This is a genomic window from Micromonospora sp. NPDC049801, assembly GCF_040656575.1.
Classification (GTDB): Bacteria; Actinomycetota; Actinomycetes; order Mycobacteriales; family Micromonosporaceae; genus Micromonospora.
Genome location: NZ_JBFAMS010000003.1, coordinates 287,222 through 508,285, shown reverse-complemented (window position 1 = coordinate 508,285; position 221,064 = coordinate 287,222). Strand labels below are relative to the sequence as shown.

The 221,064-nt window shown below is 72.3% G+C and carries 222 protein-coding genes, 2 pseudogenes and 1 riboswitch (2 of these 225 only partly in view); of the genes and pseudogenes, 105 read left to right on the top strand and 119 right to left on the bottom strand.

The window, feature by feature from the left end:
* A protein-coding gene (locus AB0I89_RS08200; RefSeq protein WP_357122121.1) for a M20/M25/M40 family metallo-hydrolase crosses the window boundary here: on the bottom strand, window positions 1-114 show its beginning. 1,215 nt of this gene lie to the left of the window's left edge; 114 of the gene's 1,329 nt are visible here — the first part of the coding sequence; the start codon lies at window positions 112-114; its stop codon lies beyond the left edge, outside the window.
* Window positions 115-287: 173 nt separating this feature from the next.
* On the opposite strand from AB0I89_RS08200, the gene AB0I89_RS08195 reads away from it, so the two are divergent.
* Complete coding sequence (locus AB0I89_RS08195; protein ID WP_357122118.1) at window positions 288-896, top strand: hemerythrin domain-containing protein; 609 nt, start codon at window positions 288-290, stop codon at window positions 894-896.
* Between the two features lie 88 nt (window positions 897-984).
* Window positions 985-1,956, top strand: a complete 972-nt coding sequence (locus tag AB0I89_RS08190) for a LysR family transcriptional regulator (protein WP_357122115.1) — start codon at window positions 985-987, stop codon at window positions 1,954-1,956.
* 4 nt (window positions 1,957-1,960) lie between these two features.
* Here the strand turns inward: AB0I89_RS08190 and AB0I89_RS08185 are convergent, their stop codons facing one another.
* Window positions 1,961-3,088 (bottom strand): NAD(P)/FAD-dependent oxidoreductase, encoded by a 1,128-nt coding sequence (locus AB0I89_RS08185; protein ID WP_357122112.1) that lies wholly within the window; start codon window positions 3,086-3,088, stop codon window positions 1,961-1,963.
* A gap of 24 nt (window positions 3,089-3,112) precedes the next feature.
* Here AB0I89_RS08185 and AB0I89_RS08180 point away from each other — a divergent pair, with 24 nt between their 5' ends.
* The gene (locus AB0I89_RS08180; RefSeq protein ID WP_357122109.1) at window positions 3,113-3,829 is read left to right on the top strand and encodes a TetR/AcrR family transcriptional regulator; all 717 of its coding nucleotides are present in this window, start codon (window positions 3,113-3,115) and stop codon (window positions 3,827-3,829) included.
* 61 nt (window positions 3,830-3,890) lie between these two features.
* Window positions 3,891-4,136: a hypothetical protein gene (locus AB0I89_RS08175; RefSeq protein ID WP_266241928.1), complete on the top strand. Its 246-nt coding sequence runs from the start codon at window positions 3,891-3,893 to the stop codon at window positions 4,134-4,136.
* Window positions 4,137-4,191: 55 nt separating this feature from the next.
* On the opposite strand, the gene AB0I89_RS08170 is transcribed toward AB0I89_RS08175, so the two are convergent.
* Genes AB0I89_RS08170 through AB0I89_RS08160 form a run of 3 tightly spaced genes read right to left on the bottom strand, consistent with a single transcriptional unit; the run spans window position 4,192 to window position 7,270 of the window.
* Window positions 4,192-4,542, bottom strand: coding sequence for a DUF3140 domain-containing protein (locus AB0I89_RS08170; RefSeq protein ID WP_234582023.1), 351 nt, complete (start codon window positions 4,540-4,542; stop codon window positions 4,192-4,194).
* On the bottom strand, window positions 4,542-4,715 hold the full coding sequence (locus tag AB0I89_RS08165; RefSeq protein WP_357122105.1) for a hypothetical protein: 174 nt from the start codon (window positions 4,713-4,715) through the stop codon (window positions 4,542-4,544). Before AB0I89_RS08165 ends, AB0I89_RS08170 begins: the two co-directional genes overlap by 1 nt.
* Entirely contained in the window at window positions 4,712-7,270 is a 2,559-nt protein-coding gene (locus AB0I89_RS08160; RefSeq protein WP_357122102.1) for an ATP-dependent Clp protease ATP-binding subunit, read from the bottom strand. The genes AB0I89_RS08165 and AB0I89_RS08160 overlap by 4 nt, the downstream gene beginning before the upstream one ends.
* A 138-nt stretch (window positions 7,271-7,408) precedes the next feature.
* On the opposite strand from AB0I89_RS08160, the gene AB0I89_RS08155 reads away from it, so the two are divergent.
* The 5 genes from AB0I89_RS08155 to AB0I89_RS08135 all read left to right on the top strand — a co-directional run bounded on the left by AB0I89_RS08155 (window position 7,409) and on the right by AB0I89_RS08135 (window position 12,612).
* Window positions 7,409-7,789, top strand: a complete 381-nt coding sequence (locus AB0I89_RS08155; protein ID WP_357122099.1) for a hypothetical protein — start codon at window positions 7,409-7,411, stop codon at window positions 7,787-7,789.
* A 152-nt stretch (window positions 7,790-7,941) separates the two neighbouring features.
* The gene (locus AB0I89_RS08150) at window positions 7,942-8,202 is read left to right on the top strand and encodes a hypothetical protein (RefSeq protein WP_007076395.1); all 261 of its coding nucleotides are present in this window, start codon (window positions 7,942-7,944) and stop codon (window positions 8,200-8,202) included.
* A gap of 6 nt (window positions 8,203-8,208) precedes the next feature.
* Window positions 8,209-9,285, top strand: a complete 1,077-nt coding sequence (locus AB0I89_RS08145) for a hypothetical protein (protein ID WP_357122096.1) — start codon at window positions 8,209-8,211, stop codon at window positions 9,283-9,285.
* Window positions 9,278-11,953 carry an FtsK/SpoIIIE domain-containing protein gene (locus tag AB0I89_RS08140; RefSeq protein ID WP_357122093.1) on the top strand — a complete coding sequence of 892 codons (2,676 nt, stop codon included), beginning with the start codon at window positions 9,278-9,280 and terminating at the stop codon, window positions 11,951-11,953. The genes AB0I89_RS08145 and AB0I89_RS08140 overlap by 8 nt, the downstream gene beginning before the upstream one ends.
* A complete protein-coding gene (locus AB0I89_RS08135; RefSeq protein WP_357122090.1) occupies window positions 11,950-12,612 on the top strand; it encodes a hypothetical protein in 663 nt (220 codons plus the stop codon). Before AB0I89_RS08140 ends, AB0I89_RS08135 begins: the two co-directional genes overlap by 4 nt.
* Window positions 12,613-12,707: 95 nt before the next feature.
* Here AB0I89_RS08135 and AB0I89_RS08130 read toward each other — a convergent pair whose 3' ends face one another.
* Both AB0I89_RS08130 and AB0I89_RS08125 read right to left on the bottom strand, forming a co-directional pair.
* Entirely contained in the window at window positions 12,708-14,009 is a 1,302-nt protein-coding gene (locus AB0I89_RS08130) for a cupin domain-containing protein (RefSeq protein WP_357122087.1), read from the bottom strand.
* A 9-nt stretch (window positions 14,010-14,018) separates the two neighbouring features.
* Window positions 14,019-14,324 (bottom strand): hypothetical protein, encoded by a 306-nt coding sequence (locus AB0I89_RS08125; RefSeq protein ID WP_334629546.1) that lies wholly within the window; start codon window positions 14,322-14,324, stop codon window positions 14,019-14,021.
* A 157-nt stretch (window positions 14,325-14,481) separates the two neighbouring features.
* On the opposite strand from AB0I89_RS08125, the gene AB0I89_RS08120 reads away from it, so the two are divergent.
* Window positions 14,482-15,255 (top strand): DUF72 domain-containing protein, encoded by a 774-nt coding sequence (locus AB0I89_RS08120; protein WP_357122083.1) that lies wholly within the window; start codon window positions 14,482-14,484, stop codon window positions 15,253-15,255.
* Window positions 15,256-15,262: 7 nt separating this feature from the next.
* On the opposite strand, the gene AB0I89_RS08115 is transcribed toward AB0I89_RS08120, so the two are convergent.
* The 10 genes from AB0I89_RS08115 to AB0I89_RS08070 all read right to left on the bottom strand — a co-directional run bounded on the left by AB0I89_RS08115 (window position 15,263) and on the right by AB0I89_RS08070 (window position 21,254).
* A complete protein-coding gene (locus AB0I89_RS08115; RefSeq protein ID WP_357122080.1) occupies window positions 15,263-15,691 on the bottom strand; it encodes a DUF2267 domain-containing protein in 429 nt (142 codons plus the stop codon).
* Complete coding sequence (locus tag AB0I89_RS08110) at window positions 15,684-15,869, bottom strand: hypothetical protein (RefSeq protein ID WP_357122077.1); 186 nt, start codon at window positions 15,867-15,869, stop codon at window positions 15,684-15,686. The genes AB0I89_RS08115 and AB0I89_RS08110 overlap by 8 nt, the downstream gene beginning before the upstream one ends.
* 271 nt (window positions 15,870-16,140) lie before the next feature.
* Window positions 16,141-17,010, bottom strand: coding sequence for a DUF72 domain-containing protein (locus tag AB0I89_RS08105; RefSeq protein WP_357122074.1), 870 nt, complete (start codon window positions 17,008-17,010; stop codon window positions 16,141-16,143).
* 48 nt (window positions 17,011-17,058) lie between these two features.
* Window positions 17,059-17,457, bottom strand: a complete 399-nt coding sequence (locus tag AB0I89_RS08100; RefSeq protein WP_355052436.1) for a TraR/DksA C4-type zinc finger protein — start codon at window positions 17,455-17,457, stop codon at window positions 17,059-17,061.
* A 151-nt stretch (window positions 17,458-17,608) separates the two neighbouring features.
* Entirely contained in the window at window positions 17,609-18,256 is a 648-nt protein-coding gene (locus tag AB0I89_RS08095) for a uridine kinase (RefSeq protein WP_357122071.1), read from the bottom strand.
* 44 nt (window positions 18,257-18,300) lie between these two features.
* Window positions 18,301-18,906 carry a winged helix-turn-helix domain-containing protein gene (locus AB0I89_RS08090; RefSeq protein WP_357122068.1) on the bottom strand — a complete coding sequence of 202 codons (606 nt, stop codon included), beginning with the start codon at window positions 18,904-18,906 and terminating at the stop codon, window positions 18,301-18,303.
* Between the two features lie 258 nt (window positions 18,907-19,164).
* On the bottom strand, window positions 19,165-19,731 hold the full coding sequence (locus AB0I89_RS08085) for a winged helix-turn-helix domain-containing protein (protein ID WP_357122065.1): 567 nt from the start codon (window positions 19,729-19,731) through the stop codon (window positions 19,165-19,167).
* Window positions 19,732-19,780: 49 nt separating this feature from the next.
* Entirely contained in the window at window positions 19,781-20,269 is a 489-nt protein-coding gene (locus tag AB0I89_RS08080; RefSeq protein WP_357122062.1) for a rhodanese-like domain-containing protein, read from the bottom strand.
* Window positions 20,270-20,306: 37 nt separating this feature from the next.
* Entirely contained in the window at window positions 20,307-20,762 is a 456-nt protein-coding gene (locus tag AB0I89_RS08075) for a cysteine dioxygenase family protein (RefSeq protein WP_357122059.1), read from the bottom strand.
* A 114-nt stretch (window positions 20,763-20,876) separates the two neighbouring features.
* Entirely contained in the window at window positions 20,877-21,254 is a 378-nt protein-coding gene (locus AB0I89_RS08070) for a signal peptidase I (RefSeq protein WP_357122056.1), read from the bottom strand.
* Window positions 21,255-21,400: 146 nt separating this feature from the next.
* Here AB0I89_RS08070 and AB0I89_RS08065 point away from each other — a divergent pair, with 146 nt between their 5' ends.
* Together AB0I89_RS08065 and AB0I89_RS08060 are read left to right on the top strand one after the other, a co-directional pair.
* Entirely contained in the window at window positions 21,401-21,793 is a 393-nt protein-coding gene (locus AB0I89_RS08065; protein WP_357122053.1) for an ankyrin repeat domain-containing protein, read from the top strand.
* Window positions 21,794-21,808: 15 nt separating this feature from the next.
* Window positions 21,809-22,759 (top strand): DUF3500 domain-containing protein, encoded by a 951-nt coding sequence (locus tag AB0I89_RS08060; RefSeq protein WP_357122051.1) that lies wholly within the window; start codon window positions 21,809-21,811, stop codon window positions 22,757-22,759.
* Between the two features lie 453 nt (window positions 22,760-23,212).
* On the opposite strand, the gene AB0I89_RS08055 is transcribed toward AB0I89_RS08060, so the two are convergent.
* From AB0I89_RS08055 to AB0I89_RS08025, 7 genes are all read right to left on the bottom strand, one after another.
* Window positions 23,213-23,971, bottom strand: a complete 759-nt coding sequence (locus AB0I89_RS08055) for a methyltransferase domain-containing protein (protein ID WP_357122048.1) — start codon at window positions 23,969-23,971, stop codon at window positions 23,213-23,215.
* Window positions 23,972-24,119: 148 nt separating this feature from the next.
* Window positions 24,120-24,611, bottom strand: coding sequence for a DUF2231 domain-containing protein (locus AB0I89_RS08050; protein ID WP_357122045.1), 492 nt, complete (start codon window positions 24,609-24,611; stop codon window positions 24,120-24,122).
* A 128-nt stretch (window positions 24,612-24,739) separates the two neighbouring features.
* Window positions 24,740-25,480 (bottom strand): GAF and ANTAR domain-containing protein, encoded by a 741-nt coding sequence (locus tag AB0I89_RS08045; protein WP_357122043.1) that lies wholly within the window; start codon window positions 25,478-25,480, stop codon window positions 24,740-24,742.
* 178 nt (window positions 25,481-25,658) lie between these two features.
* On the bottom strand, window positions 25,659-27,950 hold the full coding sequence (gene secA2 / locus AB0I89_RS08040) for an accessory Sec system translocase SecA2 (protein WP_357122040.1): 2,292 nt from the start codon (window positions 27,948-27,950) through the stop codon (window positions 25,659-25,661).
* 77 nt (window positions 27,951-28,027) lie between these two features.
* A complete protein-coding gene (locus tag AB0I89_RS08035; protein ID WP_357122037.1) occupies window positions 28,028-29,794 on the bottom strand; it encodes an ABC transporter ATP-binding protein in 1,767 nt (588 codons plus the stop codon).
* A 41-nt stretch (window positions 29,795-29,835) separates the two neighbouring features.
* A complete protein-coding gene (locus AB0I89_RS08030) occupies window positions 29,836-30,924 on the bottom strand; it encodes a zinc-binding dehydrogenase (protein ID WP_357122034.1) in 1,089 nt (362 codons plus the stop codon).
* On the bottom strand, window positions 30,917-31,927 hold the full coding sequence (locus AB0I89_RS08025; protein ID WP_357122031.1) for a Gfo/Idh/MocA family oxidoreductase: 1,011 nt from the start codon (window positions 31,925-31,927) through the stop codon (window positions 30,917-30,919). The genes AB0I89_RS08030 and AB0I89_RS08025 overlap by 8 nt, the downstream gene beginning before the upstream one ends.
* A gap of 221 nt (window positions 31,928-32,148) precedes the next feature.
* Here AB0I89_RS08025 and AB0I89_RS08020 point away from each other — a divergent pair, with 221 nt between their 5' ends.
* The 5 genes from AB0I89_RS08020 (at window position 32,149) to ctaD (ending at window position 37,826) form a co-directional block, all read left to right on the top strand.
* Window positions 32,149-33,132, top strand: coding sequence for a glucosyl-3-phosphoglycerate synthase (locus tag AB0I89_RS08020; protein ID WP_357122207.1), 984 nt, complete (start codon window positions 32,149-32,151; stop codon window positions 33,130-33,132).
* A gap of 49 nt (window positions 33,133-33,181) precedes the next feature.
* Window positions 33,182-34,339: a glycosyltransferase gene (locus AB0I89_RS08015; protein WP_357122029.1), complete on the top strand. Its 1,158-nt coding sequence runs from the start codon at window positions 33,182-33,184 to the stop codon at window positions 34,337-34,339.
* Window positions 34,340-34,435: 96 nt separating this feature from the next.
* Window positions 34,436-34,885: a DUF4383 domain-containing protein gene (locus AB0I89_RS08010; protein WP_357122204.1), complete on the top strand. Its 450-nt coding sequence runs from the start codon at window positions 34,436-34,438 to the stop codon at window positions 34,883-34,885.
* A gap of 93 nt (window positions 34,886-34,978) precedes the next feature.
* Window positions 34,979-35,707 carry an STAS domain-containing protein gene (locus tag AB0I89_RS08005; RefSeq protein ID WP_357122026.1) on the top strand — a complete coding sequence of 243 codons (729 nt, stop codon included), beginning with the start codon at window positions 34,979-34,981 and terminating at the stop codon, window positions 35,705-35,707.
* A gap of 124 nt (window positions 35,708-35,831) precedes the next feature.
* Window positions 35,832-37,826 carry a cytochrome c oxidase subunit I gene (ctaD, locus tag AB0I89_RS08000; RefSeq protein WP_357122023.1) on the top strand — a complete coding sequence of 665 codons (1,995 nt, stop codon included), beginning with the start codon at window positions 35,832-35,834 and terminating at the stop codon, window positions 37,824-37,826.
* 63 nt (window positions 37,827-37,889) lie between these two features.
* On the opposite strand, the gene AB0I89_RS07995 is transcribed toward ctaD, so the two are convergent.
* On the bottom strand, window positions 37,890-39,032 hold the full coding sequence (locus AB0I89_RS07995; protein ID WP_355052419.1) for a SigB/SigF/SigG family RNA polymerase sigma factor: 1,143 nt from the start codon (window positions 39,030-39,032) through the stop codon (window positions 37,890-37,892).
* 222 nt (window positions 39,033-39,254) lie between these two features.
* Window positions 39,255-40,667 (bottom strand): hypothetical protein, encoded by a 1,413-nt coding sequence (locus tag AB0I89_RS07990; RefSeq protein WP_357122020.1) that lies wholly within the window; start codon window positions 40,665-40,667, stop codon window positions 39,255-39,257.
* A gap of 176 nt (window positions 40,668-40,843) precedes the next feature.
* Here AB0I89_RS07990 and AB0I89_RS07985 point away from each other — a divergent pair, with 176 nt between their 5' ends.
* The gene (locus tag AB0I89_RS07985) at window positions 40,844-41,074 is read left to right on the top strand and encodes a CDGSH iron-sulfur domain-containing protein (protein WP_357122017.1); all 231 of its coding nucleotides are present in this window, start codon (window positions 40,844-40,846) and stop codon (window positions 41,072-41,074) included.
* Window positions 41,075-41,079: 5 nt separating this feature from the next.
* Here the strand turns inward: AB0I89_RS07985 and AB0I89_RS07980 are convergent, their stop codons facing one another.
* The 3 genes from AB0I89_RS07980 to AB0I89_RS07970 are packed head-to-tail and all read right to left on the bottom strand — an operon-like array spanning window position 41,080 to window position 45,107.
* Entirely contained in the window at window positions 41,080-42,186 is a 1,107-nt protein-coding gene (locus tag AB0I89_RS07980; protein WP_357122014.1) for an iron-containing redox enzyme family protein, read from the bottom strand.
* Window positions 42,187-42,235: 49 nt separating this feature from the next.
* Window positions 42,236-43,990, bottom strand: coding sequence for a thiamine pyrophosphate-binding protein (locus tag AB0I89_RS07975; RefSeq protein ID WP_357122011.1), 1,755 nt, complete (start codon window positions 43,988-43,990; stop codon window positions 42,236-42,238).
* Window positions 43,983-45,107 (bottom strand): Vms1/Ankzf1 family peptidyl-tRNA hydrolase, encoded by a 1,125-nt coding sequence (locus AB0I89_RS07970; protein WP_357122008.1) that lies wholly within the window; start codon window positions 45,105-45,107, stop codon window positions 43,983-43,985. Before AB0I89_RS07970 ends, AB0I89_RS07975 begins: the two co-directional genes overlap by 8 nt.
* A 142-nt stretch (window positions 45,108-45,249) precedes the next feature.
* Here AB0I89_RS07970 and AB0I89_RS07965 point away from each other — a divergent pair, with 142 nt between their 5' ends.
* Window positions 45,250-45,798: a hypothetical protein gene (locus AB0I89_RS07965; protein WP_357122202.1), complete on the top strand. Its 549-nt coding sequence runs from the start codon at window positions 45,250-45,252 to the stop codon at window positions 45,796-45,798.
* A gap of 18 nt (window positions 45,799-45,816) precedes the next feature.
* On the opposite strand, the gene AB0I89_RS07960 is transcribed toward AB0I89_RS07965, so the two are convergent.
* Window positions 45,817-46,155 carry a DUF3817 domain-containing protein gene (locus tag AB0I89_RS07960; protein WP_357122005.1) on the bottom strand — a complete coding sequence of 113 codons (339 nt, stop codon included), beginning with the start codon at window positions 46,153-46,155 and terminating at the stop codon, window positions 45,817-45,819.
* A 163-nt stretch (window positions 46,156-46,318) separates the two neighbouring features.
* On the opposite strand from AB0I89_RS07960, the gene AB0I89_RS07955 reads away from it, so the two are divergent.
* Complete coding sequence (locus AB0I89_RS07955) at window positions 46,319-47,797, top strand: glutamate--cysteine ligase (RefSeq protein WP_357122002.1); 1,479 nt, start codon at window positions 46,319-46,321, stop codon at window positions 47,795-47,797.
* A 128-nt stretch (window positions 47,798-47,925) separates the two neighbouring features.
* Here the strand turns inward: AB0I89_RS07955 and AB0I89_RS07950 are convergent, their stop codons facing one another.
* The 3 genes from AB0I89_RS07950 to AB0I89_RS07940 all read right to left on the bottom strand — a co-directional run bounded on the left by AB0I89_RS07950 (window position 47,926) and on the right by AB0I89_RS07940 (window position 50,648).
* Window positions 47,926-48,312, bottom strand: coding sequence for a DUF2267 domain-containing protein (locus AB0I89_RS07950; RefSeq protein WP_357121999.1), 387 nt, complete (start codon window positions 48,310-48,312; stop codon window positions 47,926-47,928).
* A gap of 189 nt (window positions 48,313-48,501) precedes the next feature.
* Window positions 48,502-49,674: a zinc-dependent alcohol dehydrogenase gene (locus tag AB0I89_RS07945; protein ID WP_357121996.1), complete on the bottom strand. Its 1,173-nt coding sequence runs from the start codon at window positions 49,672-49,674 to the stop codon at window positions 48,502-48,504.
* Window positions 49,675-49,697: 23 nt separating this feature from the next.
* Window positions 49,698-50,648: an SRPBCC family protein gene (locus tag AB0I89_RS07940; protein WP_357121993.1), complete on the bottom strand. Its 951-nt coding sequence runs from the start codon at window positions 50,646-50,648 to the stop codon at window positions 49,698-49,700.
* Between the two features lie 238 nt (window positions 50,649-50,886).
* Here AB0I89_RS07940 and AB0I89_RS07935 point away from each other — a divergent pair, with 238 nt between their 5' ends.
* A complete protein-coding gene (locus tag AB0I89_RS07935) occupies window positions 50,887-51,399 on the top strand; it encodes a hypothetical protein (RefSeq protein ID WP_357121990.1) in 513 nt (170 codons plus the stop codon).
* A gap of 112 nt (window positions 51,400-51,511) precedes the next feature.
* Complete coding sequence (locus AB0I89_RS07930) at window positions 51,512-52,528, top strand: carboxypeptidase regulatory-like domain-containing protein (protein ID WP_357121987.1); 1,017 nt, start codon at window positions 51,512-51,514, stop codon at window positions 52,526-52,528.
* On the opposite strand, the gene AB0I89_RS07925 is transcribed toward AB0I89_RS07930, so the two are convergent.
* On the bottom strand, window positions 52,525-53,025 hold the full coding sequence (locus AB0I89_RS07925; protein ID WP_357121984.1) for a DUF6584 family protein: 501 nt from the start codon (window positions 53,023-53,025) through the stop codon (window positions 52,525-52,527). The genes AB0I89_RS07930 and AB0I89_RS07925 overlap by 4 nt on opposite strands.
* 117 nt (window positions 53,026-53,142) lie before the next feature.
* Between AB0I89_RS07925 and AB0I89_RS07920 the strand changes: the two genes are divergently transcribed.
* Window positions 53,143-53,517 (top strand): SCP2 sterol-binding domain-containing protein, encoded by a 375-nt coding sequence (locus AB0I89_RS07920; protein ID WP_357121981.1) that lies wholly within the window; start codon window positions 53,143-53,145, stop codon window positions 53,515-53,517.
* Window positions 53,518-53,522: 5 nt separating this feature from the next.
* Window positions 53,523-55,565: a glycogen debranching N-terminal domain-containing protein gene (locus tag AB0I89_RS07915; protein WP_357122199.1), complete on the top strand. Its 2,043-nt coding sequence runs from the start codon at window positions 53,523-53,525 to the stop codon at window positions 55,563-55,565.
* Here AB0I89_RS07915 and AB0I89_RS07910 read toward each other — a convergent pair.
* Window positions 55,562-56,278 carry a helix-turn-helix domain-containing protein gene (locus AB0I89_RS07910; protein ID WP_357121978.1) on the bottom strand — a complete coding sequence of 239 codons (717 nt, stop codon included), beginning with the start codon at window positions 56,276-56,278 and terminating at the stop codon, window positions 55,562-55,564. The two genes, AB0I89_RS07915 and AB0I89_RS07910, sit on opposite strands and share 4 nt — an antisense overlap.
* A 196-nt stretch (window positions 56,279-56,474) precedes the next feature.
* Here AB0I89_RS07910 and AB0I89_RS07905 point away from each other — a divergent pair, with 196 nt between their 5' ends.
* The 3 genes from AB0I89_RS07905 to AB0I89_RS07895 all read left to right on the top strand — a co-directional run bounded on the left by AB0I89_RS07905 (window position 56,475) and on the right by AB0I89_RS07895 (window position 58,873).
* Window positions 56,475-57,176 carry a DUF4097 family beta strand repeat-containing protein gene (locus AB0I89_RS07905; protein WP_357121975.1) on the top strand — a complete coding sequence of 234 codons (702 nt, stop codon included), beginning with the start codon at window positions 56,475-56,477 and terminating at the stop codon, window positions 57,174-57,176.
* A gap of 27 nt (window positions 57,177-57,203) precedes the next feature.
* Window positions 57,204-58,022: an alpha/beta fold hydrolase gene (locus tag AB0I89_RS07900; protein WP_357121972.1), complete on the top strand. Its 819-nt coding sequence runs from the start codon at window positions 57,204-57,206 to the stop codon at window positions 58,020-58,022.
* 131 nt (window positions 58,023-58,153) lie between these two features.
* Window positions 58,154-58,873, top strand: coding sequence for a carbonic anhydrase (locus AB0I89_RS07895; RefSeq protein WP_357121969.1), 720 nt, complete (start codon window positions 58,154-58,156; stop codon window positions 58,871-58,873).
* A 43-nt stretch (window positions 58,874-58,916) separates the two neighbouring features.
* On the opposite strand, the gene AB0I89_RS07890 is transcribed toward AB0I89_RS07895, so the two are convergent.
* The gene (locus tag AB0I89_RS07890; RefSeq protein WP_357121966.1) at window positions 58,917-59,360 is read right to left on the bottom strand and encodes a DUF5990 family protein; all 444 of its coding nucleotides are present in this window, start codon (window positions 59,358-59,360) and stop codon (window positions 58,917-58,919) included.
* Between the two features lie 161 nt (window positions 59,361-59,521).
* On the opposite strand from AB0I89_RS07890, the gene AB0I89_RS07885 reads away from it, so the two are divergent.
* Entirely contained in the window at window positions 59,522-60,088 is a 567-nt protein-coding gene (locus tag AB0I89_RS07885) for a hypothetical protein (protein WP_357121963.1), read from the top strand.
* Between the two features lie 23 nt (window positions 60,089-60,111).
* A complete protein-coding gene (locus AB0I89_RS07880) occupies window positions 60,112-61,206 on the top strand; it encodes a winged helix DNA-binding domain-containing protein (protein WP_357121960.1) in 1,095 nt (364 codons plus the stop codon).
* A 32-nt stretch (window positions 61,207-61,238) separates the two neighbouring features.
* Here AB0I89_RS07880 and AB0I89_RS07875 read toward each other — a convergent pair whose 3' ends face one another.
* Window positions 61,239-61,751: a hypothetical protein gene (locus AB0I89_RS07875; RefSeq protein ID WP_357121956.1), complete on the bottom strand. Its 513-nt coding sequence runs from the start codon at window positions 61,749-61,751 to the stop codon at window positions 61,239-61,241.
* Window positions 61,752-62,061: 310 nt separating this feature from the next.
* Between AB0I89_RS07875 and AB0I89_RS07870 the strand changes: the two genes are divergently transcribed.
* Window positions 62,062-62,742: a DUF4396 domain-containing protein gene (locus AB0I89_RS07870; RefSeq protein WP_357121953.1), complete on the top strand. Its 681-nt coding sequence runs from the start codon at window positions 62,062-62,064 to the stop codon at window positions 62,740-62,742.
* A gap of 39 nt (window positions 62,743-62,781) precedes the next feature.
* On the opposite strand, the gene AB0I89_RS07865 is transcribed toward AB0I89_RS07870, so the two are convergent.
* A complete protein-coding gene (locus AB0I89_RS07865; RefSeq protein WP_357121950.1) occupies window positions 62,782-63,696 on the bottom strand; it encodes an SDR family NAD(P)-dependent oxidoreductase in 915 nt (304 codons plus the stop codon).
* Between the two features lie 100 nt (window positions 63,697-63,796).
* Between AB0I89_RS07865 and AB0I89_RS07860 the strand changes: the two genes are divergently transcribed.
* From AB0I89_RS07860 to AB0I89_RS07850, 3 genes are all read left to right on the top strand, one after another.
* Window positions 63,797-64,462, top strand: coding sequence for a TetR family transcriptional regulator (locus AB0I89_RS07860; RefSeq protein ID WP_357121946.1), 666 nt, complete (start codon window positions 63,797-63,799; stop codon window positions 64,460-64,462).
* An 83-nt stretch (window positions 64,463-64,545) separates the two neighbouring features.
* Window positions 64,546-65,430 (top strand): S41 family peptidase, encoded by an 885-nt coding sequence (locus AB0I89_RS07855; protein WP_357121943.1) that lies wholly within the window; start codon window positions 64,546-64,548, stop codon window positions 65,428-65,430.
* A gap of 27 nt (window positions 65,431-65,457) precedes the next feature.
* Window positions 65,458-66,291 (top strand): alpha/beta hydrolase, encoded by an 834-nt coding sequence (locus AB0I89_RS07850; protein ID WP_357121940.1) that lies wholly within the window; start codon window positions 65,458-65,460, stop codon window positions 66,289-66,291.
* On the opposite strand, the gene AB0I89_RS07845 is transcribed toward AB0I89_RS07850, so the two are convergent.
* On the bottom strand, window positions 66,269-66,937 hold the full coding sequence (locus AB0I89_RS07845; protein WP_357121937.1) for a methyltransferase domain-containing protein: 669 nt from the start codon (window positions 66,935-66,937) through the stop codon (window positions 66,269-66,271). The genes AB0I89_RS07850 and AB0I89_RS07845 overlap by 23 nt on opposite strands.
* Window positions 66,938-66,998: 61 nt before the next feature.
* On the opposite strand from AB0I89_RS07845, the gene AB0I89_RS07840 reads away from it, so the two are divergent.
* From AB0I89_RS07840 to AB0I89_RS07825, 4 genes are read left to right on the top strand one after another with little or no spacing between them, the layout of a single operon-like run.
* On the top strand, window positions 66,999-67,706 hold the full coding sequence (locus AB0I89_RS07840) for a helix-turn-helix domain-containing protein (protein WP_357121934.1): 708 nt from the start codon (window positions 66,999-67,001) through the stop codon (window positions 67,704-67,706).
* A 46-nt stretch (window positions 67,707-67,752) separates the two neighbouring features.
* Complete coding sequence (locus AB0I89_RS07835) at window positions 67,753-68,130, top strand: DUF2089 domain-containing protein (RefSeq protein ID WP_357121931.1); 378 nt, start codon at window positions 67,753-67,755, stop codon at window positions 68,128-68,130.
* Window positions 68,131-68,141: 11 nt separating this feature from the next.
* The gene (locus AB0I89_RS07830) at window positions 68,142-68,387 is read left to right on the top strand and encodes a hypothetical protein (protein WP_357121928.1); all 246 of its coding nucleotides are present in this window, start codon (window positions 68,142-68,144) and stop codon (window positions 68,385-68,387) included.
* A gap of 11 nt (window positions 68,388-68,398) precedes the next feature.
* Window positions 68,399-68,821: a hypothetical protein gene (locus AB0I89_RS07825; RefSeq protein ID WP_357121925.1), complete on the top strand. Its 423-nt coding sequence runs from the start codon at window positions 68,399-68,401 to the stop codon at window positions 68,819-68,821.
* Window positions 68,822-69,195: 374 nt separating this feature from the next.
* Here AB0I89_RS07825 and AB0I89_RS07820 read toward each other — a convergent pair whose 3' ends face one another.
* On the bottom strand, window positions 69,196-69,543 hold the full coding sequence (locus AB0I89_RS07820) for a GlsB/YeaQ/YmgE family stress response membrane protein (RefSeq protein WP_357121922.1): 348 nt from the start codon (window positions 69,541-69,543) through the stop codon (window positions 69,196-69,198).
* A gap of 111 nt (window positions 69,544-69,654) precedes the next feature.
* On the opposite strand from AB0I89_RS07820, the gene AB0I89_RS07815 reads away from it, so the two are divergent.
* Entirely contained in the window at window positions 69,655-70,308 is a 654-nt protein-coding gene (locus tag AB0I89_RS07815; RefSeq protein ID WP_357121919.1) for a hypothetical protein, read from the top strand.
* Between the two features lie 27 nt (window positions 70,309-70,335).
* On the opposite strand, the gene AB0I89_RS07810 is transcribed toward AB0I89_RS07815, so the two are convergent.
* Together AB0I89_RS07810 and AB0I89_RS07805 are read right to left on the bottom strand one after the other, a co-directional pair.
* Window positions 70,336-70,701, bottom strand: coding sequence for a VOC family protein (locus AB0I89_RS07810; protein ID WP_357121916.1), 366 nt, complete (start codon window positions 70,699-70,701; stop codon window positions 70,336-70,338).
* Between the two features lie 135 nt (window positions 70,702-70,836).
* Window positions 70,837-71,373 (bottom strand): TetR/AcrR family transcriptional regulator, encoded by a 537-nt coding sequence (locus AB0I89_RS07805; RefSeq protein ID WP_357121913.1) that lies wholly within the window; start codon window positions 71,371-71,373, stop codon window positions 70,837-70,839.
* Between the two features lie 72 nt (window positions 71,374-71,445).
* Between AB0I89_RS07805 and AB0I89_RS07800 the strand changes: the two genes are divergently transcribed.
* On the top strand, window positions 71,446-72,492 hold the full coding sequence (locus tag AB0I89_RS07800; RefSeq protein ID WP_357121910.1) for an aldo/keto reductase: 1,047 nt from the start codon (window positions 71,446-71,448) through the stop codon (window positions 72,490-72,492).
* A 41-nt stretch (window positions 72,493-72,533) separates the two neighbouring features.
* On the opposite strand, the gene AB0I89_RS07795 is transcribed toward AB0I89_RS07800, so the two are convergent.
* Entirely contained in the window at window positions 72,534-73,436 is a 903-nt protein-coding gene (locus AB0I89_RS07795) for a hypothetical protein (RefSeq protein WP_357121907.1), read from the bottom strand.
* Window positions 73,433-73,834, bottom strand: a complete 402-nt coding sequence (locus tag AB0I89_RS07790) for a hypothetical protein (protein ID WP_357121904.1) — start codon at window positions 73,832-73,834, stop codon at window positions 73,433-73,435. The genes AB0I89_RS07795 and AB0I89_RS07790 overlap by 4 nt, the downstream gene beginning before the upstream one ends.
* Window positions 73,835-73,907: 73 nt before the next feature.
* Between AB0I89_RS07790 and AB0I89_RS07785 the strand changes: the two genes are divergently transcribed.
* Window positions 73,908-76,706 (top strand): CHAT domain-containing protein, encoded by a 2,799-nt coding sequence (locus tag AB0I89_RS07785; protein WP_357121901.1) that lies wholly within the window; start codon window positions 73,908-73,910, stop codon window positions 76,704-76,706.
* A 13-nt stretch (window positions 76,707-76,719) separates the two neighbouring features.
* Here AB0I89_RS07785 and AB0I89_RS07780 read toward each other — a convergent pair whose 3' ends face one another.
* From AB0I89_RS07780 to AB0I89_RS07770, 3 genes are all read right to left on the bottom strand, one after another.
* Window positions 76,720-77,832 (bottom strand): tetratricopeptide repeat protein, encoded by a 1,113-nt coding sequence (locus AB0I89_RS07780; RefSeq protein ID WP_357121898.1) that lies wholly within the window; start codon window positions 77,830-77,832, stop codon window positions 76,720-76,722.
* A gap of 88 nt (window positions 77,833-77,920) precedes the next feature.
* On the bottom strand, window positions 77,921-78,508 hold the full coding sequence (locus tag AB0I89_RS07775; protein WP_357121895.1) for a dihydrofolate reductase family protein: 588 nt from the start codon (window positions 78,506-78,508) through the stop codon (window positions 77,921-77,923).
* Window positions 78,509-78,535: 27 nt separating this feature from the next.
* Complete coding sequence (locus AB0I89_RS07770) at window positions 78,536-79,054, bottom strand: pyridoxamine 5'-phosphate oxidase family protein (protein WP_357121892.1); 519 nt, start codon at window positions 79,052-79,054, stop codon at window positions 78,536-78,538.
* A gap of 75 nt (window positions 79,055-79,129) precedes the next feature.
* On the opposite strand from AB0I89_RS07770, the gene AB0I89_RS07765 reads away from it, so the two are divergent.
* The 4 genes from AB0I89_RS07765 (at window position 79,130) to AB0I89_RS07750 (ending at window position 82,829) form a co-directional block, all read left to right on the top strand.
* Window positions 79,130-79,780, top strand: coding sequence for a winged helix-turn-helix transcriptional regulator (locus AB0I89_RS07765; RefSeq protein ID WP_357121889.1), 651 nt, complete (start codon window positions 79,130-79,132; stop codon window positions 79,778-79,780).
* A gap of 187 nt (window positions 79,781-79,967) precedes the next feature.
* Window positions 79,968-80,189, top strand: a complete 222-nt coding sequence (locus AB0I89_RS07760; protein WP_357121886.1) for a hypothetical protein — start codon at window positions 79,968-79,970, stop codon at window positions 80,187-80,189.
* A gap of 7 nt (window positions 80,190-80,196) precedes the next feature.
* Window positions 80,197-80,754 carry a DUF6879 family protein gene (locus AB0I89_RS07755; RefSeq protein WP_357121883.1) on the top strand — a complete coding sequence of 186 codons (558 nt, stop codon included), beginning with the start codon at window positions 80,197-80,199 and terminating at the stop codon, window positions 80,752-80,754.
* Complete coding sequence (locus AB0I89_RS07750; protein WP_357121880.1) at window positions 80,751-82,829, top strand: tetratricopeptide repeat protein; 2,079 nt, start codon at window positions 80,751-80,753, stop codon at window positions 82,827-82,829. Before AB0I89_RS07755 ends, AB0I89_RS07750 begins: the two co-directional genes overlap by 4 nt.
* 43 nt (window positions 82,830-82,872) lie before the next feature.
* Here the strand turns inward: AB0I89_RS07750 and AB0I89_RS07745 are convergent, their stop codons facing one another.
* From AB0I89_RS07745 to AB0I89_RS07735, 3 genes are all read right to left on the bottom strand, one after another.
* Window positions 82,873-83,340, bottom strand: a complete 468-nt coding sequence (locus tag AB0I89_RS07745) for a DUF3592 domain-containing protein (protein WP_357121877.1) — start codon at window positions 83,338-83,340, stop codon at window positions 82,873-82,875.
* A gap of 231 nt (window positions 83,341-83,571) precedes the next feature.
* Window positions 83,572-84,720, bottom strand: coding sequence for a helix-turn-helix domain-containing protein (locus AB0I89_RS07740; RefSeq protein WP_357121874.1), 1,149 nt, complete (start codon window positions 84,718-84,720; stop codon window positions 83,572-83,574).
* A complete protein-coding gene (locus AB0I89_RS07735; protein WP_357121872.1) occupies window positions 84,707-84,868 on the bottom strand; it encodes a hypothetical protein in 162 nt (53 codons plus the stop codon). The genes AB0I89_RS07740 and AB0I89_RS07735 overlap by 14 nt, the downstream gene beginning before the upstream one ends.
* Window positions 84,869-85,352: 484 nt before the next feature.
* Here AB0I89_RS07735 and AB0I89_RS07730 point away from each other — a divergent pair, with 484 nt between their 5' ends.
* On the top strand, window positions 85,353-86,603 hold the full coding sequence (locus AB0I89_RS07730) for a helix-turn-helix domain-containing protein (RefSeq protein WP_357121869.1): 1,251 nt from the start codon (window positions 85,353-85,355) through the stop codon (window positions 86,601-86,603).
* On the opposite strand, the gene cutA is transcribed toward AB0I89_RS07730, so the two are convergent.
* The 8 genes and pseudogenes from cutA to glgX form a co-directional block, all read right to left on the bottom strand.
* Window positions 86,524-86,853: a divalent-cation tolerance protein CutA gene (cutA, locus tag AB0I89_RS07725; RefSeq protein ID WP_357121866.1), complete on the bottom strand. Its 330-nt coding sequence runs from the start codon at window positions 86,851-86,853 to the stop codon at window positions 86,524-86,526. The two genes, AB0I89_RS07730 and cutA, sit on opposite strands and share 80 nt — an antisense overlap.
* A 275-nt stretch (window positions 86,854-87,128) precedes the next feature.
* Window positions 87,129-87,497 carry a helix-turn-helix transcriptional regulator gene (locus tag AB0I89_RS07720; RefSeq protein WP_357121863.1) on the bottom strand — a complete coding sequence of 123 codons (369 nt, stop codon included), beginning with the start codon at window positions 87,495-87,497 and terminating at the stop codon, window positions 87,129-87,131.
* Window positions 87,498-87,645: 148 nt separating this feature from the next.
* Window positions 87,646-88,446 carry an XRE family transcriptional regulator gene (locus AB0I89_RS07715; RefSeq protein ID WP_357121859.1) on the bottom strand — a complete coding sequence of 267 codons (801 nt, stop codon included), beginning with the start codon at window positions 88,444-88,446 and terminating at the stop codon, window positions 87,646-87,648.
* 193 nt (window positions 88,447-88,639) lie between these two features.
* A pseudogene (locus tag AB0I89_RS07710) lies at window positions 88,640-90,043 on the bottom strand (sugar transferase); the annotation flags it as partial.
* Between the two features lie 236 nt (window positions 90,044-90,279).
* Window positions 90,280-93,585, bottom strand: a complete 3,306-nt coding sequence (locus tag AB0I89_RS07705) for an NB-ARC domain-containing protein (protein WP_357122196.1) — start codon at window positions 93,583-93,585, stop codon at window positions 90,280-90,282.
* A gap of 774 nt (window positions 93,586-94,359) precedes the next feature.
* Entirely contained in the window at window positions 94,360-96,084 is a 1,725-nt protein-coding gene (treZ, locus tag AB0I89_RS07700; protein ID WP_357121856.1) for a malto-oligosyltrehalose trehalohydrolase, read from the bottom strand.
* Entirely contained in the window at window positions 96,081-98,387 is a 2,307-nt protein-coding gene (gene treY, locus AB0I89_RS07695; RefSeq protein ID WP_357121853.1) for a malto-oligosyltrehalose synthase, read from the bottom strand. Before treY ends, treZ begins: the two co-directional genes overlap by 4 nt.
* Window position 98,388: 1 nt before the next feature.
* The gene (glgX, locus tag AB0I89_RS07690; protein ID WP_357121850.1) at window positions 98,389-100,506 is read right to left on the bottom strand and encodes a glycogen debranching protein GlgX; all 2,118 of its coding nucleotides are present in this window, start codon (window positions 100,504-100,506) and stop codon (window positions 98,389-98,391) included.
* A 312-nt stretch (window positions 100,507-100,818) separates the two neighbouring features.
* Here glgX and AB0I89_RS07685 point away from each other — a divergent pair, with 312 nt between their 5' ends.
* The gene (locus AB0I89_RS07685; RefSeq protein ID WP_357121847.1) at window positions 100,819-102,264 is read left to right on the top strand and encodes a glycosyltransferase family 4 protein; all 1,446 of its coding nucleotides are present in this window, start codon (window positions 100,819-100,821) and stop codon (window positions 102,262-102,264) included.
* 151 nt (window positions 102,265-102,415) lie between these two features.
* Entirely contained in the window at window positions 102,416-103,060 is a 645-nt protein-coding gene (locus tag AB0I89_RS07680; RefSeq protein WP_357121843.1) for a maleylpyruvate isomerase N-terminal domain-containing protein, read from the top strand.
* Between the two features lie 532 nt (window positions 103,061-103,592).
* Here AB0I89_RS07680 and AB0I89_RS07675 read toward each other — a convergent pair.
* From AB0I89_RS07675 to AB0I89_RS07660, 4 genes are all read right to left on the bottom strand, one after another.
* Window positions 103,593-104,876, bottom strand: a complete 1,284-nt coding sequence (locus AB0I89_RS07675; protein WP_357121840.1) for a citrate synthase — start codon at window positions 104,874-104,876, stop codon at window positions 103,593-103,595.
* Window positions 104,877-105,089: 213 nt separating this feature from the next.
* Window positions 105,090-107,120, bottom strand: coding sequence for a sulfatase-like hydrolase/transferase (locus AB0I89_RS07670; protein WP_357121836.1), 2,031 nt, complete (start codon window positions 107,118-107,120; stop codon window positions 105,090-105,092).
* Window positions 107,113-108,537 carry a class I SAM-dependent methyltransferase gene (locus tag AB0I89_RS07665; RefSeq protein WP_357121833.1) on the bottom strand — a complete coding sequence of 475 codons (1,425 nt, stop codon included), beginning with the start codon at window positions 108,535-108,537 and terminating at the stop codon, window positions 107,113-107,115. Before AB0I89_RS07665 ends, AB0I89_RS07670 begins: the two co-directional genes overlap by 8 nt.
* A gap of 14 nt (window positions 108,538-108,551) precedes the next feature.
* Window positions 108,552-108,701, bottom strand: a complete 150-nt coding sequence (locus AB0I89_RS07660) for a hypothetical protein (RefSeq protein WP_167517342.1) — start codon at window positions 108,699-108,701, stop codon at window positions 108,552-108,554.
* 190 nt (window positions 108,702-108,891) lie between these two features.
* Here AB0I89_RS07660 and AB0I89_RS07655 point away from each other — a divergent pair, with 190 nt between their 5' ends.
* The gene (locus AB0I89_RS07655; protein WP_357122193.1) at window positions 108,892-109,740 is read left to right on the top strand and encodes an arginase family protein; all 849 of its coding nucleotides are present in this window, start codon (window positions 108,892-108,894) and stop codon (window positions 109,738-109,740) included.
* A gap of 5 nt (window positions 109,741-109,745) precedes the next feature.
* Here the strand turns inward: AB0I89_RS07655 and AB0I89_RS07650 are convergent, their stop codons facing one another.
* The 5 genes from AB0I89_RS07650 to AB0I89_RS07630 all read right to left on the bottom strand — a co-directional run bounded on the left by AB0I89_RS07650 (window position 109,746) and on the right by AB0I89_RS07630 (window position 115,746).
* Window positions 109,746-110,966 carry a glycosyltransferase gene (locus tag AB0I89_RS07650; RefSeq protein WP_357122190.1) on the bottom strand — a complete coding sequence of 407 codons (1,221 nt, stop codon included), beginning with the start codon at window positions 110,964-110,966 and terminating at the stop codon, window positions 109,746-109,748.
* Between the two features lie 5 nt (window positions 110,967-110,971).
* A complete protein-coding gene (locus AB0I89_RS07645; protein ID WP_357121829.1) occupies window positions 110,972-113,134 on the bottom strand; it encodes a glycosyltransferase family 39 protein in 2,163 nt (720 codons plus the stop codon).
* A gap of 44 nt (window positions 113,135-113,178) precedes the next feature.
* Window positions 113,179-114,690, bottom strand: a complete 1,512-nt coding sequence (locus AB0I89_RS07640) for a HAMP domain-containing sensor histidine kinase (protein WP_357121827.1) — start codon at window positions 114,688-114,690, stop codon at window positions 113,179-113,181.
* Entirely contained in the window at window positions 114,668-115,414 is a 747-nt protein-coding gene (locus AB0I89_RS07635) for a response regulator transcription factor (RefSeq protein ID WP_357122187.1), read from the bottom strand. The genes AB0I89_RS07640 and AB0I89_RS07635 overlap by 23 nt, the downstream gene beginning before the upstream one ends.
* Window positions 115,415-115,515: 101 nt before the next feature.
* Window positions 115,516-115,746 carry a hypothetical protein gene (locus AB0I89_RS07630; RefSeq protein WP_357121824.1) on the bottom strand — a complete coding sequence of 77 codons (231 nt, stop codon included), beginning with the start codon at window positions 115,744-115,746 and terminating at the stop codon, window positions 115,516-115,518.
* Between the two features lie 193 nt (window positions 115,747-115,939).
* Here AB0I89_RS07630 and AB0I89_RS07625 point away from each other — a divergent pair, with 193 nt between their 5' ends.
* The 3 genes from AB0I89_RS07625 to AB0I89_RS07615 all read left to right on the top strand — a co-directional run bounded on the left by AB0I89_RS07625 (window position 115,940) and on the right by AB0I89_RS07615 (window position 118,619).
* Window positions 115,940-116,872 (top strand): serine/threonine-protein kinase, encoded by a 933-nt coding sequence (locus AB0I89_RS07625; RefSeq protein ID WP_357121821.1) that lies wholly within the window; start codon window positions 115,940-115,942, stop codon window positions 116,870-116,872.
* A gap of 61 nt (window positions 116,873-116,933) precedes the next feature.
* The gene (locus AB0I89_RS07620; protein WP_357121818.1) at window positions 116,934-117,359 is read left to right on the top strand and encodes an OsmC family protein; all 426 of its coding nucleotides are present in this window, start codon (window positions 116,934-116,936) and stop codon (window positions 117,357-117,359) included.
* Between the two features lie 408 nt (window positions 117,360-117,767).
* Complete coding sequence (locus AB0I89_RS07615) at window positions 117,768-118,619, top strand: hypothetical protein (RefSeq protein WP_357121815.1); 852 nt, start codon at window positions 117,768-117,770, stop codon at window positions 118,617-118,619.
* Window positions 118,620-118,626: 7 nt separating this feature from the next.
* Here AB0I89_RS07615 and AB0I89_RS07610 read toward each other — a convergent pair whose 3' ends face one another.
* The 5 genes from AB0I89_RS07610 to AB0I89_RS07590 form a co-directional block, all read right to left on the bottom strand.
* Window positions 118,627-119,088, bottom strand: coding sequence for an ATPase (locus tag AB0I89_RS07610; protein WP_357121812.1), 462 nt, complete (start codon window positions 119,086-119,088; stop codon window positions 118,627-118,629).
* 109 nt (window positions 119,089-119,197) lie between these two features.
* A complete protein-coding gene (locus tag AB0I89_RS07605; protein ID WP_357121809.1) occupies window positions 119,198-119,641 on the bottom strand; it encodes a response regulator in 444 nt (147 codons plus the stop codon).
* A 72-nt stretch (window positions 119,642-119,713) separates the two neighbouring features.
* Window positions 119,714-120,061 (bottom strand): STAS domain-containing protein, encoded by a 348-nt coding sequence (locus tag AB0I89_RS07600; RefSeq protein ID WP_357121806.1) that lies wholly within the window; start codon window positions 120,059-120,061, stop codon window positions 119,714-119,716.
* Window positions 120,062-120,172: 111 nt separating this feature from the next.
* Window positions 120,173-121,219 carry a cobalamin-dependent protein gene (locus AB0I89_RS07595; protein ID WP_357121803.1) on the bottom strand — a complete coding sequence of 349 codons (1,047 nt, stop codon included), beginning with the start codon at window positions 121,217-121,219 and terminating at the stop codon, window positions 120,173-120,175.
* Window positions 121,216-122,979 (bottom strand): PP2C family protein-serine/threonine phosphatase, encoded by a 1,764-nt coding sequence (locus AB0I89_RS07590; RefSeq protein WP_357121800.1) that lies wholly within the window; start codon window positions 122,977-122,979, stop codon window positions 121,216-121,218. Before AB0I89_RS07590 ends, AB0I89_RS07595 begins: the two co-directional genes overlap by 4 nt.
* A 185-nt stretch (window positions 122,980-123,164) precedes the next feature.
* Here AB0I89_RS07590 and AB0I89_RS07585 point away from each other — a divergent pair, with 185 nt between their 5' ends.
* Both AB0I89_RS07585 and AB0I89_RS07580 read left to right on the top strand, forming a co-directional pair.
* Window positions 123,165-123,563 (top strand): STAS domain-containing protein, encoded by a 399-nt coding sequence (locus AB0I89_RS07585; RefSeq protein ID WP_357121797.1) that lies wholly within the window; start codon window positions 123,165-123,167, stop codon window positions 123,561-123,563.
* 58 nt (window positions 123,564-123,621) lie between these two features.
* Complete coding sequence (locus AB0I89_RS07580; RefSeq protein ID WP_357121794.1) at window positions 123,622-123,951, top strand: STAS domain-containing protein; 330 nt, start codon at window positions 123,622-123,624, stop codon at window positions 123,949-123,951.
* A gap of 77 nt (window positions 123,952-124,028) precedes the next feature.
* On the opposite strand, the gene AB0I89_RS07575 is transcribed toward AB0I89_RS07580, so the two are convergent.
* Complete coding sequence (locus AB0I89_RS07575; RefSeq protein WP_355052350.1) at window positions 124,029-124,343, bottom strand: hypothetical protein; 315 nt, start codon at window positions 124,341-124,343, stop codon at window positions 124,029-124,031.
* 200 nt (window positions 124,344-124,543) lie between these two features.
* On the opposite strand from AB0I89_RS07575, the gene AB0I89_RS07570 reads away from it, so the two are divergent.
* The 3 genes from AB0I89_RS07570 to AB0I89_RS07560 all read left to right on the top strand — a co-directional run bounded on the left by AB0I89_RS07570 (window position 124,544) and on the right by AB0I89_RS07560 (window position 127,518).
* Window positions 124,544-125,518: a DUF2267 domain-containing protein gene (locus tag AB0I89_RS07570; protein ID WP_357121791.1), complete on the top strand. Its 975-nt coding sequence runs from the start codon at window positions 124,544-124,546 to the stop codon at window positions 125,516-125,518.
* A gap of 82 nt (window positions 125,519-125,600) precedes the next feature.
* Entirely contained in the window at window positions 125,601-126,383 is a 783-nt protein-coding gene (locus tag AB0I89_RS07565; RefSeq protein WP_357121788.1) for a fused MFS/spermidine synthase, read from the top strand.
* 61 nt (window positions 126,384-126,444) lie between these two features.
* Window positions 126,445-127,518, top strand: coding sequence for an AI-2E family transporter (locus tag AB0I89_RS07560; protein WP_357121785.1), 1,074 nt, complete (start codon window positions 126,445-126,447; stop codon window positions 127,516-127,518).
* Here the strand turns inward: AB0I89_RS07560 and AB0I89_RS07555 are convergent.
* The 3 genes from AB0I89_RS07555 to AB0I89_RS07545 all read right to left on the bottom strand — a co-directional run bounded on the left by AB0I89_RS07555 (window position 127,489) and on the right by AB0I89_RS07545 (window position 130,267).
* On the bottom strand, window positions 127,489-128,790 hold the full coding sequence (locus AB0I89_RS07555) for an NAD(P)/FAD-dependent oxidoreductase (RefSeq protein ID WP_357121782.1): 1,302 nt from the start codon (window positions 128,788-128,790) through the stop codon (window positions 127,489-127,491). The genes AB0I89_RS07560 and AB0I89_RS07555 overlap by 30 nt on opposite strands.
* A gap of 192 nt (window positions 128,791-128,982) precedes the next feature.
* Window positions 128,983-129,507: a GNAT family protein gene (locus tag AB0I89_RS07550; RefSeq protein WP_357121779.1), complete on the bottom strand. Its 525-nt coding sequence runs from the start codon at window positions 129,505-129,507 to the stop codon at window positions 128,983-128,985.
* Window positions 129,508-129,550: 43 nt separating this feature from the next.
* Window positions 129,551-130,267: a VOC family protein gene (locus AB0I89_RS07545; RefSeq protein WP_357121776.1), complete on the bottom strand. Its 717-nt coding sequence runs from the start codon at window positions 130,265-130,267 to the stop codon at window positions 129,551-129,553.
* 154 nt (window positions 130,268-130,421) lie between these two features.
* Here AB0I89_RS07545 and AB0I89_RS07540 point away from each other — a divergent pair, with 154 nt between their 5' ends.
* On the top strand, window positions 130,422-130,712 hold the full coding sequence (locus tag AB0I89_RS07540; RefSeq protein ID WP_357121773.1) for a hypothetical protein: 291 nt from the start codon (window positions 130,422-130,424) through the stop codon (window positions 130,710-130,712).
* Here the strand turns inward: AB0I89_RS07540 and AB0I89_RS07535 are convergent.
* On the bottom strand, window positions 130,699-130,887 hold the full coding sequence (locus tag AB0I89_RS07535; protein ID WP_357121770.1) for a DUF397 domain-containing protein: 189 nt from the start codon (window positions 130,885-130,887) through the stop codon (window positions 130,699-130,701). The two genes, AB0I89_RS07540 and AB0I89_RS07535, sit on opposite strands and share 14 nt — an antisense overlap.
* Window positions 130,878-131,663 carry a helix-turn-helix transcriptional regulator gene (locus tag AB0I89_RS07530; RefSeq protein WP_357121766.1) on the bottom strand — a complete coding sequence of 262 codons (786 nt, stop codon included), beginning with the start codon at window positions 131,661-131,663 and terminating at the stop codon, window positions 130,878-130,880. The genes AB0I89_RS07535 and AB0I89_RS07530 overlap by 10 nt, the downstream gene beginning before the upstream one ends.
* 222 nt (window positions 131,664-131,885) lie before the next feature.
* Here AB0I89_RS07530 and AB0I89_RS07525 point away from each other — a divergent pair, with 222 nt between their 5' ends.
* On the top strand, window positions 131,886-132,179 hold the full coding sequence (locus AB0I89_RS07525; RefSeq protein WP_357121764.1) for a hypothetical protein: 294 nt from the start codon (window positions 131,886-131,888) through the stop codon (window positions 132,177-132,179).
* On the opposite strand, the gene AB0I89_RS07520 is transcribed toward AB0I89_RS07525, so the two are convergent.
* The 7 genes from AB0I89_RS07520 to AB0I89_RS07490 all read right to left on the bottom strand — a co-directional run bounded on the left by AB0I89_RS07520 (window position 132,163) and on the right by AB0I89_RS07490 (window position 137,480).
* On the bottom strand, window positions 132,163-132,570 hold the full coding sequence (locus AB0I89_RS07520; protein WP_357121761.1) for a hypothetical protein: 408 nt from the start codon (window positions 132,568-132,570) through the stop codon (window positions 132,163-132,165). The two genes, AB0I89_RS07525 and AB0I89_RS07520, sit on opposite strands and share 17 nt — an antisense overlap.
* A 133-nt stretch (window positions 132,571-132,703) precedes the next feature.
* Complete coding sequence (locus AB0I89_RS07515; protein WP_357121758.1) at window positions 132,704-133,879, bottom strand: alginate lyase family protein; 1,176 nt, start codon at window positions 133,877-133,879, stop codon at window positions 132,704-132,706.
* Between the two features lie 165 nt (window positions 133,880-134,044).
* Window positions 134,045-134,338: a DUF6510 family protein gene (locus tag AB0I89_RS07510; RefSeq protein WP_355052334.1), complete on the bottom strand. Its 294-nt coding sequence runs from the start codon at window positions 134,336-134,338 to the stop codon at window positions 134,045-134,047.
* A gap of 39 nt (window positions 134,339-134,377) precedes the next feature.
* Window positions 134,378-135,142, bottom strand: coding sequence for a ferredoxin reductase (locus tag AB0I89_RS07505; protein WP_357122184.1), 765 nt, complete (start codon window positions 135,140-135,142; stop codon window positions 134,378-134,380).
* Between the two features lie 7 nt (window positions 135,143-135,149).
* A complete protein-coding gene (locus AB0I89_RS07500; protein WP_357121754.1) occupies window positions 135,150-135,749 on the bottom strand; it encodes a sulfite oxidase-like oxidoreductase in 600 nt (199 codons plus the stop codon).
* 76 nt (window positions 135,750-135,825) lie between these two features.
* Window positions 135,826-136,848, bottom strand: coding sequence for a TerC/Alx family metal homeostasis membrane protein (locus AB0I89_RS07495; protein WP_357121751.1), 1,023 nt, complete (start codon window positions 136,846-136,848; stop codon window positions 135,826-135,828).
* A gap of 221 nt (window positions 136,849-137,069) precedes the next feature.
* Window positions 137,070-137,480 (bottom strand): DUF2267 domain-containing protein, encoded by a 411-nt coding sequence (locus AB0I89_RS07490; protein ID WP_357121748.1) that lies wholly within the window; start codon window positions 137,478-137,480, stop codon window positions 137,070-137,072.
* A 159-nt stretch (window positions 137,481-137,639) separates the two neighbouring features.
* On the opposite strand from AB0I89_RS07490, the gene AB0I89_RS07485 reads away from it, so the two are divergent.
* Window positions 137,640-137,912: a DUF2795 domain-containing protein gene (locus tag AB0I89_RS07485; RefSeq protein ID WP_357121745.1), complete on the top strand. Its 273-nt coding sequence runs from the start codon at window positions 137,640-137,642 to the stop codon at window positions 137,910-137,912.
* A gap of 42 nt (window positions 137,913-137,954) precedes the next feature.
* Window positions 137,955-138,623, top strand: a complete 669-nt coding sequence (locus tag AB0I89_RS07480) for a DUF1345 domain-containing protein (RefSeq protein ID WP_357121742.1) — start codon at window positions 137,955-137,957, stop codon at window positions 138,621-138,623.
* A 280-nt stretch (window positions 138,624-138,903) separates the two neighbouring features.
* On the opposite strand, the gene AB0I89_RS07475 is transcribed toward AB0I89_RS07480, so the two are convergent.
* The 4 genes from AB0I89_RS07475 to AB0I89_RS07460 all read right to left on the bottom strand — a co-directional run bounded on the left by AB0I89_RS07475 (window position 138,904) and on the right by AB0I89_RS07460 (window position 142,762).
* A complete protein-coding gene (locus AB0I89_RS07475; RefSeq protein WP_357121739.1) occupies window positions 138,904-139,875 on the bottom strand; it encodes a pirin family protein in 972 nt (323 codons plus the stop codon).
* A gap of 136 nt (window positions 139,876-140,011) precedes the next feature.
* Window positions 140,012-140,725, bottom strand: coding sequence for a hypothetical protein (locus tag AB0I89_RS07470; RefSeq protein WP_357121736.1), 714 nt, complete (start codon window positions 140,723-140,725; stop codon window positions 140,012-140,014).
* Between the two features lie 712 nt (window positions 140,726-141,437).
* Entirely contained in the window at window positions 141,438-141,998 is a 561-nt protein-coding gene (locus AB0I89_RS07465) for a hypothetical protein (RefSeq protein WP_357121734.1), read from the bottom strand.
* A 452-nt stretch (window positions 141,999-142,450) separates the two neighbouring features.
* Window positions 142,451-142,762, bottom strand: coding sequence for a MazG-like family protein (locus AB0I89_RS07460; RefSeq protein WP_357121731.1), 312 nt, complete (start codon window positions 142,760-142,762; stop codon window positions 142,451-142,453).
* 216 nt (window positions 142,763-142,978) lie between these two features.
* Between AB0I89_RS07460 and AB0I89_RS07455 the strand changes: the two genes are divergently transcribed.
* A complete protein-coding gene (locus AB0I89_RS07455) occupies window positions 142,979-144,361 on the top strand; it encodes a hypothetical protein (RefSeq protein ID WP_357121728.1) in 1,383 nt (460 codons plus the stop codon).
* A gap of 59 nt (window positions 144,362-144,420) precedes the next feature.
* Here AB0I89_RS07455 and AB0I89_RS07450 read toward each other — a convergent pair whose 3' ends face one another.
* From AB0I89_RS07450 to AB0I89_RS07440, 3 genes are all read right to left on the bottom strand, one after another.
* A complete protein-coding gene (locus tag AB0I89_RS07450) occupies window positions 144,421-145,134 on the bottom strand; it encodes a hypothetical protein (RefSeq protein ID WP_357121725.1) in 714 nt (237 codons plus the stop codon).
* A gap of 231 nt (window positions 145,135-145,365) precedes the next feature.
* Window positions 145,366-146,478 carry a DUF3626 domain-containing protein gene (locus tag AB0I89_RS07445; RefSeq protein WP_357121722.1) on the bottom strand — a complete coding sequence of 371 codons (1,113 nt, stop codon included), beginning with the start codon at window positions 146,476-146,478 and terminating at the stop codon, window positions 145,366-145,368.
* Window positions 146,475-146,918 (bottom strand): VOC family protein, encoded by a 444-nt coding sequence (locus AB0I89_RS07440; protein WP_357121719.1) that lies wholly within the window; start codon window positions 146,916-146,918, stop codon window positions 146,475-146,477. The genes AB0I89_RS07445 and AB0I89_RS07440 overlap by 4 nt, the downstream gene beginning before the upstream one ends.
* Before the next feature lie 54 nt (window positions 146,919-146,972).
* On the opposite strand from AB0I89_RS07440, the gene tsaA reads away from it, so the two are divergent.
* Window positions 146,973-147,386 (top strand): tRNA (N6-threonylcarbamoyladenosine(37)-N6)-methyltransferase TrmO, encoded by a 414-nt coding sequence (gene tsaA, locus AB0I89_RS07435; protein WP_357121716.1) that lies wholly within the window; start codon window positions 146,973-146,975, stop codon window positions 147,384-147,386.
* A 21-nt stretch (window positions 147,387-147,407) separates the two neighbouring features.
* Here tsaA and AB0I89_RS07430 read toward each other — a convergent pair whose 3' ends face one another.
* Window positions 147,408-148,037, bottom strand: a complete 630-nt coding sequence (locus AB0I89_RS07430) for an MBL fold metallo-hydrolase (RefSeq protein WP_357121713.1) — start codon at window positions 148,035-148,037, stop codon at window positions 147,408-147,410.
* Window positions 148,037-149,122 carry an S-(hydroxymethyl)mycothiol dehydrogenase gene (locus AB0I89_RS07425; RefSeq protein ID WP_357121710.1) on the bottom strand — a complete coding sequence of 362 codons (1,086 nt, stop codon included), beginning with the start codon at window positions 149,120-149,122 and terminating at the stop codon, window positions 148,037-148,039. Before AB0I89_RS07425 ends, AB0I89_RS07430 begins: the two co-directional genes overlap by 1 nt.
* 182 nt (window positions 149,123-149,304) lie before the next feature.
* Here AB0I89_RS07425 and AB0I89_RS07420 point away from each other — a divergent pair, with 182 nt between their 5' ends.
* The 3 genes from AB0I89_RS07420 to AB0I89_RS07410 all read left to right on the top strand — a co-directional run bounded on the left by AB0I89_RS07420 (window position 149,305) and on the right by AB0I89_RS07410 (window position 152,515).
* Window positions 149,305-149,724 carry a hypothetical protein gene (locus tag AB0I89_RS07420; RefSeq protein WP_357121707.1) on the top strand — a complete coding sequence of 140 codons (420 nt, stop codon included), beginning with the start codon at window positions 149,305-149,307 and terminating at the stop codon, window positions 149,722-149,724.
* Between the two features lie 70 nt (window positions 149,725-149,794).
* A complete protein-coding gene (locus AB0I89_RS07415; RefSeq protein WP_357121704.1) occupies window positions 149,795-150,970 on the top strand; it encodes a low temperature requirement protein A in 1,176 nt (391 codons plus the stop codon).
* Window positions 150,971-151,045: 75 nt separating this feature from the next.
* Window positions 151,046-152,515, top strand: a complete 1,470-nt coding sequence (locus AB0I89_RS07410; RefSeq protein ID WP_357121701.1) for a cryptochrome/photolyase family protein — start codon at window positions 151,046-151,048, stop codon at window positions 152,513-152,515.
* Here AB0I89_RS07410 and AB0I89_RS07405 read toward each other — a convergent pair whose 3' ends face one another.
* From AB0I89_RS07405 to AB0I89_RS07385, 5 genes are read right to left on the bottom strand one after another with little or no spacing between them, the layout of a single operon-like run.
* The gene (locus AB0I89_RS07405) at window positions 152,516-153,388 is read right to left on the bottom strand and encodes an SDR family oxidoreductase (RefSeq protein WP_357121698.1); all 873 of its coding nucleotides are present in this window, start codon (window positions 153,386-153,388) and stop codon (window positions 152,516-152,518) included. It abuts the gene before it with no gap.
* A complete protein-coding gene (locus AB0I89_RS07400) occupies window positions 153,375-154,865 on the bottom strand; it encodes an NAD(P)/FAD-dependent oxidoreductase (protein WP_357121695.1) in 1,491 nt (496 codons plus the stop codon). The genes AB0I89_RS07405 and AB0I89_RS07400 overlap by 14 nt, the downstream gene beginning before the upstream one ends.
* 58 nt (window positions 154,866-154,923) lie before the next feature.
* A complete protein-coding gene (locus AB0I89_RS07395) occupies window positions 154,924-155,451 on the bottom strand; it encodes a PH domain-containing protein (protein WP_357121692.1) in 528 nt (175 codons plus the stop codon).
* A gap of 10 nt (window positions 155,452-155,461) precedes the next feature.
* Window positions 155,462-155,923 carry a hypothetical protein gene (locus tag AB0I89_RS07390; protein ID WP_357121689.1) on the bottom strand — a complete coding sequence of 154 codons (462 nt, stop codon included), beginning with the start codon at window positions 155,921-155,923 and terminating at the stop codon, window positions 155,462-155,464.
* Window positions 155,923-156,402 carry a hypothetical protein gene (locus AB0I89_RS07385; RefSeq protein WP_357121686.1) on the bottom strand — a complete coding sequence of 160 codons (480 nt, stop codon included), beginning with the start codon at window positions 156,400-156,402 and terminating at the stop codon, window positions 155,923-155,925. Before AB0I89_RS07385 ends, AB0I89_RS07390 begins: the two co-directional genes overlap by 1 nt.
* 44 nt (window positions 156,403-156,446) lie before the next feature.
* Between AB0I89_RS07385 and AB0I89_RS07380 the strand changes: the two genes are divergently transcribed.
* The 7 genes from AB0I89_RS07380 to AB0I89_RS07350 all read left to right on the top strand — a co-directional run bounded on the left by AB0I89_RS07380 (window position 156,447) and on the right by AB0I89_RS07350 (window position 165,700).
* Window positions 156,447-157,424 carry a WYL domain-containing protein gene (locus AB0I89_RS07380; protein ID WP_357121683.1) on the top strand — a complete coding sequence of 326 codons (978 nt, stop codon included), beginning with the start codon at window positions 156,447-156,449 and terminating at the stop codon, window positions 157,422-157,424.
* A gap of 90 nt (window positions 157,425-157,514) precedes the next feature.
* On the top strand, window positions 157,515-158,147 hold the full coding sequence (locus tag AB0I89_RS07375) for an ATP-binding cassette domain-containing protein (RefSeq protein WP_357121680.1): 633 nt from the start codon (window positions 157,515-157,517) through the stop codon (window positions 158,145-158,147).
* Window positions 158,144-159,418, top strand: coding sequence for an extracellular solute-binding protein (locus AB0I89_RS07370; RefSeq protein WP_357121677.1), 1,275 nt, complete (start codon window positions 158,144-158,146; stop codon window positions 159,416-159,418). The genes AB0I89_RS07375 and AB0I89_RS07370 overlap by 4 nt, the downstream gene beginning before the upstream one ends.
* The gene (locus tag AB0I89_RS07365) at window positions 159,415-161,181 is read left to right on the top strand and encodes an ABC transporter permease subunit (RefSeq protein WP_357121674.1); all 1,767 of its coding nucleotides are present in this window, start codon (window positions 159,415-159,417) and stop codon (window positions 161,179-161,181) included. The genes AB0I89_RS07370 and AB0I89_RS07365 overlap by 4 nt, the downstream gene beginning before the upstream one ends.
* Window positions 161,178-163,577, top strand: coding sequence for a tetratricopeptide repeat protein (locus AB0I89_RS07360; protein ID WP_357121671.1), 2,400 nt, complete (start codon window positions 161,178-161,180; stop codon window positions 163,575-163,577). The genes AB0I89_RS07365 and AB0I89_RS07360 overlap by 4 nt, the downstream gene beginning before the upstream one ends.
* A 72-nt stretch (window positions 163,578-163,649) precedes the next feature.
* On the top strand, window positions 163,650-164,273 hold the full coding sequence (locus AB0I89_RS07355; RefSeq protein WP_355049939.1) for an ABC transporter ATP-binding protein: 624 nt from the start codon (window positions 163,650-163,652) through the stop codon (window positions 164,271-164,273).
* A complete protein-coding gene (locus AB0I89_RS07350) occupies window positions 164,270-165,700 on the top strand; it encodes a DUF6297 family protein (protein WP_357121668.1) in 1,431 nt (476 codons plus the stop codon). The genes AB0I89_RS07355 and AB0I89_RS07350 overlap by 4 nt, the downstream gene beginning before the upstream one ends.
* A gap of 11 nt (window positions 165,701-165,711) precedes the next feature.
* On the opposite strand, the gene AB0I89_RS07345 is transcribed toward AB0I89_RS07350, so the two are convergent.
* Both AB0I89_RS07345 and AB0I89_RS07340 read right to left on the bottom strand, forming a co-directional pair.
* On the bottom strand, window positions 165,712-166,743 hold the full coding sequence (locus AB0I89_RS07345) for a PHB depolymerase family esterase (RefSeq protein ID WP_357121665.1): 1,032 nt from the start codon (window positions 166,741-166,743) through the stop codon (window positions 165,712-165,714).
* Window positions 166,744-166,988: 245 nt separating this feature from the next.
* The gene (locus AB0I89_RS07340; RefSeq protein ID WP_357121662.1) at window positions 166,989-167,705 is read right to left on the bottom strand and encodes an SDR family oxidoreductase; all 717 of its coding nucleotides are present in this window, start codon (window positions 167,703-167,705) and stop codon (window positions 166,989-166,991) included.
* Between the two features lie 70 nt (window positions 167,706-167,775).
* On the opposite strand from AB0I89_RS07340, the gene AB0I89_RS07335 reads away from it, so the two are divergent.
* Window positions 167,776-168,591, top strand: coding sequence for a helix-turn-helix transcriptional regulator (locus AB0I89_RS07335; protein ID WP_357121659.1), 816 nt, complete (start codon window positions 167,776-167,778; stop codon window positions 168,589-168,591).
* A gap of 29 nt (window positions 168,592-168,620) precedes the next feature.
* Here AB0I89_RS07335 and AB0I89_RS07330 read toward each other — a convergent pair whose 3' ends face one another.
* Window positions 168,621-169,223 (bottom strand): MBL fold metallo-hydrolase, encoded by a 603-nt coding sequence (locus tag AB0I89_RS07330; protein WP_357121656.1) that lies wholly within the window; start codon window positions 169,221-169,223, stop codon window positions 168,621-168,623.
* A gap of 54 nt (window positions 169,224-169,277) precedes the next feature.
* On the bottom strand, window positions 169,278-169,886 hold the full coding sequence (locus AB0I89_RS07325; protein WP_357121653.1) for a hypothetical protein: 609 nt from the start codon (window positions 169,884-169,886) through the stop codon (window positions 169,278-169,280).
* Between the two features lie 163 nt (window positions 169,887-170,049).
* On the opposite strand from AB0I89_RS07325, the gene AB0I89_RS07320 reads away from it, so the two are divergent.
* The 3 genes from AB0I89_RS07320 to AB0I89_RS07310 all read left to right on the top strand — a co-directional run bounded on the left by AB0I89_RS07320 (window position 170,050) and on the right by AB0I89_RS07310 (window position 172,488).
* A complete protein-coding gene (locus AB0I89_RS07320) occupies window positions 170,050-171,141 on the top strand; it encodes a hypothetical protein (protein WP_357121650.1) in 1,092 nt (363 codons plus the stop codon).
* A 76-nt stretch (window positions 171,142-171,217) separates the two neighbouring features.
* Window positions 171,218-172,081: a pentapeptide repeat-containing protein gene (locus tag AB0I89_RS07315; protein WP_357121647.1), complete on the top strand. Its 864-nt coding sequence runs from the start codon at window positions 171,218-171,220 to the stop codon at window positions 172,079-172,081.
* 164 nt (window positions 172,082-172,245) lie between these two features.
* A complete protein-coding gene (locus AB0I89_RS07310; RefSeq protein WP_357121644.1) occupies window positions 172,246-172,488 on the top strand; it encodes a preprotein translocase YidC in 243 nt (80 codons plus the stop codon).
* On the opposite strand, the gene rnhA is transcribed toward AB0I89_RS07310, so the two are convergent.
* Complete coding sequence (gene rnhA / locus AB0I89_RS07305; RefSeq protein ID WP_357121641.1) at window positions 172,485-172,958, bottom strand: ribonuclease HI; 474 nt, start codon at window positions 172,956-172,958, stop codon at window positions 172,485-172,487. The two genes, AB0I89_RS07310 and rnhA, sit on opposite strands and share 4 nt — an antisense overlap.
* 83 nt (window positions 172,959-173,041) lie before the next feature.
* On the opposite strand from rnhA, the gene AB0I89_RS07300 reads away from it, so the two are divergent.
* Both AB0I89_RS07300 and AB0I89_RS07295 read left to right on the top strand, forming a co-directional pair.
* On the top strand, window positions 173,042-173,770 hold the full coding sequence (locus AB0I89_RS07300; RefSeq protein WP_357121639.1) for a tyrosine-protein phosphatase: 729 nt from the start codon (window positions 173,042-173,044) through the stop codon (window positions 173,768-173,770).
* Window positions 173,771-173,826: 56 nt separating this feature from the next.
* Window positions 173,827-174,936 (top strand): serine hydrolase domain-containing protein, encoded by a 1,110-nt coding sequence (locus AB0I89_RS07295; protein WP_357121636.1) that lies wholly within the window; start codon window positions 173,827-173,829, stop codon window positions 174,934-174,936.
* 10 nt (window positions 174,937-174,946) lie between these two features.
* Here AB0I89_RS07295 and AB0I89_RS07290 read toward each other — a convergent pair whose 3' ends face one another.
* Complete coding sequence (locus AB0I89_RS07290) at window positions 174,947-176,200, bottom strand: lycopene cyclase family protein (RefSeq protein WP_357121633.1); 1,254 nt, start codon at window positions 176,198-176,200, stop codon at window positions 174,947-174,949.
* A 117-nt stretch (window positions 176,201-176,317) separates the two neighbouring features.
* On the opposite strand from AB0I89_RS07290, the gene AB0I89_RS07285 reads away from it, so the two are divergent.
* The 4 genes from AB0I89_RS07285 to AB0I89_RS07270 all read left to right on the top strand — a co-directional run bounded on the left by AB0I89_RS07285 (window position 176,318) and on the right by AB0I89_RS07270 (window position 179,886).
* On the top strand, window positions 176,318-177,145 hold the full coding sequence (locus AB0I89_RS07285) for a metalloregulator ArsR/SmtB family transcription factor (protein WP_357121630.1): 828 nt from the start codon (window positions 176,318-176,320) through the stop codon (window positions 177,143-177,145).
* Window positions 177,146-177,479: 334 nt separating this feature from the next.
* Window positions 177,480-177,974, top strand: a complete 495-nt coding sequence (locus AB0I89_RS07280; protein WP_357121627.1) for a hypothetical protein — start codon at window positions 177,480-177,482, stop codon at window positions 177,972-177,974.
* A gap of 88 nt (window positions 177,975-178,062) precedes the next feature.
* Complete coding sequence (locus AB0I89_RS07275) at window positions 178,063-178,674, top strand: class F sortase (protein WP_357121624.1); 612 nt, start codon at window positions 178,063-178,065, stop codon at window positions 178,672-178,674.
* A 105-nt stretch (window positions 178,675-178,779) separates the two neighbouring features.
* A complete protein-coding gene (locus AB0I89_RS07270) occupies window positions 178,780-179,886 on the top strand; it encodes a magnesium and cobalt transport protein CorA (protein ID WP_357121621.1) in 1,107 nt (368 codons plus the stop codon).
* 89 nt (window positions 179,887-179,975) lie between these two features.
* Here AB0I89_RS07270 and AB0I89_RS07265 read toward each other — a convergent pair whose 3' ends face one another.
* Window positions 179,976-180,689, bottom strand: a complete 714-nt coding sequence (locus AB0I89_RS07265; RefSeq protein WP_357121618.1) for an MBL fold metallo-hydrolase — start codon at window positions 180,687-180,689, stop codon at window positions 179,976-179,978.
* A gap of 97 nt (window positions 180,690-180,786) precedes the next feature.
* On the opposite strand from AB0I89_RS07265, the gene AB0I89_RS07260 reads away from it, so the two are divergent.
* The gene (locus tag AB0I89_RS07260; protein WP_357121615.1) at window positions 180,787-181,206 is read left to right on the top strand and encodes a YchJ family metal-binding protein; all 420 of its coding nucleotides are present in this window, start codon (window positions 180,787-180,789) and stop codon (window positions 181,204-181,206) included.
* Between the two features lie 56 nt (window positions 181,207-181,262).
* Here AB0I89_RS07260 and AB0I89_RS07255 read toward each other — a convergent pair whose 3' ends face one another.
* Together AB0I89_RS07255 and AB0I89_RS07250 are read right to left on the bottom strand one after the other, a co-directional pair.
* Window positions 181,263-182,636, bottom strand: a complete 1,374-nt coding sequence (locus AB0I89_RS07255) for an MFS transporter (protein ID WP_357121612.1) — start codon at window positions 182,634-182,636, stop codon at window positions 181,263-181,265.
* A gap of 827 nt (window positions 182,637-183,463) precedes the next feature.
* Window positions 183,464-184,186 (bottom strand): annotated as a pseudogene (locus tag AB0I89_RS07250) (hypothetical protein); the annotation flags it as partial.
* Between the two features lie 173 nt (window positions 184,187-184,359).
* On the opposite strand from AB0I89_RS07250, the gene AB0I89_RS07245 reads away from it, so the two are divergent.
* The 6 genes from AB0I89_RS07245 to AB0I89_RS07220 all read left to right on the top strand — a co-directional run bounded on the left by AB0I89_RS07245 (window position 184,360) and on the right by AB0I89_RS07220 (window position 190,856).
* Window positions 184,360-185,490: an N-acetylmuramoyl-L-alanine amidase gene (locus tag AB0I89_RS07245; RefSeq protein ID WP_357121609.1), complete on the top strand. Its 1,131-nt coding sequence runs from the start codon at window positions 184,360-184,362 to the stop codon at window positions 185,488-185,490.
* A 232-nt stretch (window positions 185,491-185,722) separates the two neighbouring features.
* Window positions 185,723-187,297, top strand: a complete 1,575-nt coding sequence (locus AB0I89_RS07240; RefSeq protein WP_357121606.1) for an FMN-binding glutamate synthase family protein — start codon at window positions 185,723-185,725, stop codon at window positions 187,295-187,297.
* Between the two features lie 612 nt (window positions 187,298-187,909).
* Window positions 187,910-188,623, top strand: a complete 714-nt coding sequence (locus tag AB0I89_RS07235; RefSeq protein WP_357121602.1) for a GNAT family N-acetyltransferase — start codon at window positions 187,910-187,912, stop codon at window positions 188,621-188,623.
* A gap of 90 nt (window positions 188,624-188,713) precedes the next feature.
* The gene (locus AB0I89_RS07230; RefSeq protein WP_357122181.1) at window positions 188,714-189,151 is read left to right on the top strand and encodes a VOC family protein; all 438 of its coding nucleotides are present in this window, start codon (window positions 188,714-188,716) and stop codon (window positions 189,149-189,151) included.
* Window positions 189,152-189,208: 57 nt separating this feature from the next.
* A complete protein-coding gene (dinB, locus tag AB0I89_RS07225; RefSeq protein ID WP_357121599.1) occupies window positions 189,209-190,396 on the top strand; it encodes a DNA polymerase IV in 1,188 nt (395 codons plus the stop codon).
* Window positions 190,397-190,499: 103 nt separating this feature from the next.
* Window positions 190,500-190,856, top strand: a complete 357-nt coding sequence (locus AB0I89_RS07220; RefSeq protein ID WP_357121596.1) for a hypothetical protein — start codon at window positions 190,500-190,502, stop codon at window positions 190,854-190,856.
* Window positions 190,857-190,931: 75 nt separating this feature from the next.
* Here the strand turns inward: AB0I89_RS07220 and AB0I89_RS07215 are convergent, their stop codons facing one another.
* Complete coding sequence (locus AB0I89_RS07215; RefSeq protein ID WP_357121593.1) at window positions 190,932-191,624, bottom strand: transglycosylase family protein; 693 nt, start codon at window positions 191,622-191,624, stop codon at window positions 190,932-190,934.
* Window positions 191,624-191,794: riboswitch (cyclic di-AMP (ydaO/yuaA leader) on the bottom strand. It overlaps the preceding gene by 1 nt.
* 268 nt (window positions 191,795-192,062) lie before the next feature.
* Between AB0I89_RS07215 and AB0I89_RS07210 the strand changes: the two genes are divergently transcribed.
* Window positions 192,063-192,551, top strand: coding sequence for a peptidoglycan-binding domain-containing protein (locus AB0I89_RS07210; protein ID WP_357121590.1), 489 nt, complete (start codon window positions 192,063-192,065; stop codon window positions 192,549-192,551).
* A 109-nt stretch (window positions 192,552-192,660) separates the two neighbouring features.
* Here the strand turns inward: AB0I89_RS07210 and AB0I89_RS07205 are convergent, their stop codons facing one another.
* Window positions 192,661-193,062: a peptidase inhibitor family I36 protein gene (locus AB0I89_RS07205; RefSeq protein WP_357121587.1), complete on the bottom strand. Its 402-nt coding sequence runs from the start codon at window positions 193,060-193,062 to the stop codon at window positions 192,661-192,663.
* Window positions 193,063-193,247: 185 nt separating this feature from the next.
* Between AB0I89_RS07205 and AB0I89_RS07200 the strand changes: the two genes are divergently transcribed.
* The gene (locus AB0I89_RS07200; protein WP_357121584.1) at window positions 193,248-196,064 is read left to right on the top strand and encodes a BTAD domain-containing putative transcriptional regulator; all 2,817 of its coding nucleotides are present in this window, start codon (window positions 193,248-193,250) and stop codon (window positions 196,062-196,064) included.
* On the opposite strand, the gene AB0I89_RS07195 is transcribed toward AB0I89_RS07200, so the two are convergent.
* On the bottom strand, window positions 196,034-197,473 hold the full coding sequence (locus tag AB0I89_RS07195; protein WP_357121581.1) for a nitrilase-related carbon-nitrogen hydrolase: 1,440 nt from the start codon (window positions 197,471-197,473) through the stop codon (window positions 196,034-196,036). The two genes, AB0I89_RS07200 and AB0I89_RS07195, sit on opposite strands and share 31 nt — an antisense overlap.
* Before the next feature lie 109 nt (window positions 197,474-197,582).
* On the opposite strand from AB0I89_RS07195, the gene AB0I89_RS07190 reads away from it, so the two are divergent.
* Window positions 197,583-198,731 carry a histidine kinase gene (locus AB0I89_RS07190; RefSeq protein WP_357121578.1) on the top strand — a complete coding sequence of 383 codons (1,149 nt, stop codon included), beginning with the start codon at window positions 197,583-197,585 and terminating at the stop codon, window positions 198,729-198,731.
* A complete protein-coding gene (locus AB0I89_RS07185) occupies window positions 198,731-199,384 on the top strand; it encodes a response regulator transcription factor (protein ID WP_357121575.1) in 654 nt (217 codons plus the stop codon). The genes AB0I89_RS07190 and AB0I89_RS07185 overlap by 1 nt, the downstream gene beginning before the upstream one ends.
* Window positions 199,385-199,514: 130 nt before the next feature.
* Here AB0I89_RS07185 and htpG read toward each other — a convergent pair whose 3' ends face one another.
* A complete protein-coding gene (htpG, locus tag AB0I89_RS07180) occupies window positions 199,515-201,431 on the bottom strand; it encodes a molecular chaperone HtpG (protein ID WP_357121572.1) in 1,917 nt (638 codons plus the stop codon).
* Between the two features lie 191 nt (window positions 201,432-201,622).
* On the opposite strand from htpG, the gene AB0I89_RS07175 reads away from it, so the two are divergent.
* A complete protein-coding gene (locus AB0I89_RS07175; protein ID WP_357121569.1) occupies window positions 201,623-202,321 on the top strand; it encodes an SDR family oxidoreductase in 699 nt (232 codons plus the stop codon).
* Window positions 202,322-202,428: 107 nt separating this feature from the next.
* Here the strand turns inward: AB0I89_RS07175 and AB0I89_RS07170 are convergent, their stop codons facing one another.
* Together AB0I89_RS07170 and AB0I89_RS07165 are read right to left on the bottom strand one after the other, a co-directional pair.
* The gene (locus AB0I89_RS07170; RefSeq protein ID WP_357121566.1) at window positions 202,429-202,935 is read right to left on the bottom strand and encodes a hypothetical protein; all 507 of its coding nucleotides are present in this window, start codon (window positions 202,933-202,935) and stop codon (window positions 202,429-202,431) included.
* Between the two features lie 130 nt (window positions 202,936-203,065).
* Window positions 203,066-204,823, bottom strand: a complete 1,758-nt coding sequence (locus AB0I89_RS07165; RefSeq protein WP_357121563.1) for a M28 family peptidase — start codon at window positions 204,821-204,823, stop codon at window positions 203,066-203,068.
* A 204-nt stretch (window positions 204,824-205,027) separates the two neighbouring features.
* Between AB0I89_RS07165 and AB0I89_RS07160 the strand changes: the two genes are divergently transcribed.
* The gene (locus AB0I89_RS07160) at window positions 205,028-207,871 is read left to right on the top strand and encodes an ATP-binding protein (RefSeq protein ID WP_357121560.1); all 2,844 of its coding nucleotides are present in this window, start codon (window positions 205,028-205,030) and stop codon (window positions 207,869-207,871) included.
* A gap of 469 nt (window positions 207,872-208,340) precedes the next feature.
* Here the strand turns inward: AB0I89_RS07160 and AB0I89_RS07155 are convergent, their stop codons facing one another.
* Window positions 208,341-209,090, bottom strand: a complete 750-nt coding sequence (locus AB0I89_RS07155) for a hypothetical protein (protein WP_357121557.1) — start codon at window positions 209,088-209,090, stop codon at window positions 208,341-208,343.
* Entirely contained in the window at window positions 209,087-209,587 is a 501-nt protein-coding gene (locus AB0I89_RS07150; protein ID WP_357121554.1) for a SigE family RNA polymerase sigma factor, read from the bottom strand. Before AB0I89_RS07150 ends, AB0I89_RS07155 begins: the two co-directional genes overlap by 4 nt.
* A 140-nt stretch (window positions 209,588-209,727) precedes the next feature.
* Here AB0I89_RS07150 and AB0I89_RS07145 point away from each other — a divergent pair, with 140 nt between their 5' ends.
* Window positions 209,728-210,555, top strand: a complete 828-nt coding sequence (locus AB0I89_RS07145; RefSeq protein ID WP_357121551.1) for a DUF3152 domain-containing protein — start codon at window positions 209,728-209,730, stop codon at window positions 210,553-210,555.
* Between the two features lie 9 nt (window positions 210,556-210,564).
* Here the strand turns inward: AB0I89_RS07145 and AB0I89_RS07140 are convergent, their stop codons facing one another.
* Window positions 210,565-211,218, bottom strand: a complete 654-nt coding sequence (locus tag AB0I89_RS07140; RefSeq protein WP_357121548.1) for a hypothetical protein — start codon at window positions 211,216-211,218, stop codon at window positions 210,565-210,567.
* Between the two features lie 256 nt (window positions 211,219-211,474).
* Between AB0I89_RS07140 and AB0I89_RS07135 the strand changes: the two genes are divergently transcribed.
* Entirely contained in the window at window positions 211,475-212,068 is a 594-nt protein-coding gene (locus AB0I89_RS07135) for a hypothetical protein (protein ID WP_357121545.1), read from the top strand.
* 48 nt (window positions 212,069-212,116) lie between these two features.
* Here AB0I89_RS07135 and AB0I89_RS07130 read toward each other — a convergent pair whose 3' ends face one another.
* Window positions 212,117-213,112 carry a GlxA family transcriptional regulator gene (locus AB0I89_RS07130; protein WP_357121542.1) on the bottom strand — a complete coding sequence of 332 codons (996 nt, stop codon included), beginning with the start codon at window positions 213,110-213,112 and terminating at the stop codon, window positions 212,117-212,119.
* Between the two features lie 256 nt (window positions 213,113-213,368).
* Here AB0I89_RS07130 and AB0I89_RS07125 point away from each other — a divergent pair, with 256 nt between their 5' ends.
* A complete protein-coding gene (locus tag AB0I89_RS07125; protein ID WP_357121539.1) occupies window positions 213,369-214,007 on the top strand; it encodes an HD domain-containing protein in 639 nt (212 codons plus the stop codon).
* Window positions 214,008-214,019: 12 nt separating this feature from the next.
* Entirely contained in the window at window positions 214,020-214,937 is a 918-nt protein-coding gene (locus tag AB0I89_RS07120; RefSeq protein WP_357121535.1) for an NADP-dependent oxidoreductase, read from the top strand.
* A 65-nt stretch (window positions 214,938-215,002) separates the two neighbouring features.
* Here the strand turns inward: AB0I89_RS07120 and AB0I89_RS07115 are convergent, their stop codons facing one another.
* Entirely contained in the window at window positions 215,003-215,335 is a 333-nt protein-coding gene (locus AB0I89_RS07115; RefSeq protein ID WP_357121533.1) for an L-rhamnose mutarotase, read from the bottom strand.
* Window positions 215,336-215,494: 159 nt separating this feature from the next.
* Between AB0I89_RS07115 and AB0I89_RS07110 the strand changes: the two genes are divergently transcribed.
* The 6 genes from AB0I89_RS07110 to AB0I89_RS07085 all read left to right on the top strand — a co-directional run.
* On the top strand, window positions 215,495-216,175 hold the full coding sequence (locus AB0I89_RS07110; protein ID WP_357121530.1) for a response regulator transcription factor: 681 nt from the start codon (window positions 215,495-215,497) through the stop codon (window positions 216,173-216,175).
* Window positions 216,176-216,188: 13 nt separating this feature from the next.
* The gene (locus AB0I89_RS07105) at window positions 216,189-217,607 is read left to right on the top strand and encodes a HAMP domain-containing sensor histidine kinase (RefSeq protein ID WP_357121527.1); all 1,419 of its coding nucleotides are present in this window, start codon (window positions 216,189-216,191) and stop codon (window positions 217,605-217,607) included.
* Window positions 217,594-218,508: a Gmad2 immunoglobulin-like domain-containing protein gene (locus tag AB0I89_RS07100; RefSeq protein ID WP_357121524.1), complete on the top strand. Its 915-nt coding sequence runs from the start codon at window positions 217,594-217,596 to the stop codon at window positions 218,506-218,508. The genes AB0I89_RS07105 and AB0I89_RS07100 overlap by 14 nt, the downstream gene beginning before the upstream one ends.
* 105 nt (window positions 218,509-218,613) lie before the next feature.
* A complete protein-coding gene (locus AB0I89_RS07095; protein WP_357121521.1) occupies window positions 218,614-219,249 on the top strand; it encodes a TetR/AcrR family transcriptional regulator in 636 nt (211 codons plus the stop codon).
* A 33-nt stretch (window positions 219,250-219,282) separates the two neighbouring features.
* Window positions 219,283-220,776 carry a DHA2 family efflux MFS transporter permease subunit gene (locus AB0I89_RS07090; protein ID WP_357121518.1) on the top strand — a complete coding sequence of 498 codons (1,494 nt, stop codon included), beginning with the start codon at window positions 219,283-219,285 and terminating at the stop codon, window positions 220,774-220,776.
* Between the two features lie 128 nt (window positions 220,777-220,904).
* A protein-coding gene (locus AB0I89_RS07085) for a maleylpyruvate isomerase family mycothiol-dependent enzyme (protein ID WP_357121515.1) crosses the window boundary here: on the top strand, window positions 220,905-221,064 show its 5' portion. The gene runs 632 nt beyond the window's last position; 160 of the gene's 792 nt are visible here — the first part of the coding sequence; its start codon is at window positions 220,905-220,907; the stop codon falls past the right edge of the window.

Here is a 221,064-nt window from a genome sequence, read left to right as displayed (position 1 = left end):
GACGCTGGTGTCGTTGTCACCGGTGTTCGTGGTGTCGATGCGCAGCAGGTCGCGGCAGAGGTCCACGACCTCCGCGGTGGGGTCCGGTCGGGCGGAGGCGGCGTCGCTCGTCATCGCCCCTTCATACCAGCCCCGAGTTACCGGCGGGCCGGCGCACCGAGGGGAGGCGGCCGGGCATCCAGGTCGACGAATCGGGCGGCGGTTTCGCGGCGGCCGCGTTCGGGTACCGCCGCCCACGACCGCACAACCCCTGCCGGAGCTTCCGCCCGCCAGTCGAGGAGGGCATCATGTCCGCCGTTCCCCTGCCCCCGTTGCCGCCCACGCCCGCCCCCGACGAGGGTTACCGGCCCGGCGGCCGTAGCGTCGCCGACATCGTGGACCGCGAGCACCGGCAGTTGCTGACCCTGGTGGACCAGCTCAGCGGCCCGGACGCCACGCCGAACGAGGCCCTCGCGGTGCTCACCGCCGCGCTGTCGCGGCACATCTCCGCCGAGGAGCAGTACCTGCTGCCAGCGGTGCGGGCGGCGCTGCCGGCCGAGGCCGCCCGGGTGGACGCGGAGATCGACGGTGACGCGGCGTTGCTGGCCGCCCTCAAGGGGCTGAACGACGAGACCGTGACCGAGGTCGCCGAGCGGGTCCGCCGCCACGTCGACGGGGTGGGCACGCTCGTCACCGAGCTGCGCGCGGTGGCGACGTCGGAGGAGCTGATCCGGCTGGGCAACCGGTTGGAGATCGCCGAGGAGGCCGCTCCGACCCGGCCGCACCCGGGCACTCCGGCCACGCCGCCGTGGAACCGCATCGTCGAGCCGGCGGTGGGCGTGGTGGACAAGCTCCGCGACGCGGTGACGCGGCGGCCGACGTACCTGAAGGACCTGCCGGAGCCGCCGCGCGACTGAACGCGCGGGCCGCACCAGAGAATGCATTCAATGTCACCGATCCACTTGGCCCCTTCCGCCGGCTGCGACGTGGTCCTACCGTCACCGTATGAACCTGGAGCTGCGACACCTGCGGGTGGTCTGCGCGATCGCGGAGACAGGGAGTGTGACCAAGGCGGCGTCGACCCTCGGGCTCGCCCAGCCGGCGCTGACCGCCCAGCTCCAGCGGATCGAACGGACGCTGGGCGGGCCGCTGTTCGACCGGGACCGGCGCGGCGCCCGCCCCACCGCGCTCGGTGAGCTGGTGCTCGCCCGGGCCCGGGTGCTGCTGCCGGCCATGAAGGGCCTACAGGACGAGGCGGCGCGGCTGGCCGGTGCCGCCGAGGTGTCACGCTGCTACCGGCTCGGCGGCGTGAACAGCCCGATCCTGGGCCGGCTGGTGCACCGCCTCGCCGCCGAGGAGCCGCCGGCCCAGATCACCACGTACGCCTCGTGGTCGGTGGACGAGCTGGCGCAGTTGGTGGCCGGCGGACGGTTGGACTTCGCCCTCACCGGCGTCTGCGGCGACGCCACCCCGTCGGCCGAGTTCGGGTTGCGATGGCGGGAGGTGGCCGTCGACCCGGTGCTGGTCCTGCTGCCGGCGAGCCACCCGCTCGCCGACCGGGACGAGGTGCGCCTGGCCGACCTGCGCCACGAGCAGTGGGTGGCCGCGCCCGGCGACGGCTGCTTCGGCGACTGTTTCGCCGCCGCCTGCGCGCGCGCCGGCTTCACCCCGCGCAAGGTGTACGAGACCGACATCCGCGGCTGCGTCGACCTGGTGGACGCGGGCGTCGCGGTGGCCCTGTGCCAGGCGACGTTCCGGCCGGTGGCCGGTCTGGTCACCCGGCGGTTGGCCGGTGTCCCGCTGCGCTGGCGACTGCTGCTGGGGTGGCATCCGGAGTCGCCCGCCGCCCGCGACGCGGAGCTGCTGCTGGCCACGGCGAAGGCGGCGTACACCGACTCGCTGGCGTCGCACCCCACCTACCTGGACTGGCTGGTACGCAACCCGGCCTTCGGCGTTCGACAGCCCAGCGCGGCGTGAGGGCCTACTGCCCGACGGGCTCGGCGGGACGCCGCGTGAAGAAGCGGACGAGGTCGTCGGCCGCCGTCGGGGACAGCATCATGGCCTGGACCCGTGCGCACATCTCGGCGATCGGCTGGACCCTGGCGAACATCGCCTCCTCGTACGCCCGGATCGCCGCGTCCGGGTCGCCGGGGTGGGCGACGAGTTCGTGGGCGAGTTCGGCCGCGTCCAGCATGGCCTGGTTGGCGCCCTCGCCGACCGGGGGCATGAGGTGCGCGGCGTCACCGAGCAGGGTGACTCCCGGCTGGTGGACCCAGCGCGCGCCGACCGGCATCGCCTCGACCCGGCGCGGCGTCGGCGCGTCGTCGCCGGCGTCGATGAGGGCGACCAGGCGCGCGTCCCAGCCGTCGAAGAGGGCCCGTAGCGCATCCTTGCTGCGGTAGGCGTCCAGGTCACGGCCCTCGGCACGGAGCGAGATCCCGACCCGGATGCTGCCGTCGCCGAGGCGCTGGGCGGCGAGGATCTGGTTGACGCCGACGCACCACAGGTTGCCGGGGCCGACCATCTCGGCGAGCTCCGGGTGGCGACGGTCGGCGTCGCCGATGGTGAGATCCACGTGGGTGGAGACGTACGTCAGTGGCGCGTCGATCAGCAGCGGTCGGACGACCGAGCGCGCGCCGTCCGCGCCGACGAGAATGTCGCACTCGACGCGACGACCGCTGTCGAAGGTCAGCAGGAAACCGCCGGCGGGTCGCGGCGTCGCCCCGACGAGGCGATGACCCCAGGTGACCGCGTCGGACGGGAGCGCGTCCAGCAGAAGCTGACGCAGGACGGTGCGGTCGATCTCCGGGCGTCCGTCGAATGAGCCGGGGCGCGGTGTGTGGTGCACGAGCGTACGCCCGGCGGGGTCGAGGATGCGGTGTTCCTCGCCCTCGGGCCGCGCCGACGACCGGAACACCTCGCCGAGGCCCGCCTCGGCGAGGGCGCGCTGCCCGGACTCCGGGTGCAGGTCGAGCATCCCGCCCTGCGAGCGCGCGGCCCGGTCCGCCTCGCGTTCGTGGACCACCGCCTCAATGCCGTGCAGGTGCAGGATCCGTGCCAACGTCAGCCCGCCCAGGCCGCCGCCCACGATCGCCAGTCGCATCGCCATGCTCCTTACCGTACACTGTATTTCGTGGATACACCGTACGGTAGCGAAGTGGTGCCGGTGTGGGAACGGCCCGAGCCCCGCCCGCGGGCGACGCCGGTGCCGCTGAGCCGCGCGAAGATCGCCGAGACGGCGATCCGGCTCGCCGACGCGCACGGCCTCGACGGCCTGTCGGTCCGCCGGATCGCCAAGGAACTCGGCGTCGGTCCGATGCGCCTCTACGACTACGTGACCAACCGGTCAGAGCTGCTCGACCTGATGGTCGACGCCGTCTACGCCGAGATCGCCGAGGGTGGCCCGCACCCCGGGTGGCGTGCCACGGTGCTGGCCATCGTGCGACGGACCCGCGCCGCCGCCCTCGACCACGAGTGGTTCTCCGACCTGCTCGGCGGACGACCGCAGCTCGGGCCGCACGCGCTCACCGTGGGCGAGTCGACCGCCGCGGCGCTCAGCCAGGCCCCCGCCGTACGCGACGTCGACGACCTCCAGCGCGCCCTGGGCGCCCTCAACGCCTTCATCATCGGAGCGCTGCGGCGGGAGGTCACCGAGCGACGTACCGCCCGGTCCACCGGCACCGAGTTGAGCGCCTGGCAGGCCAGCCTCGGCCCCTACCTGACGCGCATGCTCGACACGGGCCGCTATCCCACGATCGCCCGGCTCGTCGTCGACGGCGCGCACCTCGACGCCGAGGAGACCTTCGACCACAACCTGACCACCCTCCTGGACGGCATCGCCGGCCGGTGAGGCGAGGCGAGACGAGGGCCACCGCCGGTGCGAACCGCCGCTGTCCGGGTATCTGGCGGACATGACCGATCTCTACCCGCCCGCCGACGACCGCGAACTGCTCCGCCAGGCCGCCGCCGCGCACACCGCCGCCACCCGCCAGGTGGAGGCGTTCCTGCGCCGGCTCCCGGAGGTGCCCGACCCGGCCGACGTCACCGAGTACGCCAACCTGCTCACCCGCGAGGACCAGACCCGGGGCGAGCGCGACGCCGCCGCCGACGCGGCGGGGCTGACCATCGGCAGCCTGGAGCCCGATCAGGGCCAGTAGGGCACGACGACGGCGCCGACCCGAACCGGGTCGGCGCCGTCACGTACGGCCGCGCTCAGCGTTCCACGAGCGGATCGTGCCCGAGGTCGAGCAGCGAGTGCCGCCACTCGTCGTCGGCGTTGCCGCGCCGGGGCTTGGCGTCCATCAGCTCGCGGATCCGCTCCACCGCCTCGCGCATCACCTCGATGTCCTCCGGCGTGAGGTCGACCTTGCGCTTGTTGAGCACCTTGAGGATCTCCCGCCCCGGCTGGGGCAGATCCAGGTCCGGGTTCGGGCTGAACGACTCCTCGCCCGATCCCCTGGTCAACAGCCAGGTGCGCAGCTGCTCCGACGGGACGTTGACCTCGGCGTGGAAGTCCTCCCAGAGCACTTCCACCTCGGGGTCGAGCCGCGTGTCGCGTACCATCACGTCTCCTCTCGCGTCTCCGGGTCGTCCTGGTCGGTCTTGGGGTGCAGGCCCTCGGCTGGTACCCGCGTCCGGCGTGGATTGGCGGTCGGGGGCGCCAGGATCGGGTCGGGGTGCTCGTCCGCGTCCTCGTGCGGCTCGTCGTGGTCCTCGCGTCCCGCCGGCCCGCTCATCGTGGGTGTGTTGTCGTGGCGGCGGTGTAGCCCCGCTCGCCCGCGGTCACGTCGAAGGTGAGTTGCCCGTCGCGGGCGTCCACGACGACCTTCTGGCCGGGTGAGATCGCCGATTCGAGCAGCATCCGGGACAGGTGGTTGTCCACCTCGCGCTGGATCACCCGGCGCAGCGGACGGGCGCCGAACTCCGGCTGGTAGCCGTGCTCGGCGAGCCAGTCCACCCCGGCGGTGGTGACCTCCACCTGGATGTCCTGGGCGTGCATCCGGCGGCGGGTGTCCTCCAGTAGCAGCGCGGTGATGTCGCGCAACTGCTCGGCCTCGAGCCGGCGGAAGATGATGATCTCGTCGATGCGGTTGAGGAACTCCGGGCGGAAGTTCTCCTGCAGGCGGCGCATCAGCCGCTCGCGCAGCTCGTCGTTCTCCTGCTCGCTGCCGGGCGCGCCGGTGCCGAAGCCGACGGCACGCTGGGTGCCGGTGATCAGCTCGGAGCCGAGGTTGCTCGTCATGATCAGGACGGTGTTCTTGAAGTTCACCGTACGGCCCTGGCTGTCGGTGAGCCGCCCGTCGTCGAGCACCTGGAGCAGGATGTTGAACACGTCCGGGTGCGCCTTCTCGATCTCGTCGAGCAGCACCACCGCGTACGGGCGGCGCCGTACCGCCTCGGTGAGCTGGCCGGCCTCCTCGTAGCCGACGTACCCGGGTGGGGCGCCGACCAGCCGGCTCACCGTGTGCCGCTCCTGGAACTCGCTCATGTCCACCCGGACCATGCGGTCCGCCTCGCCGAACAGCGCCTCGGCCAGGGCTCGGGCCAGCTCGGTCTTGCCGACGCCGGTGGGGCCGAGGAACAGGAAACTGCCCATCGGACGCTCCGGGTCGGCCAGCCCGGCCCGGGAGCGGCGGACCGCCTCGGCCACCGCGGTGACCGCGTCGTCCTGGCCGACCACCTTCTCGTGCAGGTGACCCTCCAGGCGCAGCAGCCGGTCCCGTTCCTCCTCGGTGAGCTGGCTGACCGGGATGCCGGTGGCCCGGGAGACGACCTCGGCGATCTCCTGTGGACCCACCTCGGGCACCTGCGAGGACGACGGACCGTCCTCGCCGTTGGCGCGCCGGATCTCCGCCTCCAGCTCGGCGATCCGGTCGCGCAGCGCCGAGGCGCGCTCGTACTGCTCGTCGGTGACGGCCTGCTCCTTGTCGCGGCGTACGTCGTCGAGCTCCTGCTCCAGCTCCCGTACGTCGGACGCCGGGGTACGGGTGCGCAGCCGCACGCGCGCGCCGGCCTGGTCGATGAGGTCGATGGCCTTGTCCGGCAGGAACCGGTCGGTGACGTACCGGTCGGACAGCTCGGCGGCGGTGACCAGCGCCTCGTCGGTGAAGCGCACCTGGTGGTGCGCCTCGTACCGGTCCCGCAGCCCGCGCAGGATCGCGATGGTGTCGTCGATGCTCGGCTCGGGCACCAACACGGGCTGGAAACGCCGGGCCAGCGCGGCGTCCTTCTCGATGCTCTTGCGGTACTCGTCCAGCGTGGTCGCGCCGATCACCCGCAGCTCACCCCGCGCCAGGGCGGGCTTGAGCATGTTGGACGCGTCCATCCCGCCCTCACTGCCGGCGCCACCCGCGCCGACCAGGGTGTGGATCTCGTCCAGGAAGATGATCAGCTCGTCCCGGTGCGCCCGGATCTCGTCGATGACCTTCTTGAGGCGTTCCTCGAAGTCACCCCGGTAGCGGGTGCCGGCGACCAGGCCGGCGAGGTCGAGTTGGACGACCCGCTTGCCGAGCAGGGTCTGCGGGACGTCCCCGTCGCAGATCCGCTCCGCCAACCCCTCGACGATGGCGGTCTTGCCGACACCTGCCTCGCCGATCAGCACGGGGTTGTTCTTGGTCCGCCGGGACAGGATCTCCACGGCCTGCTCGATCTCGTCGGCCCGGCCGATCACCGGGTCGATCTGGTCGTTGCGGGCCAGGTCGGTGAGGTCCTGGCCGTACTGGTCGAGGGTGGGCGTACCCCGGTCCGGCTTCGGTCCGTTCATCGGGCCGCGTTCGGCGTTGGCGGCCTGCAACGACTCGGGTTGGATCCGTCCGGCGGCCAGCATCCGTCCGGCGGGCGACTCGGGGTTGAGCGGCAGGGCCATCAGGATGTGCTCGGGGCCGATGTAGTTCGCGCCCATCGCCCGGGACAGCTGGTGGGCGTCGAGCAGCGCCCGCTTGGCCGCCGGGGTCAGCGACAGGTTCGGTGGCACCTCGCCGCGCGGCGCGCCGTCGCCCTTGCCGCCGAGCGCGTTGAGCAGGGTGTCCGGGTCGGCGCCGGCCCGGCGGACCAGGTCGCGCAGCGGTTCGCGTTGCAGCGCCGCCCAGAGCAGGTGGTCGGTGTCCAGGTCGCTGCTCTGCCGCTGGGCGGCGCGACGGGCCGCGTCGGCCAGCATCTCCCGCGCGTCGGCGGTCATCAGTCGGGTGATGTCGACCCGGTGCGGCGGTCGGCGTCCTCCCTCACCCCGGCCGAAGTACCGGGCCAGGAATTCGTCCCACGGGTCGGAGCCGAGATCACCGGGTCCCATCATGTCTCTCCTCCGCAGTCGGGCGCGGCACGGTCGGCAGGGGCTACCCGGCACCCGGCGCGACAAACGCCGCAGGCGGTGGCGCACCTCGCCGTGGAGTGGCGTCCGGCCGGTTCGGTCGGGTGGTGGCAGGCTGGCGGCATGACGGAGAACCCGCTGCTGATCGTGGACGGTGCCAACGTGGTGGGCTCCCGCCCCAACGGGTGGTGGCGGGACCGGGCCGGGGCTGCCGCCCGGCTGCGGGACGCCCTCGCGCCGGTGGCCGCCGAGGGGCTGCCCGCCCGGTTGACGGCACCGGTCGACGTGGTGCTCGTGGTCGAGGGCGCGGCGCGGGACGTGCCCGGCATCGACGAGGTGCGTGTGGTCTCCGCCCCCGGCTCGGGTGACGACACGGTGGTCGAGCTGGTGCGGGCGGCCCCGCAGCGCCGCCGGCTGGTGGTCACCGCCGACCGGGAGCTACGCGAGCGGGTCACCGCCCTGGGCGCGGAGGTGTACGGCCCCCGCTGGCTCCGCGAAAACTGAAAGGTTCTCGCACTGGGACTCCCGCAGAACGGACTCCCGGCACTTCACGGGGTTTAACGGTCAGGCGGGCATCAACACCGCCAGGGCGGATGTTCTCCCGGGGATGGCGATAGGCTCTAATGGAGATCTCCCCGCCCCCAGGAGGTTCCGCCGTGGCGAGCGTCGCCGAGCTGAAGGCTGCCATCGATGTCGCCCTCCAACAGATCGGTGACGGGCAGACAGCCGTCCAGGCGGCGGGTGAGAAGCTGGCCGAGGCGCAACAAACCCTGGCCGGCGCGCTGGAGGGCAGCGGGCACGAAACGGTGGAGGCGGCCCAGGCCTCGCTGACACAGGCCAGCCAGGAGCTGGAGGAGTGTCTCGCCGCGACACTGGTCGCGGTGGAGCAGGCCCAGCTCTACGTCTCCACCCTGTAGGCCGGCGTGTCCATCATCGAGGACATCGGCGGTCAGGTCCGCGCGGCCAGCGAGGAGTTCCCGGTGGGTCTGCTCGGTCAGGCCCTGGAGAAGTTCGGCCTGGCCGCCGAGCGGCTGCGCTGGGTCCGCCAGGAGTCGGCCAACCCCATGGGCGTGCCCGAGTTGTCCGCCGCCACCGAGCACGCCGAGAGCGCGAACTACGCGCTTCGGGTGGCGCAGGAGCAGCTGTCGGCGTACCTGGTCGCGATCGGGTTGGCCGCCGACGGCGCCCCACCGCCCCGGCCGCAGCAGCGCGACCAGCGCCACGACGAGGCGCCGTCGGACGGGCCCACCACCGTGGCGCCGGAGCGGCCCGAGCAGGTACGGATGCGTCGCTGGTGGTCCGTCCGGGTGGCGGAGCTGACCGGCGGGCACGAGACCGACGCGGACGAGCCCGACGAGCGACTACGCGACTCACAGGAGCTGCTGCGCCGGGTCGTGGGCGGCGTACGCGCCGGTGACCGTGACCGACTGCGGACCGAGCTGCGCCGCGCGTCGGCCGACGTGGGCCTCGGCATGGCGGCGCTCGCGCCCCCGTTGCTGCGCGAGCTGGCCGGTGAGCTGCTGGGGCATCCGCCCCGCGCCAGCGACCTCGGCCGGCTGCGCGGGGAGCTGGACGGCCGGGTACGGGACCTGCTGCCCGGGCTGCCACCGCCGGTGCTGGAGACGCTGCTGACCCGGGTCTGCCGGATGCCGCCGCCCCGCTCGTCCGGGGAGCCGCCGCACGCCGCCGACTCGGCCGTGGCCGCCGGGGTGACGGCCGGGCTGCTGCTCGCCCGGCTGGGCCGGGACCTGCCCACGGGAGCGCCGCAGGCCGCCGCCGAGCCGGACGCGGGCCCGACTCCACGCCGCGACGACAAGCGCGCCGGCATCCCACGCTCCGGCGGTCGACCCGACAGCGGCGCGAGCCCACGCCCGAACGTCCCGCGCGCCGGCGGTCGGCCTTCCGGCGCGGCGGGCGGGCAGGCGTCGGGTGGGGTCGTACCGCCGCGCACGGGCAGCCCGTGGCGGGACGCGCCGGCTCGCCGGGGCTCCGATGGCTGACCGGCGCGGGCAGCTCGCCACCCGGGTCCGGGACTCCCTCGCCGAGGCGCTGGGCGCCACCCGTACCCGGCTGTCGGCCGCGCAGGCCGACCTGAGCGCCGGGCGCGAGCGGCTCGCCCGGGTCCGCCGGGCCGCCGCCGCCGTACCCGAGCGGGTGGGCGGTCAACGCGACCGCCGCCTCGCCGAGATCGACGCCCGGCACGCCACCCGCATCGCGGAGCTGGCCCGCCACGCCGCCGACGCCGCCCGCCAGGAGGCGCCCGGCTGCGCCGGCGCCGACTGGCCGGGCTGGACCCCCACGCCCCTGCGCCGGGCCGAGCCACCCGGCGCGCTGCGGGTCGGTACGGTCCGGCTCGACGACGTCGAGCCGGTACCCGCGCTGGTGCCGCTGCTCGACGCCGGGCACGTCCACCTGTCGGGCGACGACCGCGCCGGCTGCGACGCCGTGGTGTCCGCGCTGCTGCTGCGGGCCGTCGGTCGCGCCGACCCCGGTGGGGTACGACTGATCGGGTACGACCCGGAGCACCTCGGCGGGGGCCTGGCTGGGTTCGCGCCGCTGGGCACGGCGGGGCTGCTCACCTTCGTCGGCCCCGGCGGACTGGGCCCGCTCCTGGACGACCTGGTCGAGCAGATCCGGCGGATCAACGAGACGGTGCTGGCCGGCGAGTACGGGTCCCTGCGGGAGCTGGCCTCGGCGACCGGCCGCCGCCCCGAGCCGTGGCGGGTCGCGGTGCTGCTCGGCGGCGACGAGTTGAACCGGCACGAGCGCGGGCAGCTCGACCGGGTGGTCCGTGCCGGCGCGGCCTGCGGGGTGCACCTGGTGGTCCGTGGCGGGTCACTGCCCGACGACCCGACGGTGACCCGGGTGGTGGCGGACGCGTCGGGCGCCCGGATCGGCGGCCCGTCGGGCCTCTCGGTCCGGCTGGACCCACCGCCGCCGGCGACGCTGGTCACCGAGACCTGCCGCGAGGTCGCCGCCCAGATGAACGCCGGCCCACCGCCGACGCCGTTCGGCGACCTGTTGCCGCCGCCCGAGCTGATGTGGCGGGAGAACTCGGCGGACGGCCTGACCGTGCCGATCGGCGAGGGACCGCAGGGTCGACCGGTCCGCCTGACGCTCGCCGACTATCCGCCGCACGCCCTCATCGGAGGGCCGTCCGGCACCGGCAAGACGAACCTGATCTTCGCGTGGATCGGCGCGCTGGCGGCCCGCTACTCCCCCGCCGAGCTGGAGTTCTATCTGCTGGACTTCAAGGAGGGCGTGTCCTTCGCCCGGTTCGCGCAGGGCCGGCGTGACCCGAGCTGGCTGCCGCACATGCGCCTGGTCGGGATCAACGTCAACACCGACCGGGAGTTCGGGCTGGCGCTGCTGCGTTTCCTCGCCGAGGAGCTGCGGCGGCGGGCCGACGCGGCCAAGAAACACGAGGTCACCAAGCTCGCCGAGTTGCGCGCGGTGGACCCGACCGGGCACTGGCCGCGGATCGTCGCGGTGGTCGACGAGTTCCAGATGCTGCTGGCCGGCCGTGACGTGGTGGCCCGGGAGGCGGCCGACCTGCTGGAGGACCTGGCCCGCCGCGGCCGGTCGCAGGGCATCCACCTGGTGCTCGCCTCCCAGGACGTCCGGGGCATCGAGGCGCTGTGGGGGCGTCCCGCGCTGGTGGCGCAGTTCGCCCTGCGGATCGCGCTGCCCAAGGCGTTGCGGATCCTCGCCGAACGAAACGACGCGGCGCAGTCGCTGCCACGCTGGCACGCGGTGGTCAACGCCGAGTCGGGCATGGTCGAGGGCAACGAGGTCGCCCGGATCCCGGCTGCCAGCGACTGGGAGACGTGGAGCGGCCTGCAGCACCGCCTGTGGCGGATGCGCCCGCCGGACGCGGCCCCGGCCCGGCTCTTCGACGGTGACGCGATCCCCCGGCTCACCGAGGCCCCCGACTTCCGGGCCCTCGAAGCCCCGGCGGACGGCCGCTCCCCGCGCAACCCGGTGGCCCTGCTCGGCGAGATCATCGACGTGCAGGCGCGTTCGGCGGCGCTGCGGCTGCCCCGCGCGCCCGGACGCAACCTGGCGGTGCTCGGCACGCGGGTGGACGAGGCGTGCGCGGTGCTGGACGCGGCGGCCCGGTCACTGGCCCGCCAGCACCCGCCGGGCACCGCCCGCTTCTCCATCGCCTGCCTCGACCCGGACGCCGACGGCATCGCCCGCACGCTCTACGACGACCTGGCCGACGACGCCGCCTGGTACGACGAGGAGACCGTCGGCGAGTTGATGACCGAGACGGCCGACGGGTTGTCCGGCGCGGGCAGCCCGCACTACCTGCTGCTGTTCGCGGTCGACGCGGCGGCCGGCGCCCTCGCGGCGCGGACGGGCCGGCGCACGGGCCTGGAGCAGTTGCGCCGGATCCTGCACGACGGGCCGGAGCGGCGTACCCACGTGCTGGCCTGGTGGCGGGGCGTGGCGCGGATGCGCGCCGACCTGGGTGGTCCCGCCGCCCGCACCGACCAGATCGGGGCCTGGGTGGCGTTGGACGCGCACGGCGGTGAGCTGGGCGCGTCGCTCTATCCGGGCACCGGCGGCCCGGACTGGTATCCCCGCCCGTGGCGTGGGCTCTTCTTCGACCGGGCCGTGCACCGCACCGGCCACGTGATCATCCCCTATGGACCGTCGCGATGAACGAGCCGGTGGCGAGTGAGACGTACACGGCGCAGCTACGACGGCTCGCCGAGCTGACCGCTCGGGTGCGCGAGCAGCGCGCCGAGGCGCACACCTGGTACGAGCGGCAGTGCGCGGCGGCCGAACGCGCGGTCGACGAGGCCGTCGCCGAGGTGCGGCGTGCCGAGCAGGAGCTGGTCGACGCCCGGGAGGAGCAGGAACGGGTGGACGCCGAGGTGGCGCACCTGTGGCAGCAGGCCCGTGCCCGGCTGGGCGCCCGTCGCATCGGCGGACCGCCCGTGCCGGCCAACGGCGGTGCCCCGGCCGACCCGGCGTTGCTCCTCGGCCGGGTTCGTGACCTGCTCAACCGGGCCGGGCAGCCGGGTGAGCTGCCGGGCTCGGTCAACCCGTTGCTGGCGCTGTGCGGGGTGGGCGGCGCGGTGCTCGGGTACGCGCTGGGCGTCGCCGCGCGGGCGCTCGGCGTCGGGTACGGCGGCGACCTGGCGGTCGGCATGCCGGTGCTGGCGCTGGTGGTGACGCTGTTCGGGCCACTGATGGGGCTCGTGCCGGCGCGGGCGCTGGCCGATCGCCGGCACGCGATGCTCGGCCCCCAACCGATCATGGTGGTACTCGGCACCGGCCTGGTAACAACGGTGCTGCTCCTGACCCTAGGCCGCTGACCGCCCGCCCCCTTCTTCTCCGGTTGATCAAGAGGTTCGCGTCATCAATCCGGCGTGTCGTGACGCGAACCTCTTGATCAACCGCGGGGAGAGGGTCAGGCCGGCACCAGGACGGCCTCGCGCAGGAGGCGGCGGGCCAGGGTGACCCGGTCGGCGTCGTCCGGGAGGCCGGGTAGGTCACCGACCCGGGTCGCGGCCCCGCTCAGCAGGGCGCGGGTGGCTGGCTCGCAGTCGGCGGGCAGCGTGATCGTGCGGTCGAACAGCCGTAGCGCCACCTGGCCGTCCCCGTGCGGCAGGAGCTGCCAGCGCAGGCCGGGTCGCAGGGTGAGCCGGGAGTCGGCGTCCAGCGCGGCCAGCGCGCCGGCCTGGGCGAGTGGACGGATCGGCGCTGGGCGGGCCGCCGGCCAGGCGCGCTGGCGCAGCCGCGCGGCGACCGCGCCCGGGTCGGCCCGCAGCAGCCAGTCGCGCAGCGCCTCCACCGTCTCGGTCAGCTCCGGCTCGATGGCGTCCGGGTCGGCGACGTCGGTGCCGAACGGCAGGCTGGCCCGTAGCCGCTGGTCCTCGGCGGCCAGCGCGAGCAGTTCCTCGACGAGCGCGTAGCGGGTCAACGCGCGGATGCCCACGGTCAGGTGCAGCGAGCTGGCCTCCTGCGCCTGGGCGCTGTGCAGCCACCCGCGCGGCAGGTAGAGGGCGTCGCCGGGCGCGAGCACCACATCCAGCGCGGCGGGACCCTGAGCGGTGGCGCCGACCTCGTCGGCGCGGCCGCCCCACGGCTGCTTCTCCAGCGGGTCGGGCAGCACCGGCGGGTGGATCCGCCAGTGCTTGCGGCCGTCCACCTGCAGTACGAACACGTCGTGGGTGTCGTAGTGGGTGGCGAAGCCCTGGCTACCCGCCGGGGTGAGGTAGGCGTTGACCTGCAACGGCTGACGCAGCGCGAGGCCCAGGTCGCGGGCGAAGTCCACCAGTGGCGGCCAGATCCGGTGCAGGCCCTGCAACACCAGGGTGGCACCCCCGGCGTACTGCTCGAGGATCCGCTCGTCGAGCACCTGGTCGCCGATCTCGGCGCCGGCCCCGCCGCCGCCGGTCCAGCGGGCCGCCGGCACGAGCTGTCCGTCCTTGGCGACGCGCAGGAAAGGGGTACGCAGACCGCGCCGGCTGAGCAGCTCGTCGGCGTCGTCCGGGCTGAACAGGTCGGTGAACCCGGACGGGTCGGGCAGCTCGGCGGCGCGGGACAGCAGCGGGGTGTGGCCCCAGTGCGCGGCGGCGAACTTGGCGGGCTCGACCGAGACGCAACGCGCCAGCGCGGCGACGGCGCTCGCCGCGGCGGGTACGCCGTCGGGGGCCACGGACGGAACCGCCGGGCGGCCGTGGCCGCCCGGCGGGTCGAGGTACGTCATGGCGTGCCGCTACCGGGCGCTGCCGTCGGCGCCACCGTCCTGGTGACCCGGGGTCGCGCCACCGTCGGCCGGACCCTCCGCGCCACCGTCGGCGCCACCGTCCTGGTGACCCGGAGTCGCGCCACCGTCGGCCGGACCCTCCGCGCCACCATCGGCGCCACCGTCCTGGTGACCCGGAGTCGCGCCACCGTCGGCCGGACCCTCCGCGCCACCGTCCGCGCCACCGTCCTGGTGACCCGGAGTCGCACCGCCATCGGCCGGACCCTCCAGGCCGCCGCCGCCCGTGGTCTGCATGTCATCGTCGTTGAGTGCCATCGGTACTCCCTCGGGTGTGCCGCCCCGCCGTACGCCGGGGTCCGTCGTGCTGCGGGTGGTACCCCACGCGCGATCTTCTCTAACCCACACCGTAGACGCCGAACCGGGACGACACGGTCGGTTCGCGGGCGGCGGCGGAGAGTGCCAGGATGAGGCGGTGATCCTGGTGGGCACGTCGGGCTGGCAGTACCGGGACTGGCGGGGCCGCTACTACCCGCAGGGGATGCCGCAGCGCCTCTGGTTGGAGCACTTCGCGTCGGGCTTCGCCACCGTCGAGGTCAACAACGCGTTCTACCGGCTGCCCGAACGCGAGACGTTCGCGGCGTGGCGGGAACGGACCCCGGCGGACTTCTGCGTGGCGGTGAAGATGAGCCGCTACCTCACCCACATCAAACGTCTGCGGGAGCCGGCCGAGCCGGTGGCGCGGTTCCTCGGCCGGGCCACCGCCCTCGGCGACCGACTCGGCCCGGTGCTGCTGCAACTGCCACCGAACCTGCGGGCGGACGTCGCCGCGCTCGACGCGACGCTGCGGCTGTTCCCGCGGGACGTGCGGGTGGCGGTGGAGCCCCGGCACCCGTCGTGGTGGACCGACGCCACCCGGGCGGTCCTGGAACGGCGGCAGGCGGCGCTGGTCTGGGCGGATCGTCTCGGTCGACCGGTGGCCCCGCGCTGGCGGACCACCGACTTCGGGTACCTGCGGCTGCACGAGGGGCGGGCCCGACCGTGGCCGCACTACGGGCGGACGGCGCTCGGCTCGTGGGTCCGCCGGCTCACCGACGAGTTCGACGCGGACGAGCCGGCGTACGTCTATTTCAACAACGACCCCGGCGGCGCGGCGGTCACCGACGCCGTCGCGTTCGCGGCGCTGGCCCGCGGGGCCGGCCACCCGGTGTCCCGGGTGCCGTCCCCGCCGGACAGCGCCGCTCGATAGGCCGGTCTCAGGGCAGCATCATGGCGAGGTCCTTGGGCATGGTGTCCTTCACGTCCTGCCACTCGCCCTGGGTGACGTGCCGACGCAGGGTGTCGAGCACCACCTGCGTCACCCGCTCCGCGCCGCCCTCGGCGTCGTACGGGAAGCCCTGGCGGACCTCGTAGAGGAAGTCGTCGCGGTTGAGCTTGATCGGCACGTCGGACGGGTTCCAACCGTCGAAGTAGATCCCCCGGACCAGCACGGGCAACTGCTGGGCGAACTCGACGCTCTCGCCGACCGCCAACCGGTCCCGCAGCAGGTGCAGCACCGTGCGCAGCGCCGCGTACGACTGGTTGCGCCGCTCCTTCGGCCACCCGTAGGCGTCCTCGATGTCCTTGAGGATCAGGTTGGTCTTGTCCAGCGAACTCTCGAACGCGGAGATCATCGCGTCAGGCATCGGTCGACCCCCGTTCCGTGGCCTCCCAGCGTCGCTCGTCGGTACGTCGCGGCGGCCCCACGGGACCGCGCCGGGCGCGTACCGGGCTGCCCTGGGGGGCACGTCGGGCGTTGCCCGCCGTGCCGACCACGTGCAGGACGGCACCACGCCGTCGATCCGTCACCAGTCGAACCGTCATCCCCCGTCACCTCCGTGTCGTCTCCGGCCGTCGGGCGGCCGTCACCACCGTGCCCACCCTGCCCGGCGAGCGGGTGAGCCCACCCCACCCGGATCGGGTGAGACGCGGGGGTTCAAGCGCTGGACCGCGCTCGTCCATGATCTGCACAACTTCGGGGATGTTGCTGCTTCAAGCCGTCGTGAGGCAGCAACATCCCCGAAAGTGCTGCCCACCGATCGGGGCGTCCGCCTCGCCGACTCCCCAGGCGGCGCATTGGGCCAGCGCGAAGGTTTTACCTGTTCAGTAAGCCAATGAGTGTCGTCGCGTTGGTCTGCGCGTAGTCGCGGTAGCAGTTGTTCATGAGGACGTGCGTCTGGCCGGCGGAGTCGGCCAGCTCGCGCAGCTTCGGCGCCCAGTCCTTGAGCTCCCGCTTGGAGTAGTGGTAGCCGAACTTCTCGTGGATGTCCTTGCTGGTCCACTTGTCGCTGTGGCCGTGAAAGCGCATCACGGCCAGGTCACCGGTGGCGGCCAGCACCGGGGGCACCGACGAGCGGTGACCCTGCGGCATGTCCACGCAGACGTACGACAGGTCGTGCTCGCGCAGGAACGACAACGTCTCGTCGGCGTTGTCGCCGTCGAACCAGGAGGCGTGCCGAAACTCGTAGACCGGTAGCAGCGGGGCGCAGCGCTTCGCCACCTCCAGCAGGTACTGCTTGTTGGCCCGCTTGATCGTGAACCAGGGCGGGAACTGGAACAGCAACGCGCCCAGCTTGCCCGCCTCGACGAGGGGGTCCAGCGCCGACAAAAAGCGTGTCCACACCTCCTCGTACGCCTGCGCGGGCAGGTCGTCGGGGTAGACGTTCTTCTTCTCGGTCTCCGGCCGCAGGTCCTTGTAGAGCGCGCTGACCTTTGTGGGATGGCCGGTGAGCAGGCTGAACGCCTTGATGTTGAACGTGAACCCGGCCGGCGTGCGGTCGACCCAGAGCCGCGCGGTCGACTCGGCCGGCGGCGAGTAGTAGGTCGCGTCCACTTCGACCAGCGGGAACTGCCGGGCGTAGTACGCGAGGCGTTTCTCGGGGTTGTCCGCCGTCTGGGGATACCAGCCCGAGTCGAGCAGCGTGCGGTCGGTCCAGGACGCGGTGCCCACCAGAATGTCACCCATGGATGGAGTCCATCGTGTCGCGGACCGACCGGCAACCGCTGCCGTCGCTCAGGCCGCCCGCCGTTCGCGGGTCTGCTTGCAGGTGACACAGGTGGTGGCGGCCGGGAAGATCTCCAGCCGCTCGACCGGGATCGCCGCCTTGCAGCCCTCGCACCAGCCGTACGTGCCCTCGGCGAGGCGGCCCAGCGCGTGCTCGTACTGGGCGCGTCGGTCGAGGATCGTCCGCAGGAGGGACTGGGCGGTGTCCCGCTCGGCCGTCTTGGTGCCGCTGTCGGCCTGGTCGTCGCCGGCGGTGTCGCCGACCTCCACCAGACGCAGCACCTGACTCTGCAGGACGGCCTGGTCGTACTCCGCCGTCAGGTCGTCGTAGCGCGCCTGCAGGGACTGCCTGATCTGGTCGATCTCCGTCTGGGAGCGGCCGGTGTCGACCGTGTCGTGGACGAGCATCGCTGCCTGCCTTTCCTGGCCTGTGGTTCCGGTGAACCGGGTCCGGCGGCGTGGCGCCCCGGGTAGCGGTCGCATGCGGTACGCGGGCGATCACCCACGCTCTGTGAGCCGGGCGAGTACCCGCCGGACACGGCCCGCAAACGAGCCAATTTCAGCCCTCGCCGGGCGCCTCGACGAGCGCGGGATGGCGGGGGTCGTCGGCGCGTACGACCACGTCGGCGAAGCTGGCGGGAACCACCTCGTCGGCGTAACGGTCGAAGGCCGGCAGGGTCCACCCCCGGGCCGGATCGGTGCGGCGGCGCAGGGCCGCCGTGGACACCTGAAGGTGGACGGTCACGTCGAACGGCAGCGCTCCGCCGAGCAGGAGCGCGCCGCTGACCAGGACCACGCCGCCCGGCGGCAGGTCGACGTACGCGGCGCGGCTGGCCCGGTCGGCGACCGGGTCCCACAGCGACGGCAGCACCCGCCCGTCGCCGCCGGGGCCGGCCGGGTCGAGCACCTCACGGCGCAGGCCGGCCTCGTCGAGCCAGCCCTCGTAGTAGGCGTCCGGGTTGGTGCGGCCGAGTTCGAAGCGCAGCGACGCGGGGCGGAGGAAGTCGTCGGCGCGTACGTGCAGGACCGGACGACCCCGGGCTCGCAGCGGGTCGACCAGCGCGGCGGCCAGCTCGTCCGGGCCGGCGGCGGGAGCGCCGTCGACGGCGACGCGCAGCCGGGCGGGCTCGACGGTGGCCGAGGCGTCGGCGAGGCGGCCGGTCAGTTCGGCGACGAGCAGGTCGGGCGAGATGGGACGGATGCGCACCGGTCCATCCTGCCCCGCCCGGGAGCGGCGAGCGGTGGTGGCGGTCAGCCGGTGCGGTCGACGGTGACCCGCGCGTCGTCGGCCAACCGGTAACCCACGCCGTAGACCGTGGTGACCAGGGGCACGTCGACGCCGACCTTGCCGCGCAGCCGGCGCACGTGCACGTCGACGGTGCGAACCCCGGCGTGCTCGTAGCCCCACACGGCGTTGAGCAGTTGCAGCCGGGTGAAGACGCGGCGGGGGTGTGCGACGAGGTGCAGCAGCAGGTCGAACTCCAACCGGGTCAGGGGCAGCGGCTCGTCGTCGCGCAGCACCGACCGGGACGACGCGAGGATGTGCAGGGCGGGGATCGTCGGGGTGAGGGCCCGCACGGGTGACCGGTTGGCCGGCACACCGTCGGCGCGGCGCTCGGCCGGAGCGGAACTGGTGACCACGCCCTCGCCACGTTCGAGCAGCTCACGCGCGGCTTCGAGCAACCGCAGGGCCGGCGGCGTCAGCGACTCCTCGCAGGTCAGCGGGATGGACAGCGTCACGGTGAGCACGGGCGCGGCGGTGTTCGCCGGGCGGCGTTGACCGCCGGGAGGTCGACCGGGCACCGCGGGTTGGGACGTATGCCATCCGGCGCGCGACGAGGCGGGGCTGACCGACATGGTCCTCCTTGGGCTGGTCCGGGTATCTCCCCACGGCCCGGGACGCCGCTTCATCGATGCTTCCCGGCGTCCGGGCGAGGGTCAAGAGGCGGCTGCGTTGCATGAATGTGACAATTGACGAACGCATCGGAGCCAGACGCTCGCTCTGCGTACGAAGCCAGATGATTACAGCAGAGCCACCCGGATACCCCGTTACGGGGGTCCCCGTCCTGTTCACCATGCGGATACCGCCGCGCCCCGGCCGGCCAGCCGGCCCGCTCAGCGGGTGTGGTCCACGCTGATCCGCGCCTCGTCGCCGAGGCGGTAACCCACCCCGTAGACGGTGGTGACCACCTCCGCGCCGTCGAGCTTGGCGCGCAGCCGCCGGACGTGCACGTCCACGGTCCGGGCCACCGCGTGCTCGTAGCCCCAGACGTTCGAGAGCAACTGCAGGCGGGTGAAGACCCGGTGCGGGCGCTCGGCGAGAAAGAGCAGCAGGTCGTACTCGATGCGGGTGAGGGCGACCACCCGGTCGCCGTGCCGGACGGTCCGCGAGCCGGCCAGGATGCGGACGTCGGCGGTGTCGGCCACCGCGGACGCCTCGACGACGGTGGGGCGCGCGAGCGGTCGCGGCGTCTGCGGTACGTCGTCGGCGGGGCCCAGCCGACCCTCGCCGGCCTCGGCCAGCTCGCCGAGCAACTGCACCAGCCGGGCCAGCCGGGGGCTCATCGGCCCGGGGGCCAGGTCGAGGGTGATGGTGAGGGTGGGTCCGGTGCGCGGGCGGCCGACGGCCCGTCCCGGGTGACCCGGCGAGTAGGGACGGGTGGGGATCGCGACGACGGACATCATGCCTCCTGATGGCGGTACGCCCGCCACGCCCGGTGCGGCGTGGGGGTCAGCGGCGCGCCCAGCCGGCGGTGACCGGGGACGCGAGGGGGGTTGCGCGGTGCAGGGGGGTCGGGCCGAGCGCCGGTAGGCCGGCGATGCGCCAGGCGGCGAACCCGCCGTCGACGTCGGTGGCCCGGCGCAGGCCGATGTCCTGCAACGCGGCGGCGGCCAGTGACGAGGTGTAGCCCTCCTGGCAGAGGATCACCACCGGCACGTCGTAGTCGACGGCTTCGGGCAGCCGGGCCGGGCAGCGCGGGTCGAAGCGCCACTCCAGCACGTTGCGCTCGATGGCGAGCGCGCCGGGCACGACGCCGTGCGCGGCGCGTTGGGCCGCCGGCCGGATGTCGACCAGCAGGGCCCCGGCCCGGTACGCCAGGTGCGCCCGCTCCGGGTCCAGCCGGTCGAGCCGGGCACGCGCGGCCGCCAGGATCTCGTCGATGCCACGGGAGCCCGGCGGGGGCACGGGCGCCGGACACTGCTCGGCGGTGAGCTGCATTATCGAATCCTTCCGGGAACGAGAGGGTCGGGTCGATTCACCACGACCGGCCGGCCTCGGCGACCTCGGCGGCGCGCAGCCGACCGTCCAGGAGGTCGTAGCGGGTCATCCGGCGCAACGCCGGCCGGTAGACGTGCACGCTGACCGCCGGGTCCGCGCCGCGGTTGGTGACCCGGTGGACGTGGTGGGCGCCGAAACGACGGCCGGCGCCGGCGGGCAGCACGCGGGGCAGCAGCCGTCCCCGGCTCACCGCCTCCTCGGTGAGGGCGCCGGCCACCACCCGGAACGCGCCGGCGGAGCCGCCGTGGTCGTGCAGGTCGGTGCCCTGGCCGGGCAGCCAGCTCAGCGCCCACACCTCGTGGTCGTCGGCGGTGGCGAGTCGGGCGTACCAGCGTTCGCCGGGGTCGAAGCGCAGCGTCACCGGCCAGCCGGCCGGGTCGGCCCAGCGGGCGGCGACGGCGAGCAGGTCGGCGGCCGGACGATCGTGGGTCATCGGTGGTTCCTCGCGGGTCGGTGCGTGGGGTGCCCCCGTACTCTAGACGGCAAAGCCTATAGGTTTAGTAGGTAATTCCACATGTCGAGATGACCCGTGCGGTGGCCGGCCTGATCAGCGCAGGACCGGCGGCTCCACCCGGTAGCCGGGCAGCGACGGCCACCGGACGGTCAGCACCACCGAAGCCCGCTCCGCGTACCAGGAGTGGTCCACTCCCCGCCCCCACACCACGTAGTCGCCGGGGGCGGCCAACCGGACCGTCCGGTCCGGCAACTCCACCCGGAAGCACCCGTTGACGAGCACCAGCAGGGTCGTGCGGCGCTCATTGGTCGCCCACCGCGAGCGGGTCTCCCCAGGCGGGTGCACACCCCACTTCACCTCGACGTCGGTGCTGTGCCGGATCTCGCCCGGCGGCGCGAAGTGCCCGAGCAGCCAGCCGCCGTCGCCGACCCCGTCGACGCCCGCGTTACCCACGTAGACCGTCTCACCCATCGGACCTCCCCCACGTGCCGGCCGAGCAACCTATCAGGGCTCCGGCGGCCAGGGCCGTTTCACCAGGGCGGCCGCGCCTTGCCGGATCGCCGCCCGGACCCGCCGCAGGCCGGGCGGTTCTGCTGAAACGGCCCTAACCTGGACCGGTGACCGACGACCTCGACGCCGCGACCCTGGCGTTCGCGCACCGGATGTTCGACCTGGCCCGCGCGGGTGCCACCGAGGAACTGGCCGCCCAGGTCGACGCCGGGCTGCCGGTCAACCTGACCAACGACAAGGGCGACACCCTGCTGATCCTGGCCGCCTACCACTCCCACCCCGACACGGTGGCCGCGCTGCTGGCTCGCGGCGCGGACCACACCCGCACCAACGACCGGGGTCAGAGCGCCCTCGCCGCCGCGGTCTTTCGCAGCGCCGCCGACGCGGTCCGCGCGCTCCTCGCCGCCGGAGCCGACCCGGCGTACGGCAATCCCTCGGCGCTCGAGACCGCGCAGTTCTTCGACCTGCCGGAGATGGTGCGGCTGCTGCGGGCCGACTGACGGTATACAGGGGCGGTGGAAGATCCCCTGCCCGAACAGATGCGTGCCGCCGGCAGCGCCCTGCTGACCGCGCTCGACCCCGCGACCCGCGCCGACGCCGTGTACCCCTTCGACGACGAGCCGGCCCGGCGGTGGCTGGAGTACCGCCCGCGCCCGCGCCCCGGCGTCTGCCTCGCCGCGCTGGACATCGCCGGGCGCAAGGCCGCGCACCGACTGCTGGCCACCGCGCTCAGCCCATCGGCGTACGCCCAGGCCATGGCGATCATCGCGCTGGAGGAGGTCCTGGACCGGGCCGAGGGGTGGCGTCGCGGGCGGCACAGCGGCGACTACTGGATCGCCGTCTTCGGCGACCCGGCGCGCGACGACCGCTGGGCGTGGCGGCTCGAAGGGCACCACCTGTCGGTGACCATGACCGTCGTGGACGACCAGGTCTCCCCCGCGCCGGTCTTCTTCGGCGCCAACCCGGCCGCGGTGCGGTACGCCGGGCGCCCCGTCTCCCGACCGCTCGGCGTGGAGGAGGATCTGGGCCGCGCCCTGCTGGACGCGCTGGGCCCCGCCGGACGGGCTGCCGCGATCATCGCCGACGAGGCCCCGACGGACATCATCAGCGCCACCCGCGCCCGGGTCGACGGCCCGCTCGAACCCCTCGGCGTACCGGCCGACCGACTCGGCCCCACCGGCCGGGCGCTGCTCGACCAGATCGTCGCGCTCTACCTGGACCGGCTACCGACCGAACTGGCCGTACGCGAGGCGACCCGCCTCGCCGGCGGCCCGCTGCACTTCGCCTGGGCCGGGCCGACCCGGCCGGATCAGCGGCACTACTACCGGGTGCAGGGCGACGACCTGCTGATCGAGTACGACAACACCAGCGACGACGGCAACCACGCGCACACCGTGCTCCGCCGCCCCGCCAGCGACTTCGGCGCCGACATCCTGGCCGCCCACCACACCTCCCACCCCCACTAACCCGCCCGCCCCGCCCCGTCCGCCCCGCCCCGCCCCGCCCCGCCCCGCCCCCGGCGATCATGGAGTTGTGGTGGGAACGAAGGGTGCGAGCGGGTGCATAACGCCCACCACAACTCCATGATCGGCAGGCCGCGGAGAGGCGCCGTCCCAGGCGATGCCGCAGCCCGCACTCGCACCCGCGCCTATCCCCGCCCCCGCCCCCTTTCTCGTCGATCTTGCGATTTCTGTGGCGACTAAAGGCGTCAATGGGGCAAAACGTCCACAGCAAGTGCAAGATCGGCGCGGGGTCGGGCGCGGGGTCGGGCGGGGGCACGCGGGGGCGGGCGAGGCGCGGAGGTCGGGGGCGCGGGGGCGGTGCCGGGGCGCGCGGGGGCGGCCGGGGCGCGCGGAGTCGGGCAGGGCTCGGGGGTCGGGGCGCGGGGGCGGCCGGGGGCGCGGGGGCGGGGGGTGGGGTTAGGGGTGGGTTGCTTCGATGAGGAAGCGTTGGGCGTGGGCTACGAAGGGGCCCTGCTCGGCGATGCGGCGGTGTAGGGCTAGCAGGGGCGCGCGGTGGCGGTCCACATTGAAGCCCGGCACGGTCCAGACCACCTTGCGCAGGAACCAGACCACCGCGCCGATGTCGTGGAACGCCGCGCGCAGTGTGGCCCGGCGCAGGTCGACCACGCGCAGTCCCGCCGCCTCAGCGGAAGCGACCGCCTCCTCGGGGTGCCGGCCGTCCGGTGGTGGCAGTGGGCCGAGGATCGCCTCGCTCAGCTCCCGCATCGTGCCCGGCCCGATCTGCTGCGACAGGTACGTCCCGCCGGGGCGCAGCACCCGGGCCGTGTCCGCCCAGTCGGTGCGTACCGGGTGCCGGCTCACCACCAGGTCGAACGAGTCGTCGCCAAAGGGCAGCGCCGAGTCCGGCGCGACCGCCACCACCGTCGCGCCGAGCGGGCGCAGGTTCCGTCGTGCCACCAGGACGTTCGGTGGCCACGCCTCGGTGGCTACCAGCACCGTGGGCGGGTACGGGATCTCGGCGAGCACCTCGCCCCCGCCGGTGTCCACGTCCAGCGCCGCGTGGGCACGAGCCATCCGTTCGCCGATCAGCCGGGCGTATCCCCACGGTGGACGCTCTTCGGTGGCCCGGCCGGCCAGCCAGTCGAAACCCCAGCCGTCGACGGGCGCGGCGGCGGCCTCCGCGATCAGGTCCTCGGCGGTATGCGCGTCAGTCACGGCGATCAGCCTCGCCGGCACGCCACCCGAGCGGCAATCCATATACCCGGCGATTGATCGACTCGCGTTCCTGGAAGCCGTCCTGTCACCGAGCCGCCGACGCCCCGTCTTTCCGGAAACCGAGTCGATCACGCAAAGACCGAGTCGGTCAGGGGCGGGGGCGGACGACCTCGACCGTGCCACCGGCGAGGGTGTCCAGGCTGCCGGTCTCGACGCGGCCCCCGTCGAACTGGCGCATCAGCCGCGCGCCCAGGTACACGCCGACCCCGCCGGCCGCCAGCGCCACCAGCTCGGTGAACAGGATCGCGGCCGTCGCACCACGATCCGGCGAGTGGGCGCGGACCAGGCTGGTGATCAGGAACAGCCCCGCCATGGCGGCGTTCACCAGGTTGAAGGCGATGGCGGTACGGCGGGTGCCGTCGACCGGCACGTCCCACAGGTCGACCATGCCCGCGATGGCCGTCATGGCGGCGGCGAAGAGGGCGGCGACGCCGGTCCAGTAGCCGACCTCGCCGAGGAAGACCGGCCCGCCGGCGACGTCGGTGAGGTCGAAGACCGTGGCGCTGACGAAGAGCCCGAGCGGGAACGTCACCAACATCGGTTGGATGGGGTGCCCCTGCACCCGCAGCCGGCTCTGCATCGGTCCTCCCCAGGGTCAGGCGCAGTCCACCAGTACCAGGGTGCTACCCGAGCGCCCGAGAGGTGAAACGACGCCGCCCGACTCGCCGCCGACCGGGAGAACGGGCATCCACCCGTGCCGGTCGACGGTCAGCTCTCGCGGGGGCGGGAGACCGTCCGCACGAGTCGTTCGGCGACCTCGCGCAGCGGTATGTTCAGCGACGAGGCGGCGGTACGCAGCACGTCCAGGGCCTCGGCAGCCGGGCACCCCCGCTGCGTCATGATCACCCCGATCGCCTGGCCGACGACACCCTCGTGCAGGAGCGAGGCGTCCCGCTCACCCGCGAGCGCCTGCTGGCGGCCCCGGTCCCGGACGGCGGCCAGCAGCAGGCCGGCGTGTTCGGCGAGCAGCATCGCGGTGAGTTGGTGCTGTGGGGTGAGCACGTCAGGCGCGGCGGCGTACAGGTTGATCGCCCCGATCACCTGGTCGTCGATGTCCACCGGCGCGGAGATCACCCCCCGGACGCCGAGGTCACGGGCGCGCGGCGTCCAGGCCGGCCACCGTGGCTCGCCGGCCAGGTCGACCGCGAGGATCATCTCGCGGCGTCGGATCGCGGTCATGGCCGGCGTGTCGGGCCCGTGGCGCAGGTCGTCGAGGCCGGCCATCCGATCGTCGGAGGCGGCGAGGCTGGCCGGCTCGCCGGCGCGCAGCGCGGTGAACCCACACCAGCGCACCCCGGCCACCGCGTCCCGGGTGACCCGGACCAGCGCCAGCAGCGCCTCATCGAAATCGGTCAGGCCGATCAGGCCGGCGGTCAGCTCCCGCAACAGCGCGGCTGTCTCCAGCACACCGAGTCGTTCGACCACCGGTTCCCGCGTGTCCAGGTTCACCGTCGCACTGCCCTCGTACGCCCCCGCGCCCATCCCGCTGACGTCGTCACGTGTGCCATCGTCTGCTCTCTTCCGCCTTGACCGACCCGCCCTACTACCCTCGCAAACCGGGATCGAAACGGCGCACGCAGGGGTCTCTGCCCTACCCGGAGGTACGGCAGAGACCCCGCGAGCCAGGTCAGCGCGACGCGCTGCTGAGCCGGCGCCCGATCGAGGCGATCAGCCGGTCGAGCTCGGAGCCGAACGGGTTGTCGTGCACCAGGTACGTCCAGGTGGCGGTCGGCCGGACCAGGGTGCCGTCCTCGGGCTCCCAATCCTCATCGAATTCGGTCTCGTTGAACGTGGCAATGGTGCGCGCCTCGATCTCCGGGACGAGGTTGTTGAACGCCGGCACCGCGGCCCGGTGGAACTCGTCCAGCGGGTCGAGCCGCCCCAGCGCCCGCAGGTGTACGCCCTCGCGGACCTCGGACAGCTCGGCGAGGTGCTCGGCCCAGAGCCGGTCCAGGTGGAAGAGCGCGATCGAGCGGCCCGCCCGGGCGAGCAGGTCCTCGTCCATCTCGCCGGCCTTCTCGGGCTCCTTGTCCAGCAGCATCAGGGCGGCCACGTCGCTGGTCAGCAGGCGCTCGCGGCGGGCGGCCAGGGCGATGCGCTGCTGCTCGATCACCACGCTGTAGCGCCAGGTGTTGCGGTGGATCTCGTGGTTGACGCCCTCGGCGACCCGCTGGGCGTGCTCGACCGCGTAGTCGACCTGCTCGTCGGTGACCAGGCCGTCCGCGTTCATCCGCGGCGACGGGGGCACCGCGTCGGCGGCGTGCCGGACGACCAGGTCGTCCTCCAGGCTGACGAAGAAGACCGAGCCGCCCGGGTCGCCCTGCCGGCCGGCGCGACCCCGCAGCTGGTCGTCGACGCGGCGGCTGTCGTGCCGACCGCTGCCGATCACGTAGAGGCCACCCAGCTCGGCCACCCGGTCCCGGTCGGCCTGGTCGCTGCCGCCGAGGCGGATGTCGACGCCCCGGCCGGCCATCTGGGTGGAGACCGTCACCGCGCCGTACGCGCCGGCCTCGGCGATGATCGCCGCTTCCTCGTCGTCGTTCTTGGCGTTCAGCACCACGCAGGACACCCCGGCCGCGTTGAGCCCGGCGGCCAGCGCCTCGGACTCCTTGACGTCCAGGGTGCCGGCGAGCACCGGCCGCCCGGCGTCGTGGCAGCGGCGGATCTCGTCGATCAGCGCCTCGTCCTTCTCGGCGCGGGTGGCGTAGATCCGGTCCTGCTCGTCCTCGCGGACGCACGGCGTGTTCGGCGGGATCACCGCGACCTCGAGGTTGAAGAACTCCCGCAACTGGTCGCCGACCAGCACCGCGGTGGCGGTCATGCCGCACACCTTCGGGTAGAGCGCGATGAACGCCTGCACGGCGATCGTGCCGAGCACCTCGCCCTCGGCGGTGGCGTCCAGCCCTTCCTTGGCCTCGACCGCCGCCTGGAGCCCGTCGGGCCAGCGGCGGCGCTGGGCCACCCGGCCGCGCATCTCGTCGATCAGCTCGACCGAGCCGTCCCGGACGATGTAGTCCACGTCACGGTGCAGCAGGGTCTGGGCGTGCAGCGCCACGTGGACCGCGGAGAGCTGCTCGACGTGCTCCTCGTCGTACAGGTCGATGCCGAGCTTGGCCTCGACGGCGGCCAGGCCGGCGGAGGTGAACGCCACGCTGCGCCCGTCCTCGGCGATCGTGTAGTGCCGGCCCTTGCGCAGGCCGCGCACCAGCGCGGCGGCGGCGTGTACCGGGTCCTGCTCGCCCGGCACCGCGCCGGCGAGCACCATCGGCACCCGGGCCTCGTCGATCATGATCGAGTCGGCCTCGTCGATGATCGCCGTGGTCAGCACCGGCTGCACGCGGTCTTCCACGTCGGTGACGAGCTGGTCGCGCAGGTAGTCGAAGCCCGCCTCGCTGACCGAGATGTAGGTGACGTCGCAGGAGTACGCGTCGCGCCGCTCCTGGGGCGTGGACGCCTCGTTGACCCAGCCGACGGTCAGGCCGAGCAGCGTGTAGACGGGCTCCATCCACTGGGCGTCCCGGCGGGCCAGGTAGTCGTTGACGGTGAGCACGTGCACCGGACCGTTGCCGAGCCGGACGTGCCCGTACGCGGCGATGGTGGCGGTCAGCGTCTTGCCCTCACCGGTGGCCATCTCGGCGACCTTGCCGGAGAGCAGCGCCATCGCGCCGAGCAGCTGCACGTCGTACGGCCGCTGGTCGAGGCCCCGGCGGGCGGCCTCGCGGCCGACGGCGCAGATCTCCTCGTAGCCGGTGGCGGCACCGGCGGCCTCGGTCAGCTCGGCGTCGTCAAGCGCCGCGAGGTCATCCTCGCGCGCCTCGATCGCCGGCAGCAGCTTTTCCAGCGGAGCAAGATCCACGGTTGATCCCGGGCGCTGGAGGAAACGCCGGAACTTGCTCTTGAACCGTTGCGACACACCCATGAGCGGCAACGGTACGCGATTCTGGCCCGACACGGGCGGCCCGGCCGCCCGGCAAGTTTGGTCCCGCCGGGGCGCGGTCAGGCGACCAGCAGTTGGTGGGTGGCCAACTCCCGGTAGAGCGGGTCGGTGGCGGTCAGCTCGGCGTGGGTGCCCACGGCCACCACCCGGCCGCCGTCGAGGACGACGATCTGGTCGGCGTCCACCACGGTGGCGAGTCGGTGGGCCACGATCAGCAGCGTCCGGCGCACGGCCACCGCGTCGATGGCGCGGCGCAGCGCGGCCTCGTTGCGCGCGTCGAGGTTGCTGGTCGGCTCGTCGAGCAGCAGCACCGGCGGGCCGGCCAGCAGGGCCCTACCGATGGCCAGCCGCTGCCGCTCACCCCCGGAGAGCAGCACCCCGCCCTCCCCCACCTGCACGTCGAGGCCCTGCGGGGTGCGCTGGGCCAGGTGGGTGAGGTTGACCTCGTCCAGGACCTCGCGCAACCGGTCGTCCGTCGCGTCAGGGGCGGTGATCAGCAGGTTCTCGCGCAGCGTGCCGGCGAGCACCGGCGCCTCCTGCTCCACGTAGCCGAGCCGGGCCCGCAGCGCGTCGCGGGGCAGCTCCCGCACGTCCACGCCGTCGACCCGGACCGCGCCGGCGCTCACCTCGTAGAAGCGCTCGACCAGGGCCAGCAGCGTCGACTTGCCGGCCCCCGACGGGCCGACCAGGGCGGTACGGGTGCCGGTCGGCACCGCGAAGCTGACGTCGTGCAGCACCGACGCGCCGCCCGGGTAGCCGAACCCGACCCGGTCGAACTCGATCATGGGTGCGGCCCGGCGCGGGGTCGTCGTCGCGGGCCCGGCCGTCGGTCGGTCCGCCGCACCCTCCGCCGGCACGTCCAGGATCTCCTCGATCCGCTGCAACGCGCCCAGACCGGACTGCAACTGGGTGTACGCGCGCAGCACCTGACCCAGCGGCAGCGCCAGGAGGAACAGGTACATGACGAAGGCGACCAGATCGCCGACGGAGATCGCCCCGGCGGCGACCCGCGCCCCGCCGATGCCGAGCACGAGCAGGAACGCCCCCTGCACGGTGACCGAGCCGATCGGGCCGATCAGCGCCTGCACCCGGGCCACCCGCAACCCCGCCCCGTACGCCTCACGGGCGCTGACCGCGACGGTGTCCGCCTCCCGCGCCTCGGCCCGGCTGGCCCGGATGGTCCGGGCCGCCGAGATCGCCCGCTCCACCGCCGAGGTCATCTCGCCGACCCGCTCCTGGGCTGCGCGGGCCAACGCCCGGACCCGCCGGGCGAAGGTCGCCGCGAAGCCCAGCCCGAGGCCCACCCCGAGCAGGGTGACGCCGAACAGCAGCGGGTCGAGCAGCACCATCGCGGTGCCCGCCCCGACCACCATCACCGCCCCGGTGACGGTCTCGAACAGCCCGGAGGTGACCACCGCCCGCAGCAGGGTGGTGTCCGAGCCCACCCGGGAGAGCAGGTCGCCGGTGCGCCGCTGGTCGTACTCGGCGATGGGCAGCCGCAGCAGGTGGGCCGCCAGCCGTCGCCGGGTGCCCAGCACCAGCCCTTCGGCGGTGCGTTGCAGCAGGTAGTCGCGCAGGCCGCCGATCGCCGCGCCGAGCACCACGAGCGCAACCAGCACCGCCACCAGCCACCAGACCGGGTGCTCGCGGCCGATCCGGTCCAGGACCGACCGGGTGAGCAGCGGTTGGGCCAGTGCCGCCGCCGAACCGGCCAGCGACAGCACGCCCACCACGACGAGGGTGCCCCGATGCTCGCGCAGGTACGGCAGCAGGGCGCGTAGACCGACCGGACGGCTGTCGACCGGCGTGTCCGTCGAGGTGCTCATGGGGCGAACGGTAGCCGGCCCGCTCACCCCGCGACGGCTCCTCAGCCGGCCAGGACCACCTGTAGCTCCTGGCGGCGGCGCTCGGCCAGGTCGGTGAGCAGGGTGGGCGCCTCGTCGAACGGGACCACCGCCGAGACCAGGTGCTTGCGGATGACATCGCCGTACGTCCGCAGCAGGTCGACGGTCTCGGCGGAGAGCCGTTCCCGGTCCCAGGTCGGCGCGAGCCCGCGCGGTACCCGTCCGATCTGCGCGCAGCGCAGGGCCAGGCCGTTGTGGTGGAACTCCTCGCCGAGCCGGACCGCGTCCGCGCCGCCCTGGTAGAAGGCCAGGTCGATCACGGTGCCCTGCGGGCGCAGGAGCCGCAGCGCGAGGTGCAACGCCCACGCCTGTCCCCGGCACTGGAACACCACGTCGGCGCCCCGGTCGCCGGCGACGTGGGCCCACCGGGTCTTCAGCGCCACGGCGGGGTCGTCCGCCTCCGGGTCGAGCGATTCCAGGCCGAGCGCGTCGGCGACCCGACGACGCTGCGGGGTCGGGTCGAGCACCACCACCGACGCGGCGCCGTGCCGGCGGGCCAGCAGGGCGGTCAGCAGGCCCACCACTCCGGCGCCGACCACCGCGACCCGCCGGCCGCGTACCCCGTCGCCGAGCGAGCGGACGTCCGCGCCGTGCAGGTCGGCGGCGGCGTGCAGCAGACCGTTCGCGCAGATCGGGCCCATGTGCGCGACGTAGACGCCGAGCAGCGGGTCCAGGTCGTCGGGCAGCGGCACGAACCGTTCGGTGACCGGGTCGGCCAGCCAGCCCGTGCGGTGCCCGTAGGTCATCGCGCCGACCGCGCCCATCGCCACCGCCGGGGTCGCGCTCTCCACCACCCGGCCCACCTGCATGTAACCCAGCCGGGTCACCGGGTACGGGGTGCTGGCCGCGCCGGGTTGGAAGAGCCCGAGGTCGGCGTTCCAGGTGACGTTCAGGTAGGGGTTCGTGCCTTTGACGTAACTCAGCTCGGTGCCGGCGGAGACGCCGCTGAACAGCGTCTCGACGCGGAACGTGCCGGGCCGCAGCGGCGCGGCCTGCTGCTCGACGATCTCCACCCGACCGGGGGCGGTGACGGCGACGACCCGATCACGCATCGACGGTCACCCCGGTGCTCAGGGCGCCCGAATCGGCGGGCGTGGTGAGTCGGATCGTCCGGCCACCGCGGGCCGAATCGGCCACCGCGAGGGCCAGCCGCTGGGTCTTCAACGCCTCGGCGTACGGGACCCGCACGTCGTCGCCGACACCGCGGACGGCGTCGACGAACGCGCGGTCCACCGCCACCCGGGCGGCCTCCGGATCGGCCGAGACGTGCCGTTCGCCGTCGGCGTCACGGATCAGCAGGCCGTCCTCGCCCAGCGACAGGGCCAACCCGTCGGCGAGGATCTCCAGGCCGGCGCGGTGCTTCCAGCCGAGCACGCAGGCGGCGCTGAGCGTGCCGACCGCGCCGCTGGCGAAGCGCAGCGTGGCGGTGGTCACCGAGTCGATGTCGGCGCCGTCGACGGGCGGTGGCGTGCCGTCGCCGTACGCGGTGACCTCGGTCACCTCGCCGGCCAGCACCCGGATCAGGTCCAGCACGTGGGCGGCCTGCTCGACGACCGGGCCGCCGGACCGGTCGCGCCGCGACCACCAGGCGACCGGCGGCACCTTGTCCAGCCAGGCGCCGCTGACCATCCGCACCGGACGGTCAGCGAGCAGCTCACGGGCCGTGTCGAGCACGCTCAGGTAACGCCAGTGGTGCCCGACGGCGGTGCGCAGTCCACGCCGGGCGACGAGGTCGGCGATGCGTTCGGCGGTGCCCAGGTCGACGGCGACGGGCTTCTCCACGAACATCGGCACCCCGGCGTCGATCACCGCCTCCTCGGCGGGGCCGTGCGCGAAGGGCGGCACGCAGACGTACACCGCGTCGGGGCCGGCGGACAGCAGCTCGGCCACGTCGGTGAAGGTCCGCGAATCGTGCCGCGCGGCCAGCGCGGCCGCCGCCTCCGGAACCACGTCGGTGACCCCGACGATCTCGACGTCGTCGAATCCGGACAGCACCCGCGCATGACGCTGCGCCACTCCCCCGGCACCGACCAGGCCCACCCGACAACTGACCATTCGACAACCTCTTCCGAGAACGTTTCGGCTCCGTCGGGAGCAGTCCCCTGGCATGCGCGCAATCAAACGTTCATCCCCCGGGAACGCGCCGATGCCACGTCGTGATCAAGCTGTTGCCCTGGGAACGGTTAGCGCGAGGCGGCAAGTGGGAACTAGAGCCCTACTTGTTCCACGCACGAAAAGAGGGGGTGCCCGTGCGGGATACGACCGTGTCACCGGTGGTGGAGGCGTGGGCCACGTACCGGACCACGTCGGCGGCGGACTGGCCGGCACGCCGGTTGCTTCGTGCCAAGGGCGAGAGCCGGGTCAGCGTGGTGCTGCCGGCACGCAACGAGGAGGCGACCGTCGGCGCGATCGTGTCGACCATCCGGGAGCATCTGATGGACCGGGTCGCGCTCGTCGACGAGCTGATCGTGGTGGATTCACGGTCGACCGACCGCACCGCCCAGGTGGCCCGGGCCGCCGGCGCGGAGGTGGTCAGCCAGGACGCGATGACCCGCGGCCTGCCCCGGCTCACCGGCAAGGGCGACGCGCTCTGGGCGGGGTTGGCCGCCGCCGGGGGCGACGTGGTGGCGTTCATCGACGCCGACCTGCGGGAGTTCCGCCCGCACTTCGTCACCGGCCTGCTCGGGCCGCTGCTCACCGACCCGTCGGTGGACTTCGTGAAGGGCTTCTACCACCGCCCGCTCGTCGGATCCGCCACGGTGGAACAGGACGGTGGCGGGCGGGTGACCGAACTGATGGCCCGACCGCTGCTGAACCTCTTCTGGCCCGAACTGGCCGGCTTCGTGCAGCCGCTCGCCGGTGAGTACGCCGGCCGCCGCGACGTGCTGGCCCGGGTGCCGTTCGTCTCCGGGTACGGCGTGGAGACCGCCATGATGATCGACCTGCTGGACCTGGTGGGTCTGGACGCGCTGGCGCAGGTCGACCTGGGCGAACGCAAGCACCGTCACCAGGACACGGCGGCGCTGGGCCGGATGTCCGCGCAGATCATGCTGACCGCGTGGTCCCGGCTGCAACGACGCGGTTGGGCGACCCCCGGCCTGATGCCGGAGGCGCTGCTGACCCAGTTCCGCCGGGGCGGCTCCGACACCCTGCCCAACCTGGACCGGGAGGTCGTGGTCAGCGACGTGTCCATCGAGGAGCGTCCGCCGCTGGCCGAGCTGCGCCACCGGCTCCCCCGCCGACGGGTGGCGGCCGCGTGAGCGCCCCGGTTCGTCGGCCGGCCACCGCCCGGGTACGAAAGGACCGCCGATGAGCCTCACCGTGCTGATGAACGCCGGCCCGTGGCTGTCGGTGCCCCCACCCGGGTACGGGGGCATCGAGAACGTGATCGCGACCCTGGTGCCCGAGCTGCGGCGGCTCGGCGTGCGCGTGGTGCTCGCCTCGGTGGAGTCCAGCGCTCTGCCGGTGGACGAGAAGGTGTCGGTCTTTTCCGACGGGCAGTTCGGCGCGCTGCAACGGCCCTACAACCAGGTCTGTGGCATCGCGCAGGCGCACCTGGCCGGGGTGGTCCGCGAGCTGCACTCCCGCGACGACATCGACCTGGTGCACGACCACGTGGAGGCGGTCGGGCTGGCCACGCTCACCGCGATGGGACCGTCCGGGCCGCCGGTGCTGCACACCCTGCACTGGGACCTGGCCAAGCACCCCGCGCTCTACGGCGCTCTCGACGGCGGCGACCGGGTCCGGGTCAACGGCGTCTCGGCGTCGCAGTTGGCGCGGGCGCCACTGGCGCTGCGGGAGCACTCGGTGGGTCACGTGCACCTGTCCACCCCGCTGGCCGTGGACGCCGACCGTCGGCCCGGTCCGCCCAAGGGCGACCACCTGCTCATCCTCGGTCGGATCAACCCGGGCAAGGGGCAGGACGTGGGCGCGCGGCTCGCGCGGCGGATCGGCGTACCGCTGGTGCTGGCCGGTCCCGTGGGGCCGTACCACCGCCCGGCCGACCTGGCGGCGGCGGGCGACGAGGCCCGGCAGAACCCGGACGTACGGTTCTTCCTCGACGAGGTGGCGCCGCACGTCGACGGCGACCTGGTCCGCTGGGTCGGCACCGTGGCCGGGCAGGAGCGCGACGACCTGCTGGCCAGCGCCCGCGCCTCGCTGTTCCCGCTGCGCTGGGAGGAGCCGGGAGGCACGGCCGTGGTCGAGTCGTTGGCCCTGGGTACGCCGGTGGTGGCCACCGCCCGGGGCTGCCTGCCCGAGTTGATCGAGCACGGACGCACCGGCCTGCTCACCGGCGAGGAGGACGAGCTGGCCGATCTGGTGCTGGCCGCGGACCTGCTCGACCCGCACGAGTGCCGCCGGGTCGCGGCAGAGCGGTTCACGCCCGCGGTAATGGCCCAGCGCTACGTCGAGCTGTACCAGCGGGTCCGCGAGCTGGCGACCGCGTCCCGCCTGCAACCGGTCTGAGCCGCCGTCGCCGCCGGCGCGTTTGTCCCCGGCGGCGACGGGTAGGCGCACCCGTACGCCTGCCGCGCAGCGAGGGAGCCGGTGATGGTCGGACCGATGGCGCACTCCCGGGCGCGGGCCAACCCGGCGGACGGCAAGCCGCCGGTCCGCCGCGCGGCCAGCACCGCGTCCGTCGTGTTCCTGCTGGTCGGTGTGCTCGGCTTCGTCCCGGGGATCACCAGCGGTACGCAGAACCTGCGCTTCGCGGGGCACACCTCGGGCGCGTTCCTGTTCGGCGCCTTCCAGGTGTCGGTGCTGCACAACCTCGTACACCTGCTGTTCGGGGTCGTCGGCCTGGCGCTGGCGCGGACGGTCGGCGGCGCGCGGACCTTCCTGGTCGGCGGCGGCGCGGTCTACCTGGTGCTCTGGCTCTACGGACTGGCGGTGGACCACGACACCGGCGCGAACGTCCTGCCGGTCAACGCCGCCGACGGTTGGCTGCACCTCGGCCTGGGCCTCGGTCTGATCGCGCTGGGTCTGCTGACCGCGCGGCCCCGGCGACCGTGAGCCGCGTCGCCCTGGCCGGTCGGTCCGGTTTGCTGGCGCGGAACCTCGGGTAGTGGGCAGATCCCGACCCACCAGCGAATCGAGGACGCCCCGATGGCCAGCCGGATCACCTGCGAGGTGCGCGACACGGCACCGGTGGCGGTCGTCCGGCTCACCGGCGCCCTGGACCTGGGCACGATGCGGTCGGTGCACCAGGCGCTGGACGGCGCGTTGGCGGCCCAGCCGGAGGCGCTGGTGGTCGACCTCGCCCGAGTGAACGTGCGGGACCGGCTGGCGCTGTCGGTCTTCGCGGCGACGGCCCGGCGTGCCGAGGAGTGGCCGGCCGTGCCGGTGGTGCTCTGCGCCCCGCCGCCAGCCGCCGCCCGTTGGCTGGCCGAGTCGACGACGTGCCGGGTGGTTCCGGTCTCGCTGAACTGCGCGGAGGCGACGAGGGTGGCCGGCGAGCAGAGAGCGCTGCGGATCCGCGCCCGGTTGGAGCCGGTGGCGGAGGCGTGCCGGCGGGCCCGGGAGCTGGTCGGCGACGCGTGCGCCCGGTGGAACCTGCCCGACGCGGCGGGTCCGGCGGCTCTGGTGCTCACCGAGCTCGTCGGCAACGTCGTCCGGCACGTGGGCACCCCCATGCAGGTGACCGTGACGCTGCGGCGGCCGTACCTGCACCTGGCCGTGGTGGACGGCAGCCCGTCGGCGGCCCAACCCGCCGGCCTGGACCTGCGGGCCGAGGGTGGCCGCGGGCTGCTGCTGGTCCGCGAGCTGGCGCAGCGGTGGGGCAGCGTGCCGGCGGGTCAGGGCAAGGCCGTCTGGGCGATGCTGCCGGCGGCGTGAGGCCGCGGGGCACTTCGACCGGTACCAGCGATCTGACCGAATTCACCGCTTAAGCCTGGTTACATGGTGCAAGGGTCGGGTAGGCACGCCCGTCCTTTCTGCCGTCACGACGGGGTGAGCAGCCATGCCCAAGCGGGTAACCACGGAACCCGTTCGCGATCGGGGACCGGCGATCCTGGCACCGGCCCGCTTCGGGGGTTTTCCCGGGGCGCTGCGGACGCCGGTCCCCGGCAACTCCCTGATCAAGTTCCTCGCCACCACCGACCACAAGCAGATCGGCGTGCTGTACCTGCTGACCTCCTTCGGGTTCTTCCTGGTGGCGGGCCTGCAGGCGATGGTGATGCGCGCCGAGCTGGCCCGGCCGGGCCTGCAGTTCCTCTCCTCCGAGCAGTACAACCAGCTCTTCACCTCGCACGGCGCGGTGATGCTGCTGCTGTTCGCCACGCCCGCCGCCTTCGGATTCGCCAACTTCATCGTGCCGATCCAGATCGGCGCGCCGGACGTGTCGTTCCCCCGGCTCAACGCCCTGGCGTACTGGCTGTACCTGTTCGGCGGTCTCATGGTGGTCGCCGGGTTCGTCACGCCGGGCGGCTCGGCGGACTTCGGCTGGACCGCCTACAGCCCGCTGAGCAGCGTCGAGAACAGTCCCGGCGTGGGCGCGAACATGTGGGTGCTCGGCCTGGTGGTCTCCGGCCTGGGCACCATTCTCGGCGCGGTCAACCTGATCACCACGATCCTCACGTTGCGCGCGCCCGGGATGACCATGTTCCGGATGCCGATCTTCACCTGGAACATGCTGTTCACCAGCGTGCTGGTGATCCTCGTCTTCCCACTGCTGGCCGCCGCGCTGCTGGCGCTCTCGGCCGACCGGTTGCTCAACGCGCACGTGTACGACGCGGCCACCGGCGGCCCCATGCTCTGGCAGCACCTGTTCTGGTTCTTCGGCCATCCCGAGGTGTACATCATCGCCCTGCCGTTCTTCGGCATCATCACCGAGATCATCCCGGTGTTCTCCCGCAAACCGCTGTTCGGCTACACCGGGATCGTGCTGGCCACCATCGCCATCACCGTGCTCTCGATGACCGTGTGGGCGCACCACATGTTCGCCACCGGGCAGGTGCTGCTGCCGTTCTTCAGCATCCTGAGCTACCTGATCGCGGTGCCCACCGGAGTGAAGTTCTTCAACTGGATCGGCACCATGTGGAAGGGGCAGCTCACCTTCGAGACGCCGATGCTGTTCGCCATCGGCTTCCTGGTGACCTTCCTTCTCGGCGGCCTCACCGGGGTGCTGCTGGCCAGCCCGCCGGTCGACTGGCACACCCACGACAGCTACTTCGTGGTGGCGCACTTCCACTACGTCGTGTTCGGCACGGTGGTCTTCGCGCTCTTCGGCGGCTACTACTTCTGGTGGCCGAAGATGACCGGACGGCTGCTCGACGAGCGGCTCGGCAAGGCGCACTTCTGGACCATGTTCATCGGGTTCCACGGCACCTTCCTGGTGCACCACTGGCTGGGCGCCGAGGGCATGCCCCGCCGGTACGCCGACTACCTGCCCAGCGACGGCTTCACCACGCTGAACACCATCTCCAGCATCTTCGCGTTCATCCTCGGCCTGTCCACGCTCTTCTTCATCTACAACGCCTGGAAGTCCTGGCGGTACGGTGCGATGGTCACGGTGGACGACCCGTGGGGCTTCGGCAACTCGCTGGAGTGGGCGACCACCTGCCCGCCGCCGCTGCGCAACTTCGACAAGATGCCCCGCATCCGCTCCGAGCGGCCGGCGTTCGACCTGAAGTACGGCCCACTCGTCGCCGACCTGGGCCGGGACCTGCCGCAGCGCACCACGAAGCCACCCCAGCAGTTCGGCGACGAGATACACCTCGAGCACCACGCGCCGGAGTCACCCGCGCCCGAGGGCGCGCACGGCGCCATGGAGGCGGCCCGCTACCACCCGGCGCCCGAGTCCGGCGCCCGCCCGGTGGACGTACCCGAGCCCGAGGGCGTACGCCGGCCCAGCTTCGAGCAGAGCGACGCGCCGAAGGACGCGCAGGACGCGCCGAAGCCGCACGAACGCTGGCGGCACCCGCACAGCGACGGCGGTGAGACCGAGGACCGCTGAGAGTCGTACGCGCCAAGGGGCCCGACACCTCCTTCGGTGTCGGGCCCTTGCTGTCTCGGCGGATCAGTCCCGAGCGGGCGGGAGCCCGGCGGCGGTGAGCGAGCGGCGCACCGCCGGCTGTACCCGGGTCAGCCGCAACGGCACGCCGGTACGCTCGGCTGCCTCCCGACCGGCCACCAGCGCGGCGATCCCGCCGGCGTCGAACCCGCCCGCCCCGACCAGGTCGACGACGACCTCGCTCGGCTGGCCGGTGACGGCCTCCAACATCGCGCGGCGTAGCTGGTCCGCGCCGTCGCGGTCGACCTCGCCGCCGACCTCGACGACCACCCGGTCACCGTTCTGCCGTACCGAGATGCGGGTCTTGCCCGGATCCGGTTCGGCGGCGCCGTTCTGCCAGGGCGGTGGGGCGTCGGCGAGCATGGCCTGCCGCAGCCAGGTCAGCGCCCGCGACAGCAGGCGGGACACGTGCATCTGCGAGATGCCGAACCGGGCGGCGATCTCCGCCTGGGTCTGGTTGCCGTAGAAGCGCATGGCGAGGATGCGGCGCTCACGCCAGGGCAGCCGGTGCAGCAGGCCGCTCACCGTCACCCGGTCGTCGACCGATTCGAGGGCGTTGTCCGACTCGCCGACCAGGTCGCCGAACTCCGCGGAGCTCTCCCCGCCGACCGGCGCGTTCAGCGACGCCGGGCTGTAGCCGGCCGCCGACTCCAACGCCGCGAGAATCTCCTCCTCCGGCGTCTCCAGTCGGGCCGACAGCTCGGCCACCGACGGCGCGCGGGACAACTCGCTGGTCAGCGCGGCGGTGGCCTGCCCCACCTCGAGGATCAGATCACGCAGCCGCCGGGGCACGTGCACGCCCCAGGTGCGGTCCCGGAAGTGGCGCTTGATCTCGCCCACGATGGTGATCGCCGCGTACGCCGTGAACGAACCCCGCTCCGGGTCGTACCTGTCGACGGCGTTGACCAGCCCCAGGCGGGCCACCTGCTCCAGGTCCTCAAGCGGTTCGCCCCGCCCCCGGTAACGGCGGGCCAGCCGGCCGGCGAACGGCAGCGCGAAGCGGACCAGGTCGTCGCGCGCCTCCTGTCGCCGCTCCGGCGGCAGCCCTTCGATCCGGGCCGCGTACGCCAGCGCCGCCGCGTCGAGGTCCTCCAGACCACGCTCGGTGGGTGGTGGTGTGGTCGTGGTCGTGCTCGTCTGTCCGAACATCCGCGCCTCCCTCAGGAAGGTCCCCCGCCCGGATCGGGAAACCGGTCGTGCGCGTGGTCGAGCCACGCACCGGGCCGGAAAGTGGGTCAGTGACTGGGATGCCAGCGGGCGACAACATCTCTACGCAGCGCGATCAGGTCGTCGCAGCCAGCGATGTTCCCGCTCCGTAGGTACTCAATCACGGGACCCCGGGTTCGCGAGGAAGTTTCGGCGTCCTCCCCTTCAGGAGACGAGCAGCCCCTGGTGGCCGCCGGTGTCACGGAGCACCGACAGGGCCTCTGCGACCCCCAGCGGGGGCGGGACGGGCAGGTCGTACGGCTGGGCGCGCATGACCTCGGTGGCCCGGCGCGTCGGCACGGACGTCACCGGATAGCCCCGCGCGGAGGTCCGGTCAAGAGCCCGGCGTCGTCGGCCGAAGCCCGCCACCGCCAACCACTGCGGGAGCCCGGCCAGGGCGGGCGAGCGCATACCGGGCGGCTCGGGCAGGACGTCCACCGAGCTGAACTCCTCGCTGCCGGCCAGCCACCACTCGGCCTCGTCCACGCTGCGGCGGGTGGCGTTCTCGCACCAGTACGGCACCAGCCCCGCCCGCACCACCTGCCACGGATCGAGCAGCCGACCGCATTCCACCACCAACCGGTCACCGGTCTTGCCGGCGGACCGCAACCAGCGCCGGTAGAGGTCGGCCACAGCCGCGCTCAACGCTCCCGGCCGGGGCACCAGCACCCGATGCAGCGGGCGACCGTGACGGTCCGCGAAGTCCCGCGCGGAGAGCTCGAATCCGGGGTCCATGCCGTACTCGGCGTCGCCCGACGGCACCGACACCTCCGGCGGCGCCCACCGGGCGGCGTCGCCGCCCACCGCCCGCAGGACCTGCCGCAGGGCGTGGCTGTCGGGGTGGAAGTCCACCGGGTCCAGTCCGCTCGCCGGGCAGCCGACCTGGAAGCTGTGCCCGGGCCCACGTTCCAGCACCGGCCACGTGCGCGCGTCCCGCACCAGCAGCACCGGGGCGTCGGCGCTGAGCCGGTCGGTCAGGAACTGCGCGTACGCGGCCGGCAGCGACCGCCAGCGGGCGGCCAGCGACACGGTGACGCCGGTGAGGGTTCCCCGGCTGGCCGGGCAGTGCACCTGGCGCAGGTGCACGTCGGGGTTGCCGCCGACCAGCCGCTCGGCGAGCGCGCCCCCGTGCGCCAGCGCCTCCCGGGGACGGTCCACGGCCCCGTCGCTCCAGTGCACGGTCATCTCGAAGCCGGCGGGCAGCCACGGCACGCCGAGAGCGACCGCCAGGTGGGCGGCCGCGCCGTGCGGCGACCCGATGAGCACCCCCGGATAGCTGCGGCGCGGGTACTGGTCGACGAACCAGCGGGCCACCCGGGCCGCGTCCACCTCACCGATCTGGTCGACGGTGAGGGCGACCCGCCCGGCGGCTCGGGTCGCCGCGGCCCGGCGAACCGGCTCGGGCGCCGTCGGAAACCGCGAGATCGGCCCGGTGTGCCCGAGGTCGGCGCAGTCCGCGCCCCGCAGCGCCCGGGCGGTGGCGGCGACCAGCACCCGGGCAGCGCTGCCCTGGGCCACGACCCGGTCGCCGGCCAGGCCGGCGCCATCGGCCGTGAGCCCCTTGTGCACCTTGTGCACCGGCCCCACCTTGCCTCGTTCGCTCACCACGCGGCCCGGCTTCCCGTCCCGATGGGGTTCAAACGGGGCATCACCCACCCGGCGGTCACAATCCGCTGGTCAGCGGGTTGCGCCGGTCATCACCGACGATCGGCCGCGCAGGTTTCACCGGGGCTGGGGCGGGCACATCGGGGCCCATGCGCACCGACGACACCAGCGAGCCCGCCGCCGCCACGATCACCCCGTACGAGGACGGTCCACTGCTCGTCCGCGGCGACTTCGCGCTGGTGACCCCGGACGGCGAACGGATCGACGCCCGCCGGGGCACGGTGGCGCTGTGCCGCTGCGGCAGGTCGGCGCTCAAGCCGTTCTGCGACGGCACCCACAAGGCGATCAGCTTCCGGGCGGGCACCACCCGCGAGGGCTGAGCGGATCAGACCAGCGCGATCGGCGCCGGCGGGGTCGTCACGGACACCGGACCCACGCCGACGAGCGGGACGGTCGGCGGCGGGGTCGGCGGGGCGGGTGACCGCAGCGAGCTGCGGCCGGCCGCCCAACTGTCCAGCAGGTGCGCCGCGAAGAGCCGGTCCACCGCGAGCGCCGCCGCCGCGCCGAAGAGCACATCCGGCGCGAGCGCCGGCTCGGTCCGGACCAGGCCGCCGCACAGGTCGTGCGCGGCGATCTGCTCGTGCACCGCGTCCGCCTCCACGTGCTCGTCGTAGAAGCGGGTCGCCACCTCGTCCAGGCCGAGGCGGCGCAGTCCGTTGCCGTAGCGGCGGTTCGGCAGGGACGAGGTCATCTCGAAGGCCGCCAGGTGCCCGAGCAGCGCCCCGCGCAGCCGTCGGTGCAGCCCGAACAGGGACATCAGGTTGTTGGTCGCGAGGGTCACGGCGGGCACCACGTCCAGGTGAGTCCCGTAGCCGGTGTCCAGGCCCAGCCGTTCCAGGGTGCGCCGGAACAGCTCGGCGTGCATCCGGTCCAACCGCCCGTTGCCGTACTCGTCGGTCTGGATCTCCACGAGGGCGGCCTTGGCGGGGCCGCCGAGGCGCGGCAACGCCCAGCTGTGCGGGTCCGCCTCGCGCAGGTGGTAGACCGAGCGGTGGGCGACGAACTCGCGGAACTGGGTGAGGTCGGCACGCCGTTGGAGCGCGGCGGCCAGCGACGGCCCGTCGTCGGCCGCGACCAGTTCGGCCAGCCCGGCGGCGACGCCGTCCGCCGGCACCGCCGGCACGTCGGCCAGCCGGCGCAGCGCCGCCTCGAAGGGGCGCTCGGCGCGGGCCCGCAGCGCCAGCAGGGTGGGCTGCCACTCCCAGCCCTCGTCGACGCCCTGCCAGCCCCGGTAGTGCAGCTCGTAGCAGAGGAACAGGGTCAGTTGCAGATCCTCGTCGGTCAGCGGGTCCGCCGGGTCGAGGTCGACGCCGAGGTCCGCCGGCAGGTCGTACGGCGCGCGTCGCAGCGCGTCGGTCACCGCCGCCGACAGCGGGCCGCGCGGCTGCGGCAGGGGCGCGGGACCATAGCGGCGGTCGGCGGGCTCCGGCATGGGACCTCCAGGGTCGTCGGGCCGCTACTGATGCCCTGGTGGCGTGCGCCTAAACGAGATCCTCGACGGCCACGGCCTGCTCCACCTGCTCGCGGACGCGCCGGGCCGGTTCGCCCTCGGCGTACAGCCCACGCAGGTCGGCGAAGGCCGGTTCCGGGGGCGCCAACGAGACCGTCGCGTCGACCACGGCCTCCAGGACGCAGGGCCGGTCCGCGGCGAGCGCCTCGTCCCAGGCCGCGCCGACCAGCTCCGGACGGTCCACCCGGACGCCGTGCAGCCCGAGCAGCCGGGCCCAGCCCGCGTACGGGACGTCGGGACGGCGGCCCATCGGGTCCCCGGACGACTCCCGTCCACCGCCCATGCCGTTGTGGTCGCGGTTGTTGAGCACGAGCACCACCAACCGTGGGTCGGCCCAGTCCTGCCAGTGATGCGACACCGTGATCAGCTCGGCGAGGCCGTTGAGTTGCATGGCCCCGTCGCCGAGCAGCGCGACCACCGGCGCATCCGGGGCCGCGAGCTTGGCGGCCACCGCGTACGGCAGGGCGCAGCCCATCGAACCGAGGGTGCCGCAGAGTTGCGCGTTCACCCCGGGCGGCAGGACGAGGTGCCGGGCATACCAGTAGAGGACCGAGCCGACGTCGACCGCCACCGACCCGGTGTGCGGCACCCGGGTGGACAGCTCCTGGAGGACGAGCTGCGGGTTGATCGGTTCGGCCGGCGCGGCGGCCCGGTCGGCGGCGGTCGCGCGCCAGCGGTCGACGGTGCTCTCCACCGTCGCGCGCCACTGTTGGTGCGGCCGGGCGGGCACCCGCTCCAGCAGTGCCCGCAGCGTCTCGGTGGCGTCACCGACCAGCGGGACGTCGGCCGGGTAGCGGCTGCCGATGCGGGTGCCGTCGATGTCGATCTGCACCGTGCGGGCCTGGTCGGGCATCGGGAAGTAGTCGGTCCACGGGTCGTTCGTGCCGACCAGCAGCAGCGTGTCACAGCCACCCATCAGCTCGGCCGCAGCCGGTGTGCCGACCTCCCCGAGCACCCCGGCGTGAAAGGGCAGGCGCTCGTCCAGGATCGGCTTGCCCAGCAGGGACGTCGCCACCCCGGCGCCGAGGCGGTCGGCCAGCTCGACGATCTCGGCGGCGGCGCCCCGGGCACCCTGGCCCACCAGGATCGCGGTGCGCTGGCCGTTGCCGAGCACCTGGGCGGCGGCGTCGAGGTCCACCTCGTGCGGCAGCACCCGGGCCAGCGGCTCACCGGGGGTCGCCGTGATCACGCCCGCCGCGTGCGTCCCCAGGTCCGGCACCAGGGCCTCCTGCAGATACCGGGGCAGCACCACGCACGTCGGGCTCCGCGTCGCCGCCGCGGTGCGGAACGCCTGGTCCAGCAGCGCGGGTACCGACGCCGGGCTGCGGCCGTACCGGACGAACTGGTTGCACACGTCGCCGAAGAGCCGGCTCAACCCGATCTGCTGGTGCGCGCCGCCCAGCGGCCCGGTGACGTCCTCACCGACGATCGCCACGACCGGCTTGCTGTCGAGCTTGGCGTCGTACAGGCCGTTGAGCAGTTGCACCGCGCTCGGTCCCTGGGTGGCCAGGCAGACCCCGATGCCGCCGGTGAACTTGGCGTGCCCGGTGGCCATGAACGAGGCGGTCTCCTCGTGCCGGGCCGGAACGAACGCCGGGTCGCCCCCGGCGTCCTCCAGCGCCTCGACCAGCGGGGCGATCGCCGCTCCGGGGTAGCCGAAGGCGCGCGGTACCCGCCAGGCCCGCATCCGCTCGACCACCAGGTCCGCGACCCGGCGCTCAGCCATTGCCGCGTCCCGGGGTGCCTTCGTCGACGTACCGCAGGACGGCGCCGACGCCGTCGGTGAGCTGCGGCGCCTCGTCCGCGCCGAGCACCGTCAACGCCGCGTCGGTGCCCACCAGCGCCCGGACCAGCGCCGCGTCGGCGCGGACCCGCTGCGGGTCGCCGACCGACATCGCGCTCAACTGGGACGGGTCCACGGCGATCTCGGTGGGCTCGGGGCCGATCCACAGCTCGCCGTTGGCCGACGGGTCGTCGACGATGAGCATCGTGTCGACCTGGTTGCGTTGCAGGGCGGACACGACCGCGTCGAGTCCCGCGCCGACGTCCTCCTGCACGCCGAACTTGTCCAGCGCGGCGGTGATCCGCTGGTCGGCGACCTCGGCGATGGTCTGCACCGTGAGGTCGTCCAGCATGCTCTGGTCGGCGCCGCCGGCCCGGGAGCCCGCGTCGGTGCGGACGACCAGGTCCTGCCAGCGCGGCGGCATCTGCGCGGCGATCATCCCGGTGGCCCGGACGTCACCGGCCACCACCACGACGTCCGCGCCGACGCGGTCGGCCAGCTCCACGGTCGCGGCGGTGACGTCGCCGGCGTTCTGGTGCCACGCCTCCATGGCGGCCCGCTGGTAGCGCGACTGCGACCAGCCGCCGGGCTGGACCCGACGCAGCGGGAAGCTCTCCCGGCCGGCGACGTGCGCCCGTCGGGGTACGCCGCCCGCGCTGACCGCGACAGCGTCGCCCCCGGTGCGGTCGGCCACCACCCGGACCCACGCCACCTGTTCGCCGCGCTGGGCGAGCAGCGGCATGACGTGCGGCAACGGCCCGAAGCTCGCCAGGTCGCGCAGCGGCGGCGCGGACAGGTACTCGGAGAGCACCACCCGACCGTGGCTGGCGAAGACCGCCAGGCCGTAGTCCCCGACCATCGGGTCGTGACCCCGGATCACCCGGTCCAGCGCGGCGACGCTCGCCTCGTCCGCCCCCTGTTCGGCCAGGCGGCGTTCCAGGGCGCGCCAACGTAGGTCCAGCGCCGGGTGGGCGTCCTCGGTGTCCGCGGAGGCGTCCAGGTACACCGAGCACCACGGCCCGGGTCGGTCGTAGAGCGGGCGCAGGAAGGACAGCTGCATGCTCGACCCCTTTCCAGCTCGACCGCCCGCTTACCCCCGTCGCCCGGGATGTCACCTCGCGGGCGTGAGCCCGTGACCAGGTTTCATTCACGTCGTTCAACCGGGGACATCGATACGATCAGTGAACACAAGCGGACTCTCGGTGGTGGAAATGGACAGCGGACTCGATACCCGGCGGATCGTGCACCCGACGGAGCGGATCGTCACGGGACGGCTGGTCCGCCTGTTGGACGGCTACACCCGCGAGATACGCGTCGGCCAACCGGTGCTGGTCGCGGTGCTCGCCGCGGCCGCGTTCGCCCGGCTGCCGGCCCTGCTGCTGCGCGCGCTGTTCTCGTTCGGCGGCGGTGGCGCCCGCCGACGCTGGAAGGAGCTGAAGCAGGGCCCGGAGTACCTGGTCACCCCGGTCCGCCTGCGGAACACCGCCGGTCAGCTCTGCGAGGTCGAGCTGCACGGACACCTGCCGCAGAGCGCCCTGCACCCGGCCGATCAGGTGCAGCTCACCCTGCGCCCGCAGCGCGATCCGGAGCTGCCGCCGCGGATCGAGCGGATCGTCAACCTGACCACCGGGCAGTTGCTCACCCCGCGTACCGCGACCCTCTGGTCACACCTGGGACCACCGCTGCTGTTGCAGGCGACGATCGGCGCTCTGCTGTTGGCCGGCGTCGCGGCCTGTTCCGCGCTGACCTGAGCGCTCGGCCGGGGCCGGTCAGCCGACCGGGGCGGGCTCGCGGACCGGCTGCCGGTCGCCGCCGAGCATGCCCCGGCGATGTGCCCAGCGTTCGAAGATCAGCGTGGCGAACGGCGGCACGGCGCACGCCAGCGCCACGAGGGTCACCGGCAGGCTCCAGCGGCGCAGCCGCGCCACCGCGAGCACCAGCAACCCGTACGCGATGAACAGGCCGCCGTGGATCGGCCCGAAGATCTTGACGCCCAGCTCATTGTCCGGCGGACCGTACTTGACGGCCATCCCCACCAGCAGGGCCAGCCAGGAGCAGGCCTCGGCGATCGCCGCCGCGACGAACAGCCGGGTCACCTTCTCGCGCATCCGGCAATGCTAGCGGTGCCGGCCGTTCGCGCTCTCGCCGACCACAGAGCGTGCGACAGGGGTCACGGGGCCCGCCACTGGGTAGGAAAGAACCCTCGGGTCTTCCCCGCTCGTACGGCCACGTGCGAGGTTAGGGGGAACCAGCGGTGACAGGGCGGTGACCATGGGCGAGGATGTCGGCGTACGGACCTTCAGTCGGGAGGATCGGGCCCGCTACCGCGAAAAGGTGCGGAACTGCCTGGATGTCTTCGCCGAGATGCTGCGGGAGTCGCGGTTCGACATCGACCGGCCGATGACGGGGCTGGAGATCGAGCTGAACCTCGTGGACGAGGCGTCGAATCCGGCCATGCGCAACGCCGACGTGTTGGCGGCCATCGAGGATCCGAGCTTCCAGACGGAGCTGGGCCAGTTCAACATCGAGATCAATGTGCCACCGCGCCGCTTGACCGGCACCGGCACCCTCGACTTCGAGGAGCACGTGCGCGCCAGCCTCAACGCCGCCGAGGAGAAGGCCCGCACGATCGGCGCGCACATGGTCATGATCGGCATCCTGCCGACGTTGCGTCCCGAGCACCTCACCGCCGAGACGCTGTCGGCCAACCCGCGCTACAAGCTGCTCAACGAGCAGATCTTCGCGGCGCGGGGCGAGGACCTGCCGATCGCCATCTCCGGGGTGGAGCGCCTGGCGGTCACCGCCGACACGATCACCCCGGAGGCGGCCTGCACCAGCACCCAGTTCCACCTCCAGGTCAGCCCGGCGCAGTTCGCCGACTACTGGAACGCCGCCCAGGTGGTCGCCGGCATCCAGGTGGCGCTCGGGGCGAACGCGCCGCTGCTGTTCGGTCGGGAGCTGTGGCGCGAGACCCGCATCCCGCTGTTTCAGCAGGCCACCGACACCCGGCCGGAAGAGATCAAAGCCCAGGGGGTACGCCCCAGAGTCTGGTTCGGCGAACGCTGGATCACCAGCGTCTTCGACCTGTTCGAGGAGAACGTCCGCTACTTCCCGGCGCTGCTGCCGGTGTGCGACCCGCAGGACCCGGCGCAGACCCTGGCGGCCGGCGAGGTGCCGAACCTCGCCGAGCTGCGGCTGCACAACGGCACGATCTACCGCTGGAACCGTCCGGTGTACGACGTGTCGCGCGGCCGGCCGCACCTGCGCGTGGAGAACCGGGTGCTGCCGGCCGGGCCGACCGTGCTGGACACCATCGCCAACGGGGCCTTCTACTTCGGACTGGTCCGCGCCCTCGCCGAGTCGGACCGGCCACTGTGGTCACAGATGTCGTTCAGCGCCGCCGAGGAGAACTTCACCAGTTGCGCCCGGCACGGCATCGACGCGCAGGTCTTCTGGCCCGGCCTCGGCTACCTGCCGGTCACCGAGCTGGTGCTGCGCCGGCTGCTACCGATGGCGCACCACGGGCTGGACCGGTGGGGCCTCGACCCGACCGAGCGGGACCGTCTGCTGGGCGTCATCGAGCAACGCTGCCTGACCAACCGCAACGGCGCGACCTGGCAGGTGGCGACGCTGCACCGGTTGGAGTCCACCGATCACCTGGACCGGCCGGAGGCGCTGCGCGAGGTGGTGCGGCACTACGTGGAGCTGATGCACAGCAACCGGCCGGTGCACGAGTGGCCGATTCCCTGACGATCGCCCGTTCTCGCCGGCCGTCGACCGTCGGCCCATCGGCTCGGACGTCGCACGTCGATGACCACGGCGGCGGGGACCCTGACCGTGGCGGCCGGGGTCCGCGCCCGCTGCGAGCGTGACCGCGCTCAGCCGCGTGGGGTGGGGACACCGAAGAGGTCGGTGATGCCGCCGGGCAACTGCGCCAGCAGGTCGTGCCGGTCGTCGTCGTCGAGCGCCTCGGCGACGGTGTTCAGCACCACCTGGGCGTGTTGACGCACCTGGTCCCCGTTCGACACCTGCTCACGGTCGCCGACCTTCTTCAGGAACTCGTCGACGTCCCACCGGCGTCCCTGGGGGTTTCGGGTGACAGAACCGTTCAGCCGATCGGGCAACTGTGCCGCCAGGTTGTCGGCCTCCTGGCCGGCGAGCCGTTCGCCGAGCACCGACAGGACGGCCTGCACCGAGCGCACGGCCTCGTTCTCCCCGAGCCCTCCGCGCTGTCGTACGGTCGCGATCATCTGCTCGTACTCCATGACCCGCTCCCTTTCGCCTCCTGGACCGGCGCGCAGGCCGGCTAACGGACGAACGGACGGCGTTCCCGAGCCCACGGACCACAAACGCGCCACCCCCCTCGCGCCGATCTTGCGGTTTCGGTCGTCGACATGGGGTGGTATGCCCCTTGTGTCGCCGCAGAAAGTGCAAGATCGCGGGAGCTGGGGCGGTCAGACCTTGAGGAGCACCTTGGTGCAGTCGTCCTGCTTCTTCTGGAAGATCTTGTAGCCCTTGGGGGCGTCGCGCAGCGGCATGCGGTGGCTGACGATGAAGCTCGGGTCGATCTCGCCGCGTTGGATGCGCTCCAGCAGGGGGCGGGTGTAGCGCTGCACGTGACACTGGCCGGTCCGCATGATGAGTGACCGGTTCATGAACGCGCCCATCGGGAACTTGTCGACGAAGCCGCCGTACGCGCCGATGACCGACACCACTCCCCCGGATCGGCAGGCCAGGATCGCCTCCCGCAGGGCGAACGGCCGTTCCGTCTCGGTCCGGGTGGCCTGCTTGGCCCGGTCGTACGCGTACATCGCGGAGTTGGCGTGGTGGCCCTCCAGACCGACCGCGTCGATGCACGCGTCGGGGCCCCGACCGGCGGTCATCTCGTTGAGGGTGTCCAGCACGTCGACGTCCTCGTAGTTGATCGTCTCGGCGTCGGCGTGCTCGGCGGCGAGACGCAGCCGGTAGGGGAACCGGTCGATGACGATCACCCGCTCCGCGCCGAGCAGCCGGGCGCTGGCCGCGGCGAGTAGCCCCACCGGCCCCGCGCCCCAGATCGCGATGACCTGCCCGGGTTTGATGTCGCACATCTCGGCGCCCATGTAGCCGGTCGGAAAGACGTCGGCGAGCAGGACGGCCTGGTCGTCCGGGATCTCGTCGGGCACCTTGAGCGGGCCGACGTCGGCGAACGGCACCCGCGCGTACTCGGCCTGGCCGCCCGCGTACCCGCCCAGCAGGTGGGAGTAGCCAAAGATGCCGGCCGGTGAGTGGCCCATGACCTTCTCGGCGATGCCGGCGTTGGGGTTGGAGTTCTCGCACACCGAGTAGAGGCCACGCTGGCAGGAGGAGCAGTGCCCGCAGGCGATCGGGAACGGCACCACCACCCGGTCGCCGGGCTTGAGATTGCGGACCTGCGGCCCGACCTCCACCACCTCCCCCATGAACTCGTGGCCGAGGATGTCGCCCTTGCGCATCGCGGGGATGTAGCCGTGGTAGAGGTGCAGGTCGGAGCCGCAGATCGCGGTGGTGCTGACCCGCACGATGGCGTCCCGGGCGTTCATGATCGTCGGCTCGGGTACGTCGATCACCCTGACGGTGTCGGCGCCCATCCAGGCGGTGGCCTTCATTGCTTCGCCCCTTCGAGAAACGGTCAGCGCCGGGTCGGCGGCAGCGGCTGCGCGGGTCGCTGCATCGCCTGCTGGCGTACGGAGATGCCGTTCGGGCTGCCCTCGGAGCGGACCACCTCGCCGGCCTCCAGTACCTGCTTGAATCGGCGCAGGTCGTCACGGACCTGCTGCTCGGGCTCCTCGCCGAAGAGCTTCGCCACGGCCCGGCCGAGCGCGCCCGCCGGTGGCGCGTAGCGCAGTTGCACCCGGACCTCGGTGCCGCGGTCGCCCGGGCCGGGTACGAACGCGACCCGACCGGCGTTCGCCACCCGACTGCCGGGCAGCGACCGCCAGGTGATCGACCTGTTCGGCTGATCGTCGATGATCTCGGCGTCCCATTCGACGCGGCGACCGGCCGGTCCACGGGCGACCCAGTGCGAGAGGCGCAGGTCGTCGGCGCGTACCGACTCCAGGTGCGCCATGAACCGGGGCAGGTTCTCCACGTCACGCCAGAACCGGTACGCCTCGGCGGGTGACCGGTTGACCGTCACCGCGATCTCCATCCGGATCATCCGCTCCCGGGCCCGGCGGGCACGACCGGCGGCGATCGCGGTGGCGACGTCCAGGGCGGTGATGCCGGCGATCGCGGCCGTGGTCAGGGCCAGGCGGCGGCGACGCTCCCCCCGCCGGTCGACCATGGCCCGGCCCAGCAGCGTCAGGTCCAGGGCGTCACCAACGACCCGGGTCCACGCCCAACCGGCCGGGCGGCGGCCGGTGAGCAGACCGACCGCGTGGATCACCTCCCGCGTTCCGACGGCGGGGATCACGGCCCGCGCGGCGGGTGAGTCGTCGACGCCGGTCAGGCGGGCCAGGGTCCGGGGCGCGGCCAGCGCGCCCACGCCCAGGGCCAGGCTCAGCAGACCCAGCGCCCGCGTCGCCGCGGTCGGCACCGGGCCGTCCAGCTCCGGCAGGAGCATGTTGTCGACCCGGTCCATGAGCCGGTCCCCTTCGGTCGGCGCGAGCGCCGGCGGCCACCGACGCGGGCGGCCGTGAGCCGCCACCGTGACGCTATGCGCTGGATCCTCCCTACGCGCCCGAATTGAGGGAGAACGCCGATCAGACCTTGTTGATGATCACCGCTATCTTGTAGTCATGAAAATGGATGGGGCATACGAGGTTCGGCAGAGCCGCATCCTGACCGGGCTCACGCTGGCGCTGTACAGCGCTCTGCCGATGACCGCCGTGGTGATCGGCCTACAGGACCTGTCCGAGCGCTACATGTTCGTCATCATTGGGCTGGGGTTCGAGGCGACCATGCTCGCCCTGATGCGGGGCCGCGTCGGCCGCGCGGTCCGGCAGGAGTTGCTCTTCGCCGTTGACGAACAGGGCGTCTACCTGGGCCCGGACGAGTACGGCCGGCCCGCGACGCGCGAACCGTGGTCCCAGATCGACTTCATCGTCCACTTCACGGGCCGCATCTGGAAGACCAGCACCCGGCCAAATCCGAACCGTAACGTCGGTATCGCCCGTGGCGGCAGGATCATCACTTCCCGGGCAACGGGCGGTTGGCGCTTCAGCGCCAGGCGAGCCGCCGCGGCCGCCGACCGGTTCGGCGGGGGAAAGCCGGTCCTCAAGGGACCGTACTTCGATCAGGTGCCGCGCGAGTGGTTCCACACCCTCACCCTGCCGCCCACATGGCTCGCCGCCCACGCCAGACCTGGCGGCGTGTCCGGAACACCACGCTGATCAACCGGCATCACGTCACCTTCAGTCAGCATCACGACATTGACCGATTTGGATCAGCAACGCTCCGTTACCGTCGGCGCACCCCCGTTCCGTCGCCGCGAGGAGCACGCCCGTGAGCCCCACCCTCCTGCGCAAGCTGACCACCACCATCGCCATCGCGCTGCTCGTCGTGGAGGCCGCCGCGCCCGCTGGCGCGCGTACCCCCCGGCAGGTGTCGCCCGCGCCCGGCGGCGTTCGCGCCGTCGTGCGGGACGCGGCCACCGGCGCGCCGGTGCCCCGCGCCTGCGCCGCGCTCGTGCCCATCGACGCCGCGGCGCTGACGGCGGTCACCCTCGGGGAGGACCAGCTCGGCCGGTACGGCGGCTGCGCCGACGAGCAGGGCAGCCTGGTGACCGGTGACGTCGCACCCGGGGACTACCGGTTGCTCGTGCGGCCCTACGACACGACCCGGCACGGCTGGCAGTGGGTCGGCCGGCACGGCGGCACCGGTGAGCGCGAGCGCGCGTCCGTCATCCGGGTCCGGGCCGGCACGGTGACCAACGCGCCCGACATCCGGCTCGATCCGCCCGGCACGGTCGTCGGAGTGGTGACCGACGCGGCGACCGGCGCCCCGGTCCCGCGAGCGCTGGTGATGGTGGTGCCGTACGTGCCGGACCCCAAGTACGACGACCACGGGCCCACAACCGATGAGAACGGCCGCTACACGATCACGGGCCTCGGGCCGTACGAGTGGCCGGTGCAGTTCGCCGCGGGTGGGTACGCCACCGTCTGGTCCGGCGGGGTGGGCAGCCGGGCGCAGGCGCGAAAGGTCCGGGTCCGCGCCGCGCGGACGACGACCCTGGACCAGGCGCTGCCCGCCGGCACCCCGGTCAGCGGGGCGGTACGCGTCGACGAGTTGCTCACCTACGCCCAGGTGCTTGCCTTCGACGCCAGCACCGGAGACCTTGCCGGCGTGGCGGACGTGGGGAGCGGGTACGCCCTGCGCCTGCTCCCCGGGCAGCGGGTGAAGCTGCGCTGCGACTGCGCGTACGCCCCGCCGGTGTGGCACCGCGACGCGGCCGGCTTCGACGCCGCGACTCCCCTGCGGGTCGGGCGAACGCCGGTCGTGGTCGACTTCGACCTCGACTAGAACACCCACCGGAGCACGGTGGCCAGGCCGACCACGCACAGCGCCACCAGCACCACGCCGATCACCGCCGCCACCAGGCAGCCCAACCCGTCCCGCCACGAACTCGGCTCATCGGGACGTGGCCCCTCATCGGTCCAGGTGACGGGCCCGTACCGGCCGGCCTGCTCCAGCAGTCGCGCGAAGCGCGGGCCCGCCACCGGCCCGAGTCTGGCGCTGGGGTCGGCGGTCACCCGCAACGCCCGCAGCCGCCGCCAGGCGTTCCCGTAGGCCTGCTCGAACGCGGCGACCTCCCGCGCGTCGGCGTCCTCGCCGAGGAAGCCCCATCGCCCCGCCTCGGCCACGTTGCCCACCTGCCGGTAGAGCGCGGCACGCCGCGCCCGCACCGCCAGGTCGTCGGGGTACGCGGCGGTCAGGCTCGCCAGGCGTTGCATCGCGGGGTGCACGTGCCCGCGCTCCAGATCCGCCGCCACCCTCGCCAGCACCTGTTCCTTCGCCACGGCGGACATTCTGAGCGGTGCGCCTGCCACGCCGACAGCTCATTTCCGTCGGTCGGGCGTTAGCAACGGGCCGCAGCGGGTAGCCGTCGTCCGCTCTTTCTCGGGCCGGGAGGTGGGATGACGACGGCGACCAGCGACTTCTTCGAGCGGCTGGCCGCCGCGTGCCGCGATCCGCGGTTCAGCAAGGTGTGCGGAAGTGTGCGCTTCGACATCGCCGACGGGGACGACCTGGAGCAGTGGCTCCTGGTCATCGACCACGGCAAGCTAGAGGTGTCGCAGAGCGGGGACCCGGCCGACACCGTCATCAGGGTGCCGGCACAGGTGGCGGAGTCGATGGCGCGCGGCGAGGTGAACGGGCTGGCGGCGATCGAGCGCGGCGAGATCCTGGTCGACGGCGACCTCGCCCTGGCGTTGCGCATCGGGCGACTGTTTCCCCGCGCGGCCGAGGGTGGCGCGGGAGCCGACCAGCCGACGGCGACCAGCGCGCCGTGAGGGACATCCCGGGCACGGTGTCGTGCATCGACGGCAACACCTTCATCGTGTCGGACGCCAGTGGAGACGTGGAGTCGTCGCCCGCAACGCCGGTGGGGCTGTTCGCCAACGACACGCGCTATCTGTCCCGCTGGGTGCTCACTGTGAACGGCGAGCGGTTGGCCGCCCTGTCGGTGGACGACAGCCAGTACTACGAGGTCACGTTCTTCGTGGTGCCGGGCGGGGCCGTCGACTACGTGGAGGCGGACGTGTCCGCGATCCGGCGGCGACGCATCGGCCCGGACCTCACCGAGACGCTGACGATCTTCAACTACGGCCAGGGAGTGGTGGACCTCGACGTGCGACTGGAGGTCGAGGCCGACTTCGCCGACATCTTCGAGATCAAGTTCGATATCCAGGACAAGGCGGGCAGCTACTACACCGACGTCGAGCCGAACGAGTTGCGGGTCGGTTATCGACGCGGGACGTACCGGCGTGAGGTCGTCGTGTCGACGAGCGAGTCGGCCACCATCGACGCGCGCGGCCTGCGGTACGCGGTACGGCTGCGGCCCGGGGAGCAGTGGGACACCCGGTTGCGGGTGGTCATGCGGGCGCTGCGACCGGACGGCGTCGACCTGCGCGCCGCCCTGCGCGCGCTACGCCCGGACGAGTCGACACTGCCGGACAGCGTGCGCGAGTGGGTGGCGCAGGCGCCGACGCTGGACACCGAGAGCGCCACCCTCCAACAGGTCTACCACCGCAGCCTGGTGGACCTCGCGGCGCTGCGGTTCGCGCCGCTGTCACTCGGCGGAGCTGCCGTACCCGCGGCCGGGCTCCCCTGGTTCATGACCCTGTTCGGCCGCGACAGCCTGCTGACCTGCCTACAGACCCTGCCCGTCACGCCGTCGCTGACCCCGCCGACACTGCGGATCCTCGCCTCGCTCCAGGGCGCCCGGACCGACGACGTGCTGGAGGAGGATCCCGGCCGGATCCTGCACGAGCTGCGCTACGGGGAGTCGGCCGCGTTCGAGGAGCAGCCACACTCCCCCTACTACGGCACCGTCGACGCGTCGCCCCTGTTCGTGGTGCTGCTCGACGAGTACGAGCGGTGGAGCGGCGACACCGCGTTGGTGATGGAGTTGGAGCAGGAGGCTCGCGCGGCCCTGGACTGGATCGACGCGTACGCGGACCTGACGTCGACCGGCTACGTCTGGTACCAGCGGCGCAACCGGGCCACCGGCCTGGACAACCAGTGTTGGAAGGACTCCTGGGACAGCATCTCCTACGCCGACGGCCGGCTGCCCGGGTTCCCGAGGGCGACGTGTGAGGTCCAGGGGTACGCCTACGACGCCAAGCTCCGTGGCGCGCGGCTGGCGCGTACGTTCTGGGGCGACCGCGACTACGCCGAGCGGCTGGAACGCGAGGCGGCGGCGTTGTACGAGCGCTTCAACCGGGACTTCTGGCTCGAGGACCGCGGCTACTACGCCCTCGCGCTCGACCACGACGGCACTCCCGTGGACAGCCTCTCCTCGAACATCGGCCACCTGCTGTGGAGCGGCATCGTGGCGCCCGACCGGGCCGCGCGGGTCGTCGAGCACCTGATGGGTCCGGCGCTCTTCTCCGGCTGGGGCGTGCGGACCTTCGCCTCCGGGCAGAGCCGCTACAACCCGCTCGGCTACCACAACGGCACCGTCTGGCCGTTCGACAACTCGTTCATCGCGTGGGGCCTGCGCCGTTACGGGTTCCTCAGCGAGGCGGGCCGCATCGCCGAGGGCATCCTGTCGGCCGCGACCTACTTCCAGGGGCGGCTGCCCGAGGCGTTCGGGGGCTTCGACCGCAGCACCACCCGGTACCCGGTCCGGTATCCCACCGCCGGCAGCCCGCAGGCGTGGTCCAGCGGAGCGCCGATGCTGCTGCTGCGCACCCTGCTCGGCCTCGACCCGCACGAGGAACACCTGGCCGTCAATCCCGCGCTGCCGTCCGCCTTCGACCGGATCGCGCTGCTGGACATTCCCGGACGCTGGGGGCTCGTCGACGCGTACGCCCGGCACCGCCCGGACCGGAACTAGTTCACCGCCCGCGTGTGCAGGACGGCACGGGCCTGTTCGGCGGCGCGGGTGATGCTCTCGCTGATGAAGTCGAGGAAGCGGGCGATGTTCTCCAGGCGGGCGGCGGCCGGGGTGCCGGGGCCGAGGACGGCGACGCCCTCACGTGCTGTCGCGATGAGTTGGTCGTTGGCGCGGGCGCTGGCCATCGTCGCCTGGTAGAAGAGTTCGGTGTCGATGACGTAGCGGTCGCGGCGGCGCTCGTCGCGCTCGCGGCGGACGAGACTCTGACTCTCCAGGAAGCTGATGGCCTTGGAGATGGACGCCGGGCTGACGTGCAGACGCTGGGCCAGCTCCGCCGCGGTGAGGCTGCCCGTGTCGGTGGTGAACAGGCAGGTCAGTACCCGGGCTCCCATCTTGTTCAGACCCGTGGCCATGAGGACGGTGGTGAACACCTCCTCGTACTCGGCGACGGCCTCGGCGTCGCGGCCGTGCGGCTGCGGGATCGCCTCGGCGGTCCGGGTGGCGGACGGCACGCGGCGGCGGGCGCGGCGTTCGGTGGCGCGGTGGGCCAGCTCGGCCCGGTAGGCGTTCGGGCCGCCGTTGCGCAGCACCTCGCGGGTGATCGTCGAGGTCGGACGGTCGAGGCGTCGGGCGATCTCGGCGTACGGGAGGCTGTCGGCCAGCCCGGACGCGATCTGCTGACGGTCCTGCTGGGTGAGTCTGCCTCCCGGCACGGTGATCTCCTCGGTGGTCGTCCTCAACGGCATTGCCACCATAGCGTTCACCGCCAGTCGATTGCAATGGCGGTAACGCCGGCCGTTGCTTTAGCGGCAGATCGGTTGCAACGTTTATAACGCTCTGAGCTGCTTTTACTGCTCATCTACGCAACAAGGCTGTTGCCACTAACTAGAAAGCAACGTAGCGTTTCCAATGTCAGAAACACCGGAGAGAGCATCGGAGAACGCCGTGCAGAGCTTCGCCACCCCCGCCCCCATCGCCGCCGTCCTGGACATCCCGGCCGGGCGCGTCCAACTCATCGCCGCCGACCGCACCGACACCACCGTCGAGGTCCGGCCCGCCGACGCCGGCCGCAGCCGCGACACCCGGGCCGCCGAGCAGACCACCATCGCGTACGCCGACGGCGTCCTGCGGGTCACGACCGCGTCCCCCGACAACCAGCTCCTGGGCCCCGCCGGCTCGGTGGAGGTCACCGTCCAACTGCCCGCCGACTCCCGCGTCGAGATCAGGGCCGCCAGCGCCGAGCTGCGCGGCGTCGGACGCCTCGGTGACGTCACCGTGGACGGCGCGTACCGCCACATCAAGGTCGACGAGGCGGCGAGCATGCGCCTCACCGCCGTCGACGGCACCGTCGAGGTCGGTCAGCTCAACGGCCCCGCCGAGATCAGCACCACGCGGGGCGACATCCGCGTCGCGCAGGCAACGCGAGGTCGGCTCGTGCTGCGTACCCAGTCCGGCGACATCTCGGTCGCCGCCGCCAGCGGCGTCTCGGCCGCCCTGGACGCCGGCACCGGCCACGGGCGCATCAGCAACGACCTGGTCAACCACGGCAGCGCCGACCTCGACATCCACGCCACCACCTCGCACGGCGACATCACCGCCCGCAGCCTCTGAACCCCAACCCCCTCAAGGAGTACGACAATGACGACGAACACCCCCTCCTCGACCAGTTCGCCGTGGACCGGCATGGTGCCGGTCGACGACACCGCCCTGGCCGTCACCGACACCGGCGGCGCGGGCGTCCCCGTGGTCTTCCTCAACGGCCAGTTCGCCACCCAGGGGTACTGGCGCAACGTCATCACCGACCTGGGTACCCGATGGCGGCACATCACCTACGACGAGCGGGCCCGCGGCAGAAAGTCGGGACGCTCGGCGGACTACTCCTTCGAGGCGGCCGTCCGGGACGTCGACGCCGTTCTCGCCGCCCGAGGCGTCCAGCGGGCGGTGCTCGTCGGCTGGTCGTACGGGGCCGTCGTCGGCGCCCACTGGGCCCACCGCAACCCGGACCGCACGATCGGCGCGGTACTGGTCGACGGCGCGTTCCCGCACGACTGGCTCGACGACGCCATGGAGCTGCGGATCCGCAAGCTGTTCCGGCGCCTGGGCTGGTTCACGCCGCTGCTGCGGCCGACCGGCCTGACCCCGCGCATGAGCGCCGCCCAGCAGGCGGAGAGCAACATCGAGCTGGGCCGGCTCTCCCGGGAACGCGAACTGGGTCCGGTGCTGGACGGCATCACCGTCCCGGTGCGGTACGTGGTCGCCTCGGGAACGTCCCTCGGCAGCAAGGGTGACGAGCAGGAACGCATCCGCGCCAGCCTCGACGCGGTGACCACGCGCAACCCGAACATCCGAGTCCACGCGAAGGTCGCCAGCAACCACGGCGCGATCCTCAAGAAGGACTTCGCGGCCGTCGCCCAGGCCGTACGCGAGGTCGCCGCCCTCGACAGCGAGCACCGCTGATACACCGAACCCCGGTCCCCCCGGCCGCCGCGCGCGACCGGGTGGCCGGGGCGGCGGCGGGGAACCGGCGCACCACTGTGGATGATCGCCTGGTAGGAAGAAGGCAACCGCCTCACCCTCGGGAGATCACTGTGCCTCGTACCCCGCTGTCTCGCCGTTCCCTGCTGGCCGCCGGCGGCGCGACGGCCGTCGCGCTCGGCGCGGCCGTCGCCGGTCCGTCCGCGGCGAGCGCCGCCGCCGCGCCGCCGGCCGACGACACCGTTGCCACGCCGGCCGAGGCGCTGCGTCGGCTGCTCGCCGGCAACCACCGCTTCACCAGCGGTCACGGTCGGCACCCGCACCAGGGCCTCGACGACCTGCACCGCCTCGCCGCCGGCCAGCACCCGTTCGCTGTCACGGTCGGCTGCGCCGACTCCCGGGTCGCGCCCGAGGTGCTGTTCGACCAGGGGCTCGGTGACCTGTTCGACAACCGGGTGGCCGGCAACATCGTCGACGACCTGCTGCTGGGCAGCGTCGAGTTCGCCGTGGAGGAGTTCGGCAGCCTGCTGATCGTCGTCCTCGGGCACGAACGCTGCGGCGCGATCACGGCCACCATCGACGCCATCCACACCGGCGGCACCGCTCCCGGACACATCGGCGCCATCGTCGACAGCCTCCGCCCGGTGGTCGAGCCGGTGCTGGACCAGCCCGGCGACCCGGTGGAGAACGCCGTCCGCGCCAACATCGCCGCCCAGGTTCGGGCACTGTCGGCGCGCAGCCCGATCATCGCCGAGAAGGTGCGTCAGGGCGCGCTGCGGGTCGTGGGCGCCCGCTACGACCTGGACAACGGACGGGTCTCCCTGGTCGCCTGACGGCTTGTCTTCCCGGTCGTCCGTCCGGTACGGGCGGCCGGGGCTATTCCAGCGTCCAGCCGATGGCGGGCGGGTGGACCCGGGCGCATACCGGCCCGCCGGCCGCGTCCGTCAGCCCCAGTCTGCTCACCAGCAACCCCCCGCTCTCGTGCGCGGCGCGCAGCAGGTCGGTCGGGATGTCGGTGAACATCAGCTTCGCCCGCCGGAACATCGCGAACCCGTCATCGATCACCGTGCCCCAGCTCAGGTAGAGAAAACGCCCTCCGGGTCGTCCATGCACGAACGGCCCGCCGACGTCCAGCACCCCGTCGATCTCCCGGCTGGACACCGCTACGTTCCAGACCGCCCGTGCCGCGTCGACCCGTACGCGATCGACCACCTCGCTCTTGCGCTGGATGCCGACGTGCACGTTGCCGAGCCGCAGCGCGTCGGCCTCCGCGCCCGCGCGCCGGCCCGGCAGGTCACTGCCCTCGATCCGGATCCGCACCCCACCAACTCTAGTTTCTCGGCGTCGACCGCCCGATGGTCGACGCTCGGCGAGGCCCTCATCACCAGCCGACCCCGTGTGGGCGTGCGAATCACCGACGATCGCTCGGTAAGTCCGTAGTGTCCGTAATAGTGATCTGCCGTCGGTGAGGAGTTCTGATCATGCGTCGACGCCTGGCCGCGCTGCTGTCCGTACCATTGCTCGCCCTTCCCGCTGCCTGCGCCGCCGCATCGACGACGCCAGAGTCGCCGCCGGCCACCGGTACGCCCGCACCGGCGCAGTCCTACTGGGCGGGCCAGGACGAGTTGATGGCCGCCGCCGACACCGTGGAGGACTACGCCGCCCGGAACTGGCCACACGCCTACACCTCGGTCAGCCTCGACCTACCCGGACGGGTGCTACTGGTCCACCGCGTTCCCACCGCCGACTTCGACGCCAAGATACGCCCGCTGGTGCGCGGGGTGAGCGTGCGCTTCGTCGACTCCGCATACTCCGGGCGGACGCTGGACGGTTGGTTCGAACGAGTCCAGGCGGACATCGACGACTGGCGGCGCCGTGGCGTCACGATCCATTCCCTGTTCTGGAATGGTGAGGGCTCGATCGACCGGTGCCTGACCGTGGAGGTGGGGAACCCACGGCACGACGCAACCCTCCTCACCACGCACTACGCGGACATGTCCATCTGCGTGCGCCAAGGCGGGCCGGCTGTGCCGCTCACCGCTGACTGACCGCTCGCGGCTAGGGTGCGTTCATGGTCGATCGGCGGCAGGTGATGACGTTCCGCGTCCGCGCGCAGCAGCTGGACCGGGATGAGGGCGGCTCGCTGGCCGACACCGCCGTCCTGGACATCGGCGTGCAGAACACCGGACCGGACGGCGCCCGCTGGGCTCTCGCCGTCCGTGGCGTCGACGTGACCGCGCTGTCCGACGCCGACGTGGTCCTGCTGTGGACCGTACGGGGCGCTCCGCACCTCTACCGCCGGGCCGACGTCGGGCAGGTGGTGGCCGCGGTCGAGCCGTTCTCCGACGCTGACGCGGGCAAGCGCATCTACGACGCCTCGAAGCCGTTGAAGGCCGCCGGCATCGGCAACCTCGCCGCCCTCGACGAGGTGGCCGCCGGCATGCGGACGATCGTCACCGCGCCAACGGTCAAGGGCGACGTCTCCGGCCGCCTGGCCACCATGCTGCCCGAGCCGTACCTGCGGTTCTGCCGGCCGTGCGACGCCACCCACCTGTACGAGATGCCGTTCCGGCTCGCCGCCGCGCGGGCCGGTCTCGAGTTGCAGCTCGACACCTCACCTCCGGTCCTGCGGCGCATCACCGGCTTCCGCCGGGTGTCCGCCCCGGGCGACCGGTTCGACCTCGTCCGCGCGTACCTCCGGCTGCTCGGCCCCGCCACTCCGAAGCAGGTCGCCGACTATCTCGACGCGCCGGTCAAGGACGTGAAGGCACGCTGGCCCGACGACGTGGTCGACGTGACGGTCGACGGCGAGACGCGCTCGCTGCTGGCCGCCGACGAGGAGGCGCTGACGTCGGCCGAGGTGAGCGCGACCCGCCTACTCGGCCCGTTCGACCTGTTCCTGCAGGCCAAGGACCGGGCGACACTCGCGCCCGACGCCGCCCACGCGAAGGAGTTGTGGCCGGTGCTGGGTCGCCCCGGCGCGGTGCTGGTCGACGGCGAGATCGTCGGCACCTGGCGTCCCCGCAAGTCCGGCAAGACGTTCACGGTCGCGGTCCAACCCTGGCGCAGACTGTCCGCCGGCACGCGCGACGCCATCACCGCGCAGGCCGAACGCCTCGCCACGCACCGCTGCGCCACGCTCACCGACGTCGACTTCGCCGACTGACAACCCGAGCCGGACGGCACTCGGCGGCACCGTCAGCGCGGCGCCCGGGTACGCCGGTAGTAGGACCACCCGGCCAACGGCAACGCGATCGCCCAGGCCAGGAGCAGCGGAAGGCCGATGAGGACACCCGTCGGGGTGAAGATGTCCTGCGCGCTGGATTCGGAGAGGTCGGCGGCGAACTGCCAGGGCAGGGTCGCCGCATAGCCGATCATCAGGGCGGATCCCAGCACCGTCGGCGTGAGCGGCACCCACGGCGGCACGCGGTGGCCGCGAAGCCACGGCACCCACCGGGGAAACGTACGCCCCCAGTCGCTGATCAGGCCGAGCGCCAGCACTCCCCCGAGCCCGGCGAGGACGCACAGCAGGCCCAGGTAGAACGCGCCGGCCGGCAGGCCCAGGAACCCGTCGACCGGGTGGTCCCCGACGCCGGGCCCGCGACCGTGGTACCACTCCTCGAACGGTTCGGCGTATGCGAACAGCGGGATGCCGAGGATCCAGGGAACGTGCAGTGGGATGAAGCCCAGAACGGGCGCGATCCACGCCACGTGACCTGCTCGGCGTGCCCACGGCGGCGGCTTCGATGCTTCAGCGCTCTGGTTCACGGTCGTCACTCCGTATCGATGCGGTGGTTTCCTCCGGTCCCACGCTGCGCTGTCGGCGTGCCCGGCGGATCCCCGCGCAGAGGGAGCGGGGTCCCCCGTGCCCGGGGGGCGCGGCCCGCACGACGAACGCCCCGATCCACTGATGCGGACGGGTGCGAGCTGGGAGACTGTGAGCTGCCGTCGGCATCAGTTGACCCCCCTGCACGTTCGGCCGCGCCGAGCGCCGAGGCGCCGGATGGAAAAGGGGGCGAGGATGCAGCCGACCTGGCTCTCGACGCTCTCCTGGATCTCACTCGCGGTCGGTGTCGTCAGCTTCGTGATCGTCCTCGTCGACACGTACCTCTACGGGCACCGTCAGCCGGTCAGGGTCATGGAGATCGTCTGGCTGGTCACCGTCCTGTACATCGGCCCGGTGGCCGTCCGCCTCTACTGGACCTGGGGTAGACCCGAGGCGCTCGCGCCGTCGCCGCGCAAGGATCGGTCTCGACGGCCCCACCGGGGCACCATCGTGACCCAGGTGTCCCGTTGTGGCGCGCACTGCGCCCTCGGCTTCGTCGTCGCCGAGGTCGCCCTGTACGGATTCGATCTCCCCCGGAGCCCGCTGTGGATCGGCTACGCGGGCGACTATCTGATGGCGGTGACGATCGCCGTCCTCTTCCGGCTCTTCGAGAGCCCCCGTCGCAGCCTCGCGGAGGTCTGGCGCGCGCTGGCGACCGTCGTGAAGGTGGAACTGGTGACCATCACCGCGTTCGAGGTGGCGTTGTTCGGGTGGCTGACGCTGGCGCACCACATGGTCTTTCCGGAGCCACCCCTGCGGCTCGACAGCCCCACGTTCTGGTTCGCCGGCCAGATCGGGATGATCGCCGGCTTCGTCACGGCCTGGCCTGCCGCCTCCTGGCAGATCGGCCGACGATTGAGCGTCGCGGCACGCTGACGTCGTCGGAGCACGGGTAGCGGGGCTGGTGCGGCACGGTCACACCTCGGCGGCCGTCTGGCCGACCGGGAACCGCACGCCGGTGAGGTCCTCCGAGACGGCCCAGAGGCGCTGCTGCACGGTCAGGTCGTAGGACTCGGGGCTGGACGTGACCAGCTTCGGGTGGCCGCGCGTCTCGCCCAGGCCGTCGGGGCCGTAGTACTGCCCGCCGAGGACGGACGGGTCGGTGGCGGCACGCAGGGTGGGCAGCGCGCCTGCCGCAGCGGGCTGGGTGACCACCGGGGCGAGCAGGGTGATCGGCGCGCGGACGAGCGCCGGGGAGTTGCGGACCAGTTCGGTGTCGGAGACGCCGGGGTGCGCGGCCACCGCGACGGTGGTGCCGTGCGGGGCGAGCCGGCGCTGCAACTCGTAGGTGAACATCAGGTTGGCGAGCTTCGACTGGCCGTAGGCGGCGACGCGGCCGTACGACCGCTCCCACTGCAGGTCGTCGAAGTGGATCGCGGCGCGGATCCGGTGGCCGACGCTGCTGACCGTGACCACCCGGGAGCCGGGCACCGGCAGCAGCAGGTCGAGCAGCAGGCCGGTGAACGCGAAGTGACCCAGGTGGTTGGTGCCGAACTGCATCTCGAAGCCGTCGCGGGTGGTCTGCTTCGGCGTGTACATGACGCCGGCGTTGTTGATCAGCAGGTCGATCCGCGGGTGGGTGGCGTGCAGTCCGGCCGCGGCGGCGCGCACCGACTCCAGCGAGGTCAGATCCAGTTCCTGTACGGAGACGTCGCCACTCATCCGGGCGGCGGCGCGCTTGCCCTTCCCGGTGTCGCGTACGGCCAGCACGACCGAAGCCCCGCGTTCGGCGAGGAGCCGGGCGGTCTCGAAGCCCAGGCCGGTGTTGGCGCCGGTGACCACGGCCACCCGGCCGTCCTGGCGCGGAATCTGCTGCTCGGTCCACTTCATCTCAGGCTCCTAAGGTACCGCCGGTAAGTTATGCTCGAAACGCTAATGTACCGCCGGTACGCTGTCAAGAGACCGGCGGTACCTAAGTTAGGGTTGACGCATGACGTTCCAGCGGGCGCGCAGCGAGGAGCAGCGCGCGGCCCGTCGCCAGGCAATCCTGGAGACGACCTCGGCGATGCTCGACGAGATGCCGGTGGCCGACGTGACCCTCAACGAGCTGAGCCGGCGGGTCGGCCTGGCCAAGACGGCGGTGCTGCGCTATTTCGAGTCCCGCGAGGCGGTGCTGCTCGACCTCCTCGACGACCGGACGACGACCTGGCTGGCCGAGCTGGAGCAGGAGTTGACCCGGGGCGTCGAGCCGGACCGATCCGCGTCGGAGCGGGCCGAGCAGGTGGCCGACGTGCTCAGCCGGTCGCTGGCCGCCGAGACGGTGCTCTGTGATCTCTTCGGCGCGCAGGGCGGAGTGCTCGAACACAACGTCTCGGTCGAGGCGGCCCGCCGGCACAAGCGGGCCTCGCTGGTCAACCTCGCGGCGATGGCCGGCCTCATCCGCCGGCACCTGCCCGAGGTCGGCGACCGCACCGACCTGTTCTGCCTTCAGGTCCTCATCGTGGCCGGCGCGTTCTCCGCCTACAGCACGCCACCGCCGAGCCTGCTCGCCGTCTACGAGTCCGAGCCGACGCTCGCGGTCTACCACATCGACCCGCAGACAGCCCTGCGCATCGCGATCATCACGCAGCTCGTGGGCGTCCTGCCGCGCGCCTGACTCCGACCCACCCCGGCCGTTCCGGGCTGAGCCTCGCGATATTCGGTGGCCCTGGGGCTTCGTCCGGTCTATCGTGGCCCGCCGTGCTGTCAAACGAAGAGATCATCGGACGGGCCCTGGATCGGATCGAGGCCGGGTACGTCTTTCCGGCGAAGGTCGCGGACATCGACGCCACGATCCGGCGTCGTCTCGCGGCGGGCGAGTACGACGACCTGGACGGGCCAGCGCTCTGCGAGACGGTGACCGCCCACCTTCAGCAGGCGTGCCCGGACAGGCATCTGCGGCTGCTGTGGTCGGACCAGCCACAGTCGCTGGATCCAGCGGACGAGGACGGGGGCAAGGCGGCGTTCCTCGCGCTGCTCCGGACGGAGAACCAGGGCGTCCGCCGGGTCGAGCAGGTGGACGGCAAGGTCGGGCTCATCGACCTGCGGCGCATCGCGTACGCCGACGCGGGGGCCAGCGTGATCGGCGCGGCCATGCAACTGGTCGCCCTCAGCTCGGCGCTCATCCTGGACCTGCGCGCGTGCTCCGGCGGAGCGCCGGAGGGAGCCGCGATGTGGTGCAGCTACTTCTTCCGCGACGACCAGGTGCACCTCAACGACTTCTACGAGCGTTCCACCGGCGCCACCCGCCAGTTCTGGACCGCCGCGCACCTTCCCGCGCCGCGCTACCTGGACCGCCCGGTCTTCGTGCTCACCAGCGCGACGACGTTCTCCGGGGGCGAGGACGTCGCGTACACCCTCCAGGCGCACGGTCGAGCCGTCGTCGTCGGTGAGACGACACGGGGCGGCGCCCATCCGACGGCCCGCCACGCGGTCACCGAACATATCCTGGTGACCGTTCCGACCGCCCGGACCATCAACAGCGTCACCGGGACCAACTGGGAGGGCGTCGGAGTGGTCCCCGACGTACCCGTGCCGGCCGACCAGGCGCTCGACACGGCGCTCAAGGCCATCGCGGACGCCTAGGGCATGCGGCCGAGACCGGATGCCGTCATGCCGGGGACCTGTCTGACGTCCTCGACCTCGTACCGGGCCACCGACGGCAGTGAGCTGCCCCTGTTGGTCTTCGAGCCGGGTGACGGCACACCGCCGCGCGCTGGCGTCGTCCTGTTCCACGGCGGCGCCCTGCGCGGCGGATCACCCCACGGGCTCGCGCCGCACTGCCGGGCGCTGGCGTCGCGGGGAATCCTCGCGGTGTCGGCCGGGTACCGGCTGCTCGGTCTCGGCGCGACCAGCATCGACGACTGCCTCGCCGACGTGCGGCGCGCGGTCGCGCAGTTCGGCCGACTGGCGGCGTCGCGCGGGCTCGCTGCGTCGCAGCTGGCCTCGGGTGGCAGCTCGGCCGGCGCGCACCTGGCGATGCTGGCGGCCCTGACGCCGTCCCGCGCGGCACCGGAGCCCGGCGTCGCGGCCGTGGTGGCCCTCAACCCGGCGGGACTCAACCTGGGCGTCCGCACGGCCGACGCGCAGCGCCGCCTGGAACGGCAGGTTGGCCTCGACGCGGGCAGGTTGATTGAGTATTCGCTGATCGAGCGGGTCCGGCCGGGCAATCCGCCGACGCAGATCCACCACGGCACCCGCGACGAGGTCGAGCCGATCGACTGCGCGCGGCGCTTCCGCGACGCGATGGCGCGCGCCGGCAACGAGTGCGCCCTCCTCGAGTACGAGGACGCCGAGCACGGATTCCACTACCCCGGCGACGGCGGGCACTTCGACGACGTCATCGACGCCACGGCGCTGTTCCTCCTCGGCCGCCCGGGAAGGAGGAACACCGCGCACGGCGGCTCCGCGGGATCGGAGGTCGCTAGGCGTCGCGGCGCAGTGTGAACCAGAAGGTCGGCACCGCGTTGGTGCCCGGTGTGACGTCGACAAGTGCCCAGCCGGGGAACCTGGCGCGGACTTCGTCCGCGGTGACGCCGGCCGCCCACGACGCGATCTCGGTGGTCGGATTGTCGAGTGGCTCGGGGCCGTACCCGAACATCAGCAACAGTGCCCCGGGAGCGGCGCGGTGGGTGAGCCCGGCAGCGTAGGCGTCGCGGCGATGCAGTGGAATTCCGCAGTAGCAGCTCAGGTCGAAGAACAGGTCGAAGGGGCCCGGCACGTCCAGCTCGTCGAGGCGGGTGGCGTCTCCGTGCCGCACCCGTACCGCCACTCCCGCCGCCGCGACCTTCTCCCTGGCCAGGTCGACGGCGCTGTCGATCAGATCCACGGCGGCCACCTCCCAGTCGTGCCGCGCGAGGTAGACGGCGTTGGTCCCCGTGCCGCAGCCGAGTTCGAGGGCCCTACCGGGCGGCAGCGCGTTGCGCCCCTCCACCAGGTCGACCAACTCGGGCGGTGTCACGCCGGTGTCCCATGGCGGCCTGCCGGCGCGGTAGTAGCTCTCCAGTGCGCGGTGAACCGCTTCCTCCTCCTGGTCCCGCTGCGGGGAGGCCGGGGCGGGGGCCGACCCCTGGGCGGCGTTGGGCTGCGTCATCGTCTCCTCCAAGAATTTAGAGTTAAACTCTAGTGACATACTCTGAAGATAGGCTCGCATCATGAACACGGTCAAGAGGCCGGACAAGCGAGCCGAGCGCTCGCACCGCACCCGCCAGAAGGTCATCGACGCGGCTCGCGAGCTGTTCGTCGCGCAGGGGTACGGGGCGACGAGCCTGCAGGAGGTGGCGGATCGTGCGGGGGTGGCCGTCCAGACGGTCTACTTCGTCTTCCGTAACAAGCGCACCCTGTTCAAGGACGTCGTCGACACGTCCATCGCCGGGGACACCGAGCCGGTCGCCACCATGGACCGGGAGTGGTTTCGCGCCGCGTGCGCCGAGCCCACCGCAGCCGGGCAGTTACGCGCACACGTGCACGGCACCGGCGAGATCCTGGGCCGGGTCGCCCCGATCATGCCGCTCATCGCGGCTGCCGCAGCCACCGACCCGGAGATCGCCGCACAGTGGACGGATGGCCCCGACCCGCGTTACACGGTGCAGTACGCAGCGGCCGAAGCCCTCATGGGCAAGCCCGACGCCCGCCCCGGCCTCTCCGTCGACATGGCGGCTGACCTGCTGTTCGGCCTGCTCAGCCCGCAGCTCTACCTGATCTTCGTCCGCGACCGCGAGTGGTCACCGGAGGCGTGGGAAGAGTGGGCCCGCACCGCCCTGACCACCCAACTCTGCGCCGACCCCGACCGACCAGCCGCCGAGCGCGCGCGGTGGTCGTGGCCAGACCGGCCGGAGTGCCCTCGTACTCAAGAAAATTAAGGTTTACCTCTTGGAAGTTGAGGATTCTTAAGCTACAACTTTAAGTATGACAGAGCAGGCGATGGACTGGCAGGAACTGACCAGCCTGACGCGAGGCCAGCCGTTCGTCATCGAGCGCGTGCGCCTGGCGAGCAACGGCGTCGCGATCGAGGGCGCGTTCGAGCTACCGCAACTGGCCCAGCTCAACGTCGAGGACCAGGTCTTCGTCACGGCGTTCGTGCGCTGCCACGGTTCGATCAAGGAGATGGAACGCATCTTCGGGGTGAGCTATCCGACGATCAAGTCACGGCTCAACCGGATCACGCAGATGCTCGACTTCGTCGAGACCGATCCCGCGCCGTCCCGGGCCGACATCATCGACCGGTTGCGCCGCGGTGAGATCACGGCACAGCAGGCGTTGGCCGAGCTGGACGGCCGCTCATGATGCCCCAACTGGTGACCGTCCGGGTCAATCGCCCCGCCCGCCGACCCGTCCGTTTCTGGGTTCCGGTGCTCCCCGTGGTGCTCGTACTCCTGCCGGTTCTGGTCCTGGTCGTCCTCGCGGCGATCGTGGCCTGCCTCGTGTTCCGCATCCGGGTGATGCGGGCGCTCGGCGCCGGATGGCGCGTCGTCTCCGCGCTGCCCGGCGCCCGCTTCGACATCGAGCAGGGCCACTCGGCCGTGCTCGTGGCCATTCGATAGGAGAGGTTCGCATGACCGAACAACGCAAGGACATCCTCGACATGCTTGCCGCCGGCAAGATCACGGCCGAGGAGGCGGAGCAGCTCATCGCCGCCCTCGAACGGGACCAGGCACCGGCGGTGGCGGGTGCCGACGCCCGGCCCAAGGGGAAGGTGAAGTACCTGCGGGTGGTGGTGGATGCCACCGACAACGGCGAGCCGTCGCGGGTCAACGTGCGGGTGCCGCTGCAACTGCTGCGGGCCGGCGTGCGGCTGGCGGCGCTGGTGCCGCCGCAGGCCCTGGTCAAGGCCAACGCCTCGCTCAGCGACTCGGGTGTGCCGATCGACCTGACGCAGCTCAAGCCCGAGCAGTTGGAGGCGCTCGTCGAACACCTCGACGACGTGACCGTGGAGGTGGACTCCCCCGATGCCACCGTGCGGGTCTTCTGCGAATAGCCGCCGTCCGACGGGACGGCCCCTCGAGAGGGTGCTGCAACACCCTCCCGAGGCTGCGCCCGCCGCAGCGGAGCGCAGGTGAAGTGCCAACCTGAAGTCTAGCCACTCCTCCACGACCAGCGAAGGGACCACTCGGGCGAGTGGTCCCTTCGCCGCATCCCGCCGCTGCGCGCCCGCCCGTCCGCTTGCCGATCCGCCCACTCGCACGCCAAGATCCGCGCAACTTCCCTGTTACTGCTGCCTCCGCCACCCGGGAGACAGCAACATCCCTGATGTTGTGCGGATCTTGGGAGCGGATCAGCGTGGCGGAGGCACGCTGATCCGCGAGCGGGGACTCGCCGACCTGGTCAGCCCGCCCGGCGGAAGGATCGCGATCACGACTCGCGCTTGGCCTTGCTGCGCCGGGGCCGCCGACGAGGGGTTTCGCCGCCGCCGGCAAGCCGGGTGAAGGTCAGCATGTTCGCCAGCGCCACGGCGACGATCGCGAGGCCGACCTGGATCGCGAGCACGATCCAGTCCCAGCGCAGCACCCACACCTTCACGCCGGCGTCGTCGTCGACGTGCAGGGCCCGGGCGACCACGGTGCCCAGCACCGCCGAGCCGACGCCGAGAACGAACGTGGCGAAGATGCCGATCCGCTGCCGCCCCGGCAGGATGAGCCGGCCGAGCAGGCCGACGAGTGCGCCGATGAGCACCGCGCCGAGATAACCGGTTACCAACATTGCTGTCTCTCCCCTTCCAGCAGTGTCGGAATACATGCCCGGATCTCACGTTCGCGGAAACCCGACCCCCGATACGCTGACGGGCCTTTCACCCCTTTGCGAAGGACGTACATGGCCCGCCCCTACCGCCCCGGACCGAAGCAGTTCGTCTTCACCGCCGGTGACGGCACCACGCACCAGGTCTCGGTGAGCGACCCGCAGGAGGCCTACGTGGCGTTCTCCGCGTTCTTCCGGGGCCGCGAGTCCGCCACGTACACGATCAGGGACGAGCCAGCGCGGCAGACTTTGGTGCTCATGCCCCACCTGGGAGTGATCTCCCGGATCGAGGAGGCGGACCCGCCCCGGTCGGCACACCTGCGGATCGATCGGGCCAACCGTTACCTCCCGAGCGCGATGCTGTTCTTCGAGAACGGCTATCGCGGCCTCGACCACTTCGGCCAGTGGTTCGCCGACCTCGCCGACCTCGACGCGGCACCGGAGGACCGCGGGGCCGCGCGCGCCGCCACGATCACGACGGAGGCGGCGGCGCTCGCAGAGGTCGCCCGGATCTGGGCGGACTCGGGCTACGTCGACCCCAGCGACAGGTACTACGTCTTCTTCGACGGGCACGACATCGACGACGACCGCGCCGAGCGGGCTGCTCTGCTGCCGCTGATCGAATTCCTCGGCCTCGAACGGGTCGATACCCCGGCCGAGGCCGCCGGGGGCGAGGTCTGGGTACGCACCGACCCACGCCTGGTCGCCGAGTGTGCCCGCTGGTCGTGAACAGTCAGCCCGACCAGCATCGGCAGGTCAGCGGCGTAGGCAGAAGGGATGGCCGGCCGGGTCACGCAGGACGCGATAACGGTCCGGCGCGAACTGCTGCTCTTCCTTGACCGCGCCGAGTTCGATCGCGCGCGCCTCAGCGTCGTCGAGGCTGTCGGGGTCATCGGCGGCCAAGTCGAAGTGGATCTGCTGCGACCGCTCACCCGAGGGCCAGGTCGGTGGCTGGTAGCCGTCGACGCGAACGGCGCCGAGCAGCAGCGGCCCCGCCTTGACCGCACAGAAGTCCGGTGTCTGGACCGCGACCTCACCGTCGAGCATGGCGGCCCAGAAGCGGGCCAGGTCGGCCGGGTCGGGGCAGTCCAGGTTGATCGCGGCGATGTGAGCTACCGGCATGGCTCCTCCAGAGGGCGGGACGCTGATCGACTCTAGCACCCAAAATGACGGTTCACTCTTTTTACTCGGCCATCTCATCGGGCCGCCGCCCGACGCCGGGACGAACGCTCGCGGGCCGGCAGCGATCGGGCCCGCCTAGTCGTTGATGATCGCCATCAACGCCGCGGCATAGGGCGCGGGGTCCACGTCGCCGCGGACCGCCAGTTGCAGGCTATAGCTGACCGACAGGGCCACGAAGGCTTCGGCGATTTGTCCCGCCCGTGGGCGCTGGCGGTCCGGCACCAGCTCGGCGATCGCGGCCCGCATGGCCGAGAGCTGTCGTTGCACAACGGCCGCCAGCAGCGGCGACACCGCCGCCTCGGCGTAGATCTGGGCAACCAGCCGGGCGTGGTGGGTGTCCCGGGCCTGGGTACGCACGTACTCGAGGAAACCCCCCACCGCCTCGGCGGTGAGCGCCCTCGGCAGCGCGTCGGTCCCCTGTTCGCAGACCGCGACGACGATCTCGTCCTTGCTCGTGAAGTACCGGTAGATGGCTCCGTTCGAGAGCCCGGACTCGGCGACAATGTCGGCCATCGACGTGTGGGCGAAGCCGTGGCTGGCGAACCGGGCGCGGGCGGCGTCCACGATCTGCTGGCGGCGAGAGTCGAGATGGGCTTGACTGACCCTGGGCATAAAGAGTGACCCCTCGTTTTTCTTGCTACTGTCGAGAGCGTACCTCCTTGCACCGCAACTCAGGAGCCCACCATGCGCTACCAGACCTTCGGCCGTCTGACCGGACTGCGCGTGTCGCAGTACGCGCTCGGGACGGCGAACTTCAGCACCTCGGACGCCGGCGCCGGCCCGGAGGCCTCGCGACAGATCTTCGGGGCCTTCGTCGAGGCCGGCGGCACCACGTTCGACACCTCCAACCTCTACCGGGACGGGGAGGCCGAGACCGTGCTGGGCGGGCTGCTCGGGCGTCAACGGGACGACTTCGTGATCATCACCAAGTACAGCGGGAGCAGGCAGGCCCCGCCGCGCCCCGGCACGACCGGCAACAGTCGCAAGATCATGGTTCGGTCTCTCGACGCGAGTCTGCGCCGTCTGAACACCGACTACGTCGACATCTTCATGCCGCACTTCCCCGACGGTGTCACGCCGATCGAGGAGATCCTGGCCGGGTTCGACGACCTGATCCGCTCCGGCAAGATCCTGCACGGCGCGCTGTCCAACTTCCCCGCCTGGCGGGTCGCCGGTGCCGCGGTCCACACCGACCTGCGCGGCCTGGCCCCCCTGGTCGGCATACAGACCGAATACAGCCTGGCCGAGCGATCCGCCGACCGGGAGCTGCTGCCGATGGCGCAGGCCCACGGCCTGGGCGCGATCCTCTATTCCCCGCTGGCCGGCGGCCTGCTGACCGGCAAGTACCGGCAGGGCGCGCAGGGCCGGCTGACCGCCCGGGGCGACGCGGTCGAGGGCACGGCGCAGCGCACCGCCGTCGTCGACGCCGTACTCGCGATCGCCGAGGAACTCGGTGTGAGCGCGGGCCAGGTCTCCCTGGCCTGGCTGCGTCGCCGGGCGGCACTGGCCTCCACGGCCATGATCCCGATCGTCGGCCCGCGCACCCCGACCCAGTTGGAGGAATACCTGAAGTCTCTCGACCTCGACCTCAGCGACCAGCACTACCGGCGTCTGGACGACGTCAGCGCCATCCGGCCCGGCGCCCCGCACGAGGATGTCGCGGCCGCGCTGGATCAGGGCGTCGACGGCGACCGCACCCTGCTCGACCGTCCTGTCGTTCCCGCCATCTGATGCCGGAAGTTCGTCGCGGCGAACTGCGCGTGACCCGGAATTCACCGGTCCTTGCGCAGCAGGAGGGTCACCGCCTCGCCGTCGGCCGTGCCGAAGGCGCCGTCGGTGGGGTGGCCCAGCGCGGCGCCGAGGGTGCGTACGTGCAGGTCGACCACCGCCTCCACCAGGTCGGCCAGCACGGATACCGCACCCCGGCCCCGTCGCCAGCCCACCACGCACAGACCGAGGCCGACGACCGCCGCGGGCCACCACAGCAGGCCGAGCGCCAGGTACAGCAGCCCCCAGCCCACCCGTCGGGCGGCGGCGGCGAAGTCGGCCTGCGCGAGGGCGAGCGGCCCCCGGGTGTCCTCGGGCAGCAGCAACCACAGCCGGGGCCACGCGGCGGCCAGGTCCAGGCCGTAGCCGGCCCGCACCCGTACCGCCGTGGCCTGCATCCGGTCACCGATCCAGGTCGGCCGGTCCGGCTCGGTCAATGCGATCCGGTCGCAGGCGCGGGCGAGCGCCTGGGTGTCCGGCAGCGGTCCGGCGGCGTCGGCGGGCGACCGCAACCGGCGTGCCTTGTCCCGCAGGGCGTTCTCGTACCGGTCCATGGCGGCGTTCCACCGGCGTCGCCGCCGGCGGGTCACGGCATCGCCGACCCGACCCCAGTCCTGCGTCCACAGGGCCACGACCAGGCGTTCCAGACTCTGGGCGGCCATCGCGGCGACGACACCGCCCAGCACGACACCGAGCACGATCAGCAGCGCGGACCCGGTGCTGCGCGTGGGTGACCCGAGGGCGAGCCGGTCCACCTCCCGCCGCAGCAGCGCCAGGTCCCACCAGTGGGCGTGGCCGAGCCGCAGCGCCACGGCGGCCATCGCCACGAACACCACACCGGGCAGCGCCAGTGCGGCGAGCCACCGCTCCGCCAGCTTGCCGCCGAGCGAGGCGATGAGCGCGTTCACCGGTCCATCCGGAACGCCGGCAGCGGGCAGTCCCACACGGCGCAGCGCGGCGGCGGGCCGCCGTCCGGCCGAGGTATCTCGACCCTGTCGCACAGGTCGGCGGGGCACACCTGGACCACCTCCGGGCGGCGGCCGCGGATGCCGGCCAGCGGCAGGTAGCGGTCTCCCCGGACGGTCGTGTCGCCACCGACCAGCCCCGCGAGGCGCATCAACTCGGTCACCTCGGCCAGCACCGCGTCCACGCCCTGGTCGGACAGCGAGCGGTCACGCAGCCGCGTCAGCGCGCGGGTCGGCTCCGGGCCGAGCAGGTCGCCCACCTGCGCGATGTCCGCGCAGATCCGGGCCAGCCGGGTCGCCCGGTCGTCGTCGAGTCGCCTGTCCGGAACCGATTGACTCATCGGCTGATTATCCCCTGTCGATGTGGCGTCCGGCTGGCAGGCTGGGGAGCGACCGCGAGGGGAAGGTGTGCCGGTGAGTCGCTACGCGAGGGACACCGTCGACCACTGGCGTCGGGTGGCGGCCGGGCAGCGGCGCGGCGAACGGCGTTGGACCGAGGCCCAGGTGGAGCTGGGGGCCGCGCTGCTCGACCGGTACGAGGCGGACCGCGCACGGGAGGGCCTGATCGAGGCCACCGTCGTGCTGGAGGCCGCGATCCGCACGATGGCCGACTCCTTCCTGGCCGAGGAGTTGGGAACGACGCACGGTGTCCGCGCGCTGACCACGTACACCGATGTGTTGCTGGCCAGGGCCCGGATCGAGAGTGCGCCGCAGCTCCTGGACATCGCCGAGCAGTATCTGCAGTTCGCCGAGGACGCCTCGGCCGACCTCGGCAACAGCGCGGTGCTGATGCTCAAGAAGTGCCAGGTCTATCGGGTCCGGCACGACTTCGACGGCTCGGTCGACACGCTCTACCGGCTCACTTCCATCGCCAACATGGCCGAAAACTGGATCAGCGCGGAGCACCTGCCCGCGTTGCGGGGCATCCACGCGGAGGCGCTGGTGCGCGCCTACCAGCTCACCGGGGTGGAGGACTACGTCGACGAGGCGTTGGAGCTGCTGTCCTCGGTGGACGCCGTCGGGCCCCACCAGGACCAGATCGTCGTGCTGCGCGCCCGGTGCCTGCTGGCCCGGGCGTCCGGGACCACCCACACCGCCGACGTCGAACGGGCCGTCGCGGTGCTGCGGGAGCACACCCCGCAGGGCAACGATCCGCGTTTCCTGTTGGGGCAGACATTGCTCACCCTGGTCGACCGCACCGGCCGCGCCGAGTTGCTGGGCCAGGCCTGGGAGGAGTTCGCCGCCGTGGTGAACACCGTCGGAGAGCGGCATCCGCACCATCGGACGGCGCTCGCCAGCCTCTCCACCGTCGGCATGAAGACGCACCAGTTGACGGGCGACGTCTCCGCCCTGGAAGTGGCGATCGGCCTGCTGCGCCGGGCGCTCGCGCTGTCCGTACGCGGCGAGGCCAACCACGCGTCGTACCTGGACCAGTTGGGCTACAGCCTGCGGTTGCTGTACGACGCCACCGGGGAGCCCGCCTACCTGGAGGAGTCGCTCACCCTGCTGCGCGAGGCGCTGGACGCCCTGCCCGCACGTGACCCGCAGCGGGTCGAGACCGGCTTGTCCATCGCCCAGGCGTTGCGGGCGACGTACCTGCGTACCGGCGAACCCGCCCTGCTGACCGAGGCCGCGGAGCGGGCGCTCGCCGCCGGCCGCATCGAGTCCGGCGCCGTGCCGGTCCGGATTCAGGCCTTCGACAAGGCGGCCTACACGCTGACCGCGCTGGATCGGTGGCGGGAGGCGGCGGACGCCTTCGACGAGGCCATCACGCTGCTGCCCCGGCTGGCGTCGCGCGGGCGTACCCGGCACGACCAGTACGCCGACCTCGGCTCGACGGCCGGGCTGGCGGCGACCGCCGCCTCCTGCGCGATCGGCGCGGGGCAGCCGGAGCGGGCCTTGGAGCTGTTGGAGCGTGGGCGGGGTCTGCTGCTGCACCAACGGTTGACGGCGGACGGCGAGTGGGCGGCGCTCCAACGCGCCGAGGGGCGTCTGGCGGCCGACTTCCAGCGGATGCGCCGCGACTTCGAAGCGCCGGCTCCCGAATCGTCCCGGCCCACCACCTTCGGTCGGGACCGGGAGACCGAGTGGAACGTGCTGCTGACGACGATCCGGGAGCTGCCCGGCCTGGGTGACTTCCTGCGCCCGCCCACCGCACGGCAACTGCTCGACCAGGTCGACGGGACCGTGATCGTGCCGATCGCGAGCGAGTTGCGGTGCGACGCGCTCATCCTGCGGGAGCACCGCGTGACGGTGCTGCCGCTGCCGGATCTGTCGCTGAGCGACGCGGTGACGCAGTTGCGGCTGCTCCAGCAGGCCACCGCCACGGCGTCCGATCCGTCGGTGGACGCGCGGAGCCGTCTGCGCGCCCAGTCGGTGCTCGGCGGCGTACTCAATTGGTTGTGGTCTGCCCTGGTCGAGCCGGTGCTGGACGCGATCGGCGCGCCCGGGGCGGTCGGCGAGCTGCCGCGCGTCTGGTGGTGCCCGGTCGGCCCGCTGGCGTTCTTTCCCCTGCACGCCGCGCAGGCCGACGCCGGCCGGTCCGCCCTCGACCGGGTGGTCTCCTCCTACACCCCGACGGTGACCGCGCTCGCCCGGCGACGCACCGCGCAGCGGCAGTCCCGCCGCGACGCCCGGTCCTGCGTCGTGGCGATGCGCGCCACCCCCGGCGGTCTGGGCGCGCTGCCCAGCGCCGAACGCGAGGCCGCGTCGGCGGCGCGGGCGCTACCCGGGGCGTGGCTCGGGATGGACGCGCGGGCCACCCGGGAGGAGATCCTGGACCGGCTGGCCGACTCGGCGTACGCGCACTTCGCGTGCCACGCCGTGGCCGATCCGCACGACCCGGCGCAGGGCCGGCTGCTCGTGCACGACCACCAGGACAGCCCGCTCACCGTGGCCGACGTGTCCCGGCTCGACCTGGAGGCGGAGTTCGCCTTCCTGTCGGCCTGCGCGACCGCCCAGGCCCCGCCGACCCTTGTCGACGAGGCGCTGCACATCACCGGCGCCTTCCAACTCGCCGGGTTCCGGCACGTCATCGGGACCCTGTGGGAGGTCGACGACGCGATCTCCCTCGCCCTGACCACCGCCTTCTACGCGCACGGCGACGCGACCTCATCGGCCGCGTACGCGCTGCACTCGGCCGTACGCGGGCTGCGGGACCGCTATCCGCTCGCGCCGACGCTGTGGGCGGCGCACATCCACACCGGCGGCTGACCCTCCGGCGGGATCAGCGGGTACGCCGGACCAGCGCGCGGGCCCTCTCCGTGTCGGGATGGGTCGGGCCGTGTACGCGTTCGCACCCGGCCAGCGCGGCCCGCGCCGCGCTGCCGGCCCGCCGGTCACCCGCCTCGATGAGCAGTTGGGCGAAGAGCATCCGCATCTCCAGGGTTCCGGGATGATCGACGCCCCGGCCCCGCTCACTGTCCGGCAGCGTGTCGGCCAGCAACCGGATCGCCTCAGCCGGCCGCCCCGCCCCGGCGAGCGCCCTGGCGAGGGAGTGCCGGGCGTGCAGAGAGACACCGTCGGTGGTGTTGAGCGCGCGCCCCGCGTCGTCGGCGAGCGCCTGGGCCGGGTCGACCGCCTCGGCTGCCCGGCCGGAGTCGAGCAGGACGACAAGCAGGTTGCTGCGCGCCTGCAGCGTCACCGGGCTGGTGGGCCCCAACGTCCTGGTCATCCGCCGGACCACGTCCCGCAGGGCCCGCTCGGCCGGCTGGCTGTCGCCCCGCAGGTGTTGAAGGCCGGCCAGTTTCATCTGGCAGGCCAGGGTGTCCGCGTCGTCCCGGCCCAGCGTCCGCGCCATACCGTCGGCGACCCGCCGCAGCAGCGGCTCGGCCTCGTCCATCCGACGCAACTCGATGAGCAACCAGCCGAGGTTGTTGCCGCTGCGCAACGTCTCGGCATCGTCGTCGCCCAGCACCCGGCGGCGTGCCTCGTAGACGTCCCGTTGCACCAGTTCCGCCTCGGCGTGCGAACCGCGCTGCCACAACGCGAAGGCCAGGCTGTGCTTGGTGCGCAGGGTGTCGGGATGCTCCGCCCCCTGCGCCGAGCTGCGCAACCCGACGACCTCCTGGTAGACGGTCACGGCGTTGTCGACGTCCCTGGTACGCATCAACTCCTGCGCGTAGCGGTGTCCCGCGTCCAACGTCCGCGGGTCGGCCCCGCCGTACTGCTCGTGGAAGGCGTGGTACTGCAGGCCGAAGGCGGTCGGACCCCCGATGGTCTGCGTCACCGGGGGACGACCGCCGCCGCTGACGGTGATCTCGATGACCGGGCCGGTCGGCTCCGGTTCACGCGGTGGCTCGTCGTCACGCTTGCGGCTGCGGTTGAACCATCTGCCCACTGCGCGCACCTCCGGCGGTGTCGACGACCTCACGGCCCGTCACAGGGAGCAGACTATCGATCCTGGCTGATTCCGTCGCCGCAGGTTCTCAACGGGTGAGGCCGACGAGCGGCGTCGGTCGGTACGTCATCAGGACGACCCCGGAGGCGAAGGGTTCGGCGGACACCAGCTCCAGTCGTACGGGCGGCTGACCGCTGGTGAACAGCGCCTTGCCCTGGCGGAGGAAGAGGGGGTGCACGAGGAGATGGATCTCGTCGATGAGCCGGAGATCGGCAAGGGACCGGATCACGCTGAGGCTGCCGTAGACCACGATGTCCCCGCCGGACCCGCGCTTGAGCTCGGCGATCTCGTCGGGGTCGATGCGGGCCAGTCTCCGGGTGTTGTGCCAGGTCGCGGTGTTGCCGGAGGCGGAGACGACGATCTTTTCCAGCGCGTCGACGCGCTGGGCATATCCTCGGACCTCGTCCGGTTCGTCGGGGTTCTGCGCGGCCAGCGGCCAGTAGCTGGCGAAGTCGGCGTGGGTGACCCGGCCCAGCAGCAGGCTGCCGGCGTTGTCCACCAGGCTCCGCTCGTACCGCTGAAGTTGCTCGCCGAACAGCAGCCAGTCCATCTCGTCGTCCGGACCGGCGACGAACCCGTCGAGCGTGGTCCACATCGACACGACTATCTTGCGCATACCCTCGTCCTTTGTGCTGGTTCGGGCTCAGTGACCGCCGCTGAGCGCGGCTCGGACGGGTTCGGGTGTCCGGCTCGGGAACCGCTGCTGGAAATCGACGAGTCCGACCCAGGTGGGGCGCAGGCCGATCCGGACCATCCGCAGGCCCGGCTTGTCGATCGCCTCCAGGTAGGCGGCGCCCACCTCGTCGCCCATCCCGGCGCGCTGGATGGTGGCGTACTCGGGTAGGACGCCGTCGACCTCCGTCAGGGTGACCTGCCCGCGCAGCATGAGCACCTCCGGAAGCCCGTCCGCCGTGTCGATACAGACGGCCACGTCCGGCCTGGCGCGCAGGTCACGGATCTTGTAGGTGCCGGCGAACGCGCCGACGACCAGCTCGTCACCGGTCCAGAGAAAGTTCACCGGGATCAGCCGGGGCGTCAGGTCCCGGCTGGTGTAGGCGAGGCGTGCCACGGGCGCGCCGAGCAGGCGTTGCGCCAGGGCGGTGTCCAGCAGCTTCAGATCACCTTGCGGCAGGTTTGCCGCCTCGGCGTTGGGCAGGCTCATGAGAGTCAACGTAGAGGGTCAACTCCTACAGAACAAGTGCAACTCCTAAATTAGGATCGAGGTAGGCTGACGGTCATGAGCGGCGTGCGTAGCTATGGGGATCCGTGCGGTGTCGCGCGTGGACTGGACGTCATCGGGGAGCGGTGGGCGCTGCTGGTGGTCCGCGACCTCCTGCTCGGCCCCCGGCGTTTCAACGACCTGCTCGGCGGACTGCCCGGCGTGAGCCCCAACGTGCTGAGCCAGCGGCTGCGCCAACTGACCGAGCAGGGCGTCGTGCAACGGCGGGACCTCGGGCCGCCGACGCGGGTCCACCTCTACGAGCTCACCGAGTGGGGCCGCGCCCTGGAGCCCATCCTCCTGCAGTTCGGGCGCTGGGGAAGCCAGTCACCGCAGATGCCCGAGGGCGCTCTGGGCGTCGACTCCCTGCTACTCAGCGTCAAGGCGTCCTTCGATCCGGCGCGAGCCCCGGAACTCGCCGGCATCTACGCGTTCCACATCGACGCCGACCCGATCCTCGCCGAGGTCGCCGAGGACGCGGTGCAGATCCGTCGCGGCACGGCGCCCGACCCCGACGCGACGCTCACCACCGACATCGACACCCTCCGGGCCGTCTGCGGCTTTGAGATCACCCTCTCGGCGGCAGTGGAGTCGGGCGCGTTGCGCCTCACCGGCGACGAGGACGCCCAGCGGCGCCTCACCGACCTTCTGCTGACCCCGTTCACGTGATGAGGCCGACAAGCATCGCCAGTCGCGCCACGCCGGCCGGCGCCGGCTGCGCGCGGGCGACATCGGCGATGAGAGTACGCATCAACGGGCCAGACGCACGGTATCGGCTTGTTGGGCAACTACGCTGCGCACTACTCTCCTGACCGACAGCACTTGTCAGCCGTCCGCTTCTCTGATGGAGGTCACCATGAAGCTGACCAAGCTCTACAAGGATCCCGGCTCGGGTGGGAACGGGTGCCCTACCGTCTACCTCGGAGAGAGCGGGGAGCTTGTCGTTCAGGGGAACCTCATCGACGAGGACACCGTCGGCCAGCTGGAGAACGTTCTTCCTGGTGAAGGCGCGGTGCGGATTCCCGCCCAGGTTCTGCTCGGTGCCATTGAGCGCTACCGCCAGTCCGAGCAGCGGTGATCGAGCGTTGACCCGGTCGTTCACGTCCCTCGATGACGACGAGTTCAACCAGCTGTTCCGCGACTTCCGATACACGGCCTACCGGCTGGAGACGCTTCAGCAATACGACGTGTCGTACGAGCAGGACGAGTTCGCGCGGTTCCTGGCGGGTGAGACCCGCGGCGAGTTTCCGGGGATCGCGGCTTGGTGCGACACCGTGCGGGCGGCGGTGTCGGCGGGCAAGCGCATGCACCGGGTCCATGTCATCACCGAGCCGCTGTCGGATTACGTGCGGTTCGAGTGCGGCTGGGCCTACGAGCACACCGTCGAGGCAGGCGAGGACGTCCGCCTCATCGTGGTCTCCGACGACGACTGGCCGGCCGCGTTACCGCACTACGACTACTGGTTGTTCGACTCAACGCGGCTGGTGGCCATGTACTACGACGAGGAGGGGCGCTTCGTCTCCGGCGAGTTGGTCAGCGAGGCAGATCAGATCGTGCAGGCCAATCTGTGGCGTGATGCGGCCGTCGCGGCATCGGTCCCCTATAGGAAGGTCACAGACCAGCGACAGATCAAGGTCCCATGACTGATCGCTCGCCGACGGGGTGGCAGCGTGCGGGCCTCCAGCCGCCGCGTCAACTTCCCCGCAACGCGACCGGCTTCGTCAACCGCGAGCAGACCCTCACCCGCCTGGACGCGGCATTGCCGAGCGATGAAAACCACTCGGTTGCGGGCCTCCCGATGACCGTGGCTGCCATCGCGGGCGCCCCCGGCGTTGGCAAGACAGCGCTGGCCGTCCATTGGGCTCACCGAGCACGCAGCTGGTTCACCGACGGCGATCTCTACGTCGACATGCGCGGCTACGGCCCTGGTCCAGCCCTCGATGTCGGCCAGGCATTGGACACGTTGCTCCGCGCTCTGCACGTACCGGCGGAGCAAATCCCCACGGACACTGACGGACGTGCTGCCCTGTTCAGGTCCGTCCTGAGCGGCAAGCGCGTCCTGATCGTGGTGGACAATGTGTCCACCGTCGGTCAAGTCCGGCCGCTACTCCCGGCCACACCGACCTGCATGGCGATCGTCACCAGCCGCAGCCGACTTTCCGGCCTCGTGGCACGGGAAGGAGCGTCACGGATGACTTTGGACGTTCTGTCTCCTGACGAGGCAATCGCGCTGCTCAGCGACAGCATCGGCGGGGACCGCGTCGGCGCGGAGCCGCACGCCGCCACTGAACTTGCTCGCCGCTGCGCCTACCTCCCCCTCGCTCTGCGGATCATCGGGGAGCGCATCGCCAACTCTCCCCATGTCACCCTCGCGGAGTTCGTGGCAAATCTCGCCCTGGCCGAGCATCAACTTGACGCCCTCGCGGTCGACGATGACGAGCTTTCCGACGTACGGGCGGTGTTCTCGTGGTCCTACCAGACGCTGCCCACCGACACGGCACGGTTCTTTCGACTACTCGGCCTTCACGCCGGCTCCGACATCTCGGCGGCGGCAGCGGCGGCCCTCGCTGGCGTGAGTCTGCCCCGAGCCCGCAGTCTGCTCGACCAGCTCACCGCAGCGCACCTGGTGCAGAACCCCGCCCGCGACCGATACCTGTTCCACGATCTTCTCCGCGCCTACGCGCTCGAACGAGCACAGGCCGAGGAGACGCCCGAGCAGCAGCGCCAATCACGCCGCCGTGTCTACTCCTGGTATCTCTTGATGGCCGAAGAGGGCCGCAAGGTGATTCTGCCGTACTCGCATGCCGTGGGCCTGGCCCCAGCCGAACCAGGCGTCGCCCTCGCCGCTCCACGCACGGTGGCCGAGGCGATGGCATGGTTCGAACGTGAGCGGCTGAACCTTCTGGACACCGTCCGGCAGGCCGACGATCTGGGAGAACTCGACATCGCCTGGCAACTGCCGGTGGTCAGCGACGGTTTCTTCGAACTGAGGTCGTACTGGGCCGACTGGCGCGATATCCACCTCACCGGCCTACGCGCGGCACGCTCGGCCGGATCGCGTCTCGGCGAAGCCGCCAATCTCCGCTGCCTCGGCGACGCCTACTGGCGCACAGGGGAGCGCGACACCGCGCTCGACTGCTATCACCAAGGCGTCGCCGCGAGCCGTGAGGTCGGCGACCACTGGGTGGAAGGATTTTGCCTTCGCGGCCTGGGCCTCATCCACGAGGAGCTTGGGCAGACCGACGAAGCCATGGAACTCTACCGGCAAGCGCGAGAGGTCTTCCGCCGCCACGACGTCACCCGAGGTGAGGGCATGTCGTTGCTCAGCCTCGGCAACGGGCACCGCGCACGAGGACACTTCGACACGGCCATCGCCCATTACCAGGAAGCAGTCGCCATCCTCGGCAGCATCAACGATGACTGGAGCGTCGCCTGGGCCTCGTATCCCCTCGGCCTGGCGTATCAGCAGCTCGGCCGACTCGACGAGGCCCTGGAACGGCACACGCACGCCCTGGATCTGTTCCGCAGGTTCGACGACCGACGCTGCGAAGGACTCACGCTGGCAGCGCTTGGCGACACCCATCACGCCGCAGGCCAGCACGAAGACGCGCAACGCTGTTGGCAGCAGGCACTACAGATCCTCGATCCCCTGGCAGATCCCCATGCTGGTGTCGTTCGCAGCTCTCTCGCGCAGATCGGCAGCGACCAGAGCACCTAACCACGATCGAGTGCCGTCGTAGCGCCGGCACGCGTCGCGTCAACTATGCGGGGGTTGCCGCGCGCCGTCGGCGACGCCGTTTGCGAAGCTCATGGATGACGCCCCAGAGCCCGACGAACGCGAGCGCTATCCCGCCGAGCGCGACCAGATACTCCGCCCCGCCTCGGGACACCCACAGCCGGCCCCGCTCCGGGGCATCCGGCGAGTAGAGGACCGTGACCGAGTCACCGTCGCGGTTCGGGGAGCCGCTGCGGGTGACCAACTCCTGGAGGAGCACCTGCCGTCCATCGGGTACGGCGTACTGAAACTCGTAGTACGTGCCATGGCGACTCGCGCGTGGTGGCGTCTCAGATGAGCTGATCAGCGTGGCGCTGGTGTAGACCTCCCCCGGCCACCCTCGATGATCCCAAACGATGGTGACGCCGAGACCGGTCACCAGGATTCCGCACATGATTGCCGTCAGTGCGGCCCGCAGCGCCGAGACACCAGTGGGATTGCGGTACTCAGCCATGGCCGAGAGGTTATCCGTGCCACGCAAGGGGTTGCGGGGTAGGCACGGTCCTCAGTCCACCGGCTGGCTGATCGTCGGCGTGGCGCAGCGCCCGAGGCAACTCCCGATTGAGGCTGATGACTCTGAGGCATCAAAATACCGCTGAGTCATCAACCTCATCGGAGTACCCGCCCCCACGCCCTGGTGCGCCGGACCCGCCGACCAGGCCGATCAGCTCGGCGGCGTACCGATTCATCGGGTGAGGCCGACCAGCGTCGCCAGTCGCGCCACGCCGGCCGGCGCCGGCCGCGCCCGCGCACAATCGGCGATGAGGGTACGCGCCAGAGGCCGCCCCCGAACCTCGGCCGGCGCGACACTGTCCGCGTCGACAAGCGCCCGTGCCGCCCCGCGCAGGTCCCCGGCGTGCACGTACACCCGCGCGGCGTCGAGCAGGTAAGCGCCCCGATACTCGGCCGGCAACCACCGCCAGCCCTCCCGCCGCACCACGATCGAGTGCCGCCGTAGCGCCTCCACCGAGTTGTCCCGCGCGGCCGCCAGCAGCACCCGTACCAGCTCGACGGCGACCGGGCCGAAGCTGGTGCGATGCTGATCGTCGTACCCCCGAAGGTTTGCGGCGACGCCCGCGGCCCGGTCGGTCAGCGCGGCGGCGTGCCGGTGCTCGCCGCAGCCGGCGGCGGCGAGAGCGGCCTGGAGAAGCAGCGTCCCGCCCACGGCCCACTCCCCCGCCGACCGCTGCGGCCGGACGCGGTTCGCGGCGGCGAGCGTCGCGGCCAGGGCCAGGCGGTCACGGCCCGACGCGCGCAGCGCCTGCCCGACCGACACGGCCGCCGTCGCCGCGAGGACGGGGTCGTCACCGGCGGCACCCATCGCCCGGTCGGCGGCCAACCAGGCAAGATCGGCCTCGCCGAGTTTGACCAGCAGCGACGAGGTGATCCGGTACGCCGACACCAGCAGCTCCGCCGACCGCGCACCCTGGGCGGCGTCGAGCAAACCCGGCAGCACCCGCAGCAACTCGCCGTAGTGCGCGTGCTGATAGGTCAACCAGGCGTGCCCGACCTGCCGTCTAGCCTCTTCCGGCGTCTGCTGGGTAGCCTCCGGGACGTCGTAGCGGGCGAGCGCGGCCCGGATGTCGTCCACCCCGTCCGGCGTACCCGCCGGAGTGCCGCGCGGCGGGCCGAGCAACGCCTCCGGCTCGACCCGCAGGACGTGGGCCACCTCCTGGATGACCGAGTACCGGTCCAGGGGGCGGACGCCCCGCTCGATCTTGTCGACCCAGCTCTTCGACCTACGCAGCCGGTCGGCCAGCACCTGCTGGGTCATCTGCCGCCGTACCCGCCAGCTCGCCACCCGCCGCCCGATCGGGACGTCATCGCTGGTCACGCCGCCACCGCCGGTCCGGGATCGCGCGGGTCGTGTCCTCCACGGGTACGCGCTCCGCCTCGGCCTGAGCCAGGATGCGCTGCTTGGCCGCCTCCCGCTCGGCAGCTTCAGCCTGTTCACCCTTGCTCGACTGCTCGTCGCCTCGCACACCCACCTCCATCGACCAGTGGGCACGGCGTCAGCCATCTAACCCGTCACCCACCACCATCGTCGATGCGAAAATCGGTGCCTTACCAGGCGAAACGCGTCCGTCACGGCGTAGCGGACAGGCGAAGGTGGTGGACCGTCTCGGCCACTTCACGGGCGAGTTCCCGGGAGGCTGCGGCAAGGGCGATGGCGTCTGCTGCCGCGTTGGTTTCGCGCGCAGCCGCCACGTCCCCGGCCTGCGCCTGCGCGACGGCGAGGTGCAGCTCAGAAGCCGAGTCGCCCGCTTCGGTCGACTACGCCCTCACGTCCGATCAGTACGACGCCAAGTAACGACCTCAGGTATACGGGTGCTTCCGCCCGTCCGCGGACGACAATGCCGATAGTCCAGACGTGACGGCGACAGTCGGCAGCGTTAGCGTGACGGATGGCAATCCTTGACCCGCAGGGGTTGGAGAGCTGCCACCAGTCGACCTGAGGTGATCGCGATGACTGAAGTGTCGTTCTCCGAGCGCATGCGCCAGCTTCGCGGCCAGCGTGGTCTGTCACTGCGTGAGCTTGCGAAGCTCACCTACTACGGCAAGTCCTACCTGCACGAGCTGGAGACCGGCGCGAAGCCACCCACCGCTCAGGTCGCCCGACACGTCGACGAGGCTCTTCACGCCGGTGGTGAGCTGTCCGCACTGGCCGCAACGCGTCAGGGCATCCGCCGTCGTGATTTCGTCGCCGCCGCCGGCCTTACTGCCACACTCCCACAAACCCTGCTCGCCCGCGGTCGACATGTCGGGAGTGGCACGCCTGCGCAGCTGGCTGAGCGCACGGCGAGATTACGCCGGCTCGACAACTATCTCGGTGGCGCTGACACCCGTCAGATCTACGCGGCCGAGGTGGAGACGACAACGCGACTGATCCAGAACGGCGTGTACGCAGAGCGCACCGGCCGCCGACTGCTGGCGGTCCTCGCCGAGCAAGCGCAGTTGGCCGGTTGGGCGGCGTTCGACGCGGGTGACCATCCCGACGCGGATGGCAAGTTCCGAATCAGCCTTGCCGCCGCACGGGAGGCCGACGACAACGCGCTAATGGCGAACGGGATGGCATTCCTTGCGTACCAGCAACTCGCCACCGGGCATCGGGGTGCGGACGTGGCCAGCGCGGCCTGCGAGACCGCCGGCACCACGGCGACACCACGGGTACGGGCGTTGCTGCACCTGCGGGCCGCCTGGGCATCCGCTGTCGCCGGCGATGCGCCCACCGCCGACCGGCATCTCGGAACCGGTACGACCCTTCTTGCCGAGCACGACAACCGGCCCGAGCCGGACTGGGTGTACTGGGTGGACGGCACAGAAGGCGAGATCATGACCGGCCGCTGCCAGACCGTGCTCCACCGGCCGCTTCGCGCAATTCCGGTGTTGGAGCGCGCCTTGGCGACCTTCTGCGACACGCAGGCCCGCGATAAGGCGCTCTACCTGTCCTGGCTTGCTGATGCCTACCTGGACGCGAACGAGATCGAGCAGGCGTGCCAGGCTGCGACAAGCGCCGTCCGCCTTGCCTCCGGCGTCGGTTCCGTCCGGCCACAGCAGCGAATTGACGCATTCCTACGTCGCGTGGAGCCACACGCAGGGCTGCCCTGCGTCGCCGATCTTCGGGCCCTCGTTGCGGCTATGCCTCCGCGCCCTCGACGGAACGACTCAACCACTCCAGGTACTCCGTCGAACCCTGCACGATCGGAACCGCACTGATCTGCGGGTTGGTCCACGGATGCTCGTCCAAGACGAATCGCTCCAACTGTGGGTATCGCTCTGCCGTGGTGTAAAGCAGCACCTGCCACTCCTCGCCCGAGCCCTGTGCGCCGTGGTGCCAGAACACACTGGTGACGGGACCGATCACCTGTCCGCTGGCGGCGAGCCGGGCGGCGACAGCCCCTTTCGCGAGCCGGACGCCGACCTCGCGTGTCTCGGTGGCCGTTGACACTTGGAGGTAGTCGCTCATCCGTTACACCCTAGCGGCATCGCGACACGACTCAAACCATCCAGAAATGCGACAAATAGAGGCGTTATCTGGTGTGGGCTGTTCGGAGACAGCCCGGATGCGGACAAGCCCTGCCGACCGATGCGCTGAGAGCCACCACCCGAGAGATCGTCTGGGACGCTCATTGCCATTACTGTTCGCGCCGTGAATCTCGTGATCGATGAGAGCAGCCGCCAGGTACGCGAGTTCGTGTGCCAGTGCTGCGACACGCGGGCGGACCGGACCTGGGCCAACATCTACGAGGGTGACACCGCCTTCGCTGTGGCATCCTCGAAGCGGCGGTAGCCAGCGAGCAGCCCAACGAGTGCCGCCGCGGTTGCCCGATCGACCCGATGCGGGTGCACCACCGTGTACGCCAACCGACCGCCACCCTCGGGTGCGTCGATAACGAGCCTCGCCAGGGCGCCGCCCGCCGTCAGCGCCTCGTCAAGTCGAGCCGCCACGTCGACGGTCGGCTTCGCCTGTCCGGCTTCCAACTGGTAAATCAGGCTCTTGCCGTAGGTGACGGCGGCGAGCTGCCGGAGAGACGGGCCCCGCGCCTCGCGAAGTCGCCGTAGTTCACTGGCGAACCGAGGGTCGACGATTGTGGTTGCACGTGGGGGCATCGCTTCACTCCTACCTTGCGGCGGCGGCGATGATTACCGGCAGTCCCCCTTCATCGACCGTACTCCCCGCCTGTCCGAGACTGACGGGACACGCTCACGTCCCACCAGGCACCGTAGGACAGATTGATGGTGTAGTGATTACTGGCAGTTATGCCGCCAGGTTGATGCCGATGCGACCGGACAGCAGGCGCAGGTCGTCGGGGATGGCGCGGCGCTGGGCGCGCTGGGCCAGGGTCACCACGGCGTCGCGGGCCAGCGGGTTGATGGCGAACGGGATCGGCGCGGCCCGCTCAGCCTGCACGAACGCGGCGAGCGCTTCGGCATCCCGCCGACCACCGTCCGCGAGAGCGCGGCCGACGTCGAGCCAGTAGGACAGTTGGCGGTTCAACGCCTTGAGCACCTGCGGCGGGATCGTCTGGGACAGCTCGATCACCTTGCCGGACTCGCCCTGTTCCGCCGCGATCGACATCTTCCAGAGCCCGACGTTGGTCGGCCCGAAGCAGCACCCGTTGAACCCGCCACCGTCGGCGGGATCTCCCAGGCTCTCGGCCTCGCGCGTGGCCTCCGCGAGGTGGTCGCGGGCCACGTCGGAACGTCCGTCCACGGTCGAGGCGAGCCCGGCCATGAGGTGGAGTTGGCCGAGCATCTGACGCACCCGGATGTCTGAGGCGTCCCCCTGAAGCTCCGTCAGTGACCGGTCAGCGGAGTTGGCCGCCAGTCGCGCGGATTCGATCGGAAGGCTCTGCGCGTACACGAACCGAGACCCGCCCAGCCACGCTCGATCGTCGACGTCCTCGGCGGTGGCCACGGATACCCGGGCCGCGTTGAGGGCCAGGTGGCGGTAGCCGAGGTGCCGGATGCAAGTGGAGGCCAGGTAGGCGACCTGGCCGAGCGTCGTCCCGCCCACGGCAGCGGCTTCGAGCAGCAGGCCCGGGAGCATCCGCGCCATGGCCGGGTAGTTGCACGAATTGCGGAGTTGATCGGCTCGGGCGATCTCGGCTGCCAGGCGTTCCGCCGGGTAGGTCGACGCACGGCGCTCGCCGTAACGGCGTCGATCTTCGGGAAGGCTTGGAACGTTCGGAGGCATCAGCTATGGCAGGAGATAGCTTTCGTTAATACGTCCGCAAAACGTTCTCGTGAACCTAATATGCGCCTCGGCTGTCCAGGATCGCGCCGGCGGTCTTCCAGAGGATGGTAAGGTCGGCGGCGAGCGACCAGTTCTCCACGTAGTAGAGATCGAGTCGGATGCCGTCCTCCCAGCTCAGGTCGGAGCGGCCGCTGACCTGCCACAGCCCGGTCATGCCGGGCTTGATCAGCAGCAGGCGGGCGACGTCGCCGTCGTATCGGGCGACCTCCGAGGGCAGTGGTGGACGCGGCCCGACCAGGCTCATCTGGCCCAGCAGCACGTTGACCAGCTGCGGCAGCTCATCGAGCGACCACTTGCGCAGCAGCCGGCCGACGCGGGTGAGCCGGGGGTCGTCACGCATCTTGAACATCAGGCCGTCGGTCTCGTTGCGGGCCGCCAGCTCGGCGAGCAGCGCGTCGGCGTTGACCACCATCGTCCGGAACTTGAAGACGCCGAACTCCTGCCCGCCCCGGCCGACGCGAACCTGCCGGAACAGCACCGGACCCCGGCTGTCCAGCTTGATGGCCAACGCGATGAACGCGATAAGCGGCAGCAGCAGTGCCAGCGCCAGCGACGACACCGACCTGTCGACGAGCCCCTTGACCAACTTAGGGATTCCCCGAAATTCAGGTGCCTCCGCGTGCATCAAAGGCATACCAGCTACCGGCCGCACGTCAATGAGTGGACCTGCAACATCAGTGAGGGCGGGAGCAAGCATAAGTTCGATGCCAGAGCCTTCCAACTGCCAGCCAAGGCGCCGTAGGCGGGTCGCCGTCAACTCCCCCGAGGCCGTAACCGCAACCGTGTCAGCGCCCACCGCCACAGCAGCGTCGGGAATTCCCCGAAAGGAGCCAACCACAGGGACACGACCCACGACTTGAGCGACCGGAGCAAGGAGTGCGTCCGGTAAGCACGCCCCCACTACCTGGTAGCCCGCCCGCCTGTCCTGATGAAGTGTCTGAACTAGGGCCAGCACATGTCCCGTGTCTCCGACGACAAGCACCCTGCGAGACCAGCCTTTGCCCCGACTCCGGGCTCGATACAGTCTCTTGCGAGCGGCAAACCGACTAGCGCATACAGCCAACGTGCCCATAGCGAAGGCGACAGCGAGAAATCCACGAGATACTCGAAAATCGATAACGAATGCTGCAGCCGCCACCGATACGGCGAGACGCAGACTTGCATTCATAATGCGTCGATACTCGTCCGCGCCGTATCCGAGCACCTCATCGTCATACGACCCCTGCAACTTGAGTGAGATCAACCAAGTCGCCAGCAGCGCAGGTACGACGATGGCGTACGGCACGTCCGCCGGGGTACTCGGGCTCCCCTCGAAGCAGAGGACGTAAGCGCCAAGCACAGCAAGACCGAGTAGGCCCGTGTCGAGCACAACGAGGGCACGCACGTAGGCGCGCCGCGCCTGCCCCACTTCCTCAAGCAGCGAAGGATTCTCAGCTTCCCGCCTTGGGGAATCCGCGCCGGTGGGATCTACGGCGTACGTCCTTGGCACTTCCTCGACGTTAAATGGCTGCATGATCGCGGTCCCATCTACGGGCTTCCTCAACCTGAACACGAGGGCCACATCCTCGACGGCTATACCAGCCCACATCCCGAAACTGGACAGTCGTTCGCGCCTGGGATCTTGCTGTACGCCGGTTAGTTGGTTCCATCAGATGAACCTCCGGAAGTCGCCAGGCGAGCAGTCCCAGGCGAGAATGAGAAGAGGTAAGTCCCGCTTTGCCCGACAGCACACACACCTGCGCTTCCCGACACCCAACTGGTGGACATCAAAACACCGTCCACACGCATTGACGCTACCAAACACCGATCACGCATGCTCCATATACGCAACGTCTTATCCTCTCCCGTTGATGCCAACCATAGGCCGTCAGGCGATACGTCGCACGCGGTCACGCTCCCCGTGTGGCCTTCCAGAGAGTCGAATATCATCAAGTCAACCGAACGCCACATCCGAATCGCACCATCGATACCGCCTGTTAGCAATGTCCTTCCATCAGGAGAGAAGGCACAGCACCGGTTGGCAGCCCCGTCAGCAGGAAGCCTCGCTTCAAGTCGACGACTTGATACACTCCAAACAAGTGTTTGCATATCATCTCCAACCGAGACAAGCCAGCGGCCGTCGGGGGACGCAGCGCACCGATTCACTCGATCCAAGTGTCCTTCAAGGATGGACACACATTTCCCTGACCTCGCATGCCAGATCCGAATAGTCTGGTCATCGCCACCCGTGGCAATCCATGAGCCGTCGGGGGAGACTGCAGCGCAGTGAATCTGGTCAGTATGGCCGGTAAGAATTCTAACTTCTTTTTCTTGGCGAGGATCCCATATCCGAGCGGTGCCATCCAAACTCGTTGTTACAACCCACCGTCGCCGAGGTGCGACGGAACAAGCAGTAACCTTATCCTCGTGGCCTCGAAACACCTGCCGCAATTCCTCAGAAACCGGATCCCATAACCTGACCGTATGATCCCAGCTCGATGTGACAAGGGTTGCGCCGCCCGACAATGCGCAGCAGGAAGTGACGACATCGGTGTGCCGCTGAATCTTGGCTTCATCCGTCTGTTCGTGGGGGTTCCAGATCCTCGCAGTATTATCCCAGCTACAGGTGACCAGCCACTCACTATTAGGCGCGGCAGCGCAGCTACTCACCGGTTCCGTGTGGCCGGTAAGCAATAGACGGAGAACGCCGGAAGCGGGATCCCAGATTCGGGTTGTGCGGTCCGAGCCCACCGTCGCCAGCCAGCTTCCATCTCCGGAAACGGTACAGTCGTTAACGGGCCCAGTATGCCCTATAAAGACGCCTCGTCTTCGGCCGGACTCGGCATCCCACCGACCTACGACACCGTCGTCGCCTGTTGTATATACCGATCGCCCATCGGGCGAGACGGAGCAGGAGTTAATGGCTCCTTCGTGCGCTCGAACCGAAAATACCTGCGAACCAATCCGGACGTCCCACAGAATTAGCAAACCATCTATGCCACCCGTCACCAAGAACTTGCCGTTGGGCATGAAGGCGCAGGCGCTGATTCGATCTATGTGATCAGAGAGGCGCCGCCCCCCAAGGTTTGCTAACTGCCTTCCCGTATTCGCATCCCAGATACGGAGAGCCCTATCCTGCCCAGACGTCGCTATTAACCCCCCGTCGGGAGAAATTGCACAGCTGAGAACCGGCGCTTGATGCCCGGCCAAGACTTTCCGCAGGCCGCCCTCAGCACCCCAGATGCGCGTGGTCCCATCGATGCTTCCGGTCACGAGCCAATACCCGCTGGGAGCGATTGCGCATGCACTGATTGCGGATGCATGACCAATCAGACGAGCTCGTTGCTCGCCTGTAATGGAATCCCATATGTAGCCAATGCCATCCAGCCCGGCCGCCAAGAGCCACGAGCCATCAGGAGCTACTGCGCAACTGGTTAGAGCCCGCTTTGCACCAGTCAAGACGCGTTCAAGAGCGGGCTGACGATCTGGCATTCTCCAGCGATTGCGAAGTCCTGGGAGGGCCGCTGGACGATTTCCCGCATAGGCTTCGACGATCTCCCTCAAATCAGGCTCGTCACGAAGCCGAGACGCTAAAACGTCTCCTCGCGAGTAGTCAGGCTCTATAGGGTCGAGCAAATGGGAGTTCCGTGCAATTGCGCGCTTAAGTGCTTTGGCAAGCGGCTCGTCACTCCGCTGCAAGTCGGTCTCAATTGACGCCACACCATGACACCTTATCCGTGCCTCTACCCATCGCAGATCGCAGACAAGCGTCACTAATTCATCGAACTTGTGGGCCTCGGCCAGGTGGTAGGTTATCGAATTCCAAAAGAAGACCTCGCTCTCAGCCATCAGCCACCATGCGGGCACTGTCGAGTTAATGTCGCCGTTAAGCGGCACTACAGCGTCCTGAACGCGCTTGAGATATTTCTTGTTACCTTGAATGAGCGCATCCTCGCCGAGGCTGTGACGCAAATATGCCCGCAGCACGTCGTGGATCTTGACCACCCGGCGGGCTCTGTCATAGGTACCGATTAGCGATAGCTCGAAAAGCTGAACACAGATCTGATCTGTACGTGCCTCGCTGACGCCCGAGTCGGACCAGAGCAGGGCGACCGCGTCTAGCGACACCTCGGTTGCCTCTGGAAAGATTGCAAGCTCGAAGTAGCGCTGGCTGTCGAATTCTGGAAGTATTTCCAGGCTTGCACGTATCGCTCGCTCTACCGCTCGGTCACGGCGGGTTTCGATTGATGTATCGAGAGTCGTCGGACCATCTACCTGAAGACGTTGCGCCAGCTTTAGAGCTGCTTCGTCAATGTTGACATTGTCCCGACTTGCTTGCCTTAAGGCACCGTTCACCAGTGAGAGCAATAACGGCCACCGGCCGGTCAATTCGAGAAGTTTATCTACATGATGCGGCGCCTCGCCGGGCAGTCGAGACCAGATGACCTCCCGAGCCTCCGTGGTGGTCATCTCAACGACCCTAACGATAGACGCATCGTAAGGAAGAACGCCAGCCATTCGGGTTGTTACTAGACGGACCGCTTCCCTCCCTCCGGCAAGGAAGGGACGAAGCTGGTCCACTGTCCAAACATCGTCGATCACGAGAAGAGTCGGCGGGCGCGAGTCGAGTAGCTGACCTAAGTGATAGCCAGCTTGTTCAGGGTCGGCAAAGGCGGGCCGCCGTCCTGCCAACTGTTCACTAAGGTCGTTTAGCGCGCCTGCCAGTTCCGGCCCGCTTCTCGCCTCCCCGATTGTGACCCAGAGGAGGCCACCTGGGAAGTGGACGCGCCATATTTCTCCCTGACAAACCTGAGACGCTAGAACGGTCTTTCCAAATCCACCCGCTCCCACTAGCGCCGTAACGGATCCTTGCGGATTAGAGGCGCTTGGAACAAGTAGCCGCTCAAGCTCTTGAGCCAAACCCAAACGGGAAATTGCTGGGCTGTCAATCCGGGGTTGCATCCACGGAACAGATTGATCTGCGCGCTGCTCCTGCCGAGTGCTGATCGCCGCGCGGAGGATACTGCCGTTGCCATCAAAAATTGCTTCATGGGCCGTTGAGGCATCTAGGATTGCCCAACCGATGCCTGTCAAAATTACCCCAGCCGTAATCCACCATCTCCACCTACCGACGTCGAAGCCGCTCGTAGCTAGATTTGTTAGAGCGCTAACGACAACGCTTACTAGCACAATCGTGGCCGGTCGCCAATTGGCTCTGATCATCGGGCGCACCGATCGCCCACTGCTCCTGCCGAGGATCGAGCAAAGGTAGCGATGTTCCGACGTCCGTTCCAAGGAGGACCAAGGGCGACCACGACCGAACTTCGGGTTGGATCCGTCATAAACCGGGCATTCCGTACAGGTAGGCGTTGGCGCAGGACTCAGACCCCCGGCGGCCGTTTCCAGGAAAGTCCGGAAGCGTTGCTGCCGATCCCTTGACGGACCCTGCTTTAAGGTCGAGCCTGGCCATCCAGCGCACCACCCTTTAGCCTCCCGCACCTTGCTCCTCTTGGGACGTGCTTAATGGCTGTCCCAATCGATCAAGGAATACTTACAGCAGCAGGCGGTTGAGAACACCCTACAACTGGTTGATGGAGTGTCGGCAATAGGACCGGTGGCATCAGGACCGGTGGCATCAGGACGAATGAAGGCCTGGTGTAAAACCTTCCTGTTCCACCCGCCCTGATGACCGTGCTCCTGCACCGGCCAGGGCCCCGCGAGCAAGTAACGCAGACCTCACAGCGCCACGATCGCCGCTGTCTCCGCTGGCAGCTCGATCCGGTCCCGCATAACGGTGACGCCCTCCCCCGTAGCCAGCAGCACCCGCCGAGCCACCCCAGGCAGCGACACCCCCTGCCCCCGCCCAGCGAAGTTGGCGACCACCAACGTGTCCCCCCGCCGCATCAGCAGGAACTGATCGCCGTGCTGCACAGAAACCGCGTGCATCCGAGGATCCGACAGGTCCGCCACCGACCGCCGCAACGCGATCAACCGCTGGTAGAACGCCAGCATCGAAGCATGCTCGGGCTTGTCCAGCTCGGCCCAGTCCAACCGGGACCGTACGAACGTCTCCGGGTCCTGCGGATCGGGCACGTCCCCCTCAGGCCACCCGTGCGAAGCGAACTCCCGCCGCCGCCCGGTCCGCACCGCCGAGGCCAACTCCGGCTCCGGGTGCGACGTGAAGAACTGCCACGGCGTAGACGCGGCCCACTCCTCCCCCATGAACAGCATCGGCGTGAACGGCGCCGTCAACAGCAGCATCGCCCCGACCCGCACGAGCGCAGACGACAGGGAGGCCGAGATCCGGTCCCCGGTGGCCCGGTTGCCGATCTGGTCGTGGTTCTGCAAGTAGGCGACCAGCCGATGACCAGGAACGCGCGAATCCAGGGGCCGCCCGTGGTGCCGGTTACGGAAGCTCGACCAGGTGCCCGCGTGGAAGAACCCACCGGTGAGAACGTCTGACAGGGTCTCCAGGGAGCCGAAGTCGCCGTAGTAGCCCTGCCGCTCCCCCGTCAGCAGCGTGTGTAGGGCGTGGTGGGCGTCGTCGTTCCACTGGGCGTGCAGCCCGAACCCGCCCGCCTCCCGGGGCGTGATGAGCCGCGGGTCGTTCAGGTCGGACTCGGCGATCAGCGACAGCGGCCGGCCCAGGTGCGTCGACAACGACTCGACCTCGACGGCAAGCTCTTCGAGCAACGGCACCGCCCGGGTGTCCGGCAGCGCGTGCACGGCGTCGAGCCGCAGCCCGTCGACGTGGTAGTCGCGCAGCCACATGAGCACGCTGTCGATGATGTAGCGGCGTACCTCGTCCGAGTGCGGGCCGTCCAGGTTGATCGAGCGGCCCCAACTGTTGCTCTGCTCGGCCAGGTAGGGGCCGAACCTCGGCGCGTAGGCCCCGGAGGGCCCGAAATGGTTGTAGACGACGTCGAGGATCACCCCCAGCCCGCGCGAGTGGGCGGCGTCGACGAACCGTTTCAGGCCGTCCGGGCCGCCGTAGGGCTCGTGTGGGGCGTACCAGCAGACGCCGTCGTACCCCCAGTTGTGTTCGCCGTTGAAGGCGTTGACCGGGAGCAGTTCGACCAGGTCGACGCCGAGGTCGACCAGGTGGTCGAGGCGATCGATGGCCGCGTCGAAGGTGCCCTCCGGGGTGAAGGTGCCGATGTGCAGCTCGTAGAGGACGCTGCCGGGCAGTTGGCGACCCGTCCAGGAGGAATCACTCCACTGGAACGCGAGATGGTCGTAGCGGCGGCTCGGCCCGTGCACACCCGCAGGTTGCCACGGCGAGCGGGGGTCGGGCAGCGCGGTCTCGTCGTCGTTCAGCAGAAAGGAGTAGTCGAGGCCGGCGTCCGGCACCTCGACGGTCCACCAGCCGTCGGCGGCGGCGCGCATGTCGTGGTCGGTGTCGCCGGCCAGGCGTAGGCGTACCCGGCTGGCGTCCGGTGCCCAGACGGAGAATGTGGTCATGACGAGGCCTCCTCGGCAGCGGTGGGAGGAGCCAGCAGAGCAACGGGGTAGTCCGCGAGGAGATTGTCCAACGGGACCTCCCCGCCACTGTAGACCCGGCCGGTGAACAGGTCCTTCACCTCGTGAACAGGAAGCGACAGGGCTGTGTCACACCAGCCACCGGCCCGTGCCAGGCCGAGCGGCAGGCGGGTCGCCACGGCGATCACGCCACCCCGGTCGAACGCCACCACGTGCCGGCCCACCGGGCCGTGCGCCGGCACCGGCCGGTAGGTGGTGAACAGCTCCGGGTGCGCCCGCCGCAGGCGCAGCGTCCGCGACACGACGAGCAGCTTCGCCGCTCCGTCGGTGTCGACCGGGGGACGCCAGCCGCCGTCGAGCCGTGCCAGCATCTCCCGGCGTACGTCGAAGTCGACCGGCCGCCGATTGTCCGGGTCGACCAGGGAGTTGTCCCACAGCTCGGTGCCCTGGTAGGTGTCCGGGACGCCGGGCATGGTGAGCTGGATCAGCTTCTGCCCGAGGGAGTTGCACCAGCCGGCCGGGGCGATCGCGGCGGCGAGTTCGGTCAGCTCGTCGTGCAGCGCCGGGTCGTCGTACATGCGGTCGATGACCGCGTGCATGGCCTGCTCGAAGCCCGCGTCGGGGTCCGCCCAACTGGTCGAGGCCGCGGCCTCCCGGGCGGCCTTCTCGGCGTACGCGTGCAGCCGCTCCCGCTCGATCGGCCACGCGCCGACGGCCGTCTGCCAGAGCAGGTGGGCGAACGCCGGGTCGGGCAGCGGCGCGTACTCCATCCAGGTCTTGACCTGCTCCGCCCAGCGACCCGGAAGCTCGCTGAGCACGGCGAGGCGGGCGCGCACGTCCTCGCCGCGCTTCGTGTCGTGGGTGGAGAGGGTGGTCATGCTGGCGGGCCAGCGGACCTGCTGCGCGGCGGCGTAGCGGTGGAACTCGGCCGGCGGCACCCCGAAGTGGGCGGGGCTGCCGCCGACCTCGTTGAGCGCCACGAAGCGGGTCCACCGGTAGAAGGCGGTGTCCTCCACGCCCTTGGCCATCACCGCGCCGGTGAGCTGCGGGAAGCGCTTCGCCAGCTCGTCGTCGGGGTCGCGCAGCCGGCGGGTGATCGCGTCCAGGGCGCCGGTCAGGTCGGGTCGGCGGCGGCCGGCTTCGGAGCGGGCGGCGGCGAGGTGCCGGGCGCCCTGCGGCGGATAGCCCCGGTAGACCGGGAACACCGCGGCCAACTCGGCGAGCGCCGCGCGGGCCTGCTCGGTCGGCACCTCGGGCGCGAGCGCGGCGAGCCGGGTCAGCTCGGCGGCGAGCAGGTTGGTGGCGGCAGCCAGCTTCGTCGAGTGGGTCAGGTCCTCCCACGAGGTGCGCTGCCCGGTCAGCCGGGTGTCCAGCACGGTGAAGTCGCCCTCGGCGTCGGTGTCGACGAAGAGGCCGTTCACGGCGGCGAGCGCGTCGTACCCGGTGGTGCCGTCCACCGGCCAGTCCGGCAGCTCCTCGCCGTACTCCAGGATCTTCTCCACCACGAGCCAGGCGTCCGGGGCGGCCTCGCGCAGCCGCGCGAGGTAGCCGGCCGGGTCGCGCAGGCCGTCCGGGTGGTCGACGCGGATGCCGTCGACCTCGCCGTCGGCCGCCCAGCGCAGGATCAGCTCATGCACGGCCGCGAACACCGCCGGGTCCTCCACCCGCAGGCCCGCGAGGCCCGCGATGGCGAAGAACCGGCGGTACGTCAGCTCGGCGTCCCCGCGCCGCCAGGAGACCAACTCGTAGCGCTGCCGGTCGTGCACCTCCCGGGCGCTGCCGTCGCCCGTGCCGTCGGCGATCGGGAAGCGGTGCTCGTGGTAGCGCAGCTCCCCGTCGACGACCTTGAGGTCGTCCAGGGCGGCCGGGTCGTCGGCCAGGACCGGCAGCAGCAGCCGGCCCCGGTCCCAGTCGATGTCGAACCAGTCGGCGTACGACGAGTCGCGCCCCCGGCGCAGCACGTCCCACCAGGCCGGGTTGGCCGGCGGTACGGCGACCCCGGCGTGATTCGGCACGATGTCGACGACCAGGCCGAGCCGCTTGTCGCGCAGGGCGCGCACCAGCCGCTGCCGGGCGGCCTCCCCGCCCAGCTCCGGGTTGACGCTCCGGTGGTCGACGACGTCGTAGCCGTGCTGCGAGCCGGGCGTGGCGGCCAGCAGCGGGGCGGTGTAGAGGTGGCTGACGCCGAGGTCGTCCAGGTAGTCGACGATCGCGGCGGTGGCGTCCAGGTCGAACCCGGGGCGGACCTGGACGCGGTAGGTGGCCTTGGGAGGGGTGGCCGGCATGTCAGATCATCCTCTCCAACACGACGAGGGACCGGTCCGGCACCCGGATGGTGCCGCCCGCGCTGATCACCGTGGCGTCGCCCGGCTCCGGTTCGGCCGTGCTGATGACCCGTTCCCACTTCTGCCCGTACTCGCTGCCGGGCATGGTGAAGTCCAGCGGCGCGTCGTGGGCGTTGAAGCACAGCAGGAACGAGGCGTCGTGGTGCTTCTGGCCGTACTGGCCGCGCTCGCGGATGCCCTCGCCGTTGACGAACAGCGCCACCGAGCGGCCGAAGTCGTTGCCCCAGTCGTCGCCGGTCATCTCCCGCCCGTCCGGGGTGTGCCACGCCAGGTCGGGCAGCGGCTCGTCGGTGCCACGCCCGCCCACCGGCAGGCCGGTGAAGAACCGGCGGCGGCGGAACACCTGGTGGCGCTTGCGGAAGTCGGTGAGCGTGCGGACGAAGTCCAGCAACTGCTCGTCGGCGTTGTCCCAGTCGACCCAGGCCAGCTCGCTGTCCTGGCAGTACACGTTGTTGTTGCCGTGCTGGGTGCGGCCCAACTCGTCGCCGTGGCCGATCATCGGCACACCCTGCGACAGCAGGATCGTGGCCAGGAAGTTGCGCCGCTGCTTGGCCCGCAGCGCGAGCACCGCCCCGTCGTCGGTGTCGCCCTCCACGCCGCAGTTCCACGACCGGTTGTGGCTCTCGCCGTCCCGGTTCTCCTCGCCGTTGGCCTCGTTGTGCTTGTCGTTGTACGACACCAGGTCGGTGAGGGTGAACCCGTCGTGCACGGTCACGAAGTTGATGCTGTGGAAGGGCCGCCGCCCGTCGTCCTGGTAGAGGTCGGCCGAGCCGGAGATCCGGGACGCGAACTCGGCCAGGGTCGCCGGCTCGCCGCGCCAGAAGTCCCGCACGGTGTCGCGGTACTTGCCGTTCCACTCCGTCCACAGCGGCGGGAAGTTGCCCACCTGGTAGCCGCCGGGGCCGACGTCCCACGGCTCGGCGATCAACTTCACCTGGCTGACCACCGGGTCCTGCTGCACCACCTCGAAGAACGTCGACAGGCGGTCCACCTCGTAGAACTCGCGCGCCAGGGTGGCCGCCAGGTCGAAGCGGAACCCGTCGACGTGCATCTCGGTCACCCAGTACCGCAACGAATCCATGATCAGTTGCAGCGAGTGCGGGCTGCGCACGTTCAGGCTGTTACCGGTGCCCGTGTAGTCGACGAAGTACCGGCGGTCCTCCTCGCTGAGCCGGTAGTAGCTCGGCGCGTCCACGCCCTTGAAGCTCAACGTCGGCCCGAGGTGGTTGCCCTCGGCGGTGTGGTTGTAGACCACGTCGAGGATGACCTCGATGCCCGCCGCGTGCAGCGCCTTGACCATGCCCCGGAACTCCTGCACCTGCTGCCCCAGGCGGCCCAGCGCCGAGTAGCCGTGGTGCGGGGCGAAGAAACCGATCGTGTTGTAACCCCAGTAGTTGCGCAGACCCAGGTCGTGCAGCCGGTGGTCGTGCACGAACTGGTGCACCGGCATCAGCTCGATCGCCGTCACCCCGAGCCGGGTCAGATACTCGATCATCGGCGGGGAGGCGATCCCCGCGTACGTGCCGCGCAGCTCCTCGGGGATGTCCGGGTGCCGCATGGTCAGCCCGCGCACGTGCGCCTCGTAGATCACCGAGTGGTGGTACGGCGTGCGCGGCGGCTTGTCGTTGCCCCAGTCGAAGTACGGGTTCACCACCACCGACTTCGGCATGAACGGCGCCGAGTCGGTCTCGTTCATCGTCTCCGGGTCGCCCAGCTCGTAGTCGTACACCGCCGGGTCCCACGTGACGTCACCGTCGATGGCCTTGGCGTACGGGTCGAGCAGCAGCTTGTGCGGGTTGCAGCGCAGCCCGTTCGCCGGCTCGTACGGCCCGTACACCCGGTAGCCGTAGCGCTGCCCCGGCTCGATGCCCGGCAGGTACGCGTGCCAGACGTACGCGTCGACCTCCCGCAACTCCACGCGGCGCTCCGCGCCGGTGTCCCACTCGTCGAACAGGCACAGCTCGATCCGCTCGGCCACCTCGGAGAAGATGGCGAAGTTGGTGCCCATCCCGTCGTAGGTGGCGCCCAGGGGATACCGCTCGCCCGGCCAGACCTGCATGTCGCTCCCTCAAGCCATGGTGATGTGCGCGCCGGCTCAGCGGCCCGCGCGCAAGCGGGTAGTGCCCCCGCCCCGGGCGCGCCAATCCATCCTTTCAGGCGGTGACCGGAATCCACCTGTCTGATGCGCGCTACACCCTCAGGTGTCTTCCGTCACCATGGCCGATTTCGAGGTGCGAACCGGCGTCCGATGGCCTTTGCTTGTCGGGGGACACGCACCCGCGTGCGCCCGTCGGCCCTCGGCCACCCTTTTTCCACCCTCTCCGCCGCCACTGACGCCGGCGCGCCCCTCCATGCCTGGACGGAGACAGATGTGACGACCCTGCGGGTCGATGAGCAGCTCGCTGCCACCAAGGACCGGACCCACCGACCCACCGTGACCTCCCGGCCCCAGCCTTCGACCTCGCCCGGTCCGTCCGCGCAGTCCGGCTCCGCCGTGCCGGCGCAGCGCGGGCCCGGTGTACCGCCGCAGACCCGTCGCATCCTCATGCTGTCGTGGGAGTACCCGCCGGTGCTCGTCGGCGGCCTCGGCCGCCACGTCCACGCCCTGTCCGTGGCCCTGGCCGCCGCCGGGCACGAGGTCACCGTCGTCACCCGCCACACCGAGGGCGCACCCCTGGAGGAGTACGCCGACGGCGTGCGCATCCTGCGCGCCCCCGAAGACCCGGTGACGTTCCCCCTGGCCACCGGCTCCTTGCTCGCCTGGACCATGGCGTTCAACCACACCCTCACCCGCACGGCCCTGCGCGCCACCCAGGCCGGCGCGTACGACGTCATCCACGCCCACGACTGGCTCGTCGCGCACACCGCGATGACGTTGCGCGACCACCTGGACATCCCGCTGGTCAGCACCATCCACGCCACCGAGGCGGGCCGGCACCAGGGCTGGCTGCCCGAGGAGATGAACCGCACCATCCACGGCGTCGAGCAGTGGCTCAGCGGCGAGTCCAACCGGGTCATCGTCTGCTCCGGCTACATGCGCGACGAGGTCAACGCCCTGTTCGGCGTACCGGCCAGCCGGGTCGACGTGGTCGCCAACGGCGTCGAGTCGTACCGCTGGAAGGTGCCGGCACGCGACGTGGCGGCGGCGCGCGCCCGGTTCGCCGGCGACGGCCCGCTGGTCACCTTCGCCGGCCGCCTGGTGTACGAGAAGGGCGTCCAGCACCTGGTCGCCGCCCTCCCCCGGCTGCGCGAGCGGCACCCCGGGCTGCGCGCCGTGATCGCCGGCGACGGCCCGTACCGCGCCGAGCTGGAGGCCGAGGTGCACCGCCGTGGCCTCGGCGGCATGGTCAGCATGCCCGGCTTCCTCGGCGGCACCGACCTGCCGGCGCTGATGGCCGCGTCCGACTGCTTCGCCGTGCCGAGCATCTACGAGCCGTTCGGCATGGTGGCCCTCGAAGGGGCCGCCGCCGGTGCGCCCCTGGCCGTCGCCGCCACCGGTGGCCTCGCCGAGATCGTCGAGTCGGGAGCGACCGGCATGACGTTCCGCCCGCACGACCCGGACAGCCTCGCCGACGCCGTCGACGCGCTGCTGTCCGACCGCGAGCGCGCCCGCGCCATGGCCCGCCGAGCCCGTCGGATGGTCACCGAGCAGTACGGCTGGACCGCCATCGCCCAGCGCACCGCCGCCAGCTACGGCGCCGCCATCGCCAACGACGCCGCGTTCACGACCGAGCGCGCCGAACAGCGCATGTCGCAGGGCCGGGCGCTTCCGGCGCTGCCCGACGGCAACCTGCTGGCCGCCGCCGGCCTCCGCTGAGACCCCGCTCGGGTGATCGACCCGGGTTTCGTGAAGTCGGGGTGTCCGACGTCCTGGGAAACCCCGACTTCCGGCAAGGCGAGTCGATCGCCGGGCGGCGGTCGGGCGTCGCCGCCCGGCGGCGGGCAGCCGGGGCTGCCAGACTGTGCGGATGTCTCATCCTGTCGACTCCCTGGATTCGGCCTTCCCGGTCGCCGCTTCGATCGCGCTGGACCTGATCCGGCACCCCGAGGTGGCCGCGCGGTGGTCGCGCCCGAGCGCCCTGCCGCACCTGTCCGTGGGTGGTCTGGCGTGCCACCTCGGACGGCAGGCGATCCGTGCGGCGGAATTGCTGCCGACCCCCGCCGAGCTGCCCACGCTCGACTCGGCCGACGACCACTACGAACGGGCCTCCTGGGTCACTGAGGGCACGCCGGACCAGGACGCGGTCGCCGAGGGCCCGGACGAGGCTGACGCGGTCCGTGGACCGGACGACCTGCACGCCCGCTCCACCGAGGCGCTCGCGCAGGTCGGTGACCTGCTGGCTCGGGGAGCCGCCGTCGACGTGGTGCCGATCCCGTGGCAGGGCTGGTCCCTGCGCCGCGCCGACTTCCTGCTCACCCGCCAGTTGGAGATCGTCGTGCACTCGGACGACCTGGCGGTCAGCGTCGGCGTGCCCACGCCGGTCTTCCCGCCGGAGGTCTTCGACCCCGTACGCGACCTGCTGGTCCGGCTGGCCGCCCGCCGGCACGGTCAGTCCGCGCTGATCGGCGCGCTCAGCCGCAGCGAACGAGCCCGCGACATCGCCGCCTTCTGAGCCCGGCCGTGCACCTCCGGTCTCGACCCCAGGTCTCTGGTGCGTCCCCTGTCGAGCTGCCCCAGAAATGGGGCGGCTGCCCTGCCCCACTGCGGGCGGCTGCCTGCCCCGCTGCGGGCGGCTGCCTGCCGCGAGCCCGAAGCCCCGGGTGACTGTGACCGGCAGGTCCACGGACCTGGACGCCGCCTTGATCGACACGTGGCGCGACCGACCGTCGAGGTCGCTCAACAAGGGGCGGTGCGGACGGGTCCGGGCAGCGGTGCGCCGTCCGCCGGGCCGACGCTCGCGAACCGGCCCGCCGGCACGACCGGGATCGGGTGGGGGGGGGTGAACCCGCCACTCCGCGCCCCATATCCGGGGCAGCTCGACAGGAGGCGAACAACAGACCCGGGGTACCGCCGGGACGACCGCGGGCCACCGCGGGCCACCGCGCAAAAGCGTCACGGACCACCGCATGGCAGGACCTTGGGAACGGCGCAGGCCGCCGACCCCGAATCGGGTCGACGGCCTGCGGTCGTGCCAGGAGCGGAGGTCAGCGCTCGTTGAACGGGACGTAGTCCCGCTCGGCGGCGCCGACGTAGACCTGCCGCGGACGGCCGATCTTGGTCTCCGGGTCGCTGATCATCTCGCGCCACTGGGCGATCCAGCCGGGAAGCCGGCCGAGCGCGAAGAGCACCGTGAACATCTTGGTGGGGAAGCCCATGGCCTTGTAGATCAGGCCGGTGTAGAAGTCCACGTTCGGGTAGAGCCGCCGGGAGACGAAGAAGTCGTCGGCGAGGGCGATCTCCTCCAGCTCCATGGCGATGTCCAGCAGCGGGTCCGGCTTGGCCATCCGGCCCAGCACGTCCTGCGCGGCCTTCTTGACGATCGCCGCCCGCGGGTCGTAGTTCTTGTAGACCCGGTGGCCGAAGCCCATCAGCTTGACGCCGTCCTGCTTGTCCTTGACCTTGCGGACGAAGGACCGGACGTCGCCGTCACCGGCGTGGATCTGCTGGAGCATCTCCAGCACCGCCTGGTTCGCGCCGCCGTGCAGCGGGCCGAACAGCGCGTTCACGCCCGCCGACACCGAGGCGAACAGGTTGGCGTTGCTGGAGCCGACCAGCCGGACGGTCGACGTGGAGCAGTTCTGCTCGTGGTCGGCGTGCAGAACGAAGAGCATGTCCAGCACCTTCGACATGACCGGGTCGACCTCGTACGGCTCCGCCGGCACGCCGAACGTCATGCGCAGCAGGTTGTCCACGTACCCGAGGGAGTTGTCCGGGTACAGCAGCGGCTGCCCGATGGACTTCTTGTACGCGTACGAGGCGATGGTGGGGACCTTCGCCATGAGCCGGACCGTGGAGATCTCCACGTGCTCGGAGTCGAACGGATCCAGGCTGTCCTGGTAGAAGGTCGACAGCGCGCTCACGGCGGACGACAGCACCGCCATCGGGTGGGCGTCCCGGGGGAAGCCGTCGAAGAACCGACGCATCTCCTCGTGCAGCAGCGAGTGCCGCCGGATCCACTCGGTGAACTCGGTCAGCTGCTGCTCGGTGGGCAGCTCACCGTAGATGAGCAGGTACGAGACCTCCAGGAAGGAGGACTTCTCGGCCAGCTGCTCGATCGGGTACCCCCGGTAACGCAGGATCCCCGCGTCGCCGTCGATGTAGGTGATCGCGGATGAGGCAGCCGCGGTGTTGACGAAACCGGGGTCGTACGTCGTCATCCCGGTTTCCTTCAACAGCTTGCTCACCCCGATGCCAGCGGGGCCCTCGACCGCGGAATGCACCGGCATCGACAGCTGCCCGCCGGGGTGGTCGAGCTTGACTTCCGTCATGTGGTTCCTCGCTTCGCCGGCAGATCTACGTTGAATTGCCTTCGCTTCTACCGTAATTGCGGCTCGGGGGACACTGCCCGCCGTGGTTCGGCGGTGAGGTATGCGTCACCCGATTCCCGACCAGCAGGCCGGGAAACCCGCAATCCCGGCAGGCGGGAAGCCCACGAAAGCCGCAAACGACCCGTCCGCGGCAGTCCGCCGGACAGCCGGTTTTCAGGACAGCGCCAGGCGGCGCAGCGTACCCGTGGTCGTGACCTGATAGACGTCGAGCTGGTTGGTGCCGGCGTGGAACAGCCGGTCGTCGGTGAGCAGCGCGGCGAACCGACGCCCGCCCGGGTCGGTCGGCACCACCGGGACGACCGCGCCGATCCTGCCGTTGACGGCGACGGCCAGCAGCGTGCCGTCCGGGATGGCGTCCGGCACGTCACCCCAGACGAGCGCCGGGAGGGTGCCGGTGTCCGGATCGGTGGCCCGGAACGCGGCCAGGTCGGCGACGCGGGCGCTGCCGCCGCTGGGGCCGGCGCGTACCTCGGTGCCGACCAGCCGGTGCGGTGTCGGCAGCGGCGGTGGGGTGGGCACCCCGCCGGGGAAGGTGACCGCCTCCCCGGGGGTGTCGTAGAAGTGTTTCGTGGCGTCGGCGCGCGGGCTCTGGCGGGCGGAGCGGCCGTCGACCCGCCAGGGCAGGCGGATGCCGGCCTCGTCGGCGACGGTGGGCAGCAGGTCGACATGTTCCCAGTTGCGATCGTCCACCCGGCCGGTCTGCTGCCGTGGTTCCTTGACGAACATCGGCACCCAGGCGACCTCGCCGGCGGCGGCCCTGATGGCGTCCATCCCCCGGCCCTGCGCGCCCGGCCGGAAGCTCACCCCGTGGTCGGCGGTGACGACGACGAGGGCCTGGTCGTAGAGGCCGCTGGCACGCAGCGTGCGCAGCGTCTCGCCGATCAGCCGGTCGGTGTAGCCGAGTTGGGCGAGGTGGCGCTGACGGGCCAGGTCGATCCAGCCGGCGCCGTCGTTGGGCAGATCCTCGGGTGCGTCGTAGCGCGCGCCGGACGGCAGGTACGCCCACGGGGAGTGCGGCATCAGCAAGTGCAGGAAGTGCAGGGTGGGCCGGGGCCGCGGCTTCAGGCCGGCGAGGAAGCTGGTGAACCGGGCGGGCTGATTGTCGTCGAGGCTGTCCCAGCGGAACTTGGGGTCGGCCGGTACCGGCTCGGCGGCGTCCAGGCCGGCCTCGGCCCGCGTCCGCTCCCGGTACGAGTCCTCCGGGTCGACCGCGCTCTCCGTCGGCCCGGCGATCCGGCCGAGCAGCTTGCCGGTCTCCTTCACCAGCACGCCGAGGCCCTGTTCGGGGGCGACCGGCTGTTCGCAGCGGCTGGGCGGGCAGAGCCGGGTGATGCTCTCCTCGGCCTGGATGTCGTACAGACCGCCGAAGGCGGTGAAGAGGTTGTCCGGGTACTGCGAGTAGTGCGGCGCGACCGACCGCGCCGGGTAGCGACCGGTGAGCATCGCCGGCAGCGCGTTGGGCGTCCAGCCGCTGACCCCGGTGGCGTTGCGGTACCAGGTCGACGCCCCGGCCAGTTCGGCGAAGTGCGGGAACCGGGCCGCGTCGATCCGGCCGTCGCCGCCGAGCAGGCTGACCAGCGGCAGCTCGTCGAGGATCAGCATGACCACCGGCGGGTGCACGGCCCCGCCCTGCGCGGTGCCGACCGCGCCGCCGTCGCCCCGCGGCAGCACGACCGCCGAGGTGGGCGACACGAACAGGAACAGCGCCACGAACGCCAGCGGCCCGGCGGCGGCCAGTCGCAGCGCACGGCCCGGGGCCCGCCACCGCCGGTGCGCCGCCGCGCCGGCCACACCGGCCAGACCGGCAAGAGCCAGCAGGGGTACGCCCCGAAGCGTCGTCACGTGCCGGCCCACCTGCACGGCGAGGGCGGCGACCAGCAGGCCGACGAGCAGCGTATGGGTGAGCGCGCGGGCGGTCCGGCCGGCCAGTCGACTGAGCGCGCCCAGCGCCGCCACGGGCAGGGTGGGTACGAGCGCCACCAGCGCGACCAGCAGCAGGATCTGGCCGGTGTCGGCGCGGTGGAACAGGAAGAAGTCGGGACTGCGGCCGAGCACGTCCAGCAGCGGCTGGGTGACGACCAGCCCGACCAGCGCGACGATCTCCAGCACCCGACCCAGCTCCCCGCGCCACCCCCGCTCCCACCGCCCGCGTTCGGGTGGGGTCTCGACGGGCGGGTCAGCCACCCATCACCGTCCGGTAGAGCGTGCGGGTGCCCGAGGGCAGTTCCAGCCGGTCGGTGATCCGGCCCCGGGCGGCGAGGAGCCGTTCGAAGGTGTCCCGCCGGTAGTCGGGGAAGAGTCCGTCGGGCTTGTTGGCCAGCAGCCGGGCGGCCATCGGGTCGTCCGGGTGGACGAACTCCACCACCACGGCCCCGCCGGGCGCGGTCAGCCCGGCCAGCCAGTCGACGACCTCCGGCAGCGGCACGTTGCGGCCGATCGCCAGGTGGTGCGCGAGAGCCAGGGCGAGCACCACGTCCGCCGACGCCCGCTGGGCGAAGCCGGCGCGCTCGACGCCGCGCCAGCCGCCGCCCGGGGACGGGTCGGCCAGGTCGACCACCAGCGGCAGGATCCGTTGCTGCCCCTCGGAGCGCAGCGCCCGGTACAGCTCGTCGACCACCGCCGGGTCCTGCTCGACGGCGACCACGTAGTCGGCGTGCCCGGCGGCCAGTCGGGAGTACCGGCCGTCGTTGGCACCGAGGTCGAGGACCAGGCGCGGGCGGCCGGCGGCGGCCACGGCGGCGACCACGAACTGCTCCTTGGCGACCCGGTCGCGGGCCGAGTAGCCGCAGGTGCGCTGGTAGTCCGACCAGTGGCTGCCGGAGGGGCGGTGCGCCAGGCGGCGGACCAGTTTCTCGATGCCGCGTACGGTGGCCGCCTGCAACTGGCGCGTATAGCCGGCGGCCCGGAGCTGGGCCTTGACGTCGGTGGTGCTGGCGGCGGCGTTGCGTTGCTGCATCGCGCCGTGCAGGTGCAGGTGGGTCAGGACGCCGGGGCGCAGCCGACGGGTTCCGCCGAAGAGGGGACGCAACTGCTCGGCCTCGATGCCGTCGACCTGGGCGCGTAGCCAGGGTTGGAAGTCCACGCCCAGGTGCGCGGTGAGCAGCAGCGGGTAGAGCAGGGTCTGGCAGAACTGGCGGTAGCCGGCCCACGGTTCGCCGTCGCGGACCGGCGTGAAGGAGCCGATGTCGATGAAGACGGGTTTCGCGCCGCGCCACTGGAGGTTGTAGGCGGAGCCGTCCTTGGTGGTGAACCCCTCGGCGAGGGCGGTACGCAGGATCTCCAGGTGCAGCAGCGCGGCGTCGCGCAGCATGGCGAAGGACCACTCGTACGGGTGCGAGACGAACGGGATGCGTTCGTGGCGCAGCACCGCCGCCCATTCGGTGCCGGCGGGCGCCAGCGTGGCCGGGGCGTCCTCGGTGGCGCAGACCTTGCCCGCCGAGACGAGCGTGGGAAAGAACGGGCTGGCCGCGAGGGTGCGCCAGTGCGCGGCGGCCTGGGCGTCGAGCCCGCGCAGCACCTCGTCGCCGACGTGGAAGACCCGGTTGGCGGGGTCGCGGAAGGAGGCGGGCTCGGGGCGTACCCCGGTGGGTGTGCTCGTCATGGTCGCCGCGACCGTTACCGCTGGTCGGTGGGCTGCCGGCGGAACCGGTCGACCAGCCGCCGCCAGTAGAGCTTGGCGGCGACCGCGACGCCCGCCACCCCGCCGACGACGGCCTGCACGATCAGGCTGCCCGATCCCGCGTCCAGGTAGGCCAGATGGATCACCGACCGCTCCTTCCCCTCGCCCGTCTCGACACCGGCGTCCCGGGGCGACAGCAATGAGGCTTTTGACCCAGTAAGCCGGACTTGTCCATCACCGTACGCTGCTCGTCCGCGCCACCGCGCCCACATCCGAGGACTCCCAGCCCGGCCACAGGAAGCGGCTTGCGTCGGTAGGCTGCGAAGCGTGCGCTGGATGGTCGTGGACGCGCCACTGGACTCCTCCGGCGCACGGCGCGGCGAGGAACGGGCACCGGCCGCCCTGCGTCGGGCCGGCCTGCTGGACGCCCTGGCCGCCGACGACGACGGGCAGATCGACGAGGCCCGGTTACGGGACCCGAACCGGGAGCCGACGAGCGGGGTGATCGACGCCGCCGGCCTGGTCCGGGCCGGCGCCGCGATCAGCGCACGGATCGGCGGGCTGATCGCGGACGGTCACCGACCGCTGGTGCTCGGCGGCGACTGCGCGATCCTGCCCGGCATCTGCCGCGCGCTGCCCCGCACGACCGAGCTGTGGTTCGTCGACGCGCATCCCGACTTCCTCGACGGCGCGACGTCGCCGACCGGCGAGGCCGCCGACATGGACCTGTCGGTGGTCACCGGGCACGGCCCGGCCGCCGCGATCGGCGTCGACGACGCGCTGCTCGACCCCGCCCGGGTGCACCTGCTCGGCCACCGACCGCCCACCGACGAGGACAGTCGCGTCGAGGCGGCCCGGATCGACCCGGCGATCCACCAGGTGCCCGCCGTCGACCTGCTGCGCCTCGGCGCCGGTGCGGTCGGCGCGGGCCTGGCCGCCGACGGCGACGGGCCGGCCTGGCTGCACCTCGACCTGGACGTGGTGGACCCGCGCGACCTGCCGGCGGTGACTTACCCGGAGCCGGACGGGCCACGGTGGGCGGACCTCGTCGCACTGGTCACGCCGCTGGCCCGCGCCGACCGGCTGCTCGGGATGAGCGTGACCGACCTGAACCCCGACGAGGACCCCGACGGGCGGCACACCCGGCGCGTCGTTGAGGTCCTCGCACAGATGCTGACCGGCTGACCGGCCTAGCTGCGCCGGTGGTGCATGCCCAGGCGCAGCAGCACGAAGCGCAGCACGGTGGCGACCAGGTTCGCGACCACCAGCACGGCCAGTTCCACCGACCGGGCGGGTACGGCGACAACCGCGTGCAGCGCCGCCAGCGCGCCACTGGTCAACGCCAGGCCGAGGCCGAACGCCAGCAGCCCCTGCGCGTGGTGCCGACCGGCATTGCGGCTACCGGTGATCCCGAACGTCAGCCGTCGGTTCGCGGCCGTGTTCGCCACCGCCGTCAGAAACAGCGCCAGCAGGTTCGCCGGCTGCGCGCCGAGCGCGCCCCGGGTGGCCACGAACAGCAGCAGGTACGCCAGCGTGCTGGCCACCCCGACGGCGGCGAACCGGACCAGCTGCCCGGGCAGCCCGACCGGCACCTGCGCCGGTGGCGCGGCCAGCGGTGCCCGACCGAGCTGGGCACGTAGCTCGGCCACGGGCAGCGCGCCGGTCACCAGGGACCGCCCGAGTCGACCCATCCCCCGCAGGTCGGCCAGGGCGGTGGCGACGATGTCGACCCGACTGTCCGGGTCGTCGACCCAGTCCACCGGCACCTCGTGGATGCGCAGCCCGGCCCGTTGCGCCAGCACCAGCAGCTCGGTGTCGAAGAACCACCCGGTGTCCCGCACGAGCGGCAGCAGCTCTTCGGCCACGTCCGCGCGGATCGCCTTGAACCCGCACTGCGCGTCGGAGAACCGCGCGAACAGCGCGCCGCGCAGCAGCAGGTTGTAGGCCCGGGAGATGACCTCCCGTTTGGCGCCGCGCACCACCCGGGACGTACGCGCCAGCCGGGTGCCGATCGCCAGGTCGGAGTGGCCGGAGATGAGCGGCGCGACCAGCGGCAGCAGCGCCGCCAGATCGGTGGACAGGTCCACGTCCATGTACGCCAGCACCGGCGCGGACGAGGCCGACCACGCGACGGACAGCGCGCGCCCCCGGCCCTTGGCGTCCAGGTGCAGCACCTCGACGCCCGGCAGCTCGGCGCGGAGGCCCTCGGCGACCGTCAGGGTGCCGTCCACGCTGGCGTTGTCGGCGACGGTGATCTGGAACGGGTACGGGAAGTGCTCGGTGAGGTGGGCGTGCAGCCGGCGTACGCACGGCCCGAGGTCGATCTCCTCGTTGTAGACGGGGATCACCACGTCCAGCACCGCCCCGGTGGTGGTGGACCGGGTCCGGACGGCGGGACGCGGGCCGCTGATCGCGGTCACGACGCGTCCGCGCCGGTGCTGAGGTCGTAGACGGTGACCCCGTCCACGGTCTGCGCCGTAAAGGTCTCCTCGACCCAGGTGGAGATCTCCTGCGAGGCCGAGCTGCCTCCGTTGGCACGGAAGCCACCACCGCCCACGAAGTAGTGGATCTTGTGGTCGGCGACGTAGCGCTGGAACTGGGCGAGGGTCGGTGACGGGTCGCTGCCGTTGAACCCGCCGATCGGCATCACCGGGTCGCCGGTGGCCAACTGATAACCGGAGGCGTTGTTGGAACCGATGGTGGCCGCCACCCAGGTGTAGTCGTCGCTGTCCCGCTCGAGCAACTCGCGCATCGCGGCGCTGGGCTCGCGGGCGTCGAGGAGACCTCCCATGCCGCCGCCGCGAGCACCGGGCATCTGCCCTACGCCCGGAAGGCCCGGGAACCGCCCGCCGTCCTGGTTGCCGTTGCGGTTCTCGCCGCCCGGCACCGACGCGCCGTTGCGGCCGTCGCCGGGGAACTGCCCGCGGCCGGGGAACGCCATGCCGCCCGGCGGTCGTCCGCCGGGGAAGCCACCGCGGCCGAATCCGCCCGCCACCGCGGGGCCGGCGCTCGGGATCGAGCCGGTGTGCGGGGTCGCGGCGGTCTGTGCCGCGTACGCCGCCGGTCCCGCGAGGGCCGCCGCCGCGCCGACGCCCAGTGCCACGGCCCCCAGCCACCGGGGCAGTCGGACGGTCAACAGGAGCAGGGCCGCGCCGAGCAGGCCGGGAACCAGCACGACGGCACGCAGCCACGGGTACCAGTCGGGGCTGCGCCCGAGCAGCACCCACGCCCACCAGACGGTGACCGCGAGGGTGGCGGCGAGGGTCGCCGTGGCGGCCAGCGGACGCCACCGCTGCCACCGGGACACCAGCACCGGTTCCTCGTCCGCGTCGGCGGCCGGGGTGGGCCGCGGTCGGCGCTGCCGCCAGAGCAGGGTGACGCCGATGCCGACCAGCGCGCCGACGGCCGGCGCGAGCGCCACGGTGTAGTAGGCGTGGAAGATCCCGGACATGAAGCTGAAGATCAGTCCGGTAACCAGCAGCCAGCCACCCCACAGCAGCAGACCGGCCCGGGTGCGGTCGGTACGCGCGGCCCGACCGGCCACCACCAGGCCCGCGACCAGCAGGATCAACGCGGCCGGCAGCAGCCAGGAGATCTGACCGCCGACCTCGCCGTCGAACATCCGCAGCAGGCCCGTCCGCCCCGAGAACGGCCCACCCCCACCGCCCATCCGTCCGGCGCCGCCGCCGACGCTGCCCACCTCGTCGCCGGTGATCCGGCCGAGACCGTTGTAGCCGAGGGTCAGCTCCAGGATGCTGTTGCCCTGCGACCCGCCGACGTACGGACGCGCGCTGGCCGGGACGAGTTCGACGACGGCCACCCACCACCCGGCGGACACCACCACCGCGAGGCCGGCGAGCAGGAGTTGGCGCACCCGCCGCCACCGCCCGGTCGGGGCGGCCAGCAGGTAGACGCCGGCGAAGACCGGCACCAGCAGGAAGGCCTGGAGCATCTTGGTCAGGAAGCCGAACCCGACCAGCGCGCCGGCCAGCACGATCCACCGGGTACTGGCCGTCTCCAACGCGCGCACGGTGGCGTACGCGCCGCCGAGCAGCAGGAGCACGAGCAGGGCGTCGGGGTTGTTGAAACGGAACATGAGCGTCGCCACCGGGGTGACGGCGAGGACCGCTCCGGCGATCAGGCCGGCGGCCGGCCCGTACCAGCGCTTCACGCTGGCGTACAGCACGCCGACGGAGGCGACCCCGCACAGCGCCTGCGGGACGAGCATCGCCCAGCTGTTCAACCCGAAGATCCGCACCGACAGGGCCATCAGCCAGAGCGAGGCGGGCGTCTTGTCCACGGTGATCGAGCTGGCCGCGTCGGACGAGCCGTAGAAGAACGCCTTGCCGCTCACCGAGCCGGCCTGCGCGGCGGCCGCGTAGAACGAGTTGGCCCAGCCGGAGGCGCCCAGGCCCCAGAGGTAGAGCAGGCCGGTGCCCAGGAGCAGGGCCAGCAGAGCGGGCCGGGTCCAGGTCGCCGCACGGCCCGCCGGAGGCGGGTGTTCCTCGGGGCGCGTGCTCGGGTGCGGCGGCCCGACCGGGTCGCCGGGCGTCGTCGACAGGGTGTCTGTTCGGTCCATGCCGCCAGCCTCGGCGGCCGAACTGGCGGGACCCCGTGCGCCGCCTATGCGTCAGCTGTGGGATCCGGCAGGCGGACGGCGAACACCGTCCGGCCGGGACGGCTGTCGACGCCGACCGTGCCGTGGTGCGCCTCGACGACGGCCGCCACGATCGCCAGGCCGAGCCCGGTGCTGCCGTGCGCCCGGGACCGGGAACTGTCACCCCGGGCGAACCGCTCGAACATCTCCGGTCGCAGCTGGGCCGGCACCCCCGGTCCGTCGTCGGCGACGGTGAGGACGGCCGCGTCCGCCTCCACGGCGAGGGTGGTGGTGACCGTCGTGCCGGGCGGGGTGTGCACGCGGGCGTTGGCCAGCAGGTTCGCCACCACCTGGTGCAGGCGGGCGGCGTCGCCGGGCACGCGGATGACGACCTCGGGCAGGTCGAGCCGCCAGTGGTGCTCGGGGCCGGCGACGTGCGCGTCGCTGACCGCGTCGACCACGAGGGCGGACAGGTCGACCGGGTCCGCCGCGAGCGGCCGGCCGGCGTCGAGCCGGGCCAGCAGCAGCAGGTCGTCGACGAGGCTGGTCATCCGGGCGCTCTCGGACTCGACGCGGCGCAGGGCGTGCGCCACGTCGGCGGGGACCTCGTCGCGGCCCCGCCGGGCCACCTCGGCGTACCCACGGATCGCCGCGAGCGGGGTGCGCAGCTCGTGGCTGGCGTCGGCGACGAACTGGCGTACCCGGGTCTCGCTGGCCTGCCGCGCGGCCAGCGCGTCGGCGACGTGGCCCAGCATCCGGTTCAACGCCGCGCCGACCTGGCCGACCTCGGTACGCGGATCGGTGTCGGCGGCCGGCACCCGGACGGCGAGCGCCACCTCGCCCCGGTCCAGCGGCAGCTCGGTGACCCGGGCGGCGGTCGCGGCCACCCGGTTCAGCGGTCGCAGCGTGGCCCGGACGATCAGCGCGCCCGCGCCACCGGCCAGGAGCAGTCCGAGGCCGACGACCCCGGCCTGCGCGGCGACCAGCGCCCAGACGGTGTCCCGCACACCGCTGAGCGGAATGCCCACGGCGACCACGACCCCGTTGGGCAGTTGCCGGGCCACCGCCCGGACGTCCCCCTCGTCGAGGGTGACGGTGCGGGGCCGGCCGTCGGTGGGCAGCGCGACCAGCCGTGCGGCGTCGGCGGCGGGAACGTCGGCGAGGCTGCCGCTCGCGGTGCTCCGCGTCGCCGTGGTGACGCCGTCGGCCCGGCGCACGGCGAGCGAGCCCGGCGGGAAGCCGCGCGGAGGCTCCGGCGGGGAGGGTGCGGCAACGCCCGGCCGCACCGCGGGCCGCCCGGGGTCGCCACCGGGGCGGAACCACGGCGGCAGGTCGCGCGGCCGGTCCCCCATCGTCAACTGGGTGTCGACCTGGGCGACCAGCACGTGCCGCAGGGCCAGCGTGGTGAGCCCGCCGATGGCGACGCTGACCAGGGCGAGCAGCGCGACCAGGGCGAGCACCAGCCGGGTCCGCAGCGACCGGCCGGCCCACCAGCGCCGCAGCCGGACGAGTGCCCTAGTCGGCGGGTTTGAGGACATAGCCCGCGCCGCGCAGCGTGTGGATCATCGGCGGTCGCCCCGCGTCGATCTTCTTGCGCAGGTACGAGATGTACAGCTCCACCACGTTGGCCTGGCCGCCGAAGTCGTAGTTCCACACCCGGTCGAGGATCTGCGCCTTGCTGAGCACCCGGCGCGGGTTGCGCATCAGGTAGCGCAGCAGTTCGAACTCGGTCGCGGTCAGCGCGACGAGCTGGCCGGCACGGCGGACCTCGTGACTGTCCTCGTCGAGGCTGAGGTCGCCGACGGTCAGCAGCGCCTCCTCGTGGGCGGCGACCGCGAAGCCCGAGCGGCGCAGCAGCGCGCGGAGCCGGGCGATCACCTCCTCCAGGCTGAACGGCTTGGTCACGTAGTCGTCGCCGCCCACGGTCAGCCCGGCGATGCGCTCCTCGACGGCGTCCCGGGCGGTCAGAAAGAGCACCGGCACGGTCGGGGCGTGCTCGCGCAACCGACGCAGCACCTGGAAGCCGTCGAGGTCGGGCAGCATGACGTCGAGGACGACGGCGTCCGGCTGGAACTGCCGGGCGGCGCTCAACGCCGCCATGCCGTTGCCGGCGCTGCGCACCTGCCAACCCTCGTAGCGCAGCGCCATCGACAGCAGATCGGTCAGCGTCGCCTCGTCGTCCACCACCAGCACGCGGACCGGTTCACCGTCCGGGCGGCGCAACTCGATCCGGCCCGGCACGGTCTGCCCCTGGATGACCATGCCCCCCATCGTGGACACCTCCGCTGTGTCGCGCCTCTGCGCCGCCTGTGTGCCAGCTGTGCGGCCGGGCCGCCGAGCCACCGCTCAGCCTCCGACCGTGGTCACTCGGACACCCCGTACGCGTCGGTCCGGACGAAGCGCATGCTCCACCCGCCGTGGCCGTCGGGCTGGTCGCGCTCGTAAAGGTGGTCGGGGCCGGGCTGTGTCGGGCCGGTGCCGCCCGGATGCCGCATGATCCACCGCTGCGGAGGGGCGCCGTCCGGCTCGGCCGGTACCGCGCGGACCAGCCCGTCCGCGGGACCGCCGACGAAGCGTACGGTGACCTCGCCCATCGCGGCACTCCCTTGCGTGACGATGCCGGCACGCTCGGTGCGTACGGCCCTGGGTCGCAAGCTACCGCACCCGGCGGCGGCCCCGGCCGACGTACGCCGTGATCGGCGGCCGTCGCGGTTTGCCCAGCTCGGCCCCCGGGTACCGCGATTCCCAGGCCCCGCCGCCGGGCGGGACGAGGACGAGGAGCTGACGATGCGGACGCTGGACGGGCGGTACCAGCTCGAACAGCGCATCGGCGTCGGCGGAATGTCCGAGGTGTGGCGGGCCCACGATCGGGTGCTGGACCGACCGGTCGCCGTGAAGCTGATCGCGCCCGGCCCGGACGGCCACCACGACACGGTGGACCGGATCCGCACGGAGGCCCGCTCGGCGGCCCGGTTGGTGCATCCGAACGTCGCGAGCGTGCACGACTTCGGCACCTCCTCGACGCTTCCCGGCCGCCGGGTCCCCTACATCGTCATGGAGCTGGCCGAGGGCGAGACCCTCGCGGCGCACCTGCGGGCGGGCCCACTGGACTGGCGCATCTCCGTGCGGGTCTGCGCGGAGGTCGCCGCCGCGCTGTCCGCCGCCCACGCGAGCGGCATCGTGCACCGCGACGTCAAGCCGGCCAACGTCATGCTCACCCCGGCAGGGGTGAAGGTCCTCGACTTCGGCATCGCCACCCCGACCGGCACGGCGGACCCGATGCCCGACGGCATGCTGCTCGGCACCCCGGCGTACCTGGCGCCGGAACAGCTCGACGGCGCCCCCGCGACGCCGGCCGCCGACATGTACGCCCTCGGCGTGCTGCTCTACTACTGCCTCACCGGTCGTCTCCCGTACCGGGCCCAGACCCCGGCCGAACTGCTGGCCGCGCGCCGGTCCCGGCCGCCCGAGCCGCTGCCGGAGGTGGACGGGCTCCCGCCCGAGGTGTCCGAGTTGTGCCGCTGCTGCCTGGACGACGATCCCGCCGGGCGTCCGACCAGCCTGGTCGCGGCGCTGCTGCTGGCCGAGGTCGTGGACGCCCGGGTGTACGTGCCGATGGCGATCCCCACGCAGCGGTCGCTGTCGCCGTCGCCGTCGCCGTGGACCGAGCGGGCGGCGGCGCAGCCCACCGAGGCGCTGTCGGTCGTCGACGGGAGCTGAGCTGAGCGTTTCGCCCGCCCTCGGCCGGGTAGCCGGGCGGGTGAGCGACGGGAGGAACGCGATGCCGAGTCCGAGTTCCTGGCTGCATGAGGCCACCGCCACCGCCGAGGGTGGCCACGTCCGAACCGATGACGGCGGGCTCTCCACGCCGCTCGCGTCGCCGCTGGCGGCGCACTGCACCGGCCTGAGACCGGAGCAGTTGTTGGCGGCGGCCTTCGCCTCCTGCCTGCACCACGCCGCCGTGGAGGCGGCCGGGGAGATCACCGACGAGGCGCACACGGTCCAGGTGCGCGCCGAGGCGAAGCTGGGGCGCGACGACGACGGCCGGTACCGGGCCGACGTGCACGCCTCGATCTCGTCGGCCGGTCTGAGCCGGGCGCAGTTGGCCGACCTGGTCGAGTACGCCGATCGGCTCTGGCCCTTCTCCAGCAGCGACAACACGCGGCACCGGTTGACCGTCACCCCGGCCGAGAACGGTCGGCACTGAGAGCGGGCTCTTGTCGGCCGGACGGCGTCAGCCGCGGGCGGCACTCTCCCTGATGAGCCTGATGACTCTGGGGCATCTTGATGCCTGAGAGTCATCACGCTCATCGGAGTGCTACCGCCGGACCGCGATGACCCATCCGCCACCGACACGCATCGTGGTCAGGCGTTCGGTGGACCCCCGCATCACCCGACAGGGGGATGACCGGAGCCCCGCAGAACATCACCTCTCGGTGGGGCACGATGACCACCTTCGCCTGGCGAATCGGAAATACCCGTCTCGTCTGATCGGCGAGGTTGTGCCGACATAACCGGCTTTCGCCCGTTGCCACGCCCACGATTCGGGCAAATTGTGGCGCATGCCACTGTTGGGGCCGATGGCAGCGGGCGACCGACTATCTAGCCTCGGCGGGTGCATCCCGACGACCCCACCGCCCAGAAGCTGACCGACGCGCCCTCGACCACCCGCACGAGGGACGCCGCATCAACCGAACGGACGATCGGCCGTCACCGGGCCCCCGAACCGCCGCCGCGCCGCGCCCTGCTCGGCTCCACCCCGGTCCGGGTCGCCCTGGCCACCGGCGTCACCTGCTGCCTCGGCCTGGGCGCGTTCGCCGCCGCCCGCGCCGGGCAGGAAGCCCCGCAGCCCGTCCGGCCGATCGCCGACGCGCTGGCCGACCGTGCCGCCATCGCCGACGAGCGCGCCTCCCGGTCGCTGGACCGCGACCTCGCCCCGGCCCGGGTCCTGCCCACCCCGACGGCCGCGCCGACCCCGACGCCCACCGTCACCCGCAAGGCGCCGAAGAAGCCGGTCAAGCCCCGCCGGCCGCGCCCGGTCGCCGGGCTCGACCAGCAGCAGATGGACAACGCGAAGATCATCGTGGACGTCGGCGTGGGGCTGAAGATGCCGCGTCGCGCCCTGGTCGTGGCGCTCGCCACCGCGATGCAGGAGAGCAACCTCTACAACCTGGCCAGCGACGTGCTGCCGGAGTCGAGCGAGTACCCGCACCAGGGCAGCGGCTCCGACCACGACTCGGTCGGGCTGTTCCAGCAGCGGCCCAGCAGCGGGTGGGGCACGGTCGCCGAGCTGATGCGCCCGTCGTACGCCGCCCGGGCCTTCTACACCGCCCTCGCCGAGATCCCCGGCTGGCAGGACATGAGCCTCACCGCCGCCGCCCAGGCGGTGCAGGTCTCGGCGTACCCCGACGCGTACGCCCCGCACGAGGACCGGGCCACCACCGTGGCGGCCGCGCTGCTCGCCTGAGGCCGTCTCAGCGGGTGCCGGCCGCCGCCGTGGGCGTGTCGGCCGGCACCGGCTCGACCGTCACGCCGACGAGGATCTCGTCCGCCAGGGCCTCGCGACGGCGGCGCGCGTGCAGCGCCTCTTCGAAGTCACGCCGGGCCTGCACGGCATCCGCGTACGCCTGCTCCCGGACCCGACGGGCCTCCTCGCGGGCCTCGTCCAGCGCGCGACGGGCCTGCGCCAGGATCTCGTCCGCCTCCTGACGCACCGCGTCGCCGGCCCGGCGGGTGGCGGCGGCGTCGCCCAGGTCCAGTCGCTGGAGCAGCCCGCTTAGCCAGGTCGCCTCCTGGCGGATCTCGTCCCACTCCCGGGTCGCCCCGGCCGCGCCCTCCGCCCGCGCCGCGAGCCGGGACAACCTGATCCCCAGCTCATCCAGGCAGGAATCCACCTGTCGCTGGTCGTAGCCGGTCTTCACGACGGAGAACCTCATACTGTCGCCCCCAGGCAGCCGCTGTTACTTCCCCACCTGGATCCTCGGGCGCGACGACATCCACCGAGGCGGTTCGGGAAAATTGTTCAGCATGCGCGGGACGGGCGGATCAGGGGCGCTTGGGCAGCACGACCACGCGGCCGAAGAACTCGTCGATGCGGCGCACCACGTCGTTGAAGTCGTCCAGGTCGATCGGCTTGGTGACGTACGCGTTGGCCTGCAACGTGTAGCTGCCGACGATGTCGGTGTCCGCGTTCGAGGTGGTCAGCACCACGATCGGAATGGTCCGCAGATCCTCGTCCTGCTTGACCGCCCCGAGCACCTGACGCCCGTCCATCCGCGGCATGTTGAGGTCAAGCAGGATCACGTCCGGCCGGCGGGCCCCGGAGTGGCGACCCTCGGCCCGGAGGAACTCCATCGCCTCCTCGCCGTCGCTCACCACGTCGATGATCTTCTCGACGTCGGAGTCGGCCAACGCCTCCTCGATCATCAGCACGTCGCCGGGATCGTCGTCGACCACCAGGATGCGTACCGGCTGCGGGCTGTCGCCCATCACTACCTGCCTCGGGTGTCGGCGGAGAATGGAAACCGGACGGTCACCATGCTGGCGGGGAAATCTAGCCCATCAGAGGGCGCTGTGGGACGCCGGGTCAGCCGTGTCGGGAACGTAGCGGAGCACGTCGGCCAGACCGGTGATCCGCAACACGCGCTCGACCCGACCGGCGGCGCCGGTGATCCTCAGCCAGCCCCCGTCGGCCGCGGCCTGGTTGTCGCCCCGGACGAACACCGCCATCCCGGTGGAGTCGCAGAAGGTCAGGTCGGTGAGGTCGAGCAGCACCCGGCGCTCACCGGCGGCGGTGAGCCGGTCGATGGCGGCGGCCAGCTCGTCGGCGGTGCTCAGGTCCAGCTCACCGGCGAGCCGCAGGCAGGCGACACCGCCCTCGCGCTCGGCGTCGCTGACACTGAACGTCACCGTCTCCCCCCTCGCTCGCTCCACCGGCGGGTGGGACGTTTGCAGTGCGGCAAGTATACGCAGGGGGGTACGACGCTCCGCAGCGCGTGGTGATCGTCTGGCCGACCCGGGTCAGCCGGCGGAACGGGACGCGGCGGCCAGCCCGGCACGCCCCAGGGCCAGCGCGTGCGCTGCCCGGGGGTAGTCCCGCAGCTCGGCGGCGAAGTGCTCCAGGGTGAGTTCGACGGCGCTGGCCGGCACCCGCCGGCTCGTCAGGATCTCCGCGAGCCAGTCGACGAATTCGGTGAACAGCGAGGCGTCGTCGACGTACAACGCGGCGGCCAGCGAGTCCAGGATGTGACCCAGGTCGCTCACCGTCGAGTCGAGCTGGGTGGCCGTGTACTCGCGCGTCGCCGGCGCCTTCGCCCGCAGATCGGTCAGCGCGCTGTCGATCAGATCGCCACGGCGGCGGACCAGACTCGCGTACTCGTCGTCGGCCAGGTGCGCGAGTCGCGCCGCCGGCGCCCGCCGTAGCGCCCGCTCGTCGGCGATCAACTCGGCCGCCGCCGGCGCGTTCGGCGCCCAAGCCGCGCCGAGCCGGGCCGCCCACCGGCCGTCCGCGCCGAAGCCCCGCCCGCCGACCACGACCGGCACGTCCGAACGCCGGCACGCCTCGATCATCCGATGGGCGTGCGGCAGCCGCATCGGCAGCGCGCAGGCCAGCGCGACCGCCTGCGCGTCGTGCCGGTGCAGGTACGACACGAGGTGCGCCGCCGGCACGCTGGCGCCCAGGAAGGTCACCTGCCAACCGCGGAGCCGCAGCACCTCGGCCACCAGCCGGGGCGGCAGGGCGTGCCACTCGCCGTCCATGCAGGCCACCACGACATGACCGCCGGTCGCACGCGGTTTGGCGTGCGCCGCCACGGCGGCCACCACCCGCTCGCTGATGTGGGTGGCCGCGTGCTCCTGCGCCACGCTCCACTCGTTGCGGGCCCACCGCTCACCCACCTCGGCCTGTGCCGGCGCGACCAGGTCGAGCAGCACCCGCTCCGGCGGCACGCCCGCCTCCAGCAGGCCGATCGCCACGTCGATCGCGGCGTACTCGTCGGCGTCGGCGAGGCAGGCCAGATAGCCGGGGTAGGCGTCAGTCGGTTCCGTTGTCGCGGCGGGGGCGGTCACGCGGGGCTCATCCTCTGCTCGTCGGCGGTCGTCGGCGGGGGAACGGCGTGCAGGTGCCGCGCGCCACGACCGGGGCTGACCGCGCGCAGCGCCAGGACGGCGATGTCGTCGTGGTCGCCGTGCCCCAGCCAGTCACAGGTGACCTGCTCGACGCGCTCGGCCAGGGCCGGCGCCGGCATGCGCTGGCAATCCGTCACGGCCGTCACCAGCCGCTCCGCGCCGAACTGCTCGTCGCCGCGACGACCCCCACGGGCCTCGGTGACACCGTCGCTGTAGAGCAGGCAGGTCTCGCCCGGCGCCAGGCGTACGGTCACCTCGCCGACGCGCGGGTCGGGCACCACCCCGATCAGCATGCCGCGCAGCGGCACCACCTCAACCTCGCCCGAGCCGCGCAGCACCAGCGGCGGCAGGTGCCCGCCCCCGGCCATCGTGAGGGTGACGCCTCCGTCGCGCTGCGGACGGGCCACGCCCAGCACGATGGTGGCGAAGCGGCCCTGGCCGTTGGCCTGGGTCGTCTCGAACAGGGCGTCGTTGAGCAGCCGCAGCAGCCGGCCCGGGTGGGACTCCACCCGGTGCAGCGCCTGCAGGCACTGGCGGAGCTGACCGGTGAACACGGCCGCCTCGACGCCCTTGCCGGAGACGTCGCCGAGGAAGAAGACGGAACCGCCGTCGGCGAGCCGGTGCGAGCCGTAGAAGTCGCCGCCGATGCGCAGTCCCGCCTGCGCCGGACGGTACGCGGTGCCCCACTGCACGCCGGCGGTCTCGGTCGGCTCGACCGGCAGCAGGCTGGCCTGCAGGGTGTCGGCGACCTCCGCCTGGTCCCGGTAGAGCTGGGCGGTGGTCAACGCCGCGCCGGCGCGGGCCGCGAACGCCCGGATCAACTCGACGTCGTCCTCGTCGTACCAGCGGCTGGAGCGCCGGGCGACCAACAGCACCCCGACGGGGGTGTCGCGGCCGGGCAGCGGGACGACCCGGGCGGTGCTGTCGACGCCCGTGAGGCCGGGCAGCCAGCCGGCGTCGACCGCCTGCTCCACCAGCCAGTCGACCGTGTGCGGCTCGACACCGGTCAGCCCGTCGGCGATGGCCGCGGGGAGGGTGACGCCGGTCAGGACGCCGCCGTCGACCATCGGGGCCTCGTCGTCGACCCGGGTGGCCCGCCACCAGCGGACCCGCCCCGCGCGGGGCGCGAGCACCAGCACCGCCACCTCGGCCAGGGTCGGCACGGCGAGTCGGACGACCGCGGCGGCGGCCCGGTCGGGGTGCAGCGGGTTGCCCAGCTTGTCGCCCACCACGGCCAGGAAGGCCGACCGGGCCCGCTCGGCGAGCAACGCGTCGGCGCGGCTGACGCTCTCGGTGACGTCCTCGACGTACCAGCAGCAGCGGCCGGCGGACAGCGGCATCCGGCGGGCGGTGAGCCGACGGTCGTGGTGGGTGAAGTTGCCGGGCACGCCCTCGCCCAACCCCGGCACGCCGGACGCGGCCAGCGGTTCACCGGGTACCACCTCGGGCAACAGCCGCTCGGCCACCGGGCTCACGTGCCGGACGACACCGTCGGCGTCGCAGACCACCAGGCCCTCGCGGAAGTGTTCGACGACCTCGGACCAGTCCGGAGTGGCCTGGTCACGGTCGGGGGCCAACGGCGGCAGCGCGGGCGCGGGCCAGGACGGTGCGTCGGCGGACCACGCCGGGGCCCGTGTGGTACTCGGCGTGGAGATCCGTCCGTCGCCCGGGTCCCAGTCCCTGACGTCGGAAGCAGTCACCAGCTGAGCCTCACTCCTTGTCGTCCACCCGAACGTGCACTGTCCACCCACCCTACGCCGGTGCGCCGTGACCGGCATCCGACAGCAGGTCGGGCCCCGGTTCCGGTAGCGAGCGGCCCCGCTCGACGGTTGTTACGATCCCCTCGCGCCGGTCGGAGTGCCGGCCCGGGGGAAGGGGCCTGATCGTGCTGTCGGAAGGGCGTAGGGCCGACGCGAAGCCACTGAGCGTCGCCGTCGACCGGTCCGACCCCGACGTGCCCCTGATCCGCGTCGGCGGCGAGCTGGCGTACGCGACCTCGGCCCCTCTGCACGCCGAGATCGACCGGATCCTCGCCGACGCGCCACGCGCGATCGTGTTGGACTTCGCCGATCTGACCTTCATCGACAGCACCGGTCTCGCCGTGATCGTGCACGCCTGGCGGGAGGGCCAGGCGGTCGGCGCCGGGCTGCGGCTGCGCTCGGTCCCGCGCTTCCTGGCGACGATCCTGGACATCACCGGGGTGGCGACGCTCCTCGGTCGGCCGGTGCCCACCGCTCGTCCGGAGGGCGGGCCCGACGCCGAGGCGTCCGCCGCCACGGCGTGATCCGGCGACGCGCAGCCCCCGGGTTTGCGTTCCGCGTGCGGACTGGGAACATGGTGCAATGCCCCACCAGCTGTTGACCATCGAGGTGAGCCGGCCCGACGCCGGTCACGTCCGGCTACGGCTGACCGGCGAGCTCGACTACGACACCGCGCCGGAGCTGGTGGCCGCCGCGGCCGGCCTGCACGGCGAGCCGCAGGTGACGATCGACCTGAGCGGCGTCGGCCTCTGCGACTCGTCCGGGCTCAGCGCCCTGCTGATCGCGCGTCGGAGCGTCGGCGCGATCCGGCTCACCGGGGTCAGCCCGCAGATCCAGCAGTTGCTGGATCGCACCGGCCTCACCGAGCTGCTGGCCGTGCAGGGCGACGACGAGCTGCGCGCCACCGGCTGACGGCCGCACCGAACGACCACCCCACGCGCGAGGGGGCCCCCGACCCTGGGACCTGGGGCCGGGGGCCGGAGAAATGCCTAGGGCGCGGTCATCGGCTGGAGTCGGGGCCCGCCGTCGCGCAGTTCGACGGTCGACGGAGGTTCGATGTCGTCGGGTTCCCCCGAGTCGGGCGTCTGGTACAGGTAGCGGACAAACTCCCCACCCGCCTCGTTGTCGTCCGCACCCGGCCACTGGCCGATGCAGTCCATTCCGACCACTTCCCGGCCGGTTCCGTCGGCCTCCTCCAGCAGCGCCCACAGGCTCACCGGGTAGCACCGGGTGGCGTCGGGCGTGAGCTGCCAGCGGGCGTACCAGCCGGGTCGAGCGGGAACGATCTCGACGATCCGTTTCATGACGACCTTCCTTCCGCGTACCTCGGAAGAACTGCCTCCTGCCCCGATCCTGCGGGCCGCACGGGTGAGCGCCCCTCACCCCGGGCGGATGAAGCCCGGCCGACGCTCAGCCCTACTCGGCCGGCAGCGTCCGTTTCGGCTCCCGGGACGACGGGAACGCGACCGTCGCAGGATCGATCCCCAGCGGAAGGGGCGTCACCATGCGCAAGCAGATGGAGGGCGACAACCAGCGCCGCCGGGCGTTGGCCCGGCAGGCCCGCGAACAGGGCGGCCAGCCCAGCGAGTACGGCGCGAGCCTGAGCGCCTCCAAGCAGCTCACCAGCCTGGACCAGAGCAGACGGGCCGGCCCGCCGCCGGCCGGACGGCACAAGGCGGACACCACGCGTGGTGGACCGGCCCCGCCGTCGAGGGGTACCCCGGACAATCCGCGACCGCAGCCGCCTCCCGGTGGCGCGGCCGGTGTGACAAGTCTGGGATACCGGGATCTGGTCGAGGATGTCCGACGTCGGTCCGGGGTGGACTTCCGGACGGCGAAGGTGGGCGCCGAGGCGACCGTGCTGGTGCTGGCCTTCGCGCTCGACACGGCGGAGCGGCAACGACTGCTCGCCGCCGTGCCGAACTCGCTGCACGACGTGGTGCCCGTGGACGGCATCGAGCGGCACCGCGATCTGCCCGGCTTCCTGGCCGAGGTGGGCCGGATCAGCGGGCGTACGCCGGAGCAGGCCCGCTACCAGGCGGAGGCGACGATGGCCGCGCTCGCCGACCAGGACGGCGACCTGATCGAGTCCCTGCACGTCCCCGACGGCCTGCGGGAGCTGCTGAACCCGCCAGCGGCCGGCGGCGGCATCGTGGGGGCCTCCACCACCACGCCCACCCTGGACGAGGAGCAGGTCCAGGCGGCGCTGGACGACCTGCCGTACTGGGCCGGCGACACCACCGCCCTGTACCGGGTGGTCGCGCTGCCGCCGGACAACCTCGACCGGGTGCTCGCCCGGCTCGACCGGCTGCGCCAGGAGACCGGCCGTGGCCCGAGCATCGGGCGTCCCGGCGACACGGCGGCTGTGCTGACCGTCCGCACCAATCAGGCGGACGGGGTGAGCGCGCTGGACGTGGACCTGGCCCATGCGATCGACGACGCGATCGACGAGGTCGGCGCCGGGATGGCCGGCGGCTGACCACCGCTACGGCGTACGCGGGCCGGCGGACGCGGGTGCTCCCGCGCCGCCGGCCCGTCGGCCGCTCGGTTAGCGTGCCGTCATGAACCGCGCCGCCGACCGTCTGGAGTTGGTCGCCGATCCGGTCCGCAGGACCGGACGGACGCTGCTCTCCGCCGGCGTCGAGCAGTCGTACGTGGATGTCGAGGATCCCCGGCACCTGCACTTCGAGTACGTCCGCCGGATCGCGTCGGCCGTGGAGCTGGCGGCCCCCGCGGGCGTACCCCTGGACGTGTTGCACCTCGGCGGCGGCGCGTTGACGCTGCCCCGCTGGCTGGCCGCCACCCGGCCGGGCTCGGCGCAGCGGGTCGTGGAACGGGACCGGGCGGTTGTCGACCTGGTGGCGCGGGAGTTGCCGCCGCTGCCACCCGAGGTGCGGGTGGCGGTCGGCGACGCGCGGGAGGCGGTCACCGCCGCCGGGGCGGACGGGTACGACCTGGTGATCGCCGACATCTACCAGGCTGCCCGGATGCCCGGACACGTCCGCACCGTGGAGTTCGCCGCCGAGGTGGCCCGTGTCCTGCGGCCCGGCGGGCTCTACCTGGTCAACGTGACGGACCTGCCACCGCTGGTCGGCACCCGGGTGCAGGTGGCGACGCTGCGGGCGGTCTTCGGGGACGTCTGCGTCTTCGGCGACCGCCGGATGCTGCGGGGTCGGCGCTACGGCAACCTGGTGCTCGCCGCGACGCACCGCCCCGGCGGGCTGCCGGTCGGTCGGCTCGCCGTGGCCGCGCTGCGCGACCCGATCGTGGGTGGGCTGCTGCACGCCGCCGCCCTCGACACCTTCGTGGCCGGCGCGCACCCGCTTCTCGACACCGACGTCTGAGGTAGGGCGAACCGGCCGGGATGCCGGGTTTCCTGCGGTCTGGGCGGGGAAGGCCCGGCGGGTGAGCAACGCCGAAGATCGGGCCACCGCCCGCCGGACCCTGGTCGTGATCGGGCTGGTGCTGGCCACCGCGCTCGCGCTCGCCTTCGTGTACGCGACCCGTCGGGTGCTCGTCTGGACGGTGGTGGCCGCCTTCTTCGCGGTCGCGCTCAAACCGGCCGTGGACCGGCTGCAACGCCGGTTCGTCCGCCGCCGGGCGCTGGCCACGCTGCTGGTCTTCCTCGCCGCGTTCGTCGTGCTGGCGGTCCTGGCCACGGTGATCCTGGTGCCGCTGCTGGACGAGGTGGGCCGGTTCGCCGAGCGGGGGCCCGAGCTGCTGCGCGACGCGCGCGCCGGGCGCGGTCCGCTGGGTGAGTTCCTGGAACGCACCGGGGTACGGCGCTACGCCAGCGCGCACGCGGACGAGCTGCGGAATGCCGGTGCCCGGCTGCGGCAACCCGCCGTCGGGGTGCTGCGTGGCGTGGCGGAGGGGGTCGCGGGGCTGGTCACGGTCGTCGTGCTGGCGTACCTCATGGTGTTGGAATCGCCGCGGATCACCCGCGGCGTGCTCGCGGTGGCCGGGGACGGTCAGGGCGAGCGGTTGCGCCGCGTCGGCCGGGAGGTGTCCCGGACGGTCACCGGCTACCTCACCGGCAACCTGCTGATCAGCGTGATCTGTGGCGGGTTGACGTTCCTGGTGTTGAGCCTCACGGGGGTGCCGTTCGCCGGGGTGATCGCGCTGCTCGTCGCGGTGGCCGACCTGATACCGCTGGTGGGCGCGACGATCGGCGCGGTGCTCGCCGCCGGGGCGGGGTTCCTGCACTCCCCCACCGCCGGCGTCGTCGTGCTCGTCTTCTTCGTCGTCTACCAGCAGGTGGAGAACCACCTGCTGCAGCCGCTCATCCTCGCCCGCGCGGTCCGGCTCAACCCGCTGACCGTGCTGTTGAGCCTGCTGCTCGCGGCGGAGTTGGCCGGGTTGCTCGGCGCGCTGCTGGCCATCCCCGCCGCCGGCATCGTCCAGATCCTGCTGCGCGAGTACGGCCCGCGACGGGCAAACCCGCCCCGCTCACCGACCCCGCGTCGCGACCTCGGGTGAGGTGCTCTCCAGCGGCACCGCGTTCGCCGGGACCAGCCCCAACTGCACCGCCGAGCGGGTGAGCGCGGCGTCGAGCACCCAGTCGGCACCCACGCGGGTGCGGTTACCCGGCATCGCCATCAGGTGGTACGCCCGGGTGACCGCCTTGGCGGGCAGCCCGGCCAGGTTGACGTGCAGCGGGTTCGCGGCGGCGTCCTTGCCACCCAGGTCGACCACCCAGCCCAGGTCGTGGTGCTTGTACGGCCGGCGCGTGCCGAACCCGTACGACGCGGCGATGTTGTGCGCCACCCGCTTGCCCTGCCGCTCCGCGTGCTGCGCCGTCATGCCGCAGATCTGCCCCGGGTTGACCAGGTCGGGCACGGCGGCCGCGTCACCGCAGGCGAAGACCTCCGGATAGCCGGGAACGTTGAGGTACTCGTCGGTGACCAGTCGGCCCCGCTCGGTGCGCAGGCCCAACTCGTTGACGAACGGGTCGGGGCGTACGCCCACGCACCACACCAGCGTGCAGGTGGGGACGTACTCGCCGTCGGTGAGCTTGACCCCGTCGCAGGTCGCCTCGGCCACCGAGGTGCCCATCCGCACGTCCACGCCGCGCTTGTTGAGCACCTTGTGCGACGTGTCGGACATTCTCTTGTCCAGCTCCGGCAGCACGCGGGGGGCGACGTCGAGCAGCATCCAGCGGGGCCGGACGGTGAGCCGGGGTCGCTGGGCGTGCAGGGCGTCGGTGAACAGTTGGCCGTGCGCGGCGACCTCGGTGCCGGTGTACCCCGCGCCGACCACCACGAAGGTGGAGCGGGCCCGCTGCTCGGCCGGGTCCTCGGCCTGCTCGGCCAACTCCACCTGGCGAACGATGTGGTCGTGCAGGTAGACGGCCTCGGGCAGGCCGCGGAAGCCGTGCGCGTACTCGGTGACGCCCGGGATGGGGAGCAGCTTGTTGACGCTGCCCACGGCGAGGACCAGCCGGTCGTACGCCAGGCGGTTCTTCTCCCCCTCGGGCTGGGTGAAGCCGACCCAGCGGTTCTGCAGGTCGACGTGGTCCGCCTCGCCGATCACCACCCGTACACCCTTGAGGGTTCCGGTCAGCGGCACGGCGATGCGCGACGGCTCGACCACCCCGGCGGCCACCTCGGGCAGCAGCGGCAGGTACAGGAAGTAGTCGGTGGAGTTCAGCACCACGATCTCGGCCCGGTCCCGGGCGATCCGGCTCAACGTCTTCGCCGCGTGGTAACCGGCGAACCCGGCCCCCACGATCACCACACGAGGTTTCGTCATTGCCGGCCGTTTCCCGTCGCAGCCCAGGACAAACGTCAGTCCCGGCGGCAGGTCCACCTGCACCGGAGTTCTCCCGGTCCCCGCCGGGTCGGGCCCTGTTGATCAAGAGGTTTGCGTCATGCGCCTCGGCGTGTCGTGACGCAAACCTCTTGATCACGCGGGTGGGGTGGGGGTTGGGGGTGGGGGTGGGGGTTAGGGGGGTGGGGCTGTTATGGCCCAGCGTTCGTGGTCGCGCCAGGCGCCGTCGATGAAGAGGTAGTCGGGGGAGAAGCCCTCCAGGCGGAAGCCGAGCTTGCGGGCGACCCGCCGGGACGGCTCGTTGCCGGGCTGGATGTTCGCCTCCAGGCGGTGCAGCCCGACGCTGGTGAACGCGTGGTCGATGACCAGGGCGATGCCCGCCGAGGCGTGCCCGGTGCCGCTGTACGGCTCGAACGCCGCGTACCCCAGGTACCCGCCGCGCAGCGCGCCGAGCACGATGCCGCTGATGTTCACGTAGCCGGCGATCGCTCCGCTGGCCCGGTCGCAGATCAGGTATCCGGCGCTGTCCCGGCGGCGGATCCGGGCGAGGTAACGGTCGTACTCCTCGGGCGTTTCCGGCGCGGCCAGCCACGGATGGTGCAGGTCCCGACTCCGCCGCACGGCCGCCACGAACTCGTCGACGTCGGTCGGCCGGGGTCTCCGGATCGCGGCGGGACCACCGCTGCGCAGGTATCTCACGACGGACCACTCTGACCCACCGGCGGGACAGTTGTCCAACCGGCTAGCGGGGGGTCAGCACGGAGAACTCGTTGCCGTCGGGATCAGCCAACACGACCCGACCGGCCTGATCGGTGCCGATCCGGCTCGCGCCGAGGGCGAGCAGACGGTCCACCTCCGCCTGCTGGTCACCGTCGACGGGTGGCGCGAGGTCGAGGCGCACCCGACCCTCGCCCGCACGCGACATGTAGGGCGGCCCACCCCAGGTGATCTTCGTGCCGCCGCGCGGGGACTGGATCGCGGTCTCCTGGTCCTGGTCCCAGACCAGCGGCCAACCGAGCGCCTCGGCCCAGAAATAGCCGACCTCCGGCGTGCCGTCGCAGGCCAGCGCGCCGACGAACCCGCAGCCGGCGAGGAAGTTGTTGCCCGGCGGGATCACGTCGAACTCGTTGCCCTCCGGGTCGGCCAGCACCACGTGGTCGACGTCCGGGCCCTGACCGATGTCGAGGTGCCGCCCACCCAACTCGATCGCCCTGGCGACCGTCCGCTCCTGATCCTGCGGCGAGGTGCTCGTCAGGTCGAAGTGCATGAGGTTCTGGACGACCTTCGGCTGCTCGGTCGGTGCGAAGCGGAGTCGGAACCCGGTGTCGTCGGTGGGCACGAGCCCCACACCCTCGCGCGGATCGTCGACGATCTCCCAGCCGAGAATGCCGGACCAGAACCGCGCCAGCGGCAGAGGTTCGAGCGCGTCGAAGCTGATCGCGAACAGGTGAGAGGTCATCGGTCTGCTCATCTCCGATCCGAATGGGCGCGGCCCGCCGTGGAGCGGAAGCGTACGGATGGGCACGCCGGTCCGCATCCGAGTATTCGCCGAAGCCCCTCGTCCGGCGCGAATCCCGCTACCGCCGCGCCCGCCCGCCGCCTAACCTCGCACCGTGGCCAGGACCCGGAAGCGGACAATCCGCGTCGACGACGTCGACTATCAATGGACGGTCAGCCAGGCCGATCCGCGCCACGTCGTGGTCCGGGTGTGGAACGTCGACGGCGGCCAGGACGTCCGGCTGGAGGAGCGGGTTGCCTTCGACGACCCGTGGCTCAACTATGGACCGATCATCACCACGGATCCCGAGCGGGTGGCCGAGGTGTTTGCCCTGGAGCCGGTCACGCCACGGCTGGTCGAGAGGCTGATCCGGTCGGCGCTCGCCGATCCGCTCAGTGGCGCGTGACGAACGTGACGAAGGCCCGCCAGGCCGCCGGGGTGACGACCAGCGCCGGGCCGCTCGGGTCCTTGCTGTCGCGGATACCCACCACGCCCGGCAGGTTGGCCGCGACCTCGATGCAGTCGCCGGAATTGCCGCTGCTGCGGGTGCTCTTGCGCCAGATCGCGCCGGTCAGGTCCATGCCGCTGCCGCCTCCGTGATCACGTCGAGGGTCTGCCGGTGCGACAACGCCTCGGCCCGTACCGATTCCCACGACTGCCGCAGCGATAGTACGTCGGCGGTGCGCTCGACCACCGTCCCCTGTAGAGGATTGTCCAGGTAGGCCACGTCCTCCCCGTCGGCGGGCGTGGCGATCACGAAAGCCCCGTTGAGGCCGGGATAGGCGCCCACACTGCGCGGTACGAGGTGCAGGTGCACCCGTGGCCGCCGACCGACCTCAATCAGGTGCTGTAGCTGCTCGCGCATCACCGCCGGTCCGCCCACGGGCCGTTCCAGGACGGTGTCGTCGAGCACGGCGACGAACAGGGGCGGCTTCTCGCGAGAGAGAATCCCCTGACGCTGCATCCGGGCAGCGACCTGCTGCTCCATCTCATCACCCAGCAAAGGGCTGGCACCCTGGTGCAGCGCCCGCGCATAGCCCTCGGTTTGCAGCAGCCCCGGCAGCACCAGCGGCTGGAACGAGCGCAGCGCGGTCGCCTCCTGCTCGATCGTCACCCACTCGCGGAACCACGGCATCACCGACTCGCGGATCATCGTCTCGCGGATGCGCAGCAGCAGGCCGTCGGCGTCCAGCACGCGGTCGCTGCGCTCGGTGAACTCCAGCCGGGGCGGACGCCGGCACTGCTCGACGGCCGCGACGAGCGACGCCGAGTAGTTGATCCGTTCGCTCAGCGCCTCCTGGGACAGACCGGCGACCGTCCGCAGCCGACGCAGCTCGCCGGCGAACAGCTCCAGCATGGGCAAACGATCCACTGCACACCTCTGCACACCGGGGGCGTCTGACACGTACATCGGCGCTGGTGGGACTCGCGCGCCTTCCGACAGTAGCGGCTCGGTCAGCAGACTGTCACGTAGCGGAACCGCCCGGCCCGGCCCACTGACGGGCGGAACCGAACGAGGGGCCGCCGCGAACCCCCGTACCGCGGCGGCTCCTCCCCCACCTGTGAAGGAGCGTGTTCCATGGTGACCTCACCGCCCGTGCCGACCGGCACACCGCCGCACACGCCGCTGCGTCCGATGTGGTGCTGCCGCGCATGCGGTGGCCCGTGGCCCTGTCCGACCGCCCGGCTGGTGCTCAAGGCCGAACACGAACACGACCTGATCGGCCTGTCGATCTACCTGTGCGGGCAACTGCACGACGCGATCCGGGACCTCTACCGGCTCAATCCCGACGACGCGCCCGCGCCGCAGGCCCTGTTCGCGCGGTTCGTCGGCTGGACCCCGTACCGCCGTCCGCTCATCGCGCCGGACTGAACCAGCGGGCCAGCCACGGGGTGAGCGCGACGAGCGCGAGGGCGAGAACGGTGATGACGGCCTGCCCGATCCGGCCCGGGGTGACGCCACCGGCCGGGTCGAGCACGTAGTTGGCGTACCCGTTGGCGGCGGCGTCCGTCGCCAGCACGGCGCAGCCCAGCGCGAGCCCCGCCGGACGGCGGGCCGCCAGCAGCAGCGCCGCCAACGGATCCCACAGGGTCAGGGACGCGAAGTAGACCGCGAGCCAGCCGGGCAGCGCGAGTTGCGGCCGGAGACCGGGGACGAGCAGCTGGAGTACGTGCACGACGCCACCGTACGCGAAGACCAGCACAGCCCCCGCCACGACCAGCCGGACCCGCGCCGGAACGCCGCGCCAACGATCGGTGCCCACCCGGCCAGTCTGCCGCGTGGCCCCGACACGAGAGGCACCCTGATCGACTCCGTTTCGCTGATATAGGGGTGTCCGGGGCACTTCGACACCCCCAGTTCAGCGAAACGGAGTCGATCAAGGGCTGAACCGCCGGCTACGCCGGGTTGTTGGCGTGGGTCAGGGTCTCCCAGGCCACGAAGAGGTTGTTCGTGCCCTGGGGACGCTTACGCTCGGTGTAACTCTGGGTGTTGGCCATGCCGATACCCATCCGGTTGTGCAGCGCGTTGAAGCCGACCTCGGTGATCGGGCCGAGGCCGAGGACGACCGAGCCGCCGCACACGCTCGACGGCACGGCGGTGCCGTTCTCGAACTTGGTGTGGAAGCCGAGCGCGTGGCGCAGCCGGTCCTGGAGCTCCGGGTAGAGGTCGCCGCCCTGGATGCGGGTGGTCTCGGCGACGTGCGAGATGGCGGAGATGCTGTAACCGGTGTGGACCCAGTCGCGGCAGGTCTCCTGCGCGTGACCGTCGGTGTAGGTGGCCTGGCCGTGCCAGCGGGACACGAGTTCGGCGGGGGTGTCGACGCTGGTGGCCGGCGGGTACAGGGGTCGGACCCCGTCCGCGGCGATGTAGATGGACGCGGCGGCGGCGGCCCGGAACCGGGTGAGCGCGCGGTCGTACGACGTGCGGTCCTCCAGGAAGATCGAGATGCCGATCGCCGCCTCGGCGAGGGTCAGGTCCCAGTTGCTGGTGCGGGAGTCACCGGCGATGACCACGGGCAGGTAGACGGTGCGCAGCATGGTCGCGAACCGCGCCTGGTTGGGCCAGTTGCCGTACGTGTATCGGATGATCTCGGCGGCGCGCGGCCAGACCGAGCCGGCCCAGCCGGTCTGCAACGGGGCGTTGGCGTTGGTGTGCCGCTGGATGGTTGCCGACCAGGCGTCCATCAGGGCGATCGACTTCTGCGCGTACGCCGAGTTGCCGGTGATGTACCAGGCCAGCGCGTCGGTGTACGCGGCGATGGCGTCCTCACGCTCGTCGGTGCAGCCGTAGTTCGGGTTGGAGGTCTGACCGCACTCGACGGTCGCGCGCGGTGCGGGGACCCGGGACAGCGAGGCGTATCGGCTGCCCATCATCTGGTTGTAGGCGTTGCGCCACGGCTGCTCGCCGGCCTGCACCTTCGCCTTGACGAAGTCGAGCTGCGGCCGGCTGACCAGCACACCGGGATGGGTGAAGGTGGCCGGGGCAGCCTGGGCGCTCGGGGGTGCGGTGGTGGTCACCGCGCCGGCGGCGAGCGCGATGACCACCGCCAGGAGTACGCGTCGACAGCGCATGGGGCTCTCCTCAGTACGGGTGGATGAATAGACAACTGTCTTAACAGTTGCCGGACATCCGACCGCATACCGGGAAACCGGGCAAGAAGGCATCGATAAATTCAAGACTATGGAAAATCAAGTATTTATCCACTTTCCCGCGCTCACCCCCGCTGAGCCGCCCCGTCAGAGCGGCTCGGGCAGCGTCTGCTCCATCGGCATCGGCACCTGGAGGTAGGTGACGCCGCGCATGTCCAGCCAGGCCCGGTCCGGCCCGCGCACCAGCCGCACCATCACCGACTCGCAGGACGGGCAGCGGCCGACCAGACCCGGGGCGTGCGAGTAGACGTGCAGGCTGGCCATCGAGCCGGTCATCCCGCAGTTCTCGCAGCGGCCCATCGCGGTGCTCAGGTCGACGGCGAACAGCTCGCGCAGCGGACCGTCGAGCATGTTGCCGTCCAGGTAGGACATGTTGGTCATCGGATCTCCTCGACAAGACGGTGAGCGGCGGGCGCGCTCTCAGCCGGTGGGGCCGAAGCGTTCGGTCCTGATCCGCCGCGACTGATGGCCCAGCCCCACCAGCAGGTCGGCCACGGCCTCCACGAACCCGGTCGGACCGCAGACGTAGGTGAGCGGTTGCAGATCCGGCGGCCAGCCGTGGGTGTTGACGTCGGCCAGGCCGACCCGGTGCGGCTCGCCGCGCCACCCGTCGGGGGCCTCGCGCGTGTAGACGTACGCCACGTCCAGGCCGAAGTCGTCGCGGCCCCGGCGGCGCAGCTCGTCCGCGTAGATCACGTCCTGCGGCGTGCGGACCGAGTAGATCAGCCGGAACGGCACCTTGCTGCCGACCTCCCGCCGGGCCCGGATCATCGCCATCAGCGGGACGACCCCGGAGCCGCCGGCCACGAGCTGCACCGGATCGGTCTGCTCCGGACGCCAGATGAACCAGCCACCGAGCGGTCCGCGGATCTCCACCGGGTCGCCGGCGGCGAAGACATCGATGAGGTACGGAGACACCTCTCCGTCGTGGACCCGCTGGACGGTCACCTCGATGCGCGGGCCGCCGGGCCCGTCCACGACCGGCCCGGCGATCGAGTACGACCGGGCGGCCTGGTAGCCGTCCGGGGCGGTCAGGCGCACGTCGACGTGCTGGCCGGGCAGGTGCCCCGGCCAGTCGGGCACCTCCAGGACCAGCGTCTGCGCGGACGCCGTCTCCACCCGGCGCTCCACCAGCCGGGCCACCTGCCACTTGATCGGCGCGCGGGCCGGGGTGCCCGTCGCCACGGCCCGCTCAGTCACCCTGGTACCGCTGCTCGCGCCACGGGTCGCCGTAGTCGTGGTACCCGGCGGTCTCCCAGAAACCCGGCTCGTCCATCGTCTTGAGCCGGATGCCGCGCACCCACTTGGCGGACTTCCAGAAGTACAGGTGCGGCACGAGCAGCCGGGCCGGCCCGCCGTGCTCGGCCGGCAGCGGTGCGCCGTCGAAGGTGTGCGCCACCCACGCCCGGCCGCCGCGCAGGTCGTCCAGGGGCAGGTTGGTGGTGTAGCCGCCGTAGGAGTGCGCGAGCGCGAAGTGCGCGCCAGTGTCCACACCGTCGAGCAGGGTGTCCAGGGAGACGCCCGTCCAGGAGGTGCCGAGCTTCGACCAGTGGGTGACGCAGTGGATGTCGACGGTCGGCGTCTCCTGCGGAAGCGCCATCAACTCCTGCCACGACCACCGGTACTCGGTGCCGTTCTCGGCGGCGATGACGAACTCCCAGGTGTCCAGGGAGACCCGGGGTGTCGGGCCGGCCGAGAGCACCGGGAAGTCCTCGGTCAGGTACTGACCAGGCGGCAGGGCCGGCTCCTGTGATCGGGGCCGACCCTGGAAGCCCGGTGACACGATTCCCATTGCACAGTCGTACCACCCGGGCCGGCCGGGGCGGGAGCTTTCCCGCGTACCCCCTCGTGGGCCCGGCGCGGCGTGGTCAGTGCCGTTCGGTCACGACCTCGCGCTCGGCGGGCGTGCCGCCCCGGGTGGCGCGCAGGCTGGTCAGGGTGACCACCACCAGCACGCCGATGATCACGCCGAGCGAGGCCAGGGTGGGGATCTGCGGCACGCTCTCCCAGATGCCGTGGGCCCAGTGCAGACCCAGCTTGAGCCCGATGAACGCCAGGATGATCGCCAGACCGTAGCTGAGGTGCACCAGCCGGCTCAGCGCCGCGTGCAGGACGAAGTAGAGCGCCCGGAGGCCGAGCAGGGCGAAGGCGTTGGTGGCGAAGACCAGGTACGGGTCCTCGGTGATCCCGTAGACCGCCGGCACCGAGTCGACGGCGAAGACGATGTCGGTGGCCAGCACCGCGACCACCACCAGGGCGAACGGGGTGAGCGCCCGCCGGGCGCCCTCCCGGACGGTCATCCGGGTGCCGTGGTAGTCGTCGACCACCGGCATGACCTTGCGCAGCAGCTTGACCGAACGCATCGTGTTGATGTCGACCTCCTGCTCGTGCCCGGAGAGGGCGTCGCGCAGGAGCTTCACCGCGGTGGCGATGAGGATGATCGCGAAGAGCAGGAACGCGAAGTCGAGGGTCTGCAACGCCGCCGCGCCGAGGGCGATGAAGACCGCCCGCAGCACCAGGGCGCCCGCGATGCCGTAGAGCAGCACCCGCTGGGCCAGCACGGCCGGCACCGCGAACGCGGCCAGCAGCAGCATGAAGACGAAGAGGTTGTCGACCGAGAGCGACTTCTCGACGAGGTAACCGGTCAGGTATTCGACGCCCTGCTGGGAGCCGTAGCGGGCCCAGAGCCAGCCGCCGAAGGCCAGCGGCAGGGCGATGTAGAAGGCCGACCAGCCGATCGCCTCGCGCATGGACACCTCGTGCGGCTTGCGCGTCACCAGGAAGTCCAGCACCAGCAGGAGCAGTACGCCGGCGATCGTCACCGCCCAGAGGGTGGGCGTACCGATCGACGTCAGGTCACTCGCCGCCGCCAAGGGGGACAATTCGGTCATGGGGTCTCCTCGAACACCGTGTCATGTTCGAGGTCTCCTTCACCCATCACCCGATGGGCAACCACCCGAGGCACGCCGGGCGTGCCGTACTGACCGGAATGGTTCGTGGGAAGTACTCCCCTCGCCACGACCAGGTTAGGCCAGGCCGGATCGACACGCCAAGCCGGACGTCGATGGTTGCCCTGGCCAACCGCTGTGTGCGCCCGCTTCTCCGCCCGCCGTCAGGCGCGGCGCAGCGTCGCGCCGGGGGCCATCGCCTGCTCGACGAGGTCCCGGTAGTCGCGCGGCAACTGCGTCGCCACGTCGTCGAACTCGCCGCCCGTGATCGCCTCGCGCAGCGTGGTGAACACCGCCCGCACCGCGTCCCGCGCCGCCGGCTCCTCGACCCGCGCCCGCAACGCCACGCGCGCCACGAACTCGGCCGCCCCGAAGCGGTCCGCCTGCTCGGTGCTCGGGCTCGGCTTGAGCACCAGTTGCAGCGGCTGCGGCAACTGGGCAGCCAGGTCCAGCACCTCGCCACCGGTCAGCCGCTCGGCGAACGTCTCCAGCACCGCCCGGGTCAGCTCGACGGCCTGCTCCGACGACGTACGGGTGCGTTGGGAAACCTGGTCGACGAAGGTGTCGTAGTTCATCGCGTACTCCCTCGAACTGTGTCTGCGGCGCCTGCGGGTACCCGCCGCGCCCCGGTGGAAACGACGCCGGATTTCCCGGACCGACCCGGGCGTGACCCGACGGCGGACGGGTAACCGCCGCCGGACGCGACCAATCCATGCCCCGAGGGAGCCCCAGACATGGCGAGCTACGCGGACGTCCTGCAGTACCTGTCGAGCCTGGACTACCCGGCCGAGAAGGACGACGTGGTCCGCGAGGCCGAACGTGAAGGCGCCCCGCCGGACGTGCTCAAGGCGCTGCGCGCCCTGCCGCCGGTCGACTACGCCAACGGCACCGAGGTGGCCCGCTCGGCCGGCATCGAGGCGGCCCCCGAGGTCGGCCCGGCGCAACGCGCCACGCAGGCCCGGGACAAGAAGCACAACCGGGTGTCGCAGCACCTGCGCGGCCTCTGACCACGCGGTGAGGTCGTCCGTCGTGGCGAGCCGGCGTCGCCGATGACCGGCACCGGTCCGCTGTCGCGCCCGCCGGACGGGCACACCCCCGCGGCGACGCAGCTCGCCATCGTGGCGGCCGTCGGCGTCCTCGTGGGCGGCGTCTTCGCCCTGGCGCTGTCGCCCGCGCTGTCCCCGCTGGCCGGCTGGGACGCCGCCGCGCTGAGCTGGCTGACGCTGGTCTGGCGCAAGCTCTGGCCGATGGACGCGCCGCGCACCGCGCAGCTCGCCGTGCACGAGGACCCCAACCGGGCCACCCGGGACGTGGTCCTGCTGATCGCCTGCCTCGCCAGCCTGCTGGCCGTCGGGCTGGTCCTGGCCAGCGCGCACGCCGCGCCACCCGGAGTACGCCGCGACCTGTACGGCGCGCTCGGGGTCCTCAGCGTGGTGCTGTCCTGGCTGGTCGTGCACACCGTCTTCGCCGCCCGCTACGCGCGGATCTACTACACGGGCCCGGACGGCGGGGTGAACTTCAACCAGAGTGAACCGCCCCGGTACTCGGACTTCGCCTACGTGGCGTTCACCGTCGGGGCGACGTTCCAGGTCTCCGACACCAACCTGACCAGCAACGAGATGCGCCGGACGGTGCTGCGGCACTCGATGGTGTCGTACCTGTTCGGCGCGTTCGTCATCGCCGTCACGGTGAACCTGCTGGCGGGGCTGGCGCATTGAGAGCTGATACCCGGCTGCGTCACGGGCGGGAGCCTCGCCGGGACAGGCGGGCGCCCCTTGGCCACGAACCGCGACCGGGGGCGCCACGCAAACCTGCCCAGGCGGTGGACCACGTCCGAACCGGTCGCGGCCACCAGGCGGTGGATGCCCGCCCGAACCGAGCGGTCAGCACTGCCGGGTACAACCATACGACAGAACATCCTCCGTACGGTCAGTTTTTGCCGAACTGTGGGCCAACGCACGTCAGCCCTCGGCCGGCCGTTCCGCAGAGCGGGTCGGGTCAGCCGTGCAGGCCGCCGGTACGGTCGCGGGCCTTGAGCCGGGTGGTGGGCAGCGCGGGCGCGGGCAGCGGCGACGCCGCGTCGTCGGCCACCACCCCGAAACGCCGCCCCGCCATCCAGTCGTCCCGAGCCTCGGCGATCTCCTCGTGCGAACGGCCCACGAAGTTCCACCACATGACCAGCGGCTCCTCGAACGGCGTACCGCCCAACAGCAACAGCCTCGCCCCCGCCCCGCCGCGCACGGTCAGCTCACGCCGACCCGTACCCAGATAGAGCAGCGCCCCCGGCTCGAAGCCCACCCCGGCGGCCTCGGCCGCGCCGGACATCGCCAACACGGCGTACTCGAAGTCGGGCCGCAACGGCAGCGTCGTCGGCGCGGACCCACCCAGCTCGAGCTGCACGCCCACCAGCGGGGTGTGCACCACCGCCGGCGACCGCTGCCCGGCGAACTCGCCCACCAGCAGCGTCGCGTCGACCTCACCGTCGCGCCAGCGCGGCAGGTCGGCGTGGTGGGCGAAGTCGGGCGCGCCGGCCCGCGCCGGGTCCGGCAGCGCCACCCAGAGCTGCACACCGTGCATCACCGGCGGGTGCGTGGCCGGCGACCGCTCCGAGTGGGCGATGCCGTGCCCGGAGGTCATCACGTTCAACTGGCCGGGTCGGATCGCCTGGACGTTGCCCAGGCTGTCCCGGTGGATGATCTCGCCGTCGAGCAGCCACGTCACCGTCTGCAGCCCGGTGTGCGGGTGCGGCGGAACCTCCATGCCCGGTCGCTGCGCCACATCGTCCGGGCCGAAATGGTCCACGAAGCACCACGCGCCGACCATCCGTCGGGGCCGCTGCGGCAGCAGACGCCGCACCGTCGTGTACCGACCGAGCGGCACGTCGTGGCCGGGCAGCAGCACGCTGCCGGGATCGACGTCGGCCACGCCGGGCGGTCGGGTCTGCGCCAGCATCGATTCGGTACGCTCCACCGCCCGACTGTACGCTCGCGCGCTCCACCGACAGCGGCGCTTCCGGTTCGGGGTGACCCCCAACTCAACCGCGCGGGCGCTCGGACCCGCGCTCGATCCACCCGGCGTCACCCCGGCCGCTGAAGCCGGCCCGCCGTCACCGGGCCTCGGCCACCGTCACCGCGTTGACGCCCGCGACCAGGTCCAGAAAGATCCGGTTGGACGAGCGGTCCCATCCCGGCGTGCTCACCAGATCCCCGGCGGCGACCCCGTTCCACCGCTGGTCGCGGACCACCACCGAGCCGGCGCCCGAGCCCGCGCGCACCCGCACCGGCGGCGTGCCCGGCACCCGGACGGAGAGCCGGTTGGTCCCGCCGGTCAACCGCACCGTCATGACGCCGCGATCCACGGGCGGCAGGATGAGATCGGTACGAGCGGAGCCGCCGACAAGGTCCACTCCCCGCAGACGCGCCCGCGTCAGATCCAGCACCTGCTCACTGACCCCACCCTCCAGGCGCAGACGCCAGGCGACCCGCTCGCTGAGCAACACCCGTACGGCCCGTCCATCGGACGCGCCGGCGGCCACCACGCCGAGCCGGACCGTCTCCCCATCGAGCACCGGCCGGGCAGCCACACCCGTGCCGGACGGGCTGCTGATCCGGTAGAGGTCGTCACCCAGGTCCGTCACCCGCAGGTCGAACGACGTCAACCCGTCGACGAGTACGAAGGTGGCCTTCTGCCGGCCCGCCAACGACGCGGTCATCGTCTGGTCGGATGCCGCCGCGGCGTCCTGCCTCGTGTCCTGCGGACCCGTGTCACTGTAGGTCTGACCGAGGCGGTAGGGGTCACTCACGATCACCGCGACGGCCATGACGCCGAGCACAAGCACGACGGCAGCGGCGGTCAGCAGCAGGCGGGCACCGACGGACCAGCGTCCCGACGCGACCTCCGCCTCCGGTGGCCCTACCTCCGTGTCCTGCCTCGAACGCGGCGCAACGTCCCGGCCCGCAGGTGAGCCTGCATCGGACGCCGGGCGAGGCTCTGTCTCGGGCGGCGGTCCCGCTGTGCTGGTCTCCCGGTCCCGGCTGGCCGGCTCGGACCCCGGTTGGCTCGTCGCCGGGTCGTCGGCCGGCAGGTGCGCCGCAGCCGTCCGAGCCGCCGCCATCGTCTGCGCGCATTGCCGACCTGTTCGGCGTGCCGCCTGATGCTCGCTGCCGTCACCCACCACGGCCATGCCCTGTCCCTCCGCCGGTCCCCGCCGGAGGGTACGGACGCGATCGTCGATCGGATCACCGCGCGCTGACAACGCCACTGCGCTACGTCGCCACGCGGGATCCGCAGCCCGCTGGCCACCGACGGCGTCGACTGCGTCCGCCATCGTGATGACCCGCGGGCATCACGCCACCGGCAGTCGGCCCACCCCGGCCCCACCCCACGCCGCCCCAACAAGCGTGATGCCTGTGCGTCATCTTGATGACCCACAGGCATCACGCCACCGACGGTAGGCCCACCCCGACGCCGCCGAGGTCTGGAAATGCGGTGATGGCCGGCACCCGTTGTCGGGTGCCGGCCATCTGTGTGTCTTAGCTGTTCCAGTTGTGGGCGACCAGGTCGGTGGCCTGCTGCTCCCACTGCGCGTACGCGTCCGGGTACGCCGACACCTGCACGGTCTGCGCGGCCTCGGTCAGCGGCATGTCCTGCCAGCCGTCAACCTGACGCAGGCCCTTGAGGAACGCCGTCGTCGAGTACTCCGGGTCGGTGATCTGCTCCGGCGTGCCCCAACCGCTCGACGGGCGCTGCTGGAACAGACCCAGCGAGTCATGGTCGTTCATGTCGCCGAGGTGACCCAGGTTCTCCAGCTTCGACTCCTGCAGGCTCGTCGCGATCGAGATGACCGCAGCCCGCTCGGGCAGACCCGCCTTCTTGGTGGCCGCGATGATGGCCTTGGCGTTGGCGGTCTGCTCGCCGTTGAGGTCGATGTGGGACTGGTCGCCCTGCGGCTTGGGTGCGACGGTCTGCACCGCTGCGGCGGCGGGCTTGGCGTCGACCGGGTTGGCGTGGGCGGCGATGGGGCCGGCGAAGACGCCACCGGCGAACGCGAGACCAGCGATGGACAGCATGCTCTTGCGGAAGATCGTGTTCATCAGGGGTTGCTCCTTCGGGGGTAGGAAACACCCACCTGTCACCACTGCGGGGGATCGGTGACGGGGGTGTCAGCACCTCGTCCGGGCGCTCAAAGTCTGGGGGGGGCGGCCTGCGAGCGGGGGGCTCGTGGAGGCCGGTCCGGGTGTAACGACCCGCGGTCCGGGGCCATTCCCGGGGGCTTGGCTCCCCCGGGGGCGGGGGGCTCGGCCGTGGTCCTGCGATCGTCGGAGGGTGTAACGACCCCCGGCCCGCCACGATTCCGGCCCACGGGTGCAGCGGGTCACCACAGCGGCCCCACAACCGGACATACCGCCCGCGCGGTGGTCGGCCTGGGTGATCGACTCCGGATCGGCGAACTCGGGGCATCCCGGACCGGTCGATGCCCCGATATCGGCGAACTCGTGTCGATCACGACACCGCACGACCGCCGGGGGGCCGGCGGCGGGCTGCCTCACTCGCCCAGGCGAGATCGGACCTTGTTCGCACACGAGTCCAGAACGGTTCGCGCGTCGAGTCCCAGGCTCTCGATCGCCACCAACGCGGTGAACACCACGTCGGCCAGTTCGGCTGCCACGTCCTCGCGCGTGTGGGTGACACCCTTGCGCGGATTCTGCCCGAGCAGGCCGATCCAGGCGGCGGACGCCTCGCCCGCCTCCTCGGTCAGCTTGAGGATTCGGCAGGTCAGTTCCGTCTCCCCGGTGCCGTTCGCGGTGTCCAGCCAGCCCCGCGCAGCCCGGGCCGCCGCCCAGATCGAGTCGTCCACGACGACAGTCAACCGCATCGGACCGGACCGGCCGACGATCGGCACCCACGCCGTCGAGGCCCAGCGCCACCGGGCTCCCTCGGGGCCTGACCGGTCGGTCAGCGTAGCCATTGACTCCGGTCGAAGGCGGTCCTAGGTTCAGGACGCTACCGGCCGGTAGGCAACCGTCCCGCCTGGTCGCCCCCGCAGGCGACATCCGTCCGATGGGGAGCATCGATGCTGTCCGTACCCGTTCGCACCCTGCGCCGCCTGGTCGCCGCCACCGCGACACTGACCCTGGCCGTCGGGCTGATCGGCCCCGCACCCACCGCCGCCGCAGCAGGCGTCGCAGCGGACCGCGGCTCCGACGGCGACCAGCCGCTGCCCGGCTACACCTTCCAGAACCCGCCGCTGACGCCGCTGACGGTGGCGGGTAAACCGACGACGGTACGTCAGGGCGTGCACCGGCACGCCGCGTACATCATCGAGGTTCCCGCCCGGTGGAACGGCGACCTGGTGCTGTGGGCGCACGGCTACCGGGGTCAGGGCACGGTTCTCTCGCCGGAGCCGCCGGGCTTCGAGCTGCGCCAACGGTTGCTGTCCCAGGGGTACGCGTGGGCGTCGTCGTCGTACGACCGCAACGGCTTCGACATCCGCTCCGGGGTGCTGGGCACGAAGGATATCGCGGACCACTTCGCCCGGACGGTGCGTCGGCCGCACCGCACGTATCTCGCCGGGGTGTCCATGGGCGGGTACGTCATCGGTCGCTCGCTGGAGCAGTATCCCGGCTACTACGACGGCGCCCTGCCCATGTGCGGGGTGCTCGGCGACCAGAGGCTGCTCGACTTCTACCTGGACTACAACCTGGTCGCGCAGGCGCTCGCCGGAGTGCCGGCCTACCCCACGCCGACCGACTACCTGAACAACGCGGTGCCGCGCATCCAGGCGACGCTGGGCCTCGCGGGGCTCACGCCGACCGGCCCGGACACGACCACCGAGCGGGGCAAGCAGTTGCGGGCCGTGACGGTGGACCGTTCGGGCGGGCCGCGTCCCGGCGCTGACGCCGCGTTCGCGGTGTGGAAGGACTTCCTCTTCTCGATCATGGTGACCGAGGGCGGCGACTCCCCCGCCCAGCGGCCCGGACAACTCGCCACGAACCTGCTCACCCGCTACCGCCCGAACAGTCCGGTCGACCTGAACTCGACCGTGCGGCGGGTCGCGCCGGAGAACGTCCGGCAGCGGCTGCTGCCGACGCTGACGGAGGTGCCGCGCATCGCCGGCCGTCCCAGCGCGCCGGTGGTCAGCCTGCACGACCTCGGTGACCTGTTCGTACCGTTCAGCATGGAGCAGGCGTACGCCACCGACGTGGCACGGCACGGTCGTAGCCGGCTGGTGGTGCAGCGGGCCATCCGGGCCGCGCAGCACTGCGAGTTCAGCCCGGCCGAGGCCGGGGCCGCCTGGGACGACCTGGTGTCCTGGGTACGCACCGGCAAGCGCCCGGCCGGCGACACCGTGACCGATCCGGCGGTGGTGGCCCGACCCGACTACGGCTGCCGGTTCAGCGACCGGGCGGTGTACGCCGCCGGGGATGGCACCCGCCGCCTCTACGCCCCCTGCTGACGAAAGACGAGACCGGCCGGCCCCCGTGACGGGAGCCGGCCGGTGTGTTCAGGATGCTGTCACCAGAGCTGCTGGACGAGGTCCGCCGCCTGCTCCTCCCACTGCGCGTACGCGTACGGGAACGCGGAGACCTGCACGGTCTGCGCGGCGGTGGTTAGCGGCAGGTCCTGCCAACCGCCCACGTTCTTGAGCGCGTCGAAGAACGCCGTGGCGGCGTACTCCGGGTCGGTGATCTGCTCGGGCGAACCCCAACCGGACGACGGACGCTGCTGGAACAGGCCCTGCGAGTCGTGGTCGTTGGACGCGCCGAGGTGGCCGAGGTTGTAGAGCTTCGACTCCTGCAACGAGGTGGCGACGCCGATCACCGCGCCACGGTCGCCGACGCCGGTCTTCTTGGCCGCGTCGACGATCGACCGGGCGTTGTCGAGCTGCGCCTTGTCGAGCGGGATGCGCGACTGCGCGCCTTCGATGCCGTGCGGGATCAGCTCGTCGCGGCTCGGCTTGCCGGTCGGCGGCTTGCCGGTGGCGGAGCCGGTGGTCAGGCCGGATTCGACGGGCTGCTCCTGGTGCGCAGCGCCGGTGGCGGCCTTGCCGGTGGCGAGGTCGATGGCGGCGACGGCGCCCTGGTGCGGCCCGGAGGTGACCGGGGCGGCGGTCGCGGTCGGCGCGAGCGCCAGACCACCGAGGGCGGCCACACCCACCACGCCGAGCGCGGTCTTGCGGTACGAGTCCTTGGCGATGGCGGGGAGCCATCGAGTGAAGTCGGGCTTCACGATGGTTCCTTTCGATCGTGCGGAGCGCTCCGGGGTGAACGCCCCTCGGGATTGACCGCGGAAAGGGGTTTGGGCTCCGGCGGTACGGGGGACACAACCGGGTTGACGAGTCGGTCATTCCGGAAATGCCGGAGTCACCCCGAGCTGGGGACCCGGTCACTCCCGGGAATTCGGATGGCCGGCCGGACCCGGGTGACGGGTGGGCGGATCCGGACTATCGACGCAGACGGGTCAGCCCGGATGGGCCACGCCGAACCGGACGAGCACGTGCCAGAGCTGTTTGAGGTGCGCAAGGGTGTCGGCCACCGGACCCCGGTCGGCCCACCGCTGGGGCTCGGTCACCAGCAACACGGCGCCCCGGCCGATCAGCGCCGCGTCCACCGGCGCGTCCGGTTGGCCGAACTCCCGGTGCAGGCGGGCCGCGAGCACCGGGATGGCGGGACCCCGGAACTCGGCGTCGACCTCGCCGACGGGCAGCACGAAGCCGGGGTGCCAGCGCAGCGGGAAACCGTACCGACGCGCGAGAGATTCCAACTGCTCGCCGGTGGCGGTGCCGACGAAGGACGGGTCCGCAACCAGCTCCTCGACGTCGGACGCGAGGTCGAGAGCGCCGTGGACCTGGGCCTCCACGTAGTCGTCGAGCGCCCGACCGACGGTTCCCGGCGTGCGCGGGCCGTCGAGCAGCGTCCGCGCCAGGGCGGCGACGTCCGTCTCGGCGCGGCCGAGGCACACGCCGGTACGGGCCACCTCGGCCAGGAGCCCGGCGAGGACCGCCTCGAAGGCGTCCGCCGTCCCCACCACACCGGGGCCGAGGTAGCTGTCGCCGAGGCAGAAGGTCGCCCGCGCCAGCACCGCCGGACGCAGCCGCAGATGGCAGGAGCCGAAGCGGGGGCAGGCGCCGTCGGCGTGGTCGAGCAGGTTCAACCCACCGTAGATCGGGCGGTCCGCCGGGGTCACCCCGGTCTGTTGGTACGCGCCGCCGAACATCCGCCGCTCCCAACGGTCCCGGTCGCCACCGGGGTACGCGGTGAGGCCACCGGCGGAGATCCCCGTGACGAACTGACTGCGGTACACCCCGTCCTCGGCCAGCGCGGTCGCGACGGCACGCCCGTCGGCGCACAACCGATCCGGGTGGAAGTTGACGGTGATCCGGCCGCGCTCGACGGCGGCGAGCAACCGCTGAGCCGGCTCGTCGACAGCGGCGGCGGCGAGGTGGCGGGCGATCGTGGCGAGCGCCGCAGGACGCTCGGTCACCGCCGACGACCGCACGTACGCGAGGGCGGACGCCTGCGCCGGCGTCAGGGCCCCGGCGTGCGGCGCGTCCCGCTCGGACGTCGCCGTCACGGCGTGTCCGGCTCCGTGTCCGGCTCCGTGTCCAGCTCCTGGAAGACGGTGATGTGCAGGTCGGCGGGGGCGTCGAGGCGCGCGTTGAGCGAGCGCCACGGCGTCAGCGTCGGCGGCGCGACCTCCCTCGCACCGGCGGCGACCAGCCGGGCCGTGGTCGCGGCGGCGTCGTCCACCTCGAAGGCCACCCGGAGGCGCGGGGCGACCTGACGGCCCACCTCGACCTCGTCGATCAGGCGCTTCTGCGCCGGGTTGGCGATCTCCAACGTGGCCCGGCCGGCGTCCAGGATCACCACCCGCGCGTCCCCGTCGCTGGTGAACTCGGCCTCCACGGGCAGGCCGAGCGCGTCCCGGAAGAACGCCACGGCGGCCTCGTGGTCGGCCGCCTCCACGACGAGGCGCAGCTGACGAACGACGGGTACGGGGTGCTCGGCGGCCATGCGGCGGATCGTAACGCCTACGCTGACGCTGACACTGTCCCGAAGGGAGCGAGGATGGTCGACGCGTACCTGCTGCGTCCGGTCGGCCGGGTCGCCTCGCCGCTGACCGACGCGGCGACCGCGCCGCGGCAGGGCGACGAGGGCTCGCCACCGGCCTGGCTGGTGTTCGAGCCGCAGGTCGAGCCCGCCCTGCGCGACCTGGACGTCGGCGCGGAGCTGCTGGTGCTGACCTGGTTGGACCGGGCCCGGCGCGACGTCCTGGCGGTGCGTCCGCGGGGTGACGAGACCCGCCCGGTGACCGGCGTGTTCAGCACCCGCTCCCCGCACCGGCCCAACCCGATCGGGCTGCACCGGGTCCGCGTGCTGGCGGTGGACGGGCTGCGCGTCGAGGTCGCCGACCTGGAAGCCCTCGACGGCACCCCGGTGCTGGACGTGAAACCGGTGCTGGGCGCGGCCGACGAACGCTGAGGCGTCCGCCGGCCGCTCGGGTCAGTGCCCCCGGGCCAGCCACTCCGGCAGGTGCGGGGCCTCCGCGCCGATGGTGGTGTCGTCGCCGTGGCCGGTGTGCACGACCGTGTCCGGTGGCAGGGTCAACAGCCGGGTACGGATCGACTCGACGATGGTGTCGAAGTCGCTGTACGACCGCCCCGTCGCGCCCGGTCCGCCCTGGAACAGGGTGTCGCCGGTGAACACCGCGCTCAGGCCCGGGGCGTGGAAGCTGCACGCGCCGGGACTGTGCCCCGGGGTGTGCAGCACCTCCAGGGCGGTGCCGGCCACCTTGACGATCTGCCCGTCGTGCAGTTCGCCGTGCGGCGGCAGGTGGGGGTGGACCAGGTCCCAGAGCACCCGGTCGTCGGCGTGCAGCAGGATCGGCGCGCCGGTGGCCTCGGCCAGTTCGGGGGCGACCCGTACGTGGTCGTCGTGCGCGTGGGTGGCGAGGATGGCCCGCACCCGGCGCTCGCCCACCAGCGCGAGGATCGCGGCCACGTCGTGCGGCGCGTCGAGGACGACGCACTCGTCGTCGTCGCCGATCACCCACACGTTGTTATCCACCTCGAAGGTCTGCCCGTCGAGCGAGAACGTGCCGGCGGTGACCGCGTGGTCGACCCGGACGGTCATCAGAACACCACCACCGAACGCAGCACGTCGCCGTGGTGCATCCGCTCGAACGCGTTCTCGACCTGGTCGAGGGCGATCTCCTCGGTGACGAAGGCGTCCAGGTCGAGGCGGCCCTGCCGGTACAGCTCGGTGAGCATCGGGAAGTCCCGGCTGGGCAGGCAGTCGCCGTACCAGCTGGACTTGAGCGCGCCGCCGCGCCCGAAGACGTCCAGCAGTGGCAGCTCGATCCGCATCTGCGGGGTCGGTACGCCGACCAGCACGACGGTGCCGGCGAGGTCCCGGGCGTAGAACGCCTGCTTCCAGGTCTCCGGTCGGCCCACCGCGTCGATGACCACGTCCGCGCCGAAACCGCCGGTGGCGGCGCGGATCGCCTCGACCGGATCGGTGTCGGAGGCGTTCACGGTGTGCGTGGCGCCGAACTTCCTCGCCCAGTCCAGCTTGCGACTGTCGGTGTCCACGGCCACGATCGTCGTGGCGCCGGCGAGGGCCGCGCCGGCCACCGCCGCGTCCCCGACGCCACCGCAGCCGATCACCGCGACCGAGTCGCCGCGGGTCACGTTGCCGGTGTTCAGGGCCGCGCCGAGGCCGGCCATCACACCGCAGCCGAGCAGGCCCACCGCGGCCGGCCGCGCCGCCGGGTCCACCTTCGTGCACTGCCCGGCGTGCACCAGCGTCTTCTCGGCGAACGCGCCGATGCCCAGCGCCGGGGTGAGTTCCGTGCCGTCGGTGAGGGTCATCCGCTGCTTCGCGTTGTGCGTGTTGAAGCAGTACCAGGGTCGGCCGCGACGGCAGGCCCGGCAGTCGCCGCAGACCGCCCGCCAGTTGAGCACCACGAAGTCGCCCGGGGCCACGTCGGTGACGCCCTCCCCCACCTGTTCGACGATGCCGGCCGCCTCGTGGCCGAGCAGGAACGGGTAGTCGTCGTTGATGCCGCCCTCGCGGTAGTGCAGGTCGGTGTGGCAGACGCCGCAGGACTGGACCCGGACGATCGCCTCACCGGGGCCGGGGTCGGGCACCACGATGGTGGTGACCTCGACCGGTGCGCCCTTGCTGCGGGAGATGACTCCCCGGACTTCCTGGCTCACTGCGCCTCCTGGTGGTGGTCGGTGGCGGGACCCGGGGCCGGGCGGTGAAGCGGGCTCGGCGGTGGGCCCCGGGCGAACCTACCGCGATCACCACGGCCGGCCCAGTCGGCCAGGGGGCGGGTTATCGCGGGTCACGCGGGGTACGCGGGCCACGATTCGGACCACGGCCACCGGGAGTGATCATGAAAATCGCGCACCTGCCGCTGCGGGCCAGCATCGGCGCGTACTTCCTCGACTCGGGTCTCGGCAAGCGCAATCTGGAGGGCGAGGCCGCGCAGGCCATGCACGGGATGGCGGTGGCGGCAATGCCGCAGCTCGGCCAACTGGACCCACCCCGGTTCGCCAAGCTGCTGTCGTACTCGGAGATCGCTCTCGGGGCGGCGCTGCTCGCGCCGTTCGTGCCGACGCCCCTGGTGGGGCTCGGCCTGACCGCGTTCGGCGCGGGTCTCGTGCAGCTCTACCTGAAGACGCCGGGGATGCGCCGGCAGGGCAGCATCCGACCGACGCAGCAGGGTGCCGGGCTGGCCAAGGACGTGTGGCTGGTCGGCGCCGGCCTGACGCTCGTGCTGGAGGGGCTGACCCACCGCCGTCGGCGCGGCTGATCAGGCGTAACCGCGCCGCCGGCACCCGTTATCGTGTGCCCGACCCCGACGGTCGGCCTGAGGAGCTGCGGTGACCCACAGTCGTTCGGTGCGGCCGTTCTACCGGCCCATGCGGCCCCGCCGCCGGGACGAGCCGCACCGCGCGGCCACTCCACTGGAACTCTTCTTCGACCTGTGTTTCGTGGTGGCCGTGGCGCAGGCGGCGTCCGCCCTGCACCACGACGTCGCCGAAGGGCACCTCGACCACGCGCTGCGCAGCTACCTGATGGTGTTCTTCGCGATCTGGTGGTCGTGGATGAACTTCACCTGGTTCGCCTCGGCGTACGACACCGACGACGACGTCTACCGGATCACCACGCTGGTGCAGATCACCGGGGCGTTGATCCTGGCGGCCGGGGTGCCGCGCGCGTTCGCCGAGGGCGACTTCACCGTCATCACCTACGGGTACGTGGTCATGCGGCTGGCCGCCGTCGTGCAGTGGAGCCGGGCCGCCGCCGGAGATCCGACGCACCGGGCCGCGGCGCGCAGGTACGCGATCGGCGTGACCATCGTGCAGCTCGGCTGGCTGCTGCGGCTGGCGCTGCCGGACCACTGGGGCATCGTCACGTTCCTGCTGCTGGCGCTCGCCGACCTGCTCGTTCCGGCGGTGGCCGAGCGGCCGGGCATGACCCCGTGGCACCCCGGGCACATCGGCGAGCGGTATGGACTGTTCACGCTGATCGTGCTCGGCGAGGCGGTGCTGGCGATCTCCCTGGCGATCCAGACCGGGCTGGACGCGGGCGACCACGGTCTCTGGGCGCTCGCGGCGGCCGGCGCGGTCATCGTGTACGCGCTCTGGTGGCTCTACTTCGACCGCCCGGTCGAGACGCCGGACCGGCTGCCGTACTCCCTGGTCTGGGGCTACGGCCACTACCTCGTCTTCGCCGCGATCGCCGCCGTCGGCGCCGGCCTGCCCGTGGTGGTGGACCAAGAGCGGCACCTCGCGCACGTGTCCGGAACGACCGCCGCGTACGCGGTGGCCGTACCGTTGGCCGTCTTCCTGCTCACCGTCTGGGTGCTGCACGTCCGCCGCCAACAGCACGGCGCGGTGGTGGTCGCCTATCCGGTCGTCGCCGCGGTGGCGCTGCTCGTGCCGCTCGGACCGGCCCCGGTGCCGGTGCTCGCGCTGCTGCTGGTCGCCCTCGTGGCCCTGACGGTGGTGCTGCGCGAACGTGATGCCGGGGCCGTCACGAGCCGTACGGCCTGACATCGATCTGGATCAGACATCGATCATCCGGCCTGCCGGCGCGCGGGACGGCCCGAAAATGGGCAGAATTGCGGGATGTTACGCCGCCGATGGTTGCTGGCCGACCAACTCGGGCCACATTTCCTCGACGACCCCGATCAACCGGTCCTCCTGGTGGAGATCCGGGAGCTGTTCCGCCGCCGCCCGATGCACCGGCAGAAGGCGCACCTGATCCTCTCCGCCCTGCGCCACCGCGCCGCCGAGCTGGGCGACCGGGCGCTGCTGCTGCGCACCGACACGTTCCGCGAGGCACTGACGCAGGTCACCGAGCCGGTGGAGGTGTGCCACCCGCACTCCCGGGCCGCGCTGGCGTTCGCCCGTTCGGTGCCCGGCCTGACCGTGCTGCCGCCGCGCGGTTTCATCACCAGCCAGTCCGACTTCGCGGCCTGGGCGGACCGCACCCGGCGCGGCCCGCTGCGGATGGCCGACTACTACCGGCAGGCCCGTCGCCGGCACGAGGTGCTCAGCGGGCCGTCCCGGATCGCCGCCTCGGCCCCGACGCCGCGCCGCCCGCGCGGTGAGGCCGCCGCCGTGCCCGCCACCCCGCCGCCACCACCGCCCATCGTCGAGGACGACATCGACGCGCAGGTCCGCCGCGACCTCGACGGGTGGGCGGCCGACGGGGTCCGGTTCGTCGGTCGGGACGGCCCCCGGCGGTACCCGGCCACGCACGACGAGGCGCAGGCCCGGTTGGCGCACTTCCTCGCGTACCGGCTGCCCGGGTTCGGCCGCTACGCCGACGTGATGAGCGCCGACGACCCGCTGTTCGCGCACTCGACGCTCTCCTCGTCGTTCAACCTGGGGCTGCTGCACCCCGAGCCGGCCGTGCGCGCCGCCGAGCAGGCGTGGCGGTCCGGCGCCGCCCCCCGTACGGCGGTGGAGCCGTTCATCCGCGGGCTGCTCGGTTGGCGGGAGTTCCTCTGGCAGTTGTACTGGTACCACGAGCCGCGGTTCCGGGGCGCGAACTGGCTGGCCGCGACCGAGCCGATGCCGCAGTGGTTCGCCGACCTGGACGCCGACGCGGTGGAGGCGCGCTGTCTGGCCGACGTGCTCGCCGCCGTCCGGGACCGGGCCTGGACGCACCAGAGCCCCCGGCTGCTGGTGCTGGGCAACTACGCGTTGCAGCGCGGCTGGCGTCCCGCCGAGGTGGCGGACTGGTTCCAGCGCTGCTTCGTCGACGGCACCGACTGGGTGATGAACGCGACCGTGATCGGCATGAGCCAGTACGCCGACCTGGCCAGGGTGGACACCCGCCCGTACGCGGTGGACGGCACCGACATCGACGAGATCAGCGACTACTGCGCCGGCTGCCGGTACGCGCCGGAGCGGGCGCTCGGCGAGTTGGCCTGCCCGTACACCGGGGGTTTCGAGAGCTTTCTGCACCGCAACCGGGAGCGGTTGGTGGCCGACCCGCGACTCGCCGCCGAGCTGGCCCGCCGCGACGAGCCCGAGCACCGGGAGGCGGTCCTGGCCCAGGAGGAGAAGCGCGGCGGCAGCCCGCCCTGATCAGGTGGCGTCGGCGACCGGCGGCGGGACCGGCGCGGGCCGCGCCACGCCCCGGTTCAGGCCGACCATCAGCACCCGGTGGTACGACGCCGGCATGATCCGGGCCAGCAGGTCGGGCACCTTCGCCGACCAGCCGATGAGCACCCGACCCCGCCGTCGCTCGACGCCCCGCAGGATCACCTCGGCGGCCCGCTCAGGGGCGATGGTGAGCAGCTTCTCGAACTGCGCCCGACCGGCGGCGTACTCCTGGGCCGGCACGCCGCTGCCGACGCGGGCGTTCTCGGTGATCCGGGTCCGGATCCCGCCCGGGTGCACCGACGTCACGCCGATGCCGTCGTCGACCAGCTCGTGCCGCAGCGCCTCGGTCAGGCCCCGGACGGCGAACTTGCTCGCCGCGTACGCGACCTGCCCGGCCGGCGCGATCAGCCCGAACAGGCTGGAGATGTTGACCAGGTGCGCGCCCGGTTCGGCCTTGAGCGCGGGCAGCAGCGCGTGCGTCACCTGCGCCACCGCCCGGAAGTTGATCTCGATGACCCAGCTGAACTCGTCGAACGTCACCTGGTCGAACCGACCGCCGAGGCCGACGCCGGCGTTGTTCACCAGCAGCCGGATCCGCGGATGACGCTGGCCGATCTCGGCCGCCACCAACGCGGTGGCCGCCGGGTCGGCGAGGTCCACCCGGTAGGTGTGCACCCGCCGGTCCGGGTGCGCGACGCCGATGGCGGCGACGACGGCGTCCAGCCGCTCGGCGTCCCGGTCCAGGAGCACCAGGTCACAGCCGCGACGGGCCAGGCCGTGCGCCAGCGCCGCGCCGATGCCGCTGGCCGCGCCGGTCACCACTGCCGTCGCGCCGGCGAACTCAAACCTCCGCACGATCGGTGCTCCTTCCCTGGCGGGCGCGGCGGGAGAACCGCACACCCTCGTCGGCGAGCCGGCCGTGCCGCATCAGCAGCACGTCGCGGACGTAGTTCTGGTGCAGCCGCCACGGCGTCCGCGCGCCCTGCCGGGGCAGGGCGGCGACACCGCGCAGCACGTACGAGGAGCGCAGGTCGATCAGCGGCGCCCGCTCATCGCCGGGCGGCGGCAGCGGGGTCACGACGTGTTGGCCGGTCCGGTCCAGGTGGCGCAGCAGCCGGCAGACGTAGCCGGCGACCAGGTCGGCCTTGAGGGTCCACGACGCGTTGGTGTAACCGATGGTCAGCGCGAAGTTCGGCACCCCGGAGAGCATCATGCCCTTGTAGGCGACGGTGTCGGCCAGGTCGACGTCGACACCGTCGACGCGCAGCGTCAGGCCACCGAGGGCGAGCAGGTTGAGCCCGGTCGCGGTGACCACGATGTCGGCGCTCACCTCGTCGCCCGAGGCCAATCGGAGGCCGTCGGCGGTGAACGTGTCGATGGTGTCGGTCACCACCGACGCCCGACCCTCCGCCACGGCGGTGAAGAGGTCGCCGTCGGGCACCACGCAGAGGCGCTGGTCCCACGGGTCGTACCGGGGCGAGAAGTGCCGGTCGACGTCGTACCCGACCGGCAGCAGGCGCGTCGCGGCCCGCCGCAGCAGCCGTCTCACCAGCCCCGGCGCGCGCCGGCTGAGCTGGAACGTGGCCGTGGACAGCAGCACGTTCTTCCACCGCACCACCGGATACGCGACGCCCGCCGGCAGCCGACGCCGCAGGGCGTCGGCCAGCCGGTCGCGTGCGGCCAGGGCGATGAGGTACGACGGTGAGCGTTGCAGCATCGTCACGTGGGCGGCCCGCCGCGCCAGGGCCGGCACCAACGTCACGGCGGTCGCGCCGCTGCCGATCACCACCACCCGCTTGCCGGCGTGGTCGAGGTCGTCCGGCCAGTGCTGCGGGTGCACCAACCGCCCGGCGTACGCGTCGACGCCCGGCAGGGCGGGCGTATAGCCCTCGTCGTACCGGTAGTAGCCGGTGCAGGCGAACAGGAACGAGCAGGTCAGCACCACGGTCTCGGTGGTGTCGGTGCGCTCGGCGTACACCGTCCAGCGGGCGGCGTCGCTGTCCCACTCGGCGCGCGTCACCCGGTGGGAGAAGCGGATGTGCCGCTGCACGTCGTACTCCCGGGCCGTTTCGCGCACGTACTCGAGGATGCTCGCGCCGTCGGCGATCGACCGCGCGTCGGTCCATGGCCGGAACGCGTAGCCGAGGGTGAACATGTCCGAGTCGGACCGGACGCCCGGGTAGCGGAACAGGTCCCAGGTGCCGCCGACCGCGTCGCGCGCCTCCAGCACCGCGTACGTCTTGTCGGGGCAGTCGCGGCGCAGGTGGCAGGCCGCGCCGACGCCGGACAGGCCGGCGCCGACGATGAGCACGTCAACGTGGTCGGAGGGCATCGTTTCCTCCATCCGGGGCGGTGGTCGGACCCTAACACCGCGACCGAACGACCGTTAACTAGCGCCGGACCGCCTGCGGGCCGGAGCGGCGGGACGCCCGCTCGGCGTCGAGCCGAGCGAGCATCCCCTCGAAGTCGTCCGGAGCGAGGACCGGTCCGCTGTTCTTGCGCCACCCGCCCTTGCGGGACCGCCGCTGCACCGACGACTCGAACGCGCCGCCGGTCGTCCGCACCCAGCACGCGAGGCGCACGGTGGGCCCGCCGAGGAACAGCGCGGGACGCGCCTCGAACCCGGTCACCTCCGACCATGGGAACGTCCGGGTGCGCGAGATGTGCCGCAGCCGTACGCCCTCGTCGTTGACGTAGATCCCGGTCAGGTACATGCGGGTGACCCCCGTCAACCACAACCCGAGGAAGGGGAACACGGTGAACACGCCGACATCGTCGCGCGGGTCGAGGTCTCCGCGCAGCAGCGCCGACCCGACGCCGGCCAGCATCGCCAGGCCCACCACCGATCCGACCACCACCATGAGCCCGGTGACCGCCTGGGTGAGGCCCCACGGATCCATCCGCCGCCATCTGCGCACGGCCCGCAGGCTAGTCCATGGACGCTCGCGTCGATTCCATGATCCAGTTCGTCTCCCAGGTGCGTTCGCCGTCGACCGAGAACGCCTGCTCCCAGCGGGCCCTCGTCGCGGTGATCCCGGACCAGATGAACCGGCACCGGACCGGACGCCCCTCGTGCTGGTCGTCGGCGTAGAAGCGGCCCACCCCGTCGACGAAACGACCGACCATCGGCGGCTGCTCCAACTCGCCGCGACCGCTGTTCATCCAGTAGATCGACCACTGCTCGCTCGCCGGGTCGAAGATCCTGATCGTGGCACCGGAGAAACCCCTGGTCGGGAAGGTTATCTCGTCGAAGTTGCCGCCCCCGCCGAAGAAGCTGCGCGCCACCGACACGCCGGGGAACTCGTCCCACTCGTCGCAGCCGGTGAGCCGTTCGCGGAGCCGCCGGTTGACCACGTTCCAGGTGCCCACGTAGAAGTCGAAGTCGCCCATCAGTGGCCCACCGGCCCTTCCGCCCGCGAGTCGCCCAGATAGCCGGCCAGGTCGGGGCTCTCCGGGGCCAGCAGGTGCCGGACCCAGGCGGCCCGCTCGTGCTCCAGCACCGCCAACTCCCAGACGCAGCCGACCTCGCGCCGACCCAGCTCGACGAAGTGGGTCGGGTCGTCGTCCGGGCAGTCCAGCACCGGCTGACCGGCCACCGCGATGTGCGCCTGCAACGCGTTGTCCCACACCCAGGTGTACGCCAACAGGTAGGCGCCGGTGTCCGCGCCCCGGTGCAGCACCACCCACCCGGCGGCCGGCGTGCCGTCGCGCACCGCGCGGGCCAGCAGCGCTGGCAGGACGTCGTAGGCGGCCTTCTCCACCGCCGGTTCGATCGGCTGCCCCGGCTGGTCGATGTGGTAACGCTTGAGCTGCCAACCGTCCACCACGATCGGCTCCAGCGTTCGTAGATCCTTGTCGTCGAATGCCATGCCGGGACGGTAGGACCACTTCGCTGACAGCTAGTGTCAGTGAAGTGCGGGCCAGTCGACTCATTTCCGTCCTGCTGCTGCTCCAGTCGCACGGCCGGCTGACCGCCGCGCAGCTCGCCGAGCGGCTGTCCGTCTCCCCACGCACCATCTACCGCGACGTGGAGTCGCTGCACGCCGCCGGCATCCCGCTCTACGCCGAGGCCGGGCACGCCGGCGGTTACCAGCTCGTCGACGGCTGGCGGACCCGGCTGACCGGCCTGACCGCCGAGGAGGCCGAGCGGCTCTTTCTGGCCGGGCTGCCCGGCCCCGCCGACGAGTTGGGCTACGGCGACGTGGTGGCGGCGCTGCGACTCAAGCTGAACGAGGCGCTGCCCACGCCGTTGCGCGACCGGGCCACCCAGCTCCAGCAACGCTTCCACCTGGATACACCCGGTTGGTACGCGGACGGCGACGCCTCCCCCGAGCTGGCCCGCACCGCCGAGGCCGTCTGGCGGCAGCAGCGCGTGCGGGTGCGGTACCGCAGTTGGCGGGGGGAGGTGACCCGGGTGCTGGAGCCGTACGGCCTGGTGCTCAAGGGCGGCCGATGGTACGTGGTGGCCACGCAACCGGGCCGGTCCGAGCCGGCGACCTACCGGGTCAACCAGATCCTCGCGCTGACCTCGCTCGACGAGGAGTTCGACCGGCCGGCCGACTTCGACCTGCCGGCCTGGTGGCGCGAGCACGTGGTGCGGTTCCGCGCCCGACTGCACCAGGACGAGGCCACCGTACGCCTGTCCCCCGCCGGCCGGCAGCGGCTGCGGGAGATCGGCAGTGATCCGGTGGTGGCCGCCGTGGACGCCAGTGCCGGTCCCGCCGACGCCCAGGGCTGGGTGACCGCCGTGCTGCCGATCGAGTCGTTGACCCACGCCCACGGCGACCTGCTGCGCCTCGGCGCCGACGTGGAGGTGCTGACCCCGGTCGCGCTGCGCGAACTCCTGGCCGCCACGGCCGCCGGCCTGGCAGCCCTCTACGGCCCCCGGTAGGTGCCGTCGCCTTCCACAATGGAAGATCGGCGGGACATCGACTGTCGGCCACGTGTGCCACCCTGGGACGGTCGCCAGCGGTCACCGGAGGTGAGGGCAACGCTACGACTACGCGCGCTGGTCGCCGTCCCCGGCACCGGGCCGGTCACCCTCGACGTCGCGGCCGGCGAGACGGCCGCGCTGGTCGCGCCGCCCCGGGTCGGCACGGCCGTGGCCCGGGTGCTGGCCGGCCTGGCCGCCCCGGTCACCGGTCGGATCATGGTGGGCGCGCGGGACGTCACGTCCCTGCCGCCACCACGCCGGCAGATCGGCTACGTGCCGGCGGGCGGCGCGCTGCTGCCGCAGCTCACCGTGCGGCGCAACATCGAGTACGGCCAACGCAAACGCGAACGGGTGCACGAGATGGCGGACGACTGGACGGCGACGGTGGTGGAGCGGCTGGAGTTGGCGCCGACGCTCGACCTGCTCCCGCACGTGCTCTCCGACGCGCAGCGGTTCCGGGTCGCGCTGGCCCGCGCCGCCGTCTGCCTACCCGAGGTGCTCGTCGTCGACCTGCCCGTCGACCCCGCCGGCGGCAGCCGCCTCGGCGACCTGCTGCCCCGCCTCGCCCCGTCGGAGACGCCGGGGGTCGCCACGCTCGTCTGCACCGCCGATCCGTCCACCCTGGCCGACATCCCGACGCGGCACCACCTGGTCACCGAGCCCGACGAGGCCCCCCGGTGACGTCGGCCGGTGGCCTCAGCCGCCGTACCCTGCTGCGCGCCGCCGCCGTCGGCGCGGCGGCCACGGCGGCCGGGTGCGGCGGCGGCACCCGCTCGATACAGGTGGCGGTGGTCTGGAGCGGCGGCGAGCTGGACCGCTTCCGCGAGGTCGTGGCCGCGTACCCCGCTCCGGTGCGGGTGGTCAGCGCCGGCAACGACATCGACGCGTTCCTGCGCGCCCGGCACCTCGCGGGCACCTCGCCGGACGTGGCGATCCTGTCGCGTCCCGGCCTGGTCACCGAGTACGCCGCGCGGGGCTGGCTGCGCCCGGTGCGACCGTCGACCGAGTACGCGGTGCCGATCGGCCTCGGCGACCTGCTGATAGCCAAGGGGCAGCGCTACGGCCTGTGGGTCAAGGCCGCGCACAAGTCCCTGGTGTGGCATCTGCCCTCGATGCTGCCCGAGCCGCCGACGAGCTGGGACGCACTGGTCTCGCTGACCCGCCGCCTCGGCGCGCTCGCCCGCGACGGCGGTCCGGCGCCCCTGGCCATCGGCGCGGCGGACGGCTGGGTCCTCACCGACTGGTTCGAGAACGTGCTGGCCGACCTCGCGCCCACCGCCTACGACGCCCTCGCCGCGTCCGAGGGTGACTGGCAGGGCCGGGCGGTGCGCGACACCCTGGACCGGCTCGCCGAGCTGTGGAGCATCGACGGCGCGTTCCCCGGCGGCGGCAAACGTGCCCTGCTCACCCAGTACGAGGAGTCGGTGATCCAGGTGGTCCGCTCACGGCGGGCGGTGATGGTCTTCGAGGCCGACTTCACCGCCGAGGTGGTGGGCCGGTTCCGCAGCGGCGCCGAGGAGCCGGTCACCTTCCGCTTCCCGAGCGCCGGGGCGGGCAGCGGCGCGCTGATCGTCGGCGGCGACGTCGCGGTGGCCTTCGACCACGACCGGGGCGGACTGGAGCTGGTCGAGTGGTTGACCCGGGCCGACTCGTTCGGTCCCTGGCTGCGGGCCGGCGGCTACCTGTCGCCGAACACCACCATCGCGCTGACCGAGTACGCCGACCCGGTCCGCCGGCAACTGGCCCGCGAGATGCGCGGCCCGGACACCCTGCACTTCGACCTCTCCGACCAGTTGCCGGGGGCGTTCACCGGCTCCGACGGCGTCGGCATCTGGCGCATCATGCAGGACTTCTTCGCCGACGTCACCGGCGGCGTGCCGGCCCGCCGCGCGATCGACGACGCCACCGGGCAGCTCGCCGCGGCGGCCCGCGAGGCGGGCGGTGACCGGTGAGCGAGACCCGGGTGCTCGGCGAGCTGGCGGTGCTCGACGACGTCGGCCCGCCGCGCCGGGGCCGGGCCTACCCGGCGGCCGGTGCGACCTCCGCCCTGCTGCTGCCGGCCGCGCTGCTGCTCGGGGCGCTGGTGCTGTGGCCGGTGCTGCGCACGCTGCACGCCAGCGTTACCACCGACGGTCGCTGGGTCGGCGCGGAGCACTTCCGGGCCGCCCTCGCCGCGCCGCACACCGGCGCGGTGGTCGGCCGTACGGTGCTGTGGGCGGTGCTGGTGCCGGCCGTGGTGACGGCGTTGGGCTACCTGTTCGCCGTCGTGTCGCGCCGCTCACAGGAGGGTGGCCTGGTCCGGCTGATCCTGCTGGTGCCGGTGGCGTTGCCGCTGGTCGTCACCGGCGTGACCTTCCGGCTCATGTACGACCCCGACCCGACCCGTGGCCTGGTGACCCTGCTCGCCGCGCGGGTGACCGGCCGCTCCACCGAGGACGCCCCGCAACTGCTCGGGCCGGGCCTGGTGACGGTGGCGTTGATGTCGGCGTTCGTCTGGGCGTGGGTGGGGCTGGCCGTGCTGGTCTTCCGGGCCGCGCTGGACCGCGTACCGCCGAGCCTGGCCGACGCGGTACGCGCCTACGGTGGCGGCCGGCGACACGTCCTGTGGGACGCGCAGTGGCGGCCGCTGTTGTTGCGTACCGTCGCGGTGGTTTTCGCCCTGGTGGCGCTCGGCACGAGCCGCACCTTCGACCTGATCCTGGTGATGACGCCCGGGTCCGTCCGCGACGACGCGGCGGTGCTCGCCCTGCGGGTCTGGCAGACCTCGGGCGGCACCACCACCGGGCAGGGCGCCGCGCTCGGCGTCGTCTGGCTGGCGGCGGTGGCCGCCGGAATGCTGGTGGCGGCGTTCTTCGTCCGCCAGGCGTGGCCGCCGCCGCGGGTCGAGGCGACGCCCGACGCGGCGCCGACGCGGCCGCCGCGCCGGCTGTTCCGGGTGCTCGCCGCCGCCGCCGCGGTGGCCTGGCTCTTTCCACTGGTGGTGCTGCTGGCGACCTCCGCGCACGGGCAGGTCGACGCCGCCGCGCAGGGCTGGTGGTCGGCCCCGCCCGGCGCGGGCTCCTACGAGGCCCTGCTCGGCGGCGACGAGCTGTGGCGGGCGCTCGGCTTCACCCTGCTGCTGGCCACCGTCGTCACCGCGACGGTTCTCGTCGTCGGGCTGCTGGCCGCGTACCCGCTGGCGTGGCTGACCGGGCCGGCCGCGCAGGCGACCGGCCTGCTGCTGATGGCCGCCACCGTCGTCCCGGTGCAGGTGATCGCCGGGCCGGTCAACGAGGTGCTCGGCCTGGTGCTCTCCTCCGGCACCGCACGCGGGTTGGCGCTGGTGCACGTGGCGCTGGGGGTGCCGTTCGCGGTGCTGGTGCTGCGCAACGCGTTCGCTGACCTGCCGGCCGACCAGGTGCGCGGCGCTCGCCTCGGCGGCCGGCGGTGGTGGGGCACGCTTCGTCGACTGGCCCGGCACAACCTGCCCGCCGTGGTCGCCGTGTCCGTGCTGGAGTTCGTCCAGGTCTGGAACGACCTGGCGGTGGGCCTGCTGTTCAGCAGCCCGGAGGCCACTCCGCTCGGGTTGTTCCTGGCCGGGCAGAGCCGCGGCTTCGTGTCCAACAGCGGGGTCCTGGCAGCCGGTTCGGTGCTCGCCTCGGTGCTGCCGGTGGCGCTCATGGTGCTCGCCCGGCGGCAACTCGTCGCCGGCCTGGTCTCCGGGGGCGTACGGTGACCCGCCCCACCGGCGCGCCCGGTCGAGGGCCGAGGTGGCCGCTGCTCGCCGCCGTCGTCTCGCTCCTCGGCGGCGTGCTCGGCAACGTGGGCATCAACCTGCTCTCCGAGCTGGTGAGCAGCGCGCTCGGCCCGGCCGCCGAGCTGCTCGGCCCGGCGAGCATCGTGATCGGCCTCGTCGGCGCGATTGGCTTCGCGGTGTACGCGCATCAGCGCCGGGCCGGGCGGAAGACCGGTCCGGAGCCCACCGAGGTGGTCAGCACGCCGGTCGAGGATGTGCCGACCCTGCCGTACACGGCGGGGTTCACCGGCCGCGACGAGCACGTGCGGGCGGTGCTGGACCTGCTCGCGCGCGAGCACGCCGTGGCGGTGCTGGGCCGGCGGGCGGTGGGCACGTCGGCCTGCGCCATCGAGGCGGCGAACCTGTGCCGGGCGGACTTCCCGGACGGGCAGTACCACTTCGACCTGCGCCGGGGCGGTCGACGCCGGTCTCCCCGGCAGGTGCTCACCGCGTTGGCGGGGGTCCTGGGCAGCGCGCCGCCGGTATCCGGTCGGCCGGACGCCCTCGCGGCCGCGGCCGCCGCGATCCGCCGCAAGATCGACGGTCGCAACATCCTGCTGGTCCTGGACAACGTCGACCGGCCCGAGCAGGTCCGCGCGCTGCTACCGCCGACCGCGCGCACCTGCCGGCTGCTGCTGGCCGGCGGTCCCGCGCTCAGCGGGTTGAACGGGGTGGTGGAGCACTGGATCGCCGAGCCCGGCCCGGACGAGGCGGTCGAACTGTTCGCCGCCGCTGGCGGCGCCGCCCCGGCCGCCCGGGTCCGCCGCGCCGACCCGCGTACCGATCCGGCCGTACGCGAGATCGTCGACCTGTGCGGCCGGCAGCCGCGCACCGTCCGCGCGCTCGGCTACCGCACGGCCCAGCACGGCTGGCGGCACGTCGACGTCCTGGACGCGCTGCGCCGGGCGGTGCGCACCCCGCCGCACCAGCGGGTCGCCGTCTCGCCGGCGGCCCAGCTCGTCACCGAACGGGACACCGCCTACCGGGCATTGACCCGCGAGGCCCGCCGGCTCTACCGCCTGATGTCGCTGGCGCCGGCCCCGGTGGACCGGCCGACCATCGCCGCGCTGGCCCGCCGGCACCCCGAGCGGATCACCGGGCTGCTGGACCAGTTGGCCGCCGCCGCGTTCGTGGTCGGCGCCCCCGGCGACCGGTACGAGGTCCGTCCGCTGCTCGCCGCGAACGCCCGCCTGCACCTGCGCGACGCCGACCCGGCCCGTTCCCGGGTCGCCGCGCAGGCCCGGCTCACCCGGCATCTGGCCCGGCGGGCGGAACGGCACGCCGCCAACCTGACCGTGCTGGGCTCCCCGCCGGACCGGGAGTGGTCGCTGCCGCTGGACGACGACCCGTACGGCTGGTTCGACCTGCACCAGGAGTTGCTGCTCGCGGTCGTCCGGGTGCCCGCCGGGGCGGCCGAGACGCTGCCCCGACGGGTACGCCGGTGGTGGTTCCGGTTGGCCGTGGCGCTGTGCGGGTGGCTCGCCCACGTCGAACGGCTCGACGAGTGGGAGCAGGTGTGCCGCACGGTCCTGGCCACCCCGACGGCCGACGACCGACCGGAGATCGCCGGCTGGGCGCACAACGAGCTGGGCGTGCTGCGCCGACGTCGGCACGACCCGCAGGGGGCGGCGGCGGCGCTCACGCTCGCGGTGGCCGAACGCGGCCGGCGGGGCACCGCCCAGGCGCGGATGAACCTCGGCCTGGCCCTGCTCGACCTGGGGCAACTCGACGACGCGGTGGAGCACCTGGAGCTGTCCCGCCGGCACCGCTCGTCCGCGGACCGGGCCGGGCACGCCCTCACCCAGCTGGGCCTCGGCGCGGCGCAGCTGGCCCGGGGTGAGCTGGACGCCGCACACCACCATCTGGTGCGGGCGGCGAACACGTTCCGGTCGGTGGGTGACGCGCGCGGTTACGCCGCCGCGCTGACCAACCTGGTGCTGGTGCACGCCAGCCTCGGCGAGCACCTGGACGCGGCGCAGGCCTGGCGGGCCGCGCTGCGCGAGTACGAGTCGGTCAACGACCCGACCAGCCGCGCCGCGGCGCTGCTCAACGCGGGCGCGACGCTGCTGACCAGCGCGCCGGGGCAGGCGCGGGCGGCGTACGAGCTGCTGGCCGAGAGCCGACGGCTGCGCGAGGACGTCCGGCCCACGGCGGGGCTGGCGCGTACCCTGCTCTACCTGGGCGACGCCGCCGCGGCGCTGGGCGACCGGGCCGACGCGCGGCGGCGGTGGGCGGACGCGGCGACGGTGGCCGAGGAGGTCGGCGACGACCGGGCGCTGGCCGCCGCCGACGAACGCCTGGTACCCGACGTCGAAGCGCCACCGGCCACCCCCTGAGCGGTGTGTCCCCCCGGGTCGGCGTGATGTCGATCGCTCGTCGTGGTCGGTGGCGTCGGTCTGGGAGAGTGTGTGACCGTGGACGCTCTCTCGGTGCGGGGACTCAGCCGCAACTTCGGCAACCTGGTCGTGCTCGACGATGTGACCTTCACGCTGCCGCCGGGCCGGATCGCGGTGGTGCTGGGCCCCAACGGCAGCGGCAAGACCACTCTGCTGCGCTGCGTGGTGGGCGCCGACCGGCCGGACGCGGGCGAGGTGCGGGTGCACGGGTACCGGGCCGACGAGACCGACCCGCAGGTGCGCTCGCTGGTGGCCGCCGCCCTGGACGACATCGACTTCTTCCCCGACCTGTCCGTGGTCGAGCACCTGGAGCTGGTCGCGTACGCCCACGGGGGCAACGCCGAGCCGGTCGAGGAGGTGCTCACCGAGCTGGGCCTGGAACCGGCCCGTGATCAACTCCCGGTCACCCTGTCCAGCGGGCAGCGCCGCCGGCTCGCGCTGGCGTCCTGCTTCGTCCGGCCGCGTCGGGTGCTCATCCTCGACGAGCCGGAACAGCGCCTCGACGTCGCCGGACGGCAGTGGCTCGCCGACCGGCTGCGGCGCGAACGCGACGCCGGCACCACCGTGCTGATGGCCTCGCACGACCCGGAGTTGATCGACGCGGTCGTGGACGAGCGGATCGAGATCGGCCGGTGACGGCCGCGCCGACCACGATCGCCGAAGCGCCCGCCGGGCTGCCCACGGCCCGACAGGTCCGTACGCACCTGCGCCGCGCCCGCCGCCGCCACCACGAGCACTCGCTCGGCGATGTGCTGGGCGACGCCTACGTCATGGTGCTGTTCGTGGGCATGTACGGCTGGTTCGCGATCAGCGCCAGTCGCAACATGCTGGACTCCCCCACGGTGGGCCAGGCCGAGCCGGGGGTGCGGTGGTGGCTGGCCCTCGCCGCGCTGCTCGCCGGCGCCGGGCTCGTCTGGCGCGGCCTGCGCGCGTTCGGCCCGCTGCTGGTCACCCCGGCCACCCAGAGCTGGGTGACCAGCGCGCCGATCGATCGGCGGGCCTGGCTGGCGCCGCGCCTCGCGGTCCTGGTGGCGGGCGCGGCGGTGGGCACGGCCGCGCTCGGGGTGGCCGTGGCGGCGCTCGGCGGTGTCAGCGACCCGGCGACCCTGGGCTGGGCGGCCGCCGCCGGCGCGGGATGGGGCGCCGCCACGCTGGCGTTCAGCGTCGTCGCCCAGAGCAGCCGGACGGGACGGCGGTGGCCGGCCCTGGCCGGCGCGGTCCCGATGGTGGCCGCGGCGGTCATCACCGCCGTCGTGGTGCTCACCGGCCGCCTCGGCGAGGGCTTGCCCCGGCCGTCGTCGACGCCGACCATCGCGCTGGTCGCCGTCGCCGTGCCGCTCGCGGTCGTCGCCACGGTGTTGGCGGTACGCGCGCTGCCCGTCGTCGACCGGGCCACCCTGACCACCGGCGCGCAGTTCGCCAACGCCGCCGCCACGGCCACGATCCTGCTCGACCCGAGCCTGCTGACCGGCCTGGTGGAGAGCCGTCGTTGGCGGCGGGTCGGCCGGGTCCGCAGCAGTCGCTTCCTGCCCGGTCCGGGCTGGTGGGCGTTGCTCCAGGCGGACGTCCGACGACTGCGCCGGCACCCCAGCGCGCTGCTGATCTGGGCGGGTCTCGTCGGTGTCCAGTACGCCGCCGCGCTCGCCCTGCCCGGCCTGGCCGGGGCCGCGCAGGTGGTGTTCGCCTATCTCGCCGTCAACCGGCTCACCGGCGGGCTGCGCGCGGTCAGCCGGTCGGCCGGGCTGCGCCGGGCGCTCGGCGGCAGCGACGCTCTCCTGCGCGGCGTCCACGTGGTGGTGCCGGCGATCGGCGCGGGCCTGTGGTGGCTGCTGACCCTGCCGAGCCTGCCCGGCGTCGACGCCGGCCCGACCTGGCTCGCGCCGACGCTGGTGCTCGGGGTGGTGGCCGCCGCCTTCCGGGCCGGCACCCGCCCGCCGATCGACTACGGCGGCGCGACGGTCAACACGCCGTTCGGAATGGTCCCGGTCGACCTGCTGCGGCAGGGTTCCCGGGGGCCGGCGCTGCTCGCCGTGGTCGTCCTGCTCCAGCTGTTCCTGGGCTGAGGCCGTCGCCGTCAGCCGTCCAGACGGCGGACCATGTTCATGATCGTTTCGAGCTGGGCGCCGCCCTTGATCGGGAAGTTGGTCGCGCCCAGGTAGCCCCACCAGTCCCAGCAGCCGTTGGGGTTGCTCAGCGCCGTGCCGGCCTGCGGATAGAGCACGACCAGGTTGTTGGTGTCCGCGTACTGGTTGAGGTTGGCCCGGTCGACGAACGCCGTACCCACCGACCCGGCCCCCTGCACACAGCCGTGCAGCGCGACCAGCAGCCGGCACGACTGGCCGACCGCGCACGCCGACGGGACGTACGCGTAGCCGTTGGCGTCCATGCTCAACCCGTTGGCCCAGCCGTTGACGGCGAACGTGTTCTGGTCGAAGCGCACGAGCGTGCCGCCCAGCGCTCCCGTGTTGCGCGCGTTGACTCCGCCGAGCAGTTTGCGCAGCAGGGCGTTCTGCGGATCGGTGCCGCAGTCGTTCAGGTAGGGCGACGCGGTCGCCGTACATCCCAGCGTGCCGTACGGGGTTACCCACGCGTGACCGGCGGCCGAGCCGCTGTCGTACTGCACGCTGGCGCCGAAGCGCTGGTAGTAGCGGACCAGGTCGTCGGTGACGGACTTCTTGACGGCGGTGTCGTTGTTGCCGTGGAACACGTACACCGGGTCACCGGAGAGGTTGCCGACCGGGTCGACCCAGCCGTACGACGCCCAGGTGCGGGTGTACGTCTCCAGCGCCGACACGTTCGTCGGGTAGATGTTGTCACCGCAGCCGTAGAGCGCCTGGGCGACGGTGTTCTGGGAGCAGTAGTAGGGCCCGGCGGCGAAGACGGCCGCGCCCCGGATCCGGGACGAGTAGGCGACGTGCAGCTGGGTGGCCAGGTAGCCACCGGAGGACACCCCGGCCACGTACACCCCGGAGATGTTGTAGGTGCCCAGCGACCCGGACACCGGGGTCGTGGTGGCGGGGGTGGCGGCCTGGGCGGGGGCCGCGACGGTCAGGATCAGCAGCAGGACGGCGGTCAGGGCGGTGACGGCTCTGCGCGGTGTGGTCATGGACGCTCTCCTCGGCAGCGCCGGCGGGGGCGTCGACGCGCGCCGAAGCTACCGTGACGTGGACCACACCCGACATGAGCCCGACCGACACGCTTGTCGATGCCGGTGTGTGCGCGGCCCACCCACGAGGGTCGTGGCGACGCGCCTGCCGAGGTTCCATCCGGGCCCTGTCGAGCTGCCCCGGAAATGGGGCATCAGGACCCCCGCGCGGACGGCGTCGGCGAGCGGGCGGCGGCGCCAATGACTCACCAGGGCACGGGCGTTCCGTCCCAGGAGAAGAAGCCACCGGTGGGGCCGTCGTCCGGCAGCAGGGCCAGGCGGAGGGCGCCCTGCGCGGCCTCGGCCGGGTCACCGCCGGCAGCGGCGGCCCGAGGGTTGAGATCGGTGGCCCGCAGGCCGGGGGCGAGCGCGTTGACCTTGAAGCCGTCCTCCGCCAGCGTCTGGGCGTACAGGACGGTGAGGGCATTGAGAGCGGCCTTGGACGACCGGTAGGCGGCGGCGGCCCCGCTTCCCGGGGTGAACTGGGGGTTGGGGGTGGTGCTCCAGGTCAGCGACGCGGTGCCGCTGGAGATGTTGACGATGCGCGGACTCGGGGACCGGCGCAGGGCGGGCAGGAAGGCATTGGTCACTGTCACCACCCCGAACACGTTGGTCTCGTAGGTGCGCCGGTACTCCTCGACGCCGGTGCCGGTCGGCGGATCGAGGGACGGCGAGATGCCGGCGTTGTTGACCAGTACGTCCAAGCCGTCGATCTGAGCCGCGGCCTCGGCGGCGGCGTCGGGATCGGTCACGTCCAGGATCAGCAGACGGGCTCCGGCTCCGATCTCCTCGACGGCCCGCTGCCCGCGCCCGGGGTCACGGGAGCCCACGTACACGGTGAGACCCTCGGCCGCGAGCAGTCGGGCGATATCCTTGCCGATGCCCTTGTTGGCACCGGTGACCAGAGCTGTGCGTTCATCCATGACGCGAGTCTTCCCTGGTCGGGGGGTGCTCTGTCAGGGACAGCCGGTACCAGGCAGTTCAGGAGGCGACATGGCGAGGCAGGAGCTGGCGCACTACCTGCGGGACCGCCGGGCGGCCCTGCGTCCGGGCGATATCGGCCTGGCGGTGACGGGCACCGACCGCCGCACGCCGGGTCTGCGCCGCGAAGAGGTGGCGGAGCTCGCCCACATGTCGGTCGACTACTACACGCGGCTGGAGCAGGCGCGGGGGCCGCGGCCGTCGGCCCGGATCCTGGACGCGCTGGCCCGCGCGCTGCGGCTCACGCCGGCCGAGCGCAGCCACCTGTTCCGCCTGGCCGGTTCGAGCGCGCCACCTGGCGTCAGCGCCGTGCGGCGGGTGCGCCCGCACGTGGCCCGGATGCTGGAGCGGCTGCCGGAGACCGCTGCCATCGTCACGGACGCGGCGTACGACGTTGTCACCTGGAATCCGCTGGCCCGAGCACTGCTCGGCGCCGACCCTGGAGGCGGGACGACGAACCTGGCCCGACGCCGTTTCCTGGGCCAGGGGCAGATGTACGAGAGCTCCAGCGCCGAGGAGTTCGGGCACATCGTGGTGGCGCGGCTGCGCCGCGCCGCGGACCGCTACCCGCGTGACGCGCAGCTGGCCGCGCTGCTGGCCGAACTGCACGCCGGCAGTGCGGAGTTCCGGCAGATCTGGGCGGCGCGTCCGGTCCACGCTCCCGGGCATCGCACCAAGACCCTGGACCATCCAGCGGCCGGTGCGCTGCGGTTGAACTGCGACGTCCTGCTCGTGCCCGAGGATGACCAGGAAGTCGTCCTGATGACGGCCGACCCCGGATCACCTGCTGCGCGGGCCCTGCGCGGGCTGGCCACGCAGGCGACCTGAAACGAAGGACGCGCGGACGGCCGCGTCGCTCAGGCGGTGTCGCCCGGGGCGAGGTGGCGGTAGCCGGGGATGGTCTCGGCGAACCAGCCGGCCACACTTGCCAGGCCACGATCGTTGAGCTGCGCGTCGTGAATGGGGTACGCGGCCTCGGCGCGCACCGCGCGGGCGAAGCGGATCGCCTCGTCGAGGCGGAGCCACGACCCCTGGGCGGGCACGAGCAGGGTGCGCACCGGCTCGTCCGGCACGTGCACCGAGTCGCCCGGGTGGTAGAGCCCGTCACCGACCAGATAGCCGAGGTTGGGACAGTCGGGCTGACCCTCGTGGATCACGGCGTGCCGGCCGCCGTGGGCGCTCACCGGGATGCCCGCGGCGGTGAAGCGCTGCCCCGGACGTACCCGGGTGACCGGCAGCGGGGCGAGGTCGGGCAGCCGGGCCCCCTCGGGGGCGTACACCGGCACGCCGAGCCCGGCCAGCCGCAGCACGTCCACGTGGTCGGTGTGCTCGTGAGTGACCAGGACGGCGTCCGCGCCGACCAGCGCGCGCGGCTCGCTCCAGGTGCCCGGGTCGATCACCAGCACCGCGCCGTCCTGCTCGACGCGGACGCAGGAGTGCGTGAATCGGGTGATCCGCATCCGCCGACGGTACCCGCGCCCTCGCCCAGGAGTTGACCGTCGACGGCAGCACCGTCACCGCCGCCGCCCCGGTGACATGCGGACGATGTAGAGGAACTGCGCTCCGAACGCCGCGAGCGCGACCGCCACCCCGGCGACGACCATCAGCCAGTGCCAGCCCCCGACCATGCCGAGCACCAGGGCCACGCCCGACCCGACCAGTGCCGCGTTGACCGCGCCCACGAGCGCGGCCGTGGTGAGCAGGAACTCCCAGCGCCCGGGCCGGGTGCCCACCAGCATCCGCGCCGTATCCGCGCTGTCGTCGGACGCCACGGCGTCGGCGAAGAAGTCGTGCTCACTGGCGAGACGGTGGTGGTAGTAGGCGCGGATGCGCTGGATGCGCTTCATGTCCAGCGAGTTCTCCACGGTGGTCTCCACCAACCGCAGGAACGTCAGCCCGCCGATGATCACCAGGGTCGGCAGCACCGCGCCCAGATAGGGCCGCACCACCTGGTCGTTGCCGGCGGCGAAGCCGAGACCGATCAGGGCCGCCGACAGCACGGACAGGAAGATCGTGGCACGCCCGGTGGCCTCGTCGATCGTGCCGGCGCGGGACGTCTGCAGGGCGTAGTGCTCGGTGTTGAGGACGCTCAGCAGCGCCTTCTCGCGTTCCGCGTCGTCCACACCGTCACCTTCCGCGCTCGCCCGACTCCGATACCGTCACCCTACGAGTGGCACAGCGGGCCCGACCGACGAAACGACCGGTCGCGAACGGGACAGCGAGCGGCAAAGCCGGCACGTATCCTCCGCATCTCGGCGGGCATGGGCCACGACGGAAGGGGACCGGATGCCCAAGTGGGCGGGGCGGGGCCGCCAGCGACGCGCCTTCGTGGTCGGTGGGCCGTTGCTCGGTGTCGCGCTGGTGATGCTGGTGGCCGCCTGGCGCAGTGCCGGCTTCCTCAGCGACCTGCTGCTCAACCTCGGGTCCAGCGTCGTGCTCGCGGCCATCTCGTACGTCATCTTCGATCCGCTGTTCGAAGAGGCCCGCAAAGCCCGGGTGCAGGAGCACCTGAGCTTCGACCAGGCGGCGTTCGTGACGCGCCTGCGCCGCTCGGCGCGCCGGGTCCGCATCCTCGACACCTGGACGATCCTGCTGGAGCAGCGGCACCGCGAGGAGACCTTCGACGCCGTACGCGCGGCGCTCAGCAACGGCGCCCACGTCCAACTGCTCCTGCTCGATCCCGACTGCACGGCCGCGCAGCAACGCTCCGAGGAGTTGGAGCGGCAACGGGTGGATGTGCCGCGCCAGATCCGTACCAACCTGCGGCACCTCGCCGCGTTCTCCGACGGCCTCGATCCGGCGGTGCGACACCGGTTACAGGTACGGCTCTACGACGCGTCCCCGTCGATCCAGCTCTACCAGTGGGACAGTCGGGCGCTGATCTCGTTCTTCCCGATCGGGAAGCTGTCGTTCAACGTGCCCCAGCTCGAGGTCGACATGGACAGCCCGTGGGGCGGATTCGTGCACTCCCGCTTCGAGGAGCTGTGGGAGCACCAGCGGGAGACCTCGAACCTGGACCAGTACTGGTCGGTGACCGTGACTCTGCGCCACGAGGACTCCGACGTCGTCGAAGTGCGCGTGCCCTACGTGACGGTGGAGGGGCAGCACTACGTCGACTGCCGGGCGTTCCGGGTGACCGGCCCGCTGACCGTGCGCGCCGTCCTGCCGCCCCGCCCGGGAGCGATGCCAGCGGTGTTCGCGCTGGCTGAGCCGGCCGACGGCGACCGGACGCCGGCCGCCGTCGTGGCCCGGCACTTCGACCAGAAGTACGGGCACGGCGACGGGCAGCGGGCAGTTCGCCGACTGGTGCCGCCGCCGGAGGGTCCGCGTACCCCCGTTCCTCGTGCCGCGGCGGCCGGCGACACGCACGGAGGGTGACCCGGCTTCGACTCGTCGGGTGCCGGGCGGGACACTGGTGACCGCCCGCGTGCCACCGACCAGGAGGAGTGTGCCCGTGCCGCCCAGCCCCGGGCCGACGCCGCTGCGGGCCGACTGCGCGCGCTGCTTCGGGTTGTGCTGCGTGGTGCCGGCCTTCGCCGCGTCGGCCGACTTCGCCATCGACAAGCCGGCCGGGCGGGCCTGCCCGAACCTGCGCCCGGACCACCGCTGCGGCATCCACCCGGAGCTGCGGGAGCGCGGATTCGCGGGCTGCACCGTCTTCGACTGCTTCGGCGCGGGGCAGCAGGTCGCGCAGGTCACCTTCGGTGGGCGGGACTGGCGGGACGCTCCGGAGACCCTGCCGGCGATGGCCGAGGCGTTCCGGGTGCTGCGTCCGCTGCACGAACTGCTCTGGTATCTCACCGAGGCGCTGTCGCTGGGCCCCTCGGCCGGGTTGCGCGCCGAGCTGGACCGCGCCCGCGTCGAGATCACCGGGCTCACCGAGGGCGATCCGACTCGCCTGCGCGCGGTGGACGTCGACGCGCACCGGGCCCGGGTCAACCCGCTGCTGTCGCGGGCCAGCGACGCGGCGCGCGCTCCCGGGGGCATCGACCGTCGGGGCGCCCACCTCTTCGGCGTGGACCTGCGTCGGACGGACCTGCGCCGGGCCAATCTGCGCGGCGCGCTGCTGATCGGCGCCGACCTGCGGGGCGTGGACCTCACGCTGGCCGATGTCACGGGTGCGGACCTGCGCGGGGCCGACCTGCGCGGCGCGGACCTGCGGACGACGCTGTTCCTGCACCAGGCGCAGCTCGACGCCGCGCGTGGTGACGCGCGCACGGCCCTGCCGGCGACGCTGACCCGGCCGCCGCACTGGACGGCGCTCGCGCTCACACCGGTGCGCGCCCCGGCTGCGAGCCGCCGTGGGCGGCGACGCTGACGACGGTACGAGGTCCGCGTCCGCCGGCTGATCCCGCGCCGGCCGGACACCCCGTCGCCGACAACCCCGGCCGCCGAGCCGGCAGCGGCCGGCGGACGAGGTTTCGTGGGTGACCCGCCGGGTAGCCACCGCCGACGCGGACCGGCACCGACGGGAGGCACGGCGTGGGCTACCGAAAACGCGACGGTGAGCTGCCGGGCGACCCGCAGCACAGCGAGGACGAGGCCGGCCAGGTGCCGTTGGTGCAGGTCGAGACGGACACCGAGGTCCCCGCGCCGGCCGACACCGACGAGCGGCCGGACATCGTGACCGAGGGCGACAATTCGGGTGTTGCCGGGGGCTCGTCCGGCAGCAGCGGCGGCGGGTCGAGCATGCCGGGACACCCCGACGCGACCCGCCGGGGCTAGCGGCTCGCCAGCGCGGCGCGCGCCTCGGTCATGCCCTTGTTGGCCAGACCGTCCGCGCGCTCGTTCTCCGGGTGGCCGTTGTGCCCCTTGACCCACAGCCAGGTGACCTCGTGGCGCTCGCAGGCCGCCTCCAACCGCTGCCACAGGTCGGCGTTCTTCACCGGCTGCTTCGCGGCGGTCCGCCAGCCGTTGCGCTTCCACGACGCCAGCCAGCTCGTGATGCCGTTGCGCACGTACGTGCTGTCGGTGTGCAACTCGACGGTGATCGGCCGGTTCAGGCTCTCCAACGCCTGGATGGCCGCCATCAGCTCCATCCGGTTGTTGGTCGTCGGCGTGGCCTCGCCGCCGCACAGCTCGCGCTCGTGGTCGCCGTAGCGCAGCAGCGCCCCCCAGCCGCCCGGCCCGGGGTTGCCACTGCACGCCCCGTCGGTCCAGATCTGCACGCCCCTGCCGGCCGCCACGTCCACCATGGCAGGCAACCTACCGGGCGGCGACCGTGCGCCGGCCGTTCGGGGGCCGGCGCGGCGACATCGAAGGCACTAGGGTCGGCCGGATGGAGCGGCACGTGGCGTTCGACCGTCTGCACAACTTCCGCGATCTCGGCGGTTACCGCACCGACGACGGGCGTACGGTCCGCTGGCGGCTGCTCTACCGCTCGGACTCGCTGGGCAAGCTGGCGGGCGCCGACCTGGACCGTTTCCACGCCCTCGGCGTCGGCACGGTGATCGACCTGCGATATCCGTCGGAAATCGCCGCACGGGGTCGCGCGCCGCAGGTTGACGGGTTGGCCTGGCACAACCTCAGCGTGGAGCACCGCCCCTACAACCAGGCCACGATCGACCCGACGGTGGATCCGTGGCGCCACCTCGCCGACCGGTACGCCGAGGTCGCCGAGGACGGGGTCGCCGAGCTGCGCCAGGCGTTGGAGGTGATCGCCACCGCCGAGGCACCGCTGGTCTTCCACTGCGCGTCCGGCAAGGACCGCACCGGCCTGCTGGCCGCGCTGCTGCTCGCCCTGCTCGGCGTCGACGAGGAGCAGACCGCCGCCGACTTCGCGCTCACCGAGCTGGCCACCGCGCGCCTCATCGCCGACTGGAAGGCGCTGAACCCCGACCGTGAGCTGCTCTGGCCCGGGTACGGTCGCGCGCCCGAGGCCATCATCCGGCACTTCCTGGCCGATCTGACCGACGCGTACGGATCGGTTGTCGGTTACGCCACCGACCGGCTCGGCGTGGACGAGGCGTTGACCGCCCGGCTGCGTGACCGCCTCCTCACCGGGTAGGACGGTCGCCGAAAATCGCGCGCCGACCGTGGCCCGGTCTGTCAGAGTCGACCGTCGTGGACGGAAACTGGGACGGCCTGCGAGCCGACGTATTAAGCACGATCGACGAGCTGATTGCCGCCGGGCGGGAGTCCGGGGTGCAGGTCGCCGCTTACCTCGACGGCGAGCCGATCCTCGAGGTGCACGCCGGGGCCGCCGACCGGGCCACCGGCCGGGCACTCGCCGCCGACACCCCGATCTGGAGCGTGTCGACCGGCAAGGCCCTCACCGCCACCGTGGTGCACGTGCTGGTCGAGCGTGGCGAGCTGGACTACGACCTGCGGATCGTCGACGTGTGGCCGGAGTTCGGCCGGCACGGCAAGGACGGGGTCACCCTGCGGCACGCGCTCACCCACACCGCGGGTGTGCCCGCCCTGCCGGTGGACGTGACGCCGGAGGACTTCACCGACTGGGACCGGATGTGCGCGATCGTGGCCGACGCCGAACCGATCGCCGCGCCGGGCGCGGTGAAGGCGTACCACGCGTGGACGTTCGGCTGGCTGGTCGGTGAGGTGGTGCGCCGGGTGACGGGCCGGCGCGTCTCGGCGGTGCTCGCCGAGGACGTGGCCGGGCCGCTCGGCGTCGCGGACGAGCTGTACCTCGCGGTACCGGCCGCCGACCTGGACCGGCTGGCCCGGGTCGAGGACCGCAACCTGTCGGCGCTGTTCGACTTCGCGAGCGCCAACCTGCCGAACTTCGACCGGGTCGCCCCGCCCGGCGTCCGCCCAGGCGCGCAGGTCGGCGGCCGGGCCGACGTCCTCACCGCCGAGGTGCCGGCGACCGGCACCATGACCGCCCGCGCCGCAGCGCGGATGCTCGCCGCCCTGATCGGTGAGGTGGACGGCGTCCGGCTGATCTCGCCGACCCGGCTCCGGGCCGTGACGACGCCGGACGGGCCGCCCGGCCCGGAGTGGGTGTTCGGGCAGGAGACGACCTGGGGCCTCGGGTACGCGGTGGACGACGACGGCTCGTTCGGCGCGGCCGGCAGCGGCGGCAGCCTCGCGTACGCGTACCCGGAGCTGGGGTTGACGGTCGCGGCGACGAAGACCCTGCTGGGGGCCGGCGACGGTGACCCGATGGAGGACCTGCGGGTGCTGATTCGCGACGCGGTGTCGGCCCGACGCTGACCGGGTCGGGTCAGTTCTCCGGGTCGGGGACGGGTCGCTGCGGACCGCCCACCACGGCCGCCGGGATGGCCGGAGCCGGACGGGCGGGCCGCAGGCGGTCGCGTAGGCGTAGCGCGGCGTCGCCGGCCGTGGCGGCGATCATCGGCAGGAGCCGGGTCGAGTTCATGATCGCGATCTCCTCGGCCGGGGTGGTGACGCCGTCCAGGAAGCGCAGGACCCGCTCGGCCGGATTGCGGTCGAAGAGCCGGTCGAAGAAGTCGGGCCCGCCCACGCCACCGGAATCCAGCGCGCGCAGCGCCACCGCGTCCATCCAGCGGTGCCGGGCCGGATAGGCGGGGGCCGGCACCGGCGGCCGGCCGGCGGCGAGCGCGCGGGCCACCTGGTCGGCCTGGCGGTACATGGCGGAGAAGGTGAAGCCGGTGGAGGGCCGGGTCGCGCCACCGGCCGTGCCGAGACGTACGACGCGCGGGGAGGGCCGGGCCGGGAACGGCGCGTCGGTCATCGGGATCACCCCGTTCTCGACCTCGCGGACCCGCAGCCCGTCCGGGTCGAGCCCGAGCAGGTCGCGGTAGCCGGCCAGCGCCGTGTCATAGCCGGCGTCGGTGAGCAGGTCGGGCGAGAACTCGGTGTACTCGACGAGGGCGTACCGGTCGCTCACCGGGAGCACGTAGCCGAAGGAGACACCCCGGGCGGGCTGCGGGGTGCGGAAGTCCATGAGCACCGCCCGCCGCGGGTCGAACACCGGCCGGTCGGCCTCCAGCCACCAGCCACGGAAGTGCTGCAACCAGGTCGTCCGCCCGGCGCGGGCCGGTGGCCGGGGGCGGGAGTCGAGTGCCCAGCCGGCCCGGATCTCCCGCCCGTCGCCGGTGCGCACGACCACCCCGGTCCCGTCGTCGCGGACCACGTCGGCGGGTGCCGCGATCCGCGTCACGTCCAGCCGGCGCTCGGCCTCGGCAGCCCGGTCGTAGACCGGGCCGGAGCGCAGCATGGCGTACCGCAGGGGGGTCAGGTCCAGGACGCGACGCCGCGCGGGCGTAACCACCTCGACCTGGTGCCAGCTCGCGCTGAGCAGCGGGTCGAGGTCGAGGTCGGGGTGGCCCCAGAACGCCCAGGTGCGGTCCTGACCGCGCCGACGGACCGGGTCGACGACGGCGATCCGCGGGCCCCGGACGCCGTGCCGGTCCAGCGCGGCGAGCAGCAGCGAGGCGGCGCCCCCGCCGCCGAGCAGCGCGAGGTCGACGTCGAGCCGTGCGAAATCGGTCACCCGCCCCACGCTGCCACACGGTGCGATTCGACCACGCGCCGCCATCGCGTTGACACGCAACCATTTGGTTACCTATGGTGCACAGGTAACTGTTCGGTTCCCTGTCGAGGGAGAGTCGTGGACGACGCGTTCCGGGCCTTGGCCGACCCCAGCCGGCGTCGACTGCTGGACCGGCTCAACGACCGCAACGGCCAGACCCTGCGGGAGCTCTGCGAAGGGCTGTCCATGACCCGTCAGGCCGTCAGCAAACACCTGTCGGTGCTGGAGGCGGCCGACCTCGTAGCGACCGAACGACGCGGCCGCGAGAAGGTCCATTACCTCAACGCCGCTCCGATCAACGCGATCGCGGACCGCTGGCTCAGCCGCTACGACCGGGAGCGTGCCGCCGCGCTCGCCGACCTGACCACAGCATTGGAGCAACAGCCCATGGAGAGCCCTACGTTCGTCTACACCACGTATGTCGCCACCACGCCGCAACGTCTCTGGGCCGCGCTCACCGAACCGGCGTTCACCCGCCGTTACTGGGGCGGAGTCGCGCTGGTGTCCGACTGGACGGTCGGCGCGCCCGTGCTCTGGCAGGACGCGCCCGACGTCGAACCCCGGGATCTCGGCCAGCGCGTGTTGGTCGCCGAGCCCTACCGACGCCTCTCCTACAGTTGGCACGGCTTCCAGCCGGAACACGCCGAGCACTTCGGCTGGTCCCCCGAGGAGTTGGCCGTCCGACTGGGCGAGCGCCGATCGACGGTCACCTTCGAGATCGAGCCGCACGGGGAGTCGGCCGTCCGGTTGATCGTCCGCCACGACGGCTTCTCCCCGGACAGCGAGATGCACCGGGCCATCAGCGGCCAACTTGACGGCAGCGGCGGCTGGCCGGAGTTGCTGGCCAGCCTGAAGACCCTCGTTGAGACCGGCGAGCCGATCGCCGCGCCGACCCAGGCCGGCTGACGCCTCGCTGATCCAGGCCCCGCCCTCGCCGATCCACGCGCGCGCGATGAGGAGCATTGGCGCCGCCGGAGCCGATACCTCGCCATCGGCCCAGGGGTGACAGCCCGACCGCAGCGGACATCGACCGGAGCACCGACGCCGGTCGGTCCGTGCAGGCCCAAGGGCTGCTCTCCCCCGCCTTCGGGTGGACACGTGACGGCAACGAAGGTTTCTCATTTTCACCTGATCGGGGTCCCAACCCACCTAGTGTTGGGCACACCGGTGCTAGTCACGGAGTTGGCCACCCGAACGACGTCCCACGCAGTCAGCGGACGAAAAGTGAGGGAAGACGCGTATGAAGGTCTCAACAGCACTCTGCTCGGCGGCGCTCGGCGTGGGTCTCGGCACGCTCCTGCTGCCGGGCGCCGCACTGGCCGACACCGTCGTGTCACCGGCCACCACCCCGGTCGGAGGAACCGTCGTGCTCACCGCGACGACCTGCAACCCGAAGTCGGGTGACGTCATCTTCCGGGTCACCGGACCCAACCGCGACGAGAACGTCCGATCCACCACGGCCGCCGCGGGCGGCGGGCTCAGCGCCGAACTGTTCACCGCCGGGTTCACCCTCGGCACGTACACGGTGGCCGCGACCTGCGGCGACGGCAGCTCGGCGGGCAACGCCACCTTCGCCGTCACCCCGATCGGCGGCGCCCCGGCCGGCTCGGGCGGCGACAACCGGGACGGACGCGACGCGGGCGCGCTCGCCGCCGGAGGCACCCTGCTCGGCACGGCCGCCGCGGGCGCGGTGCTGCTGGTACGCCGACGCCGCCCGGTGTCGACCGTCGCCTGACCGGCGACCGCTCCATCCCAAGAGGTCGGGTGCCCGTGCCGGTACGACCGGCGCGGGCACCCCGACGAGCCCTTACGGAGGTGCGCACGTGTGGTGGCGGCGAAGCCTGCCGGCCGTGGTCGCCCTCCTCGGCGTCAGCGGGCTAGGGCTGATCACGGTTGGCCTCACCGCCGACCCGGAACGGCCACCCGGGCCGTCGGCTGACGCGCCGACCCGCACCCGTCCCGCACCGGACCTGGCGCCCCTCCCCCACGCAGCGCCCGTCCGGGTGCGGATCCCCGCCATCGACGTACGCGCCGAGATCGTCCCCGTCGGTGCTGACTCCGCCGGGGTGCTGGAGGTGCCGCCCCTGGACCGGCCGACCCTCGCCGGCTGGTACCGGTACGGAGTGAGCCCCGGCGAGACCGGCAACGCCGTCCTGGTGGGACACGTCGACTCCCCCGCCGGCCCGGCGGTCTTCTTCGACCTCGGACGCCTGCGCGCCGGCCAGGAGATCCAGGTCACCCGGGCCGACGCGCGGGTCGCCACGTTCACCGTGGACGGCGTCCACGCGTACCCGAAGGACCGCTTCCCCAGCGGCCTGGTCTACGGCCCGGCGGACGTCGCCGGACTGCGCCTGATCACCTGCGGCGGCCGGTTCGACGACGCGACCGGCAACTACGTGGACAACATCGTCGTCTTCGCCACCCGTACCGCCTGAGGTGAGCGCCCCACTGTCGGGGGCCGGACGCCGCTGGGCAGAATCCGGTGGCACCATGCCCTGCGAGCGCCGTGGCCGCGACGGTGCGCGGGGAGGGGGCGCGTCGTGGATCAGCGAGCGGTACGGGACCGGGCCGGTCGGGGCGTACGCGCCCTGGCCCGTCGACTGCTCGGCCGTCCCGGAGGCGAGACTCCCGCGCCCCGGCGGTCCAATCCGGACGCCGTGGTCGACTGCGCCGTGTACGTCAAGGGTCGCCGCGAGCCGGGCCGACCGCACTACGACGACGCGTACGCGAGCGCCCGGCGGAGCCGCGACGCCTTCGTGTGGCTCGGACTGCACGAGCCGGGGCCGGCGGTGCTCGCCGCGGTGGGGCGCACCTTCGGGTTGGACGAGCTGACCGTCGAGCAGGCGCTCGCCGACGGGCACCGGCCCACGGTGCAGCGGCACGGGCCGGTCACCCTGCTGGTGCTGCGGACCGCCGGGTACGTGGAGCACGCCGAGCTGACCGACACGTCCGAGGTGATCGACACCGGTGACGTGATGGTGCTGCTCGGTGACCGCTTCGCCGTGACCGTGCGGCACGGCGCGGCCGGGGCGCTGCGCGACGTCCGCGCCGACATCGAACGCCGGCCGGCGCTGCTGGCCGCCGGTCCCTGGGCGGTGGCGTACGCGGTCTGCGCCCGCATGGTCGACACGTACCTGGAGGTGGCCGGGCACGTGGAGCGCGATCTGGAACGCGTCGAGGAGGCGGTCTTCGCCCGCGAACGGTCGGCCGACATTCAGCACATCTACCAGCTCAAGCGGGAGGTCGTGGAGTTCAAGCGGGCGGTGCTTCCGCTCCAGACGCCCCTGCGGACACTGCTCGACCCGACCGGCGACGGACCGCCGCGCGCCCTGCACCGCTGGTTCGTGGACGTCGACGGCCGGCTGGCTCGGGCCGTGGACCGGGTGGCCGCGTACGACGATCTGCTCACCTCGATCGTGCAGTCCCGCCTGGCGCAGCTCGCCGTCGAGCAGAACAACGACATGCGAAAGATCGCCGCGTGGGCCGCGATCGCCGCCACGCAGACCGGCATCGCCGGCGTCTACGGCATGAACTTCGATCACATGCCCGAGCTGGCCTGGCGCTACGGTTACGCGGGCGCGCTGGCCCTGATGGCGGTGGCCGCGCTCGCCCTGCACCGCCTGTTCCGCCGCTCCGGCTGGCTCTGACCCCCTCCCCCGCGATCTTGCACTTTCGGTCGCCGACATACACCCTTTGCCGGCAATGCGGGGACAGCAAGTGCAAGATCGACGAGGGGTCAGGATCGGCGGCGGGCGAGGAAGGCGCGGATCCGTTCGCGGGGCCGGTCGGTCAGCTCCGGGCCGTGGGTGAACGCCGCGATGTCGTACTCCAACTCCCCGAAGACGTGGGCGGTCTGCCGCGTCATCCGGTAGTCGCTGCACAACAGCTTCGGGGCCCAGCGGACGCCGAGCACGTTGAACAGCGCGTCCCCGGTGATCAGCAGTCGGGTCGGCTCGTGCAGCAGTGACACGTGACCGGGCGAGTGCCCGGGGGTGTGCACCACCCGCAGGCCACCGCCGACGTCGAGCACGTCGCCGTCGGCGAGCGGCTGCGCCACCTGGACGGCCGGAAACCGGCCGCCGGCCATCCGGGTGAAGAACCGGCCGCCGGTCACCGCCGGGTCCACCGGTGGGTTGTGGCCGCCCTCGGCGTACGGGACGTCGGCGGCGTGCGCGGCGATCGGCGCGCCGGTACGGCGGGACATCTCGGCCGCCCCGCCCGCGTGGTCGGGGTGCGCGTGGGTGAGCACGATGCGGGTGACGTCCGCCGGCGTCTTGCCCATCGCGGCCAGCCCGCGCACGATCCGGGCCGGGGCCTTGGCCAGCCCGCAGTCGACGAGCGTCACGCTGCCGTCGTCGTCGACGAAGGCGTACGAGTTGACGGCCGAGCGCCCCACGGTGGGGATGCGCCAGACGTTCGGAGCGAGCGACACCGCCGGGGAACGCGTCATGTTGGGGATTCTAGGGGCGATCGTCGACCATCACTGTCCGTCGACGCGTGGGCGACCGGTTCTCGCGGCCGGCCGGCGGGTACGGCAGGATGGGCCGGTGGGCAGAGCGGGACGAGGCCGGCGGGCGGACGCGACGACCGGCGGGCGCTGCCCGTGCGGGTCCGGCGGGGCGTACGCCGACTGCTGCGCCCCCGTGCACGGCGGCACCGCCGAGGCGTCGACCGCCGAGGCGCTGATGCGCTCCCGGTTCAGCGCGTTCGCGCGGAACGACACCGGCTACCTGCTGCGCAGTTGGCACTCCGACACCCGGCCGGAACGGCTGGAACTGGACCCGGCACAGCGGTGGACCCGGCTGGAGATCGTCGAGACCGAGCGCGGTGGTCTGCTCGACGCCACCGGCACGGTCACGTTCCACGCCCACTACCGCGAGGCCGGTCGGCCGGGCACACTGACCGAACGCAGCCGCTTCGTCCGCGCGGACGGTCGCTGGGTCTACCTCGACGGCGAACTGTCCTGACGGCCCCGCCGACCTACGACGACGGCCGACGGCGGGACCGCCGCCGGGCCACGACCTCACCCCGGGCCGCGCGCACCGGCCGCGGCGACGTCGTCACGCACGGCCGCGGGGCGGCGTCGGCGACCCCGCACCACCAGCGCCACCACGAGGTACGCCCCGGCGGCCACCGCGAACGCGACCGCGTTGCCGGCCGCCGTGGCGACCAGCCCGTACCCGGCGTACGTCCCGATGATCAGCACGTCGGTGAGCATCCCGGCCAGTGAGGTGACGGTGGCGCGGCTGCCGCCGGTGATCCGGGCCTGTAGTCGCGCGTCGGCCAGGACAGTCGCCAGTTGCGCGGCCGCGAACGCCACCGCGAGCAGCACGAAACCGGCCGGGTGCCGGACGAGTGCGCCCCCGGCCAGCGCCAGCGCGACGAGCCCCAGCAGCGCGGCGTAGCCCCGACGGCCGAGCCGTTCGCCCACCGGGGCGAGCAGCCCGCCCACGGTCACGCCGGCCCACAGCAACAGGAGCAGCAGCGGCACCGCCCGCGCGTCAGCGCCGGTGTCCAGGGCCAGCAGCGGCGTGTACTCGTCCAGCGCTCCCCAGTCGGCGGCCACCACGGCGACCAGCAGCACGGCGGCCCGCACGGGTGGCCGCGTACGGACCTGCCGCACACCGGCCCGCAGCGTCCCGGTCCAGGTCAGCTCGTCGTCGTGGTCGTCCGGACCGGACGCCACGACCGGCGGCGCGTCGTCGTCCGGGGTGACGAGCGGTGGCGGGGCGACGGGCGGTGGCGGGGCGATGGGCGGTGGCAGGGCGACGGAGGGTGGCGCGACAGGCGGCGGTGGCGCGTCCGGCGGCGGGCGGTGCTCGGGGAACCGGGTGGCGACGGTCGCGGCGAGCAGGCAGGCGAGCACGCTGCCCGCGCCGACCGCCGGGTACCCACCGGCGGCGAACACCGGGCCGGCGAGCACCCCCGTGACCACCACGCCCAGGACGCCCGCGGTGCGCGCGCGGCCGAGCACGCGGGCGTACCGGTCGCTCGCGTCGAGGCGGGCCAACTCGGTCCAGACCAGTGCCTCCAGCGCGCCGGAGACCAACGCGCCGCCGGCGCCCCAGAGCAGGAAACCGACCGCGAAGGCCGGGTACGACGGGAGCAGCACCCAGAGCGCGTAGCCGGCGGCGGTCACCAGCGGGGCGAGGCACAGCAGCAGCCGGCGGGAGACCACGTCGGCCCACGCGCCGGACGGCACCTCGAAGAGGATTCCGGCGCCCGACCAGATGACGAACAGCGACGAGATCTGCCCCACCGACAGGCCGGTGTCGGCGAAGAGCACCACGTACAGCGGGTAGAGCAGGACGAGGTCGCTGAGGAACGCGTACCCGTAGAGGGTCGCCGAGAGGCGGCGCACCGCCGGGTCGGGCACGCGCGCGGCGAGATGGTTCATGGGGGCCTTCCCGTGGGAGTGGACGCGGACACCGGACGTGCGGTGTCCGCGGTGGCCCACGGGTGTGGCCTACGGGGCGGGATCAATGTCGCCAGGTCATGTCGGCGATGGTAGACCGGCCGCGCCGACCCCGGCCAGGCTTCTCGACGGGCCGAGCGAGACGGGAGCGGGGCGGAATCCCGGTGGATTCCGCCCCGCTGGCCCGCCGCTCGGCCCGACCCGGCTCAGCGCCGGTCGGGATCCACGGGCGGGATGACCGTCGTGGTCTCGCTGTCGTCGCCGGTGCGCTGCCCGGGGACCGCACCGCCGCTGATCACCTGGGTCGTGTCGGCCTCCCGGCCGGGGCCCACCACCTGCGTCGTGTCATCGGTCGACGGCCGCACCTGCGTGGCGTCCGCGTCCGACGGCCGGGTGACCACCTGCGTGACCTCGGGATCGGACTGACGAGGGGTCACCTGCGTGGCGTCCGCGTCGGACGGCCGGGTCACGATCTGCGTGGCGTCCGCGTCCGACGGGCGGGTCACGATCTGCGTGGCGTCCGCGTCCGACGGGCGGGTCACGATCTGCGTGCTGTCCGCGTCCGACGGCCGGGTCACCATCTGCGTGGCGTCGGGGTCGGCGGGTCGGGTCGTCACCTGCGTGACGTCGGCATCCGACGGGAGGGTGGTCCCCGACGTGCGGTCCGCCTCGAAGGGGCGGCCGACGGCCGGCGTGCGGTCCGCGTCGGCGCGGGCGGCGGTCGAGCGGTCCGCTTCGGCCTCGACACGAGCGGCTTCGGCACGGGCCTCTGCCGCGCGAGCCTCCTCGACACGAGCGGCTTCGGCGCGGGCGGCTTCGGCTTCGGCCTCGGCGCGGGAGGCACGGTAGGCGCGGGTGTACGTGGCGATCAGCTGCGACTCCTGCTCGGCGCGGGTCAGCCACGACTCCCAGCGGCTCTGCATCGGACGGATGAGGCCACCACCGACTCCGACCACGAGGATGCCGCCGACGGTGGCCAGCACGGCGATCAGCACCGGGGTGGTGACCGCGGTGGCCACGCCGATCTGGTTCAACGCGGCGATGACGCCCAGGCCGAGGATGAACACCGAGGCGATGCCCGCCAGGGCCCGGCCGTACGACAGCCCGCCGAGCGCGCCGCCGATGATGTCCTTGACGGCGTTGGCGATGGCGGCGGCGACCACGACGATGACGATCGCGACGAAGGCGCGGGGCAACCACGCGACCACGGCGGTGATGAGGTCGGAGATCGGGTTGGGGCCCCAGATGCCGAAGGCCAGCTGGAGGGTGAGCAGCAGCACCGCGTAGTACACGAGCTTCGCGACGATGTCGCTGGCGTCGTACCGGGATCGGTTGAGCGCCCGACGGATGCCGCCGCGCTCGACGGCGCGGTCGAAGCCGACCCGCTCGAGGATCTTCTCCACGATCTTCAACACGGCCTTGGCGATCAGCCATCCGGCCACCAGGATCGCCACGAAGGCGACGGCCTTGGGCAGGAAGAGCATCACCGAGCGGAGGGCGTCGCCCACCGCGTCGCTGACGTTGTCACTCATCTGGTCATTCCTTAGGGGCAGCGGGGATAGTCCGCCCCACCTACCCCCACCAGCCCGCAGGGAAACGCCGCCGACCCCTGGCGCGCCGGCGGGTCTGGCAATATTCTCCGTGTTGCGTGCGGCCACTGGAGCTACTTTTCATCCCCCCGCCGTCGGCCGCAGGAGGAGCTGTCATGCACGTCGAGCATTCCGAAGTGGACCGCCGGACACTGCTGCGCGCCGGTCTCGGCGCGGCCGCGGTCGCCGTCGTCGGAAGTGAACTCGCCTTCTCGGGCGCGGCGCAGGCCGCCCCCGGCACGGACCTGGACTGGATCATCAGCTGCGACGAGTGGGGCGCCCGCCCACCGGCGGACCCGCTGTCGGTCAGCGCCATCGCCACCAACAAGATCATCGTGCATCACATGGCATTCCCGAACGTCACCGACTACTCCCGCGAGCAGGCGGTCAAGCTGGCCCACGACTGCCAGGACCTGCACATGGACGGCAACGGCTGGTCGGACACCGGTCAGCACTTCACGGTGAGCCGGGGCGGCTACGTACTGGAGGGCCGCCGGGGCAGCCTGGAACGCCTCGAAGCCGGCGACCGCCAGATGATCGCGGCGCACTGCCCGGGTGAGAACGGCCGGGCCATCGGCATCGAGAACGAGGGCACCTACGTCACCGAGACGCCACCGGAGGCGCTCACCGACTCGCTGGTCAAGCTCTGCGTCGCGATCAGCCGGCAGTACGGGCTGCACGCGTACGACATCTTCGGCCACTGGGACTTCCGCACGACCGATTGCCCGGGCGCGGCCTTCTACCGGCAGTTCCCCGAGCTGCGGCGGCGCGTGCACGCCGCCCTCGGCACCTCGCTCGGTGACGTGCCGGCCCGTCGCTGGCCCGACCTGTGGCGGTTCGTCAACTCGCCGTCGGTCCGGGTGGTGCAGCACCTGCTGGCCTTCCGGGGCTACGCCGTGACGGTCAGCGGCACGTTCGACGCCGCGACCGTGGCCGCCGTGCAGGACTGGCAGGCCCGCAACGGCATCCCGGTGGACGTGGACGCCACGCTGACCACGGCGACCTGGGAGACGCTGGCGCCCGAGTTGGACCAGCACGCGAGCGGAGCGCCGGTCACCGCGGTGCAGGAGATCCTGGCCAAGAAGGGGTACGCGGTCACCGTCACCGGGGCCTACGACCATGCCACCCGCAAGGCGGTGCAGGACCTTCAGGCGCTGCACGGCCTGCCCCGCAACGGCAAGCTCAGCACCAGCACGTGGTGCACGATCGTCGGCGGGTCCGTCCGCGAGTCGTTCCGGCACCGCTGAGCCACCGGGTGCGGTGCGGGTCGAACCCGCACCGCACCGGGCCCATCACCAGCGCGAAGCCGCGCGCCTCGTTGTCGGCCCTCCGTCGGCCTGCGACGATGCGGCATCGGCTGGCTGGCTAGCTGGCTGGCTGGCTGGCTGGCTGGTCAACATCTCCCAGCCCGGGTCCTGACCAGCGCGTCGGCGCGACCGGTCGGTTTGGCCGGCGGTGCGGGCGGAAAGAGTGCTGGGCATGACTTGGGCCCGTCGAGCCGTACCCGCGGTCGCCGCCGCCGTCGCGGCGCTCGCCGCGAGGGATCTGATCCAGCGCGACCACGCGCTGCTGCGCAACTTCCCGGTGCTGGGCCGCGCCCGGTACCTGCTGGAGGCGATCGGGCCGGAGCTTCGGCAGTACATCGTGGCGGGCAACGACGAGGAACGGCCGTTCACCCGGGACCAGCGCCGGTGGGTGTACGCGTCCGCCAAGCAGGAGAACAACTACTTCGGCTTCGGTACGGACAACAACATCGAGTTCACGCCCGGGTACCCGATCATCAAGCACCGCACGTTCGGCCGGGCCGTGCCACCGTCGTCGCCGACGGCCGGGCACGACGTCCGACTGCCGTGCGCGAAGGTGCTCGGCGCGGCCCGGGGTCGAGCGCGCGCCTTCCGGCCAGGGTCGGTGGTCAACATCTCCGGAATGAGCTTCGGCTCGCTCTCCGGCAACGCCATCACCGCGTTGAACAAGGGCGCCGCCCTCGCCGGATGTCTGCAGAACACCGGCGAGGGTGGCCTGTCGCCGTACCACCGCAACGGCGGTGAGCTGGTCTTCCAGCTCGGTACGGCGTACTTCGGCTGCCGCGATGAACACGGCCGGTTCAGTCTGGACCGGCTCAAGGACCTCGTCGCCGGTGCTCCCGTGCGCGCCTTGGAGATCAAGCTGAGCCAGGGGGCGAAGCCGAGCCTCGGCGGCCTGCTCCCCGGAGCGAAGGTGTCCGCCGAGATCGCCGCGACCCGGGGCATCCCGGCCGGGCGGGACTGCGTGAGCCCGTCGCGGCACGCCGAGTTCTCCGACTGCGACAGCCTGCTGGACTGGGTGGAGCTGCTGGCCGCCGAGACGGGCCTGCCGGTGGGCATCAAGTCTGCGGTCGGCGACCTGAGCTTCTGGCAGGAGCTGGCCGGCCTGATGCGCGACACGGGCCGGGGCGTCGACTTCGTGACGGTCGACGGCGGCGAGGGCGGCACCGGCGCCGCGCCGCTGATCTTCACCGATTCGGTGTCGCTCCCGTTCCAACAGGGCTTCTCCCGGGTCTACAAGGTCTTCGCGGAACACGACCTGCACGAGCGGGTGGTGTTCATCGGCAGCGGCAAGCTCGGCCTGCCGGACAACGCCGTGGTGGCGTTCGCACTCGGCTGCGACATGGTCAACGTGGGCCGCGAGGCGATGCTGTCGATCGGCTGCATCCAGGCGCAGAAGTGCCACACCGACACATGCCCCACCGGGGTGGCGACACAGAACGCGTGGCTGGCCCGAGGCCTCGACCCGACGCTCAAATCCGTCCGGGCGGCCAACTACCTGGCGACGTTGCGCCGGGACCTGACCAAGGTCGCCGAGGCCTGCGGCGTGGAACACCCCGGCCTGATCGGCACGGACGCCGTGGAGATCCTGGACGGCCGCACCGGCTCCACCCCACTGCACGAGGTGTACGGGTACCGCCCGCACTGGGGCCTGCCCTCCGCTGCCGACCAGAAAGAGATCATCCGGCTGATGATCCCGGAGGCGCCCCAGGGCGGCAGCGCCCCGCCGTCACCCACCGCCGTCGGCTGATCCCGCCCACCGACCCACCGACCCGCCGCCCACGGGGCCCACCGCCCGCCGCCCGCCGCCCACGGGGCCCACCGCCAATCTGCCTACGGCCCACCGGCCCGCCGCTTACCGCGCCGCCGGCCCGCCGCCCACCGCGCCGCCGCGCCGCCGCCCGCCGCCAACCACCAACCACCAACCACCAACCACCAACCACCAACCACCAACCACCAACGGGCCTACCGCCCCACCGGCCCGCCGCCTACCGCCCCACCGGCCCGCCGCCTACCGCCCCACCGGCCCGCCGCCTACCGGCCCGCCGGCCCGCCGCCAACCTGCCTACCGCCCCAACCGGCCCACCGGGCCACCGGGCCACCGGGCCGCCGCCAACCGCCGCCGGGCCTACCGCCCCACCGGCCCGCGCCCCACCGGCCCGCCGCCCGAAGAGCGTGATGCCTGTGAGTCATCTTGATGACTCACAGGCATCACGCTTCTTGTGGTGCTTCCGCCCCGAGGCCTCTGCGGTGCCATCCGACACCCCCCAAGAAGCGGGTCCGCCAGAGTCTCCTTCGGCGTCATCCGGCGCCGCGCGAATAACTCGTGGAGTCGTGTTCCCGGCCGACCTATGGTGGCGCGGTGCTGATCCGACGTGAGACCCCCGCCGATATCGACGCCATCCGGGCCGTGCACGCCGCGGCCTTCGCCGCCGCCGACCACGGCCCTGCCGACAATCCGGAGCACGGGCCGCAGCACGATCCGGGCCACCGGCCGGACCACGATCCGGGCCACGGGCCGGACCACGATCCGGACCACGATCCGGGCCACGGGCCGGACCACGATCCGGACCACGATCCGGAGCACGGGCCCAGCACGGACACCGCCACCAGGAGCACCGACGGCGGTGGCGAGTGTCGCCTGCCGGTTGAGGCGACGCTCGTGGACGCGTTGCGCGTCGACGACGGGTGGCTGCCCGCGTACTCCCTGGTGGCGGTCGATACGGACGGCCTGGTGGTGGGTCACGTGGTGGCCACGCGGGCCCGCGTGGCCGGTGCGCCGGTGGCGTTGGGCCTCGGGCCGCTCGGCGTGCTGCCCGGCTGGCAGCGACGCGGGGTCGGCAGCGCCCTGATGCACGCGGTCCTGGGCGCGGCCGACGCCCGAGACGAGGCGCTCGTGGTGCTCCTCGGGCACCCCGAGTACTACCCGCGTTTCGGGTTCCGGCCGGCCGTCGATCTGGGCGTCACCCCGCCGCAGCCGTGGGGCCCGCAGTACTTCATGGCCCGACCGCTGACCGCCTGGCACGGATCGATCCGGGGCGAATTCCGCTACGCCCGCCCCTTCGACGACCTGTGACCGGACCGCACCCGCTGTCGCACCGATCCTGTCGGTCCGTCGCGAGAGGATGGCGACATGACCGACCGGACCGGAAACGAGGATGCTGCCATGGCCCGTGAAGTGCAGATAACGTTCGACGCTGCCGATCCTGCCGCCCTGTCGGCGTTCTGGGCCGACACCCTCGGCTACGAGTTGCAGGGCCCGCCCGGGGGCTTCGACTCGTGGGAGGCCGCGTTGGACGCGATGGGCGTGCCGCCGGAGCGACGCAACGACGCGTCGGCGGTGGTCGACCCCACGGGGGCGGGGCCACGGCTGTTCTTCCAGCGGGTGCCGGAGGGCAAGCAGGCCAAGAATCGCGTCCACCTCGATGTGCGGGCCGCGCCGGGGCTGACGGGTGACGACCGGATGGCGGCCCTGGAGGCGGAGGCCGACCGGCTCACCGCTCGGGGTGCCAGACGGCTCGCCCGACACGAGCCCGCTCCCCCGCTCGGCGCCGGTCACATCGTCATGGCAGACCCGGAGGGCAACGAGTTCTGCCTCGACTGAGCGGGCGTTCTCCCAGCTCACTGCCGCGACGACCGGCCGTCATGCGAACATGTGTACGTGTCGCACGACGCCCACATCCTGCACGCCGACCTGGACGCCTTCTACGCGTCGGTCGAGCAGCGTGACGACCCGCGCCTGCGCGGACGGCCGGTGATCGTCGGCGGCGGCGTGGTGCTGGCCGCCAGCTACGAGGCGAAGGCGCGGGGTGTGCGCAGCGCGATGGGGGGTCAGCAGGCACGACGGCTCTGCCCGGACGCGATCGTGGTGCCGCCCCGGATGTCGGCGTACACGCAGGCCAGCCGGGCGGTGTTCGAGATCTTCCGCCAGACCACGCCGCTGGTCGAAGGGCTCTCCATCGACGAGGCGTTCCTCGACGTGGGCGGGCTGCGCCGGCTGGTCGGCACGCCGGCCGACATCGCCCAGCGGCTGCGCCGGGAGGTCCGCGACCGGGTCGGCCTGCCGATCACGGTGGGTGTGGCCCGGACGAAGTTCCTGGCGAAGGTGGCCAGCGCGGTGGCGAAGCCGGACGGGCTGCTGGTTGTCGCCCCCGACGCCGAGACGGCGTTCCTGCATCCACTGCCGGTGGAACGGCTCTGGGGCGTCGGTCCGGTCACCGCCGCGAAGCTGCGGGAACGCCGGATCCGTACCGTCGCGGACGTGGCCCGGCTCGGCGAGGCCGCGCTGGTGTCCCTGCTCGGGGCCGGCGCCGGCCGGCACCTGCACGCTCTCGCCCACAACCGCGACCCCCGGGCGGTGCAGGTGGGCCGCCGGCGGGGCTCGATGGGCGCGCAGCACGCGTTGGGGCGTACCCCACCTGCGCCGGAGGAACTGGACGCCATCCTCGCCGGTCTGGTCGACCGGGTCACCCGACGGATGCGGGCGGCCGGACGGTCCGGACGCACCATGGTGTTGCGACTCCGCTTCGGCGACTACACCCGCGCCACCCGCTCGCACACCGTGCCCAAGGCGACCGCCGACACCACCGCACTGCTCGCCGCCGCCCGGACACTGCTGCGGGCCGCCCTACCGGAGATCGACCGGCGCGGGGTCACCCTGCTCGGCGTCTCGGTCGGCAACCTGGACGACAACCCGGTGCAGCCGGAGCTGCCGTTCCAAGCCAACACCGGGGCCGACCTGGACGCCGCCGTGGACGCGGTCCGCGACCGCTTCGGCTCGACGGCGCTCACCCGGGCGGCGCTGCTCGGCCGCGCTCCCGGTGTCGAGATGCCGCTATTGCCGGACTAGAGCGCCCCGGTTGCTGCGACCGGAGACACATCACAGCAGGTCGGCGGTTTAGCCGGCCGCACACAGGTGAAGTCTTGAGGGGAAAGCCTGACGAGGGGGGCCCATGTCCGACGAGACCAGCAACCGACCGAGCCGTCGTGCCGAACGTCCGGGCGACGTGACCGACCCGCTGCTCTGGCAGCTCGCGGTCGACGTGCTCGAGGCCCACGAGGCCGACGACGAGGGTCGCTGCCGCAACCTCCAGTGCGCCGGCCAGTCCTGGCCGTGTGCGGCGCGTACGACCGCCGAGCAGTCGTTGCGACTGGCCCGCAGCACCCCCGACTCGGTCGAGACGGCCATCGACGGTGGCGGGGGCGGCACCGGCTGGACGGCCGAGGCCGCCGCGCCGGCGCAGCGCTGGGGCTGGAACGGCGACGTGATGGCCCGCCGCGAGGCGAGGTCGGCCGCCTCGGCGGCGTGACCCGTCCCGCGAGGACAGCGCCAGACGAACGAACGCTCGGCCGGTGACCCGGCCGAGCGTTCGTCGGTACGTACGTCAGAGAGCGAGCCGCTGCCCCGGGAAGATCAGGCCCGGGTCCGCGCCGATCAGCTGACGGTTGCGCTCGTACAGGGCCTGCCAGCCGCCGCTGCGGGGGTGCCGCTCGGCGATCTCCGACAGGGTGTCCCCCGGCGCGACCACGTACGTGTCGCCGCCGGCCGCCGGGGCGGTCCGCTCGTGACCACGGGTAGCCGGCTGGTCGCCGCGTGCCGGCCGCTCCTTGCCGGAGGTGGACGTCGACGACTTGGAGGTCGACTTCGTCGGGGACTTCGCGGTGGACTTCGTCGGGGACTTCGCGGTGGACTTCGTCGAGGTACCGCCCGACGAGCCGCCCTTGCGGCCGCAGGTCGGCCACGCGCCGATGCCCTGCCCGTCGAGCACCTTCTCGGCGATCGCGATCTGCTCGCCACGGCTGGCCAGATCGGCGCGGGCGGCGTACTTCGTGCCGCCGTAGCCGGCCCAGGTGCCCTGGGAGAACTGCAGCCCGCCGTAGTAGCCGTTCCCGGTATTGATCTTCCAGTTGCCGCCGGACTCGCACTGGGCGATCGCGTCCCAGTTGACACCGGCCTGGGCCGGGGCCGCCGGGCCGAAGAGGGCGACGGCGCCGGTGACCGCGCCGACCGCCAGGGTACCGACGGCGACGCGGCGGGTGGTGACCCGTCGATGACGGGGGGTGTACGCAGACGTCATGGATCATTCCTCCACGCCGGCGAGGTGAGCTGTCGGGTTCGGGCCGAGGAGCCCGGCCGCGCGCTGGCGGCTTCACCCCGAGGTGACATGCACCGAGGAACGTTGGGTCCCCCGCTCCTGCCCGGGTTCTGTTTCCGACGACCGGGGGCAGGATTTGGCGTTGCCGGTCGCGGCGTCCACGGTGGTGGACCCGACCGACGGTAGGCACGGTGGGTGACGGTCGCCCACCGCTTGTGAAGTTGTTCACCGGCTCACGCGGGGCGCTGCGGCCAGCGGTTGCGGAGGACGTCCACCTGTGCAGCGGCCATCATGGACCGTTTCCGATCAGGGCCTGCCGTCCCGGTGAATTGACGTTCGGACAGGAAACCGTAGACGGGCGGTAGCGATGCTCTGGAGCACACCGGGTCCGTCCCGGAAACGACACCCCAGGAGGAGATCATGCCGCTCCAGCAGAGTCGCAACGGCCGTCGCCGCGCCGCAGCCGTCCTCGTAGCCCTACTGGCCGGCGCTGGCCTGACGCTGTCCGCGCCGACCGCCGCACAGGCGTCCAGCCCGTGCACCAGCCTGACCTTCTACCGGGTCGGCGGCTACCCGGGCGGCGCGGACATGCACGTGCCCACCGTCGGCTGGCAGACCGGAAACAAAAGCTGCTACCTCACCTACGGCCACTCGGGCTCCGCGGTGCTGGTGCTCCAGGAGGCGCTGAACAACTGCTACGCGCGGTCGCTCAGCCTGGACGGGAACTACGGTCCGAAGACCCGGGACGCCGTCCGGTACGCCCAGCACAAGATCAATGAGGACATCGTGTACGCGAACATCGCCGAGGACGGCGAGTACGGCCCGCAGACACGTGCGTACATGGGCTTCGCGATCTTCGGGGTCAACGGCGGCCCGGTCATTCCCAACGTCTGCTACTACCCGGGCTGACCGCCGTACAGCGCCGGCCGGAGCCCTCGCGGACTCCGGCCGGCGCCGTGGCGGCCCCTCCCCCGGTGCGGCGTCGCCGGCTCCCCCCCTGCGCGGCGACGCTCATGGATCAGCAGACCCGGACCGCCTCGATCCGCTGATTCCAGTTCCCCCCGATCGCGGCCGAGTCGTACGCCAGGTTCGCCCGGTAGCCATAGGCGTGCTGGTAGCCGAGCAGGCCGGTGGCGTTGGCGTTGTCCCAGAAGGTGGAGACGGTGCCGGACGGCCGGTTGTTGATGATCGATTGGGCCCGGTTGCGGAAGTACGAGGGCAGCGGGACGTCGTTGCATCCGTTGTACGGACCGTCGAGCAGGAAGATGTCGCCGCTGAAGTTGGCCCCGGCGTACAGGCAGAGCAGACCCGACGGGCAGGCGTAGTTGGCCTGGGCCGGACTCGGGGCGACGCCGAGCGTGGCGCCCACGGCGATCGTACCGAGCAGCGCGGACGTGAGCCTTCGCAGAGCACTTCGCACGATGGTGACCTCCGGTGTCGTCACGACCGGAACCGGCCGCGAGTCGAGTTGCCGACATCACGTTGATCGATGTCCTTGTAGCAACGATGATCTGCGCGGAAGGTCGACGAATTCCTGCCGGAACCTCAATCCGGCTGTCCCGGGGGTGCCGGTGGGGCGACCGGCGGTGCAGCGAGCGGCGGTTCATGGAGATTCGGGTCCTCGGGCCGGTCGAGGTCTGGGCGGACGGCCGTCCGGTCGATGCCGGAGCGGCCCGCCAGCGCGCCGTCCTGGCCGCACTGGCGGTCGACGTGGGCCGACCGGTGAACCTGGACGCTCTGGTGGACCGGGTCTGGGGCGACGCGTCGCCGCCCCGGGTTCGCCACAACCTGCACGTCTACCTCGCCCGGCTCCGCCGGGTGCTGGCCGACGCGGGCGCGCCGGACGTGTTGGCGCGACGGTCGGGTGGTTACCTGCTGGACCTGCCACCGGAGACAGTGGACGGCCCGCACTTCGACGCGCTGCGGCAGCGTGCCGACGGGCTGCCCGACGGGGACCCCGAACGGGTGGAACTGCTGCGCAGGGCGCTTGAGCTGTGGCGTGGCGAGCCGCTGGCGGGGCTGCCGGGCGAGTGGGCGGCCCGGGTCCGGCAGGACTGGCACCGCCGGCACACCGACACCGCCGTGCAGTGGGCCCGTGGGCTGTTGCGACGGGGCGAGCCGGATGCGGTGATCGATCCGCTGACCCGGCTCGCCGACGAGCACCCGCTCGACGAACCGGTCGCCGCCGTGCTGCTGCACGCGTTGGCCGCGGCTGGTCGCGGGGCGCAGGCACTGACGTACTACGCCCGACTGCGGGACCGGCTCGCCGACGCGCTCGGTGTGGACCCGGGCATCGAGCTTCGCCAGCTGCACCAGGCCATCCTGCGCGGCGAGGTCACCTCGCCGACCCCGGAGGTGTCCCCCGTGCCGGCCGCCGCGGTCATCGTCGCCCCGTCGCGGCCGGACCGCCCGGTCCCCGCGCAGTTGCCGTCGGATGTCCGGGGCTTCGCCGGGCGGCGTTCGGAGCTGGACCGTCTGGACGCGCTGCGGGCGTCCGCCGAGGAACGACCCGGGGCCGTCCCGCTGGCCGTGCTCTCCGGAGCGGGCGGGGTCGGCAAGACGGCCCTCGCCGTGCACTGGGCGCACCGGGTCGCCGGGCAGTTCCCGGACGGGCAGCTCTACGCCAATCTGGAGGGCTACAGCCACAGCGGCGTCGTCCGAAGCGCGGAGCAGGTGGTCCGGGGCTTCCTGGCCGCGCTCGGGGTGCCGCCGCGCGAGGTGCCGGCGGACGAGCAGGCGCAGACCGCGTTGTACCGCAGCCTGCTCGCCGGTCGGCGGGTGCTGGTGCTGCTCGACAACGCCCGGGACGCCGCGCAGGTACGGCCGCTGCTGCCGGGCGCGGCCGGCTGCCTGGTGCTGGTGACCAGCCGGGATCGGCTCACCGGTCTGGTGGCCACCGAGGGCGCCGAGGCGGTCGTGCTGGATCTGCTCAGCGCCGACGACGCCCAGGCCCTGCTGTACGCGCGGATCGGGGCGCGGGCGGAGGCGGAGCGGGCCGCGGTCGACGATCTGGTCCGACTCTGTGACCGGCTACCGCTGGCCCTGGTCGTGGTGGCGGCGCGGGCGGTGGTCCGGCCCCACCTGCCGCTGGCCGAGTTGGGCGCGCAGCTCCGGGCCGGCGGCCGGCTGGACGGGCTCGACACGGGCGACCACGACAGCAGCGTGCGGGCGGCGCTGTCCTGGTCGTACCGGCTGCTGTCGGTGCCGACCGCGCGGCTGTTCCGGCTGGTCGGCGGCAGCACGGACGTGACGGTGAGTACGGCGGCCGGGGTCAGTCTCGTCGGTGCCGGCCGGCGGGCCGTCCAGGCGGCGTTCGCCGAGCTGGCGGACGCGCACCTGATGCTGGAACGTGCCCCGGACCGGTACGCCATGCACGACCTGCTGCGGGCGTTCGCGGCCGAACTGTCCGCCGAGCACGACCCAGCCGGCGACCGGGCCGAGGCGCGCGGCCGACTCTTCGACCACTACCTGCACAGCGCGCACGCCGCGGCCGTGCTGCTGCATCCGCACTGGGATCCGATCACCCTCGCCCCGGCCGTCGCCGGCGTGCGGCCGGAGAAGTTCGGCGACCACGACGAGGCCATGGCGTGGTTCACGCGCGAGCGCGACGTGCTGATCGCGCTCGTGGAACGGTGCGCCGCCAGCGGCGCCGACCGGCACGCCTGGCAACTGGCGTGGAGCCTGACCAGTTTCCTGGACCGCCAGGGCGGCTGGCACGACCAGTTGGCGGTGCAGCGGACGGCGCTGGCGGCGGCGCGGCGCGGCGGCGCGGCGGTCGGGCAGGCGTACGCGCACCGCAGCCTGGCGCGGGCGCAGGCCCGGCTGGGCCGGCTCGACGAGGCGCCCGGTCAGCTCCGGCGGGCGCTGGAGCTGTTCCGCGAGCTGGGCGACCCCGCCAACCAGGCGCACACCTACCTCGATCTCGCCGAGGTGGCCGACCGGGAGGGCCGGCGAGCCGAGGTGGTCCGGCATGCCGAGGCGGCGTTGGCGCTGTACCGCGAGGCGGGCCATCGCTACGGGCAGGCGATGGCCCTCAACGCGGTCGGCTGGTACCGGGCCCAGCTCGGCGAGCACGACGCCGCCGTTGAGGCGTGCCAGCAGGCGCTGGAGCTGCTGCGCGAGTTCGACGACCGGCAGGGCCAGGCGCCCACGTGGGACACCCTCGGCTACGCGCAGCACCGCGCCGGACGACCAGCGGAGGCGGTCATCGCCTACCGGCACGCGCTGGCGCTGTACCGGGAGTTCCGGGACCGGTACTACGAGGCGGACACGCTGACGCACCTGGCGGAGGCGTTGGTCGACGCCGGCGACCCGGCGGAAGCGGCGCGGAGCTGGCGGGCGGCGCTGGGCATCCTCGACGAGCTGGGCCACCCGGACGCGCAGCGGATCCGTCAACGGCTCACGGCGGCCGACGGGTCGTGACGGCGGGGCCCGCTGTTGGGCCGGCCCACCGCCGCTCCCACGGAGATCACGAACAAGACCAGGGACACGATCGGAAACCAGTCTCCCGTACGCGAATAGACAGTGCCGAACCCCGCCGTCGGAGCGGCCGTGACCAGCAGCTCCGCGTCACCGGCGGTCGCCTCGCCCACGACCCTGCCGCCCGGGTCAGTGACGGTCAGCCGGCCGAACGCGGCGGCGCGGACCACGGTGATCCCGTTCTCCACCCCACGGACGAGGGCCATCCGGCTGTGCAGCCAGCCGTCGGAGGTGAAATCCAGGCCGGGGACGAGCAGCACCGAGACGCCCTGCGCCCGATACCGCCGGACCAGACCGGGATAGTCAAGGTCCTTGCAGATCGCCACGCCGAACCGCCCGTCCACGATCACCTCGTCGCCGCCCGGCGTCAGCCAGTCCTCCAGGCCCGGGATCAGATGTCGCTTCTCGTACGTCCTGATCGTTCCGCTCGGGTCCAGCACCAGCGCCACGTTGCTCGCGGTCCCGGCCCGCCGCAGCACCACGCCGACGACGACCCGGGCCGCGGTCTGCTGGAGCGCCTCGACGAGCAGGGGCAGGGTGGCGTCTGTCACGGCGAACACCTTCTCCGGCAGCACGACGATCCGCGCCCCGCGCGCGGCCAGGTCCGAGACCCGCGGAACGTACCGGGTGAGCAGGTCCCGCCCGGACGGTTCGTCGATCGGGAGCCCGTCCTCGGACTGTCGCAGCGCGACGAGGCCCACGGTCAGCGGCTCGGCCGGCTCCGGGGAGCGACTCAGTGACCAGGCCGACCATCCGCCGACGCCGAGCAGGAGGGCGAGCAGGCAGGTGAGGGCCGGGCGTGGGCCGTCGAGCCGAGCGGTGCGGGTGGGTCGCAGGCCTGCGAGCAGGGCGGCGAGGGCGATCGGGACGGCGAGCAGCAGGTAGGTGACGCCCCACACGCCGGTGAGCGCGGTCAGCTGGATGACCGGGCGGACGTCCGCCTGCGTGTAGGCGAGGCTCCACCACGCGCCGTGCGGCAACAGGCGGGACGCGGCGTACTCGCCCAGCACCCACAGTGACGGCACGGTGAGAACAGCGGTCCCGACTCGCCCGTGCCGCAGGAGCGTCCGGGCGAGCAGGACCGTGCCGGCTGCCAGGCCGAGGCCGAGCACGAACACGCCGCCGACCACGAAGACCGGTAGTCGCAGCGTGCCGCGGTAGTACCCGACAATGCCGAGTTGGCCGATCGACCAGGCGAGAACCGTCGCACCGAGCGCGGTCCTCGGGCGTACCCGCACCGAGGCGAGGATCAGCGGGATCGGGGCGAGCCAGGTCAGCGCGGCAACCGGGTGCAGCCCGGAACCACCGAGCCAGAGCAGTCCACTGAGGAGCGCGGCGATGATCGTCGTCATGCGTCGATCGTGCGGCGGGAGCGGCCGGGGCGGATCGCCGTACGAACTGGAGGTGATCTGGTCCTGTGGAGGGAGGCGCGGCAGCGCCCGGCGAGACCATACTGCCGGCGTGAAGCGGTACGTCAATCTCGCCGTCACCGTGGCCGCCGTGGCCGCGACCGTGCTACCCGCCCTGGCCGGCGGTCCCCGTGCCTGGTGGGTGCTGCCGCTCGCGGTCGCGTCCTCGGTCCCGGTGCTGTGGCGTGACCGCGCGCTGGTCCAGGTCGCCGTCGTCGTGGGCCTCGCCACGACCGTCTCCGCCTCGCTCGGCGCACCCCCGCTGCTGCCGGTCGGTCCGCTCGTCTGCCTCTACACGTTCGCGGCGCGGGCCGCCCTGCCGATCCGCCTGCTCGGCATCCTGGTCACCGCCGGCGGCCTGCTGGTCTCGCTGCTCTATCCACACCCGGACGTGGAGGTGCTGCGGTACCTGGTGGTCGCCTACAGCTTCGCGTACGCCCTGGGCACGAGCGCCCGCGCCCGCCGTACCCAGGCCATGGCCCACGCCGAACGCGATCGTCGCGTCGCCGGTGAACGTGCGGCGGCCGTGCTGCGCGAACGCGCGCGCATCGCCCGGGACCTGCACGACATCCTCACCCACGCGGTCGGCGTCATGATCGTGCAAGCGGAGGCGGGACCTCTTCTGGTGCGCCCCCACCCGGACCGCGCCGACGCGGCGTTCGCCACGATCGCGGCCACCGGCAGGGACGCGGTCGTCCAGCTCCGCCGCGCGGTCGGCAGCCTGCACGAACCCGCCGATGAGTCCCTCGACCAGCCGGGCCTGGCCCACCTGCCCGTCCTCGTCGAACGCGTCCGCGCCACCGGACTCGACGCCGTCCTCACCATCTCACCCCCGCCGTGCGGATCCGTCGCCGGATCTCAGTCCGAGGTCACCCTCGGTCCACCGGTCGAACCGCCCGCGCACGTCGGGGTCGCCGCCTACCGGATCGTGCAGGAGTCCCTGACCAATGTGGTCCGGCACGCCGAGGCCCGATCGGTCCGCATCCTGCTGAGCTACAGCGCGGACGCCCTGACCGTGTCGATCACCGATGACGGTCGCGGCAACCGGGCTGTCGGCGTCGGGGTGCCCGGATACGGGATCGTCGGCATGCGCGAGCGCGCCCGGACCTGCGGCGGGACCCTGCGCACCGGCCCGGCCTCCGAAAGCCACGGCTTCACCGTCACCGCCACCTTGCCGCTCTGCGCACCCGTGGCCGTCTGATGCTGCGTGTGGTGCTCGCCGACGATCAGGACCTGTTCCGGGCCGGATTCGCCACGATCCTCTGCGCGGAGCCGGACATCGAGGTGGTCGCCGAGGCCCCCGACGGCGCCGCCGCCGTGCGGGCCACCCTCGACCACCGTCCCGACGTCGTCCTGATGGACATGCGGATGCCCGTTCTCGACGGTGTCGCCGCGACCCGGCACGTCTGCTCACTCACCCCGAGCCGGGTCCTCGCCCTGACCATGTTCGACACCGACGACTACCTGTACGCGGCCCTGCGTGCCGGTGCCAGCGGCTTCCTGCTCAAGGACGCCCCACGAGCCGACCTGGTCAACGCGGTGCGGGTGGTCGCCGCCGGCGATGCGCTGCTCGCTCCCGGCGTCACCGCCCGGGTGATCGGCGAACTACACCGACGCGGCCACCCGGACCCGGCGCTCGCCGCCGCGGTGACCGCCCTGACCGCCCGCGAGACGGACGTCCTGCGCCTGATCGCGGCCGGTCTGTCGAACGCCGAGATCGCCGCCCACCACCACCTGAGCGAGCACACGGTGAAAACTCACGTCGGCAACCTGCTCGCCAAACTGAGTCTGCGCGACCGCGCCCAGGCAGTCATGATCGCCTACGAATCCGGCCTGGTGATCCCCGGTCGCTGACCGGTGGCGACGTCACGGTCTGCCGACCTCGTCGATCATGGAGTCATGGTGCCTGTCAGGCACCGTGATGAGCGCTTTGTCACCCACCACAACTCCATGATCGACGAGGCGAGACAGTTCGCGAGGAGGCTTACAGGGTGCGCGCCAGCCGGTCGGCGAGGGTACGGGTGAACCGGGCCGGGTCGGCCAGCTCGCCGCCCTCGGCGAGGACCGCCAGGCCGTACAGCAGCTCGGCGGTCTCGGTCAGGGCCGGGCCGGAATCGCCCTGCTCGTGGGCCTTGCGCAGCCCGGCGACCAGCGGGTGACCCGGATTGATCTCCAGGATCCGCTTGGTCGAGGGGACCTCGTGCCCCATCGCCCGGTACATCTTCTCCAGCGTCGGCGTGAGGTCGTGCGCGTCACCGACCACACAGGCCGGTGAGGTGGTCAGCCGCGAGGACAGGCGGACCTCCCGGACGCTGTCGGCCAGGGTCGTGCCCAGCCAGTCGACCAGCGCGGCGAACTCCTGCCGCTGCTGCTCACGCTCGGCCTCGGCCTGCTGCTTCTCCTCGTCGGTGTCCAGGTCGACCTGGCCCTTGGCGATCGAGCGCAACGGCCGGCCGTCGTACTCACCGACGCGCTCGACCCACACCTCGTCGACCGGGTCGGTGAGCAGCAGCACCTCGTGGCCCTTGGCGCGGAACGCCTCCAGGTGCGGGGAGTTCTCGATGGTGGTCCGGGAGTCACCGGTGGCGTACCAGATGTCGGTCTGGCCGTCCTTCATCCGCGACACGTAGCCGGCCAGGTCGGTGGGCTCCGCCGCGTCGTGGGTGGACGCGACCGACAGGATCTCCAGCAGGGTGTCGCGGTTGTCGGCGTCGTCGATCAGCCCTTCCTTGACCACCGCGCCGAACTCGGTCCAGAAGGTGCGGTAGCGCTCGGCGTGGTTGGCCTTGAGGTCCTTGACGGTGGCGAGGACCTTCTTGACCAGGCGGCGGCGGACGATCTGGATCTGCCGGTCCTGCTGGAGGATCTCGCGGGAGATGTTCAGCGACAGGTCGTGGGCGTCGACGACACCCTTGACGAAGCGCAGGTAGGTGGGGACCAGCGCCTCGCAGTCGTCCATGATGAACACGCGCTTGACGTAGAGCTGCACGCCGCGGCGGCCCTGCGGGGAGAACATGTCCAGCGGGGCGTGGCTGGGCAGGAACAGCAGCGCCTCGTACTCGAAGGTGCCCTCGCCCTTCATGTGCACGACCTCGAGCGGGTCGGCCCAGTCGTGGCTGACGTGCTTGTAGAACTCGTTGTACTCGGCGGCGTCGACCTCGTCGCGGGGACGCGCCCACAGCGCCTTCATCGAGTTGAGGGTCTGCTCCTCGCTGGTGGGCGGCTCGCCCTCAGCCCGCGAGCGCTCGACGCTCATCCGGATCGGCCACGCGATGAAGTCGGAGTAGCGCTTGACGATCTCGCGGATCGTCCACTCGGCGGTGTAGTCGTGCAGGTTGTCCTCGGTGTCGGCGGGCTTGAGGTGCAGGGTCACCGCGGTGCCCGCCGGCGCCTCGTCGACGGACTCGATCGAGTAGGTGCCCTCGCCGGTGGACTCCCAGCGGGTGCCGCCGGTCTCGCCGGCCTTGCGGGTCAGCAGGGTGACCCGGTCGGCGACCATGAACGCGGCGTAGAAGCCGACGCCGAACTGCCCGATCAGTTCCTGCGAGGCGCGGGCGTCGGCGGATTCGCGGAGCTGGCGCAGCAGCTCGGCGGTGCCGGACTTGGCGATCGTGCCGATCAGCCGGACCACCTCGTCACGGGTCATCCCGATGCCGTTGTCCCGCACGGTCAGCGTGCGCGCGTCCCGGTCGACCTCGATGGCGACGTGCAGGTCGTCGGTGTCGGCGACGAGGTCCTTGTCGACGAGCGTCGCCAGCCGCAGCTTGTCCAGTGCGTCGGACGCGTTCGAGATGAGTTCCCGCAGGAAGACGTCCTTGTTCGAGTAGATCGAGTGGACGACCAGCTGCAGGAGCTGACGCGCCTCGGCCTGGAACTCCAACGTCTCGGCCTGGTTGCTCACACCGTCTCCCTTCTCGGCTCGTACGGAGGTTCGCGCAAAGGATACGAGTCGTCACCGCCGCGGGTGTGTGCGCCTCCGGGTCGTATTCCCGATTCCCGTCCGTCCGTCGCGTGACCTACCTGACTTTGCCTAACAGAAGTCAGCCGGATAGCGTTCCGGTCGAGAAGCCGCCACGAACCCTGGAGCACTCCATGAAGATCGCTGGAAGCACCGCCCTCGTCACCGGCGCCAACCGGGGCTTCGGCCGGCACCTGGCCGCCGAGCTCGTCGCCCGCGGAGCAACGGTCTACGCCGGCGCGCGCAACCCGGACAGCGTCGACCTGCCCGGCGTGACGCCGGTCCGGCTGGACATCACCGACCCCGCCTCGGTGGCCGCCGCGGCGAAGCTGGCCGGCGACGTGAACCTGCTGGTCAACAACGCCGGCATCGACAGCCGGGCGGACCTGCTTGAGGGTGACCTCGACCTGATCCGCCTGGAGCTGGAGACGCACTACCTCGGCAACCTGTCGATGATCCGGTCCTTCGCGCCGGTCATCGCCGGCAACGGTGGCGGAACCATCCTCAACGTCCTGTCCGTGCTGTCCTGGGTGAATTTCCCCCTGCACGCGGCGTACGGCGCGGCGAAGTCGGCCGAGTGGGCGATGACCAACGCGCTACGCCTCCAGCTCGCCGAGCGGGGCGTGCGGGTCGCCGGCCTGCACGTCGGCTACATGGACACCGACATGGCCGCGACGATCGACGGCCCCAAGTCCGACCCGGCGGAGATCGCCCGGATCGGCGTCGACGGCATCGAGGCCGACGCGTACGAGATCGTCACCGACGACGTCAGCCGGCAGGTGCAGGCCGGGCTCGCGGGCGGCGTCGCCGCGCTCTACCCGCAGCTCCCCTGACCGCCCCCCCCACCGGGAACGCGACGGGCCGCCGCCGGCATGCACCGGCGGCGGCCCTTGATCGGGTACGCGGTCAGCTCCCGCCGCGTACGCCGTCACACTCGCGGTCAGCAGCCACCGCAGGTGTAGAAGAGGATGTCCCAGTGGCTCCCCTCCTTGGTGTAGAGGTTGCCCGACGGCGCCCGGTACTGGTACCCGAAGCCGGAGATGTAGCCGACATAGGCGTAGTTCGCGGAGATGTAGTTCTGGATGCACGTGCTCAGCGCGATGTCGAGCTTGTAGCCGTTCCAGTGGCTGTACGTGCCCCCGGCGTGCCCGACCTCGGTTCCCGCGGTGATGGTGACCGCGCAGCCGCTGGCCCGCTTGAAGGTGATGATGCCGTCGATGGTGGCCTGCCGGACCCCGTCGAACGAGGTGCAGGTGGACACGTTGCGGTCGCTGCAGTTGCCGCTGGAGGTCCAGGAGATGCCGGCGGCGCGTAGCTGCGAGGTGGCGCTGGAATGGCTGATGGCGAAGGCCGGAGCGGCCAGGCCGAACGTGGCGCAGACCGCCGCCAGGGTGGCCACGAACAGCGTGAGCACGCGGCGGCGCAGGGTGGATCGAGTGGGTGACATGGCACTCCCGTTCGCGTGAGGGGCGGAATTCTGCGAATCAGGGGCCGGCCTTGGAGGATTTCTACCAGAGATAGACGGACGTGACCAGATGTCGGGTGGGAGCGCGACACACGCCCCCACCCGACGCGCCCTAGCTGGCCTGCAGCGTCACGTCGTCGATCACGAAGCTGGTCTGCAGCGACGAGTCCTCGGTGCCGGTGAACTTCAGGGTCACCGTCTGCCCGGCGAACCCGGCCACGTTGAACGTGCGCTGGGTGTAGCCCGAGGCGGCGTTCAGGTTCGAGTACGTCGCCAGGGTGGTCGAGCCCACCTGCACGGTGAGCTTGTCGTACGCCGTGGAACCGGTCGTCTCGGCGGTGTCGATGTGCAGCCAGAACGACAGCGTGTAGCTGGCGCAACCGGCCGGCACGGTCACCGACTGGGACAGGGTGTCGGTGTGGGTGCTGCCGTACCCGTCGAGCCACGCCTTGTACGACCCGGTCCGGGCCGCCTGGCCGCTGGAACTGGTGATCACGCCGGAGGAGGCGGTCCACGGCGTACCGCCGCTCTCGAAGCCACCGTTGCCGATCACCTGCCCACCGGCACAGCCCCCGGTACCGGTCACCGTGAGGGTGAGGCTGGCGGTCCGGGTGACCGAGCCGGTGCCGGTGACCGTGAGGGTGACGGTGCCGGTGGCGGCACTGGACGACGCGGTCAGCGTCACCGTGGCCGAGCCGCCGGAGGTCACCGACGACGGGCTGAACGAGACGCTCACCCCGCTGGGCGCGCCGGACGCGCTGAGGCTGACCGTCTGGGCCGAGCCGGAGGTGGTCGCGGTGCTGACCGTGGCGCTGGTGCTGGCGCCCCGGGCGACGCTGAGCGCGGTGGGGCTGACGGCGACCGAGAAGTCGTTGGTCGGGGTGCCGGTGCCCACGGCGAGCTGCCACAGCGCGTACGCGACACCGTCCGCGGCCCGGTTCAGCACGGTGGCGCTGACGTTGGCGGTGGTGTCACAGGACCGGTGGTAGCAGGCGTCGTACGCCGCGTTGGCGGTGCCGCCCCACTTGGCCGCCTGGCTGCTGGTCTTGCGGGCGCTCGCGCCCGCGGCGTACCCGGAGGTCGGGATGCCGGCCTGCTGGAAGTAGTAGTCGTCGGAGCGGCCCTGGCCCTCGACGTTCTCCTCCGGTTGCAGCCCCAGCGAGTCCCAGTACGCCTTCAGCGGCGCCGCCGTGGTGGAGGTGACCCGGTTGATGAAGTAGCCGCCGTTGGTGGAGCCGACCATGTCGAAGTTGTAGTAGCCCTTGAGGTAGCCACGCTGGGTGGAGTTGAGCGAGTTGACGTAGAAGCGGGAGCCGTTGAGCCCCTGCTCCTCGTCGGTCCACCAGGCGAACCGGACCTTCTTCGTCATGGTCGGGTTCTGCGCGGCGAGGACCAGGGCGTTCTCCAGCAGGGTGGCCGAGCCGGAGCCGTTGTCGTTGATGCCCGGACCAGCCGAGACGCTGTCCAGGTGGGCGCCGAACATGACCACCTGGTCGGCCGGGCCGCCGGGCCACTCGGCGATGAGGTTGTTCGACGGGTACGTACAGCTGGAGCAGTACTGCTCGCTGACGGTGTAGCCGGCCGCCTGGAGCTTGCCCTTGACGTAGCTGAGCGAGGCGGTGTAGCCGGCAGACCCGGCCCTCCGGTTGCCGCCGTTGCTGCTGGCGATGGAGTTGAACTGGGTCAGGTGCGCCTGGACGTTGGTGACGGAGATGTCCGGCGCCGCCAGGACGGCGGCGGACGCGGCGATCGGCCGGCCCGCCGTCGTCGCGGCGGAGGGTGACGCGGTCGCCGGCTGGGCGGCCAACGTCACCGTCATCCCGGTGAACACGGCGAGCGCGATTCCCGCGCTCAGCGTTCTACCTCTCATGGGGGCTCCTCGGGGTCGGAGAGATAACCGAGACACTTACAGATATCTATGTCTGTGACATCGGACGTTCGTCCCGAACCCCCGCCCGTTAGACGGTGGGTACCGGCGTCGGCACAGGTGAGTAGAGGTGCCAGGATGGGTAGGTAACGCCAGCAGGGGTCGTCGGGCCCGGAACGGGGGGCTAGCGATGAGGCCGGGTCGAGCGTGACACGACCCCGCAGCGACCTGTTCGACGACGGCGGGGCCACCGGACAGCTGATGGCGGAGCTGGACTGGGCCGACACACCGCTCGGCGCGGTTTCCGACTGGCCGCAGAGCCTGCGCTCCGCCGTACGGATGGTGCTCTCCTCCCGCTACCCGATGCTGCTGCTCTGGGGCGACCGCCTCTCGCAGCTCTACAACGACGCGTACTCGGCGTTGATCGGCGACAAGCACCCCGGCGCGCTGGGCGACGACGTGCGGGTGACCCTGGCCGAGGGCTGGGACGTCCTCGCCCCCCTGATCGAGCAGGCCATGGCGACCGGGGTGGCCAGTTGGGTACCCGCCCTCCAGCTTCTGCTGGAGCGCGCCGGCTACCGCGAGGAGGCCTACTTCAGCGTCTCGCACGCCCCGGCCCGCGACGACGACGGCCGCACCGTGGGTGTGCTGACGGTGTGCAGCGAGGTCACCGAACAGGTCGTCGGCGAACGGCGACTGCGGCTGCTGCGCGACCTGTCCCTGCGCGGCGACGGGCGCACCGTCGACGTGGACGCGACCTGCGCGCGGCTGATCGACGCGATCGGCGGCCACCCACTGGACGTACCGTTCGCCGCGATCTACCTGCGCGACGGTGGAACCCTGCGGCGGATCGCCCACGCGGGCGGCGGCCCGCGCGACGCGACCATCACCGGATCGCTGCCGACCGTCGTCGACCTGGCCGACCCGGGCCCGACGGCCCGCGCCTGGGGGCTACCGGACGCGGCGGCGGGGCGGCCCACCGACGTGACCGGCCTCGACGAGCGGCTGTCGCTGCCCGCCGGTCCGTGGGGCGATCCGGCCCGCGCCGCGCTCGCGCTGCCGCTGCCGGCGGGTGCCGACGACCAGCCGCTCGGCGTCCTGCTGGTCGGCGTCAGCCCCAACCGCTCGCTGGACGAGGCGTACCGCTCGTTCTACCAACTGTTGACGCAGCAGGTCTCGACGGCGGTGCGCAACGCCCAGGAGTACGAGCGGGAGCGACGTCGGGCCGAGACGCTGGCCGAGCTGGACCGGGTGAAGACCACCTTCTTCACCAACGTCAGCCACGAGTTCCGTACCCCGTTGACCCTCATGCTCGGGCCGTTGGCCGACGCCCTCGCCGACACCGCCGCGCCCCTGACGCCACCGCAGCGGGAGCGGGTCGAGACCGCCTGGCGCAGCGCGACCCGCCTGTTGACACTGGTCAACAGCCTGCTCACCTTCTCCAGCCTGGAGGCCGGCCGGGCTTGCAGCGACGCCCACGAGGTAGACCTGCCGGCGCTCACCGCCGAACTGGCCAGCGTCTTCCGCGCCGCCGTCGAGCGGGCCGGGCTGACCCTGGACGTCGACTGCCCGCCGCTGCCCCACCCGGTCACCGTCGACCCGGTCAACTGGGAACGCGTCGTCACCAACCTGCTGTCCAACGCCCTGAAGTACACGTTCATCGGTGGCATCCGCGTCGCCGTGGACGCCGACCACGACGAGGTACGCCTGACCGTCGCCGACACCGGCATCGGGATCGCCGAGGCGGAGCTGCCGAAGCTCTTCGAACGCTTCCACCGGGTGCAGGGCGCGCGGTCGCGCAGCCACGAGGGCACCGGAATCGGCCTGGCCCTGGTCAACGAGCTGGCCCGGCTGGAGGGCGGCGAGGTGCGGGTGACCAGTCAGGTGGGCGTCGGCACCACCTTCACCGTGGCCCTGCCCTGGTCGGCGGCACGGCGCGCGGCGGCGACCGGTCCGTCCCCCGAAGGGCGGGGCGACGCGGCACGCGCCGCCGTCCAGGAGGCGACGGGCTGGCTGACCGACCCGGCCGGAGACGTCGCCGAGCCCGCCACGGCGCCCGGTCCGGCCGCCGACGAGCTGGCCGGCGCACGGATCCTGCTCGCCGACGACAACAGCGACATGCGCGCGTACCTGAGTCGGCTGCTCGCCGCGCAGGGCTGGCGGGTGCGGTCGGTCACCGACGGCCGGCAGGCCCTCGACGCGATCCACCGGGACCCACCGGACCTGGTGCTCACCGACGTGATGATGCCCGTGCTGGACGGCTTCGACCTGGTCCGCCGGTTGCGCGCGGACCCCGCGACCCGGTCGCTGCCGGTGCTCGTGCTCTCCGCGCGAGCGGGCGAGGAGGCCAGCGTGGCAGGTCTGAGCCTGGGCGCCGACGACTACCTGGTGAAGCCGTTCGCCGCCGCCGAGCTGATCGCCCGGATCCGGACCGCCATCCGCCGGTCGCGCAGCGGCGCGTCCGACCACGACAGCCCCGCACCGACAGCCGTCAGCACCCCGACATCGACGCAACCCGTCGGCACGGCCACGGAGACCAGGGCCCGGACCGGACCCCCCGGTGACCAGCCCGCACCGGTCGAGGCCGCACCGGCAGGGGGCGCGTCACCCGTGGACCGCGCCGGCGACCCGACCCGCGCGTCGGCGATCGCCAGGCCCGACGAGGACGGGCTCGGCGACCGGCTGGACGAGCAGTGGACGTACCCGTCGGTGCCCACCTCCGCGGCGGCCATGCGACGGGACGTCCGGCTGGCGTTGGACGACCTCGACGTCGACGGGGAGGTGGCGGAAGATCTGCTGCTCGCAGCCTCCGAGGCGATGAACAACGCCGTCGAGCACGCGCAGCGACCCAGCCGTCCCGAGGTGCGGGTCCGGCTCCAGGTGGGCGACACGCTGGTCCGGATCTCGGTACGCGACTTCGGCACCTGGCGGGACCGTCGACCGGCCATGGACCGGGGGCGTGGCGCGCTACTGATGAACGCCTACGGCGACGTACGGCTGGTCTCCACCGGCGAGGGAACAACCGTGACCATCGAACGCCGGCTGACCTGAGCCACGGCGACCAGCTCGGCTGAGGACTAGCCAAAGGCCCTGAACTAGGCCAAAACAAGGTACCGATTCCCACCCCGCCCCCGCGCCCGCGCCCGCCCCTACGCCACCCCCACGCCCGCGTCGATCATGGACTTATGGTGGGCGTTATGCATTCGCTCACACCCTTCGTCCCCACCACGACTCCATGATCGACGGGGTGGGGGTGGGAGTTGTGGTGGTGTTCGGACTGGGGTCCGGGACTTGCCGGGTTTAGGGACACCGACCCGAGCCACATTCAGAGCGTGTTTGAGCAGCTGAGCCCTGGGTCCAGCCCGCACCGCGTCAGAAGCGGATGCGCCCAGTGCTGGGACGCTGGTTGCGACATGGCTGAGTTGGGCCATCGCCGTCGTCAAGGCGCACCGCACAGCTGCCGCCCGAAGACCGTGATCGAGCAGGAGCTACCCACCACGGGCCAGCGCTGTCCCAGGGATCAGAGTCGGTGGCCCGCGCCGTCGCGGGCGACGATGCCGTCCAACCGCTCCCCCGGCGCGAGGGTGGCCGGATCGAACCAGAAGATCACGACCTGCTTGTCGAGACTCCATCGCGCCAGCGTGGCGTCGACCTGCCGACCGTCGACCGTGCCGATGATCCGCGCCGCCGGACCGACGAAGTAGCCGAAGGTGGGCACCGCCGGGGTCGACGCGCTCTCGTCGTACCCGATCTGGTGGAACCCCAGGCTGCGGTCAGCGCCCTCGACGTCGTTGACCAGGATGTCCGTGCGCACCGTGCCGTCCGGCGCGCGGCGACCGGCGGCCAGGCCGATGGTCACCTTGGGCACCCCGGGGATCGTCACCCCGACGATGTAGTACACCCGGAGATCGACGCCGTGCCGTATACCGGTGTCGATCACCTGACCCAGGGGCTTGGGATTCGGCACGCCACGAGCCTGCGTGGGCGGTGGCGTCGGCCCGTCCGACGTCGGCGCGACACCGACCGAGGGCGAGGCGACGGCGGCCGGAGACGCGGGCCCGGCCGGCGCGGGATCGCGCGACCCGGTCGGGTCGACCGTCACCGCGGTCACGGCGACCAGCCCGGCCGCGAGCGTCGCCGCAGCCGCCCCGGTGACCCGCCGACGGGTCCGCAACCGTCGCCCGTCACGCATCACCCGGGCCAGGTCGATCACGGCGTCGGGGCGTTCGGTCGCCCGCATGGCGTCCCGGAGCCGATCCAGCTCGCTCATCGGCGCGCCCCCTCGTCGGTGGTGCGCGGTGCGGCGGTGCGCAACTTCTCCAGGGCCCGTGAGCTGGTGCTCTTGACGGTGCCCACGGACACGGCGAGTTCTCGGGCCACCTGCGCCTCCGGCAGGTCGAAGTAGTACCGCAGCACGACGATGGCCCGTTCCCGAGGGCTCAGCACGCCGAGGATGGCGACCAACCAGCGCCGGGTCGCCACGTCGTCGGCCACGTCACCGCGTCGCTGCTCCGGCACCTCGTCGGTCGGGTACTCCCGCATCGGCCGTCGCCACCGGTCCACCAGGTGATTGACCAACGTGCGACGCGCGTACCCGTAGGCGTCGTCGTCGTGGATCCGCGACCACGACGCGTACGTGCGGACCAGCGCGGTCTGTGCGGCGTCCTCGGCCTGGTGGTGATCGCCGGTCATCAGGAACGCGGCGTGCACCAGCCGCGCGGACGCCGCCCGCGCGAACTCGACGAACTCCGCGTCACCCCGCGCCACCGCGAACCCTCCCCCGTGCCACATCACCTCAGACGGGTGCGGCCGCCGGAAGGTTGAGATCCGGATCACTTCAACTTTTTGTCGCCATGACCCGTCTTCTCCTGTGTGCGCGCCTTCAGGCGACGCGCGAGGGGAGAGACATGTCGACGAAGGGTACCCGCCGGTGGCATCTGGCCTCGGCGGCGTCACTGCTGGCGGTGGCGCTGCTCACCGGATGCACAGGGCCAGCGGCCGGGCAGCCCGCCGGAGACCCCGGTACCGGACCGCGACCCGATGACCACGCGGCGGCGTCGCACCGGCCAACCGGCGTCGGCATCCTCGGCACCCGTAGCACGCCCAACCACCCGGTCAGCTATCCCGCCACCGGCGGGAACCGCTGGACGATGGCCGCCGCCGAGACGACGCGTGGCGGCGCGGAGAGCGGCACTCTGCTGCGCTACCGGGTCGCCGTGGAACGCGACATCCATGGTCTCGCGGCGGGTGACATCGCCACCGCGATCACCGCGACGTTGAACGACCCGCGCGGATGGACGGCGGGCGGGGACTGGCGGCTGCGGCGGGTGGGTGCCGGCGATCCGGCGGACTTCACCATCTACCTGGCGACCCCCGGCACCCGCGACACTCTCTGCCAGGACGTGCCGGACGGCTACACGTCCTGCCGCAGCGGCGACAAGGTGGTGCTGAACGTGGCGCGCTGGGTGTCGAGCGTGCCGGACTACGGCGCGAGCCTGACCACCTACCGGCAGTACATGGTCAACCACGAGGTGGGGCACCGGCTCCGGTTCGGCCACGAACGCTGCCCGGGATCGGGCCGGCCGGCGCCGGTGATGCAGCAGCAGACGTTGGGCCTGCACGGTTGCCGTGCCAACGCGTGGCCGTACCCGAACGGCACGACCCGCTACCACGGCCCGTCCGGGGCGTACGACGACGCGATCCCCCGGCGCGAGGGCGCGTACCCGAAGCACTGAAACCGCCGCTCAGGGTCGGCGGCGGCGCTCCTGCTCAAGTCGCTCGTCCAGCCGACCCAGCTCATAGATGGCGTTGAGGCTGGTCGGCAGGCGGCGGACGTTGTCCGGCCCGGGGTCGGGATCGGGAGGTGGCGTCGGGTCGGGAGTCGGTGCCGGAACGGCCGAGGGACCGGCACTGCCACGGCGGCGCAGCAGCAGCAGCGCCAGCCCGACCAGGACCGCCGCCACCAACAGATAGGACACGGGCGGCCAGCCATCGCGGACGGGGTCGGCGAGGGCCGGCGCGACGATCGGCGCCGGGGTGTCACCGCCCCGCACGGGCACGACCGGGTCGCGTCCGGCGGCGCCCGCCCGCTTGTCGGGGCGATCGGGCGGGACCGTCGCCCGCGCACCGGCCGACGACTCGACGGGCCCGGGGGTCGCGCCGGGCGTCGACGGGCCGGACGGCGCGGTCGCCGGTGGTCGGCTCGGCCCGGAGGTCGGGCCGCGGGTGGCGCTCGGCGTCGGGATCGGTGTGGGCGTACCGCCGCGGCCCAGCAGGTCGCCGACGATCCGGCCGACACCGCCGACCAGTTCGCCGAGCGGACCGGGTGTGGCGGAGACCGCCGGCGTGGGCGCGGGCGCGAGGGCGAGGGTCAACGCGAGGACGACGACGGCAGGCATCCATCCACCTCCGATGTGCCGATGCGAGGCACCGTATCGCAAGGTGGGATGCCGTGGGGTGCCACGCCACGCCACGCCGAGCCACGTCAGGACGCAACGCGACGCGGCTGACGTCGATCGCGGTCGGGGCGTCGGCTGTTACGCGGCGGTTACCCGACGGCGAGGTGCCCGTGTCGGGGCGGGACGACGGTGACGACTGAGGGTCACCGGCACAGCCGCCGCGACGTGACCCCGGGACACCGAATGGAGAACCACGATGAGGATCAGGAGCGCGTTGACCGCGACAGCGGTCGTCCTCGCCGGAGTGCTCGCCACGGCGGGCAGCAGCGCGGCCGGCACCAGCAGCGCGACGGGCACCGGCTCGGCGCGCGCCGCCACCGAGGCGGCGTACTGCGGGATCACCTGGGGCAGCGGGGAGAAGTCGGCCGGCGCGCTGAGCGACGCTCCCCTGGTCGACGTCCGGACGGGCCAGCACGACTGCTACGACCGGGTGGTGTTCGAGTTCGCCGGCCCGGTCGACGGGTACACGATCGGCTACGGCGAGACCTGGACCGAGGGCGAGGGGCTCGCGCTGTCGCCGTACACCGCCGGAGGCGCGCTGCTGCGGGTTTCGCTGCGGGCCCCGGCGTACGACGCCGACCACCTAGGCACGGTGCCGTACCCGGTCGGCACGCACGTCACGAACCTGCTGCGCTACCCGACGCTGCGCGACGTGGTGTTCGGCGGCAGCTTCGAGGGCTACACCACCTTCGCCGTCGGCGTACGGGCCCGGCTGCCGTTCCGCGCCGTCGTGCTGGCCGGTCCGGGCGCCCACAGCCGGATCGTGCTCGACGTCGCCCACCAGTGGTGACCGCCGCCGTACACCGGCCCGGCACGGTCGGACCCGGGCGGCCGTGCCTCAGGGCGGTGACGGACCTTCGTCCGGCTCGACGCGGCGGGTCGTACGGAACCGCCGTTGGTACGCGGCGGGGCTGATCGACAGCTTCCGGGCGAAGACCCGCCGCATGCTCTCGTAGCTGGGGAACCCGGCGAGCGTCGCGGCCTGCGTCGCGGTGTGGTTCTGGTCCAGCAGCGCCCGCGCCAGGTCGAATCGAATGTTCTCGACGTAGCGGGCCGGTGTCGTGGACAACTCGTCATGGAACAGCCGGGTGAGCTGCCGAGTGCTCACGTTGAGGTGTTTCGCGAGTTCGGTGAGCGAATGGTCGGCGCGGGGGTTCGCCGTCACCACGTCGGCGATCCTGCGCAGGGCCGGCGACCGGGGCGCGGGCCCCTGCAACGGCGCGGAGAACTGGGACTGACCGCCGGCACGCTGCATGTACACCACCAGAGCGCGGGCCACGTCGCGCGCCAGGTCGGGCCCGTGGTCCTCCTCGACGAGAGCGAGCGCCAGGTCGATGCCGGCGGTCACGCCCGCCGAGGTGTAGGTCGCGCCGTCGCGCACGTAGATCGCGTCGGGTTCGACGCGGCAGGTGGGACACCAGGCGGCCAGCTCGTGCGCGACCTGCCAGTGCGTGGTGGCGCGCTTACCGTCGAGGAGGCCGGCGGCGGCGAGGACGAACGCTCCGGTGCAGATCGACGCGACCCGTCCGGCCGCGACGGCCGGCCGGCGGGCCGCGTCCGCCAGGTCGACGGGGACGCGGGCGCGGGGATACCGGTCGGAGCCGGCCACCAGCAGCGTGTCGATGCCCGGCGTCGCGGCGGAGACCGCGCCGTCGACCGCCATCCGAACGCCGAGGCTCGACGTGACGTCCGCACCGGTCGGCGAGAGCAGAACGATCCGGTAGGCGGCGCCGAACCGGTTCGCCTCCTTGAACACCTCGGCCGGACCCGCGACGTCCAGCAGCGTCACCCCGTCGTACACGAAGATCGCGACGCGATGCGGGCCGCCGTTCACGGTCTCCGGCCCTGCGCCGTCGCGCCTTGCCGCACCCGGCGCGGTGGGTGTCGACGGTTACCGGGGTGGCGGACGGGCGGCGTGGACACGATGCATTGGTAGCACGCCGCCAGCGGAAACGAACGAGGTCTCGGCGACCAGCCGCTGTCCAGATATGAGGGGTTCCTGGCTCGACGAGGGCGGCGGGCCACGACGACCGGTGGGCACCATGGGGTCATCAGCACTCGGCTCACCTCGTCGGGAAGGTGAAAGGTAAATGGCAGAGGTCATCGCGGGATTCGAGATTCCGCGGTCAACGGCGGTCGCCGAGGCGACCCGGCACATTCAGGAGACGACCGGGCCGCTCATCTACCACCATTCACGTCGGGTCTTCCTCTTCGGCCTGATCCACGCCCGACGGCTGGGCGTCGAACCGGACCCGGAACTGCTCTACCTGGCGGCCATGTTCCACGACGCCGGGCTCGGGACGCCGTTCTCGGACCTCCAGCAGCGCTTCGAGGTCGACGGCGCCGACCATGCGCGCCGGTTCCTGTTGGACCGGGGGTTCCCCACGACCGCCGCCGAGACCGTCTGGACGGCGATCGCCCTGCACACCACGCCGGGTATTCCCGACCGGTTGGGTCCCGAGATCGCGACCACCTACCTCGGTGTGCTGACCGACGTTCTCGGCCTCGGCCTGGACGGGCTGGACACCGACCAGTTGGCGGAAATCCTCGCCGTCCATCCGCGCGGGGATTTCAAGAACGAATTCCTGCGCACCACGGTCGACGGGCTGAAGAATCGACCCGAAACCACGATCGGCACCGTCAACTCCGATTATCTCGAACACTTCGTTCCCGGCTTCCGGCGCGTGACGACGGTCGAGCGCATCGTCGGCGCACCCTGGCCGAGCTGAAAGGCAACGAGCATGAAAGCCATCACCGTACGCGACCGTGACGCCGGGGTGCAGGGACTCACCCTGACCGACATGCCGTACCCCCACGCCGCGGAGAACGACGTCATCGTGCGCGTCCACGCCGCCGGCTTCACACCCGGCGAGCTCGACTGGCCGACGACGTGGACCGACCGCGCGGGCCGTGACCGGACGCCCACCATCCCCGGGCACGAGCTCTCGGGTGTCGTGGCCGACCTCGGCTACGGCACCACCGGCCTCACCGTGGGTCAGCGGGTGTTCGGCCTGACCGACTGGGCCCGCGACGGATCCCTCGCCGAGTACACGGCGGTGGAGGCGCGGAACCTCGCCCCGCTGGCGGCCGACGTCGACCACCCGGTGGCTGCGACGCTACCGATCTCCGGACTGACCGCCTGGCAGGGGCTGTTCGACCACGCCCACCTCACGGCCGGCCAGACCGTCCTCGTGCACGGCGCCGCCGGAGGTGTCGGCTCGATCGCCGTCCAACTCGGGCGGGAGGTGGGCGCCCGCGTGATCGGCACCGGTCGCGCCGCCGACCGGACCGTCGTGCTCTCTCTCGGCGCGCAGGCGTTCGTCGACCTGGACGCCGACGACCTGCGACAGGTCGGCGAGGTGGACGTGGTGCTCGACGTCATCGGTGGCGACATCCTGCGACGGTCGACCGAGCTGGTCCGCCCCGGCGGCACCGTCGTGACCATCGCCGCGCCGCCCGAGGTCCAGCCCAGGGACGGGCGAGCCGTCTTCTTCGTCGTCGAACCGGACCGTGCCCGGCTGGTCGACCTCGCCGAACGCGTCCGCACCGGACGGCTCAGGCCCATCGTGGGCGCGGTACGGCCGCTCGACGAGACGGCCTCGGCGTTCGCCCGACGCCAGCGCACAGCGGGGAAGACAATCATCAAGATCGCGGACTGACCGGGATCCGGGCCGGCGCCCGCCGAGGTCGAGGCGGGAGCCGGCCGGCGCCGACCGTGAGACGGCTAGCCTGCGGAGCCCTGCGGGGCCTCGTCGGCCAGGTGCCAGACCTCGCGCATCGGGGCCCACCAGTCCCCCGAGCCGGGCTCGGCCAGCGACTCCTGGCACGGGTCGGTCAGCTTCCACCACTCCTGCGTCTGCGGGTCCGCGGCGATCAGCCGCAGGTCGGCCTCGTAGTCGTCGCCGACGTACTCGTAGTAACCGAAGAGCAGGTCGTCGTGGAGGAAGATCGTGTAGTTGCGGAAGTTCGCCGCGCGCAGCGTCTGCTCGACGCTCGGCCAGACGGCGGCGTGTAACCGCAGGTAGGTCTCCCGCTGCTCGGGGCGGAGTCGGATCACGCAGCCATGACGTTGCACGTCGTGCCCTTTCGTGTGAGGGGGATGCCCGGAGGCACCTGACCGTAGCGGTGACGACGCCGGGATGAGGACCCGACCGGCCGCCGATGACGACCGTTCCGCCAGGGTTACGCACAGTGGTCACGGGTCTACCCTCGACTGATGGAGGGCCGCGTACTGGTGGTCGAGGACGACGTCTCCATTCGGGAGGTCACCGCCCTCGGTCTGCGCCGCGCCGGCTTCCGGGTCGACACCGCCACCGACGGACGACAGGCGCTCGTGACCTGGCGAGCGCACCCGGTCGACCTGATCGTGCTCGACGTCATGCTGCCCGAACTGGACGGTCTGGAGGTGTGCCGGGAGATCCGGCGGACGAGCCAGGTGCCGATCCTCATGCTGACCGCGCGCACCGACACGCTCGACGTGGTGGTCGGTCTGGAGTGCGGCGCGGACGACTACCTGCGCAAGCCCTTCGACCTGCCGGAGCTGGTGGCCCGGGTCCGCTCGGTGCTGCGGCGGGTGAGCGCGCCGACGCCGTCGCGCACCATCGCCGTGGGCGACCTGGAGATCGACCCGGGCGCATTCGTGGTACGCCGCGACGGCCGGGAGGTGGAGCTGACCGCGACCGAGTTCCGGCTCCTGCTGGAGCTGGCCCGACGTCCCGGCCAGGTCTTCACCCGGGAACTGTTGCTGGACCTGGTCTGGAACCACCGCTTCCTGGGCGACTCACGGCTCGTCGACGTGGCGGTGCAGAGGCTGCGCGCGAAGGTCGAGGACGATCCGGCGCACCCGCGGCGCATCCGCACGGTACGCGGCGCGGGCTACAAACTGTCCGCCGGTTGACGGGAGGTCGGCGATGGCCGTACGCCCGGTGCCGCCCGGCCGGCTGCGGCGCCGACTGACGATCGCGTTCGTGCTGGTCGCCGGAGTGTCCGCCGGACTGCTCGCCGGCGGGACCGGGCTGCTGCTGCGGCAGTCCTGGTGGGACGCGTCGCTGCGTCAGGCCGCCGCCGACGCCCGTTACCAGCTCGTGCTCGCCGGACAGTTCCCGCCGTTGACCGAACAGCGCGACGCCGAGCTGCTCACCAGCTTCGAGGGCAGCGGTCGGCATGTGGTCCTCGTCGACGGCGTCATTCGTCCCTCCCATCCCGGGTACGCCCCTGCCCTGGGCACGCGCCTGCGGGCGTCGGTCGCGGACGGGCAGCTCGCGTACCAGCGGTCGACGTCGGCGCAGCGCCCCCGTCTGCTGGTGGTGGGTGGGCGTGTCCCCGGTTCGACCGCTGAGCTGTACGTGATCACCGTGGAGGACGACGTCGCGGCCGACCTGAACCAGGTGTACGCCGCGCTGCTGGCCGGCTGGATGGTCGTCGTCCTGGTCGCCGCCGCGGTGGGCAACCTCCTGGCCCGCCGCACCCTGGAGCCGGTGGGCCGGGCCAGCCGCGCCGCCCGGGCGCTCACCGAGGGGCTGCTCGCCACCCGTCTGCCGGTACGCGGTCGGGACGAGTTCAGCGCGTGGGCGGCGTCGTTCAACGAGATGGCCGAGGCGCTGGAGGCGAAGATCGCCGCCCTGTCCGCCGCGCAGGCCCGGGAGCGGCGGTTCACCGCCGACGTCGCGCACGAGCTGCGTACCCCGGTGACCGCCCTGGTGGCGGCGGCCTCGCTGCTGCGCGAGCAGCTGGACCGGCTGCCCGACGACGCCCGGCCGGCCGCGCGGCTGCTGGTCGGGGACGTGGTCCGGCTGCGCCGCCTGATCGAGGACCTGATGGAGATCTCGCGGCTGGACGCCGGGCGGGACCGCCCGAGCGTCGAGCCGGTGGACGCGCTGGCGCTGTTACGCGCGATCGTCGCGGCGCGCGGCTGGTCGGACCGGGTGCTGGTCACCGGCGATCCCGTGGCGCTGCGCACCGACCCTCGCCACCTGGAGCGGGTCCTGGCCAACCTGGTCGCCAACGCGGTCGAGCACGGCGGCGGTGAGATCTCCGCGAGCGTGCGCGCGGCGGGCCGAGGCGTCGTGTTCGAGGTGGCCGACCAGGGGCCCGGCATCCCGGTCGCGCACCTGCCGCTGGTGTTCGACCGGTTCCACAAGGTCGACGCCGCGCGCTCGGCCCCGGGCAGCGGCCTCGGTCTGGCGATCGCCCGGGAACACGCGGCGGTGCTGGGCGGGGTGCTGAGTGTGCGCAGCGAGCCGGGCGTCGGCACGCGGTTCCGCCTGGAACTGCCCGCGCGGGATCCCGACGGTGCCGCGCGGGAGGGGGTGCGGGATGAGCGGCCGTGACGGGTCCCGCGCGGCAGGATTGGCGCTGGTCGCCGCGCTCGTCCTGAGCGGGTGCGGCACCCCCCGCTCCGGCGTCCTGGGCACGGCGCCGCCGGGGCCGCCGCCCACCACTTCCCCACCGACCGTCGCGCCCGCCACGACCGCGCCGGCCGCTTCGGCGCCGCCGACGCCGCCGGCCACCGGCACCCCGCCGCGTCCGCCGACGCCGGCGGTCACCGGGACCCGCCGGCCGGACCCGGTGACGATCGAGCTGTGGTACGTCCGCTCCGGGCGGCTCGTGCCCACCCGGCGCACCCGACCGGCCACCGTCGCGACGTCCCGGCTCGCCCTGAGTGAGCTGTCCGCCGGGCCGACTCCGGCCGAGGCCGCCACGGGGATGGTGACCCTGCTGCCGGCCGGCGTCGAGGTCACCCGGATCGTCGACGGGGTGGCGACACTCGGCCCCGTCCCGTCCGCCGACGACCCGGCGGACCGTCGGCGGCTGCGCGAGGCGCAGGTGGTGTGGACGCTCACCCAGTTCCCCACCGTCCGGCGGGTCCGCTTTCCCGGGGGCGCACCGGTCGGTCGGGCCGACTATCCGGGCCTGCTCGCGCCGATCGTGGTCACCGGGCCGAGCGTCGGCGAGAGGGTCACCGCCCCGCTCACCGTCAGCGGCACGGCGGACGTGTTCGAGGCCACGGTGAGCGTCCGGGTGCTGGACGACGCCGGCCGCCAGGTGGCCGCCGCCTTCGGCACGGCGAGCTGCGGCAGTGGCTGCCGGGGCGACTACCGGGTGGTGGTGAACTGGCGTACGAACAGGGCGCAGCACGGCACGATCGAGGTGTACGAGGTGTCGGCCCGGGACGGCACCCGGATCAACACCGTGGCCGTGCCGGTGCTCCTCGCGCCGCCCGACAGCTGAGGTTGAAACGTCACCGTTTCGCTCGCCCGATGCGACGCACCTCATAAAAGCCTGCAGGAAGGGCTCCGAGCGAACTAGGGTCAGTACGACATCGTTTCACGGGGGGTGCAGGTGCTGGAGGGTCAGCAGGTGAGCGCGGGCGTCGGCGTGCCGGCCGCCCGGTCGGCCCGGTGCACGAGCACCGACCTGTTCAGCGTGGTGATCGACCTGCTGCGCGAGGTCGGCTACGACCGGATGACCATCGACGCCGTGGCCGCCCGCGCCCACGTGAGCAAGGCCACCATCTACCGACGGTGGGACGGCAAGGCCGAGCTGGTCGTCGCCGCCCTGAGCGACCGCCAGGTCGGCGTGCTCAACCCACCCGACACCGGCTCACTGCGGGGTGACCTGCTCGAGCTGCTCCGCGCCACCGCCGCCATCTGTGTCGCCGACTGCGACCTGATGCAGGCGCTGACCTTCGCCATGCGGACGAGTCCGGAGCTGGAGCGTCTGGTACGCCACCAGGTGCTGCCCGCCGGTCGGGTGGCCAGCACCGCCGTCCTCGTCCGCGCCGCCGCCCGTGGGGAGATCCCCCCGGAGGCCGGCGAACGGGACCTGTTCCACGATCTTGCGCCCGCGCTCCTCATGTCCCGACTGGTCGCGCACGGTCTACCCGCCGACGACGCGTTCCTCACCCAGGTCGTCGACCAGGTGCTGATCCCGGTCCTGACCTACCGGCACGACCGCCCGTCCCAGGCCTGATCCATCAACATCCGCACCACGGAAGGCTTCACCATGCCCGGAACCACCTCGACCGCCCCCGGCGCCCCCGGCGCCGGGACGTCGACAGGCGCCCCGCACCCGCGGCGCTGGATCGCCCTGGGGGTCATCGCGGTCTCGCAGCTGATGGTCGTCCTCGACGCCACCATCGTGAACATCGCGCTCCCCCAGGCCCAGGCCGACCTGGGCATCACCGACGCGAACCGGCAGTGGGTGATCACCGCCTACACGCTGGCCTTCGGCGGTCTGCTCCTGCTCGGTGGCCGGATCGCCGACTACTGGGGGCGTAAGCGCACCTTCCTGGTCGGCATGACCGGCTTCGCGCTGGCCTCCGCGCTGGGCGGCCTCGCCACCACCGGTGGGATGCTCTTCGCCGCCCGCGCGTTGCAGGGCGCGTTCGGCGCGCTGCTCGCGCCGGCCGCCCTGGCGCTGCTCACAGTGCTGTTCACCGAGGCCACCGAGCGCGCCAAGGCGTTCGCCGTGTACGGCGCGATCGCCGGTGGCGGCTCCGCGGTCGGGCTGCTGCTCGGCGGGGTGCTGACCGAGTACGCCGACTGGCGCTGGTGCCTGCTGGTCAACATCCCGGTCGCCGCCATCGCGATCGCCTTCGCCCTCCCGCTCGTGCCGGAGAGCCGGGCGCACGGCAACACCCGCTACGACGTGCCCGGCGCGGTCGTCGTCACCGCCGGTCTGGTCTCCCTCGTCTACGGCTTCACCAAGGCGGCCGAGGACGGTTGGGACGCGACCGCCACGCTCGGCTTCATCGCCGCCGGTGTGGTGCTGCTGGCCGCCTTCGTGGTGATCGAGCTGCGCACCAACCACCCGCTGCTGCCGCTGCGGATCATCCTGGACCGCAACCGGGGCGGGGCGTACCTCACCTCGACGCTGATCGGCGCGGGCCTGTTCGGGGCGTTCCTCTTCCTGACCTTCTACTTCCAGGTGGTCCTGCAGTACAAGCCCCTGGAGGCCGGCCTCGCGTCGCTGCCGGTCACCGCCGGTGTGCTGATCGCCGCGGGCGGCGCCAGCCAGCTCATGCCGCGACTGGGCGCCAAGCCGCTGATGGTCGCCGGTGCGGTGCTCGCCGCCGCGGGCATGCTGGTGCTGACCCAGATCGACGTCGACACGTCGTTCCTCACCCACCTGCTGCCCGCCCAGGTCGTCCTGGGTCTGGGACTCGGCTTCACCTTCGTCCCGCTGTCCAGCCTCGCGCTGGTCGGGGTGCCGGAGCACGACGCCGGCGCGGCCAGCGCGACGCTCAACGCCACCCAGCAGGTCGGTGGCTCACTCGGCACCGCGCTGCTGAACACCTTCTACACCAGCGCGGTCACCGCGTACCTGGTCGGCCGGGCGCCGAACCCGGCGACGCAGGTGGAGGCGCTGGTGCACGGGTACCGCGTCGCGTTCGCCTGGGGCGCGGTCCTGATCGTGCTCGCCGGGCTGGTCACGCTGGTCCTGGTGAAGGTGCGCAAGGAGGACATCCCGGCCGGCAACGCCGTGCACATGGGCTGAGCCCGAACGACGCCGCCCGGCCCGCACCCGATGGGGTACGGGCCGGGCGGCGCACACCGGGTGCGTCCGACCGGGGCGAATCGTCCGGTAGCGTCCCGACCATCGTCGAAGATCCGTTGAGGAGACATATGTCCACGGCTGCCGACCAGATCATCCACGCGCTACGGGCGGGCCACGAGGAGCTTGCCGCGCTCGTGCGCGACCTGAAGGACGACGACCTGCGCCAGCCCTCCGGGGCCAGCGAATGGCAGGTCTCCCAGGTGCTCAGCCACCTGGGCAGCGGCGCCG

What these genes read in the sequence shown, in the direction of transcription:
- AB0I89_RS08195 (WP_357122118.1), top strand. Translation starts at nt 288, where the DNA reads ATGTCCGCCGTTCCCCTGCCCCCGTTGCCGCCCACGCCCGCCCCCGAC.
- AB0I89_RS08190 (WP_357122115.1), top strand. Translation starts at nt 985, where the DNA reads ATGAACCTGGAGCTGCGACACCTGCGGGTGGTCTGCGCGATCGCGGAG.
- AB0I89_RS08185 (WP_357122112.1), bottom strand. Translation starts at nt 3,088, where the DNA reads ATGGCGATGCGACTGGCGATCGTGGGCGGCGGCCTGGGCGGGCTGACG.
- AB0I89_RS08175 (WP_266241928.1), top strand. Translation starts at nt 3,891, where the DNA reads ATGACCGATCTCTACCCGCCCGCCGACGACCGCGAACTGCTCCGCCAG.
- AB0I89_RS08170 (WP_234582023.1), bottom strand. Translation starts at nt 4,542, where the DNA reads ATGGTACGCGACACGCGGCTCGACCCCGAGGTGGAAGTGCTCTGGGAG.
- AB0I89_RS08165 (WP_357122105.1), bottom strand. Translation starts at nt 4,715, where the DNA reads ATGAGCGGGCCGGCGGGACGCGAGGACCACGACGAGCCGCACGAGGAC.
- AB0I89_RS08160 (WP_357122102.1), bottom strand. Translation starts at nt 7,270, where the DNA reads ATGATGGGACCCGGTGATCTCGGCTCCGACCCGTGGGACGAATTCCTG.
- AB0I89_RS08155 (WP_357122099.1), top strand. Translation starts at nt 7,409, where the DNA reads ATGACGGAGAACCCGCTGCTGATCGTGGACGGTGCCAACGTGGTGGGC.
- AB0I89_RS08140 (WP_357122093.1), top strand. Translation starts at nt 9,278, where the DNA reads ATGGCTGACCGGCGCGGGCAGCTCGCCACCCGGGTCCGGGACTCCCTC.
- AB0I89_RS08135 (WP_357122090.1), top strand. Translation starts at nt 11,950, where the DNA reads ATGAACGAGCCGGTGGCGAGTGAGACGTACACGGCGCAGCTACGACGG.
- AB0I89_RS08130 (WP_357122087.1), bottom strand. Translation starts at nt 14,009, where the DNA reads ATGACGTACCTCGACCCGCCGGGCGGCCACGGCCGCCCGGCGGTTCCG.
- AB0I89_RS08125 (WP_334629546.1), bottom strand. Translation starts at nt 14,324, where the DNA reads ATGGCACTCAACGACGATGACATGCAGACCACGGGCGGCGGCGGCCTG.
- AB0I89_RS08115 (WP_357122080.1), bottom strand. Translation starts at nt 15,691, where the DNA reads ATGCCTGACGCGATGATCTCCGCGTTCGAGAGTTCGCTGGACAAGACC.
- AB0I89_RS08110 (WP_357122077.1), bottom strand. Translation starts at nt 15,869, where the DNA reads ATGACGGTTCGACTGGTGACGGATCGACGGCGTGGTGCCGTCCTGCAC.
- AB0I89_RS08105 (WP_357122074.1), bottom strand. Translation starts at nt 17,010, where the DNA reads ATGGGTGACATTCTGGTGGGCACCGCGTCCTGGACCGACCGCACGCTG.
- AB0I89_RS08100 (WP_355052436.1), bottom strand. Translation starts at nt 17,457, where the DNA reads ATGCTCGTCCACGACACGGTCGACACCGGCCGCTCCCAGACGGAGATC.
- AB0I89_RS08090 (WP_357122068.1), bottom strand. Translation starts at nt 18,906, where the DNA reads ATGTCGGTCAGCCCCGCCTCGTCGCGCGCCGGATGGCATACGTCCCAA.
- AB0I89_RS08085 (WP_357122065.1), bottom strand. Translation starts at nt 19,731, where the DNA reads ATGTCCGTCGTCGCGATCCCCACCCGTCCCTACTCGCCGGGTCACCCG.
- AB0I89_RS08080 (WP_357122062.1), bottom strand. Translation starts at nt 20,269, where the DNA reads ATGCAGCTCACCGCCGAGCAGTGTCCGGCGCCCGTGCCCCCGCCGGGC.
- AB0I89_RS08075 (WP_357122059.1), bottom strand. Translation starts at nt 20,762, where the DNA reads ATGACCCACGATCGTCCGGCCGCCGACCTGCTCGCCGTCGCCGCCCGC.
- AB0I89_RS08070 (WP_357122056.1), bottom strand. Translation starts at nt 21,254, where the DNA reads ATGGGTGAGACGGTCTACGTGGGTAACGCGGGCGTCGACGGGGTCGGC.
- AB0I89_RS08050 (WP_357122045.1), bottom strand. Translation starts at nt 24,611, where the DNA reads ATGCAGAGCCGGCTGCGGGTGCAGGGGCACCCCATCCAACCGATGTTG.
- secA2 (WP_357122040.1), bottom strand. Translation starts at nt 27,950, where the DNA reads ATGGGTGTGTCGCAACGGTTCAAGAGCAAGTTCCGGCGTTTCCTCCAG.
- AB0I89_RS08035 (WP_357122037.1), bottom strand. Translation starts at nt 29,794, where the DNA reads ATGAGCACCTCGACGGACACGCCGGTCGACAGCCGTCCGGTCGGTCTA.
- AB0I89_RS08030 (WP_357122034.1), bottom strand. Translation starts at nt 30,924, where the DNA reads ATGCGTGATCGGGTCGTCGCCGTCACCGCCCCCGGTCGGGTGGAGATC.
- AB0I89_RS08025 (WP_357122031.1), bottom strand. Translation starts at nt 31,927, where the DNA reads ATGGTCAGTTGTCGGGTGGGCCTGGTCGGTGCCGGGGGAGTGGCGCAG.
- AB0I89_RS08015 (WP_357122029.1), top strand. Translation starts at nt 33,182, where the DNA reads ATGAGCCTCACCGTGCTGATGAACGCCGGCCCGTGGCTGTCGGTGCCC.
- AB0I89_RS08010 (WP_357122204.1), top strand. Translation starts at nt 34,436, where the DNA reads ATGGCGCACTCCCGGGCGCGGGCCAACCCGGCGGACGGCAAGCCGCCG.
- AB0I89_RS08005 (WP_357122026.1), top strand. Translation starts at nt 34,979, where the DNA reads ATGGCCAGCCGGATCACCTGCGAGGTGCGCGACACGGCACCGGTGGCG.
- ctaD (WP_357122023.1), top strand. Translation starts at nt 35,832, where the DNA reads ATGCCCAAGCGGGTAACCACGGAACCCGTTCGCGATCGGGGACCGGCG.
- AB0I89_RS07995 (WP_355052419.1), bottom strand. Translation starts at nt 39,032, where the DNA reads ATGTTCGGACAGACGAGCACGACCACGACCACACCACCACCCACCGAG.
- AB0I89_RS07985 (WP_357122017.1), top strand. Translation starts at nt 40,844, where the DNA reads ATGCGCACCGACGACACCAGCGAGCCCGCCGCCGCCACGATCACCCCG.
- AB0I89_RS07980 (WP_357122014.1), bottom strand. Translation starts at nt 42,186, where the DNA reads ATGCCGGAGCCCGCCGACCGCCGCTATGGTCCCGCGCCCCTGCCGCAG.
- AB0I89_RS07975 (WP_357122011.1), bottom strand. Translation starts at nt 43,990, where the DNA reads ATGGCTGAGCGCCGGGTCGCGGACCTGGTGGTCGAGCGGATGCGGGCC.
- AB0I89_RS07970 (WP_357122008.1), bottom strand. Translation starts at nt 45,107, where the DNA reads ATGCAGCTGTCCTTCCTGCGCCCGCTCTACGACCGACCCGGGCCGTGG.
- AB0I89_RS07960 (WP_357122005.1), bottom strand. Translation starts at nt 46,155, where the DNA reads ATGCGCGAGAAGGTGACCCGGCTGTTCGTCGCGGCGGCGATCGCCGAG.
- AB0I89_RS07955 (WP_357122002.1), top strand. Translation starts at nt 46,319, where the DNA reads ATGGGCGAGGATGTCGGCGTACGGACCTTCAGTCGGGAGGATCGGGCC.
- AB0I89_RS07950 (WP_357121999.1), bottom strand. Translation starts at nt 48,312, where the DNA reads ATGGAGTACGAGCAGATGATCGCGACCGTACGACAGCGCGGAGGGCTC.
- AB0I89_RS07945 (WP_357121996.1), bottom strand. Translation starts at nt 49,674, where the DNA reads ATGAAGGCCACCGCCTGGATGGGCGCCGACACCGTCAGGGTGATCGAC.
- AB0I89_RS07940 (WP_357121993.1), bottom strand. Translation starts at nt 50,648, where the DNA reads ATGGACCGGGTCGACAACATGCTCCTGCCGGAGCTGGACGGCCCGGTG.
- AB0I89_RS07935 (WP_357121990.1), top strand. Translation starts at nt 50,887, where the DNA reads ATGACCGCCGTGGTGATCGGCCTACAGGACCTGTCCGAGCGCTACATG.
- AB0I89_RS07920 (WP_357121981.1), top strand. Translation starts at nt 53,143, where the DNA reads ATGACGACGGCGACCAGCGACTTCTTCGAGCGGCTGGCCGCCGCGTGC.
- AB0I89_RS07905 (WP_357121975.1), top strand. Translation starts at nt 56,475, where the DNA reads ATGTCAGAAACACCGGAGAGAGCATCGGAGAACGCCGTGCAGAGCTTC.
- AB0I89_RS07900 (WP_357121972.1), top strand. Translation starts at nt 57,204, where the DNA reads ATGACGACGAACACCCCCTCCTCGACCAGTTCGCCGTGGACCGGCATG.
- AB0I89_RS07885 (WP_357121963.1), top strand. Translation starts at nt 59,522, where the DNA reads ATGCGTCGACGCCTGGCCGCGCTGCTGTCCGTACCATTGCTCGCCCTT.
- AB0I89_RS07880 (WP_357121960.1), top strand. Translation starts at nt 60,112, where the DNA reads ATGGTCGATCGGCGGCAGGTGATGACGTTCCGCGTCCGCGCGCAGCAG.
- AB0I89_RS07870 (WP_357121953.1), top strand. Translation starts at nt 62,062, where the DNA reads ATGCAGCCGACCTGGCTCTCGACGCTCTCCTGGATCTCACTCGCGGTC.
- AB0I89_RS07865 (WP_357121950.1), bottom strand. Translation starts at nt 63,696, where the DNA reads ATGAAGTGGACCGAGCAGCAGATTCCGCGCCAGGACGGCCGGGTGGCC.
- AB0I89_RS07860 (WP_357121946.1), top strand. Translation starts at nt 63,797, where the DNA reads ATGACGTTCCAGCGGGCGCGCAGCGAGGAGCAGCGCGCGGCCCGTCGC.
- AB0I89_RS07850 (WP_357121940.1), top strand. Translation starts at nt 65,458, where the DNA reads ATGCCGGGGACCTGTCTGACGTCCTCGACCTCGTACCGGGCCACCGAC.
- AB0I89_RS07845 (WP_357121937.1), bottom strand. Translation starts at nt 66,937, where the DNA reads ATGACGCAGCCCAACGCCGCCCAGGGGTCGGCCCCCGCCCCGGCCTCC.
- AB0I89_RS07840 (WP_357121934.1), top strand. Translation starts at nt 66,999, where the DNA reads ATGAACACGGTCAAGAGGCCGGACAAGCGAGCCGAGCGCTCGCACCGC.
- AB0I89_RS07835 (WP_357121931.1), top strand. Translation starts at nt 67,753, where the DNA reads ATGACAGAGCAGGCGATGGACTGGCAGGAACTGACCAGCCTGACGCGA.
- AB0I89_RS07825 (WP_357121925.1), top strand. Translation starts at nt 68,399, where the DNA reads ATGACCGAACAACGCAAGGACATCCTCGACATGCTTGCCGCCGGCAAG.
- AB0I89_RS07820 (WP_357121922.1), bottom strand. Translation starts at nt 69,543, where the DNA reads ATGTTGGTAACCGGTTATCTCGGCGCGGTGCTCATCGGCGCACTCGTC.
- AB0I89_RS07815 (WP_357121919.1), top strand. Translation starts at nt 69,655, where the DNA reads ATGGCCCGCCCCTACCGCCCCGGACCGAAGCAGTTCGTCTTCACCGCC.
- AB0I89_RS07810 (WP_357121916.1), bottom strand. Translation starts at nt 70,701, where the DNA reads ATGCCGGTAGCTCACATCGCCGCGATCAACCTGGACTGCCCCGACCCG.
- AB0I89_RS07805 (WP_357121913.1), bottom strand. Translation starts at nt 71,373, where the DNA reads ATGCCCAGGGTCAGTCAAGCCCATCTCGACTCTCGCCGCCAGCAGATC.
- AB0I89_RS07800 (WP_357121910.1), top strand. Translation starts at nt 71,446, where the DNA reads ATGCGCTACCAGACCTTCGGCCGTCTGACCGGACTGCGCGTGTCGCAG.
- AB0I89_RS07790 (WP_357121904.1), bottom strand. Translation starts at nt 73,834, where the DNA reads ATGAGTCAATCGGTTCCGGACAGGCGACTCGACGACGACCGGGCGACC.
- AB0I89_RS07775 (WP_357121895.1), bottom strand. Translation starts at nt 78,508, where the DNA reads ATGCGCAAGATAGTCGTGTCGATGTGGACCACGCTCGACGGGTTCGTC.
- AB0I89_RS07770 (WP_357121892.1), bottom strand. Translation starts at nt 79,054, where the DNA reads ATGAGCCTGCCCAACGCCGAGGCGGCAAACCTGCCGCAAGGTGATCTG.
- AB0I89_RS07765 (WP_357121889.1), top strand. Translation starts at nt 79,130, where the DNA reads ATGAGCGGCGTGCGTAGCTATGGGGATCCGTGCGGTGTCGCGCGTGGA.
- AB0I89_RS07760 (WP_357121886.1), top strand. Translation starts at nt 79,968, where the DNA reads ATGAAGCTGACCAAGCTCTACAAGGATCCCGGCTCGGGTGGGAACGGG.
- AB0I89_RS07750 (WP_357121880.1), top strand. Translation starts at nt 80,751, where the DNA reads ATGACTGATCGCTCGCCGACGGGGTGGCAGCGTGCGGGCCTCCAGCCG.
- AB0I89_RS07745 (WP_357121877.1), bottom strand. Translation starts at nt 83,340, where the DNA reads ATGGCTGAGTACCGCAATCCCACTGGTGTCTCGGCGCTGCGGGCCGCA.
- AB0I89_RS07730 (WP_357121869.1), top strand. Translation starts at nt 85,353, where the DNA reads ATGACTGAAGTGTCGTTCTCCGAGCGCATGCGCCAGCTTCGCGGCCAG.
- cutA (WP_357121866.1), bottom strand. Translation starts at nt 86,853, where the DNA reads ATGAGCGACTACCTCCAAGTGTCAACGGCCACCGAGACACGCGAGGTC.
- AB0I89_RS07720 (WP_357121863.1), bottom strand. Translation starts at nt 87,497, where the DNA reads ATGCCCCCACGTGCAACCACAATCGTCGACCCTCGGTTCGCCAGTGAA.
- AB0I89_RS07715 (WP_357121859.1), bottom strand. Translation starts at nt 88,446, where the DNA reads ATGGCGCGGATGCTCCCGGGCCTGCTGCTCGAAGCCGCTGCCGTGGGC.
- AB0I89_RS07705 (WP_357122196.1), bottom strand. Translation starts at nt 93,585, where the DNA reads ATGCAACCCCGGATTGACAGCCCAGCAATTTCCCGTTTGGGTTTGGCT.
- treZ (WP_357121856.1), bottom strand. Translation starts at nt 96,084, where the DNA reads ATGACCACATTCTCCGTCTGGGCACCGGACGCCAGCCGGGTACGCCTA.
- treY (WP_357121853.1), bottom strand. Translation starts at nt 98,387, where the DNA reads ATGCCGGCCACCCCTCCCAAGGCCACCTACCGCGTCCAGGTCCGCCCC.
- glgX (WP_357121850.1), bottom strand. Translation starts at nt 100,506, where the DNA reads ATGCAGGTCTGGCCGGGCGAGCGGTATCCCCTGGGCGCCACCTACGAC.
- AB0I89_RS07680 (WP_357121843.1), top strand. Translation starts at nt 102,416, where the DNA reads ATGTCTCATCCTGTCGACTCCCTGGATTCGGCCTTCCCGGTCGCCGCT.
- AB0I89_RS07675 (WP_357121840.1), bottom strand. Translation starts at nt 104,876, where the DNA reads ATGACGGAAGTCAAGCTCGACCACCCCGGCGGGCAGCTGTCGATGCCG.
- AB0I89_RS07665 (WP_357121833.1), bottom strand. Translation starts at nt 108,537, where the DNA reads ATGACGAGCACACCCACCGGGGTACGCCCCGAGCCCGCCTCCTTCCGC.
- AB0I89_RS07655 (WP_357122193.1), top strand. Translation starts at nt 108,892, where the DNA reads ATGGTCGTGGACGCGCCACTGGACTCCTCCGGCGCACGGCGCGGCGAG.
- AB0I89_RS07645 (WP_357121829.1), bottom strand. Translation starts at nt 113,134, where the DNA reads ATGGACCGAACAGACACCCTGTCGACGACGCCCGGCGACCCGGTCGGG.
- AB0I89_RS07640 (WP_357121827.1), bottom strand. Translation starts at nt 114,690, where the DNA reads ATGTCCTCAAACCCGCCGACTAGGGCACTCGTCCGGCTGCGGCGCTGG.
- AB0I89_RS07635 (WP_357122187.1), bottom strand. Translation starts at nt 115,414, where the DNA reads ATGGTCATCCAGGGGCAGACCGTGCCGGGCCGGATCGAGTTGCGCCGC.
- AB0I89_RS07630 (WP_357121824.1), bottom strand. Translation starts at nt 115,746, where the DNA reads ATGGGCGAGGTCACCGTACGCTTCGTCGGCGGTCCCGCGGACGGGCTG.
- AB0I89_RS07625 (WP_357121821.1), top strand. Translation starts at nt 115,940, where the DNA reads ATGCGGACGCTGGACGGGCGGTACCAGCTCGAACAGCGCATCGGCGTC.
- AB0I89_RS07620 (WP_357121818.1), top strand. Translation starts at nt 116,934, where the DNA reads ATGCCGAGTCCGAGTTCCTGGCTGCATGAGGCCACCGCCACCGCCGAG.
- AB0I89_RS07610 (WP_357121812.1), bottom strand. Translation starts at nt 119,088, where the DNA reads ATGAGGTTCTCCGTCGTGAAGACCGGCTACGACCAGCGACAGGTGGAT.
- AB0I89_RS07605 (WP_357121809.1), bottom strand. Translation starts at nt 119,641, where the DNA reads ATGGGCGACAGCCCGCAGCCGGTACGCATCCTGGTGGTCGACGACGAT.
- AB0I89_RS07580 (WP_357121794.1), top strand. Translation starts at nt 123,622, where the DNA reads ATGCCCCACCAGCTGTTGACCATCGAGGTGAGCCGGCCCGACGCCGGT.
- AB0I89_RS07575 (WP_355052350.1), bottom strand. Translation starts at nt 124,343, where the DNA reads ATGAAACGGATCGTCGAGATCGTTCCCGCTCGACCCGGCTGGTACGCC.
- AB0I89_RS07570 (WP_357121791.1), top strand. Translation starts at nt 124,544, where the DNA reads ATGCGCAAGCAGATGGAGGGCGACAACCAGCGCCGCCGGGCGTTGGCC.
- AB0I89_RS07565 (WP_357121788.1), top strand. Translation starts at nt 125,601, where the DNA reads ATGAACCGCGCCGCCGACCGTCTGGAGTTGGTCGCCGATCCGGTCCGC.
- AB0I89_RS07555 (WP_357121782.1), bottom strand. Translation starts at nt 128,790, where the DNA reads ATGACGAAACCTCGTGTGGTGATCGTGGGGGCCGGGTTCGCCGGTTAC.
- AB0I89_RS07545 (WP_357121776.1), bottom strand. Translation starts at nt 130,267, where the DNA reads ATGACCTCTCACCTGTTCGCGATCAGCTTCGACGCGCTCGAACCTCTG.
- AB0I89_RS07535 (WP_357121770.1), bottom strand. Translation starts at nt 130,887, where the DNA reads ATGGACCTGACCGGCGCGATCTGGCGCAAGAGCACCCGCAGCAGCGGC.
- AB0I89_RS07530 (WP_357121766.1), bottom strand. Translation starts at nt 131,663, where the DNA reads ATGCTGGAGCTGTTCGCCGGCGAGCTGCGTCGGCTGCGGACGGTCGCC.
- AB0I89_RS07525 (WP_357121764.1), top strand. Translation starts at nt 131,886, where the DNA reads ATGGTGACCTCACCGCCCGTGCCGACCGGCACACCGCCGCACACGCCG.
- AB0I89_RS07515 (WP_357121758.1), bottom strand. Translation starts at nt 133,879, where the DNA reads ATGCGCTGTCGACGCGTACTCCTGGCGGTGGTCATCGCGCTCGCCGCC.
- AB0I89_RS07510 (WP_355052334.1), bottom strand. Translation starts at nt 134,338, where the DNA reads ATGACCAACATGTCCTACCTGGACGGCAACATGCTCGACGGTCCGCTG.
- AB0I89_RS07500 (WP_357121754.1), bottom strand. Translation starts at nt 135,749, where the DNA reads ATGGGAATCGTGTCACCGGGCTTCCAGGGTCGGCCCCGATCACAGGAG.
- AB0I89_RS07495 (WP_357121751.1), bottom strand. Translation starts at nt 136,848, where the DNA reads ATGACCGAATTGTCCCCCTTGGCGGCGGCGAGTGACCTGACGTCGATC.
- AB0I89_RS07490 (WP_357121748.1), bottom strand. Translation starts at nt 137,480, where the DNA reads ATGAACTACGACACCTTCGTCGACCAGGTTTCCCAACGCACCCGTACG.
- AB0I89_RS07485 (WP_357121745.1), top strand. Translation starts at nt 137,640, where the DNA reads ATGGCGAGCTACGCGGACGTCCTGCAGTACCTGTCGAGCCTGGACTAC.
- AB0I89_RS07480 (WP_357121742.1), top strand. Translation starts at nt 137,955, where the DNA reads ATGACCGGCACCGGTCCGCTGTCGCGCCCGCCGGACGGGCACACCCCC.
- AB0I89_RS07470 (WP_357121736.1), bottom strand. Translation starts at nt 140,725, where the DNA reads ATGGCCGTCGCGGTGATCGTGAGTGACCCCTACCGCCTCGGTCAGACC.
- AB0I89_RS07465 (WP_357121734.1), bottom strand. Translation starts at nt 141,998, where the DNA reads ATGAACACGATCTTCCGCAAGAGCATGCTGTCCATCGCTGGTCTCGCG.
- AB0I89_RS07455 (WP_357121728.1), top strand. Translation starts at nt 142,979, where the DNA reads ATGCTGTCCGTACCCGTTCGCACCCTGCGCCGCCTGGTCGCCGCCACC.
- AB0I89_RS07440 (WP_357121719.1), bottom strand. Translation starts at nt 146,918, where the DNA reads ATGGCCGCCGAGCACCCCGTACCCGTCGTTCGTCAGCTGCGCCTCGTC.
- tsaA (WP_357121716.1), top strand. Translation starts at nt 146,973, where the DNA reads ATGGTCGACGCGTACCTGCTGCGTCCGGTCGGCCGGGTCGCCTCGCCG.
- AB0I89_RS07430 (WP_357121713.1), bottom strand. Translation starts at nt 148,037, where the DNA reads ATGACCGTCCGGGTCGACCACGCGGTCACCGCCGGCACGTTCTCGCTC.
- AB0I89_RS07420 (WP_357121707.1), top strand. Translation starts at nt 149,305, where the DNA reads ATGAAAATCGCGCACCTGCCGCTGCGGGCCAGCATCGGCGCGTACTTC.
- AB0I89_RS07410 (WP_357121701.1), top strand. Translation starts at nt 151,046, where the DNA reads ATGTTACGCCGCCGATGGTTGCTGGCCGACCAACTCGGGCCACATTTC.
- AB0I89_RS07400 (WP_357121695.1), bottom strand. Translation starts at nt 154,865, where the DNA reads ATGCCCTCCGACCACGTTGACGTGCTCATCGTCGGCGCCGGCCTGTCC.
- AB0I89_RS07390 (WP_357121689.1), bottom strand. Translation starts at nt 155,923, where the DNA reads ATGGGCGACTTCGACTTCTACGTGGGCACCTGGAACGTGGTCAACCGG.
- AB0I89_RS07385 (WP_357121686.1), bottom strand. Translation starts at nt 156,402, where the DNA reads ATGGCATTCGACGACAAGGATCTACGAACGCTGGAGCCGATCGTGGTG.
- AB0I89_RS07345 (WP_357121665.1), bottom strand. Translation starts at nt 166,743, where the DNA reads ATGACCACACCGCGCAGAGCCGTCACCGCCCTGACCGCCGTCCTGCTG.
- AB0I89_RS07340 (WP_357121662.1), bottom strand. Translation starts at nt 167,705, where the DNA reads ATGGATGAACGCACAGCTCTGGTCACCGGTGCCAACAAGGGCATCGGC.
- AB0I89_RS07335 (WP_357121659.1), top strand. Translation starts at nt 167,776, where the DNA reads ATGGCGAGGCAGGAGCTGGCGCACTACCTGCGGGACCGCCGGGCGGCC.
- AB0I89_RS07330 (WP_357121656.1), bottom strand. Translation starts at nt 169,223, where the DNA reads ATGCGGATCACCCGATTCACGCACTCCTGCGTCCGCGTCGAGCAGGAC.
- AB0I89_RS07320 (WP_357121650.1), top strand. Translation starts at nt 170,050, where the DNA reads ATGCCCAAGTGGGCGGGGCGGGGCCGCCAGCGACGCGCCTTCGTGGTC.
- rnhA (WP_357121641.1), bottom strand. Translation starts at nt 172,958, where the DNA reads ATGGTGGACGTGGCGGCCGGCAGGGGCGTGCAGATCTGGACCGACGGG.
- AB0I89_RS07300 (WP_357121639.1), top strand. Translation starts at nt 173,042, where the DNA reads ATGGAGCGGCACGTGGCGTTCGACCGTCTGCACAACTTCCGCGATCTC.
- AB0I89_RS07280 (WP_357121627.1), top strand. Translation starts at nt 177,480, where the DNA reads ATGAAGGTCTCAACAGCACTCTGCTCGGCGGCGCTCGGCGTGGGTCTC.
- AB0I89_RS07265 (WP_357121618.1), bottom strand. Translation starts at nt 180,689, where the DNA reads ATGACGCGTTCCCCGGCGGTGTCGCTCGCTCCGAACGTCTGGCGCATC.
- AB0I89_RS07255 (WP_357121612.1), bottom strand. Translation starts at nt 182,636, where the DNA reads ATGAACCATCTCGCCGCGCGCGTGCCCGACCCGGCGGTGCGCCGCCTC.
- AB0I89_RS07245 (WP_357121609.1), top strand. Translation starts at nt 184,360, where the DNA reads ATGCACGTCGAGCATTCCGAAGTGGACCGCCGGACACTGCTGCGCGCC.
- AB0I89_RS07240 (WP_357121606.1), top strand. Translation starts at nt 185,723, where the DNA reads ATGACTTGGGCCCGTCGAGCCGTACCCGCGGTCGCCGCCGCCGTCGCG.
- AB0I89_RS07230 (WP_357122181.1), top strand. Translation starts at nt 188,714, where the DNA reads ATGGCCCGTGAAGTGCAGATAACGTTCGACGCTGCCGATCCTGCCGCC.
- AB0I89_RS07220 (WP_357121596.1), top strand. Translation starts at nt 190,500, where the DNA reads ATGTCCGACGAGACCAGCAACCGACCGAGCCGTCGTGCCGAACGTCCG.
- AB0I89_RS07215 (WP_357121593.1), bottom strand. Translation starts at nt 191,624, where the DNA reads ATGACGTCTGCGTACACCCCCCGTCATCGACGGGTCACCACCCGCCGC.
- AB0I89_RS07210 (WP_357121590.1), top strand. Translation starts at nt 192,063, where the DNA reads ATGCCGCTCCAGCAGAGTCGCAACGGCCGTCGCCGCGCCGCAGCCGTC.
- AB0I89_RS07200 (WP_357121584.1), top strand. Translation starts at nt 193,248, where the DNA reads ATGGAGATTCGGGTCCTCGGGCCGGTCGAGGTCTGGGCGGACGGCCGT.
- AB0I89_RS07195 (WP_357121581.1), bottom strand. Translation starts at nt 197,473, where the DNA reads ATGACGACGATCATCGCCGCGCTCCTCAGTGGACTGCTCTGGCTCGGT.
- AB0I89_RS07185 (WP_357121575.1), top strand. Translation starts at nt 198,731, where the DNA reads ATGCTGCGTGTGGTGCTCGCCGACGATCAGGACCTGTTCCGGGCCGGA.
- AB0I89_RS07175 (WP_357121569.1), top strand. Translation starts at nt 201,623, where the DNA reads ATGAAGATCGCTGGAAGCACCGCCCTCGTCACCGGCGCCAACCGGGGC.
- AB0I89_RS07170 (WP_357121566.1), bottom strand. Translation starts at nt 202,935, where the DNA reads ATGTCACCCACTCGATCCACCCTGCGCCGCCGCGTGCTCACGCTGTTC.
- AB0I89_RS07165 (WP_357121563.1), bottom strand. Translation starts at nt 204,823, where the DNA reads ATGAGAGGTAGAACGCTGAGCGCGGGAATCGCGCTCGCCGTGTTCACC.
- AB0I89_RS07155 (WP_357121557.1), bottom strand. Translation starts at nt 209,090, where the DNA reads ATGAGCGAGCTGGATCGGCTCCGGGACGCCATGCGGGCGACCGAACGC.
- AB0I89_RS07145 (WP_357121551.1), top strand. Translation starts at nt 209,728, where the DNA reads ATGTCGACGAAGGGTACCCGCCGGTGGCATCTGGCCTCGGCGGCGTCA.
- AB0I89_RS07140 (WP_357121548.1), bottom strand. Translation starts at nt 211,218, where the DNA reads ATGCCTGCCGTCGTCGTCCTCGCGTTGACCCTCGCCCTCGCGCCCGCG.
- AB0I89_RS07135 (WP_357121545.1), top strand. Translation starts at nt 211,475, where the DNA reads ATGAGGATCAGGAGCGCGTTGACCGCGACAGCGGTCGTCCTCGCCGGA.
- AB0I89_RS07125 (WP_357121539.1), top strand. Translation starts at nt 213,369, where the DNA reads ATGGCAGAGGTCATCGCGGGATTCGAGATTCCGCGGTCAACGGCGGTC.
- AB0I89_RS07120 (WP_357121535.1), top strand. Translation starts at nt 214,020, where the DNA reads ATGAAAGCCATCACCGTACGCGACCGTGACGCCGGGGTGCAGGGACTC.
- AB0I89_RS07110 (WP_357121530.1), top strand. Translation starts at nt 215,495, where the DNA reads ATGGAGGGCCGCGTACTGGTGGTCGAGGACGACGTCTCCATTCGGGAG.
- AB0I89_RS07105 (WP_357121527.1), top strand. Translation starts at nt 216,189, where the DNA reads ATGGCCGTACGCCCGGTGCCGCCCGGCCGGCTGCGGCGCCGACTGACG.
- AB0I89_RS07100 (WP_357121524.1), top strand. Translation starts at nt 217,594, where the DNA reads ATGAGCGGCCGTGACGGGTCCCGCGCGGCAGGATTGGCGCTGGTCGCC.
- AB0I89_RS07090 (WP_357121518.1), top strand. Translation starts at nt 219,283, where the DNA reads ATGCCCGGAACCACCTCGACCGCCCCCGGCGCCCCCGGCGCCGGGACG.